The organism is Mesorhizobium sp. RCAM 05099, assembly GCF_059683685.1.
Window position 1 is genome coordinate 2,376,734 of sequence record NZ_CM185035.1, and the last position, 224,197, is coordinate 2,600,930.

Annotated in this window: 215 protein-coding genes and 11 pseudogenes (2 of these 226 cut by a window edge); 134 read left to right on the top strand and 92 right to left on the bottom strand. The window is 64.4% G+C overall.

The features are described from left to right. Window positions 1-40 carry the 3' portion of an alkylphosphonate utilization protein gene (locus tag AC56QQ_RS11705; protein ID WP_091581971.1) on the top strand. 173 nt of this gene lie to the left of the window's left edge, so only the last 40 of its 213 coding nucleotides appear in the window; its start codon lies off the left edge, out of view; its stop codon occupies window positions 38-40. 112 nt (window positions 41-152) lie between these two features. Here the strand turns inward: AC56QQ_RS11705 and AC56QQ_RS11710 are convergent, their stop codons facing one another. Beyond that, window positions 153-1,256 carry a histidinol-phosphate transaminase gene (locus AC56QQ_RS11710; protein WP_497127241.1) on the bottom strand — a complete coding sequence of 368 codons (1,104 nt, stop codon included), beginning with the start codon at window positions 1,254-1,256 and terminating at the stop codon, window positions 153-155. A gap of 218 nt (window positions 1,257-1,474) precedes the next feature. On the opposite strand from AC56QQ_RS11710, the gene AC56QQ_RS11715 reads away from it, so the two are divergent. The 19 genes and pseudogenes from AC56QQ_RS11715 (at window position 1,475) to AC56QQ_RS11805 (ending at window position 23,389) form a co-directional block, all read left to right on the top strand. After that, the gene (locus tag AC56QQ_RS11715) at window positions 1,475-2,248 is read left to right on the top strand and encodes an SDR family NAD(P)-dependent oxidoreductase (RefSeq protein ID WP_497127243.1); all 774 of its coding nucleotides are present in this window, start codon (window positions 1,475-1,477) and stop codon (window positions 2,246-2,248) included. 206 nt (window positions 2,249-2,454) lie between these two features. Continuing rightward, window positions 2,455-3,777, top strand: coding sequence for a histidinol dehydrogenase (gene hisD / locus AC56QQ_RS11720; RefSeq protein WP_497127246.1), 1,323 nt, complete (start codon window positions 2,455-2,457; stop codon window positions 3,775-3,777). A 15-nt stretch (window positions 3,778-3,792) separates the two neighbouring features. After that, window positions 3,793-4,818, top strand: coding sequence for a zinc-dependent alcohol dehydrogenase (locus AC56QQ_RS11725; RefSeq protein ID WP_497127248.1), 1,026 nt, complete (start codon window positions 3,793-3,795; stop codon window positions 4,816-4,818). A gap of 32 nt (window positions 4,819-4,850) precedes the next feature. Then, entirely contained in the window at window positions 4,851-5,582 is a 732-nt protein-coding gene (gene hutC, locus AC56QQ_RS11730) for a histidine utilization transcriptional repressor HutC (protein WP_497127250.1), read from the top strand. Between the two features lie 106 nt (window positions 5,583-5,688). Further along, the gene (locus AC56QQ_RS11735; protein ID WP_497127252.1) at window positions 5,689-6,981 is read left to right on the top strand and encodes a hypothetical protein; all 1,293 of its coding nucleotides are present in this window, start codon (window positions 5,689-5,691) and stop codon (window positions 6,979-6,981) included. A 251-nt stretch (window positions 6,982-7,232) separates the two neighbouring features. Further along, a complete protein-coding gene (locus AC56QQ_RS11740; RefSeq protein WP_091582109.1) occupies window positions 7,233-8,240 on the top strand; it encodes an ABC transporter substrate-binding protein in 1,008 nt (335 codons plus the stop codon). Window positions 8,241-8,268: 28 nt separating this feature from the next. Beyond that, complete coding sequence (locus tag AC56QQ_RS11745) at window positions 8,269-9,132, top strand: ABC transporter permease (protein ID WP_091581988.1); 864 nt, start codon at window positions 8,269-8,271, stop codon at window positions 9,130-9,132. Window positions 9,133-9,142: 10 nt separating this feature from the next. Next, window positions 9,143-9,934, top strand: coding sequence for an ABC transporter ATP-binding protein (locus tag AC56QQ_RS11750; protein WP_091581990.1), 792 nt, complete (start codon window positions 9,143-9,145; stop codon window positions 9,932-9,934). Window positions 9,935-10,043: 109 nt separating this feature from the next. Next, the gene (locus AC56QQ_RS11755; RefSeq protein ID WP_497127254.1) at window positions 10,044-10,646 is read left to right on the top strand and encodes an ANTAR domain-containing response regulator; all 603 of its coding nucleotides are present in this window, start codon (window positions 10,044-10,046) and stop codon (window positions 10,644-10,646) included. Between the two features lie 2 nt (window positions 10,647-10,648). After that, window positions 10,649-11,887, top strand: coding sequence for a CmpA/NrtA family ABC transporter substrate-binding protein (locus AC56QQ_RS11760; protein ID WP_497128959.1), 1,239 nt, complete (start codon window positions 10,649-10,651; stop codon window positions 11,885-11,887). 338 nt (window positions 11,888-12,225) lie between these two features. Continuing rightward, entirely contained in the window at window positions 12,226-13,542 is a 1,317-nt protein-coding gene (locus AC56QQ_RS11765; RefSeq protein WP_091582112.1) for a CmpA/NrtA family ABC transporter substrate-binding protein, read from the top strand. A 100-nt stretch (window positions 13,543-13,642) separates the two neighbouring features. Continuing rightward, window positions 13,643-14,539: a nitrate ABC transporter permease gene (ntrB, locus tag AC56QQ_RS11770; protein WP_497127256.1), complete on the top strand. Its 897-nt coding sequence runs from the start codon at window positions 13,643-13,645 to the stop codon at window positions 14,537-14,539. Window positions 14,540-14,549: 10 nt separating this feature from the next. Further along, complete coding sequence (locus tag AC56QQ_RS11775; protein ID WP_497127258.1) at window positions 14,550-15,347, top strand: ABC transporter ATP-binding protein; 798 nt, start codon at window positions 14,550-14,552, stop codon at window positions 15,345-15,347. Window positions 15,348-15,351: 4 nt separating this feature from the next. Further along, window positions 15,352-17,801, top strand: a pseudogene (nirB, locus tag AC56QQ_RS11780) (nitrite reductase large subunit NirB). 5 nt (window positions 17,802-17,806) lie between these two features. Beyond that, window positions 17,807-18,136: a nitrite reductase small subunit NirD gene (gene nirD, locus AC56QQ_RS11785; protein ID WP_497127260.1), complete on the top strand. Its 330-nt coding sequence runs from the start codon at window positions 17,807-17,809 to the stop codon at window positions 18,134-18,136. A 4-nt stretch (window positions 18,137-18,140) separates the two neighbouring features. After that, window positions 18,141-21,008 (top strand): nitrate reductase, encoded by a 2,868-nt coding sequence (locus tag AC56QQ_RS11790; RefSeq protein ID WP_497127262.1) that lies wholly within the window; start codon window positions 18,141-18,143, stop codon window positions 21,006-21,008. Window positions 21,009-21,137: 129 nt separating this feature from the next. Next, entirely contained in the window at window positions 21,138-22,160 is a 1,023-nt protein-coding gene (locus AC56QQ_RS11795) for an LLM class flavin-dependent oxidoreductase (protein ID WP_497127264.1), read from the top strand. 45 nt (window positions 22,161-22,205) lie between these two features. Further along, window positions 22,206-22,853, top strand: coding sequence for a ThuA domain-containing protein (locus tag AC56QQ_RS11800; RefSeq protein ID WP_497127266.1), 648 nt, complete (start codon window positions 22,206-22,208; stop codon window positions 22,851-22,853). A 125-nt stretch (window positions 22,854-22,978) separates the two neighbouring features. After that, window positions 22,979-23,389: a hypothetical protein gene (locus AC56QQ_RS11805; protein ID WP_489862573.1), complete on the top strand. Its 411-nt coding sequence runs from the start codon at window positions 22,979-22,981 to the stop codon at window positions 23,387-23,389. A 10-nt stretch (window positions 23,390-23,399) separates the two neighbouring features. Here the strand turns inward: AC56QQ_RS11805 and AC56QQ_RS11810 are convergent, their stop codons facing one another. Next, complete coding sequence (locus AC56QQ_RS11810) at window positions 23,400-25,427, bottom strand: amidase (protein WP_497127268.1); 2,028 nt, start codon at window positions 25,425-25,427, stop codon at window positions 23,400-23,402. Between the two features lie 213 nt (window positions 25,428-25,640). Between AC56QQ_RS11810 and AC56QQ_RS11815 the strand changes: the two genes are divergently transcribed. Further along, on the top strand, window positions 25,641-25,916 hold the full coding sequence (locus AC56QQ_RS11815; RefSeq protein WP_497127270.1) for a hypothetical protein: 276 nt from the start codon (window positions 25,641-25,643) through the stop codon (window positions 25,914-25,916). A gap of 42 nt (window positions 25,917-25,958) precedes the next feature. Here the strand turns inward: AC56QQ_RS11815 and AC56QQ_RS11820 are convergent, their stop codons facing one another. The 4 genes from AC56QQ_RS11820 to AC56QQ_RS11835 form a co-directional block, all read right to left on the bottom strand. Then, on the bottom strand, window positions 25,959-27,044 hold the full coding sequence (locus AC56QQ_RS11820; RefSeq protein ID WP_497127272.1) for a Gfo/Idh/MocA family protein: 1,086 nt from the start codon (window positions 27,042-27,044) through the stop codon (window positions 25,959-25,961). Window positions 27,045-27,117: 73 nt separating this feature from the next. Continuing rightward, window positions 27,118-27,870, bottom strand: coding sequence for an ATP-binding cassette domain-containing protein (locus AC56QQ_RS11825; RefSeq protein WP_497127274.1), 753 nt, complete (start codon window positions 27,868-27,870; stop codon window positions 27,118-27,120). Next, complete coding sequence (locus AC56QQ_RS11830; RefSeq protein ID WP_497127276.1) at window positions 27,867-28,868, bottom strand: ABC transporter permease; 1,002 nt, start codon at window positions 28,866-28,868, stop codon at window positions 27,867-27,869. The genes AC56QQ_RS11825 and AC56QQ_RS11830 overlap by 4 nt, the downstream gene beginning before the upstream one ends. After that, on the bottom strand, window positions 28,865-29,869 hold the full coding sequence (locus AC56QQ_RS11835) for a sugar ABC transporter substrate-binding protein (protein ID WP_497127278.1): 1,005 nt from the start codon (window positions 29,867-29,869) through the stop codon (window positions 28,865-28,867). Before AC56QQ_RS11835 ends, AC56QQ_RS11830 begins: the two co-directional genes overlap by 4 nt. A gap of 457 nt (window positions 29,870-30,326) precedes the next feature. Here AC56QQ_RS11835 and AC56QQ_RS11840 point away from each other — a divergent pair, with 457 nt between their 5' ends. Beyond that, the gene (locus tag AC56QQ_RS11840; protein WP_497127280.1) at window positions 30,327-30,524 is read left to right on the top strand and encodes a hypothetical protein; all 198 of its coding nucleotides are present in this window, start codon (window positions 30,327-30,329) and stop codon (window positions 30,522-30,524) included. A 163-nt stretch (window positions 30,525-30,687) separates the two neighbouring features. On the opposite strand, the gene AC56QQ_RS11845 is transcribed toward AC56QQ_RS11840, so the two are convergent. Beyond that, the gene (locus tag AC56QQ_RS11845; protein WP_497127282.1) at window positions 30,688-31,836 is read right to left on the bottom strand and encodes an amidohydrolase; all 1,149 of its coding nucleotides are present in this window, start codon (window positions 31,834-31,836) and stop codon (window positions 30,688-30,690) included. A 625-nt stretch (window positions 31,837-32,461) separates the two neighbouring features. On the opposite strand from AC56QQ_RS11845, the gene AC56QQ_RS11850 reads away from it, so the two are divergent. Further along, window positions 32,462-35,836, top strand: coding sequence for an autotransporter outer membrane beta-barrel domain-containing protein (locus AC56QQ_RS11850; protein ID WP_497127284.1), 3,375 nt, complete (start codon window positions 32,462-32,464; stop codon window positions 35,834-35,836). Between the two features lie 224 nt (window positions 35,837-36,060). Here the strand turns inward: AC56QQ_RS11850 and AC56QQ_RS11855 are convergent, their stop codons facing one another. Continuing rightward, window positions 36,061-36,504: an SRPBCC family protein gene (locus AC56QQ_RS11855; protein ID WP_497127286.1), complete on the bottom strand. Its 444-nt coding sequence runs from the start codon at window positions 36,502-36,504 to the stop codon at window positions 36,061-36,063. A 247-nt stretch (window positions 36,505-36,751) separates the two neighbouring features. Here AC56QQ_RS11855 and AC56QQ_RS11860 point away from each other — a divergent pair, with 247 nt between their 5' ends. The 5 genes and pseudogenes from AC56QQ_RS11860 to greA all read left to right on the top strand — a co-directional run bounded on the left by AC56QQ_RS11860 (window position 36,752) and on the right by greA (window position 41,271). Continuing rightward, complete coding sequence (locus AC56QQ_RS11860) at window positions 36,752-37,612, top strand: FAD binding domain-containing protein (RefSeq protein ID WP_497127288.1); 861 nt, start codon at window positions 36,752-36,754, stop codon at window positions 37,610-37,612. Further along, window positions 37,612-38,088, top strand: a complete 477-nt coding sequence (locus AC56QQ_RS11865; RefSeq protein ID WP_497127291.1) for a (2Fe-2S)-binding protein — start codon at window positions 37,612-37,614, stop codon at window positions 38,086-38,088. The genes AC56QQ_RS11860 and AC56QQ_RS11865 overlap by 1 nt, the downstream gene beginning before the upstream one ends. A 1-nt stretch (window position 38,089) precedes the next feature. Further along, window positions 38,090-40,351 carry a xanthine dehydrogenase family protein molybdopterin-binding subunit gene (locus AC56QQ_RS11870; protein ID WP_497127293.1) on the top strand — a complete coding sequence of 754 codons (2,262 nt, stop codon included), beginning with the start codon at window positions 38,090-38,092 and terminating at the stop codon, window positions 40,349-40,351. Between the two features lie 19 nt (window positions 40,352-40,370). Beyond that, window positions 40,371-40,613: pseudogene (locus AC56QQ_RS11875) on the top strand (MoaD/ThiS family protein); the annotation flags it as partial. A gap of 175 nt (window positions 40,614-40,788) precedes the next feature. Then, window positions 40,789-41,271 (top strand): transcription elongation factor GreA, encoded by a 483-nt coding sequence (gene greA / locus AC56QQ_RS11880; protein WP_497127295.1) that lies wholly within the window; start codon window positions 40,789-40,791, stop codon window positions 41,269-41,271. 95 nt (window positions 41,272-41,366) lie between these two features. Here the strand turns inward: greA and AC56QQ_RS11885 are convergent, their stop codons facing one another. Both AC56QQ_RS11885 and AC56QQ_RS11890 read right to left on the bottom strand, forming a co-directional pair. Continuing rightward, window positions 41,367-42,539: an NAD(P)/FAD-dependent oxidoreductase gene (locus tag AC56QQ_RS11885; protein WP_497127297.1), complete on the bottom strand. Its 1,173-nt coding sequence runs from the start codon at window positions 42,537-42,539 to the stop codon at window positions 41,367-41,369. After that, entirely contained in the window at window positions 42,536-43,240 is a 705-nt protein-coding gene (locus AC56QQ_RS11890) for a class I SAM-dependent methyltransferase (protein WP_497127299.1), read from the bottom strand. The genes AC56QQ_RS11885 and AC56QQ_RS11890 overlap by 4 nt, the downstream gene beginning before the upstream one ends. Window positions 43,241-43,531: 291 nt before the next feature. Here AC56QQ_RS11890 and AC56QQ_RS11895 point away from each other — a divergent pair, with 291 nt between their 5' ends. From AC56QQ_RS11895 to AC56QQ_RS11920, 6 genes are all read left to right on the top strand, one after another. After that, window positions 43,532-44,602 (top strand): type III polyketide synthase, encoded by a 1,071-nt coding sequence (locus AC56QQ_RS11895; protein WP_497127301.1) that lies wholly within the window; start codon window positions 43,532-43,534, stop codon window positions 44,600-44,602. 59 nt (window positions 44,603-44,661) lie between these two features. Continuing rightward, a complete protein-coding gene (locus AC56QQ_RS11900) occupies window positions 44,662-45,882 on the top strand; it encodes a sulfotransferase family protein (RefSeq protein WP_497127303.1) in 1,221 nt (406 codons plus the stop codon). Window positions 45,883-45,921: 39 nt separating this feature from the next. Beyond that, a complete protein-coding gene (locus AC56QQ_RS11905; RefSeq protein WP_497127305.1) occupies window positions 45,922-46,506 on the top strand; it encodes a Tgt2/MlaC family protein in 585 nt (194 codons plus the stop codon). Between the two features lie 88 nt (window positions 46,507-46,594). Continuing rightward, window positions 46,595-47,236, top strand: a complete 642-nt coding sequence (locus AC56QQ_RS11910; RefSeq protein WP_497127307.1) for an ABC transporter ATP-binding protein — start codon at window positions 46,595-46,597, stop codon at window positions 47,234-47,236. A 3-nt stretch (window positions 47,237-47,239) separates the two neighbouring features. Further along, window positions 47,240-48,361 (top strand): ABC transporter permease, encoded by a 1,122-nt coding sequence (locus tag AC56QQ_RS11915; RefSeq protein WP_497127309.1) that lies wholly within the window; start codon window positions 47,240-47,242, stop codon window positions 48,359-48,361. Between the two features lie 130 nt (window positions 48,362-48,491). After that, window positions 48,492-48,905: a DOPA 4,5-dioxygenase family protein gene (locus AC56QQ_RS11920; protein WP_497127311.1), complete on the top strand. Its 414-nt coding sequence runs from the start codon at window positions 48,492-48,494 to the stop codon at window positions 48,903-48,905. A gap of 189 nt (window positions 48,906-49,094) precedes the next feature. On the opposite strand, the gene AC56QQ_RS11925 is transcribed toward AC56QQ_RS11920, so the two are convergent. Continuing rightward, window positions 49,095-49,919, bottom strand: coding sequence for a DUF1236 domain-containing protein (locus tag AC56QQ_RS11925; protein WP_489863500.1), 825 nt, complete (start codon window positions 49,917-49,919; stop codon window positions 49,095-49,097). 204 nt (window positions 49,920-50,123) lie between these two features. Here AC56QQ_RS11925 and AC56QQ_RS11930 point away from each other — a divergent pair, with 204 nt between their 5' ends. Beyond that, window positions 50,124-50,423, top strand: coding sequence for a DUF1236 domain-containing protein (locus AC56QQ_RS11930; protein ID WP_489863499.1), 300 nt, complete (start codon window positions 50,124-50,126; stop codon window positions 50,421-50,423). A gap of 123 nt (window positions 50,424-50,546) precedes the next feature. Here AC56QQ_RS11930 and AC56QQ_RS11935 read toward each other — a convergent pair whose 3' ends face one another. The 3 genes from AC56QQ_RS11935 to AC56QQ_RS11945 form a co-directional block, all read right to left on the bottom strand. After that, entirely contained in the window at window positions 50,547-50,777 is a 231-nt protein-coding gene (locus AC56QQ_RS11935) for a hypothetical protein (protein WP_497127313.1), read from the bottom strand. Window positions 50,778-51,117: 340 nt separating this feature from the next. After that, window positions 51,118-51,486, bottom strand: coding sequence for a response regulator (locus AC56QQ_RS11940; RefSeq protein ID WP_489862538.1), 369 nt, complete (start codon window positions 51,484-51,486; stop codon window positions 51,118-51,120). Between the two features lie 16 nt (window positions 51,487-51,502). Then, window positions 51,503-53,776 carry a PAS domain-containing sensor histidine kinase gene (locus AC56QQ_RS11945; protein ID WP_497127315.1) on the bottom strand — a complete coding sequence of 758 codons (2,274 nt, stop codon included), beginning with the start codon at window positions 53,774-53,776 and terminating at the stop codon, window positions 51,503-51,505. A gap of 378 nt (window positions 53,777-54,154) precedes the next feature. Here AC56QQ_RS11945 and AC56QQ_RS11950 point away from each other — a divergent pair, with 378 nt between their 5' ends. Further along, entirely contained in the window at window positions 54,155-54,298 is a 144-nt protein-coding gene (locus AC56QQ_RS11950) for a hypothetical protein (protein WP_489862536.1), read from the top strand. Window positions 54,299-54,346: 48 nt separating this feature from the next. Here the strand turns inward: AC56QQ_RS11950 and AC56QQ_RS11955 are convergent, their stop codons facing one another. From AC56QQ_RS11955 to AC56QQ_RS11965, 3 genes are all read right to left on the bottom strand, one after another. Then, window positions 54,347-56,554, bottom strand: a complete 2,208-nt coding sequence (locus tag AC56QQ_RS11955; RefSeq protein WP_497128963.1) for a cation:proton antiporter domain-containing protein — start codon at window positions 56,552-56,554, stop codon at window positions 54,347-54,349. A gap of 203 nt (window positions 56,555-56,757) precedes the next feature. After that, a complete protein-coding gene (locus AC56QQ_RS11960; protein ID WP_497127317.1) occupies window positions 56,758-57,450 on the bottom strand; it encodes a DUF2270 domain-containing protein in 693 nt (230 codons plus the stop codon). Window positions 57,451-57,522: 72 nt separating this feature from the next. Then, window positions 57,523-58,740, bottom strand: a complete 1,218-nt coding sequence (locus AC56QQ_RS11965) for an MFS transporter (RefSeq protein WP_497127319.1) — start codon at window positions 58,738-58,740, stop codon at window positions 57,523-57,525. 98 nt (window positions 58,741-58,838) lie between these two features. On the opposite strand from AC56QQ_RS11965, the gene AC56QQ_RS11970 reads away from it, so the two are divergent. From AC56QQ_RS11970 to AC56QQ_RS12000, 7 genes are all read left to right on the top strand, one after another. Beyond that, window positions 58,839-59,747 carry a LysR family transcriptional regulator gene (locus AC56QQ_RS11970; protein ID WP_497127321.1) on the top strand — a complete coding sequence of 303 codons (909 nt, stop codon included), beginning with the start codon at window positions 58,839-58,841 and terminating at the stop codon, window positions 59,745-59,747. Between the two features lie 437 nt (window positions 59,748-60,184). Further along, a complete protein-coding gene (locus tag AC56QQ_RS11975) occupies window positions 60,185-60,703 on the top strand; it encodes an Hsp20/alpha crystallin family protein (protein ID WP_489862531.1) in 519 nt (172 codons plus the stop codon). 127 nt (window positions 60,704-60,830) lie between these two features. Then, on the top strand, window positions 60,831-61,559 hold the full coding sequence (locus tag AC56QQ_RS11980) for a gamma-glutamylcyclotransferase (protein ID WP_497127323.1): 729 nt from the start codon (window positions 60,831-60,833) through the stop codon (window positions 61,557-61,559). A gap of 347 nt (window positions 61,560-61,906) precedes the next feature. After that, entirely contained in the window at window positions 61,907-62,983 is a 1,077-nt protein-coding gene (locus tag AC56QQ_RS11985; RefSeq protein ID WP_497127325.1) for a diguanylate cyclase domain-containing protein, read from the top strand. 162 nt (window positions 62,984-63,145) lie between these two features. Beyond that, complete coding sequence (locus tag AC56QQ_RS11990; RefSeq protein WP_497127327.1) at window positions 63,146-63,352, top strand: hypothetical protein; 207 nt, start codon at window positions 63,146-63,148, stop codon at window positions 63,350-63,352. 11 nt (window positions 63,353-63,363) lie between these two features. Next, window positions 63,364-63,555, top strand: coding sequence for a hypothetical protein (locus tag AC56QQ_RS11995; protein ID WP_091584990.1), 192 nt, complete (start codon window positions 63,364-63,366; stop codon window positions 63,553-63,555). A gap of 64 nt (window positions 63,556-63,619) precedes the next feature. Further along, window positions 63,620-63,841 (top strand): DUF6500 family protein, encoded by a 222-nt coding sequence (locus AC56QQ_RS12000; RefSeq protein WP_497127329.1) that lies wholly within the window; start codon window positions 63,620-63,622, stop codon window positions 63,839-63,841. A gap of 210 nt (window positions 63,842-64,051) precedes the next feature. Here AC56QQ_RS12000 and AC56QQ_RS12005 read toward each other — a convergent pair whose 3' ends face one another. Together AC56QQ_RS12005 and AC56QQ_RS12010 are read right to left on the bottom strand one after the other, a co-directional pair. Continuing rightward, window positions 64,052-64,318 carry a DUF1488 family protein gene (locus tag AC56QQ_RS12005; RefSeq protein ID WP_172349346.1) on the bottom strand — a complete coding sequence of 89 codons (267 nt, stop codon included), beginning with the start codon at window positions 64,316-64,318 and terminating at the stop codon, window positions 64,052-64,054. After that, complete coding sequence (locus AC56QQ_RS12010; protein WP_269907048.1) at window positions 64,315-64,569, bottom strand: hypothetical protein; 255 nt, start codon at window positions 64,567-64,569, stop codon at window positions 64,315-64,317. The genes AC56QQ_RS12005 and AC56QQ_RS12010 overlap by 4 nt, the downstream gene beginning before the upstream one ends. Window positions 64,570-64,816: 247 nt before the next feature. On the opposite strand from AC56QQ_RS12010, the gene AC56QQ_RS12015 reads away from it, so the two are divergent. From AC56QQ_RS12015 to AC56QQ_RS12025, 3 genes are all read left to right on the top strand, one after another. Beyond that, the gene (locus AC56QQ_RS12015) at window positions 64,817-65,131 is read left to right on the top strand and encodes a co-chaperone GroES (protein ID WP_091584984.1); all 315 of its coding nucleotides are present in this window, start codon (window positions 64,817-64,819) and stop codon (window positions 65,129-65,131) included. Between the two features lie 31 nt (window positions 65,132-65,162). Further along, a complete protein-coding gene (groL, locus tag AC56QQ_RS12020) occupies window positions 65,163-66,794 on the top strand; it encodes a chaperonin GroEL (RefSeq protein WP_489862525.1) in 1,632 nt (543 codons plus the stop codon). Window positions 66,795-66,992: 198 nt separating this feature from the next. Continuing rightward, a complete protein-coding gene (locus AC56QQ_RS12025; protein WP_167365270.1) occupies window positions 66,993-67,151 on the top strand; it encodes a hypothetical protein in 159 nt (52 codons plus the stop codon). An 8-nt stretch (window positions 67,152-67,159) separates the two neighbouring features. Here AC56QQ_RS12025 and AC56QQ_RS12030 read toward each other — a convergent pair whose 3' ends face one another. Next, complete coding sequence (locus tag AC56QQ_RS12030; protein WP_497127331.1) at window positions 67,160-67,588, bottom strand: NUDIX hydrolase; 429 nt, start codon at window positions 67,586-67,588, stop codon at window positions 67,160-67,162. 90 nt (window positions 67,589-67,678) lie between these two features. On the opposite strand from AC56QQ_RS12030, the gene AC56QQ_RS12035 reads away from it, so the two are divergent. Beyond that, window positions 67,679-68,176, top strand: a complete 498-nt coding sequence (locus AC56QQ_RS12035; RefSeq protein ID WP_489862523.1) for a GAF domain-containing protein — start codon at window positions 67,679-67,681, stop codon at window positions 68,174-68,176. On the opposite strand, the gene AC56QQ_RS12040 is transcribed toward AC56QQ_RS12035, so the two are convergent. From AC56QQ_RS12040 to AC56QQ_RS12065, 6 genes and pseudogenes are all read right to left on the bottom strand, one after another. Then, window positions 68,177-69,253, bottom strand: coding sequence for a YeiH family protein (locus AC56QQ_RS12040; protein WP_497128966.1), 1,077 nt, complete (start codon window positions 69,251-69,253; stop codon window positions 68,177-68,179). Between the two features lie 125 nt (window positions 69,254-69,378). Further along, window positions 69,379-69,663, bottom strand: a complete 285-nt coding sequence (locus tag AC56QQ_RS12045) for a type II toxin-antitoxin system RelE/ParE family toxin (protein ID WP_497127333.1) — start codon at window positions 69,661-69,663, stop codon at window positions 69,379-69,381. Next, a complete protein-coding gene (locus AC56QQ_RS12050; protein WP_497128969.1) occupies window positions 69,660-69,983 on the bottom strand; it encodes a type II toxin-antitoxin system ParD family antitoxin in 324 nt (107 codons plus the stop codon). The genes AC56QQ_RS12045 and AC56QQ_RS12050 overlap by 4 nt, the downstream gene beginning before the upstream one ends. 41 nt (window positions 69,984-70,024) lie before the next feature. Beyond that, window positions 70,025-70,411 carry an ester cyclase gene (locus AC56QQ_RS12055; protein ID WP_497127335.1) on the bottom strand — a complete coding sequence of 129 codons (387 nt, stop codon included), beginning with the start codon at window positions 70,409-70,411 and terminating at the stop codon, window positions 70,025-70,027. Between the two features lie 177 nt (window positions 70,412-70,588). Then, a pseudogene (locus AC56QQ_RS12060) lies at window positions 70,589-70,792 on the bottom strand (LysR substrate-binding domain-containing protein); the annotation flags it as partial. 12 nt (window positions 70,793-70,804) lie between these two features. Continuing rightward, complete coding sequence (locus tag AC56QQ_RS12065; RefSeq protein ID WP_497127337.1) at window positions 70,805-71,395, bottom strand: cation efflux transmembrane domain-containing protein; 591 nt, start codon at window positions 71,393-71,395, stop codon at window positions 70,805-70,807. A 330-nt stretch (window positions 71,396-71,725) separates the two neighbouring features. On the opposite strand from AC56QQ_RS12065, the gene AC56QQ_RS12070 reads away from it, so the two are divergent. The 14 genes and pseudogenes from AC56QQ_RS12070 (at window position 71,726) to AC56QQ_RS12135 (ending at window position 82,899) form a co-directional block, all read left to right on the top strand. Next, complete coding sequence (locus AC56QQ_RS12070; RefSeq protein ID WP_497127339.1) at window positions 71,726-72,193, top strand: GNAT family N-acetyltransferase; 468 nt, start codon at window positions 71,726-71,728, stop codon at window positions 72,191-72,193. A gap of 28 nt (window positions 72,194-72,221) precedes the next feature. Beyond that, entirely contained in the window at window positions 72,222-72,605 is a 384-nt protein-coding gene (locus AC56QQ_RS12075) for an ACT domain-containing protein (protein WP_497127341.1), read from the top strand. Between the two features lie 158 nt (window positions 72,606-72,763). Further along, window positions 72,764-74,196 (top strand): annotated as a pseudogene (locus AC56QQ_RS12080) (aldehyde dehydrogenase family protein). 374 nt (window positions 74,197-74,570) lie between these two features. Beyond that, window positions 74,571-74,981: an antitoxin Xre-like helix-turn-helix domain-containing protein gene (locus AC56QQ_RS12085; protein WP_489862513.1), complete on the top strand. Its 411-nt coding sequence runs from the start codon at window positions 74,571-74,573 to the stop codon at window positions 74,979-74,981. Further along, entirely contained in the window at window positions 74,975-75,673 is a 699-nt protein-coding gene (locus AC56QQ_RS12090) for an RES family NAD+ phosphorylase (RefSeq protein WP_497127343.1), read from the top strand. Before AC56QQ_RS12085 ends, AC56QQ_RS12090 begins: the two co-directional genes overlap by 7 nt. Window positions 75,674-75,761: 88 nt before the next feature. Beyond that, window positions 75,762-76,094, top strand: coding sequence for an ArsR/SmtB family transcription factor (locus AC56QQ_RS12095; protein WP_269907025.1), 333 nt, complete (start codon window positions 75,762-75,764; stop codon window positions 76,092-76,094). A gap of 22 nt (window positions 76,095-76,116) precedes the next feature. Then, window positions 76,117-76,626 carry an arsenate reductase ArsC gene (locus AC56QQ_RS12100; RefSeq protein ID WP_497127345.1) on the top strand — a complete coding sequence of 170 codons (510 nt, stop codon included), beginning with the start codon at window positions 76,117-76,119 and terminating at the stop codon, window positions 76,624-76,626. 16 nt (window positions 76,627-76,642) lie between these two features. Further along, complete coding sequence (gene arsB, locus AC56QQ_RS12105) at window positions 76,643-77,752, top strand: ACR3 family arsenite efflux transporter (protein ID WP_497127347.1); 1,110 nt, start codon at window positions 76,643-76,645, stop codon at window positions 77,750-77,752. Continuing rightward, complete coding sequence (gene arsC, locus AC56QQ_RS12110; protein ID WP_497127349.1) at window positions 77,749-78,168, top strand: arsenate reductase (glutaredoxin); 420 nt, start codon at window positions 77,749-77,751, stop codon at window positions 78,166-78,168. Before arsB ends, arsC begins: the two co-directional genes overlap by 4 nt. Window positions 78,169-78,228: 60 nt before the next feature. Next, the gene (locus tag AC56QQ_RS12115) at window positions 78,229-78,549 is read left to right on the top strand and encodes an ArsR/SmtB family transcription factor (RefSeq protein ID WP_256752284.1); all 321 of its coding nucleotides are present in this window, start codon (window positions 78,229-78,231) and stop codon (window positions 78,547-78,549) included. A gap of 44 nt (window positions 78,550-78,593) precedes the next feature. Continuing rightward, a complete protein-coding gene (locus tag AC56QQ_RS12120) occupies window positions 78,594-80,024 on the top strand; it encodes an NAD(P)-binding domain-containing protein (RefSeq protein WP_497127351.1) in 1,431 nt (476 codons plus the stop codon). Continuing rightward, window positions 80,017-81,263 (top strand): annotated as a pseudogene (gene arsK / locus AC56QQ_RS12125) (arsenite efflux MFS transporter ArsK). The gene AC56QQ_RS12120 and the pseudogene arsK overlap by 8 nt, the downstream one beginning before the upstream one ends. 192 nt (window positions 81,264-81,455) lie before the next feature. Continuing rightward, complete coding sequence (locus AC56QQ_RS12130; protein ID WP_489863497.1) at window positions 81,456-81,746, top strand: ArsR/SmtB family transcription factor; 291 nt, start codon at window positions 81,456-81,458, stop codon at window positions 81,744-81,746. A gap of 37 nt (window positions 81,747-81,783) precedes the next feature. Beyond that, window positions 81,784-82,899, top strand: a complete 1,116-nt coding sequence (locus AC56QQ_RS12135) for an alkene reductase (RefSeq protein ID WP_497127353.1) — start codon at window positions 81,784-81,786, stop codon at window positions 82,897-82,899. Between the two features lie 201 nt (window positions 82,900-83,100). Here the strand turns inward: AC56QQ_RS12135 and AC56QQ_RS12140 are convergent, their stop codons facing one another. The 8 genes and pseudogenes from AC56QQ_RS12140 to AC56QQ_RS12175 all read right to left on the bottom strand — a co-directional run bounded on the left by AC56QQ_RS12140 (window position 83,101) and on the right by AC56QQ_RS12175 (window position 88,879). Continuing rightward, window positions 83,101-83,844 carry an amino acid ABC transporter ATP-binding protein gene (locus AC56QQ_RS12140; protein ID WP_497127355.1) on the bottom strand — a complete coding sequence of 248 codons (744 nt, stop codon included), beginning with the start codon at window positions 83,842-83,844 and terminating at the stop codon, window positions 83,101-83,103. Window positions 83,845-83,870: 26 nt separating this feature from the next. Then, a complete protein-coding gene (locus AC56QQ_RS12145; protein WP_497127358.1) occupies window positions 83,871-84,110 on the bottom strand; it encodes a hypothetical protein in 240 nt (79 codons plus the stop codon). Further along, a complete protein-coding gene (locus AC56QQ_RS12150; protein ID WP_497127360.1) occupies window positions 84,074-84,544 on the bottom strand; it encodes an ABC transporter permease subunit in 471 nt (156 codons plus the stop codon). Before AC56QQ_RS12150 ends, AC56QQ_RS12145 begins: the two co-directional genes overlap by 37 nt. Then, a complete protein-coding gene (locus tag AC56QQ_RS12155; protein ID WP_489862503.1) occupies window positions 84,541-85,212 on the bottom strand; it encodes an amino acid ABC transporter permease in 672 nt (223 codons plus the stop codon). The genes AC56QQ_RS12150 and AC56QQ_RS12155 overlap by 4 nt, the downstream gene beginning before the upstream one ends. Window positions 85,213-85,329: 117 nt before the next feature. Then, on the bottom strand, window positions 85,330-86,118 hold the full coding sequence (locus AC56QQ_RS12160) for an ABC transporter substrate-binding protein (RefSeq protein WP_497127363.1): 789 nt from the start codon (window positions 86,116-86,118) through the stop codon (window positions 85,330-85,332). A gap of 112 nt (window positions 86,119-86,230) precedes the next feature. Continuing rightward, window positions 86,231-87,391, bottom strand: coding sequence for a saccharopine dehydrogenase family protein (locus AC56QQ_RS12165; protein ID WP_497127366.1), 1,161 nt, complete (start codon window positions 87,389-87,391; stop codon window positions 86,231-86,233). Beyond that, window positions 87,388-87,888 carry an Lrp/AsnC family transcriptional regulator gene (locus tag AC56QQ_RS12170; protein WP_013530560.1) on the bottom strand — a complete coding sequence of 167 codons (501 nt, stop codon included), beginning with the start codon at window positions 87,886-87,888 and terminating at the stop codon, window positions 87,388-87,390. The genes AC56QQ_RS12165 and AC56QQ_RS12170 overlap by 4 nt, the downstream gene beginning before the upstream one ends. A gap of 155 nt (window positions 87,889-88,043) precedes the next feature. Continuing rightward, window positions 88,044-88,879: pseudogene (locus tag AC56QQ_RS12175) on the bottom strand (LysR substrate-binding domain-containing protein). Between the two features lie 152 nt (window positions 88,880-89,031). Here AC56QQ_RS12175 and AC56QQ_RS12180 point away from each other — a divergent pair. The 3 genes from AC56QQ_RS12180 to AC56QQ_RS12190 are packed head-to-tail and all read left to right on the top strand — an operon-like array spanning window position 89,032 to window position 90,613. Continuing rightward, window positions 89,032-89,232 (top strand): hypothetical protein, encoded by a 201-nt coding sequence (locus AC56QQ_RS12180; protein WP_497127369.1) that lies wholly within the window; start codon window positions 89,032-89,034, stop codon window positions 89,230-89,232. Window positions 89,233-89,253: 21 nt separating this feature from the next. Beyond that, a complete protein-coding gene (locus AC56QQ_RS12185; RefSeq protein ID WP_497127372.1) occupies window positions 89,254-90,003 on the top strand; it encodes a sulfite exporter TauE/SafE family protein in 750 nt (249 codons plus the stop codon). A 28-nt stretch (window positions 90,004-90,031) separates the two neighbouring features. Continuing rightward, window positions 90,032-90,613, top strand: coding sequence for a histidine phosphatase family protein (locus AC56QQ_RS12190; protein ID WP_497127374.1), 582 nt, complete (start codon window positions 90,032-90,034; stop codon window positions 90,611-90,613). A 33-nt stretch (window positions 90,614-90,646) separates the two neighbouring features. On the opposite strand, the gene AC56QQ_RS12195 is transcribed toward AC56QQ_RS12190, so the two are convergent. Then, entirely contained in the window at window positions 90,647-91,048 is a 402-nt protein-coding gene (locus AC56QQ_RS12195; RefSeq protein WP_497127377.1) for a VOC family protein, read from the bottom strand. A gap of 423 nt (window positions 91,049-91,471) precedes the next feature. On the opposite strand from AC56QQ_RS12195, the gene AC56QQ_RS12200 reads away from it, so the two are divergent. Next, on the top strand, window positions 91,472-92,311 hold the full coding sequence (locus tag AC56QQ_RS12200) for an RES family NAD+ phosphorylase (protein WP_497127380.1): 840 nt from the start codon (window positions 91,472-91,474) through the stop codon (window positions 92,309-92,311). 68 nt (window positions 92,312-92,379) lie between these two features. Here the strand turns inward: AC56QQ_RS12200 and AC56QQ_RS12205 are convergent, their stop codons facing one another. Next, a complete protein-coding gene (locus AC56QQ_RS12205; RefSeq protein WP_497127383.1) occupies window positions 92,380-93,159 on the bottom strand; it encodes a pseudouridine synthase in 780 nt (259 codons plus the stop codon). 405 nt (window positions 93,160-93,564) lie between these two features. Here AC56QQ_RS12205 and AC56QQ_RS12210 point away from each other — a divergent pair, with 405 nt between their 5' ends. Then, window positions 93,565-96,126, top strand: coding sequence for a cation-translocating P-type ATPase (locus AC56QQ_RS12210; RefSeq protein WP_497127386.1), 2,562 nt, complete (start codon window positions 93,565-93,567; stop codon window positions 96,124-96,126). Between the two features lie 7 nt (window positions 96,127-96,133). On the opposite strand, the gene AC56QQ_RS12215 is transcribed toward AC56QQ_RS12210, so the two are convergent. From AC56QQ_RS12215 to AC56QQ_RS12225, 3 genes are all read right to left on the bottom strand, one after another. After that, the gene (locus AC56QQ_RS12215) at window positions 96,134-96,829 is read right to left on the bottom strand and encodes a VIT1/CCC1 transporter family protein (protein ID WP_497127388.1); all 696 of its coding nucleotides are present in this window, start codon (window positions 96,827-96,829) and stop codon (window positions 96,134-96,136) included. Then, a complete protein-coding gene (locus tag AC56QQ_RS12220; protein WP_497127390.1) occupies window positions 96,826-97,371 on the bottom strand; it encodes an OsmC family protein in 546 nt (181 codons plus the stop codon). Before AC56QQ_RS12220 ends, AC56QQ_RS12215 begins: the two co-directional genes overlap by 4 nt. Window positions 97,372-97,477: 106 nt before the next feature. After that, window positions 97,478-98,101 carry a cytochrome b/b6 domain-containing protein gene (locus tag AC56QQ_RS12225; protein ID WP_497127393.1) on the bottom strand — a complete coding sequence of 208 codons (624 nt, stop codon included), beginning with the start codon at window positions 98,099-98,101 and terminating at the stop codon, window positions 97,478-97,480. Between the two features lie 324 nt (window positions 98,102-98,425). On the opposite strand from AC56QQ_RS12225, the gene AC56QQ_RS12230 reads away from it, so the two are divergent. Beyond that, entirely contained in the window at window positions 98,426-98,857 is a 432-nt protein-coding gene (locus AC56QQ_RS12230) for a hypothetical protein (RefSeq protein WP_489862492.1), read from the top strand. 38 nt (window positions 98,858-98,895) lie between these two features. Here AC56QQ_RS12230 and AC56QQ_RS12235 read toward each other — a convergent pair whose 3' ends face one another. The 7 genes and pseudogenes from AC56QQ_RS12235 to AC56QQ_RS12265 form a co-directional block, all read right to left on the bottom strand. Beyond that, a complete protein-coding gene (locus AC56QQ_RS12235) occupies window positions 98,896-100,083 on the bottom strand; it encodes an efflux RND transporter periplasmic adaptor subunit (RefSeq protein ID WP_497127396.1) in 1,188 nt (395 codons plus the stop codon). Between the two features lie 2 nt (window positions 100,084-100,085). Further along, window positions 100,086-102,452 (bottom strand): ABC transporter permease, encoded by a 2,367-nt coding sequence (locus AC56QQ_RS12240; protein ID WP_497127399.1) that lies wholly within the window; start codon window positions 102,450-102,452, stop codon window positions 100,086-100,088. After that, window positions 102,446-103,159, bottom strand: a complete 714-nt coding sequence (locus AC56QQ_RS12245) for an ABC transporter ATP-binding protein (protein WP_497127402.1) — start codon at window positions 103,157-103,159, stop codon at window positions 102,446-102,448. Before AC56QQ_RS12245 ends, AC56QQ_RS12240 begins: the two co-directional genes overlap by 7 nt. 235 nt (window positions 103,160-103,394) lie before the next feature. Next, window positions 103,395-106,592: an efflux RND transporter permease subunit gene (locus tag AC56QQ_RS12250; protein WP_497127405.1), complete on the bottom strand. Its 3,198-nt coding sequence runs from the start codon at window positions 106,590-106,592 to the stop codon at window positions 103,395-103,397. Then, window positions 106,589-107,551: an efflux RND transporter periplasmic adaptor subunit gene (locus AC56QQ_RS12255; protein WP_497127408.1), complete on the bottom strand. Its 963-nt coding sequence runs from the start codon at window positions 107,549-107,551 to the stop codon at window positions 106,589-106,591. The genes AC56QQ_RS12250 and AC56QQ_RS12255 overlap by 4 nt, the downstream gene beginning before the upstream one ends. A gap of 11 nt (window positions 107,552-107,562) precedes the next feature. Next, on the bottom strand, window positions 107,563-107,763 hold the full coding sequence (locus AC56QQ_RS12260) for a YgaP family membrane protein (RefSeq protein WP_497127411.1): 201 nt from the start codon (window positions 107,761-107,763) through the stop codon (window positions 107,563-107,565). Window positions 107,764-107,914: 151 nt separating this feature from the next. Further along, a pseudogene (locus tag AC56QQ_RS12265) lies at window positions 107,915-109,221 on the bottom strand (NAD(P)/FAD-dependent oxidoreductase). A gap of 221 nt (window positions 109,222-109,442) precedes the next feature. Between AC56QQ_RS12265 and AC56QQ_RS12270 the strand changes: the two are divergent. After that, the gene (locus tag AC56QQ_RS12270; protein WP_497127414.1) at window positions 109,443-109,778 is read left to right on the top strand and encodes an ArsR/SmtB family transcription factor; all 336 of its coding nucleotides are present in this window, start codon (window positions 109,443-109,445) and stop codon (window positions 109,776-109,778) included. Window positions 109,779-109,871: 93 nt separating this feature from the next. Here the strand turns inward: AC56QQ_RS12270 and AC56QQ_RS12275 are convergent, their stop codons facing one another. Next, window positions 109,872-110,321 carry a universal stress protein gene (locus AC56QQ_RS12275; RefSeq protein WP_497127416.1) on the bottom strand — a complete coding sequence of 150 codons (450 nt, stop codon included), beginning with the start codon at window positions 110,319-110,321 and terminating at the stop codon, window positions 109,872-109,874. A 219-nt stretch (window positions 110,322-110,540) separates the two neighbouring features. Here AC56QQ_RS12275 and AC56QQ_RS12280 point away from each other — a divergent pair, with 219 nt between their 5' ends. The 5 genes from AC56QQ_RS12280 to AC56QQ_RS12300 all read left to right on the top strand — a co-directional run bounded on the left by AC56QQ_RS12280 (window position 110,541) and on the right by AC56QQ_RS12300 (window position 116,523). Further along, window positions 110,541-111,899: a PAS domain-containing protein gene (locus AC56QQ_RS12280; RefSeq protein WP_497127420.1), complete on the top strand. Its 1,359-nt coding sequence runs from the start codon at window positions 110,541-110,543 to the stop codon at window positions 111,897-111,899. Continuing rightward, complete coding sequence (locus AC56QQ_RS12285; RefSeq protein ID WP_497127423.1) at window positions 111,881-112,456, top strand: GGDEF domain-containing protein; 576 nt, start codon at window positions 111,881-111,883, stop codon at window positions 112,454-112,456. The genes AC56QQ_RS12280 and AC56QQ_RS12285 overlap by 19 nt, the downstream gene beginning before the upstream one ends. A gap of 311 nt (window positions 112,457-112,767) precedes the next feature. Beyond that, on the top strand, window positions 112,768-113,715 hold the full coding sequence (locus tag AC56QQ_RS12290; RefSeq protein WP_497127426.1) for a substrate-binding domain-containing protein: 948 nt from the start codon (window positions 112,768-112,770) through the stop codon (window positions 113,713-113,715). A gap of 217 nt (window positions 113,716-113,932) precedes the next feature. Beyond that, window positions 113,933-115,510 (top strand): sugar ABC transporter ATP-binding protein, encoded by a 1,578-nt coding sequence (locus AC56QQ_RS12295; protein ID WP_497127428.1) that lies wholly within the window; start codon window positions 113,933-113,935, stop codon window positions 115,508-115,510. After that, entirely contained in the window at window positions 115,507-116,523 is a 1,017-nt protein-coding gene (locus AC56QQ_RS12300; protein ID WP_497127430.1) for an ABC transporter permease, read from the top strand. Before AC56QQ_RS12295 ends, AC56QQ_RS12300 begins: the two co-directional genes overlap by 4 nt. A 225-nt stretch (window positions 116,524-116,748) precedes the next feature. Here AC56QQ_RS12300 and AC56QQ_RS12305 read toward each other — a convergent pair whose 3' ends face one another. After that, window positions 116,749-117,186 (bottom strand): hypothetical protein, encoded by a 438-nt coding sequence (locus tag AC56QQ_RS12305; RefSeq protein ID WP_497127433.1) that lies wholly within the window; start codon window positions 117,184-117,186, stop codon window positions 116,749-116,751. Between the two features lie 117 nt (window positions 117,187-117,303). Between AC56QQ_RS12305 and AC56QQ_RS12310 the strand changes: the two genes are divergently transcribed. Next, window positions 117,304-117,606: a hypothetical protein gene (locus AC56QQ_RS12310; RefSeq protein ID WP_497127436.1), complete on the top strand. Its 303-nt coding sequence runs from the start codon at window positions 117,304-117,306 to the stop codon at window positions 117,604-117,606. Between the two features lie 66 nt (window positions 117,607-117,672). On the opposite strand, the gene AC56QQ_RS12315 is transcribed toward AC56QQ_RS12310, so the two are convergent. Then, window positions 117,673-118,368 carry an XRE family transcriptional regulator gene (locus AC56QQ_RS12315; RefSeq protein ID WP_489862475.1) on the bottom strand — a complete coding sequence of 232 codons (696 nt, stop codon included), beginning with the start codon at window positions 118,366-118,368 and terminating at the stop codon, window positions 117,673-117,675. 220 nt (window positions 118,369-118,588) lie between these two features. Between AC56QQ_RS12315 and AC56QQ_RS12320 the strand changes: the two genes are divergently transcribed. Beyond that, entirely contained in the window at window positions 118,589-118,855 is a 267-nt protein-coding gene (locus AC56QQ_RS12320) for a hypothetical protein (protein ID WP_497127439.1), read from the top strand. A 124-nt stretch (window positions 118,856-118,979) separates the two neighbouring features. Continuing rightward, complete coding sequence (locus tag AC56QQ_RS12325) at window positions 118,980-119,693, top strand: GcrA cell cycle regulator (RefSeq protein ID WP_497127443.1); 714 nt, start codon at window positions 118,980-118,982, stop codon at window positions 119,691-119,693. Between the two features lie 237 nt (window positions 119,694-119,930). Here AC56QQ_RS12325 and AC56QQ_RS12330 read toward each other — a convergent pair whose 3' ends face one another. Beyond that, entirely contained in the window at window positions 119,931-120,239 is a 309-nt protein-coding gene (locus AC56QQ_RS12330; protein WP_497128971.1) for a DUF982 domain-containing protein, read from the bottom strand. Between the two features lie 105 nt (window positions 120,240-120,344). Next, entirely contained in the window at window positions 120,345-120,626 is a 282-nt protein-coding gene (locus AC56QQ_RS12335) for a DUF982 domain-containing protein (RefSeq protein ID WP_497127446.1), read from the bottom strand. 89 nt (window positions 120,627-120,715) lie between these two features. Here AC56QQ_RS12335 and AC56QQ_RS12340 point away from each other — a divergent pair, with 89 nt between their 5' ends. From AC56QQ_RS12340 to AC56QQ_RS12350, 3 genes are all read left to right on the top strand, one after another. Continuing rightward, window positions 120,716-121,396 (top strand): YdaU family protein, encoded by a 681-nt coding sequence (locus AC56QQ_RS12340; protein WP_497127449.1) that lies wholly within the window; start codon window positions 120,716-120,718, stop codon window positions 121,394-121,396. After that, window positions 121,317-121,757 carry a hypothetical protein gene (locus AC56QQ_RS12345; RefSeq protein WP_497127452.1) on the top strand — a complete coding sequence of 147 codons (441 nt, stop codon included), beginning with the start codon at window positions 121,317-121,319 and terminating at the stop codon, window positions 121,755-121,757. Before AC56QQ_RS12340 ends, AC56QQ_RS12345 begins: the two co-directional genes overlap by 80 nt. A gap of 162 nt (window positions 121,758-121,919) precedes the next feature. Then, a complete protein-coding gene (locus tag AC56QQ_RS12350; RefSeq protein WP_497127455.1) occupies window positions 121,920-122,519 on the top strand; it encodes a DUF6456 domain-containing protein in 600 nt (199 codons plus the stop codon). A gap of 58 nt (window positions 122,520-122,577) precedes the next feature. On the opposite strand, the gene AC56QQ_RS12355 is transcribed toward AC56QQ_RS12350, so the two are convergent. Both AC56QQ_RS12355 and AC56QQ_RS12360 read right to left on the bottom strand, forming a co-directional pair. Then, complete coding sequence (locus tag AC56QQ_RS12355; protein ID WP_497127457.1) at window positions 122,578-122,880, bottom strand: hypothetical protein; 303 nt, start codon at window positions 122,878-122,880, stop codon at window positions 122,578-122,580. A 221-nt stretch (window positions 122,881-123,101) separates the two neighbouring features. After that, a pseudogene (locus tag AC56QQ_RS12360) lies at window positions 123,102-125,143 on the bottom strand (acyltransferase family protein). A 407-nt stretch (window positions 125,144-125,550) separates the two neighbouring features. Here AC56QQ_RS12360 and AC56QQ_RS12365 point away from each other — a divergent pair. Continuing rightward, window positions 125,551-125,640 carry a putative RiPP precursor gene (locus tag AC56QQ_RS12365; RefSeq protein ID WP_497127460.1) on the top strand — a complete coding sequence of 30 codons (90 nt, stop codon included), beginning with the start codon at window positions 125,551-125,553 and terminating at the stop codon, window positions 125,638-125,640. 350 nt (window positions 125,641-125,990) lie between these two features. Here AC56QQ_RS12365 and AC56QQ_RS12370 read toward each other — a convergent pair whose 3' ends face one another. Together AC56QQ_RS12370 and AC56QQ_RS12375 are read right to left on the bottom strand one after the other, a co-directional pair. Beyond that, window positions 125,991-126,296: a hypothetical protein gene (locus AC56QQ_RS12370; protein ID WP_497127462.1), complete on the bottom strand. Its 306-nt coding sequence runs from the start codon at window positions 126,294-126,296 to the stop codon at window positions 125,991-125,993. A 614-nt stretch (window positions 126,297-126,910) separates the two neighbouring features. Beyond that, window positions 126,911-129,454 carry a patatin-like phospholipase family protein gene (locus AC56QQ_RS12375; RefSeq protein WP_497127464.1) on the bottom strand — a complete coding sequence of 848 codons (2,544 nt, stop codon included), beginning with the start codon at window positions 129,452-129,454 and terminating at the stop codon, window positions 126,911-126,913. 241 nt (window positions 129,455-129,695) lie between these two features. Between AC56QQ_RS12375 and AC56QQ_RS12380 the strand changes: the two genes are divergently transcribed. Then, window positions 129,696-130,109: a GFA family protein gene (locus AC56QQ_RS12380; protein WP_489862463.1), complete on the top strand. Its 414-nt coding sequence runs from the start codon at window positions 129,696-129,698 to the stop codon at window positions 130,107-130,109. A gap of 88 nt (window positions 130,110-130,197) precedes the next feature. On the opposite strand, the gene AC56QQ_RS12385 is transcribed toward AC56QQ_RS12380, so the two are convergent. Then, the gene (locus tag AC56QQ_RS12385; RefSeq protein ID WP_497127466.1) at window positions 130,198-131,229 is read right to left on the bottom strand and encodes a hydroxyacid dehydrogenase; all 1,032 of its coding nucleotides are present in this window, start codon (window positions 131,227-131,229) and stop codon (window positions 130,198-130,200) included. Window positions 131,230-131,375: 146 nt separating this feature from the next. On the opposite strand from AC56QQ_RS12385, the gene AC56QQ_RS12390 reads away from it, so the two are divergent. From AC56QQ_RS12390 to AC56QQ_RS12410, 5 genes are all read left to right on the top strand, one after another. Then, entirely contained in the window at window positions 131,376-132,437 is a 1,062-nt protein-coding gene (locus AC56QQ_RS12390) for a LacI family DNA-binding transcriptional regulator (RefSeq protein ID WP_489862461.1), read from the top strand. 80 nt (window positions 132,438-132,517) lie between these two features. Further along, window positions 132,518-133,507: a sugar ABC transporter substrate-binding protein gene (locus tag AC56QQ_RS12395; protein ID WP_497127468.1), complete on the top strand. Its 990-nt coding sequence runs from the start codon at window positions 132,518-132,520 to the stop codon at window positions 133,505-133,507. A 148-nt stretch (window positions 133,508-133,655) separates the two neighbouring features. Then, entirely contained in the window at window positions 133,656-134,627 is a 972-nt protein-coding gene (locus tag AC56QQ_RS12400) for an ABC transporter permease (protein WP_497127471.1), read from the top strand. Further along, entirely contained in the window at window positions 134,624-135,400 is a 777-nt protein-coding gene (locus tag AC56QQ_RS12405; RefSeq protein WP_497127473.1) for an ATP-binding cassette domain-containing protein, read from the top strand. The genes AC56QQ_RS12400 and AC56QQ_RS12405 overlap by 4 nt, the downstream gene beginning before the upstream one ends. A 4-nt stretch (window positions 135,401-135,404) precedes the next feature. Next, window positions 135,405-136,259: a sugar phosphate isomerase/epimerase family protein gene (locus AC56QQ_RS12410; RefSeq protein WP_497127475.1), complete on the top strand. Its 855-nt coding sequence runs from the start codon at window positions 135,405-135,407 to the stop codon at window positions 136,257-136,259. A 261-nt stretch (window positions 136,260-136,520) separates the two neighbouring features. On the opposite strand, the gene AC56QQ_RS12415 is transcribed toward AC56QQ_RS12410, so the two are convergent. Further along, window positions 136,521-137,735 (bottom strand): FAD-dependent oxidoreductase, encoded by a 1,215-nt coding sequence (locus AC56QQ_RS12415; protein ID WP_497127477.1) that lies wholly within the window; start codon window positions 137,733-137,735, stop codon window positions 136,521-136,523. A gap of 86 nt (window positions 137,736-137,821) precedes the next feature. Further along, entirely contained in the window at window positions 137,822-139,348 is a 1,527-nt protein-coding gene (locus tag AC56QQ_RS12420) for a glucosamine inositolphosphorylceramide transferase family protein (RefSeq protein WP_497127479.1), read from the bottom strand. 244 nt (window positions 139,349-139,592) lie between these two features. Between AC56QQ_RS12420 and AC56QQ_RS12425 the strand changes: the two genes are divergently transcribed. Continuing rightward, window positions 139,593-141,701 carry a GumC family protein gene (locus AC56QQ_RS12425; RefSeq protein WP_497127481.1) on the top strand — a complete coding sequence of 703 codons (2,109 nt, stop codon included), beginning with the start codon at window positions 139,593-139,595 and terminating at the stop codon, window positions 141,699-141,701. A 1-nt stretch (window position 141,702) separates the two neighbouring features. Next, window positions 141,703-143,049, top strand: a complete 1,347-nt coding sequence (locus AC56QQ_RS12430; RefSeq protein WP_497127483.1) for a VpsF family polysaccharide biosynthesis protein — start codon at window positions 141,703-141,705, stop codon at window positions 143,047-143,049. Between the two features lie 214 nt (window positions 143,050-143,263). Here the strand turns inward: AC56QQ_RS12430 and AC56QQ_RS12435 are convergent, their stop codons facing one another. Then, entirely contained in the window at window positions 143,264-143,764 is a 501-nt protein-coding gene (locus AC56QQ_RS12435; protein ID WP_497127485.1) for a cupin domain-containing protein, read from the bottom strand. A 359-nt stretch (window positions 143,765-144,123) separates the two neighbouring features. Between AC56QQ_RS12435 and AC56QQ_RS12440 the strand changes: the two genes are divergently transcribed. Continuing rightward, the gene (locus tag AC56QQ_RS12440; protein WP_497127487.1) at window positions 144,124-145,911 is read left to right on the top strand and encodes a winged helix-turn-helix domain-containing tetratricopeptide repeat protein; all 1,788 of its coding nucleotides are present in this window, start codon (window positions 144,124-144,126) and stop codon (window positions 145,909-145,911) included. 244 nt (window positions 145,912-146,155) lie between these two features. Here the strand turns inward: AC56QQ_RS12440 and AC56QQ_RS12445 are convergent, their stop codons facing one another. Then, window positions 146,156-147,418, bottom strand: a complete 1,263-nt coding sequence (locus tag AC56QQ_RS12445) for a glycoside hydrolase family 5 protein (protein ID WP_497127490.1) — start codon at window positions 147,416-147,418, stop codon at window positions 146,156-146,158. Beyond that, a complete protein-coding gene (locus tag AC56QQ_RS12450) occupies window positions 147,415-148,584 on the bottom strand; it encodes a DUF1972 domain-containing protein (RefSeq protein ID WP_497127492.1) in 1,170 nt (389 codons plus the stop codon). The genes AC56QQ_RS12445 and AC56QQ_RS12450 overlap by 4 nt, the downstream gene beginning before the upstream one ends. 321 nt (window positions 148,585-148,905) lie before the next feature. Here AC56QQ_RS12450 and AC56QQ_RS12455 point away from each other — a divergent pair, with 321 nt between their 5' ends. The 10 genes from AC56QQ_RS12455 to AC56QQ_RS12500 all read left to right on the top strand — a co-directional run bounded on the left by AC56QQ_RS12455 (window position 148,906) and on the right by AC56QQ_RS12500 (window position 160,245). Then, window positions 148,906-150,075, top strand: coding sequence for a glycosyltransferase family 4 protein (locus tag AC56QQ_RS12455; RefSeq protein ID WP_497127494.1), 1,170 nt, complete (start codon window positions 148,906-148,908; stop codon window positions 150,073-150,075). Continuing rightward, window positions 150,072-151,385, top strand: a complete 1,314-nt coding sequence (locus AC56QQ_RS12460; protein ID WP_497127496.1) for an MATE family efflux transporter — start codon at window positions 150,072-150,074, stop codon at window positions 151,383-151,385. Before AC56QQ_RS12455 ends, AC56QQ_RS12460 begins: the two co-directional genes overlap by 4 nt. Before the next feature lie 9 nt (window positions 151,386-151,394). After that, the gene (locus AC56QQ_RS12465) at window positions 151,395-152,621 is read left to right on the top strand and encodes a GNAT family N-acetyltransferase (RefSeq protein ID WP_497127498.1); all 1,227 of its coding nucleotides are present in this window, start codon (window positions 151,395-151,397) and stop codon (window positions 152,619-152,621) included. A gap of 342 nt (window positions 152,622-152,963) precedes the next feature. Beyond that, window positions 152,964-153,188: a hypothetical protein gene (locus tag AC56QQ_RS12470; RefSeq protein ID WP_497128974.1), complete on the top strand. Its 225-nt coding sequence runs from the start codon at window positions 152,964-152,966 to the stop codon at window positions 153,186-153,188. A gap of 63 nt (window positions 153,189-153,251) precedes the next feature. After that, the gene (gene ligD / locus AC56QQ_RS12475) at window positions 153,252-155,750 is read left to right on the top strand and encodes a DNA ligase D (protein WP_497127499.1); all 2,499 of its coding nucleotides are present in this window, start codon (window positions 153,252-153,254) and stop codon (window positions 155,748-155,750) included. Between the two features lie 350 nt (window positions 155,751-156,100). Next, a complete protein-coding gene (ku, locus tag AC56QQ_RS12480; protein ID WP_091585560.1) occupies window positions 156,101-157,006 on the top strand; it encodes a non-homologous end joining protein Ku in 906 nt (301 codons plus the stop codon). Next, window positions 157,003-158,133 carry a tetratricopeptide repeat protein gene (locus AC56QQ_RS12485; RefSeq protein ID WP_497127501.1) on the top strand — a complete coding sequence of 377 codons (1,131 nt, stop codon included), beginning with the start codon at window positions 157,003-157,005 and terminating at the stop codon, window positions 158,131-158,133. The genes ku and AC56QQ_RS12485 overlap by 4 nt, the downstream gene beginning before the upstream one ends. A 96-nt stretch (window positions 158,134-158,229) precedes the next feature. Further along, window positions 158,230-158,601: a hypothetical protein gene (locus AC56QQ_RS12490; RefSeq protein WP_497127503.1), complete on the top strand. Its 372-nt coding sequence runs from the start codon at window positions 158,230-158,232 to the stop codon at window positions 158,599-158,601. Next, complete coding sequence (locus AC56QQ_RS12495; protein ID WP_497127505.1) at window positions 158,591-159,232, top strand: alpha/beta hydrolase family protein; 642 nt, start codon at window positions 158,591-158,593, stop codon at window positions 159,230-159,232. Before AC56QQ_RS12490 ends, AC56QQ_RS12495 begins: the two co-directional genes overlap by 11 nt. A 242-nt stretch (window positions 159,233-159,474) precedes the next feature. Then, window positions 159,475-160,245, top strand: a complete 771-nt coding sequence (locus AC56QQ_RS12500) for an exodeoxyribonuclease III (RefSeq protein WP_497128977.1) — start codon at window positions 159,475-159,477, stop codon at window positions 160,243-160,245. Between the two features lie 39 nt (window positions 160,246-160,284). On the opposite strand, the gene AC56QQ_RS12505 is transcribed toward AC56QQ_RS12500, so the two are convergent. Further along, on the bottom strand, window positions 160,285-160,761 hold the full coding sequence (locus AC56QQ_RS12505; RefSeq protein WP_497127507.1) for a hypothetical protein: 477 nt from the start codon (window positions 160,759-160,761) through the stop codon (window positions 160,285-160,287). 68 nt (window positions 160,762-160,829) lie between these two features. Further along, complete coding sequence (locus AC56QQ_RS12510; RefSeq protein ID WP_497127509.1) at window positions 160,830-161,486, bottom strand: DUF6064 family protein; 657 nt, start codon at window positions 161,484-161,486, stop codon at window positions 160,830-160,832. Between the two features lie 193 nt (window positions 161,487-161,679). Between AC56QQ_RS12510 and AC56QQ_RS12515 the strand changes: the two genes are divergently transcribed. Next, window positions 161,680-161,886 (top strand): hypothetical protein, encoded by a 207-nt coding sequence (locus AC56QQ_RS12515; RefSeq protein WP_497127511.1) that lies wholly within the window; start codon window positions 161,680-161,682, stop codon window positions 161,884-161,886. Window positions 161,887-161,946: 60 nt separating this feature from the next. On the opposite strand, the gene AC56QQ_RS12520 is transcribed toward AC56QQ_RS12515, so the two are convergent. Further along, the gene (locus AC56QQ_RS12520; protein ID WP_497127513.1) at window positions 161,947-162,681 is read right to left on the bottom strand and encodes a hypothetical protein; all 735 of its coding nucleotides are present in this window, start codon (window positions 162,679-162,681) and stop codon (window positions 161,947-161,949) included. A gap of 242 nt (window positions 162,682-162,923) precedes the next feature. Here AC56QQ_RS12520 and AC56QQ_RS12525 point away from each other — a divergent pair, with 242 nt between their 5' ends. The 3 genes from AC56QQ_RS12525 to AC56QQ_RS12535 all read left to right on the top strand — a co-directional run bounded on the left by AC56QQ_RS12525 (window position 162,924) and on the right by AC56QQ_RS12535 (window position 166,076). Continuing rightward, entirely contained in the window at window positions 162,924-164,525 is a 1,602-nt protein-coding gene (locus AC56QQ_RS12525; RefSeq protein ID WP_497127515.1) for a WD40 repeat domain-containing protein, read from the top strand. Window positions 164,526-164,668: 143 nt separating this feature from the next. After that, window positions 164,669-165,406 carry a hypothetical protein gene (locus AC56QQ_RS12530; protein WP_489862438.1) on the top strand — a complete coding sequence of 246 codons (738 nt, stop codon included), beginning with the start codon at window positions 164,669-164,671 and terminating at the stop codon, window positions 165,404-165,406. Between the two features lie 118 nt (window positions 165,407-165,524). Beyond that, entirely contained in the window at window positions 165,525-166,076 is a 552-nt protein-coding gene (locus AC56QQ_RS12535; protein WP_497127517.1) for an isochorismatase family protein, read from the top strand. 564 nt (window positions 166,077-166,640) lie between these two features. Here AC56QQ_RS12535 and AC56QQ_RS12540 read toward each other — a convergent pair. Further along, window positions 166,641-166,901, bottom strand: coding sequence for a hypothetical protein (locus AC56QQ_RS12540; protein ID WP_497127519.1), 261 nt, complete (start codon window positions 166,899-166,901; stop codon window positions 166,641-166,643). Window positions 166,902-168,087: 1,186 nt separating this feature from the next. Here AC56QQ_RS12540 and AC56QQ_RS12545 point away from each other — a divergent pair. Then, window positions 168,088-168,390, top strand: coding sequence for a DUF1236 domain-containing protein (locus AC56QQ_RS12545; protein WP_489862428.1), 303 nt, complete (start codon window positions 168,088-168,090; stop codon window positions 168,388-168,390). A 413-nt stretch (window positions 168,391-168,803) separates the two neighbouring features. After that, a complete protein-coding gene (locus AC56QQ_RS12550; protein WP_497127521.1) occupies window positions 168,804-169,601 on the top strand; it encodes a hypothetical protein in 798 nt (265 codons plus the stop codon). Window positions 169,602-169,650: 49 nt separating this feature from the next. Here the strand turns inward: AC56QQ_RS12550 and yghU are convergent, their stop codons facing one another. Continuing rightward, entirely contained in the window at window positions 169,651-170,517 is an 867-nt protein-coding gene (gene yghU, locus AC56QQ_RS12555; RefSeq protein WP_497127523.1) for a glutathione-dependent disulfide-bond oxidoreductase, read from the bottom strand. Between the two features lie 371 nt (window positions 170,518-170,888). On the opposite strand from yghU, the gene AC56QQ_RS12560 reads away from it, so the two are divergent. Together AC56QQ_RS12560 and AC56QQ_RS12565 are read left to right on the top strand one after the other, a co-directional pair. After that, window positions 170,889-171,794, top strand: a complete 906-nt coding sequence (locus AC56QQ_RS12560) for a S1C family serine protease (RefSeq protein WP_497127525.1) — start codon at window positions 170,889-170,891, stop codon at window positions 171,792-171,794. A 16-nt stretch (window positions 171,795-171,810) separates the two neighbouring features. Continuing rightward, entirely contained in the window at window positions 171,811-172,785 is a 975-nt protein-coding gene (locus tag AC56QQ_RS12565) for a LysR family transcriptional regulator (protein ID WP_497127527.1), read from the top strand. A gap of 18 nt (window positions 172,786-172,803) precedes the next feature. On the opposite strand, the gene AC56QQ_RS12570 is transcribed toward AC56QQ_RS12565, so the two are convergent. Continuing rightward, window positions 172,804-173,532, bottom strand: coding sequence for an SDR family oxidoreductase (locus AC56QQ_RS12570; protein ID WP_497127530.1), 729 nt, complete (start codon window positions 173,530-173,532; stop codon window positions 172,804-172,806). A 305-nt stretch (window positions 173,533-173,837) separates the two neighbouring features. Between AC56QQ_RS12570 and AC56QQ_RS12575 the strand changes: the two genes are divergently transcribed. Beyond that, window positions 173,838-174,437 carry a YdeI/OmpD-associated family protein gene (locus AC56QQ_RS12575; RefSeq protein ID WP_497127532.1) on the top strand — a complete coding sequence of 200 codons (600 nt, stop codon included), beginning with the start codon at window positions 173,838-173,840 and terminating at the stop codon, window positions 174,435-174,437. A gap of 9 nt (window positions 174,438-174,446) precedes the next feature. Here AC56QQ_RS12575 and AC56QQ_RS12580 read toward each other — a convergent pair whose 3' ends face one another. Next, window positions 174,447-174,842 carry a hypothetical protein gene (locus tag AC56QQ_RS12580; protein WP_497127534.1) on the bottom strand — a complete coding sequence of 132 codons (396 nt, stop codon included), beginning with the start codon at window positions 174,840-174,842 and terminating at the stop codon, window positions 174,447-174,449. A 122-nt stretch (window positions 174,843-174,964) separates the two neighbouring features. Then, window positions 174,965-175,525, bottom strand: coding sequence for a LysE family translocator (locus tag AC56QQ_RS12585; protein ID WP_497127536.1), 561 nt, complete (start codon window positions 175,523-175,525; stop codon window positions 174,965-174,967). A gap of 223 nt (window positions 175,526-175,748) precedes the next feature. On the opposite strand from AC56QQ_RS12585, the gene AC56QQ_RS12590 reads away from it, so the two are divergent. Next, the gene (locus tag AC56QQ_RS12590; protein ID WP_497127539.1) at window positions 175,749-176,456 is read left to right on the top strand and encodes an SDR family oxidoreductase; all 708 of its coding nucleotides are present in this window, start codon (window positions 175,749-175,751) and stop codon (window positions 176,454-176,456) included. A gap of 348 nt (window positions 176,457-176,804) precedes the next feature. Continuing rightward, entirely contained in the window at window positions 176,805-177,905 is a 1,101-nt protein-coding gene (locus AC56QQ_RS12595; protein WP_497127541.1) for a transporter substrate-binding domain-containing protein, read from the top strand. A gap of 100 nt (window positions 177,906-178,005) precedes the next feature. Here the strand turns inward: AC56QQ_RS12595 and AC56QQ_RS12600 are convergent, their stop codons facing one another. Next, complete coding sequence (locus AC56QQ_RS12600) at window positions 178,006-178,290, bottom strand: hypothetical protein (RefSeq protein WP_497127543.1); 285 nt, start codon at window positions 178,288-178,290, stop codon at window positions 178,006-178,008. 33 nt (window positions 178,291-178,323) lie between these two features. Continuing rightward, entirely contained in the window at window positions 178,324-178,635 is a 312-nt protein-coding gene (locus AC56QQ_RS12605) for a hypothetical protein (protein ID WP_497127545.1), read from the bottom strand. Between the two features lie 255 nt (window positions 178,636-178,890). On the opposite strand from AC56QQ_RS12605, the gene AC56QQ_RS12610 reads away from it, so the two are divergent. Continuing rightward, the gene (locus AC56QQ_RS12610; protein WP_497127547.1) at window positions 178,891-180,513 is read left to right on the top strand and encodes an ABC-F family ATP-binding cassette domain-containing protein; all 1,623 of its coding nucleotides are present in this window, start codon (window positions 178,891-178,893) and stop codon (window positions 180,511-180,513) included. Between the two features lie 67 nt (window positions 180,514-180,580). Here AC56QQ_RS12610 and AC56QQ_RS12615 read toward each other — a convergent pair whose 3' ends face one another. Then, complete coding sequence (locus AC56QQ_RS12615; RefSeq protein WP_489862413.1) at window positions 180,581-181,021, bottom strand: lipid-binding SYLF domain-containing protein; 441 nt, start codon at window positions 181,019-181,021, stop codon at window positions 180,581-180,583. Between the two features lie 214 nt (window positions 181,022-181,235). On the opposite strand from AC56QQ_RS12615, the gene AC56QQ_RS12620 reads away from it, so the two are divergent. Beyond that, window positions 181,236-181,601 carry a hypothetical protein gene (locus tag AC56QQ_RS12620; RefSeq protein ID WP_497128979.1) on the top strand — a complete coding sequence of 122 codons (366 nt, stop codon included), beginning with the start codon at window positions 181,236-181,238 and terminating at the stop codon, window positions 181,599-181,601. 60 nt (window positions 181,602-181,661) lie between these two features. Here the strand turns inward: AC56QQ_RS12620 and AC56QQ_RS12625 are convergent, their stop codons facing one another. The 8 genes and pseudogenes from AC56QQ_RS12625 to AC56QQ_RS12660 form a co-directional block, all read right to left on the bottom strand. Then, a complete protein-coding gene (locus tag AC56QQ_RS12625; RefSeq protein WP_497127549.1) occupies window positions 181,662-182,303 on the bottom strand; it encodes a glutathione S-transferase family protein in 642 nt (213 codons plus the stop codon). Window positions 182,304-182,443: 140 nt separating this feature from the next. After that, window positions 182,444-183,159, bottom strand: a pseudogene (locus tag AC56QQ_RS12630) (hypothetical protein). A 214-nt stretch (window positions 183,160-183,373) separates the two neighbouring features. Next, a complete protein-coding gene (locus AC56QQ_RS12635; RefSeq protein ID WP_497127551.1) occupies window positions 183,374-183,970 on the bottom strand; it encodes an alpha/beta hydrolase in 597 nt (198 codons plus the stop codon). Then, window positions 183,970-184,944, bottom strand: coding sequence for a glutathione S-transferase family protein (locus tag AC56QQ_RS12640; RefSeq protein WP_497127553.1), 975 nt, complete (start codon window positions 184,942-184,944; stop codon window positions 183,970-183,972). The genes AC56QQ_RS12635 and AC56QQ_RS12640 overlap by 1 nt, the downstream gene beginning before the upstream one ends. A gap of 151 nt (window positions 184,945-185,095) precedes the next feature. After that, a complete protein-coding gene (locus tag AC56QQ_RS12645) occupies window positions 185,096-185,725 on the bottom strand; it encodes an NADPH-dependent F420 reductase (RefSeq protein WP_497127555.1) in 630 nt (209 codons plus the stop codon). 109 nt (window positions 185,726-185,834) lie between these two features. Further along, window positions 185,835-186,734, bottom strand: coding sequence for a LysR family transcriptional regulator (locus AC56QQ_RS12650; RefSeq protein ID WP_497127558.1), 900 nt, complete (start codon window positions 186,732-186,734; stop codon window positions 185,835-185,837). Window positions 186,735-186,875: 141 nt separating this feature from the next. Continuing rightward, a complete protein-coding gene (locus AC56QQ_RS12655; RefSeq protein WP_497127561.1) occupies window positions 186,876-189,509 on the bottom strand; it encodes a bifunctional diguanylate cyclase/phosphodiesterase in 2,634 nt (877 codons plus the stop codon). 141 nt (window positions 189,510-189,650) lie between these two features. Beyond that, window positions 189,651-190,544: a LysR family transcriptional regulator gene (locus AC56QQ_RS12660; RefSeq protein ID WP_497127564.1), complete on the bottom strand. Its 894-nt coding sequence runs from the start codon at window positions 190,542-190,544 to the stop codon at window positions 189,651-189,653. 103 nt (window positions 190,545-190,647) lie between these two features. Here AC56QQ_RS12660 and AC56QQ_RS12665 point away from each other — a divergent pair, with 103 nt between their 5' ends. The 3 genes from AC56QQ_RS12665 to AC56QQ_RS12675 are packed head-to-tail and all read left to right on the top strand — an operon-like array spanning window position 190,648 to window position 192,545. Then, window positions 190,648-191,400: an SDR family oxidoreductase gene (locus AC56QQ_RS12665; RefSeq protein ID WP_497127567.1), complete on the top strand. Its 753-nt coding sequence runs from the start codon at window positions 190,648-190,650 to the stop codon at window positions 191,398-191,400. Window positions 191,401-191,410: 10 nt separating this feature from the next. Then, the gene (locus AC56QQ_RS12670) at window positions 191,411-192,304 is read left to right on the top strand and encodes an SDR family oxidoreductase (protein WP_497127570.1); all 894 of its coding nucleotides are present in this window, start codon (window positions 191,411-191,413) and stop codon (window positions 192,302-192,304) included. 28 nt (window positions 192,305-192,332) lie between these two features. Next, window positions 192,333-192,545: a tautomerase family protein gene (locus tag AC56QQ_RS12675; RefSeq protein ID WP_497127573.1), complete on the top strand. Its 213-nt coding sequence runs from the start codon at window positions 192,333-192,335 to the stop codon at window positions 192,543-192,545. 47 nt (window positions 192,546-192,592) lie between these two features. On the opposite strand, the gene AC56QQ_RS12680 is transcribed toward AC56QQ_RS12675, so the two are convergent. Further along, window positions 192,593-193,588: an AraC family transcriptional regulator gene (locus tag AC56QQ_RS12680; RefSeq protein ID WP_497127575.1), complete on the bottom strand. Its 996-nt coding sequence runs from the start codon at window positions 193,586-193,588 to the stop codon at window positions 192,593-192,595. Between the two features lie 79 nt (window positions 193,589-193,667). On the opposite strand from AC56QQ_RS12680, the gene AC56QQ_RS12685 reads away from it, so the two are divergent. Continuing rightward, the gene (locus tag AC56QQ_RS12685) at window positions 193,668-194,771 is read left to right on the top strand and encodes an SDR family oxidoreductase (RefSeq protein ID WP_497127578.1); all 1,104 of its coding nucleotides are present in this window, start codon (window positions 193,668-193,670) and stop codon (window positions 194,769-194,771) included. Here AC56QQ_RS12685 and AC56QQ_RS12690 read toward each other — a convergent pair. Both AC56QQ_RS12690 and AC56QQ_RS12695 read right to left on the bottom strand, forming a co-directional pair. Continuing rightward, the gene (locus AC56QQ_RS12690; RefSeq protein ID WP_497127581.1) at window positions 194,728-195,615 is read right to left on the bottom strand and encodes a hypothetical protein; all 888 of its coding nucleotides are present in this window, start codon (window positions 195,613-195,615) and stop codon (window positions 194,728-194,730) included. The genes AC56QQ_RS12685 and AC56QQ_RS12690 overlap by 44 nt on opposite strands. Before the next feature lie 126 nt (window positions 195,616-195,741). Further along, window positions 195,742-197,455: pseudogene (locus tag AC56QQ_RS12695) on the bottom strand (acyl-CoA synthetase). 239 nt (window positions 197,456-197,694) lie between these two features. Between AC56QQ_RS12695 and AC56QQ_RS12700 the strand changes: the two are divergent. The 3 genes from AC56QQ_RS12700 (at window position 197,695) to AC56QQ_RS12710 (ending at window position 200,055) form a co-directional block, all read left to right on the top strand. Continuing rightward, the gene (locus AC56QQ_RS12700; RefSeq protein WP_497127584.1) at window positions 197,695-198,153 is read left to right on the top strand and encodes a mobile mystery protein A; all 459 of its coding nucleotides are present in this window, start codon (window positions 197,695-197,697) and stop codon (window positions 198,151-198,153) included. Beyond that, window positions 198,150-198,749, top strand: a complete 600-nt coding sequence (locus AC56QQ_RS12705; protein ID WP_497127587.1) for a mobile mystery protein B — start codon at window positions 198,150-198,152, stop codon at window positions 198,747-198,749. Before AC56QQ_RS12700 ends, AC56QQ_RS12705 begins: the two co-directional genes overlap by 4 nt. Before the next feature lie 160 nt (window positions 198,750-198,909). Further along, window positions 198,910-200,055 (top strand): KamA family radical SAM protein, encoded by a 1,146-nt coding sequence (locus AC56QQ_RS12710; protein WP_497127590.1) that lies wholly within the window; start codon window positions 198,910-198,912, stop codon window positions 200,053-200,055. A 34-nt stretch (window positions 200,056-200,089) separates the two neighbouring features. On the opposite strand, the gene AC56QQ_RS12715 is transcribed toward AC56QQ_RS12710, so the two are convergent. The 3 genes and pseudogenes from AC56QQ_RS12715 to AC56QQ_RS12725 all read right to left on the bottom strand — a co-directional run bounded on the left by AC56QQ_RS12715 (window position 200,090) and on the right by AC56QQ_RS12725 (window position 205,382). Next, a complete protein-coding gene (locus AC56QQ_RS12715; RefSeq protein ID WP_497127593.1) occupies window positions 200,090-200,758 on the bottom strand; it encodes a 4'-phosphopantetheinyl transferase family protein in 669 nt (222 codons plus the stop codon). Then, on the bottom strand, window positions 200,755-201,234 hold the full coding sequence (locus AC56QQ_RS12720) for a GNAT family N-acetyltransferase (RefSeq protein ID WP_497127596.1): 480 nt from the start codon (window positions 201,232-201,234) through the stop codon (window positions 200,755-200,757). The genes AC56QQ_RS12715 and AC56QQ_RS12720 overlap by 4 nt, the downstream gene beginning before the upstream one ends. Window positions 201,235-201,253: 19 nt before the next feature. Beyond that, window positions 201,254-205,382, bottom strand: a pseudogene (locus tag AC56QQ_RS12725) (Pls/PosA family non-ribosomal peptide synthetase). Window positions 205,383-205,798: 416 nt separating this feature from the next. Here AC56QQ_RS12725 and AC56QQ_RS12730 point away from each other — a divergent pair. The 10 genes from AC56QQ_RS12730 to AC56QQ_RS12775 all read left to right on the top strand — a co-directional run bounded on the left by AC56QQ_RS12730 (window position 205,799) and on the right by AC56QQ_RS12775 (window position 211,673). Then, a complete protein-coding gene (locus AC56QQ_RS12730; RefSeq protein ID WP_497127599.1) occupies window positions 205,799-206,038 on the top strand; it encodes a DUF680 domain-containing protein in 240 nt (79 codons plus the stop codon). Window positions 206,039-206,080: 42 nt separating this feature from the next. After that, a complete protein-coding gene (locus AC56QQ_RS12735) occupies window positions 206,081-206,263 on the top strand; it encodes a DUF680 domain-containing protein (RefSeq protein ID WP_497127601.1) in 183 nt (60 codons plus the stop codon). 166 nt (window positions 206,264-206,429) lie between these two features. Continuing rightward, window positions 206,430-207,401, top strand: coding sequence for an MBL fold metallo-hydrolase (locus AC56QQ_RS12740; RefSeq protein WP_497127603.1), 972 nt, complete (start codon window positions 206,430-206,432; stop codon window positions 207,399-207,401). A gap of 31 nt (window positions 207,402-207,432) precedes the next feature. Then, complete coding sequence (locus AC56QQ_RS12745; protein WP_489862390.1) at window positions 207,433-207,912, top strand: tetratricopeptide repeat protein; 480 nt, start codon at window positions 207,433-207,435, stop codon at window positions 207,910-207,912. 252 nt (window positions 207,913-208,164) lie between these two features. Then, on the top strand, window positions 208,165-208,689 hold the full coding sequence (locus AC56QQ_RS12750; protein ID WP_497127606.1) for a DoxX family protein: 525 nt from the start codon (window positions 208,165-208,167) through the stop codon (window positions 208,687-208,689). Window positions 208,690-208,810: 121 nt separating this feature from the next. Further along, complete coding sequence (locus AC56QQ_RS12755) at window positions 208,811-209,425, top strand: BA14K family protein (RefSeq protein WP_497127608.1); 615 nt, start codon at window positions 208,811-208,813, stop codon at window positions 209,423-209,425. A gap of 609 nt (window positions 209,426-210,034) precedes the next feature. Further along, entirely contained in the window at window positions 210,035-210,292 is a 258-nt protein-coding gene (locus AC56QQ_RS12760; RefSeq protein ID WP_497127611.1) for a hypothetical protein, read from the top strand. A 294-nt stretch (window positions 210,293-210,586) separates the two neighbouring features. Beyond that, window positions 210,587-210,904 carry a DUF2934 domain-containing protein gene (locus tag AC56QQ_RS12765; protein ID WP_497127613.1) on the top strand — a complete coding sequence of 106 codons (318 nt, stop codon included), beginning with the start codon at window positions 210,587-210,589 and terminating at the stop codon, window positions 210,902-210,904. 14 nt (window positions 210,905-210,918) lie between these two features. Next, window positions 210,919-211,068 (top strand): hypothetical protein, encoded by a 150-nt coding sequence (locus AC56QQ_RS12770; protein WP_013894378.1) that lies wholly within the window; start codon window positions 210,919-210,921, stop codon window positions 211,066-211,068. 179 nt (window positions 211,069-211,247) lie between these two features. Continuing rightward, window positions 211,248-211,673, top strand: coding sequence for a globin family protein (locus AC56QQ_RS12775; protein ID WP_497127615.1), 426 nt, complete (start codon window positions 211,248-211,250; stop codon window positions 211,671-211,673). Window positions 211,674-211,784: 111 nt separating this feature from the next. Here the strand turns inward: AC56QQ_RS12775 and AC56QQ_RS12780 are convergent, their stop codons facing one another. From AC56QQ_RS12780 to AC56QQ_RS12790, 3 genes are all read right to left on the bottom strand, one after another. Next, window positions 211,785-212,942, bottom strand: a complete 1,158-nt coding sequence (locus tag AC56QQ_RS12780) for a sulfite oxidase (RefSeq protein ID WP_497127617.1) — start codon at window positions 212,940-212,942, stop codon at window positions 211,785-211,787. Between the two features lie 283 nt (window positions 212,943-213,225). After that, window positions 213,226-215,088, bottom strand: a complete 1,863-nt coding sequence (locus AC56QQ_RS12785; protein ID WP_497127620.1) for a CHASE2 domain-containing protein — start codon at window positions 215,086-215,088, stop codon at window positions 213,226-213,228. Window positions 215,089-215,095: 7 nt separating this feature from the next. After that, window positions 215,096-215,626, bottom strand: a complete 531-nt coding sequence (locus AC56QQ_RS12790; protein ID WP_497127622.1) for a FecR domain-containing protein — start codon at window positions 215,624-215,626, stop codon at window positions 215,096-215,098. A 161-nt stretch (window positions 215,627-215,787) separates the two neighbouring features. Here AC56QQ_RS12790 and AC56QQ_RS12795 point away from each other — a divergent pair, with 161 nt between their 5' ends. Next, window positions 215,788-216,066: a hypothetical protein gene (locus tag AC56QQ_RS12795; protein WP_497129286.1), complete on the top strand. Its 279-nt coding sequence runs from the start codon at window positions 215,788-215,790 to the stop codon at window positions 216,064-216,066. An 8-nt stretch (window positions 216,067-216,074) separates the two neighbouring features. Here the strand turns inward: AC56QQ_RS12795 and AC56QQ_RS12800 are convergent, their stop codons facing one another. The 3 genes from AC56QQ_RS12800 to AC56QQ_RS12810 are packed head-to-tail and all read right to left on the bottom strand — an operon-like array spanning window position 216,075 to window position 220,457. Continuing rightward, window positions 216,075-219,305 (bottom strand): DEAD/DEAH box helicase, encoded by a 3,231-nt coding sequence (locus AC56QQ_RS12800; RefSeq protein ID WP_497127625.1) that lies wholly within the window; start codon window positions 219,303-219,305, stop codon window positions 216,075-216,077. Window positions 219,306-219,312: 7 nt separating this feature from the next. Continuing rightward, window positions 219,313-220,125, bottom strand: a complete 813-nt coding sequence (locus tag AC56QQ_RS12805) for a hypothetical protein (RefSeq protein WP_497127628.1) — start codon at window positions 220,123-220,125, stop codon at window positions 219,313-219,315. A gap of 59 nt (window positions 220,126-220,184) precedes the next feature. Beyond that, a complete protein-coding gene (locus tag AC56QQ_RS12810; RefSeq protein ID WP_497127630.1) occupies window positions 220,185-220,457 on the bottom strand; it encodes a hypothetical protein in 273 nt (90 codons plus the stop codon). Window positions 220,458-220,815: 358 nt separating this feature from the next. On the opposite strand from AC56QQ_RS12810, the gene minC reads away from it, so the two are divergent. The 4 genes from minC to AC56QQ_RS12830 form a co-directional block, all read left to right on the top strand. Further along, window positions 220,816-221,625 (top strand): septum site-determining protein MinC, encoded by an 810-nt coding sequence (gene minC / locus AC56QQ_RS12815; protein WP_497127632.1) that lies wholly within the window; start codon window positions 220,816-220,818, stop codon window positions 221,623-221,625. A gap of 74 nt (window positions 221,626-221,699) precedes the next feature. Next, entirely contained in the window at window positions 221,700-222,515 is an 816-nt protein-coding gene (gene minD / locus AC56QQ_RS12820) for a septum site-determining protein MinD (RefSeq protein ID WP_091585454.1), read from the top strand. Next, on the top strand, window positions 222,512-222,784 hold the full coding sequence (gene minE, locus AC56QQ_RS12825) for a cell division topological specificity factor MinE (RefSeq protein WP_091585453.1): 273 nt from the start codon (window positions 222,512-222,514) through the stop codon (window positions 222,782-222,784). Before minD ends, minE begins: the two co-directional genes overlap by 4 nt. Window positions 222,785-223,094: 310 nt before the next feature. Beyond that, a protein-coding gene (locus AC56QQ_RS12830) for a coiled-coil domain-containing protein (RefSeq protein ID WP_497127634.1) crosses the window boundary here: on the top strand, window positions 223,095-224,197 show its 5' portion. Its footprint extends 346 nt past the window's final position; only the first 1,103 of its 1,449 coding nucleotides appear in the window; its start codon is at window positions 223,095-223,097; its stop codon lies off the right edge, out of view.

Below are 224,197 nucleotides of genomic sequence, written 5' to 3' on the forward strand. Positions count from 1 at the left end.
GGATCTGGTTCTCAGGACGGAATTCCTGAAGAAAGCCTAGCAAGCCCGCTTCATTGGCCGACGCCGCGTCGGCTAGCGGCACACAGGCCGACGCTGCGCTGCCGTCTGGCCCCGTAACGATGCGGCCCGGCTCGGCGCCGGCAGGCGTGCGCTCACAGCAGGTCCGACAGGACAGCCATGAAGTGGTCGTTCTCCGAAGCCGAGCCGATGCTGACGCGCACATAGGTGTCGAAGCCCTCCTGCTTCCACGGTTTGACGATGACGCCTTCGCGCAGCAGGCTTTCGGCGAATGCGGAGGCATTTTGCCGGCAGTTGAAGAACAGGAAGTTGCCTCTGGAGGGAGCGACTTCGAGGCCCTTGCTGGTGAGGAAATTCTCGACGCGTGTTCTCTCCGTCCTGGCCAGCGCGACGACCCTGGCGAGGTGTTCCTCATCGGCGAGGGCCGCCAGCGCGGCGGCCTGCGCCATGCCGTTGGCGTTGAAAGGCGTGCGGACACGGTCGAGCAGCGCGCGCAGCTCCGGGTCACCGACAATGCCGAAGCCGATGCGCAATCCGGCGAGGCCGAACGCCTTGGAAAATGTCCGGAGCACGATCCAGGGCCGGTCGAGCTTGCCGAGGTGGAGCAGGGACGACGCATAGCCGTCGCCCTCGGCGTATTCGGCATAGGCTTCATCGATGACTATCAGCGTCTTGTCGCCCACCGCGTCCAGAACCCGAGACAGATCGCCGCCGGGGAGCCAACTGCCGACCGGGTTCATCGGGTTCGAGAACAACAGCATGCGAGGCCGTTCGCGCACCGCCCCGACCAGCGCGTCGACATTGATGGTGAGATCGCCGTTGACGGCAACGCGCTTGACGGTCGCGCCCATCAACGTCGCGTAGTCTTCGTGCAGCGGGAACGATGGATAGAGCGTGACGACGGCGTCGCCCGGCCGCAAGACGGCACGGCTGATGACGGAGAGAAGGTCTTCGGAACCGTTGCCCAGGATGACCTGATCCTCGGCAACGGCATATCTGTCGCCGATCGCCTGGCGGAGCTTGCGTCCGGCGGGGTCCGGATAGAGCCGGAACATCTCGGAGCCGGCATGCATCATCGTGGCCAGGGCCGGGCTCGGGCCTAATGGGTTTTCGTTCGAGCCCAGTTTGGAGATCCTTGAGGGCGCGTATCGCAGCATGACCTCGTCAATGGTCAGTCCGGAATTGTAGGGCGACAGACGCGTGACTTCGGCTCGGACCATATTCGAGGCTTTCGACACAAGCGGGCTCCTCTGCGGCAGGCCGACAAGGTCATCGGCCGGGTTCTCAAACACCGGGTTTCGCGGCATCTTCCCCGGGCAGGCCGGAACAGGCGCGCCCGTCAGGCGGACTTTGTCATCACTACCGGAGCCGAAATAGTTTGTATATGCTTGTATATGTAACTTGATCTGGTAATCTCGAAACCGGCGCCGAAGACGGTGCCGGCAAGGAGGATCACATGCGCAACGCTTCTCTCTTCGATCTCTCCGGCAGGAAGGCGCTTGTCACCGGCGCAAGCCGCGGCATCGGGCGCAGCATCGCCGAGGCGCTGAGCGCGGCCGGCGCCGACGTCGCGGTCACGGCGCGCACGCTGGCCTCTTTGGAAGACGCCACGGCGGCCATCCGCGCGGCCGGCGGGGTGGCGCACGCCATCGCGCTGGATGTCACCGATGTCGAGCGGTGCCGGACGGCGACCGCCGAGGCCGCCAGCCTGCTTGGCGGTCTCGACATCCTTGTCAACAATGCCGGGATGGAAGAGGTCCGGCCCTCGCTCGATGTCGACGAGGCGCTGTGGGACAGGATCGTCGACACGAACCTCAAGGGAGCGTTCTTCTGCGCCCAGGCCGCCGCGCGGCAGATGCGAGACGCCGGACGGCCCGGCGCCATCATCAACCTGTGTTCGCTGACATCCGAAGTCGGCATCCCCACGGCGGTGCCGTATGGCTCGTCGAAGTCGGGCCTGCTCGGCATGACCCGGGCGCTCGCGGCGGAGTGGGCGGAACTCGGCATCCGGGTCAACGCCATCGCCCCGGGCTACTTCAGGACGGCGATGACCGATGTCTTCTACAGCAACGAGGCATGGCAGCAATCCATGCTCGCCAAGATCCCGCAGCGCCGTTTCGGCGATCTCAGCGACCTGCACGGCATCGCGGTGTTCCTCGCTTCGGATGCGGCGGCCTACATCACCGGCCAGTCCATTCCGGTCGATGGCGGCTTTCTCGCCTCGATCTGATGCGCGGGTTGTCCGGGACAGTTTCGGCTGGAAGGATGACGGAAAAATCGCTGGCGATCATTATACATACATGTATATACTTTTCGCCGTGAGAAGCCTCGTGATGGCTGTGATCCTTGTCCGGGTCGACCTGTCGACCTCCAGAAGAGTGGCCGACCAGCGCCAACCAACATTGCTTTCCAAGAGTTCCAAGAGAAGGAGCAGCCATGTCCGACATCAGCTTCCACGACCTGTCATCCATCGGCGCCGACCAGCGCGCCAGTCTGCTGAAGCGCGCCGAGGGCGATCTGACGGTCTTCATCGAAAAAGTCCGTCCGATCATCCAGGCCGTCAAGGACGAGGGCGACGCCGCCTTGATCCGCTTCGCCCGGGAACTCGACAAGGCCAATGTGTCTGACGGCGAACTGAAGGTGTCGGAGGCGGAGTTCGACGCGGCATTCGACAAGGTCGAAAAGGATGTCGTGGAGAGCATCAAGTTCGGCATCGACAACATCCGTCGCTTCCATGAGGAGCAGAAGCCGGAAACGATGTGGCTCAAGGAAGTCCGGCCGGGCGCCTATGCCGGCGACCGGTACACGCCGATCGCGTCCGTCGCGCTCTACGTGCCGCGCGGCAAGGGCGCCTTTCCGTCGGTGACGATGATGACGTCGGTTCCGGCGGTGATTGCCGGCGTGCCACAGATCGCCATCGTGACGCCGCCGACAGCGGATGGTTCGGTGGATGCGGCGACGCTGGTCGCCGCACGCCTCGCCGGCGTGGGCACCGTGTACAAATGCGGCGGCGCGCAAGCCGTCGCTGCCGTCGCCTACGGCACTGAGACGGTGAAGCCGGCGCTCAAGATCGTTGGCCCCGGCAGCCCGTGGGTGGTGGCGGCCAAGAGCGTGCTGTCGTCGATCATCAACACCGGCCTGCCGGCCGGTCCGTCGGAAGCGATCATCTTCGCCGATGACAGCGTCGACGGCGGCCTTGCCGCGCTCGACCTCCTGATCGAAGCCGAGCATGGGCCGGATTCCTCGGCCTATCTGGTGACGCACAGCCGCAAGGTCGCCGAGGCAGCCTTGGCGGCACTTCCCGAGCACTGGTCGCGGATGACCGAACAGCGTGTGGAATTTTCGCGCGCGGTGCTGACTGGAAAGCGCGGCGGCATCGTGCTGACCGCGTCGCTGGAAGACAGCTACCGCTTCATCAACGACTATGCGCCCGAACACCTCGAGATCCTGTCGAAGGAGCCGTTCGCGCATCTCGGACACATCACCGAGGCGGCCGAAATCCTGATGGGTCCGCACACGCCGGTGACGCTTGCCAACTTCGTCCTCGGGCCCAACGCGGTGCTGCCGACCAGCCGCTGGGCGCGGACCTATGGGCCGCTCTCGGTGACGGATTTCGTCAAGCGCTCGTCGGTCGGCTATGTTACCTCGGCCGCCTATCCGGAGCTGGCGCTGCATGCCCGCAGGCTTGCCCGCTACGAGGGCTTCAGCTCGCATGAGAACGCGGTCTCGGAGATCCGCGACCGCTATCTCGCCGGCTGAGCGGAAGCGATCGCGATGAAGGCGGCACGACTCTATGGACCCGGCGATCTGCGCGTCGAGGATATCGCCGCGCCGTGCGCGCCGGATGCCGGCTGGGTAAAGCTCAGGGTCGATGCCGCCGGCATCTGCGGTTCGGACCTGCACAATTTCCGCACCGGCCAATGGATAAGCCGGTCGCCTTCGACGGCCGGCCATGAACTGACCGGCACGGTCACCGCCATCGGCGAGGGCGTCGACACCGTCGCCGTCGGCGACAGGGTGGTCGCCGATTCCCGTTTCTGGTGCGGAGACTGCGCGCAATGCCGTGCCGGCAGGCGGCATCTCTGCGGCTCCCTGGGGTTCGTGGGAGAAGTCTGCGACGGCGGATTTGCCGAACAGGCGGTGTTGCCCGCACGCCTGCTGCATGTGATCGACGCCGCGCTTGACGAGCGGGTCGCGGCGATGGCCGAGCCGCTCGCCGTGGCGCTGCACGCGGTGCGGCGGCTGCCGAAGACAGCGGGCTCGGTGCTGGTCGTCGGCTGCGGGCCGATCGGCGGTCTTGCCGCGCTGCTGCTGTCCCGAACCTTTGCCGGCACCGTGCTCGTCGCCGACCGCAACCAGAACCGCCGCGCCCGCGTGGCGCGGGTGACGGGTGCGACGATCGTCGATCTCGACCGCGATGCCATTGCCGCCGCGACCGGTAATGCCCCTTTGCTGGCGGCCGTCGAGGCGACCGGCAGCATCGCGGCCTTCAATCAGTTGCTCGATGTTCTCGATTCCGGCGGCACGGTGGCGATGGTCGGCATCTTCCACGGCCGCCTCGACATCGACCCCAACATATTGGTCGAACGCGAAATCGGATTGCTGGGATGCCATGCCTTCGCCGACGAACTGCCCGACGCCGTGCGGATGCTGGGTGAACTCGGCGAGCCGCTGCTGGCTCTGATCGACCGCGAGATCGGCCTGGATGACATTCCCGCTGCCTATGAGCGGCTGTTGGCGGGGCAGAGCGACGGCTTGAAAACAATCATCCGCATGCGGCAACCTGTCGAGCATGGGTGACTTCCGATAAATCGCCGGAAAGGACTTTTGAGATGATCGATTTGCCCGATACGGCCAGCCCTCTCTACGAGAAGGTGAAGGATTACATCCTAACCAACATCGGAACGGGCCGGTGGGGCAAGGATCGCAAGCTGCCATCCGAGAATGAGTTGGTGGCGTCGCTGGGCGTGTCGCGGATGACGGTTCACCGGGCCTTGCGGGAACTGACCGCGGCGGGCTTCCTGATCCGCCTGCAAGGCGTGGGAACATTCATCGCGCCACCCCGGCCGCAATCGACGCTGATCGAGATCAACAACATCGCGGCGGAGATCGTCGAGCGCGGCAACAGGCATCGCTCCGAGGTCCTCGTCCTCGAAACAATCATGCCGACAAAGGAGCTCGCGCTGTCGTTCGAGTTCGCAAAGCGTGTCCCGATCTATCACTCCGTCGTCGTCAATTTCGAGAACGACCTGCCGGTGCAGTTGGAAGAGCGTTTCGTCAATCCGAGCCTGATCCCCGACTATGACAAGCAGGACTTCACCAAGACGGCGACCTATGACTACCTGATGCAGAAAACCCCGGTGACCGAGGTCGAGCATATCATCTCGGCCATCCCGGCCGACAAGGAGACGGCGCGGCATCTGGGCATCGATGTCGGCAGCTGCTGCCTTCTCCTGCACCGCCGGACGTGGACAGGCGCGGTCGTCGCCACGATCAGCAAGCTGACCTATGCCGGCAGTCGCTACTCGCTCGGCAGCCGCTATTCCCCCTCCAGGACCGCCTGACGGCGTGGCGAGAATGTAAGCCGAGGAGATTTGGCCCAAATGTATATACATGTACTGATGAGATTGAACTCACCCTCGGCCGACGGACTGGCCAAAGGAACGACAGATGACGCCGACACCGAGCCGCACGGCGCGGATCCGGGCCCTTGCGCAACACGATGTCGCCGAGGCGCAGCGCGCACTGTCGGCATTGCTGGGCGACCTGTTTGAGATGAGCCCCTGCAATGTCCGCATCAATTTCGACAAATACAGCCTCAATTCGCTGAACGGCTTCTTCGAGGATGACGGCAAGGCCTACTTCTTCAAGTTCCATCAGGAGGAACGGGAAGAGGCGATGACGGGCGAGTATTACCGGGCAGAAATCCTGTCGCGTGCCGGCTTGCCGGTCGATCAACCCGTGCACATGTCCGCCCAGCCCGGCGAGCAAATCCTCGTCTATCGCCGCCGCACCGATCCGAGATTTTCGGATGTGCTGTGGGCGCTGGATGCGCAGGACGATGCCGGCAAACGGCGCGAGGCCGTTCTTGCCGAGCGCGACCTGTCAGCCAGGCTGCTCGAGGTCTATCTCGAGACACTGCATCCCGTCACCGTCGCGCAGGTGAAGGCGGAGCCGATCCACCGGCTCTTCCACGAGCGGCTGGTCGATGCAGATACGCGCTCGTTCCCAGGTGGCCGCCTGGCCGATTTTTATATCGGCAAATCGTTTGTCTTTCCTGGCGTGGAACTGGACTGGGAACGGTTTTCCCGGCTGAAATTCGCGATCAACGGTCAACGCTACGCCAACAGTGTCGGCGAGCTTTTCGACGCCGCGGCAGTGCGCCTGCGGCCGGACAGGCTCGCCGATGCCGGCGGCGTGGTCGCGCATGGCGACGCCCACAACGCCAATGTCTGGTACACGGCGAAGGCGGGGAGGGCGGATCTGTCCTTCTTCGATCCCGCCTTTGCCGGCTCGCATATCCCCACGCTGCTGGCGGAGGTCAAGGCGACGTTCCACAACATCTTCGCCCATCCGTTCTGGCTCTACGATCCGGCCATCGCGACCGAGGCTTTTCGCGCGCGGGCGCGGCTGGACGGAGACCTGCTTCATGTCGACACGAACTGGGACCTGAGCCCGGTCCGTCGCGACCTGCTGGAGGTCAAGGCGACGGCGCTGTGGCGGCCATTGCTACTGGAACTCAAGCGGCGCGGGATACTTCCGGCGGATTGGCGCGCGGTGCTGCGCGCAGGGCTCTTCCTGTCGCCAACGCTGGTCATGAACCTGCGCGCCGGCGCGCGCAGCCATACCCCGGTCTCCTCGCTCATTGCCTTTTCAGTCGCGGTCATGGTCGGCAGCGAGCCCGATGCCGGGGCCGATCGGGTGACCGATTTCCTCGACCGGATCGATCCTGAAAGAGCATGAATGATCGTCGCGGAAAAGCAGGCGGATGGGCTTGATCGAGGCGGAAAATTGAGTCAATCCAACTTGTATATGCATGTATGTATTTTAGCCTTGACATCCGCTCCCGCTGACGCTGAAATATCCTCGCACTTCACCATGAAGTGGCAGGTATGACGCCGAGGCACAGTGCCGCAAGAGCAGAAACCCGCAGTCTCACCAGACCGGATGCTTGGTTGAAAAAAAGCGGTCTGATCATCAAGGGGAACAAGATGATGCGTAACCTAACAGGACAATTTCGCGCGCTCGTGATGGCTGCCGCCATCGGGCTCGCCGCCGCCCCGGCAGCCCATGCCGCCGACGCGGCCATTCCCACCACGCCCGAAGCCGGAGCGTTCAAGATCGGCATCGAGCCCTGGCTCGGATATGGCCAGTGGCATGTCGCCGACGCCAAGGCGCTGTTCAAGGCAAACGGGCTGACGGACGTGCAGATCGTCAATTTCGCCGAGGACAAGGACATCAACGCGGCGCTGGCCAGCGGCCAGCTCGACGCCGCCAACATCGCCACCCACACGGCGATGGGCATGGTCGCGGCCGGCCTGCCGGTGAAGATCGTGCTGCTGCTCGACGTCTCCATGACGGCCGACGCCATGATCGCCGGCAAGGACATCACCTCGATCAAGGACCTCAAGGGCAAGGAGGTCGCCTTCGAGGAAGGCACGACGAGCGACATCCTGCTCAAATACGCGCTCGCCAAGAACGGCATGTCGATCGACGATGTGAAGCCGGTTCCGATGCCGGCCGCCGATGCCGGCGGCGCCTTGATCGCGGGCCGCGTGCCGGTCGCGGTCACCTACGAACCGTACCTCACCGTCGCCATGGCGCAGAACAAGGACGTCAAGCTGCTGTTCACCGCCGGCGAGGATCCCGGCCTGATCAGCGACGTGCTGGTGGTGCGCGACGAGGTGATCAAGTCGCGGCCCGGCCAGGTGCTGGCCATGATCAAGAGCTGGGACGCGGCGCTCAAGGATTACAAGGCAGACACGCCCGGTGGCCGCGCCATCATCGCCAAGGCCGTCGGTTCGGACGTCAAGGACCTCAACACCGCTTTCGACGGCGTGCGCTACTACTCTCTCGCCGAAAACAAGACGGCGCTCACCGGCGATTTCACCACCAAGACATTCGCCGATGTCGAAGCGGCCGCCAAGAACGCCAAGCTGCTGCAGGCAGACGTGACGCCGGAGCAGATGATCGACCCGTCCTTCGTCAAGGCGGCGGAATGACGAAGGCCGGATCGCGGTGGTAACCCAAATGTCCGGGGAGCCCCCGGCGAAAACGGTCCCGGCTCGCCCCGCACCGGGGCCGGTCACCAAACAGGCGAGACGCCGCCGATCCTCCGGGATCGGCGTGCCGATCGCCAGGTCGCGTTTCCTGATGATCGCGGTGGCCGTCTTTGTCGGGCTTGGCCTGGCCTGGTGGGCGGCGACCGGACTGGAATGGGTGAAACCCATCTTCCTGCCGTCACCGGGCAGCGTCGCGACCCAGATCGCCAAGCTCGCTACCGACGGCACGTTGTGGCTGGACCTCAAGGCCTCGATGTACCGGATTTCCATCGGCTTCCTCATCGCCTCGGCACTGTCCATACCGATCGGCGTGCTGATCGGCAGTTTCCGGTCCTGGGAAGCAGGTATCGAGCCGCTGGTGGATTTCATCCGCTACATGCCGGTCGTCGCCTTCGTGCCGCTGTCCATCCTGTGGGCGGGTACCGGCGATACGCAGAAGTTCCTGATCATCTTCATCGGCACCTTCTTCCAGCAGGTGCTGATGATCATGGACAATGTGAAACGGGTTCCCACCGATTTCATCGGCCTTGGGCGCACGCTCGGCCTGTCGGATCGCAAGATTCTGACGCGCATCGTCGTTCCCAGTGCCTTGCCGGGTATCTGGGATACGCTGCGCATCAGCCTGGGCTGGGCGTGGACCTGGCTGGTGCTGGCCGAACTCGTCGCGGCGACATCGGGGCTCGGCTATCGCATCACCGTGTCGCAGCGCTATTTCCAGACAAACACCATCATCGGCTACATCCTGCTCCTGGGCGTGCTCGGCCTCATCACCGACCAGGTGATGAAGGCGCTGGAAAAGGTGCTGTTCCGGCAGGATGGTCATTCGCAATGAGGCACGGTCGATGAATCCTCCCAAATTGCGGATCGCCGGCCTCCACAAGAGCTTCGGCACGGGCGAGCGGCGCACGGAGGTGCTGCGGGACATCAACCTCGATCTTGCCGACAATGAGTTCGTCTCGCTCGTCGGCACGTCGGGCTGCGGCAAGAGCACGCTGCTGTCGATCGTGGCAGGCTTGCAGGACTTCGACGCCGGCGATCTCAGCATCGACGGCGCGCCGATCCTGCAGCCGGGTCTCGACCGTGGCGTCGTCTTCCAGTCCTACACGCTGCTTCCCTGGCTGACGGCGCGGCAGAACATCGAGTTTGCCCTCAAGGCCGCGGGCTACGATCGCGCGACCTGCCGCAGGATCGCGCTCGAGCATCTCGACCTCGTCAAGCTGTCGCACAGCGCCGACCGCTACCCGTCCGAACTCTCGGGCGGCATGAAGCAGCGCGTGGCCATCGCGCGTGCGCTTTCCTATCGGCCCAAGATGCTGCTGATGGACGAGCCCTTTGGCGCGCTCGATGCCTTGACCCGGCACCAGATGCAGGAACTCCTGACCCAGATCTGGGAGGAACACCGGCTCACCGTGCTGTTCGTCACGCATGACGTCGAGGAGGCCGTCTACCTGTCGGACCGCATCGTCGTCATGGGAATCGGCCCGGGACGCATCACGCAGACCTTCAACGTCGACATCGAGCGGCCGCGCCGGGAAGAGGTGATGGAAAGCCCGGCTTTCATGGACCTGCAGCGCGGCGTGCACAAGGCCATCCGCGAGGGGTCAAAACGCCCCGAAATGGCGCTGGCGGGGTGATGCATTTGGCGTCGGGCCCTGGCGCCATGCCGTCATCCAAATCACCATCCATTGCGATCGGCAGGTCATGCCGCATTGCACAAATTCTTCGCATGGGCACAATGCAAGAATGGTTCGCAGTTCACTCGCCGTCCTGGTCATCGACGAAAACCGCATCCGCGCCGCGATCATCGAGGCGGGACTGCGCGAGGCCGGCCATGAACGGGTCACCGTCATCCATGACGTGACCGGCATCGCGCGGCGGATCGTCGAGATCCAGCCCGACGTCATCGTCATCGATCTCGAAAACCCCAACCGTGACATGCTGGAGAACATGTTCCAGCTGTCGCGGGCGGTGAAGCGGCCGATCGCCATGTTCGTCGACCGCTCCGACCAGGCCTCGATCGAGGCGGCGGTCGATGCCGGTGTATCCGCCTATGTCGTCGACGGCCTGCGGCAGGAGCGCGTCAAGCCGATCCTCGACATGGCGGTCAGCCGCTTCAACGCCTTCTCGCGCATGGCACGCGAACTGGAAGAGGCGCGCAGCGAGCTCGAGAGCCGCAAGGTGATCGATCGCGCCAAGGGCATCCTGATGAAGTCGCGCGGCCTGACGGAAGAGGCCGCCTACACGCTGCTGCGCAAGACGGCGATGAACCAGAACCGCAAGATCAGCGATATCGCCCAGAGCCTGGTGACCGCCGCAGGGCTGCTGGGACCGGCGGAGGACGAATGAGCATGGGCGCCGAGCACCAGATCACCGCCGGCTTCATGCCGCTCTTCGACAGTGCCGTACTGGTCGCCGCAAGCGAGTTGGGCTTCGCCGCGCGCGAAGGCATCGATCTCACGCTGCACCGCGAGACGTCGTGGGCCAACATCCGCGACCGCATCGCCATCGGCCACTTCCATCTCGCGCATATGCTCGGGCCCATGCCGCTGGCCTGCAATCTCGGGCTGACGCCGCTTGCCTCCGAGACCATCGTGCCGTTCTCGCTCGGGCTCGGCGGCAATTGCGTCACCATCTCCAACGCCGTCTGGGCCGGCATGACGGCGCATGGCGCCCAACCCGATCTCGATCCGGCACGCGCTGGTGCAGCACTTGGCGCGCTCATTCGCGAGCGCGCTGCCGCCGGCCATGATCCGTTGCGCTTCGCCGTCGTGCACCCGCATTCCGGGCACAATTACGAACTGCGCTACTGGCTTGCCGCCTGCGGCATCGATCCGACGCGCGAGATCGAGATCGTCATCGTGCCGCCGCCGTTCATGGCCGACGCGCTGGCCACCGGGCGGATCGACGGCTACTGCGTCGGCGAGCCCTGGAACAGCGCCTCTGTCGCCGCCGGCACCGGCCATATCGTCACCGTCAAGGCACTGATATGGCGCAACAGCCCGGAGAAGGTGATCGGCGTGCGCAAGGCCTGGGCCGAGCAGTCCCCCGAGGCGCTGGCGGCGCTCTTGCGCGCGCTGCATCACTCGGCGCGCTGGTGCCAGGACCCGGCTAACCACGGCGAACTCGCGGCGATGATGGCGCAGCCGGGCTTCCTCGGCCTGCCGCCGGCCGTCCTGATGCCGATCCTGACCGGCCATCTCAAATTGGGCGGCGGCGCGGAGCTGGATATCGACGACTTCTTCCTGCCCTTCGACAAGGCGGCCAACTTTCCCTGGAAGAGCCATGCGCTGTGGTTCTACACGCAGATGGTGCGCTGGGGGCATGTGGCGCACACGCCTGATAATCTCGCCATTGCCCGCGACTGCTACCGGCCCGACCTCTACCGCTCGGCGCTGAAGCCGCTTGGCGTCGCACTTCCAGGCGCCAATTCGAAGGTCGAGGGCGCGCTGCGCGTGGCCACGGCGGTCGGCGCGACAGGGGCGGGCCTGATGCTCGGACCGGATGGTTTCTTCGACGGCCAGATCTTCGATCCGGACGAGATCAATGGTTACATCGCCGCCCAGAAATCGGCCCGCGCGGAAGCCTGATCATTTCCGCGCCATTCTTGTGCATTGCACAAAAATTGTGCGTGCGATTGCTCCAATGAACAATCTTTGGCCTGTTCGCAAGATCGCCCGGCGCGCCGGCGACCGGCGCGTATTGCTGATTCCATTGGCATTTTTCCTCCCACCTCGAACTGGCACGGTTCATGCTTTGAGATAACCAGGCCCTTCGTGGGTCACGGAACAGGCGTCCAATGGCGGGCGCCACAGGCAAAGCTGCCGCTCAGGTCAAGACGCGATCCGGATTTCCGGACGCGAAGACCTGGCCGGCGGCTTTTTTGTTTTGGAATCGCGTTCAACCGGAGACGACGATGAAGAAGACCATGAAGAAATGGATTGGGACTGGAACATCGCTTGGAGATGTGACGCGTCGCGATTTTCTTGTCAGCAGTGCGATGACGGCCGGCCTGTTCATGGCGGCCCGCAAGCTCTTCCCGTCCGGCGCCTATGCCGCCACGACCGCCCCGGAAGTCACCGGCGCCAAGCTCGGCTTCATCGCGCTGACCGATGCGGCCCCCTTGATGATCGCCAAGGAGAAGGGGCTGTTCGCCAAATTCGGCATGCCCGACGTCGAGGTGCTCAAGCAGGCCTCGTGGGGCGCGACTCGCGACAATCTGATGCTCGGCGGCGCGGCCAACGGCATCGACGGCGCCCATATACTGACGCCGATGCCCTACCTGATGCACACCGGCAAGGTGACGCAGAACAACCAGCCGATGCCGATGGCGATCGTGGCGCGGCTCAACTACGACTGCCAGGGCATCTCGGTGGCACAGGAATATGCCGGCACCGGTGTCGGCCTCGACGCCTCCAAGCTGAAGGACGCCTTCGCCGCCAAGAAGGCGGCCGGCAAGGACATCAAGGCCGCCATGACCTTCCCGGGCGGCACGCACGATTTGTGGCTGCGCTACTGGCTGGCCGCCGGCGGCATCGATCCCGACAAGGACGTCTCGACCATCGTCGTGCCGCCGCCGCAGATGGTGGCCAACATGAAGGTCGGCAACATGGATGTGTTCTGCGTCGGCGAGCCGTGGAACGAGCAGCTCGTCCACCAGGGCGTCGGCTTCACCGCCGCCAGCACGGGCGAATTGTGGAAGGGCCATCCCGAAAAGGCGCTCGGCCTGCGCGCCGAATTCATCGAGAAATACCCGAACGCCACCAAGGCGATCCTGATGGCCGTCATGGAAGCCCAGCAATGGTGCGAGGCCAAGGAAAACAAGGACGAGATGGCCGCCATCATCGGCAAGCGGCAGTGGATGAACGTGCCTGTCGCCGACATCATCGGTCGCCTCAAGGGCGACATCAACTACGGCAACGGCCGCGTCGCCACCGGCACCGACCTCTACATGAAGTTCTGGAAAGGCGGCGTCTCCTATCCCTTCAAGAGCCACGATACGTGGTTCCTCGCCGAGAACATCCGCTGGGGCAAATTCGCGCCGACCACCGACATCAAGGCGCTGGTCGACCAGGTCAACCGCGAGGACCTGTGGCGCGAGGCGGCCAAGGACCTCGGCGTGGCGGCCGCCGACATTCCGGCGTCCTCGTCGCGCGGCGTCGAGACCTTCTTCGACGGCAAGGTCTTCGATCCGGCCAACCCGTCCGCCTATCTCGACAGCCTGAAGATCAAGGCATCGGCCTGATCGGAGCAAACGGCGCTTCTTGCGCCGTTTGTCCCCCAAGCGCAACGGCGCCTCTTGCGCCGTTGTCGCCCTACCTGCCCCCAAGGAGCTTTTCCAGAAGATGTCCATCCAAGCCATCGAGGACACCAAGGTGAAGGCGTTTCCAGCGCCAGCCAAGCCGGCTGAAGTGATTGCCTTCACCGCCAAGGCAAGACGCCGCTTCGACCCGATCGTCATCGCCGGCAAGCTGGCGAGCACGCTGGTGCCGCCAATCATCGTCATCGCCCTCATGCTGGTCGTCTGGCAGATTGCCTGCTCGTCGCCCACATCAAGCCTGCCGCCGCCCAGCCAGGTGTGGAACGAGGCCTACGACCTGATCGCGCATCCGTTCTTCAACAATGGCCCGCAGGATATCGGGCTGGCCTGGCGGGTGCTGATCTCGCTGCAGCGCGTCGCCATCGGCTTTGGCCTGGCGGCGATCGTGGGCGTGGCGCTCGGCGCGCTGGTCGGCCAGTCGATCTGGGCGATGCGCGGCCTCGATCCGGTGTTCCAGATCCTGCGCACCGTGCCGCCGCTCGCCTGGCTGCCGCTGTCGCTGGCGGCGTTCCGCGATTCCAGCCCGTCGGCGCTGTTCGTCATCTTCATCACCTCGATCTGGCCGATCATCATCAACACCGCTGTCGGCGTGCGCAACATCCCCGAGGACTACCGCAACGTCGCCCGCATCCTGCGGCTCAACCAGTTCGAGTTCTTCGTCAAGATCATGGTGCCAGCCGCCGCACCCTACATCTTCACGGGCTTGAGGATCGGCATCGGCCTGTCCTGGCTCGCCATCGTCGCCGCCGAGATGCTGACCGGCGGCGTCGGCATCGGCTTCTTCATCTGGGACGCGTGGAACTCGTCGCGGCTGCCCGACATCATCGTCGCGCTCGCCTATATCGGCGTCACCGGCTTCTGCCTCGACCGCCTGGTCGCGGGGGTTGGCGCCTTCGTCACCCGCGGCACAACGGCAAAGTGAGGAGAGGGTGATGACCGCCTATCTGAAACTCGACCATATCGACAAATCCTTTGCCCGTGGCGGCCAGGTCAGCGAGGTGCTGAGGGATATAAGGCTGACCATCGACAAGGGCGAATTCGTCTCCATCATCGGCCATTCCGGCTGCGGCAAGTCGACCTTGCTCAACCTGATCGCCGGGCTGACCAAGGTGTCCGCCGGAGCGGTGCTGCTCGAGGACAAGGAGGTCGACAGCCCCGGACCCGAACGCGCCGTGGTGTTCCAGAACCACAGCCTGCTGCCCTGGCTGACCGTCTACGAAAACATCAACCTGGCGGTGTCGAAGGTCTTCGGCCGCACGAAGAGCAAGGCCGAGCGGCATGACTGGATCATGCGCAATCTCGACCTCGTGCAGATGGCGCACGCCAAGGACAAGCGTCCGGCCGAGATATCGGGCGGCATGAAGCAGCGCGTCGGCATCGCCCGGGCGCTCGCGATGCAGCCGAAGATCCTGCTGCTCGACGAGCCGTTCGGCGCGCTCGACGCGCTGACGCGCGCCCATCTGCAGGACGCGGTGATGGACATCCATTCCGGGCTCGGCTCGACGACGATCATGATCACCCATGATGTCGACGAGGCGGTGCTGCTCTCCGACCGCATCGTCATGATGACCAACGGACCCGTGGCGACCATCGGGGAGGTGCTTCCCGTGCCGCTGGCGCGGCCGCGCCGGCGCATCGAGCTCGCCTCCGACCGGACCTTCCTGCGCTGCCGCGAGGCGGTGCTGAAGTTCCTCTACGAACGCCACCGCTTCGTCGAAGCCGCGGAGTAGACCAATGACCGAGAGACTCGTCATCATCGGCAACGGCATGGCCCCCGGGCGCATGCTGGAGCACCTTTTGGAGCAGGCGCCTGGCCGCTACACCGTCACCATCTTCAACGCCGAACCTCGCGTCAACTACGACCGCATCATGCTGTCGCCGGTGCTGTCGGGCGAAAAGGCCTATGAGGAAATCATCATCCACGGCGATGGCTGGTACATCGCCAACAACATCACCCTCTACAAGGGCCACAAGATCATCGCCATCGACCGGGAGGCAAAGACCGTCACCTCCGATCATGGCGTCACCGAGCCCTACGACAAGCTCGTCATCGCCACCGGCTCGGTGCCGTTCATCATTCCGGTTCCGGGCCATGATCTGCCGGGGGTGCTCACCTATCGCGATCTCGACGACGTCCAAGCGATGATGCTCGCTGCCCAGTCTCGGGCCAAGGCCGTGGTCATCGGCGGCGGCCTGCTCGGGCTGGAGGCGGCGGCGGGACTGAATGCGCAGGGCATGGACGTCACCGTGCTGCATGTCATGCCGACGCTGATGGAGCGCCAGCTCGATCCGGCCGCCGGCTATCTCCTGCAGAGCGCGGTGGAGCAGCGCGGCATCAAGGTCATCACCAAGGCCAACACGCAGGCGATCACCGGCAACGGCAAGGTCGGCCAGGTGGAACTTGCCGACGGCACCATCATCCCGGCGACGCTGGTGGTCATGGCGGTCGGCATCCGGCCGAATTCGGCGCTGGCCAAGCAAGCGGGCATCGCTGTTAACAGAGGCATCGTCGTCGACGCCGGCATGCGCAGCAACGATCCTGACATCTACGCGCTCGGCGAATGCGCCGAGGTCAACGGCCAGGTCTATGGGCTGGTAGCACCCCTCTACGAGATGGCGCGCGTCGCGGCAAGTCAGCTTGCCGGCAACGAGGCGGCGGCCTTCGTCCATATGGACACGCCGACCAAGCTCAAGGTCACCGGCATCGATTTGTTCTCGCTCGGCGACTTTGCCGAGGGCGAGGACCGCCAGGAGATCGTGCTGCGCGATGCCGCCGCCGGCGTCTACAAGCGGCTCGTTCTGAAAGACGACCGCATCATCGGCACCGTGCTCTACGGCGAGACGGCGGATGGCGCCTGGTTCAATGACCTCAAGAAGAAGCAGACCGACATTTCCGAAATGCGCGACACGCTCATCTTCGGCCAGTCCTACCAGGGGGTGCCCCGCTGGACCCTATGGCGGCCGTTGCAGCCTTGCCGGATGATGCGGAAATCTGCGGCTGCAACGGCGTTTGCAAGGGAAAGATCACCGGCGCGATCACGGCCAAGGGCCTGACCTCGCTGGACGACGTGCGCGCCCATACCAAGGCCTCGGCTTCCTGCGGTTCCTGCACCGGACTGGTCGAGAAGCTGATGGTGCTGACCATCGGCGACAAATACAACCCGGCCGCGGTGCAGCCGATGTGCGGCTGCACGACACTCGGCCATGACGAGGTGCGCCGGCTGATCATGGCCAAGCGGCTGAAGACCATTCCCGCCGTGATGCAGGAACTGGAATGGACGACCTCCTGCGGCTGCGCCAAATGCCGGCCGGCGCTCAACTACTATCTCGTCTGCGACTGGCCGGGCGACTACGCCGACGATTACCAGTCGCGCTTCATCAACGAGCGCGTCCACGCCAACATCCAGAAGGACGGCACCTATTCGGTGGTGCCGCGCATGTGGGGCGGGGTGACCAATGCCGCCGAACTGCGCGCCATCGCCGACGTGGTAGACAAGTTCGAGATCCCGATGGTCAAGGTCACCGGCGGCCAGCGCATCGACATGCTCGGCATCCGCAAGGAAGATCTGCCGGCGGTGTGGGCCGATCTCGGCCAGGCCGGCTTCGTCTCCGGCCATGCCTATGCCAAGGGCCTGCGCACGGTGAAGACCTGCGTCGGCTCCGACTGGTGCCGCTTCGGCACGCAGGATTCGACGGGGCTCGGCATCCGCATCGAGAAATTCATGTGGGGCTCGTGGACCCCGGCCAAGGTCAAGATGGCGGTGTCGGGTTGTCCCCGGAACTGCGCCGAGGCGACCTGCAAGGATGTCGGCGTCATCTGCGTCGACTCTGGCTACGAAATCCACTTCGCCGGCGCCGCCGGTCTCGACATCAAGGGCACCGAAGTGCTCGGCCTCGTGAAGACAGAAGACGAGGCGCTGGAGCATATCGTGGCGCTGACGCAGATGTACCGCGAGCAGGGCCGCTATCTCGAGCGCATCTACAAATGGGCTAAGCGCATCGGCATCCCGGAGATCAAGCGCCAGATCATGGACGATGGCGAGAAGCGCAAGGCCTATTACGACCGCTTCGTCTTCAGCCAGAAATTCGCCCAGGTCGACCCGTGGTCGGAACGCGTTTCCGGCAAGGATAAGCACGAATTCCGGCCGATGGCTTCGGTCGGGTTTGCACAGGCGGCGGAGTGACGGAGATGAACTGGGTATCAATAGGCTCCATGACGGACATTCCGCGCCGCGGCGCGCGCTGCGTCGCCACGCCGGAAGGCAAGGTCGCGGTCTTCCGCACCCAGGACGATCAGGTCTATGCCATCGACGACCATTGCCCGCACAGAGGCGGGCCGCTCAGCCAGGGCATCGTGCACGGCACGGCAGTGACCTGTCCCTTGCACAATTGGGTGATCTCGCTGGAAACGGGCAAGGCGCTCGGCGCCGACGAGGGCGCGGTGCGCACCATTCCTGTCAGGATCGAAGGCGAGCGTCTGTTCATCGCGCTGGAAGCGCTGGCCAGCCGCGCGGCCTGAAGACATGGAGACCGAAGAAGCACGCGAGGTGAGGACCACCTGCCCCTATTGCGGGGTGGGCTGCGGCGTGCTGGCGAAGGTCGCCGCGGACGGGCAAGTGTCCGTCCGCGGCGACCCCGACCACCCGGCCAATTTCGGCCGGCTCTGCTCCAAGGGCTCGGCGCTGGCCGAGACCATCGACCTCGACGGAAGGCTGCTCTATCCCGAGATCCACGGTCGCCGTGCCGGCTGGGACGAGGCGCTCGACCTCGTCGCCTCGACCTTCTCGCAAACCATCGCCGAGCATGGCCCCGATGCTGTGGCCTTCTACGTGTCGGGCCAATTGCTGACCGAGGATTATTACATCGCCAACAAGCTGATGAAGGGGTTTGTCGGCTCGGCCAATATCGATACCAATTCGCGGCTGTGCATGGCCTCGTCGGTGGCAGGCCACCGCCGCGCCTTCGGCTCCGACACGGTGCCGGGCACCTACGAGGATCTCGAACTCGCCGATCTCATCGTGCTGGTCGGCTCCAACCTCGCCTGGTGCCATCCCGTGCTCTACCAGCGCATCGCGGCTGCCCGGGAAAAGCGGCCGGAGATGAAGATCGTGCTGGTCGATCCGCGCCGCACCATGACCGCCGACATCGCCGACATGCACCTGGCGGTCGCGCCGGATGGCGACGTCGCTTTGTTCACCGGGCTGCTCGCCCGGCTCGGCCAGCACAACGCGCTCGACCGCGCCTACATCACGGCGCACACCACCGGCTTCGGGCAAGCGCTTTTCGCCGCCTCGGCGCTCGACCTTGCCAGTGTTGCCGCCGCCACGGGGCTGAGCGAAGACGAGCTTGGCCGCTTCTACAGCCTGTTCGCGGCCACCGCGAAGACGGTGACCGTCTACAGCCAGGGCGTGAACCAGTCGTCGTCGGGCACCGACAAGGTCAACGCCATCATCAACTGCCATCTCGCCACCGGCCGTATCGGCAGACCGGGGGCGGGGCCGTTCTCGGTGACCGGCCAGCCCAACGCCATGGGCGGCCGTGAGGTCGGCGGCATGGCCAATATGCTGGCCGCCCATATGGAGATCGAAAATCCAGACCATCGCGACCGCGTGCAACGCTTCTGGAACGCGCCAGCCGTTGCGCGCAAGCCCGGCCTGAAGGCGGTCGAGATGTTCCAGGCGGTGGCCGACGGGCGCATCAAGGCGCTGTGGATCATGGCCACCAACCCGGTCGATTCGATGCCGGACGCCGATGCCGTCGAAGCGGCGATCAAGGCCTGCCCGTTCGTGGTGGTGTCGGACGTGCTGGCCAACACCGACACCGTCCGCCACGCCCACGTCCGGCTGCCTGCCGCCGCGTGGGGCGAGAAGGACGGAACCGTCACCAATTCGGAGCGCCGCATCTCGCGCCAGCGGGCGTTTCTGCCCGCGCCCGGCGAGGCGCGGCCGGACTGGCGGATCATCGCCGAAGTCGGCAAGCGGATGGGTTTTGGCGAGGCGTTCGCGCATGAGACGTCGGCGGAGGTCTTCGCCGAACACGCCGCGCTGTCCGGATTCGAGAATGATGGTGCGCGGGATTTCGATATCGGTGCTTATGCGGAAATAGATGGAGAAGATTACGACGCGCTAGTGCCATTCCAGTGGCCAGCGCCGAGCCAAAGCACCCCCCTCTGGCCTGCCGGCCATCTCCCCCGCAAGGAGGGAGATCGGATGTCGCGCCGGCCTTCGCCAATCGCCAGAGATGCAGAAGATATGCCGACGTCAGAGCCGCCAATCTCCCCCCTTGCGGGGGAGATGGCCGGCAGGCCAGAGGGGGGTGTTCAGGCGGGACGTCAGCCGGGTGTCGGTATTCATGAACATGGCTCATCCAGCTCACGCTTCTTCGCCGACGGCGATTTCTACACACCCGACCGCAAGGCGCGCTTCATCGCCATCCGCGCCACCGTGGAAATCCGCACCAGCCCGGACTTCCCGCTGATCCTCAACACCGGCCGTGTCCGCGACCACTGGCACACCATGACGCGGACTGGCAAAAGCCCGCGGCTGTCCCAGCACATCGCCGAGCCGTTCGTCGAGATCCACCCGGCGGATGCACAGCACCACGGCATCGGCGACGCTGACATCGTGCGCATTTCCAGCCTGCGCGGCGAGGTGCTGGTGCGCGCGCTGGTCACGTCTCGCCAGCGCCAGGGCAGCCTGTTTGCTCCGATGCACTGGACCGATCAGTTTGCCGCAAGGGGCCGGCTCGACACGCTCACCGCGCCGCTGACCGATCCGGTTTCCGGTCAGCCGGCGCTGAAACATGTCGCCGCCCGCGTCGAGACGTTTGCCGCGAAAGCCTTCGGCTTTGCCGTGATGCGCCGCAAGCCAGCGTCGATTGCCGCGCCCTACTGGGCCGTGGCGAAATGCAGGGGTGGCTGGCGGGTCGAACTCGCCTTTGACGATGACGACATCGACTGGACTGCCTTTGCCGGGTCCCTGTTCGGCGCGCCACCGGGAGGCGACATGCTCGCCTATCATGACCGCGACGCCGGCCAGCATCGCATCGCCGCTTTCGACGGCGCCCAATTGTCCGGCGCCTTGTTCGTCGCGCCCGGCCCGGTCGCCGTGTCGCGCGGCTGGGCGGCGGAACAACTCGACGAAATCCACGCCGGACAGCGCGAACGCTTCCGGATCGTCGCCGGCCGCGCCGGCGCCGATCGGCCGGACGCCGGCGCGATCGTGTGCTCCTGCTTCAACGTCGGCGCCAACCAGATCGCGGCGGCCGTGGCGGGAGGCTGCACGAGCGTCGAAGCGATCGGCGGTACGCTGAAGGCCGGTACCAATTGCGGCTCCTGCCGGGCCGAAATCCGGGCGATCATCCAGGCAAATCGAGTTCAGGCGGCAGAGTGACGCGCCCGAACAGGAGCCGTTCCGGACGACGGATTTCGTTGCCTGGTAACGCGGATATGACGAGGTCTCGTCAGGTCCCGCCATCGCTTTTGCATTGAAGCCTGGCCCGCATCCTTATATCGCATTTCCATGAAGAAAATCGGCTTCCTCTCATTCGGGCACTGGACGCCCTCGTCACAGTCGCAGACGCGGTCGGCATCGGACGCGCTGCTGCAGTCCATCGACCTCGCCGTCGCCGCCGAGCAACTGGGTGCGGATGGCGCGTATTTCCGCGTGCATCACTTTGCCCGCCAGCTCGCTTCGCCATTCCCGCTGCTGGCCGCCGTCGGCGCGAAGACTAGCCGCATCGAGATCGGCACCGCCGTCATCGACATGCGCTACGAGAATCCGCTCTACATGGCCGAGGACGCGGGCGCGGCCGATATCATCGCCGGTGGTCGCCTGCAGCTTGGCATCAGCCGCGGCTCGCCCGAGCAGGTGATCGACGGCTGGCGTTATTTCGGCTACGCGCCACAGGAAGGACAGAGCGACGCCGACATGGCGCGGCACCACGCCGAGGTCTTCCTCGATACGCTGCGGGGCGAGGGGTTCGCACAGCCCAATCCGCGGCCTATGTTTCCCAATCCGCCAGGCCTGCTGCGGCTCGAGCCGCATTCGGAGGGCCTGCGCGAGCGGATCTGGTGGGGCGCCGCCACCAACGCCACTTCAGAATGGGCGGCGAAGCTGGGGATGAACCTGCAAAGCTCGACGCTCAAATTCGACGAGAACGGCAAGCCCTTCCACATCCAGCAGGCCGAGCAGATCCGCATCTATCGCGAAGCCTGGAAGGCGGCAGGCCACGAGCGCGAGCCGCGCGTCTCGGTCAGCCGCAGCATCTTCGCGCTGGTCGACGACCGCGACCGCGCCTATTTCGGGCGCGGCAACGAGAGCCGCGACCAGATCGGCTTCATCGAGGAGAACACCAGGGCGATCTTCGGGCGCAGCTATGCCGCCGAGCCGGACGTGCTGATCAAGGAATTGGCGCAGGACGAGGCGATCGCCGAAGCCGACACGCTGCTGCTCACCGTGCCCAACCAGCTCGGTGTCGACTACAACGCGCATGTCATCGAGGCGATCCTGACCCATGTCGCGCCGGCGCTGGGCTGGCGCTGAGGCTCGCGCCCGATCGATCATGCGATAGCTCCAGGGAGGTACACCATGCCGAAGAAAGCCTTGATCGCCTGGGGCGGCTGGGAGGGCCACACGCCCGAGCGCAGTGCCAACGTCATCCGCGCGCTGCTTGAACGGAACGGATTCGCCGTCACGCTGGGCGAAGGCACGGCGATGTTCGCCGACCCGGAGCTTGCCTCCTTCGATCTCATCGTGCCCGTGATCACGATGTCGACGATCGAGAAGGCCGAACTTCAGAACCTGACGCTTGCCGTTCGCCAGGGAACCGGGCTCGGCGGCTTTCACGGCACGATGGGCGACAGCTTCCGCAACGAGCCCGACTATCAGTTCATGACCGGCGGCCAATGGGTCGCGCATCCCGGCGACATCATCGACTATCAGGTGGTGATCACCCGGCCGGACGACCCGATCACAAGAGGCATCGGCGATTTCGCCTACCGGTCGGAGCAATATTACATGCACGTCGACCCGAGCAACGAGGTGCTGGCGACGACGACTTTCAGCGACGCGCATTTCCCGGGCATTGGCGGCGTGGTGATGCCTGTGGTCTGGAAGCGGCGTTATGGTTTGGGGAAGGTGTTTTACAGTTCCCTTGGACACACAGCGGATGAGTTCGCGGTGCCGGAAATGGCGCTGATTGTCGAGCGCGGGTTGGTGTGGGCGGCGCGGGGCTAGCCTCTGTCGGTCACAAATTGCAAAGGCAAGCCGGAACCGTGGGCGGTAGCGGTCCGCATTCCAGCAATGGCTGGAAAGCTGGCCGCTGGCGAACTACCATCCAGCGAATGGCGAAGGGGGGTGGAATGGATCATCAGCGAACTGTATTTTTGGTCGGAGGGGGCACGGGCGGAGACGAGGAAGCCGTGTTTACACTGCATGTTGACGGCGCTGTCTGCAGCCTTGCATGTGCCTACCGCGATAAGGTTATCAAGGCCGACGAGGAAGACTTTTTCGAGGCTCTGTTCCAGATCCGTCAGGAGCTCGAAGCCGATGGCTTGCTGCCCTTCTGTTACGGGGCAAGTGCCAATGTTTATCCCGAGAATACCGTGATGGAGAAAAGTCGCGGGTTGATAGCCTGCAAGGTGAAGACGGGCCAATTTCCCCAGGAGACCGATCTGGTCGACATATTTGATGATGGCGTCGACGTGGTTCCGGTTTTCGTCCATATGCAACAGCAGTTTTGGGAAGAATGGCTGGCTTCGCTGCCGTCTTAGCGGCCGGCACTCACCCGATCCCGCCGGTAACCACATAGGCGCCAGCGCTGCGCCCATCATCCAGCCGCACCACCCCCGTCACGATCGAGCCATACGAGCCGCGCCAGACGCTGTGGAGCCGCTTGTGCTCACTGGCCGGAACCAGCGCCCGCCCGCTGAAGCGGGCGCCGCTTCGCTGCATGGCGACAGGCTCTCCGTTGACATGCACCTTGAGGCTGGCGTTCTCGGCTTCGGCCGACCCGACAGGCAGGTCTAGCATGATGGTGATCTCGTCCTGATCGCCCAAAGTGCGCGTTTCTGCTGAAAGTGCGATCGCGAGCGGCAGTGCCTTGCCATTGCCGGCTTGGCTGGGACGACCTGAAAACACGTCATCAGCCAGCTCCGGCGTGCGCGGCGGGCTCGTGCGGCGCTGTGTGGCGCGCTCGTAATCGCCGGCCATGCGCAGCAGCCTTTCGTCATCATAAGCCTTGCCGGCGAAGGTGAGGCCGACCGGCATGCCGATGTCGGCCATGGTTCCCATCGGCACGGTGACGGTCGGGATGCCGAAATGGCGCCAGACCAGATTGCCGTTGGCGACCCAGGTGCCGTTGCGCCAGGCGAGCGCGGCCGACGCCTCGTTGACATCGGCGTCGGCCGGCCCGACATCGGCGGCGGCCGGCAGCACCACGGCGTCGAGCCCTTGCATGTCCAGCCAGTCCTCGAAATCGATCCGCCTTGTCGCCTCCAGCCCCTTCAGGCCCTCGTCCAGCGTCGGGATTTCCCTGAAGGGCGTGACGCCGGATTGGGCCCGCTCGACATACTCCGCCAGGTCGAATCCGCCGTCATAGCGGTCGGGCAGCGTGCCCGGCGGCTGCGGGAAGATCTTCGGGCCGTCAACCGAGGCGAGATCGGGCAGCGCCGGGTCGGCATTGGCGCGCAGGAAATCGTCCCAGCCCCAGATGCAGAGATCCCAGATTTCACGGTCGGCGAATTCCTGCGGCACCAGCCGGCGATCGACCATGGTGCGCGCGCCGGGGCGGTCGCGCTCATAGTTGGAGACGACGGGAAAATCGACTTCCACCACCTCGGCGCCAAGCCGCTCAAGGTCCGCCGCCGCCTGTTCCCACAGGGCGAGCACCGAAGCACGAGTTTCGATCGGCCGGTCGGCTCCGGCATCGCGGCCGATGTACATCCTGGGCACGCCGAGCCGCATACCTCTGAGCGATCCCGCCAGCGCGAGATCTGTGTAGCGCTGCGGCCGCATGTCGGAACTTTTCGGCAGCTCGACCCAGGACTGCGCGCGCCAGAAATCGCCACGTGTCTGCGGATCATCGGCAACGATCACGTCGAGCAACTCCAACATGTCGGGCATGGTCCGCGTGTGCGGCACCACCACATCCATGGTCGGCACCAGCGGCCAGTTGCCGCGCACCGAGATGACGCCGCGCGACGGCGTGTAGGCGACCAGCGCGTTGTTAGTGGCCGGCGCGCGGCCGGACGACCAGGTTTCCTCGCCGAGCCCGAAGGCGCAGAAGCTGGCTGATGTCGCGGTGCCGGAGCCATTGGAGGAGCCCGACGCGAAGGCGGCGGTCAGATAGTCGCCATTGTAGGGGCTTTCGGCGCGGCCATAGACACCGCGCTGCATGCCGCCATTGGCCATCGGTGGCATGTTGGTGAGACCGATCAGCACGGCGCCGCCGGCCCGCAGCCGGGCGATGGTGAAGGCGTCCTCATTGGCGACGAGATGCTCGAAGGCCGGCGAGCCGGCGGCCACCGTCAGGCCGGCGACCTTGTAGCTGTCCTTGGCGGTGTAGGGGATGCCATCGAGCGGCCCGAGCACAGCGCCGTCGCGGCGGCGCTGGTCGGAGGCGGCCGCCTGCTCGAACATGTCGGGGTTGAGCACGGGGACAGCGTTGAGGCTGATGCCATGGCGGTCGAAATGCGCGATGCGCCGCAGATACGCCCCGACCAGCTCGACACTGGTGACGATGCCCCCGTCGAGCGCGTGGCGCAATTGTTCGATCGTCGCTTCGACGAGGTGAAGGCTGGCATCGGTCATTGCTGGTCCCAGGCTGTCGTTTGCAAATCATGGATGGGCGAGGCCGCCGCCGACGGCAAGAGCCAATCGCGATTTGCCGGCGGTCCTTGTTGCCAGCTGGTGTTCTTGCGGTCGCACTGGCGCGATGCGCGAACCTGCCCCGTCGGGAACTTTTGTCGGGCTGGCGATTTTGGATGTATGGTGTGATTCCGGATGGCCAGAAGGGTATTCCAGATGACGACAAAACGCGTTGCGATCCTAGCTCTCGCTTTCGTAACGGGCTCAAGCCTTTGCGCATCGGCGCTCGCCGGCGAGCGGCATCATGGCCACCGGATCCAATCCGAACGCTACGTCCCCGCCGATGGCGATCTCATCGACATCCTGTTCGGCGGCCCGCGCTACTATGATCAGCAGCTGGTCACGACGGCGGCTGGCGCGTGCTCGTACCATCGCGTCGGGCCTGACGCGAGCGCGTTGAACAAGATCAACGATCACCACTGCGGGAAATAGACCGCGGCCTCGGGCCGCAACAACGGCTTTCCAAGCCGCCGCTTAGCGCCGGCCGCTCTCCTTCATGCGCTCGATGATGTCAGCCATCAGGGCCAGGTCGCGGCGGGAATCGGCAAGGTCGGTCACCGGCTTCGTGCCTTCGGTGATGTGGCGGTGGAAGATCTCCAACTCGTTGGAGAAGGCGTCGCCATAGAGCGGCCCGAAGGTTTTCGTCACCGGGCCGAGCGGGCCGGCATCGGTCACCTCGAGCCGGGTCGGCAGGCTGCGGATATAGGGCGTGTCGTAGATGATGCGCACCCGCCTGGTGTTGGAGCGCACCTCGATCATGGCGTCGAACAGGCCGAGATCATCGACCACCGCGTCATACAGACAGGCGAAATGGCCGTAGTCGAAAGTGATGCTGGTGTTGGCGCCACCATTGGTGCGGTGCGCGGCGACCACACCCACGGGCTCGCCGATCAGCCCGCGCATCGCCGAAATGTGATGTGAGGACAGCGCCGTCAGCCCGCGATAGGCACGCATCAGGTCGGCGGGGGCGTCGGCGCCAACCACCTCGCGGATCAGCGCGTCCCGCTCCTTGGCGCCACGGGCCAAGAGGGCAGGGTCGATGTCGTTGGGATAGAGGACGTTCTGGCTCTTCTTGAGGAAATGCCGGCCTTCCGAGATGAGGTCGAAGATGCGGACATGGGTGATGTCGGCGTGATCAGGCAGTTCATCCCGGGCCGCCAGATAGGCCGGGGCGTAGCGGCGCATGTAGCCGACGAAAAGGGTCTTGTCGTAGGTCGGCATCAGCGCCAGCAGGTCGTCGATCTCGCGCACCGTCAGGCAAGCGGGCTTTTCCAGCAAGACATGCTTGTTGGCCTTCATGGCCGCGCGCACGAAGCGGCTGTGGGTGTCGTCGGACGACAGCACGAACACCACGTCGATGTCGGGCGAATTGATCAACGCCTCGGCCGTGTCAAAGGTTTTTGCCGTGGCATATTCGGAGGTGATGAGCGACACCAGGCTTGGCGAGACGTCGTACACGCCCGCGATCCGCCAGCGGTCGCGCTGGTCGGCCAGAACAGGCAGATGGATCGACTGCGCGACCTCTCCAAGACCAACAAGTCCGACACGAAGTGGTGCCACTCTCAAACTCCCCTTGATTTCAAGCCTGATGCCGGCCGAGCTGGCGGCCAGCACTGATTTCACGATCGGCCGGTCACGCCGCGCCGGTGACCAGCGCGACGAGCTCGTTGCCGGTGGTTTCGGAGGCGCGCACCGTCGCCGCCATCTTGCCCGCCCGCATCACCCAGATCTGGTCGGACAGGCGCCGCACCTGATCGAAATTATGGCTGACCAGGATGACCGAGACCGACTGTTCGCGCAGGCGCCGGATCAGCGCCTCGACATTGGCGGTCTCCTGCACGCCGAGTGCGGCGGTCGGTTCGTCCATCACCACCAGCTTGGCGCCGGAGCCGACGGCGCGGCAGATCGAGATCGCCTGGCGCTGGCCGCCCGACAGGCGCCGCACACGCTGGTTGATCGACGGCACGTTGATCGACAGGCGCGACAGCATGGCGCGCGCCTCGCGTCGCATCGCCTTGCGGTCGAGGAAAGCGAAGGGGCCGATGCGGCGCACGAGCTCGCGGTTGAGGAACAGGTTCTGCGCCACCGTCAGTTCGTCGATCAGCGCCAGGTTCTGATGGACGGTCTCGATGCCGGCCTTGCGTGCGCCGTCGGGGTTGGAGAAGGGGTGCTGGCGGCCGTCGAAGACGATGGAACCGGTATCCGGCACATGCACGCCGACCAGGCAGCGGATCAGTGTCGACTTGCCGGCGCCGTTGTCGCCGATGACGGCGGTGACCTCGCCGCGGCGCGCCCGGAAGGCGACGTCGGTGAAGGCGCGGACACCGCCGAAATGCTTGCTCAGGCCTTCGCAGGCGATGATCGCGTCGGAGGAGGCGGCGCTCATTTCTGGTACCGCATGATCAGCGCCGCCAGCACCACGATGGCGCCCACGGCGAGCGGTTGATAGAAGGCCGACACGTTGAGCAGTGTCAGGCCGTTGACGAGAGCGGTGAGCATCAAGGCGCCGATGGCCGGACCCAGGATGCTGGCGCGGCCGCCGAACAGGCTGACGCCGCCCAGGACCACCGCCGCCACCGAATTGAGCAGCAGGCTGGTGTTGATCTGCGGCTCGGCCGAACCGATGCGCGCAACCAGAAGGATTGCCGCGATGCCGGCGCACAAGCCCGAGATGGTGTAGGCGGCGATCTTGACCCGGTTGGTGCGGATGCCGAGCGCGCCGGCACTTTCGACCTGGCCGCCGGTCGCCAGCAGATGCACGCCGAAGCGTGTGTGATAGAGCGCGATATGCGCCACGATGACGGCCGCGATCGCCACCCAGACCGGATAGCCGAAGGGCCCGAAGGAGCCTGAGGCGAGCCTGAGCAGGAAGGTCGAACCGACCATGGTCGGTTCGCCGCCCGACAGGATGAGGCCAAGGCCAGTGATGCCCGACAGCGTGCCGAGCGTCACCACGAAGTCAGGGATCTTGCCGGCGGTGATGATGAGGCCGTTGAGGAAGCCGATGGCGCTGGTGGCCAGCACGCAAAGCACGCAGGCGATGAAGATGCCATAACCGGCCGCATTGACGAGGCCCAGGATGATGGCGCCGAGCATGACGGCGGCCGCCAGCGACAGGTCGATGCCCGAGGTCGCGACGACGAAAGTCTGGCCGATCGACAGCACGACCAGGATCGCCGCCGCCAGCAACAGCGCCTGCAAATTGGCGACGCTGAGAAAGACCGGCTGGGCGATGCCGAAGACGATGACCAGGCCGACCAGGCCGACGACGGATGCCCAGTCGGCCCAGAAGGAAGGATCGAGGAGGAGAGCCGCCAGGGAGGGACGGCTCTCCTCCGCGCCCGCCGAATGGGCGGCGGGCGCGTTGTTCACGGAATTGCTCACTTCAGCATCTCGCGGAAGGGATCGGGATAGTCGCCGCCCGGACGCGGGAAGTTCTTCAGCGAGGCCTCGGCATTGTCCTTGTTGATCAGCAGCACCGGCGCCGGCACGTTGGCGGGCAGTTCCTTGCCCTTGGCGGCCAACGCACAGGCTTCGACGCCCATGGCGCCGACGACATAGGGATATTGGGCGACGGTGGCGGTGAGTTCGCCTGCCGCGATCGACTTCAGCGCGTCGACGATGCCGTCGAGGCCGATCACCTTGACGTCCTTGCCCGAGGTCTGCACGGCGCGTTCGACGCCGAGCGCCATGATGTCGTTGGCGGCGAAGAAACCGGCAAGATCGGGATGCGCGGCGAGGATGTCGGTGGCGGCGGTCAACGCCTTCTCGCGGTCCCAGTCGGCGCTGACCATGACCACGACTTCGAGCTTGCCTTCGACGGCCTGCTTGAAGCCCTTGATACGGGCATTGGAGCCGACATCGCCGACGATGCCGGCGACCAGCGCGACCTTGGCGCCCTTCGGCACCAGCTTCAGCATTTCCTCACCGGCCAGCGCGCCTGCGGAGACATTGTCGGTGCCGATATAGGTCGAGACGGCGAAGCCCGCGGCCTTGGCCTGCTCGGCGTCGATGGTCGAGTCGATGTTGACGATCGGCTTCTTCTTCTGGGCGACCGGCACCAGCGCCTGGACGAGGTTGGAGACGCTGATCGGGTTGACCAGATAGCAATCGAAATCCTGCATGGCCATGGCGGTCAGGCGGTCGGCCTGTCCGGTGGCGTCGCCCATGTTGGCGGCGGCCTGGACGCTGACATTGACGCCATTGGCCTTGCCCTGTTCCTCGATGCCCTTCTGCATGGTCTGGAAGAACGGGTTGTCGAGACCCTTGACGATGGCCGCGATTTTCGCCGGGTCCCCGGCGTGGGCCGGTACCGAAACGATCGCTGCAAGCATGCCTGCGCCAAGCAGACCCGTGCCGAGCTTTAGGCAATTGAACACGCGCATGTTGTTCCTCCTCCTGATTGTTTGATGGGTTGCATCAGTTGTCCAGCGAATGCCTGCCGCGGATGGTGCGAGTCGCAGCTCCCGGTCCGGGCGCTTTTTCATGTCAGGCATTGCTCCTCCCAGAGCGCCGGCGGATGCCTTGCCAGCGTTTCCGCATGTTTTAGAAAAAATTGACATGCGTCAATATTTAAAATGGTGCGCAGTGATTTTTCCTGACGATACCAAACCACTCGACGTGCAAATGCCGCCTTGCAGGTCCATGGATCGCAATCCCGGGTTCAGGCGCCTTCGTGTCAGGCATTTGCTCCTGCCGGAGCGCCGGTCGACGCCTTGCCAGCATTGCCGCCGTTACTGGCCGGCGGACCAATGAAGACGAAGCCGCTCTGATGACCTGCTTGCGTGAACCGGCGGACGCCATACCGGAAGCAAGGGAGGATAGAGCATTGGGAGGTGAGACATGTCTGGTCATGACGACCTGATCCGCGCGGCCATCGGACGGCTGCTTGCCGCGAAAACCGGCGTCGCGGTCATATCGATGAGAGAGATTGTCACGGAGCTTCTGGCTCGGACCGGTGTCGTGCTGGACAAAAGCCTGCAAGACCTGATGCTGGAAATGGCCGATGTTCGCGGCATGACGGTCGCTCTCGACCTTTAGGGCCAATCGACATCCATGTGAGAAATGCGCACCCGAATAGAAGGTGCGGACGAAGGCTATTTCCCAGGCCGAGGCGCGCGGGCGATGGTGGCACTCTCGCACGAGTCGCTCCGGTTAGGCAGTCGCGCGGGGGCAACCCAAGCGCCGCGCCTCGGCCGGGGAGTCACCCCAGCAAATTGCGCGCCGTGCGCATGAAGATCTTCGACCCGATCGGGATCAGGTCGTCCGGAAAGTCGTAGTCCGGGTTGTGCAACGCGGGGTGCCGCTCGCCTGCGCCGAGGAAGAACATCGCCGACTTGGCACCGTGGCCGAACAGGCCGAAATCTTCCGAGGCGCGCATCGGCAGGGCTTCTTCTCCATGCACGACGCCCTCTTCGTGGAGCGCTTGCCGCAGATGCTCCACCGCATCCGGCGCGTTGACGCTGGCGACGAAGATCTCATGGTAGTCCCAGCGGGCGGAAAGGCGCTGCTGGCCGGCGATCTCCGTGACCAGAGCTTCGGCGGCGGCGCATAAATCCGCCATGCGGTCGTCGCGACGGGTGCGCAGCGTCGCCCAGACCTCGGCATGAGCGGGCGCGATGCCGAACACGGCTTCGCCCATCTCGGCATGAGTGACGGTCACCATGGAGAACTCGTCGTCGGCAAAGGTTGCGCGTCCGAGAGCGGGCAGGGCCGGCATCAACTGGCTGATCGCCATCATCGGCGATGTGCCGGTCTCGGGCATGGACGAATGCGCGGTCTTGCCCTCCAGCACGATGCGCATGCCGCGCGAGGCGCAGTTGACCACGCCGGGTTTGAGTCGGACCTCGCCGAACGGCACGCCGGGCAAATTGTGCAGCGAGAAAGCGAAATCCGGCGCGATCTCGCCGAATCGGGGATCGGCGACGACGCCGGCCGCGCCATTGCCGGTTTCTTCCGCCGGCTGGAACATCAGCACGACGCGACCGCTTGCTGGCCGCTCGCGCCCCAACTGGCGGCCGAGGGCGGCCAGGATCGCGGTGTGCCCGTCATGACCGCACATATGCGATTTGCCCGGCACGCGCGAAGAATGCGGCACGCCTGAAAGTTCTTCGATCGGCAAGGCATCGAGTTCCGAACGGAACATCACCGTCGGTCCCGCCCTGCCGCTTTCGTATATGGCCGCGACGCCATGTCCACCCAGACCGGTAAGCACCTTGTCCGGTCCTGTATCGGCGAGGAAGTCGACGACCTCTTTTGCCGTATTCTCCTCCTCATTGGAGATTTCCGGCTGCTGGTGCAGCTTGCGTCGCCACTCGGTCAGCTCGACAATGTCTCGATTGGTAAGGGTCACGCTTTCCGCCTCCGCTGCATTCTTCACGACACGCCCGATCGTCCGGGCATGTCGGAACGCGATGACGAATTGCTACCGACAAACGGCAGCACCCGCCACAGTCCAATTTCCAGGCTTCAGCGGGCCAGAAGCGCGGCGATGCTGTTCCTGCCGAAGGGGCTGATGCGGATTTTGGGGGCAGGGCGCGGACGGCCTGAGGGCACTTGTCAAAACTCGACCATCTGACTGTCGCCATGGTTGAGAGGGTAAGCAGGGGACGTCAGGAACGGCCAGGACCGGTCATTCCGCCCTGCGCCAGGGAAGGCGCGGACCAGGTCAGGAATCCATCATTCGAGTGCTCCGCGGGCGATCGCGGACGACGAGATTATGTGGACGCGAGGGTGCGATTCCGGTTCGGTTTCGAAGTGCAAACGATCCTTGTGTTGTCCCTCCCTCTTTTAAGAAGACGCTAATTTAGATTTATAATAACAAGCTAATTTTAGATGTTGTTCTGTCACGCAAACGTCACAGACTTGCCGTTACTCCCCAGTGTTAGCTTTTTAGTAGTCCTTCTGGCTATAGGTGTCTTGCGGGGCAGTAACTTTCATGCTGCGTTCGGCTCTTCGGGGAATCAGGGGACCAGCGCATGACGGGGCGGTTTTTGAGGAGCGACGGGCCTTCCACCATTACGACCCTTGCTGCCGCCCTTGCGCTGAGCGTCGCGCCCGCTTGGGCTGATGGCGGCAATGGCAGCGGCGTAGGTGCCGGACAAGGTGGCGTGGATGGCGGGCTCGCAGGCGCCACGGGTCAGAATGCCGCCAATGGCGCGACCGCCGGTGGTGGCGGTGGTGGCGTTGACCTCACGACGGGCAACGGCGCGCCGGGAGGTTCGGGAGGAACGGCGCTGACATTCAACGCGCCGAACGGCGTTGCCGGTGCGACCGGCACTACGGGCCAGGTCATTTCGACAAGCGGAACAATCTCAACCAGCGTCAGCGGTGGGACTGGCGGCCCGGGCTCCAATGGCGTCAGTGGCGTGGTCAGGGGCGGCGGCGGCGGCGGTGGAGGTGTCGGCGTCAGTGCCACGGCGGACACTGTCGTTACCGGCAGCGGATCGGTCACAGGCGGCACTGGCGGCCTTGGAGGCTCCAACTCCAATGGTGGCGGCGGTGGCGGTGGCGTCGGCGTGTTTTCATCGGCCAATGTTACCGTGGAAGCCGGCGGCAGCGTCACGGGTGGCGTTGGCGGTCGCGGAAGTTCGCAGAGCGGCGGCGGTGGTGGCGCAGCTGCTGTCGTCCTGACCGGCGGCGGGACAGTCCAGAACAGCGGAAATCTGGTTGGTGGAACTGGCGGAAGGACCCTCGCGGCGGCGGGCGGCGGCGACGGCGGAGCCGGCGTTCTGTTGCTTTCGGGCGGAACGGTCATCAACGGGACGGGGGCGACGATCACCGGCGGGACTGGTGGTCAGGCCGGGGCGGCCGGAACGGCCGGCGATGGCGGCGCGGGAATCAAGGGCGCCAACATCGCCATCATCAATGCGGGCACGATCAGCGGCGGCGCCGTCGGTGCGGGCGGTGGAACGCCGGTAGCCGGCAGAGCCATCGAGTTCACCGGCGGGGTCAATTCGCTGGAGATCCAGGCCGGCTCGACCATCGCGGGCAATGTGGTTGCCTTCAGCGCCGCCGATACTTTCAAGCTGGGCGGCGACACCAGCGCCAGTTTCGATGTGTCCCAGATCGGCGCTGGGGCCAAATATGACGGGTTCGGGTTCTACGAGAAGACCGGGAACAGCACCTGGACGCTGACGGGGACGACGACCGCCGTCACGCCCTGGACATTGACCGGCGGTATTCTGCAGATCTCGAGCGACAACAATTTGGGCGCCCCCTCGGGCGGCTTGACCTTCAATGGCGGCACGCTGGAAACCACCGCCGACATCACCAGTGCCCGGACCATCGCGCTGACGGGAGGCGGAACGTTCCTGACCGATCCGAGCACGACCCTCACGCTCAGCAATGTCATCTCCGGCGCAGGCGGCCTCACCAAAGCCGGCGACGGCACGCTGGTTTTGACAGGCGCCAACACCTACGCTGGCGGCACAACGATCACCGCCGGCACGCTGATCGGCGATGCGGCTTCGATCCGTGGCGACATCGGCAATTCCGGCATCGTCGTGTTCGACCAGGCGGCGGACGCCAGCTTTGCCGGCGATATCTCCGGCACCGGCACGATGGTGAAGGACGGCGCCGGCACGCTGACGCTAACCGGCATCTCCGTGCTCGACTGGACCATCGACCAGGGTGGCCTCGTCTCGGCGGCAGAGCGCTTCGGCGGCGATGTCTCGATCGGCGCGGGCGCCTCCTTCACCTTCGACCAGGTCGCCGACGCCAGCTATGCCGGCGTGCTCTCTGGCGCCGGCACCTTCGTCAAGGACGGGCTGGGCATTCTGGTGCTAGCCTCGGACAACTCAGGCTTCACGGGCGCCACGTCGGTCAGCGGCGGCACGCTTGCCGCGGGCGCGGCGAACGCGTTCAGCTCCTCCTCGCAGTTTTCCGTCGCCTCGGGCGCCACGCTCGATCTTGCCGACACTTCCCAGACGATCGCCGGGCTGACCAACGACGGAACGGTGCGCATCGCCGGCAGCAATCTCGGCAACACGCTGACCATCAGCGGCGACTATGCCGGCAATGGCGGCACCGTCATCCTCAACACAGCGCTCGGCGGCGATGGCTCGGCGACCGACATGCTGGTGATCGCCGGCGACACATCGGGCACGGGCACGCTCCAGGTTGTGAATTTCGGCGGCGCGGGAGACCAAACGGCCGAAGGCATCAAGATCGTCGACGTGGGCGGCGTCTCCAACGGCACCTTCTCGCTCAAGGGCGACTACACTTTCGAAGGCGATGCGGCGGTCGTCGGCGGCGCCTATGCCTACAGGCTCTACCAGGGCGGCACGAGCACGCCCGCCGACGGCGACTGGTATTTGCGGTCCGCCCTGATCGATGACGGCGAACCCGAAACTCCACTCTATCAGGCCGGCGCACCGCTCTACGAAGCCTATGCGGGCGTATTGCAGACCTTCAACCAGCTGGGCACGCTGCAGCAGCGGCTCGGCAACCGATCCTGGACCGTCGAAGCGCAAGGCGCCGATGGGATCTCCGATGAGGTGAAGGCCGAGGCCGGTATCGGGCTGTGGGGCAGGATCGAAGGCACCAGCGGCTCCTACGATCCGGAAAGCTCCACCACCGCAACGACTTACGATACCTCGACCTGGAGGCTGCAGACCGGCGCCGACATGCTCCTGTCCGACAGCACGGCCGGTCAGCTCATCGGTGGCGTCGCATTCCAGTATGGCACGGTGTCCGCCGACGTCTCGTCGGTGTTCGGCAGCGGGTCGATCGATACGACCGGCGCCGGCGTTTCCGGCTCGCTGACCTGGTACGGCGCGGAAGGCTTCTACCTCGATGGCCAGGCGCAGGTGATCTGGTACGACAGCAATCTCGACTCGGCGACCGCCGGACAGCGGCTTGTCGACGGCAATAACGGCGTCGGCTACGCGCTTGGTGTCGAGGCGGGCAAGCGCATCATGCTCGACCCGAGCTGGTCGCTGACGCCGCAAGCGCAGCTTGCCTGGTCGTCCGTCGATTTCGACTCGTTCACCGACGCCTTCGGCGCAAGAGTTGCCTTGGGCAGTGGCGACAGCCTGCTCGGCCGCCTCGGCCTCTCGCTCGACCACCAGACGCAGTGGCAGGACCGAACCGGTCGCGCCGGGCGCACGAATGTCTACGGCCTCGCCAACCTTTATTACGATTTCGAGGATGGCTCGTCGGTCGACCTCGCCGGCAGCAGCCTCTCGAGCCGGAACGAGCAGCTGTGGGGCGGTCTCGGCATCGGCGGCACGATCAATTGGGCCGACGACAAGTTCTCGGTCTTTGGCGAAGCCGTCGCCCGTACCGGCCTGAAAGACTTCGGTGACAGTTACGCGCTGACCGGCACGCTCGGCTTCCGGACCAAGTGGTGAAAACCGACAGGCTGCCGCGCACGCTGCTGCGCCGACGCCCGGGATGCGGCGGGCGCGACTTGCGCGCCGACCTGCGCTGAAGGGACAAGAACGAGCGGGGAGCTTGCCTTTGGCGTTTACGGCAATCGACGGCCGGTCCTCCGGCCGCCGCATCCATCGCCGCAGCTATTTGTTTCGACGCAGTTCCGGACGGAAAACCGCTGCGCACTTTTCCTGGACCAGCTTCATTGATTGATCTCGGGCTCGACCAGCTTTGCCAGGTTCCGGAGCGATTCCTGCCAGCCGAGATAGCAGGCCTCGACCGGGATGACGTCCGGAATGCCGGCCTGGGTAATGTCGACTTCGGTGCCGACCGAGACTTTTTTCAGGATCACAGTCACCTGGATCTCGCCGGGCAGGTTGGGATCGTCGAATTTGTCGGTGTAGCGCAGGCGCTCATTGGGAATGAGCTCAAGATACTCGCCGCCGAAGGCATGGCTGCCGCCGGTCGTGAAGTTGCGGAAGGACATCTTGAACGTGCCGCCGACCTTGGCCTCGAGGTGATGGACCGTGCAGGTGAAGCCGTTCGGCGGAAGCCACTTCGCCAGCGCGTCGGCTTCGACGAAGGCGCGATAGACCTTCTCCGGGGTGGTCGTCAAAACGCGGTGCAAACGTACGGTGCCGGGCATATCCTATCCTTTCATGATGCCTGTTCGATGCCCCAAGGACGAACGAGGCTTGACCAGTCCGACAGAGGCGCTCAGATTTTTCGAGGGCCGGGCCGCAAGCCTGTCCGATTGGCGTACACCGGTCCAGGCTGCTTTGGGACTCGATTTTGCGGCGCCTGGCCCAATCGTCGCAAATGACGAACCGGATAGCCATTGTGAGGAGAGTGTTTATAACGGTCGCTGAAATCGCGATAATCAAGGGGAGACGATGCGCTACATACGTCCGCTTTCAATCGAAGATGCCGTTGGCCAATTGGCTGGATCGGCTGGCACATCAGCCATTCTTGCCGGAGGCAGCGACCTGCTGGTGAGGATGAAGGGTGGTTTTGTCGAACCCGACCTGATCGTCGACATCAAGGCGATCGCCGGCCTGAGCGAGATCACGGAGACGGCCGACGGCTTCAGCATCGGTGCCGCGGTGCCCTGCGCGGTGCTGGGGGAGAGCGCGGCCCTGAAGAAGGCATGGCCCGGCGTCGTCGAAGCCGCCAAGCTGATTGGCTCCAAGCAGGTGCAGGGACGCTGCACCATCGTCGGCAATCTCTGCAACGCCTCGCCGGCGGCCGACAGCGTGCCGGCGCTGGTCGCGGCCGGCGCCAGGGCATCGATTGTCGGGCCGGGGGGCAGGCGCACGATTCCCGTCGGGAGCGTGCCGACCGGGCCGGGCAAGACGTCGCTCGCCAAAGGCGAGATCATCGAGGCGATCCTGCTCGACAAGCGCGCACCGCGCTCGGGCGATGCGTATCTGCGTTTCATTCCCCGCACCGAGATGGACATCGCGGTGGTCAGCGCCGGCGTCAACCTGACGCTCGACGAGCACGGCGTCATCAAGGCGGCCCGCGTGACGCTGGGCGCCGCGGCGCCGACCGTGCTTCTGGTGGAGGAGGCGGCCGAGGCCCTCATCGGCAGGAAGCTGGACGAAGCAGCACTCGAGCGGCTCGCCAAGGTCTGCTTTGGGGCCTGCCGCCCCATCGACGACAAGCGGGGCACCATCGAGTTCAGAAGGAAGGTTGCGGGTGTGCTGGCCGGGCGGGCCGCCACGACCGCCTATGCACGCGCAGGAGGCAAATGATGGCTGGTGTAGCAGTCTCAACGACAATCAACGGCGACAGCGTCGAATACCTTTGCCAGCCGGACGAGACATTGCTCGACGTCCTGCGCGACCGGCTCGGGCTGACGGGCGCCAAGGAAGGCTGCGGCACCGGCGACTGCGGCGCCTGCAGCATCATTCTCGACGACCGGCTGGTGTGCTCGTGCCCGGTGCTCGGCGCGGAAGCCGAGGGCCGGCGTGTCGAGACCATCGAGGGCATGGCGCATGGCGACAAGCTGCATCCGCTGCAGCAGAAGTTCCTCGAGCACGCGGCGCTGCAATGCGGCATCTGCACGCCCGGCTTCCTGATCGCGGCCAAGGATCTGCTGGCCAAGAACCCCGATCCGACCGAGGAGGAGATCCGCTTCGGCCTCGCCGGGAACCTGTGCCGCTGCACCGGCTATGACAAGATCGTGCGCGCCGTCCAGGACGCGGCCATCGTTATGAAGGGAGCCTGAGATGAATTTCGATCCGCGTTTTTCCGGGCGTAAATTCACATCCGTCGGCACGCGCCCCATTCGCCCCGACGGCATCGACAAGGTGACGGGCCGCGCCCGCTACGGCGCCGACTTCAACATGGCCGGCCAGCTGGTCGGGCGTATTCTGCGCAGCCCGCACGCCCACGCCACGATCAGGAAGATCGACACCTCGAAGGCGGAGAAGCTTCCCGGCGTGAAGGCGGTGATCACCGCGGCCGACCTGCCCGACCTCACCGACGGCGATGCCGCCATGTACGACATCCTCGACAATTGCATGGCGCGCACCAAGGCGCTCTATGACGGCCATGCGGTGGCGGCGGTCGCCGCCGTCGATGCCCGCACGGCCAGGCAGGCGCTGAAGCTGATCGTGGTCGACTACGAGGTGCTGCCGCATGTCACCGATGTCGACGAGGCGATGAACCACCATGCGCCCCTGATCAACGATGCCATCTTCACCGAGGGCCTCGAGGAAAAGCCGGTAAAGCCGTCCAACGTCACCAAGCGCAGCCAGTTTGGCCATGGCGATGTCCACCAGGGTTTCGGCCACGCCGATTTCATCGTCGAGCGCTCGTTCAAGACCGAGCAGACGCACCAGGGCTATATCGAGCCGCATGCCTGCGTGGCGAGCGTCTCGTCCGACGGCACTGCTGATCTCTGGGTCTGCACGCAAGGCCATTTCGTCTACCGCCAGCATTGCGCGCAACTGCTTGGCATGGAAGCCTCGAAGCTGCGCGTCACCTCGTCGGAGATCGGCGGCGGCTTCGGTGGCAAGACCCATGTCTGGGCCGAACCGGTGGCACTCGCGCTGTCGCGCAAGGCGGGACGGCCAGTGAAGCTGGTGATGACCCGCGACGAGGTGTTCCGCGCCTCGGGCCCGACCAGCGCCACCTCGATCGACGTCAAGATCGGCGCCCGCAAGGATGGCACCATCACCGCCGCCGAAGCGACGCTGCGCTATTCATGCGGCCCGTATGCCGGCTCCTGGGCCGAGATCGGCGCCATGACGGCGTTCGCCTGCTACAAGCTCGATAACGTCAAGACGGTCGGCTACGAAGTGCTGGTCAACCGGCCGAAGACCGCCGCCTATCGCGCGCCCTCGGCACCGATGGCGGCGTTCGCCGTGGAAAGTGCCGTCGACGAACTGGCCAAGGAGATCGGCATGGATCCGGTCGAGTTCCGGATCAGGAACGCCGCGCAGGAAGGCACAAGGTCGTCCTACGGCCCGGTCTATGGCCCGATCGGCATCGGCCCGACGCTCGAAGCGGCGAAGAGCCATCCACACATGAAGGCGCCGCTGGGCCCGAACCAGGGTCGTGGCATGGCTTGCGGCTTCTGGTTCAACTTCGGCGGCCAGACCTGCACCGACCTCAATATCGGCATGGACGGTTCGGTCTCGCTAGCCGTCGGAACCGTGGATGTGGGCGGCTCACGGGCGTCGCTGTCGCTGGTGGCGGCGGAGGAGCTCGGCATCGCCTATGAGCATGTGAAGGCCATCGTCGCCGACACCTCCAGCCTCGGCTACAACGACATGACCGACGGCAGCCGCGGCACCTTCTCGTCCTCCATGGCGACGATCTCGGCCGCCCGCAACGCGATCAAGATCCTGCGCGAACGCGCTGCTCAGATGTGGGACATTGCCGTCGACGACGTGGTCTGGGAAAAGGGCCACGCGGTCGCCAAGGGCGAGAAGCACGGCAATCTCGGCAAGCTGTCGCTGAAGGAGATCGCCGCCGCTTCCGGCAAGACCGGCGGACCGATCGCCGGCCACAGCGAGCTCGTCGCCGATGGCGCCGGCGTCTCCTTCGCCACCCATATCTGCGATATCGAGGTCGATCCCGAGACGGGTTCGACCAGGGTCATCCGCTACACGGTGGTGCAGGATGCCGGCAAGGCCGTGCACCCGACCTATGTGGAAGGGCAATACCAGGGCGGTGCCGCCCAAGGCATCGGCTGGGCGCTCAACGAGGAGTATATCTACGGCAAGGACGGGCGGCTGCAGAACCCCGGCTTCCTCGACTACCGCATCCCGGTCTGCTCGGACCTGCCGATGATCGACACGCAGATCCTCGAGATCCCCAACCCCAACCACCCCTATGGGGTGCGCGGCGTCGGCGAGACCTCGATCGTGCCGCCGCTGGCGGCGATCGCCAACGCGGTGTCGAACGCGGCCGGCGTGCGCATGACCCACATCCCGATGTCGCCGCCGCGCATCCTGGCGGCGATCGAGGCGGAACGGGGCTAGGGCAGGGCAGGGCTGGCGAATGGTCGAAGTCACCCTCTGGGGCGCGCTCGGCCAGCTCGCCGGCGGCAAGAGCAAGGTCGAGGTCGAAGCCAAGGACATCAGGGAACTGTTCAGGAAACTGGCTGAACAGTATCCCGGCTTCGAGCCGTGGATCGACCGCGGGATTGCGGTGGCGATCGACGGGACGATCTATCGCGATACGTGGTCGAAGGAATTGCCAAAAGGGGCGGAGATTTTCCTGATGCCGAGGCTGGCGGGGGGTAGCGTGGGCGCGGCGCGCTGCCATCGGCGAGCAGGGCTGTCACGTGGACTCGACAAACGGCTCGGCGACAATTGCTTGCCGGTTCCGCCGAAGCCAGCCGTCGAATTGTTGCAGCTTTCTTGTCGCCTATGGGTTATCCCCTGACCAACACCATTCGACACGGAGTTGCGACCCATTGAGCGTAGCCTTTGCCAAGGAGGAAAGTGCGGAGGCAGCATCGGAAACCATCCTGCCGGCTCGCCCTGTCTCCGATCGGATCAACCTCGTCACCGAGGCGGGCCTCAGGATGCTGCAAGACGACTTGGCGCGCGCCCAGCAGGCTCTCGAGACCGCGAACGCGCTGGAGGATGTCAACGAGAGGCGACGGCAGTCGGCGGTTCCGGTTCGAGATATGCGCTATTATGCCGAACGCGTCCGTACGGCCCAGCCTATGCCGGTGCCGACGTCCAATGAAGTGATCGCCTTCGGTCACACCGTTACCTTCGAGCGCGATGATGGCCGCACCCAGACCTTCCGCATCGTCGGTGAGGACGAGGCCAACCCGTCCCAAGCTTCCATTTCGCATGGTTCACCGGTTGCTCTCGCGCTGATTGGCAAATCCGTTGGCGAAATTGTCCAGCTAGGGCAGCACGAACTCGAGATCCTGTCCATTTCCTAGTTGGAGATCGGGGGTAGGACGCGCGTCGCGGTCAACCGCCATCGCCCCGTTTGGTACACCGTCAGGCGACGCCCAGCGAGCAGTGCTGGTTGATGTCAAAAGCCCGGAACGGGCTGGGTCTTTCCACTCAATCGCGCGCCAAGTGTCAAAGCCGCCGGAAAATTCTTGATCACGGCGCGCATGGACGCCGCGCCGCCTGGCCCAAGCGCTATTCGGGCAATCAAGGCCGCGGCACGCAAACGGGTCGAGAATTGCCGACGCCATTGCCTTTCGTAGCGATGTCCGGCCTCGTCGTGGCCCTCGTGACCTTTGCCCAGCGCGACCAGTTCCCGCGCAAGCAGCCAGCCGGATTGCAGCGCCATCGAAATCCCTTCCGCGATTACGGGATGTGACTCACCCGCGATGTTGCCGACGCGGAAGATGCCCTGATCATAGCCAGCTCGAATACCGGGATGGATCGGTCCCGCGGCGAGCCATGGGCCATCCAGTTCGGCGCCGGCCAGCACAGTTCCCACGCCCCGGCACGAGGCCACGACGTGGCGCCATACCGCATCCGCCGCCGCGATGTTTCCATAGCGCTGGCGCAGGTCGGACAGAACATCCCGGCGGATACAGCAGGAAATTGAAACCCGGCCATGGTCCGCCGTTACCATTCCACCATAGCCGCCCGGGAACACCAGCAGCGGCATCAGGTCGGGCGCCAGCGCGGCGCCGGTAAAATGCGCCTTGAAGCCGAAAAGGTCGGAAGGTCGGCTTGTCCTTTCAATCTGGCTTGGGAGTTTTCCTGGTTCCCAGGATCCATGCGCGGCAATGATCACAGGCGCGCTTAAAACCCTTTCTTGCTGTCCCGCCTCCACGGTCACAAATTGCAGATCATCGTCCCGACGAATGGCGACGGCCTTGCAAGGCTGGAGAATTTCGACACCCGCGCGTTCGGCGGCCTGCAACAGGACATAGTCCAGGCGATCGCGGCCGAGCGCGCGGCCGGGACCCGTCCTGGCGCGCGGCATGCGCGCCTCGGCCGAGACATCGCCCGAAAAGAACCCGACGCGGCGTATTTCGGGGCCGGCTTCCGCGCGCCAGGTCTCGCCGACGCCCAACTGGTCGAGCAAGGCAAGGCTGGTGCCCGACATGAATTCGCCGCAGACCTTTCGGCGGGGAAACACGGCCTTCTCCACCATTGCCACCGACCAACCATGCTGGGCCAGCGCAATGGCGGTGGAACTGCCGGCGGGGCCAGCACCGATGACTATAGCGTCGTGCATCATTTGGTGCCGGGCATGCTGGCGCCGACAAAACCTTGAGTGAACAGGCCTTTGCGGGCCTCCATCACGGGCGTTCCACCCGCCAGTTGCCACAATTGCGAAAGTTCCGTGCCGCGAAAACCGGCGCGGACACTTTGCGCCGCGTCGTTCAGTGTAACCGCGCAGGCGCCGATCAGTCGCAGGAACCACGTCGCGACAAGTGGCCCCTTGGCCCTGAGCGGCTCCGTCGCGACGAGCATCGGGGCCATCTTCATGAGACGGGAAAACAGCTCCAGGAGGCGCGTGTCGTCGAAGTGATGGAGGATGAGGTTGGCGCAAACAAGATCGAAGGGCCTGTCCGCTGTCCAATCGAATATGTCGGCGGTTACGGGTTGCGCCCGCCAACCAAGTTCGGCGAAAGCGTCGCGCACATCCTGGCCGATCAGGTCGATCCTGTCGACCATGACGATCTCCACATTGGGCCAACGCCGCGCCATCAGCCGCGCCACTGTCAGCATGAACTTTCCGTCACCGGCGCCGAGTTCGAGGATGCGCAGCGGCGGCGTCCGCACGTTCGTTCGCAAGAGCGATGCCATGATCCTGGCCTGGAACATCAACGCATTGATGCGAACGAGATCACGACGGGATGCAATCGCGCCAGGATCGTCGGCCGGAAGGCCGTCGAGGAGTTCTGGCTCCAGATGCCTGATGTTCATGTCGGTCATGCGATCGATCGGAAATCGAGGGCTTCAGCCGGCAATCCGGCAAATAGAATTCGGTCGTACCTTTATCGCCGCGCGCTGTTCATGGCGGAACTCGCATGTGAACTCAATCCGGACGGCGAAGCCTAAGGCCGGCCCCTTTCATACAAGATGGGAGGCTGGTATCACAGTTTGCTAATGAGAAATATCGGCACCGCGCAATAAAATACCTTATGCCGACGTTTACCATAGGAAACGCTTCCCCAATTCCTAGACCTCTTATGAGACCCGATTGGCCTCATTGTTGGAGCAATTTTGTCCGCTCAAGCGCATCTGAACCGCATTGCCACGTGTGTCCCCGAACACGACGTACATCAATTCTTCCTGCGCTACGGAGCTTCGCTGCTTGAAGACGATGCCCCACGCCTTACGCTCTTCGAGCGAATGGTCGCTCTCGCCGGCATCGAACATCGCTATTCCTGCTTTGCGCCCGCCGACGATCCGCGCGGCGGGGCAATCGACCGCGGCGGCACCTCGGTCAGGGGTTCCTTCGCCAGCACCGCGATCCGTATGCAGATGTACGAAGCCGCAGCACCTGAGCTGGCGCAAAAGGCCGTCGACGAGCTGCTGGCCGACGACGACCGCTCGCTGATCACGCATTTGATCGTGACGAGCTGCACCGGCTTTTCGGCGCCTGGCATCGACCTCGAGCTGGTGCAGCGATGCGGCCTGCGGACGTCGGTCGAGCGCACCATCGTCGGCTTCATGGGATGCTATGCCGCCATCAACGCCTTGAAGCTGTCTCGCCACATCGTGCGCTCCGACCCGAAAGCCCGGGTGCTGATCGTCAACATCGAATTGTGCACGCTGCATTTCAGGGAAGCCACCGAGCTTGAGAAGCTGATCTCGTTCTGCCTGTGGGGCGACGGTTGCGCGGCCGCGCTGGTAACGGCCGAACCGCACGGCCTCCTGCTCGAAAGCTTCCACGCCATCGTGGCAGTGGAGCGCAAGGAGCTGATGAGCTGGCACATCCGCGACGACGGCTTTGACATGGTGCTGTCCGGCCAGGTTCCGGGCGCGGTCCGTGAGACGCTGCGCAGCGAGCATCCGGCCATCCTCGGCGGCAGGCCCGCCAGGGAGATCGATTTGTGGGCGGTGCATCCGGGCGGCCGCTCCGTGCTCGACGCGGTCGAGCGGGCGCTCAAACTGGAACCGGCCGCGCTCGTCCTGTCGCGCGAAGTGCTGCGGAAATACGGCAACATGTCATCGGCAACCGTGATGTTCGTGATGGCCGAAATGCTGAAGGAGCCGTCGGGCTTGCTCGGTTGCGGCATGGCATTCGGGCCGGGATTGACCACCGAGACCATGATGTTCCGGACTGCTTGAGGAGGTCTGGTGACCTGGCCGGATTGAACCTCTGAACCCATGGATCATAAGTTCCCCTGATGATGCCATCGAACAATGTCCGACACCGCATCCGCGCTTTCGCGGCCCGTTGGCTGGTGCCCTATTTGCCGTATCCGCACTTCATGTGCGTGGCGCCGCTTGACGCCGTGCTGCGGATCCTGTGGCGCGCGGAAGGCCAGATCCCTCCCGCTTATTGGCCGCGCCTGGTTCTCCTGCTCCTGCTTTCCGGAATGAGCACGGTCGCCTCCCTGCCGGAGCGCGTGATCGTTGCGGCATGGCTGCTGCTGCGGCCTCCCCCTATGGAGCGGGACAACGCCCCTGTGTTCGTCCTCGGCTACTTCCGATCGGGGACGACGTTTTTGCAGAACCTTTTGGCAGCCGATCCGAACCTGAGATCGCCGAGCTGGCCGCAGGTCCTGGCCCCCCAGACGTTCGTCGTCGGTTGGGCGGTCCTGCGCTACCTTTTCGTACCCTTGCTGCCGTTGACGCGCCTCAACACAGTCGTGCCGGTGGGCGCCAGGCTGCCGGCGGAGGACGACTTCGCGTTGAACAATATGGGTGGGATGTCCGTCCTCGCGGGACGCGCCATGCTTCCTCGCCGGCAGGCCTTCTTCAATCGATTTCACGATCTCGACGCGCTTTCGGCGGATGAGTTTGGTCGCTGGCGCTCCCATCAGGTCGCTTTCGTCCAGAGGCTTGCCCTCGTTGCGGGCGGGCGGCGACTTCTGCTCAAGTCGCCGAGCCATACGGCGCGCGTCCGCTACCTCCAGGACCTGTTTCCGGGCGCGAAGTTTGTCCACATCTCCCGTTCGCCGGAAGTCGTGTTCCGGTCCAACCTGCTTCTGGCGCGCGAATTGCAACGTGCATTCGCCCTGCAGCCGCCACTGCCGGAGGACGAGCAGGAGGAGATCATCACCGGCGAGTATCTCGCGACAGAGATGCACTATCTGGCGGATAGAGCGCGGATTCCGGCCGCCGACCTCGCGGAAGTGCGGCTGCAGGATCTCACCGCCGACCCCGTGGGCGAGATGAAGCGGATCTACCGTGAACTGGGCCTGCCATTTTCCCGTGGCTGCGAGGAGCGGATGCTGCAGGTCGCCGCGACATTCGGCGAGCAGGTGCGTAGCCGCCATCCCGACCTGACCGAAGGGCAGAAAGCGCGGGTAGCTCGCCTCGAACCGCTGGCTGCCGCTTTTGGGCATCCGCCTGCGCAGGCTCCCGAGACGCTCGATGTTGACAGCCAACAACGCATTGGATGACATAGGATCATGACAGCAGGCCGATGGTCGCATGCAAGCTTGGCAGCTTTGGTTCGGCTGTTGCTTGTCCCCGTGTTACTCGCGATCTGCGCCCCATCGCTTTCGGCGGCCGCCGATGAGCAGAGTGACGCGGTCAAGTTGGTTGAGACCGTGCGCCAGGCGGCGATCGTGCTTGGGCATGGTGGGTCCGCCGAGGGGCAGCTCCGCTCGATCTCCGCGGCGTTCGATGGTAGGGGGATCGCCCAAGCCGTGCTCGGGACGTATTGGCGCCGGGCGAGTACGGAAGACCGCGCCGCGGTGGTCGATGCGCTTCTCTACGCGATCGCACACAGGCTGGCCGACCGGCTGGAGCGGACGCAGGACAAGACTTTCACCGTGCTCGGCACAAAGGCTCTGGCTAACGGCGACATCCTGGTGCGCAGCGAATTCCGCCGGCCGCTCCACGGCCCAACGTCCGTCGACTGGCGTGTCCGCCATTGCCGCGGACAACTCTGCATCGGCGATGTCTTTGTCGACGGCGGCTCCGTGACCGTGCAGCAGCGGGACCGCGTTGGCCAACGGCTCGCCGGCAACGGCGGCTCGATCCCCGCGCTTGTCGTCGATCTCAGGAAAGGCCGGGTATGACCTCTCGCTCGTGCTCATGTCCCCTCTCGTCGAATTGATCAATGTCGGCCGCGACTTCGACGGCGGCCGCATTGTTGCCGTTGACGATGTGTCGCTGGCGATCGGAGATGACGAGACCGTCGCCATTGTCGGCCGCAGCGGGAGCGGCAAGTCAACGATCCTGAACCTGGTCTGTGGGCTTGACCGGCCGACGCGCGGCGAAGTTCGGTTCGAAGGACGGGCTGTCAACGGGAGGACTGCGTGGGCAGCCGTCCGGGCCGGCAAGATCGGGATCGTTTTCCAGAATTTCTCCCTGCTCCAGTCCTTGTCGGCGCGCGAGAACATCGAGGTGGCTTTGCTGGGAAACCTCGGCGGAGCGCGGCAGCGTCGCGCTCGTGCGCTCGAACTTCTGGCACATTTCGGTCTTGCCGAGCGCGCTACGCTCCGGCCGGCCGAGCTTTCGGGCGGCGAACGCCAGCGGCTTGCAATTGCGCGGGCGCTTGCAAACCGTCCGAAGCTTCTCGTGGCCGACGAGCCGACAGGAAGCCTCGACGTGCAGACGAGCCAATCCGTGATGAGCATCATTGGCAACGTGCATCGCGAGTTCGGTACCGCGGTGATCGTGGTGACCCATGACGAGGACGTGGCCGCACTGTGCGGCCGGCGCGTCGAGATTTCCGACGGCCGCATCCGTTCGGACAGCGCAATGGCGGCCATGTCGACGCCCGCGCCGGCGTCGCGGATCGGCTGACCCATGACAGAGCTGACCCTTCCCCTGCGCGGTCTCATCGCGCGTCCGCTTCGCACCCTCCTCACGGTTCTCGGCATCGCTCTGGCGGTGGCGGGGTTTGTGGCACTGACCGGCCTGACCGCTGGCGTCCAGCACTCGTTTGCATCGGGAATCGACGAGAACGGTGCGGACCTGGTGGTAAGCCAGCGCAGCGCGTTCAACCTGGTGAGCAGCACCGTACCCAAGTCCCTGGGCTCCGGGCTTTCCGCGGTGCCAAACGTCGAGGCCGTATCGGGCGTTCTCCTGAACATCACCACTGCCGATGACGCCGCGAATATCGTCATGGCCGGCTGGCCGAGCGGCAGCTTCCTGTGGAAAGACATGCACCTCCTGGCGGGGCAAATCCCTGCGCCGGGCGACCAATGGTCCGTGATCCTTGGCGAGTCGATCGCCAGCGCGTTGGACAAACGGATCGGTGATACTGTCGAGCTCCAGTTCCAGCCCTATCGGATTGTCGGCATCGCGTCGTTCTCGTCCATACTCAACCAGAACAGCGCGATCGTTCCGCTCGAAGGGCTGCAGCAACTCCTGTCGCGAGAGGACGTGTTCACCTTGTTCGAGGTGAGGTTGAAGCGACCGCTCGACAAGAACGACATCGCTGCTGCCCGAACCAGGCTCGTCGCGGCCGCACCCGGTTTCGAGGTCGGCGATACCGAGCAGTTCGCCAGCAGCATCCGCGTCTTCGATCTGCTTCAGGCGATTGCCCGGACAATTTCACTGGTTGTCATGGCGATGGCCTGTGTCGCCATTGCCAATACACTTCTGATGGCCGTGAACGAACGGACGTTCGAGATTGGAGTTCTCGCGGCGCTAGGCTGGTCTCCACGGCGGATTCTCCGGCTCATTCTCATCGAAGGCGTGATCATGAGCGCGGCCGGCGGGGTTACAGGGATCATTCTCGGCGCCCTGACCATGGAAATGGCGGCGAGGACGAAGTTCGCGGCGGGTCTGATCGTGCCTTACCTGTCAGGCTGGTCGATCGCGCAGGCGCTGATCTTCGTCTTCATCGCCGGGCCCCTCGGCGCGCTCTATCCGGCCTGGCGCGCCACGCGCCTTCTCCCCGCCGAGGCGCTCCGCAGGATCTGACGCCGGCGGGTCAAGTATTTATTGGCTAAAAGTCAGTGGGAACCGGGATGCCGCACCGGCTGCAGACAAAGCGTCCGTGCTTCGGATACAGTTCCGCCGGCAGCGACACTCATCGAGGGAGGATATCGAGGTGAACGAAGCCAGTCCAAGGCCGCTCGCGGAGATTGCCAGCTATCATGCCCACATCTACTACAACGGGCAGACCGAGCGGCGACATGCCGAATGGCTGCGTCTTCGCATTGGGGAACGTTTCCGCGTGCGCCTGGGCGCCTGGCACGACCAGAAAGTCGGTCCGCATGACCAGGCCATGTACCAGGTCTCATTCGCGAACGAGATTTTCGCTTCACTCGTTCCGTGGCTGATGCTGAACCATGGGGAGCTCAGCATCCTCATCCACCCGAACACGACCAACGCCCGGCGCGACCATCTGGTCGACCCGATCTGGATCGGCCGGCCGCTGGCAGTGCACGGCGATATCCTTCCGGAGGATCATGAGGCGGAAGAGGCGCTGGAGCCTAACACCGAGCCTTCGCTGACAGCATAGCGGTTCCCGGCGCGACCGCGACCTCCAATGGGCTTTTTTAGCCCCTATACACACCACTCGCACCCTCTCGTGCACCGGCGCCGACGCGGAAAGGCTTCCTGGTTCGGCTCGCCATCAGCCGATTCATCGGCAGGTCTTATGGAAAGGCCCGCCACGTCTGTGGCGAGCCTTTTCGGTGCGATGCGTACTTCAAGTCAGGATAAGGACGATCTTCAGCGTATCCGGATCGACGATGACGATGCGACCGTCGGCCAACACAAAATACTCGTAGGTTTCGTAGGCTGGTACGATCTTGACGATACGCGCCGGCAGACGATGCAGCCGAATCTTGTGCCGGGGAACCTCTATGCCGACCGAAATGTCGAAATCGACATTGGACACCGGTTCGACCCTGGTCTCCTTGATGACCTGCGTGATCTGGGTTTTCTGTTCGACAGTGACGTTGGTGATGGAAGCAGTCGACCCCTGATCAGTCTGTGTCGAGGTCTTGCCCTGAGCCTGCTGGTCCGTCTGGACCTTGGCTTTTCCCTGGGCCTGCTGATCGGTGGCCGCACCAGCCTTGCCTTGGGCCTGCTCGTCGGTCTTGACCTTGGGCTTGCCCTGCGCCTGCTGGTCAGTCTGGACCTTGGCTTTTCCCTGGGCTTGCTGATCGGTGGTCGCACCAGTCTTGCCCTTGGCTTGCTCGTCGGTCTTGAGCTTGGGCTTGCCCTGAGCCTGCTGGTCGGTCTGGACCTTGGCTTTCCCCTGGGCCTGCTGATCGGTGCTCGCACCAGCCTTGCCTTGGGCCTGCTCGTCGGTCTGGACTTTGGGCTTGCCTTGAGCCTGCTGGTCTGTCTGGACCTTGGCTTTGCCCTGCTCACCCATCTTCATCTTCGAACCCTTCTGGCAGCCTGCCGCGCCTGCCGCGCAATTGGCGTCGGCGCCCGACTGGGTTTCGGCTGGTTGGGTCTGAGCCAGTGCCGCCCCACACCCAACTCCGAGCGCGAGCATGCTGGTGATCAGGATATGTTTCATGAGAAATCTCCTCGAAAGTGTCAGTCCCTTCCGTGGGTAAACCTCATCTGAAAAACTTTGTTCCGGGCGAATTGGCAAAACCGACACGGCGGAAATTTGCAGGAACAAGCCATGGCCGATGACGTTTACGGCCAGGAGCCCCGGCTGCGAACGCCATCAAGCGGCGTGATGCCTGGGCTGCTCACAAGGGAAAGGAGACAAGTCATGAGAATGCATCTTACCACTGCCGCGGCGGGACTTTTGCTGCTTGCCGGTGTTGGCGCCGCGGCAGCTCAGGATGTGGTCATCCAGCCTGAGCAGGAGACCGTGATCAAGGAGTATGTGCACAAGCAGCCGCTGGCTTCGGTGAAGCTTCCTGGCGTGGAGCTCAATATCGGCACGGCTCTGCCCGATACCGTTGAACTTCATGAAGTTCCCAACGTCAAATATCGCTACGTCGTGGTCGACAACCAGACCGTCGTCGTTGATCCTGGCACCCGTAAGATCGTCAAGATCATTCAGTGATCCAAGGTCATCCAAGCCCGCCGCTTTGCCAGTGGCGGGCTTTTGTCTTGCCAGTGCGGTGCGCCGGACCGGCCGAGCGCTACCAACGGCGGGCTCGAGACCGCTCGCGCGCGGTTCTACCGTCTAGTCCGAAAACCTCACGCTCACGCCGCGCTGCCGAAAATAAGCCTGCATCAACTTGCGGCCCGAACGGTTGTTCTGCGCCAACTTGGTCGGATCGAACACCGCCTGTTTGATCCCCTCTCGTGCCAGCGCTGCCTTGAGCGCCGCTATATGCGCGTCGATGTCGGCATTGTCCGCCCGCAGCGAGGCATAGATATTTTCGGTCGCCTCGGCCACGGTCGGTTCGGTCATAGGTGTCGTCCTTTGGTTGGTTGGGCGGCGGCTTAGCACAGATTCGCGGCTCCGCCGATACCGATGGATCGTCAGTGCACGCGCCAGGGTTTTGGTAAGCGACAACAGTGTCGCTTGCGCTTGGACGCCCGCGAGAAATTCGCCCTGGAATTGAACCCACAGGCGATGGCGATTTCCGAGATCGAGACTGGGGCTGGCGCCGGCGACGGCAGTTCTTGCTTAAGTCGGCGGACGAACCGCACCGGCTCTGTCTCGGGAGTAGGCAGTATTCATCCCTTGAATCGAGTTTTGGCGCCAACTTGCTGTTCGGAAGCGTCTTTTCCGGTCTTGCCTGCTCCGTCTAGGCGAGCAGGCCGTGAATGGTGGCTGCAACAGCCGCGGGCGCATAGGGCTTGGGCAGGAAGACGCCGCCGCTCGGCATCGCGTCCCGGGGCGGCCGTTGCTTGCCCGAGGTGATGATGATCTTGACCGGCGGCCAGCGGTCGCGCACGGCGGCCGACAGGCGCAGGCCATCCATCGAGCCCGGCATGTCGATGTCGGTGAACAGGATGGCGATGTCCTGCCGGCCCTCCAATATGCGGATCGCCTGGTCGGCGTTGCTCGCCTCCAGCACGTCGAACCCCGCCTCGCGCAGATCATCGGCGATGGCGAACAGCAGAAAGGCTTCGTCTTCGACGACGAGGACGGTGACGAGACTTTGAGTGGTCATGGCACGCCCTATGTAGTCAGTAAGGTGCTGTCGGCAACTGGGGTGCCGGTGCGTCCAGTACGCATTCGACGCCGTCGGGGTGGTAGTCGATCCGGACCGCTCCGCCGAAGTCGGTGCCGAAGACGCGCTCGATCAGGAAGCGGCCGAAGCCGCGCCGGTTGGGCGGCGTCACCGGCGGGCCGCCGCTTTCGCGCCAGCGCCAGATCAGCCTGATGTCGCCTGGCCTGTCATGCGACGGCTGCAGCGACCACTCCATCGCCACCTTGCCGTCGGGCGTCGACAGCGCGCCGTATTTCAGCGCGTTGGTGGCCAGTTCGTTGACGGCGAGCGCAAGGGTCAGCGCCATCTTCGGATTGATTGGCAGCGCCGGGCCCAAAATCGAGATCTGTTCGACCGGGAAGGCGGCGATGGTGTTGTCTACCACCTCGCGGATCGAGGCACTGGTCCAGCGGGTCTTGTTCAGTATGTCATGGGCGTTGGCGAGCGCCCGCAGGCGCTCATTGAAGGTGGCGCTCGCCGTGGCGATATCGGTGTTGCGCAGCGTCTGCGAGGCGATCGCCGCGACCATCGCCAGGATGTTCTTGATGCGGTGTTCGAGCTCGTGGGTCAGCAGTTCCTGTCGCGCCTGCGCCTCGCGCCGGTCGGTGACATCCTGCATGACGCCGAACATCTTGACCGGCTTGCCAGTCTCGTCATGGACGAAATCGATGTGGCGCGACAGCCAGCGCAACTCGCCGGTGTCGGGCCGCCGGATGCGGTATTCCACGGCCGGCACGGCGGTGCCTCGCTCGCGTGTCTCGCTGTTGGAACGGACGTCCTTGTCCTCCGGAATGACGATGTTTTCCAGCACGGAGATGTGCACGCTGTCGCGCGGCGACAGCCCCCAGAGACCCCAGAAGCCCTCGGAGCCGACCACGGTTCCGGTGGCGATGTCGAGTTCGAGTGCCGCTATGCCGGCTGCATTTTGCGACAGCTGCAGGCGGCGCTCGCTTTGCAGCAGGGCCTGTGCCACCTGCTTCTGATCGTCGATATCGGTGTTGGTGCCGATCCAGCGCAGGATGACGCCGTCGGCATCGCGGATCGGGACTGCGCGCGCAATGAACCAGCGATAGATGCCGTCATGCCGACGCAGCCGCAACTCGCTCTCGTAGAATGTGCCGGCGGCCAGCACCTGTTGCCACTTTTCCGCGGCCGCGACGATGTCGTCGGGGTGCACGATATCGGCCCAGGCATCACCGTCAAGCTCGCCCGGCTTCGCACCCGAATAATCGTAGACGCGCGGGTTGAACCAGTCGAGTAGCCCGTCCGGTGTCGCCGTCCAGACGTGGTTCGGCATTGCCTCGGCGAAAGTGCGGAACTGGGTCTCGCTCTGGCGCAGCGCCTGTTCGGCGATCAGCCGGTCGGTGACGTCGACGCCTTGCACGAAAATGCCGAACACCTCGCCGGCGGGGTTGCGCACCGGCTGATAGACGAGGTCGATGAAGCGATCTTCGATCGCGGCACCCGGCGTGTGCTGCAACTCTGCCCTCAGTGCGTAGCCGACGAAAGCCTCGCCGGAGGTGAACACGTGGTCGAGCAGCTCGAAAAAGCCCTGGCCCTCTATCTCGGGCAAGGCCTGCCGGATCGGCAGGCCGATGATGTCGCGATGGCCGACGAGCTGCATGTAGGCTGCATTGGTCAGTTCGACGACATGCTGCGGACCGGACAGCATGGCCATGAAGCCCGGCGCCTGTTCGAACATCTGGCGCTGCCGATCGCGCTCGCTCGCCCGCCAGTGCTCGGCGGCCATTTTCTCGGTCACCTCGATGACGATGGCAATGACCCCAGCCGGTTCGCCGCTTTCGTCGAGGATCGGTGAATAGTCTAGGTCGAGCCACACCTGTTCCGGTTTTCCGGTTCGGTTGAGCGTCAGCTCCTGCTCGCGATAGGCGAGCGTGCCGCCGCCCAGACACACCTTCATGATGTTGTCGTTGAAGTCGGCCACCTCGGGCCAACCTTCACGCACCTTGGAGCCGAGCAGTCGCGGATGGCGCCCGCCGGCAAATTCCGAATAGGCGTCATTATAGATCATGACGCCGTCCTCGCCCCACAGCATGACGATCGGCACGTTGGAGCGCAGGATCAGCGACACCGCCGTCTTCAGGCTCTGCGGCCAGCCCTCGATCGGTCCGATCGACGTCGAGGCCCAGTCGAACGCGGCGATCAGGCGACCGACCTGTCCGCCGCCGGAGAGGAAAGCATGACGGCGATCGTCTATCTCTTCTATCGCGGTTTTACTGGTTGGTGGCATGGCGTCTCGCGGATCGGTCGGCGTTCATTCGAATTTCGATTGGTCGTCGCTAACGTGTCAGGCACCGGGAGCCGCTTGCCGTTGTCCCACCATCAGCCGTCACAGCCCATGAAGCTTCGCGCCAGCGCGCGCTGGCGGACTTTCTCGCATTCGATGAGATCATGATCATGTGCATCCCCCGAGCCAGAACCCGGAACAGGGCTGATCGGTTCCCGATGCACGGGTATTTTCCTTCGGATGCAACAGGCTTGCCCACGCGATGGTCTGCTATTCGATCTATTTTATTTGCCAGCCGTTAATCCGATTTCTTTGCAAGCCGTTAATCCGGGCATGTTGTTATTAAGCGGCTACTAATGAGTCGTCATGCGGGGGGTCGCAATGACCAAGAATCTCGGCAACGCACGCTATGTGCCGCCAAAGGACACAAAAGATTCCTTCTTCAGCAAGGTCGCGCCGGCGCTGTTTCCGCTGGTCGTGGTGGCGCTGGGCTACGTGATCGGCCGGCAGTTCTTGGGTATATAGCGCGCATGCGCGGCCGCTCGTTCAAGTCGTGCGCCTATTTTCGCGTGCCTATTTTTCGAGCCCGCCACCCACCTCCGCCCTGGCTTCGGTGGGGCGGACACGCTCGCTGGCCAGAAGCACGACAGGACAGGCGACGGCGGCAAGCACCGCCGTGGCGGTATCGCCGAAGAACAGCTCTTCGCCCGGCCGTTGCGTGACGCCCATCACCACCATCGCGGCCCCCTTGGCGACCTCCCTGGCGATCGCCTTGTCGGGCGTGGCACGGGTGCGCAGCGCGGTGTCGACCTGCACGCCGTAGCGAGCGGCCAGATCGGCGATGTCCTTCAGCATGGCTTCCTCGCGCCGGTGCGAGACGGAGGTGGCCCCTTGCCGTGCCGCCTGGGAAACGTAGAGAACCTTGACCCGCGCCCGGTGCGGTCGTGCCAGCGCCAGGGCGAAATCGGCGGCGCGGCGCGAGACTTCCGTGCCGTTGACGGGGACCAGGATGGTGGTGCCGGCTTTTAGAACCGGCATCTTGGCCGCCGATCTGGCGCCGTTCAGCACCAGGCATAGCGGACCGTCGAAGCCGCCGGTGATGTCGTGCAGCGCGCCGGTGAAAGATCCCTTGGCCGTCATCATGGTCTCCAGCCCGACCAGCAGCAGGCCGTAGCCCTTGCGGGCTTCCTCGGCGATCGTCTCGGCGGTGGCTTCGGACTCCGTGCGGGTGGTCAGATGCACCTTCTCGACCGATGTGTCCTCGGCCTTGCTGACGGCCCCGGCGCTTCTCGCGGCACCCTTCCTGACCTCGTTGCGCGCCCGCTCAGGGCCCTTGTCGCCGGCCGGGCCGGCGATCTTGCCGTCCTTGAGGTGGAGAAGCGTGGTCGGCATGCCGCTGCCGCCGCCGACCAGCCCCGCCAGATAGGCGGTGAACTTGCCGACCGGGCTGTCGTCGACCAGCAGCAGGAGCCGCTCCAGCTTCGAGACGAAGCCGCGCTCGTCGAGCAACTCGCGCTCGACGCGCTGCTTCTCCGCATGTCCGACCGGCAGCCGGCCGAGCGCCCAGCGCAGCATTGGCGGCATGGCGAGCGTGGTGATGATGGCCATGGTGACGATCATGGTGAACAGGTTGTGCGAGAGGATGTTCATCGACAGGCCGATGCTGGCGACAATGACCTCGGTCGAGCCGCGCGCGTTCATCGCGCTGCCGACGGCGGTGGCCTCCTTCAGCGACATGCCGGCCAGCCTGCCGCCGATGAAGGCGCCGCCAAACTTGCCGATGCTGGCGATGGCCACCAGCGCCACCGTCAGCAGCGCCAGCGTCGGATCGGTGAGCACGGTGAGGTCGGCCGAAAGGCCGGCCATGCCGAAGAAGATCGGCATGAACAAAGCGGTGATGACGCCGCGCAGCTGACCCTCGATGTGGTCGGACAGGATCGGCGATTCACCGACCAGGATGCCGGCGACGAAGGCGCCGAGCACGGTGTGGACGCCGATCAGATTGGTGATCAGGGCCATCACGCCCATGATGATGAGGATGACGGTGATGACGGCGTATTCGCTGCGGAAGGAATCATTGCTCCAGCGGATCAGCGTGAACACCAGGCGGCGCCCGAGGGTGAAGGAGAACACCATGAACAGCGCCACCTCGGCCACGGTGGTGATCAGCGGCAGCACCTGCAGGCTGCCATTGGTGGCGATGCCGAAGGTGATGGCGATGATCAGCCAGCCGATCGTGTCCTCGATGATCGCCGAGGAGATGATGACCTGGCCGAGATTGCGGCGCATGAAGTTCATCTCGCGCACGACCATGGCGACGATCTTGACCGAGGAGATCGACAGCGCCGTGCCGAGGAAAAGCCCGGCGACGATGCGCTGCGTCGGTTCGGGCAACAGCGTGGCGGGCAGGAATTGCGCCAGCGCAAAGCCGCAGGCAAAGGGCACGACGATGCCGGTGATCGAGATCGAAAAACAGGCGGCCCCCACCCGGCGCACGAGGCGTAGGTCCGTCTCCATGCCGGTCAGCAGCAGGAGCAGGAGAATGCCGAGCTGCGAGACGGCGTCGATCATGCTTTTCTGCGCCGGGTCGGTCGAGAAGATCAGGTGCTGCGCGTCGGGCCACAGCCAGCCGAACAGTGACGGCCCGAGCAGTATGCCGCCGATGAGCTGGCCCATGATCGCTGGCTGGCCATAACGCTGGAAGATCTCGCCCAGGCCGCGGCCGACCAGAAGCAGAAGCACGATCTCGGCGACGAACAGGCCCTCCGCCGAGCCGCCCATGCCCGAGGCGTGGCCGGCCGGCTGCGCGGCAAAGGCATGGCCTGCCGGCGCCAGGGCGAGAACGGCCAGCAGGACAGTGGCCGCAACAATGCGTGGCGTCGTTGCCGACTGACAGTTCATGGGTTCCCTCAAGCACCGCGGTGGATTGACCGTCACAACGCGCCGGCCATCGTTTGCGTTGCAACCGTCGTCAGGCGCCAGCCTCAGACATGGACGTCGCCGAAGGACAGCTCGCCGTCGTCGCGCGCGGCGAAAAAGACGATGGCGAGCAGGCTAGCATAGAATGCGGCCACAATGACCACGATCACCACGCCGGGAATAGGGCCAAGGGCGGCGCCGTCGACGGCCTCGCGAAGCGAGCCGGCGAACCCGGTTCTGACACCCGCGGCCTGAAGGCTGGGTGTCGAGATCTTCAGACCCCAGGCCAGCAGAAGGATCAGGAAGAGGTAGATGTAGTTGCGGCGCAGGCGACGCGCCAACGCGGCACGTTGCGACAACAGAAACTTCGGCGCGCGCAGGCCTTCGCCGACGATGAGCAACCAATCCGATGCGAAGTCGGGCTGCGGGGAGAAGATCTGCGCGAAATAATGACGCTCGAACTGGCGCACGCGGGCCCGGTAGAAGTCGAAGAACCGATAGCGGCGCGCCTCGATCCACAGCAGCAGCAGGATCAGCAGCATGGCGAACAACAGCACGCCATGATGCGCGCTGGCCGTGGACAGCGACACCGAAAGCATTGCCGCCACCACGGTGATCGCCCAGTTCGTCGTCCTGTCGAGCCGATCGCGCCATCCCGCCATGCGCGCGATCTCGGCGCGGTGAAAATGCGACAGCGTGTTCACGCGCTCCGTCGATGAAAGGACGGGGCCCGCGGGCTTTGCCGACGCATCGTTCATGGCATCCTCCGGCCAAGACTAGAACAGTTTGCCGGCAACATTGTTCCCTGCCGCGCGTCGCGGCGGCTTTGTTCACTCCGGCCCGCCGATCCAGTCGACCAGAAGTGCCATGAGGCCAAAGGCGGCACCGATGGCACAGACCTCGGGCCAGCCCCCCAATGTCCAGGCGATGCCCGCCAGCATCGAGCCGATGGCGCCGCCGATGAAGAAGATGCCGACGAACAGGCCATTGAGGCGGCCGCGCGCCTTCGGCTGCAGCAGGTTGATGGCGCGGCGGCCGAGCGTCTGGTCGCCGGTGACGCCGATGTCGAGCAGCACGGCGCTGACGCCCATCAGCGCTAGCGGCCACCACGAGGCCGAGAGATTGGTAGAGCCGGCCCAGCCGGCGAGGGCCATCGCGCCGATCAGCACGAGATGGCAGGCGATGGTGGCCGAGCGCGTCCAGCCGCGGTCGCCGGCGCGGCCGAACAGCGGCGTCACCACCGCGCCGCCGGCGCCGACCAGCGCGAACAGCGCAATGCCGCGCTGGCCAAGGTCAAAAGGTGGCTGCGCCAGGCGCAGCGCGACCGCCGTCCAGAACAGGCTGAAGGCCGCCATCACCAGCGCCGCCGTCAGCGCGCGGCGCCGCAGCACCGGCTCGTCGCGCAGCAGGTCGAACAGCGAGGCGATCAGCGCGCCATAGGACGATCTCGCCGCCGGGCGCCGTCGCGGCAAGGTGAAGGCGAGCACGCAGGCGAGCAGGACGAGGGCGGCGGCGCTGAGGCCGTAAAAGGCACGCCAGCCCCAGGCATCGGCGACGAGGCTCGCCAACGGGCGCGCCAGCAGGATGCCGACCATCAGTCCGCTCATCACATCGCCGATGACGCGGCCATCCTGTCCGGGCGGCGCCATGGAGGCGGCGATCGGCACCAGGATCTGGATCGCCGAGCAGGCCGCACCGAGGATGAACAGGACCATCAGCAGCGCGACGGCGGTGGGCGCCAGTGCGGCGCTGCCGGCCGCAAGGGCCGCCGCGATCAGCATGCGCAGGATCAGGGCGCGGTTCTCGGCAAGGTCGGCAAGCGGCACCAGGAAGAACAGGCCGGCGGCATAGCCGAGCAGGGTCGCCATGGCGACGAGGCCGACGCTCGCGGCACTCGCTCCGAGCGATGGCCCGATCAGCCCGACCAGCGTCTGCGGCGCGAACAGATTGGTGACGATGATGCCGACGGCGGTGGCAAACAACAGCGTCTGCGGGCCGGTGATGGTCACGGCCGGCGCGGCCAGTTGGCCGTCATTGGTGTCGAGCATGTGGTCCTCGATCAAACTGCATATCGTGCGAGGACTTTATGCCGACTTATTATCATGCTACAATTCAATCAATTCAATAATGATTATGCGAGATGCGCATGAATATCCATGATCTCGAAGCTTTCATCGCCGTGGTGGAAACCGGCTCCATCGTCGGCGCCTCGGCCAGGCTCAACCTCACCCAGCCGGGCGTGACGCGCCGCATCCAGAACCTCGAGGATGGGCTGGCGACGGCGCTGCTCGATCGCCAGTCGAAGCCGCTGAAGCCGACCGCCACGGGACGCGAGGCCTATGAGCATGGCCGCCGCGTGCTGCGCTCGCTCGAGGATTTGAAGGCCGGCGTGTCGCCGCAAGGCGAGGTCAAGGGCGAGTTCCGGCTGGGCATCATGCCCTATCTCTCGGATGCCGCGCTGGCGCTGCCGCTCGACACTTTGCGCGCCGCGTTTCCGCAATTGACGCTGCGCATCTCTTCCGGCTGGTCGCCAAGGCTGGTGGAGCAGGTGGCACGCAGCGAGCTCGACGCCGTGGCGGTGTGCCTTGCCGAGGGCGTCACTCCCCCGGACGAACTCGTGCGCGACGATCTCGGCGTGCAGTCGGTGCTGCTGGTCGCGTCCCCCGGCCTTGGCGTGCCCAAGCCCGCCGACCTTGCCTCGCTGTCGCGCTTTCCCTGGGTGATGAACGAAAATGGCTGCGGCTTTCGTGCCTTCATCCGGCAAAGTTTCGAGGCCGCGAGGCTGCCGTTCCAGGTCGGGGTGGAGGCGCTCAGCGTCGATCTCAGAATGTCGCTGGTGGCGCGCGGCCACGGCATCGGCATCGTCACGCCGGGGGCCTTCGCCGACAGCCGCTGGCGCGATAGGGTGGAGGTCATCGACTGCCCAGACTTCAAGCCGCAGGTGCGCGCCCGGCTGCTGCACCGCCCGCCCGCCGGCCGGCTCAGCCGCCCGATCGCGCTGTTCCGCGACGCGCTGATCGAAGGGCTTCAGGTGCCGATGCCGCTGGTGTCGTAGCTGGCGGCCAGCTGGCCGCCCGGCGGCGCGGCGAACTGAGTGCGGCGCCGGAGCGCTGGGCGCGCCTGCAATTCAACGATCACATTGCATTACCGGGTCTTGACCCCACCGCGATGAACCCCAGATCGACCATGCCGGCGCCGGATGGGCCGGCGCAGCCGCTGGCGCCGGCTTGATGGGCGACGCCGGGCTGGCAGATGGCCTTGTGACCATCGAATCCAGGCATCACATGCCGGAGGCGATGAAGCCGCGCGAGACCCGCGACAGGGCGAGGGCGTTCCCAAAGGTGGAGCGGATCGGACCAGAAGCAGAGCGAAAACAGCAAAGCGCGAATGGAGCCGGCAGTAATGCCTGCGACGGCGCGTCTGTCCCCCGGAGAGCATGGCAGCCAGAGCATACAAACGAACAGGAAACAGAGCAAGAAAGGAGCAAGTGCAATGACCATTCGTGATCTCATGCCATGGAGCCGCGACACCAGCCAGGCTCCGACCGTCTTTCGCGACAGCGACCGGGACCCGTTCATGGGACTGCATCGCGAAATGAGCCGCCTGGTCGACGACATGTTCCGCGGCTTCGATTCGCGGCTTCCGTCCCTGGGCAGGTTCTCTTCGGCCGGCGGCTGGCCCAGCGTGGAAATCTCCGAAACGGACAAGGAGATCCGCGTGACGGCCGAGATACCTGGCATGGAGGAGAAGGACATCGAGGTGTTGCTCGATGACGGCGTCCTGACGCTGCGTGGCGAAAAACACGCCGAAACCGACGACAAGGAGCGCCAGTTCTCCGAGCGGTTCTATGGCCGCTTCGAACGTCGCATCCCGCTCGGCTTCGAAGTCGCGGAGGACAAGGTCGCGGCCGAATTCCGCAACGGCGTGCTGTCCGTCAGCCTGCCGAAGTCCGAGAAGGCGCAGAGCAAGGCAAGGCGCATCCCCATCGGCGGCAAGAGCACCAAGCACTAGGACAGACCGGCCGGGCGGGCGCCTCGCGCACGCCCGGCATCGACCGGCTGATTTCGCGCCGGACGCACGGCCCTCTTGAGAATCCCCCAGCCTTGGGCAACATGGCGGCAAGGCTGGGAGCACAGGGATGAGCAAGGCCATTTCCGCCGCATCGCCGCGCAGGTCGGCGCCGCGCAAGGCGCCGATGGCGCTGACCGAGGCGCTGGTCGCGCGCACGCTGCGCGTGGTCGAGGATTCCGGTCCGGCGCCGGGCATGGTCGCCATGACCGACGCGGATTATGCGCGTTTCCGCGACGAGGTGCTGGGGACGGCTCCGGCCGGGCCGCTGAAATTGTTCGCCTATGGCTCGCTGCTGTGGAAGCCGGTCGGCGAGGTGAGGGGCGGCGAGCGGGCGGTGGCGACCGGCTGGCATCGGTCGTTCTGCTTCACCGTGCAGCGCTTCCGGGGCACAATCGACCGGCCCGGCCTGATGATGGCGCTCGACCGCGGCGGCCAGTGCCAGGGCATGGTGTTCGAGATCGCCGAGCCGGTGGCGGCGAATCTCGAAGCGTTGCTGCGCCGCGAGATGACTATCCTTCCCGCCGTCAACGTGCCGCGCTGGCTGCAAGTCAGGACAGGCGACAGTGCCTCGCGGGCGCTCGGCTTCGTCGTCGACCCCGGCAATCCACGCTATGCCGGCAAGCTCGACAAGCGGGCGATCGCGGCGACGCTGGCCAGGGCGGCCGGCCATTGGGGTTCGGGTGCGGAATATCTGTTCGAGACGATCCGCCATCTCGACGCCTGCGGCATCCGCGACCGCAATCTGTGGCAGTTGCAGGAACTGGTGGCCGAGGAGATCGAACAGTCGCGCCCCTGACGCCTCACCCGTCCCGCAGCCACACCAGGAACAGGCTGATCGTCCGATGCCATCGCGCCGAGAATCCTGAGTTGGGAAAAGGTTTTCTCTTACAGGCCTTAATGAGGCCCGGCCAATGGCCAAGCCCGATCGGAGATGTTTGGAAAAACCTTTTCTCAAGCCAAGGCTGGGCCGGATCAAGGGGCCGTTCAAGGGGAAAAGTGTCCTGGTCAGGGATCGTTCGCTCCATCACCCATTCCGAGCGCTGACTTCGACAATCAGTTTCCAGCGAAGCCGGGCCCCTGGCAGTGAAGTGTTAATGGCTTGGGCGCCATGGTAGTCGCCCGCCAGGACAGCAGAGCTCCGCAATGCCCGATACGCCCTACATCCCGAAAGGCCCGGCGCGGGCCGATGCTCCGCGCGCCGGCAGGCGGGAGGGGCACGACAGCCGTTCCGACGAGCTTCGTCGCGATGCCGCCACCATCGCCCGGCTCAAGGCCGAACTCGCGGCACAGGCGGCGCTGATCGCCAGGCAGGAAGTTTCGCTGGCCCACAGCCGCAAGATCTTCGACCGCGCCTCGGTGGCCGCGCGCCTCGGCGTGTGGGAGTGCAGTCTGCCCGATGTGCAACTGCAGTGGACCGACGTGGTCTATGACCTGTTCGACCTGCCGCGCGGCTCCGTGCTCGATCGCGCGGAGATCATCAAGTGCTACCCGGCGGAGTCGCGCAAGGCGCTGGAGACGATGCGCAGCCGGGCGATCGAGGAGCGCAGCGGCTTCACCCTCGACGCCGAGATCACCACTTTCGCCGGGCGCAGCCGCTGGATCCGCATCACCGCGACCGTCGAGTGCGAGGAGGGCGTGCCCGTGCGCATCTTTGGCATGAAGCAGGACATCACCGAGGAGAAGGGCCAGTCGGACCGGATGCGCCATCTGGCCGAGTTCGACGCCATGACCGGACTTGCCAACCGCGGCCGGTTCCAGGCGCGGCTCGCCCATACGGACGAGGACCGACCGCTCGGCGCCCTGCTGTTGATCGACCTCGACGGCTTCAAGGCGGTCAACGACACGTTCGGCCATGTCGTCGGCGATGAGTGCCTGAAGACAGCGGCGCAGCGGCTTGCCGATGGCTGCGGCGAGGCGGATCTGGTGGCGCGCGTCGGCGGCGACGAGTTCGCGGTGCTGCTTGGAGCGCATCTCGACCGTGGCGCCGTCTCCGGGCTGGCGCGCCGCATCATCGAGGCGATGGGCGAGCCGGTCGCCGCGGGCGGCCAGTCGCTCAAGCTCGGCGCCTCGGTCGGCATCGCCTTCGCCGCGACAGGCGCGCCGTGCGACCTGTTCATACAGGCCGACACCGCGCTCTATGCCGCCAAGGCGGCGGGCCGCAACACCTTCCGCATTTTCAAGACCGAAGCCGGCGTGAAAGGCCGCAGCGCCGCGGCTTGAGGCTGGTCGGCGGGCCCTGTCCATCGGGCCGGCGCATCTTCTCACCAGTGCGGACCGTGGCGCTTATCTTCATTTGGCATGCGGAGCGTTCGCGAAAGGGTGCTATGGAAGGCGCCAGGACGCCCTTGCTCCGGCTTCTTCCCGACATCCGAGGTCAATTTCGTGCGTGAACCGTCGTTGCTGCCCATCTTTGGAAAACTCGGTGCCAAGGCACCCGTCGCCTTGGTGGCGGCGCCGGTCCGGTCGGCGGGCCTCGTGCCGCGCCTGCGAAAGCTGCTGGCCGAGCATGGCGGCATGCTGTTGAAGCTGTCGGTCATCGCCTGGACGGTGCTGATCCTGGGCGTGGTGTTTTTCATGATGCAGGGCTGAGGCAAGCCAGCATGGCCAATCGCTACACACTGCGCATGGAGCTTCCCCAGAGCTGGACCATTGTCGATGTCTTCACCGGCCAGCCAGCCGTGGTCAGGCAAAAAGTGATGGTCGGCATGAGCCCGCGCGAGGCCGAGGACATGGTCGTGCAGATGAATGTCCGCGACGTCAGGCGCCGGGAGAGAGCGGAGCGCAAGGATTGAGCGTTCCGGCTGCCAGCCCGGAGCGGGGGCCAAGACCTTGCCGCGCCGAAACCAGAGGATTCCCGTGAGAGCGAGCCTGAAGCAAAAGATACTGGAGGTCTGCGACCGCAAGATTTCCGAGAAAGGGCCTGCCGTCGGCGTGTCGTTCTACGCGTTTTTCGCCAACAGGAACGACGACCCCGAACTGCTGATGGAAGCAGCCGAATGGTGGATCAGAACCCACCGCCTCGACCATTTCGAAAAGGCCGAGAAGATACGCACGATGGTCGAGAACATGGACCTTTAATCGTCGTTTCATGCATGTCGTTGTCTCAAACCGAGACCACTCTTGAGCGACATGCGCCAGGGTGTGTTGAGATTCAGGTCAGGCTGAGCCGAGAATGGTGGTTTTCGAGAACCGGCGCGCAACGTACTTTTGGGTACGTGAGCACCGGAAGCGCAGAAAACTGCCGTTCGCAGGCCGGCATCACCTGAAACCCAACGCACGCAAGGCCGATCAGCCGAAATCGGCGGCCGTCAGCACATACATGCTCTTGCGGGTGCGGTCGTAGGCCTTGGCCGCCACGTCGCGGATGGCGCTGCTCTCGGTGTCGAATGTGGCGAGGTAACCGGCCTCGTTGGCCGCTGTCGCCGGCTGCATCCTGGTCATGGCGTCGGCGGCGACGGAAAACGAAATCTGGAACATGCCGTCATGGCCGACGAAACGGATGCGCTTGCCGGCTTCGTCATAGCTGCGGCTGCGGTTGGGGAATGTCAGGCTCATGTCTTGACCTCCGTTGCGGCCACCTTCTTGACCGCGCGCTTCTTCTTCGGCGTCGGGTTCAGGGCTTCCGCGACGCGGTCTGCCTCTTCCTTGGCCAGCCGCAATTCCCTGAGCCTTGCGGTCTTGATCTCCCGGGCCCTGGCTTCGGACATGTATTCAGCGGTTGCCTTGTTGCGCTCCGCCGTCTTCTTCTGCTTGTCGACAAAGCGGGCTTCAGCTTTTTCCATGATCGTCTGATTGCCTTCGGCCATCGAAGAAATCTCCCTTGTGCCTGAAATTGTGCAAATGAACTTGTCCGATAAATAGGTGTTCGATCGGCAAAATTCAATCTTTTGAAATATTTGACTTGGTTCCGATATCACGAAACGGCAGCCCGAAATAATACTTTTGAATATTTAATTCCGCCCGCGAATAATTTTTGGCACTCCTATCTATCGAGTGCCAAAGCGCCTATATGAGGGACGCGGCCGCCTATGCCGGCCCCAGAAAGAAGTTCTCATGAAGTTTCGGCCACTCCACGATCGCGTCGTCATTCGGCGCGCCGAAGGCGATATCAAATCCAAGGGCGGCATCATCATCCCCGACAATGCCAAGGAAAAGCCGCAGGAAGGCGAAGTCATCGCCGTTGGACCTGGCGCACGCGACGAAAATGGCGCGCTTGTTCCGCTCGACGTCAAGGCCGGCGATACCATCCTGTTCGGCAAATGGTCGGGCACCGAGGTCAAGATCGACGGCGAGGACCTTCTGATCATGAAGGAAGCCGACATCATGGGCGTCATCGAGAAGACCGTGGCCGCCAAGAAAGCCGCCTGACCTCACTCCCTCTGAACGAACTGGATAAAAAATGTCTGCCAAGGAAATCAAATTCTCCACCGATGCGCGCGACCGCATGCTGCGCGGCGTCGAGATCCTCACCAATGCGGTGAAGGTCACGCTCGGCCCCAAGGGCCGCAACGTCATCATCGACAAGGCCTATGGCGCGCCGCGCATCACCAAGGACGGCGTCACCGTCGCCAAGGAAATCGAGCTTGCCGACAAGTTCGAGAACATGGGCGCGCAGATGGTGCGCGAAGTGGCCTCGAAGACCAACGACCTCGCCGGTGACGGCACCACCACCGCCACGGTGCTGGCCGCTTCGATCCTGCGCGAAGGCGCCAAGCTGGTCGCCGCCGGCATGAACCCGATGGACCTCAAGCGCGGCATCGACCAGGCCGTCGCCGCCGTCGTCGGGGAAATCAAGGCCAAGGCCAAGAAGGTCAAGTCGTCGGCCGAGATCGCCCAGGTCGGCACCATCGCCGCCAATGGCGACGCAACCGTCGGCGAGATGATCGCCAAGGCGATGGACAAGGTCGGCAATGACGGCGTCATCACCGTCGAGGAAGCCAAGACCGCCGAAACCGAACTCGACGTCGTCGAGGGCATGCAGTTCGACCGCGGCTATCTCTCACCCTATTTCGTCACCAATGCCGACAAGATGCGCGTCGAGCTGGAAGAGCCTTACGTGCTCATCCACGAGAAGAAGCTCGGCAATCTGCAGGCGATGCTGCCGATCCTCGAGGCGGTCGTCCAGAACGGCAGGCCGCTGCTGATCATTTCGGAAGACGTCGAAGGCGAGGCTCTGGCCACGTTGGTCGTCAACAAGCTGCGCGGCGGCCTCAAGGTCGCGGCGGTCAAGGCGCCGGGCTTCGGCGATCGCCGCAAGGCGATGTTGGAAGACATCGCCGTGCTCACCGCCGGCCAGATGATTTCCGAGGATCTCGGCATCAAGCTCGAAAACGTCACCATCGACATGCTCGGCCGCGCCAAGCGCGTGCTGATCGAGAAGGACACCACCACGATCATCGACGGCGCCGGCACCAAGGCGACCATCCAGGCGCGCGTCGCGCAGATCAAGGGCCAGATCGAGGAGACCACCTCCGACTACGACAAGGAAAAGCTGCAGGAGCGGCTGGCCAAGCTCTCCGGCGGTGTTGCCGTCATTCGTGTTGGCGGCGTCACCGAGTCGGAAGTCAAGGAAAAGAAGGACCGCATCGACGACGCGCTGAACGCAACGCGCGCGGCGGTTGAAGAAGGCATCGTGCCCGGCGGCGGCGTGGCTCTGCTGCGTGCCAGGTCGGCGCTTGCCGGCCTGACCGGCGCCAATGACGATGTCACGGCTGGCATCTCCATCGTGCTTCGCGCGCTGGAAGCCCCGATCCGCCAGATCGCCGAGAATTCCGGCGTCGAAGGCTCGATCGTCGTCGGCAAGCTCACCGACAGCAAGGACCACAATCAGGGCTTCGACGCCCAGAACGAGGTCTATGTCGACATGATCAAGGCGGGTATCGTCGATCCGGCGAAAGTGGTGCGCACCGCGCTGCAGGACGCCGGCTCGATCGCCGCGCTTCTGATCACCGCCGAAGCCATGATCACCGACATTCCGGCCAAGGACGCAGCGCCCGCGGGCGGCAATGGCGGCGGCATGGGCGGCTACTAAGATTCAGGTGATGCCGGTCTGCAAACGGCTGATACCTTCGCTTCCGGTGCTCACGTACCCAAAGTACGCTCCGCTCCGGTTCTCGGTATCAGCCGTTTTCGACTCGGCCTGACCTGAATCTACGCCGGTTCTAGGAACCGGGATTACCGCCGGGGGATTTCTCCCGGCGCGCAGGCCTCTAGCCCAGGAGACGGATCCATGATCACGTTCGTGCGGAAGCCAGAAACGGTCGTCACGACCGAAAAAACCGAGGAAAGCCGCTTCGACCGCATCCGCAGGATTGCCGCCGACAAGCATCGGAAATCCGATTCCGACACGGCCAGTCCGCCAAAGGGCGAACCCAAGCGTCCGATGTAGGGCTCGCGCTACTTTCCACTCAGCCTAAGCACCACGTCGCGCGTCAGCGGCGCGAGCTCGATGTCGTGGGTCGAGGCGGGGTCCAGCCAGATCATCTCCTCGATCTCGGCCGCCGCTGCCGGCTGGCTCTCGATCGGCTGTGCGGCAAAAGTGAGGGCGAACAACTCCGCCTCGACCGTGCTGTCAGGCTCATTGGCCGCCTTGGCCGAAAACAGGCCGAGCCGGGAAGCCATGCCCGGGTCGATCACCAGCCCGAGTTCCTCGCGCAATTCGCGCACCAGGGCATCGACCGGCTCCTCGTCCGGCTCGATCTTGCCGCCGGGCTGCATGAAGGCGCTGGTGCCGCGCTTGCGCACCAGAAGCAATCTGCCCGATGCGTCGGCGATGACTGCGGCGGCAATCCTGATCTTGCGGCTTTCGGAGCGGATGGGATTCACGCTAGTATCGTCCGGTGATCGTTTGGTGCAAGGCATGCCGAGTTTGACAGCCTGTCGAAGCAACCGCGATTCTGAGTACGGAGACAAGCCATGTTTGCGGCCAAGGCCATCGATACCACTGACAAGGCCGCGTTCTACCGCGACCTCGCCACGCAATTGAAGGCGCTGCTCGAGGGCGAGCGCGACTCGATTGCGAACGCCGCCAACACCGCCGCGCTGATCTTCCAGATGGTGCCGGACCTCAACTGGGCCGGCTTTTATTTCCTGGCATCCGACGAGGAACTGGTGCTGGGGCCGTTCCAGGGCAAGCCGGCCTGCGTGCGCATCGCCGTCGGCAAGGGCGTGTGCGGAACCGCGGTCGAACTCGGCTCCTCGATGCTGATCAAGGATGTGCATGATTTTCCCGGCCACATCGCCTGCGATGCCGACTCGCGCTCGGAACTGGTCGTGCTGCTCGAAGACGATGAAGGCGTCTTCGGCGTGCTCGACCTCGACAGCCCGCTGCCTGGGCGCTTCGACCAGGCCGACCAGGCCGGCATAGAGACGCTGGCGGCGATCTATGTCGCGACGAGTTCCTTCGAGGATTGATCAGCCGACAAGCTTCACCAGCATCAGGCTGAAGCCGCCGATGAACAGGAAGGCCGAGAAGGCGAGCGCCAGCGGGCGCAGGCCACGCGAGCGCAGCTGCGAAATATCGGCCTGCAGGCCCATGGCGGCCAGCCCCATGGTCAGCATGATGGTGGTGGCTATCGCCATCGCCGATTTCACTTCGGCCGGCACCGCGACCAGGCTGTTCAGCGCCACGACGGCGACGAAAGCGGCGACGAACCACGGCATGGGCGGCCGCGCCCCGGATTGATCGCTTGCCTGATCGCTGCTCTTGCGGCGCGCCATCAGGCCGAGCGCGATGACCATAGGAGCCAGCATGGCGACGCGGGTGAGCTTGGCGACGGTGGCGATCTCGCCAGACTGGGTGCCGTTCTGGAAGCCGGCGCCGATGACTTGCGCCACCTCATGGATCGAGGCGCCGGCCCACAGGCCGAAGGCGTGCTGGTCGAGGCCGAGTACGGACGCCAGCAGCGGGAAGCCGAGCATGGCGACGGTGCCGAACAGCGTGATCGAGGCGACGGCGTAGGTGACGTCCTCGTCGCGTGCATCGGTGACGATGTTGGTGGCGACGATGGCCGAGGCGCCGCAGATCGAGGTGCCGGCGGCGATCAGCTGCGCCAGCCTGGCGTCGACGCCGATCAGCCGGCCGAGCGTGACGGTGAAGACGAAGGTGGCGCCGAGCGTCAGTGCAACAATGCCGACGCCGCTGGCGCCGATCGACACCACCTGGCCAAGCGTCAGCTGGAAGCCGAGCAGCACGATGGCGAAGCGCAACAGCCGGCGCTGCGAAAAGGCGATGCCGGCCCCGGCGTGGGCGGGCGTGCCGAGCACATTGGAGTAGATCATGCCGGCGACGACGGCGAGGATCATTGGGCTGAACAAAGCGAAGCCGGAGACATTGCGGGCCGAGAAGGCGACGCCCGTGATCATCGCGACAAGGACGATGCCGGGGATGATCCCATTCCACACCGAATTGAGGCGGTTCCGGTGCCCGGCCGGATCGGCGGAAATCAGGCTGTTGGGAATATCGTTCGCGATGTGGGTAAGGAAAGACAATGCAATGCTCCAGGCGAGTAGGCCGGAGGAATGCCATTCCTGAACCGATCTTTCCAACGAATTATTCTCGTTAGAATGATCGATTTTTACGAACGGTTGGAGTTGAGGACCATTCAACCATCCGACTACAGCAATTCCTGCCATCGTCGCGCGCCATGAACCACGCGTACAATCTCGGCGCCGTCATCGATCTGGCGATACAGGATCAGGTAATTTCCGGCGGGGACCGTGCGCAAGCCCGCTCGCACTTGCGGCCGGGCAACACCCATTCCCGGCATATCGGCGATACGTTGGCAATGGGCATGGATCTCATCATACCAACGCAACGCTGCGGACGGGCTATCCTCGGCGATGTAGAGCGCGATGGCCTCGATGTCCGCTTCGGCTTCCGGCCGTAGGCGCAGCGTCATCGCGACGTGCGCTCAGCGATCTTTGCATCGAGCTTGCTTTTGATCCGGGCGAAGGCTTCGCGTCCGTCGACGGCGTTGCCGCTTGCCAAGCCTTCGTCCCAAAGCCGTCCCAACTCGTCGACAGCCTGATCGCGTTGCGTCCGGCGAAACTTCCACTCGCGAAGCGCCTCACGCATGACTTCGCTCGCCGAGGCGTATTCGCCGGCCGCGACGACCTCGCGCATCATGCTTGCCATTTCAGGGGTGAGGGCAACGCTCACTTTCTCGACATTCGCCATATGTGTCTTCTCCTGCATACGCAAGGTAGGCAAGTTTACCACCAGCCGCAAGGACGACCTATCTCATCCGCTACGACATACCGTCAAAGCTGCGCTTCGATGGCCGCCTTGTCGATGACCGACCAGACATGCCTGATCCTGCCGTCGAGAAATTCATAGAAAACGTTCTCGCTGAAGGAGACTTTCCTGCCGTTGACAGGCAGGCCAAGGAAATTTGCCGTTGGCGTGCAGTTGAACTGAAGCCGGCTGGCTATGAACGGCGTATCGGAGACCAGCAGCTGGATGTCGAAATAGAGGTCGGGAATTTCGGAAAAGTCCCGTTCCAGCATCTTGCGGTACCCGGCCAATCCGATCCGGTCGCCATTGTAGTGCACCTCGTCATGAACGAACCGGTGAAGGTTTCGCCAGTCCTGATTGTTGAGGCAGGCGATATAGCCGAGATAGGTGTCGGTAAGATCGGGGTCGGTCACGGCGATTGCTCCGGTGCTTCCGTCAGATCACGTTCAGCCAGGAAGATAGAACACTCCCAGATGCAGTCCAGATGGACTGCGCTCTGGCGACTGTTCCATCCGGAATGAATCGGGATGGAACTCTATCCGTTTGTTTGAGCACGGTCTTTTGCGAAAACCGGGCTCCATTTCTCGGCCCTAGCCACGATAGCGCAGGGCATCGACCAGCAACGAGAAGGCGGGCGTCGCCTGGCGGCGGCTGGGGTAATAGAGGTGATAGCCGGCGAAGGGCGCGCACCAGTCGGCGAGCACCCGCACCAGCCGGCCGTCGGCCAGGCAGGTCGTCACCTGGTCCTCGGGCAGATAGGCGAGACCCAATCCGGCAAGGGGCGTGCCCGAGCGAGCGGTCGTGTCTCAGCTTGGAATCTGGCTTTCCGCGAACTCGCGTCTCGCGGCGGTGAAAACCTCGCGGGCGGCGTCCGCATTCATGGCGGCGATTGCAAGGCCGATGACAATGTCCGGCCAGGCCGAGTTCCACACAAATGCCGTGACCAGGCCGGCGGCGATGATTGCCACATTCGCCAGGACATCGTTGCGTGCCGACAGGAATGCCGCGTGAGTGAGGCTGCCGCTGTGATGGCGATAGCGAGCGAGCATGAGCGCGCATGACAGGTTGACGAGGATCGCGCCAGCAGCGGTCAGCGTCAGCGGAACGGGCGCCGGCGGAATTGGAATGTTGAACTTCTGCCAGGCCGTCCAAAGGGTCGCCAAGGCCGGGATCAGGAGTACCCCCGCCAAGGCCATTCCGAGCCGTGCTCGATTGCGGATGGTCCAGCCCAGCGCGACCATGATCAGCAGGTTGACGGATGCATCCTCAAGAAAATCGATGCTGTCGGCGAACAGCGATACCGATCCGATCCAGACGGCTACGGCAAACTCGATTCCGAAATAGCCAAGGTTCAGGATGGCGACCATCCGCACCGTCTTGTTCAGCGTCCCGGTCATATCTTGTCCATCGATCCATTGCCGTTACGGCCGTTACGGCAAAGCATATATAGCGATTCCCTGCTTGGCGGACCTGAAGGCCAGAACCGCGTCGCCGATATGGGACATTACCGATCGAGCGGCCGTCTTGACAGCGCCGCTGCTCCTGTTCCAGCTTGACGCCATGTTCGTCCTTGCGCCCGCCAACACCAAGCGACGCCGCTCCCGCACGGTGCGGAGCGGCGAGCTGATCGCGCGACGACAAAGACCGGCACGATAGATCCGGTTCGTTCGTTTCCCAGCCCCGCCCGCGAAACCGCCGGCGGGGTTTTCCATGTCTGGAGCATTGTGATGACCATCGTTACTTCCATCTGGCTTCGGCCGGCCGAACCCGCTGATGCCACAGCCATCAGGGATATCGTGCGCGCCGCCTATGCCAAGTGGGTGCCGCTGATCGGCCGCGAGCCGCTGCCGATGCGCGCCGACTACGACAAGGCCGTTGCCGAGCACTCGTTCGATCTCGCCATCGAGGAGGGCCGCATGGTCGGGATGATCGAAACCATGCTGGCCGACGATCATCTCTGGATCGAGAATGTCTGCGTCGCGCCGCTGGCGCAGGGCAGGGGGATCGGCCGGCTGCTGCTGGAACAGGCCGAGCGCAGGGCGGGTGAAGCCGGCCGGCGCGAGCTTCAGCTGCTGACCAATGGCGCCTTCGAGGCCAATGTGTCGCTGTACAAACGGCACGGCTATGTAATCGACCGCGAAGAGCCGTTCATGGGCGGAATGACGGTCTATATGAGCAAGAAACTGGCGCGATAGCCGGCAATCGGAAGAGCGGGACTCGACAATGACTGCCAGGATCAGATTGAAGCAACTTCCCAGGCTTTACGCGATTTCGCGGCTTGAGCCGAACGACACCATTCCCGGTTGGGCGGACGGGCCCGGCTTTGTCAGCATCACCAGGACCGACGACGAACTTTCGATCGTCTGCCCGCAGGATCGCGTGCCGGATGCCGTCAGGCAGGACGGCGACTGGGTCGCCTTCAAATTCGAAGGGCCGTTTGCCTTCGGCGAGACCGGTATCGTGCTGTCGGTCATCAGGCCGTTGTCGGAAAACGGGTTGGGCATCTTCGTGGTGTCCACCTTCGATGGCGACCATCTCCTGGTGAAAGCGACGGATCAGGCCGCCGCGAGGCGGCTTCTGGTCGAGGCTGGACATACGTTGCTGTAGTCATCCTCACCAGGCAGGTGCTGGCCCCTGGCTCAACGACTGGCGCGCTGGCTCAACCATTTCGGGGGTTGCGTTTGACAACGCCGTTTGTGCATCGTTATTTCTAGCCAGATATGACGGTCGGCACGGCCACGCGGCACATCCCCTAGGAGCAAACCATGTCACACAATCTGCAGTTCTATATCGATGGCGCGTGGGTCGATCCTGTCGTGCCCAACACGCTCGATGTCATCGATCCGTCGAACGAAGACGCCTTCGCGCAGATCTCGCTTGGCTCCAAGGCCGATGTCGACAAGGCGGTGGCCGCCGCCAAGCGCGCCTTCAACACGTTCGGCTTCACGTCGGTCGAAGAGCGGCTCGATATCCTCAACCGCGTCATCGAGTCTACAAGAAGCGCAGCGCCGATCTGGCGCTGGCCGTGTCACGCGAGATGGGTGCGCCGCGCCAGTTCGCGCTCGACAGCCAGGTCGGTGTCGGGCTGGCGCATCTGCAGAAGATGGCGGAGGTTCTGAAGTCGTTCCAGTTCCGTCACGCCAAGGGCTCGTCGCTGATCGTCAAGGAGCCGATCGGCGTCGTCGGCCTGATCACGCCGTGGAACTGGCCGCTGAACCAGATTACCTGCAAGGTGGGTCCGGCGCTTGCCGCCGGCTGCACCATGGTGCTGAAGCCGTCGGAAATCGCGCCGCTCGACGCCATCATCTTTGCCGAGATCATCGACGAGGCCGGCGTGCCGAAGGGCGTGTTCAACCTCGTCAACGGCGATGGCCCGGGTGTCGGCCAGGCGCTTTCCAGCCACCCCGACATCGACATGATGTCGTTCACCGGTTCGACCCGCGCCGGCATCCTGGTGGCCAAGGCCGCCGCCGATACGGTCAAGCGCGTGCACCAGGAACTTGGTGGCAAGTCGGCCAACATCCTGTTCCCGGATGTCGATCTCGCCACCGCCGTCACCAAGGGCGTCGCCGGCTGCTTCGGCAACAGCGGCCAGTCCTGCAACGCGCCGACGCGCATGTTCGTGCCGCGCGACCGCCATGACGAGGCGGCGGGCTATGCCAAGGCAGCGGCGGAAAAGTTCACCGTCGGTCCCGCTGACGCCGCTGGCACCAGGCTTGGCCCGGTGGTCAGCCAAGTCCAGTTCGACAAGATCCAGGACCTCATCCAGAGCGGCATCGACGAGGGTGCGACGCTGGTCGCGGGCGGCCCCGGCCGGCCGGCTGAACTCAACCGCGGCTACTACATCCGGCCGACGGTGTTCGCCGACGTCACGCACGACATGCGCATCGCGCGCGAGGAGATCTTCGGGCCGGTGCTGGCGATCCTGCCCTATGACACCGTCGAACAGGCGGTCGAGCAGGCCAACGACACCGTCTACGGCCTGGCCTCCTACATCCAGGCCAAGGACATCAAGAAGGCGCGCGACGTGGCGGCGCGCATGCGCTCCGGCAACGTCTACATCAACTATCCGACCTGGGACGCCGGCCTGCCGTTCGGCGGCTACAAGCAGTCGGGCAACGGCCGCGAATATGCCGAATACGGGCTCGAGGATTTCCTCGAGATCAAGGGCATCGCGGGGTATGAGGCGGCGGAGTAGGCAAGACGCGCCGTCCGTTCGACACGGCACTCGGCCTGTTGGAGCCGGAATCATTGCGAGGTCGGCGCCGCCCCTCATCGCCCTGCCGGGCACTTCTCCCCGTATAGTGACGGGGAGAAGGGGGCTAGCCGCAACGCCGGTGCCTTTTCTTGCGACGCTGGTGATTGGCGAAACCGGCGATGACAGCGCCCCTCTCCCCGTCACTACGGGGAGAGGATGCCGGCAGGCAGGTGAGGGGCGGCACTTGGCCCGGCGATTGGCAGTCCCCCTTAAAGTTCGGAATTTTCATTGATCTGAAAGCCGTTGCCCTACGACCCCATCCTTGCCATTTGGCAAATCCATGCTATATATCTGCCAATAGCGAGGGAGCGAAAATGCAGCTTCAGCCCATAGTCACGACACCGTCCACGGTTGGCAGCGTCATTACCGACGACGAGGCGGGCGCGCTGGCGCGCACCACGGTCAACCTGTTCAAGGCCTGGAATCTCACCGATAGCGAGGCCTGCATCCTGCTCGGCGGCATGTCGGCGCGCACCTGGGCACGCTGGAAGGAAGGCGGCATCGGCAGGATCGACCGCGACCTGCGCACCCGCATGGCGCACCTGATGGGCATCCACAAAGGCCTGCGCTATCTCTTCACCGAGCCGGCGCGCGGCTACGCCTGGATCCGCAAGCCCAATGCCACCTTCGGCGGCCAGTCGGCCCTCGACCTGATGCTGCGCGGAGAAATCGCCGATCTCGCCGCGATGCGCGAATGGCTCGATGCGGAGCGTGGTGCATGGTGAGTGGGCTTGCGGTCCGTCGCCGCGTCGACTGGCACCAGACCTTCCGCATCATCCGCTCCATCCATCCCCCGATCGACCTCTTCGAGGACATTGCCGACCCGCGCGACTGGGAGGCACTGGCGGCCGTCGAGGAGAAGACGAACCCGCGCATCCGGCTCGAACTCGGCGACCTCGGCAAGGTGCCGGCGGCAAGGCGGGTTTCCGGCCCCGGCGCCAGCTTCGTGATGGCGCCCTTCGTGCATTGTTCGACGCTGCGGCCGGGCCGGTTCTCGGATGGCAGCTACGGAATCTACTATGCCGGCGACAGCGAGGAGGTGGCGCTGGCCGAAACCATCCACCACCATCAGAAATTCATGCGCGCCACCAACGAGGATGCGGGCTGGACGGCGGATTTCCGCGTGCTGATCGGCAGTGTCGACCGCGACCTCGACGACGTGAACGCGGTGCCCGGCGTGCTCGACCCGGACGACTACACCGCCTCGCAGGCGGAAGGGCGCGCCCTGCGGGCCGCCGGCAGCGACGGGCTGGTGTGGAACAGCGTGCGCAGACGGGGCGGGGGCTGCATCGGTATCTTCTGGCCGGACGCGATCACCGTTCCGGTCCAGGGCCGGCATTACAGCTACCACTGGGACGGCGCTCGCGTGGATTTCGTGCGCCAGCACGATACGGGAAAGGTGCTGGCGGTCGTATAGTGGCAGGCGAAGGCGCTGCCTCCAGATCGCTTTACAGATCGCAGGGAAGGCGGTATCTAGAAATCCATAAATCCAAGGATTCGGATATATGGATAAAAAAGGCACGTTGAACGCGCTGGCCGCGCTTGGCCAGGAGACGCGGCTGGATGTCTTCCGGCTGCTGGTGCGCGCCGGTCCGGAAGGCATTGCGGCGGGCGAGATCGCCACAAGGCTGGATACGGTCCAGAACACCATGTCGGCGCATTTGAAGGTGCTGGCCCATGCCGGGCTGATCCGCCCCGAACGCGACGGCCGCATCGTGCGCTACGTCGCCGACATGACCGGCTTCCGCGACCTTTTGGCCTATCTGATGGAAGATTGCTGCAACGGGGCGCCGGAGCTCTGCCGTCCCGTCATCAATGCCGTGGCGTGCGGCTGTTAATCTTGTGTGGGAGCAATCGCCAATGAGCAATCCGACATTCAACGTGCTGTTTCTGTGCACCGGCAATTCGGCCCGGTCGATCCTTGCCGAAGCGATCCTGAACCGTGTCGGCGCCGGAAAGTTCAAGGCCTATTCGGCCGGATCGCAGCCGAAAGGCGAGGTGCATCCCTACGCGCTGCAATTGCTGAAAAGCCTCAACTACGACACGTCTTTCGCTCGCTCGAAGAGCTGGGAAGAGTTCGCGGTTCCCGGCGCGCCGGAGATGAACTTCGTCTTCACGGTCTGCGACAACGCCGCCAACGAGTCCTGTCCAATCTGGCCGGGGCAGCCGATGACGGCACATTGGGGCATTCCCGATCCCGCTGCCGTCGAAGGCACGGACGCCGAAAAGCATCTCGCCTTCGCCGAAGCCTACCGCATGCTCAACAACCGGATCTCGACCTTCGTCAGTCTGCCGGTGAACATGGTCGACAAGCTCGCCCTGCAGAAGCGGCTGGACGAGATCGGCCGCAACCTGCCGAAGGCCGGCTGAGCCAAGGAACCTCATCATGACCGATCACGTTCTGAACGCTGGCGAGGCGGCGCGCCCCGGCATCGGCTTCGTCGAGAAATACCTGACGGTGTGGGTGGCGCTGTGCATCGTCGCTGGTGTCGCGCTCGGCCATTTGCTGCCGGGCGTGTTCGGCGCCATCGCGGCGGCCGAAATCGCCAGGGTCAACATTCCCGTCGCCGTGCTGATCTGGCTGATGATCGTGCCGATGCTGTTGCGCGTCGACTTCGCCTCGCTGGCCAGCGTCGGCACCTATTGGCGCGGCATCGGCGTGACGCTGTTCATCAACTGGGCGGTGAAGCCGTTCTCGATGGCGCTGCTCGGCTGGCTCTTCATCGGCTGGCTGCTGCGGCCGTGGCTGCCCGCCGCGCAGATCGATTCCTACATCGCCGGGCTGATCATCCTGGCCGCGGCCCCGTGCACGGCAATGGTGTTCGTCTGGTCGAACCTGACGCGCGGCGAGCCGAATTTCACGCTGTCGCAAGTGGCGCTCAACGACGCGATCATGATCGTCGCCTTCGCGCCCATCGTCGGGCTGCTGCTCGGCCTGTCGGCGATCACCGTGCCATGGGGCACGCTGGTGCTGTCGGTCGCGCTCTACATCGTCCTGCCGGTGATCGTCGCGCAGCTGGTCCGCGCCCGGCTGTTGGCGGCGAAGGGGCAGGGCGGGCTCGATGCGCTGCTGGCCGCGCTGCAGCCCTTGTCACTGGTTGCCCTGCTGGCGACGCTGGTGCTTCTGTTCGGCTTCCAGGGCGAGCAGATCATCGCCCAGCCGCTGGTGATCGCGCTGCTGGCGGTGCCGATCCTGATTCAGGTCTACTTCAACTCCGGCCTTGCCTATCTGCTCAACCGCATCACAGGCGAGCGGCACTGCGTGGCCGGGCCCTCGGCGCTGATCGGCGCGTCGAACTTCTTCGAGCTGGCGGTGGCGGCGGCGATCGCGCTGTTCGGGCTGAATTCGGGTGCGGCGCTGGCGACCGTGGTCGGCGTCCTCATCGAGGTTCCGGTCATGCTGTCGGTGGTGTGGATCGTCAATCGCAGCAAGGGCTGGTACGAAGAGGGCGCCGCCGTCAGGAACACCATGTCGACAGAGAGGGCCGCGAAGTGACCGTCACCATCTATCACAATCCGGCCTGCGGCACGTCGCGCAACACGCTGGCGATTATCCGGCAGTCCGGCGAGGAGCCGGAGGTGATCGAATATCTGAAGACGCCGCCGTCACGGCAAAGACTGGTCGAGCTGATCGCGGAGATGGGCATGAAGCCGCGCGAGTTGCTGCGCGAGAAGGGCACGCCCTATGCCGAACTCGGCCTTGCCGATCCGAAATGGTCCGACGACGAGATCCTCGATTTCATGCTGGCGCATCCGATCCTGATCAACCGGCCGATCGTCGTCAGCCCGCTCGGTGTCGTCCTGGCACGGCCGTCGGAAAAGGTGCTGGACATCCTGCCCAACCCGGAGATCGGCGCGTTCACCAAGGAGGATGGCGAGGTGGTCAACGCGGGCAAGCGCGCCGGCCGATAGTATTTCTATATTCTTCGAAATAGTCTTGACGGTTCGAAAAGTGTCGTGTAGGTTATTTCGATGAAACTCGAAAAAGCAGCCTCCCAGCTCGAAGCGCTCGGCAACCCGACACGGCTTCAACTTTACCGCATCCTGGTGCGCGCCGGCGAGGGCGGGCTGCCCGTGGGCAGCGTCCAGGGCAAGCTAGATATTCCCTCCTCGACGCTGTCGCATCACCTCAAGCGGCTGGTCGACACCGGTCTGGTGACGCAGGAGCGGCAAGCGACGACGCTGATCTGCCGCGCCAACTATCCCGGCATGAATGCCCTGATCGGCTATCTCGCCGACGAGTGCTGCGCCGACGCCAGTTGCGCGCCCGCCGTCGGCAAGGCGCTGGCTTGATTTTTTTGTCTCAATAATTCGAAGATACCGGAAGGATCGAACCAATGGACATGATGGCAAACCTTCCCGTCGCGGTGATCGGCGCTGGCCCGGTCGGCCTCGCCGCCGCCGCGCATCTCGTCGAGCGCGGCATCCGTCCGCTCATCCTCGAACGCGGTGAAAGCGTTGGCGCGGCACTGCTCGAATGGGGTCATGTGCGGGTGTTTTCGCCTTGGGAATACAATATCGACGCGGCGGCGCGGGCGCTGCTCGACCGCTCCGGCTGGACGGCGCCGGCCATGCGCGGCCTGCCGACCGGCGGCGAGATCGTGCGCGATTATCTGGCGCCGCTCGCCGCACTTCCCGCGATCGCCGACAATTTGAAGCTCGGCGCCGAGGTCACCGCGATCACCCGCCAGGGACATGACAAGGTCGCCAATGAGGGACGCAAGGACGCGCCCTTCGTCATCCGCTATCGCGATGCCGGCGGCGAGCACCGCGTTCTCGCACGCGCCGTCATCGACGCCTCCGGAACATGGTGGCGGCCGAACCCGATCGGCGTCGACGGGTTGCCGGTTGCCGGCGAAGGCGCGGCCTCGGCGCGCATCGCCTATGGTATTCCCGACGTGGTCGGCAAGGCGAGAAAAGACTATGCGGGCAAGCGCGTCCTCGTCATCGGCGGCGGGCATTCGGCCATCAACGTCGCGCTGGCGCTGATGGAATTGCGGGCCGCGGCACCGGGCACCGAGATCTTCTGGGCGCTGCGCCACGGCAGCGTCGAGAGATTGCTTGGCGGCGGGCTGAACGACCAGTTGCCCGAACGCGGCGCGCTGGGGCTGGCCGCCAAGCAGGCGATGGCGGACGGCAGGCTGAACATGCTGGCTCCCTTCGCCGTCAACCGCATCGCAATGCAGGGCGAGGGGCTCGCCGTCGACGCCAGCCTGGCCGGCAAGCCGTTCAGCCTTGCCGTCGACCGTATCGTCGTCGCCACCGGCTTCCGGCCCGACCTGTCGTTCCTCAGCGAAATCCGCATCGCGCTCGATCCCGTTGTCGAAGCGCCGCCGGCGCTGGCGCCGCTGATCGATCCGAACTTTCACTCCTGCGGCACGGTTCCGGCGCATGGCATCCGCGAACTCGCCCATCCCGAACCCGGCTTCACCATCGTTGGCTCGAAATCCTACGGCCGCGCCCCGACCTTCCTGATGGCTACCGGCTACGAGCAGGTCCGCTCCGTGGTCGCCGACATTGCCGGAGATCACGCAGCCGCCCGCGAGGTGCACCTGGTGCTGCCGGAGACCGGCGTGTGCAGCGCCGATGTCGTGGTGGGACCGGAGGACAGTGCGGGTTGCTGCGGCGGGCCTGCTCCCGCCACTGCCGATGCGTGCTGTGTCAGGGATGCCGACGCCAAGGCAAGTGGCGCATCGGGCTGCGGCTGCGGAACCGCGCCGACCGGCACCGAGGCGAAAAAAGTCGTGGCGGCCGGCGTCGATGCCTGACCGGTCCGCCCTGCGCAAGGCGATCTGGGGGCTCGGGCTGACCCAGATCATCGGCTATGGCACGCTCTATTACAGCTTCTCGATCCTGGCGCCGGCGATGGCCCGGGAATTCGGCCTCACGCAAGGGTGGGTGTTCGGCGCCCTGTCCGCCTCGCTGTTCGCCGGCAGCCTGTTCGCGCCGACGGCGGGGCGTTGGGCCGACCGCTTCGGCGCCGGGCGCATCATGACCATCGGCTCGGTCGCCGCGGCCATAGCGCTGGCGCTGTGCGCCGTCTCGCCCGGCCGGGTGACGTTCGTTCTCGCGCTGCTGGCGATGGAGCTGGCTTCCAGCTTCGTCCTCTACGCGCCGCCTTCGTGGCGATCGTGCAGATTGGTGTTCCCAGGCCGCAACGCAGTATCACCCACCTGACGCTCATCGCGGGATTCGCCTCGACCCTGTTCTGGCCGCTGACCTCGGCGCTGCATGCCCATCTGACATGGCGCGAGGTCTACCTGCTGTTCGCCGCGCTCAATCTCGGGCTCTGCCTGCCGATCCACGCCTGGCTGATGCGCCTGTCGCGCCGCCACGCGACGGTCGCGCCGCAAGGCGAGGGACGAGCCCTGGCGCATGAAGCGGGCGCGCCGCTCGATGCGCGCCGCGGACGGGTGGCGTTTCTCCTCATGCTGGCGGGTTTCGCCACCGAGGGTTTCGTGCTGTCGGCGATCCTCATCCACATGGTGCCGCTGACGGCGGCACTTGGGCTGGGCACCGCCGGCCTCTTCGTTTCGACCCTGTTCGGGCCGGCGCAGGTCGCCAGCCGGCTGGTCAACATGCTGTTTGGCGGGCGCCTTCAGCAAACGCATCTCGCCGTCATCGCCGCGTCGCTGCTCACGGCCGGGCTGTGCGCGCTGCTGCTGACCACGCCATGGCTGCCCGGCGCCTTCCTGTTCGTGTTCCTGTTCGGCCTCGGTTCCGGCCTCACCAGCATCGTCGGCGGCACCTTGCCGCTCGAGCTCTTCGGCCGCGAAGGCTATGGCGCGCGGCTGGGCTGGGCGAGTGCGGCCCGCCAGTTCACGTCGTCCTTCGCGCCGTTCGCGCTCGCCTTCATGATGGCGCGGACATCCGTCGCCAATTCGCTGTGGGTGCTGGTGGCCGCCGCCGCGACCGGCGTGATCGCGTTCCTTGCCATCGCGCTTTTGAGAGGGCCCGCCGGCCGGGTTGCGTTCGCGATTGGGGGCAATCCGGAAGAGGCGACCTAAAGCGCGGCGGGATGCCGTGCCTTCAATGCCTGAGTATCTTGCTGAGGAAGGCGCACGTGCGGTCGGTCTTGGGGTACGTGAAGAACTCGTCCGGGGTGCCGCTTTCTCCGATCGCCGGCAAGAATGGAATGGTATTCCTGCCATATCGTCTCTAGCCGATCTATATATCGGTTGAGATCGATGCAGGTGAAGATGGACAACGACATCATATTGAAGGCGCTGGCGCATCCGTTTCGACGGGATGTCCTGGCGTGGCTGAAGGAGCCTGAACGGCACTTCGCCGCGCAGGCGCATCCGCTCGAGATGGGTGTCTGCGCCAGCCAGTTCGACCGTCGCGGCCTGGCGCAGTCCAGCGTCTCGGCGCATCTGGCGACGCTGGCGTCGGCCGACCTCGTCACGACACGGCGGGTCGGCCAATGGGTCTTCTACAAGCGCAATGAAGAAACCATCGCCGCCTTCCAGGCCGCCCTATCCGATCTCTGACAATCCTCCCCCGTCCCCCCACGAAAGGCTTTTTCTCATGACTACACTCTTTGATCCGCTGCAGGCCGGCGACCTGGCGCTGGCGAACCGCATCGTCATGGCGCCGCTGACGCGCAATCGTTCACCCAATGCGGTCCCCGGCGACCTCTCGGTCACCTATTATGGCCAGCGCGCCACGGCCGGGCTGATCGTGACGGAGGCCACCGCCATCAGCCATCAGGGCCAGGGCTATGCCGACGTGCCCGGCCTCTATGGCGCGGACCAGCTTGCCGGCTGGAAGCGTGTCACGGACGCGGTCCATAGAGCCGGCGGCAAGATCGTGGTCCAGCTCTGGCATGTCGGACGCATCTCACATGTTTCGTTGCAGCCCGGCGGCGGCAAGCCGGTGGCGCCGTCGGCGATCAGGGCAAACTCCAAAACCTTCCTGGTCAAGCCGGATGGCAGCGGCGAGTTCGCCGAGACCTCCGAGCCGCGCGCGCTAGATGCGGCCGAAATCCCCGGCATCGTCGACGATTTCCGCCGCGCCGCCAAGGCGGCGATCGAGGTAGCGGGTTTCGACGGCGTCGAGATCCATGGTGCCAATGGCTATCTCGTCGACCAGTTCCTGCGCTCGGGCACCAACCATCGCACCGATGACTATGGCGGCTCCATCGAGAACCGGACGCGCTTCCTGTTCGTGGTGGTCGACGCGGTCACGGGCGCCGTCGGTGCCGGCAGGACCGGGATCCGGCTGTCGCCGGTGACGCCCGCCAACGACACTTCGGATGCCAATCCGCAGCCGTTGTTCAACCATGTGGTGGCGGGCCTGGGCAGCCGGGGCCTGGCCTATATCCATATCGTGGAAGGCGCGACCGGCGGCGCGCGCGACTTCAGCCAGGGCGACAAGCCGTTCGACTACGCGGAACTCAAGGCCACCTATCACAAGGCTGGCGGACGCGGTGCCTGGCTGGTGAACAATGGCTACGACAAGGACCTGGCCGAAAAGGCCGTTGCCGACGGCAAGGCGGACCTTGTCGCGTTCGGCAAGCTGTTCATCGCCAATCCCGACCTCGTCAGCCGGTTGAAGCGGAATGCTGAACTCAACGCCCCCGACAAGGCGACGTTCTATGGCGGCGACGCCAGGGGCTATACGGACTATCCGACGGCAGCCTGAGCACCCAACCGGACGGCTTGCCCTTTCGCGCGCAGCGGAAGGGCAGCCGGTCGGCCTGTCACGACGACCGATGACCGGACTGAACAATTCGGCCCGGACGGCGTCCAGATCCGTTGCAAGGCAACGCTATTCTTCGATTGATACAACGGTCGCCGGACAGATTGACGGGAAGCGCCGAGAAGGCGCTCCCTGTCGCCGCCCTCAATGCCTGAGTATCTTGCTCAGGAAGGCGCGGCTGCGGTCGGTCTTGGGATGCGAGAAGAACTCGTCCGGCGTGCCGCTTTCGACAATGGCGCCGGCGTCCATGAACACCACGCGCTGGGCGACCTTGCGGGCAAAGCCCATCTCATGCGTCACCACCATCATGGTCATGCCTTCCTCGGCGACGGCGACCATGACGTCGAGCACTTCGGAGATCATCTCGGGATCGAGCGCGGAGGTCGGTTCGTCGAACAGCATGATCTTGGGCCGCATGCCGAGGCAGCGGGCGATCGCCACGCGCTGCTGCTGGCCGCCGGAAAGCTGCGCCGGATAGGCGTCGACCTTGTCGGCGAGACCGACCTTGGCCAGCAATTCGCGCCCGGCCTGTTCGGCCTCGGCGCGCGGGATCTTGCGGACATGGATGGGGGCGAGCGTGACGTTCTCGAGCGCGGTCTTGTGCGGGTAGAGGTTGAACGACTGGAAGACGAAGCCGATCTCGGTGCGCAGCTGCGTCATGTTGGTGGTGGGGTCGCCTAGGCGCTGGCCGTCGACGATGAGATCGCCGTCCTTGATCGTCTCCAGGCCGTTGATGCAGCGGATCAGCGTGCTCTTGCCCGAGCCGCTCGGGCCGCAGACGACGACCACTTCGCGCGGCTCGACGCTGAGCGTGATGTCCTTCAGCACGTTGAGCGCGCCGAACCATTTGTTGACGCGGCGAAAGTCGATCATGCCGGTTTTGGTCATGCTTGCCGGACCTTTGGGGTTCGATGTCACAACTGCACCTCGCCATGGGCCGCGCCCATGCGGCGTTCGAGCCGGCGGGCCAGCATGATCAGGGGATAGCAGACGATGAAATAGCCAACGCCGACGAGGAAGAACACCAGCAGGCCGTTGGGCACGCGCTGCACCACCAGCCAGCCGACGCGGGTGAGGTCGGTGAGCCCGATCGCCGAGACGACAGAGGAATCCTTGATCAGCAGCACATATTGTCCGACCAGCGGCGGCAGCACGATGCGCATCGCCTGCGGCAGCACCACCGGCGCATGCGCTGCCAGCGCGACAGGCCCGATGCCAGTGCCGCCTCGACCTGGCCGGTCGGCACCGAGCGGATGCCGGCGGCGACGATCTCGCAGATGAAGCAGGCAGCCAGATTGGTCAGCGCGATGATGCCGGCGGTGAAGGCGTCGAGCTCGATGCCGAACTCCGGCAGGATGAAGAAGATCAGGAAGATCTGCACCAGGAACGGCGTGCCGCGGATCAGGTCGACCCAGGCGCCGATCACCGAGCTGATCAGCCGGTTGCCGCCGGTCCGCAAGATGCCGAGGCCGAAGCCGAGCAGGGTGCCGAGCACCAGGCTGATCAGCGACAGCACCACTGTCATGCCGAGGCCGCGCAAGGCGAGGGGATAGGAGCCGGCGAGGCTGAGGAACTGTTGCCAGATCATGTGCGCGCCCCCGCCGTGCCGAGCCAGCGGCTGGACAGCGCGGCCAGTCCCTTCAGGCAGTAATAGAGCAAGAGGTAGAAGGCGGCGATGGTGAGAAACCCTTCCGCCGGCATGAAGCGGTCGGAGGCGAGCAACTGGCCGGCGCGCGTCAGCTCGGCGACCGAGATCAGCGACAGCAGCGCGGAATCCTTGACCAGCACGATCGCCTGGCCGAGCAGCGGCGGGATTGTCACCTTGAAGGCTTGCGGCAGGATGACGAGGCGCATGCGCTGGACGTAGGTCATGCCCGAGGCGACGCTGGCTTCGACCTGGCCGCGCGAGATCGACAGGATGCCGGCGCGAATGATTTCAGCGACATAGGCGCCGCTGTTCAGCGACAGCGCGAGGATGCCGACGACCAATTCCGGCAGGACGAAGCCGAGCCGCGGCAGGCCGAAATAGAGGAAATAGAGCTGCGCCAGCAGGGGCGTGGCGCGCACGGCGTCGATATAGGCCTTGGCCGGCGCGCGAAACAACCAGCCGCGCTGCAGGTTCATGGCGCACAGCACGATGCCGACGGCGAGCGCGCCGACAAAGGACAGCGCCGACAGCCAGACGGTCGTGATCAGGCCCTGCCCGAACAGAGGCAGGTACTCGACGATGGTGCGGAAGCTGAAGTTCTCGAGCATCGTTGGGTGAATTCCCTGAGGCGCCCAAGGGCGACGGACGAAGCAAGTGACGAAGCGAATTCCAGGCGGCTTCGCGGCGCCGAAGGCGCGCGCGAAACCGCCTGGATCTACCGCTGCTTAGTGGTCCTTCTTCCAGGCGTCGGAATTGACCCAGTAGTCGAGGTTCTTCTGCAGGCGGCCGTCGATAGTGACCTGGTTGAGGAACAGGTTCATCCAGATCAACAGGTCCGGCTCGTCATAGCGCGTGGCGAAGGCAAGCGGCTCCTTCGACAAGAGGTCCGGCATGATGGTGAAGGTGCCGGCCGGGTAGGCGGTCGACTGGCCCTTGACCGCCGAGACGTCATTAACGCCGCAATCGGCCTGGCCGTTGTTGACGGCGTCGAGCAGCAGCGGACCGCCGCCCTTGTAGCTCTTGATGTCGGCATCGGGGAAGGCGGTCTTGGCTTCCTTCTCGCCGGTGGCGCCGAGCAGCACGGCGATCTTGGTGCCCTTGGCCTTGCAGTCCTCGGTGGTCTTGAACTTGCTGTCGGCCTTGGTGAAGACGGTGCTGCCCGTATACATGTAGGGCGTGGTGAAGGCGACCTTCATGCCGCGCGCCAGCGTCGGCGTCATGTCGGCGACCAGAAGGTCGGCCTTGCCCGACAGCAGCGCCGGGATCAGGCCGTCCCAGTCGAAGTCGAGGAAGGTGATCTTGACGCCCATCTCCTTGGCCATCAGTTCGGCGAGTTCAACCGAACTGCCGGTGCGTTCGCCATTGGCGCCGACCAGCGAGAAGGGGGGGCCTTGAGTCTGGACGGCGACGCGCAGTTCGCCGCGCTTGGTGATGTCGTCGAGTGCTCCGGCACTGGCTGCAGTGGTCAAGCCCGCGAGCGCAAGTCCGGCGATGAAAAGTCTGGCAATCTTCATGTGGCATTCCTCCCTGTTGTGGTTGTTGTTTTGCCCGCGGATTCCCTTGGGCTCCTTTTTGAACGGCGGGCGCCATTGCCGGCGGCGGCCACCGTTCGAAAATCTCTTGTCCTCAGTCCCAGGCCACCGTCTCGGCAACCTTGATGCCGCGCTTGGCCAACTCGTCGAAGAACGGTCCGTCGGGCACATGCAGCAGCGGGTTCAAAAGGCCCGGTGCGGTGATCTCGCGCCGCGCCAGCATCTGCGCCACGATGCTGGCGGGATAGCCGACGCCGAGGCTCATGCCGAACAGGCCCGAAGCCAGGTCGCGCTCGATGATCAGGTCCGACGTCACCGTCTTGGCGCGGCCGCCTTCGAGGCCGGAGAAGACATTGCGCATCACGCACAGGTCCTTCTCGCCGGGGCCATATTGCAATTGCGGTCCAAGCAGCCGGCCGAGGAATTCGCGCGGGCTGACAGCGGTGCCGGAAACCTTGTCCTCGGAGAGGAAGCCGAGCTCCTTCAGCGGCGCCCAGAACGCCGACCATCCGGGCCAGCGCAGCGTGTAGCGGCCCGAGCGGCGCAGCCCCTTGGCGGCGGAAAGCATCTCGACATAGTGCAGCGCATCGCCATTGGGGAAGGCTTCCAGCTTGCCCAGGCCGGCGACCTCGATCTCGTGGATGAAAGGACTGTCGTGCTGGCGGGCGGCCGGCACCGCGACGCGTTTCCCGTCCTCGATCATCACGCTGTCGCGGTTCTGGCTGACCAGGACCATGTCGAAGTTCCAGCTCACCTTGTAGCAAAGCGGCTTGGCCATCGCCTTCGGCTCGGGGATGCCGCCGCAATAGGAATCGATCGCGGTGATGGTGTCGAACTGCTTCGCGGCGCGCGCGTAGAGCACAAGGTCGATGCCGGGGTCGAGCCCGCATTCACTCATGATCGAGACCCCGGCCTGTTCGGCGGCGGGCGCTAGGTCGGCGATGGCCTTGCCGTAATTGGTGGTGACCAGCGGCGTGCGCGTGGCGATCGCGGCCTGGACCGCCTCGCGCATCAGCGGCTGCGGCAATAGGTCGATGACGGCGTCGACATCCGCCAGCACGCCGGCCACGGCCGGGCCGATCGCGCCCTCGGGCACGACGAAGCGCACGCGGGAAAGGTCGGTCAGGCCGCCAAGCCGGGCCGCACCATCAGGTGCCGTGTCGACGCAAACCACTTCATCGACACCGCTGGCGACGAGATCGGCGATCGCCGCCCGGCCTTGCAGGCCGAGGCCTCCGAGAACCGCGATCTTCATGCCGGCTCCTTGCGGTCGTCCGACCAGCAGCCTTCGGGCAGGCTGACCCATTTGTTGCAGGACGCCATGACAACGAAGGTCTCGCTGCGGACGACTTCACCCGGCTCGCCGGCGCCCGGGATCAGCTCGCTGGTGACGCGGTAGAGGTCGGCGACGTCACCGGCCACGGTCACGTCGACGATGATGTCGAAGCGCCCAGTGACCACCGAGGCCGAGTTGACGAAGGGCAGTTCGGAAATGCGTTGCGCCAGCTCGCGGGCCCGGCCGCGCCCCTGGGCATTGATGCCGACAATGGCCGAGATCAGCTCGGGGCGCTCGGTCAGGTTCAGCAGCCCGACGATCTTGAGCAGGTTGCGGTCGAGCAAATTGCGCAGCCGCGAGCGCACCGTCGGCACCGAAATCGCCAATATCTCGGCGATGCGGTTGATGCCCGGCTGCGCGTCCTGCGACAGCTGTTTGACCAGCCGCCGGTCAGTCAGATCGAGATGTTCCCGCAAAGGTCAGTCTTTCACAAAGAGAAAAAACATCGGCAATTTCTTTGCCTATATGCAAACAAGCTACGTCACGGATTTTCGAAAAGCAAGGCAATGATTCCACGCTGATGGGGATATGTCGGCGCCGCCCGCGCGCGGTTGTGGGCGCAGGCTCGGCTTCAGGCCAGCGCGGCGGCGAGCAATTTCGCCTGCGGCGTCAGCTCGTCGAAGCGGCGGGCGCAGAGGTTGAGCTGACGCGTCGCCCAGTCCTCGGTGAGCCGCAGGCTGCGCAGCGTGCGGGCTGAGCGGCGCGCGGCACTTTCCGGCACGATGGCGATGCCGGCGCCTTGCGCGACGAGCCGGCAGACATTGTCGAGGCCGGGCACGCGGATGCGAACATGCAGATGGCCGCCAAGACGGGCGGCCTGGCGCGTGATGTGCTCCTGCAGCGCATGTCCGGTGCTGAGACCGACGAAGGGCTCGCCGAGGATGTCGGCGAGGCCGGCGGCACGCAGGCCGGGCAGCCCTGGCCAGTTCCGCGCGGCGATCACCACCAGCCGATCGACGAAGAACGGTTTCTGCTCGAGATGCGCAAGGCCGGCCCAGGTCGCGGCGATGCCGAGGTCGGCGGCGCCGCTGGCCACCATTTCGGCGATCTCGTGGCTGGGGCGCTCGTCGAGGTCGATGTCGATGCGGGGATGCGCGGCAAGGAAGGCCGGCAGGGTGTCGCGCAGGAGTTCGGCCGTGGCGGCGGTGTTGGCGGCGAGCCGTACGCGGGCGCGCAGGCCTTCGGCATAGGCGCCGAGGTCGCCGGCCATCGCCTCGATCTGGTTCTGCACCGCCCTGGCATGGTGCAGCAGCGCCTGTCCGGCCGCCGTCGGCACCACGCCACGGCGGCGCCGTTCCAGAGCGGCGCGCCGAGGCGCTCCTCCATGCCCTTGATGCGGGCGCTGGCCGAGGCCAGCGCGAGCCCGGCAAGTTCGGCACCATGGGTGATGCTGCCGCGCTCGGCCACCAGAAGGAACAGCCGGAGATCGACCAGATCGAAGCGCATCTCTTGCTCCTGCTATCTCCATCAGCCTTCGTCCAGACCGAAGGCTGACACCGCAACTTCCACATTGTGGCCGGCCGGCATCTTCGTCAAACCATTTGCGATGGAGGTGTGCGATGCGCGAACGAGCATCTGGCCGGTCCGGCATTCTTGAAGGCACGGCGATCGTGCTGGCCGTCGCCGTGGCCTGTCTTGCGGTGGCGCGGGCGGAGCCCGGCCCGCGAGGATGCGCGATGGCGGCTACCGTCAGCCGTGACGCCGCGCTGGCAAACCCCAGTCCAGAGTCTGAAGCCACGGACATGCTGCTGGATGACTGATCCTGTCCTCAGGGTGCGATCATGCTGAGCGCCGGCGTCATCGCCTGGATCGGCGTCGTCTTCCTCGCTGCGGGTTTCGTCAAGGGCGTCGTCGGAATGGGCCTGCCGACCGTGGCGATGGGGCTGCTGGCGGTGACGATGCCGCCGGTTGAGGCCGCCGCCCTGCTGCTGATCCCGTCGGCGGTCACCAACCTGTGGCAATTGCTGACCGGCCCATCCTTCGGCGGCCTGTGCAAGCGGCTGTGGACGATGATGGCCGGTGTCGTGATCGGCACCGTTGCCGGCGCGGGCCTGCTCAGCGGCACGCATACGGGCGTGGCCTCCGCCGGGCTCGGCGTGGCGCTGGTGCTTTATGCCATCATCGGCCTCGCCGGGGCCTGCTTCACCACGCCGGCGCGCCATGAGGCCTGGCTGTCGCCGCTGGTCGGCATGGCGACCGGCCTGGTCACCGGCGCCACCGGCGTCTTCGTCATCCCGGCGGTGCCCTATCTGCAATCGCTGCGGCTGGACAGGGAAGACTTGATCCAAGCGCTTGGCCTGTCCTTCACCGTGTCGACGGCGGCTCTTGCCATCGGGTTGTTCTGGGAAGGCGCGTTGGCGTCGCCAACGGCGCAGTTGGCGGGGGCGATCGCGGCATTGGTGCCGACGCTGGCCGGCATGTTCATCGGCCAGGCGCTGCGCCAGAGGATGGGCGTCGAAACCTTCCGCATGGTGTTCCTTGCCGGGCTGCTGGCGCTGGGCCTCTATCTTTCGCTGGAGGCGCTGCGCTAAAGCTGGAAACAGCAATGAAAGGCATCGCATGAGCAGCGCGTTTCCGCAGATACACCTTGTCCGGCATGGCGAGACGGCGTGGAGCCTTTCGGGGCAGCACACCGGCCGTACCGACATAGCGCTGACGCCGGCCGGCGAGGCCGCGGCGCGGGGCGTCGCGGATCGCCTGAAAGGCCTGTCGTTCTCGGCCGTGTGGTCGAGCCCGTCGCAGCGCGCCTACACCACCAGCGTGCTCGCCGGCTTCGGCGCTGAAAGCGTCAGGAAGGACGATCTGCAGGAGTGGGACTACGGCGCTTATGAGGGGCTGACGACCAAGCAGATCCTGGCCGAGCGGCCGGGCTGGACCGTGTTCCGCGATGGCTGTCCGCAGGGCGAGACGGCGGCCGATGTCGGCGCCCGGGCGGACAGGATCATCGCGGAATTGCGCAAGGCGAATGCCGACATACTGGTGTTTTCCAGCGCGCATTTCCTGCGCGTGCTGGCGGCGCGCTGGGTCGGCCTGCCGCCCGAAGGCGGCGCCCTGTTGGTGCTCGATACGGCCAGCATCAGCGTGCTCGGCTACGAGCATGATCTGGCGGAGCCAGTCATTCGCAAGTGGAACCAGAAATAGGGCCAGCTCTGCCCGGGGCTGGCCAGTTCAATTCTATTTGTCGAACTTCCTGATCGCCTCGGCGGTGACGGGCGTGAAGAAATTGACCAGATTGCCGTCCGGGTCACGGAACAAAAGCGAGCGATTGCCCCAGGGCATGGTGGTCGGCTTCTGCACGGTTGCGTCCTTGATGACGTCCGACAGCCTGGCGAATTCCGCATCGACGTCGCCGACGCGGAATTCGATGATGGCGGTGTGGTTGTCGGCGGGGCGGGCGATGTCGCCGCCGAACAGCATCAAGGTGCGCGTGCTGCCGATCGCCAGCGTGCAGGCCGGCGTCACCAGTTCCGCGAAATCCTCCGTATACATCGTCACGGGCATGCCCGTGATCTCACCGTAGAAGCGCACGAGGCGCTGGACGTCTGACGTGATGATGCGGACGGAGACGAAATTCATTGCTTTGTTCCCTGATTGCCGGAGTCGCTGCCTGGCTTCCCAATCGATCTATAGGCCAGGCCTCCTGACAGGCTTCCGTCAGGAGATGAGTGCGACGGTCACTCTTTCGGTTCGGTCCCGAGCGGAATCATCGGTGGAGGGTGAGAGAGTTTTTCTGAGGCGAGGAGCAACCGGCCGCGCCAGTAGCTGACGTTCCGTGGCAACCCGCAGAAAATCGATTAATGGGGCCGACTCAGCTAAAGTAGCAATTTACCTCGAACGATAGAGATGCGCTTGGCTGATCCAGTGTTGTGCTCGGACTGTTTCAAAGATGAGGGCCTAAAATTTGAAGCAGCCAAGATAGGGCACCTCTTAGATTGTAAATGTCCGCACTGTGGCTCTGCGACGGGCAGCAAACTTCTGTACGACGATCTGGAGCAACTGATGTTCGAGTTCTTCTGGAACGGCAGTTTTTTTCGAGCAGATTTTGGAGGCGCACACAGGCTGGTTTCCAATCCAGACAGGTATGGGGAACGAGAGGTGGTGTTTCCTCTTTGGCTTGAAGCTGATGCCCACCTACTGGAAGACAAACTAAAGGTTGGCCTTTTTCACTATGGGCCGCCCCTCTGGCGAATCGGAGAAATAGAACCTTTAGTCGAGCTTCGCAGTAAGAGGACTCGTGGAGACGCAGTCAGGCAGATTATTTCTGCGTTTCCGCAGCGATCGCTATCGAGATCTACGAAATTCTACCGAATAAGAAAGAATCTATCGCCGGAACAGGAGGTCGATGGTCATCAATATGACGCGCCACCTTCTATCAGGAAAGTCTTTGGCCGTTTGGACAGTAAACGTCTTTCAGTTCTATATGGCTCGGAGGACCTTGAAATTTGTGTCCACGAGTGTCGGACCCTCATTCCGGACGAGTGTTTCGTAGCCACTATGCGTCCGACGACCGAACTACGAATGCTTGATCTATGTGCGGAGGTTGAAGAAGGCTTAGGAACAACTCCGTTCACAAGCCTAAGCTTAGCCATGCATTTTTTATTCTCTGCAGAATCTCATGGCTACGACTATACCCGGGCCATCGCCCGGGCTGCTCATAAGGAAGGCTATGATGGGATCTACTATCCATCTTACTTCAGCCTTGTGAAGCCAGAGCGGGTCGCAAATATCGCCCTGTTTGGCCATCCGGTCAGGCAGAAGAAGATCGAGATTACGAATATCAATCGCGCAATGCTCAAAGCTGCTTCCTATGACATTAGAATGGGTCCCATTTTTTCATGACTTGAAAGCTGGGGCGCTGAAAACGTTTCGATTTGGCTGTTCGTCTAGTGATACCAGCAGGCATTCACTCAATCGCCCACCAACACCAGCTCCTGCGGCGTCAAATGCCGCGCGGTGCCCTTGGCGAGGTCGCCGAGACGCAGGCGACCAATGGCGATGCGGATCAGGCGCTTGACCTCGATGTCCTGGGCGGCAAGCAGGCGGCGGATGTGGCGGTTGCGGCCCTCGTCGAGCACGATCTCCAGCCATGCGGTGCGGCCGCCGCTGCGCAGGAGTTCAATCGCGTTCGTGGTCAAGGTCTCGCCGTCGACAGTCACGCCAGCGCGCAGTGCCGCCAGCATGGCTTCGTCGGGCACGGTGCCGATCTGCACGTGATAGGTCTTGGGCAGATGCGAGGCCGGGTCCATCAGTCGGTTGGCGAAGCGGGTGTCGTTGGTCATCAAAAGCAGGCCTTCGCTCGCCTTGTCGAGGCGGCCGACCGGCGAGACGAAGGGCAGGTCGAGCCCTTCGAGGCAGGCATAGACGGTGTCGCGCTGCTGCGGGTCGTCGCGGGTGGTGACCAACCCGCGCGGCTTGTTGAGCATCAGGTAGACCTTGCGCTCGGCAACGACCTGCTCGCCGTCGACGACGATGCGGTCGCGGTTGAGGTCGACGCGCTGCGAGGCGTCGCGCACCACCTTGCCGCCGACGCGCACGCGGCCCTCCGCGATCAGCACCTCGGCCTGCGTGCGCGAGCACAGGCCAAGCTTCGACAGCGCGCGGTTGAGGCTGACGCCGGCCACGGGCTTGCCGCTGAGCGGCTTGCTGGTGGGCGGCCTGCCTCCGGGCTGGTTCTGGCGTGGTGTCATCTTTTTTCGGATCGGTCCTTTGACTCCGACAGATGCCATGGGTGGCGCGGGTATCGCAAGCGGCCGATGGCGCGAGCGCGAACGACGGCACAAGGGATCATCCGGCATAAGATTGCCCGTCACTCGCGGCGGTTCGTCCTTGTTCTTGATCAAGGTTTCGGCCCAGCCGCCCGGCTATCGTCGAGCCGGACGTCCGCAAATGAGGCTCGTCGGGCATCGATTGGAATTTAAGTTCCGGGATTTGCACGTTGATATTGTTGGTTTTCCTGGCGATCTCTGGCTTGCGGTCCTGTTATCACACTGAAACATAATCGCGGCACGGATGCTGTGCATCGGTGCCGCGAAGCATGCGGATGCTGAACTGGCCATGACTTCGGGTCGAAGCGGCCGCCAGGGGAAATAGACATGGCCGAGGTGCCGACAGATCCCTTTCCCGGCCTTTCAGAGGCCGAGGCGCAAGCCAGGCTTGCCGCCGAAGGCTACAACGAACTGCCGAGGTCCAACCAGCGCACGCCGTTGCGGATTGCCTTCGAGGTCATTCGCGAGCCGATGCTGGCGCTCCTGCTTGGCGGCGGCGTTGTCTATCTCATTCTGGGCAATCTGGAGGAGGCGCTGATCCTGCTGGCCTTTGCCACGATGTCGATCGGCATAACCATCATACAGGAGACACGCACCGAGCGTGTCCTGGAAGCGCTGCGTGACCTCACCAGCCCTCGCGCCCTGGTCATTCGCGGTGGTGAACGCAAGCGCATTGCCGGTCGCGAGGTTGTCCGGGGGGATCTCGTGGTGCTCGGCGAGGGTGACCGGGTGCCGGCCGATGCCAGGCTTCTCCAGAGCCAGGACCTGCAGAGCGACGAATCCCTGCTGACCGGCGAATCCGTGCCGGTCCGAAAGATCGCCGCCGACGGCGCCTCGCCACTGAGCGAACGCCGGCCAGGCGGCGACGACCTGCCTTTCATATTCTCGGGTTCGCTGATCGTTCGCGGCTCAGGCATTGGCGAAGTCCTGGCGACGGGTCCGCGAAGTGAAATCGGCAAGATAGGGCACTCGCTGAGTTCAATGGAGACCGAACCGCCGCGACTGCAGGCACAGATGCGGCGCGTCGTACGCGTTTTCGCACTGGTCGGCGGCGCGGTCAGCGTCGTCGCGGTCCTGCTTTACGGGCTTCTGCGGGGCGGATGGCTTGACGCCGTGCTGGCTGGCATCGCGCTCGGCATGTCCATGCTGCCGGAAGAGTTTCCCGTCGTGCTGACGATCTTCATGGCCATGGGTGCGTGGCGCATATCGCAGGCGCGCGTCCTGACCCGCAGGGCCGCCGCGATCGAAACGCTTGGCTCGGCGACGATCCTGTGCACCGACAAGACAGGCACGCTCACCGAGAACCGGATGACGATCGCCGAGCTTCGGACGGCGGATGGAAAGTCGTTTCGGATGGCGGACAGGCCGGGTACCGACCTGCCGGAGGCATTCGCCGATCTGGTCGAAACGGGTGTGCTTGCCAGCGCCCAGATTCCTTTCGACCCCATGGAGATCGCATTTCACAAACTCGGCAAGGAACGGCTGTCTGAGCACAGGGTTCTGGACAAAACGGATTGGCGACTGGTCCACGCATATCCGCTTCGACCCGGACTGCTGGCGATGTCGAATGTCTGGCAATCGATAGATGGCGACGGCAATTCGCTGGTTGCGGCAAAAGGTGCGCCAGAGGCGATCGGGGCGCTATGCCATCTGAACGCAAAGGAGTTCAAGGCCTTGAAGGGTTCGGTCGAGGCCATGGCGGCCGAGGGGTTGCGCGTGCTCGGCGTGGCCCGTGGGTCTCATCGCGGCACCGACCTGCCGGACACGCAACACGATTTCGAATTCGAATTTCTCGGGCTGGTCGGCCTGACGGATCCGCTGCGCGCGCGCGTTCCCGAAGCCGTGAGCGACTGCCGTTCCGCCGGCATCAGGGTGATGATGATCACCGGCGACTACCCGGCAACCGCCAAAATGATCGCGCGCCAGGCCGGCCTCGATGCGGAAAGCGTGGTGACCGGCAGCGAGATGCAAGCGCTCGGTGACGAGGAACTGGCGCGGCGCGTGAAAACCGCGACCGTGTTCGCGCGCATCATGCCCGAACAGAAACTTCGCATCGTCAACGCGCTGAAGTCGAGCGGTGAAATCGTCGCCATGACGGGCGACGGGGTCAATGACGCGCCGTCGCTCAAGGCAGCCAATATCGGGATCGCCATGGGTGGCCGTGGCACCGACGTCGCGCGCGAGGCGTCGTCGATCGTCCTGCTCGACGACGATTTCGGTTCAATCGTCAAGGCAATTCGGCTTGGCCGCCGCATCTTCGACAATCTGCGCAAGGCCATGGGGTTCATCTTCGCGGTCCACGTGCCGATCGCGGGCCTCTCGCTGTTGCCGTTGCTGTTTGGCCTGCCGATCCTGTTCGGGCCGATCCATATCGCCTTTCTGGAGATGGTGATCGACCCCGTGTGCTCGCTGGTCTTCGAGGCTGAAAGCGAAGAAGAGGATGTCATGCGCCGTCCGCCCCGCAATCCGGACTCGCCATTGTTCTCCGGGGCGCTGATCAGGTGGGGGCTGGTCCAGGGGACGCTCGCCTTCGCGCTTCTCGCGGGCATTTACCTTGTCGCCCTGAAACAGGGTATGGCCGAGAACGAAATCCGGGCCCTGACGTTCTTCTCGCTGGTGCTGACAATCGTGGGATTGATCTTTGTCAACCGCTCCTTCAGCGCATCGCTTCGGACCGCACTGATCAGGCCGAACCGATCGCTCATGATCGTTGTCGTGGCCGTCGCTTCAATGCTGGGCGGGACGCTCCTGTGGCCATCCGCCACCAATCTGTTCCGCTTCGGACCTCTGCATCTCGACGATCTGGCGGTGACGCTCGCGGCAGGGTTTGCCGTGCTGGCATGCCTGGAGTTGCTGAAGCCATTCTGGCGGGCGCAGCTAAAGGCCTGACAATGGCTCAGACCGCCGTGCCGACCAGCGCGCCGATGCCGGCGGTGAGCGCCATGGCGAAGGCGCCCCAGAAGGTGACGCGCAGCGTGGCGCGAAGAATGTTGGCGCCGCCCGCTTTGGCGCCGATGGCGCCCAGCAGAGCGAGGAAGAGCAGGGACGCCACCGAGACCGCCAGCACCAGCATCGAGGCCGGCGACACCAGCACCATGAGCAGCGGCATCGCAGCACCGACGCTGAAGGTCGCCGCCGAGGTCAGCGCCGCCTGGATCGGCCGCGCCGTGGTCATTTCGGAAATGCCGAGTTCATCATGGGCGTGCGCGGCCAGCGCATCCTTGGCCATCAGCTGATCGGCGACCTGGCGCGCCAGGCCCGTCTCCAGCCCGCGCTTGACGTAGATCTGCGCCAGTTCCTCGCGCTCGAATTCGGGTTGGGTCCTGAGTTCCTCGCGTTCGCGGGTAAGGTCGGCATTCTCGGTGTCCGACTGGGAGCTGACCGAGACATATTCGCCGGCCGCCATCGACATGGCGCCCGCCACCAGGCCGGCTATGCCGGCGACCAGGACCTGCGACGTCGGCGCGGCGGCCGACGCCACGCCGACGATCAGGCTGGCGGTCGAGACGATGCCGTCATTGGCCCCCAGCACGGCGGCGCGCAGCCAGCCGATGCGCGACACCAGATGGTTTTCGACATGCAGGCGGCTCATGCTTTTCTCCTGATCGTGCCTTCGAGTTTCGTGGCGGCGGCGACTGTATTGGAAATCGTGCCGTACTTGCGGACGTTCTTGTGCAGCAGCTCCAGCCGCTGGTCGGTTTCATCGGTGTCGACGACAAGCTCGTAGTCGATGGAAGCAATCCCCGGCGGGCTGTCGCGCCGAACCGCATGCAATGCGACCCTAACACCGCGCAGCTTGAAACCAAGCATCGGGGTGACGCGCTCGATGCTCTTGATCATGCAGGCGGCGATCGCCGCCAGAAGCAGTTCCGCTGGATTGAAGGCATCGGCCCGGCCCTCGAGACAGGTGTCGAGAACGAGCGTGGCGTTCTTGGTGGTGGCCACGCTGCCTCGTGCATCGGTCCGTCTGGCTTCAACGCTGTATTCGAACATGGTGCCACCTGCTTCGCCGCCTGGCAGGCGCCGTTTTGGCGCTTCTAGCCTCTTTTCAGGAGCCCGGTGTTGATCCAGGTCAGAAATCTGATCGACATCTTGAAATGTCGGGTTGGCTTGGCCGCAGTCCCTATCGAACAATCAGCATGGGGCACGGTGCTGAAGGAACAGCACCTTGGTTGCCTGGCCGACAGCAGCATCCTTGCGGGCCCCCATGACATCCGCGGCACTTGGCAGTTGCTGGTTGTCAGTCAGGTCGTTTGCGTCCGGTAACCATTGCCCTCGCGAGGTTCTCGTGATGCACGAAGCTTGCCAGGATTACGCCGAGAACGTGGAAGACAATCAAGCCAAGCGTTATGCTGGCAATCACTTCGTGGGACTCACTGAAGGCACTCCTGCCTCCGCGTTCTCCGACCTGATTCTCGTCGTCTTCGACGGTCTGCGCTCCCCCGATGGAAGATGTCTGCGCATACAGTGGAGCCAACGGCCCGGCAGCGTCTTCTTCAGCGTACCGGACAAGCCCGGTCACCACCGTCGCAGCCAGGAAAGCCAAAAGCGCGATCACCATTGCGCCGCCGGCGGGGCTATGCCCGACGTAGCGCTTTGCACGCGCACGCACGAGGTCCCAGAGGTAGCGGGTGGCCGCTACCGGACCGGTGGTGAAGTCAGAAAACCGCGCATGGCGCGGCCCGACAAATCCCCACACGATACGGGCGAAGACCAGCGCTCCGACAATGTAGCCCGCCCACACGTGGACGATCTTTGCGTCTTCCGTAAGGTATGCAACGAAAAATCCGACGGCGACCGTCCAGTGAGCTATGCGAACAAAAGGATCCCAGACCTGTACGTCGGAGGAAGCTCGAGCGTCCATACCATCAACTCCTTGCTGAGGGTCCATCAGAAACAGGCAAGTCGGCTTCCCGTGCCTTGACCTGGATCAAAGCGCTGCAGCTGTTCACCCGATGGACCAATGATCCTGACGCTTACCGCAGCAGGCTGACGATGTTGGGCATTTGGGGTATCGAGGCCGATCTGCAGCACCGCATTGCCATGGCAAGCCGCTCAGGGCGATTTCACAGGTTCCTGTAATCTTCGCCCGCTCTCGCTGCGCACCGACAGACCACGCTTTCATTGACACAGGTCAAGTTCGCAACCGGTGCCCGTGCTAAAAGTCCAAAATTTGGAGGAGAAATCAATGCTCTCGCGTCGTCGTGCTCTCATCGCGTTGCTGGGCGTCTCCGTGGGATGGGCGTCGGCGATCGGTTTGACTCAGTCCCAGGCAGCGCCTGCTGTGTCCGATGTTGAAATCAGGCAATCGATCATATCGGCGACTGGCCATGCCGGGAACGCCATCGAGGTCGCAACCAACGCGATCCAGGTCGCTGTGGCTGTTGTGAACAGCGACCTGAATGGCCCACTGATTACGCATCGCGATCGAGAGGCGGACGCGGCGAAGATCGTCGAAGCAATAATTGCTGTTCTCAAGGGCAGCCCTGCCTATGACAAATTGCTGGCAATTCACATCGACTACGTCTCGCGTGAGCCGCAGGCAGATCATTCACACGTGGTAGACGGTGTCGACTATCGCCGAAATCTGAGCGGAAGCTTCGATTTACATAAAACATAGAGATGGACGGCACATCGGTTGACCGTCGAACAGCACGTTTACTGGAGCTTGACCTCGCTCCCCTCGGCAAGGCTGGCAGGTGGATAGACGACGACGATCTCGCCAGGGCGCACGCCCTGCGCCACGGCTGCAACGCGTGCTGAAAGCCGCGCAACTTCAATCTCTCGGAGATGAACGCGGCCTGCCTCGACAACGAAGACGCTCCAGGCATCGCCGCGCCGGAACAGGGCTCCGATCGGCACGACGATTGCCTGGTCGTTCTCGTCGACCACGATCTTGACCTCGACGCGGTAGCCATCTCCCAGGCTGGCCCACGTCTCTCGTGGCGAGGTTATGTCGACGACCACCCAGACGCGCTGCTCCTCGACGCCGAGCGCGGAGACTTTGGTGAAGCCGGAGGGCTCGACGCGCCGCACGGCCCCATGCAAATCCGTGGGGCCGCCCCAGCGCTCGATGATCACTTTGTCGCCCTCCCTTATCCGGGCGGCATCGGTCGTCAAAACGTCGACGGCAATTTCGAGATCGCCAGGATCACCCAATTCGAGCAGCGGGGCTGCCTGCGCGACAATGGTCTCGCTCTCCTGCATGACCCTGAGAACGCGGCCGTCGATGGGGGAGGATACCGGGAAACTCTCGCTGACCTCGGAATTGTCGGCGGAGTTCAGTGCCGCGCGCGCCTGTTCCAGAAGATGCGTGGCCGCGTGCCAGCGCCGCTCGGCGGCATCGGTTTGCCGCTGCGTGGAGCGGAACAGGAATTCCTCACGCTCCAGCTGAGCCGCGGCCGCCACGTTGCGCTTGACGAGCTCCCTGGTGCGTTCGAGATCCGCACTGGCTTGAGCCAGCAGCACCTTGGCCTGCTCGTGAAGCGATGCCGTCTCCTCGACTGCCGCCTCGGCGGCACCGACCTGGGCCTCGAGTTCCAGCCGCACGCGGGGGTCGAGAAGCGGCGAAACTGGCGGCGTAATGGTCGCCAGCTTCTGTCCCGTCCGCACGGTATCGCCGGCCTTGAGTGTCAACCTCTGGATACGCCCGGACAAAGGCGCCGACACCAGGTAGCGATCCCGCACGCGCGTGCGGCCGTCCTCTTCCACCGTGTCCTGGAAGCGCGAGGTCACCACCTCGGCGGTTTCGACAAGGGTCGGCTGCGGCATCAGGAGCCACAGGAAGCCCAATGCCGCAAGCGCCAGCACCAGTGCGCCCGCGATCGAAGTTGTTCGACGCTTCATGTTCAGTCCCTCGTCTTCAGGACAGCCACGAGATCGAGCCTGTCGATCCTGCGGCGGATTGTGATGAAACTGGCAATTGCCGCGCCGATGACCAGGAGCGCGGCGATGGCATAACTGCTCCGATCGATCACAGCGGGGATCTGAAACGACTCGCTCGCACGCGCCGACGCGATCAACTCGATCAGGTACCGACCGATCAGGAGCCCGGCGGGGATAGCCACAATCAGCTCCACGACAAGCTCGCTGATAATGACGGCGGATACCTCACGCCGCGTCAGTCCGATGATGCGCAGGCTGGCCAATTCCCAGGCGCGCTCCTGCAGGGCGATGCGGGCACTGTTATAGACCACGCCTAAGGCGATCAGCATTCCAAACCCTGAGAGGACCAGCGCGCCGATAACCACCATTCCGCCGATCGTTTCGTTGAACAACGCAAACCACAGGGCCTTGACCGAGCTTCCCTCGATCTTCGGCATTGACCTTATCCTCGACCAGAGCCGTTCAGATTGACCCGGATCGATCCTGAAGGTCGCGAGATTCGCAACGGAACCCTCCCGCATCAGACGATTGAGTGCGGTGCGCTCCATCGTCACCGACGCCCCCAAAATATCGTCCGAAATCCTGCGGACGGTGACTTCTCTCATGGCTCGGCTCCCTTCGAGAACCTCCATCGTGACACTGTCACCGGCCTCGAGGTCGAGCTGCCTCGCGATCGTCCGGCTGAGCATGATGCCATCGGCGGGTACGGCAATCGGCCGTAGCGCGCTGTCTCTCAGCACCTTGAGCTCGGAACCGGAATCCAGACCAGTCGCCGAGGTGCGATAGGCGCGATGCCCAGCTCGCAATGTGATCGGCACGACACGCTGGACTTCAGCCTCGAGCACGCCAGGTATCGCCCGCAATTCGTAGAGCGCATCCGCCGAGACCGGTTCCGTGAAGGTAACAAAGGCGTCACCGCGCTCGATGCGTCCAAAACTTACATCGATCATGTAGTCGATGGCGTCGAACCAGTAGAGCCCGAACAGAATGAGCGGAATGGCCAGCGCGATCCCGACGGTCGTCAACAGCGTCCTCACGGGCCGTCCGAGGATCGTGCGCGCCGCTATCACGTACTGGAGCGGAATTCGCTGGCTGCCAATCGTCTGCAGCCAGCTGAATGTGTGCAACGCGGGGGGCGTCTCGGGGCGCATGGCTTCGGCGGGGGTAAGCATGGCAATCCGGTATACCGCCGATGCCGCGGCAAGGTTCGCCGCGCCGACGCTGACAAGGGTCGCCGCGACGAGCAGCCATGGCTCCAGTTGCGCCTCCAGCGATGGAAACCGGAAGAAAGCGGCATAGCTCCCGACGACCCCAATCGCGAACCAGCGCCCCACGACCAGACCTATCGCCGATCCCAGCAACGCGATGGCGGTGACCAGCTTGAAGTAGTGGAAGGCGATGGTGCGGTTCGCAAACCCCAACGCCTTCAGCGAAGCGATCTGACCCCGTTGTGCTTCCACCATCCTGCCGATAACGACGTTGAGCAGGAACGCCGCGATGCCGAAGAAGACCGACGGCATGACGATGCTCAGTGTCTCCTGCTCCGCCAGTTCATCCTTGAGAAAGCGGTGCGACGGCTGATCGCTCCGGCCATAGGCTCCGGTGCCGCCGTATGGAGCCAGCAAACGATCGACCTCTTCGAGGACATGCTGCGGCCCTGCGCCCGGCGCCAGGGTCATCAGCGCATCATTGAAGGCGCCTTTCATGTCGAAAGCGCTTGCCACCGCATCCTCGCTTGCCCACACCACCACGAAATTCCGATCGTCCGGAAGCGGCACCGCGGCGCGCGTGGCAAAGATGAATTCGGGTGACAGGGCGGTGCCCACGACGCGGAAGCCTTGCAGCCGTCCGTTGAGCACCACCTCCATGGTTTCTCCGTTCCGCACGGAGCGTGCCTCGGCATAGGCCGCGTTGATGATGACTTCTTCCGGATGCAGCGGATCAGGCCAGCGTCCCTGCACGAGATGCAGGCGGTTGAGCAACGGCTGGCCCGCGGCCGGGAGCGAGATGACGCGCCCCGAGATCGGGAGGTTGGTGTCCTCGCGGATCACGCGCACTGGCTCGGCGACGCGCGGCTCCACGATGCCAATGCCGTTGATTTCGCGCAGCCGATCGACGATCGAGAGCGGCGCGCGCGTCATGCCCACGAAGATGTCGGCGAAACGTTCGTTGCGGTAGTGTGCCTCCATGGCGCCGATCAGCGCCTGGTAGTTCGACACCGACATGACGAAGACGGCCACGCCGGCCGCGACGAGCAGCGCGATGCTGAGGACCTGAAGCCGCATCGACCAGAGATCGCGCGCCACCTTGATGTCCAGGACGTTCACCATGTCACATCCTCGGCCCGGATGCGCCGCGGATTCGGTTCTTCCTTGACGATGCGCCCGCCGCTCAGCCGCAACACGCGATGAGCCATCCCCGCGATTGCCGAGTTGTGGGTGATCACGGCGGTCGTCGTGTTCAGCTCCGCATTGACCTTGGCGATTGCCGCCAGAACCAGCCTGCCGGTGTCGACGTCGAGCGCGCCGGTCGGCTCGTCGCAGAGCAGGATATCCGGCCGTTTCACGATTGCGCGTGCCACCGCGACGCGCTGCTGTTCTCCACCGGAGAGTTGTGAAGGAAAGTGACCGGCGCGATGCGACAGTCCGACGAGTTCGAGCGCTTCGGCTGGTCTCATCGGATTGCTGGCGATTTGCGCGACCAGCCGCACGTTCTCCTCGACAGTGAGGCTCGGTATCAGGTTGTAGAATTGAAACACGAAGCCGACATGCTCGCGCCTGTATGTCGTGAGCTGTTCGTCGCTGGCTCCGGTCAGTTCGTGATCTCGCCAGGTCGCCGTGCCTGACGTTGGCGCGTCCAATCCGCCGAGGATGTTGAGCAGGGTCGATTTGCCCGAGCCGGAAGGGCCAAGAAGCACGATGAATTCGCCTTGTTGGATATCGAGGTCGATGTCCTTCAGCGCCACGACACGTGAATCGCCCGCGCCATAGACCTTGGTCAATCCCCGGGCCACGAATACCGGGGCCAGAGGTTGCATGACTGAACTCTCTACGTCTCGTCCCTGGACTGTCATGCGGACTCCGGTTGCGGCCCACGCCGAACAGGTCCTACAGCCTGGACGGCCTGATCACCTTGACTCTTGTCAAAATCGGAACAGTGGTAAGCAAACGCAGTCCCCGGAGCCAGGCCCGATATCCCGGTTCCGCGTCAACCAGCCTCCGTTCGAGAGCCCGGTGTTGATCCAGGTCAGAATCCGGCCGCTCTGTTCGCGTTCACGTGCGCAGCACCCGGTAGATCGCGGGGATGACCAGCACCGTCAGCAGCGTTGAGGAGGCCAGGCCGAACAGCAGCGAGATCGCCAAGCCCTGGAAGATCGGGTCGGTCAGGATCACCGCCGCGCCGATCATGGCGGCAAGCGCGGTCAGCAGGATCGGCTTGAACCGGATCGCGCCGGCCTCGATCAGCACCTCGCGCAACGGCCTGTCGGGCGACGCCGCGTGGCGGATGAAGTCGACCAGCAGGATCGAATTGCGCACGATGATGCCGGCCAGCGCGATGAAGCCGATCATCGAGGTGGCGGTGAACGGCGCGCCGAACAGCCAGTGTCCGCCGAGGATGCCGATGAAGGTCAGCGGGATCGGCGTCAGGATCACCAGCGGCACCTTGAACGAGCCGAACTGGGCGACGACCAGGATGTAGATGCCGAGCAGCGCGACGCCGAAGGCCGCGCCCATGTCACGGAAGGTCACCCAGGTGACTTCCCATTCGCCGTCCCACAGAAGCGTCGGCCGGCTTTCATCCTCCGGCTGGCCATGCAGCGAGATCGCGGGTTTCTGCAGTCCGGTCCAGTCCTGCGCGTCGATGGCCTTGCTCACGGCGAGCATGCCGTAAAGCGGCGCCTCGAAGCTGCCGGCAAGCTCTGCCGTCACCGTTTCGGCTGCGCGGCCATTGTGCCTGAACACCGGGAACGAAGCGCGCTCCGGCGTCACCCGCACGACATCGCCGAGCTCGACCACGCCGCGGTCGCCGGGCAGGACATTCGCCGGAATGGGCGTGGTCAGGAAGCGCTCGTCGAGCGTCCTTTCGCCCTTCGGCCGCTCGATGCGGATCGGGATCGGCTGGCGGCCGCCGCCGCGATGCGAATAGCCGACGGTCTTCCCGCCGTTGAGGATGGCGAGCGTGTCGAAGACGTCGCTTTCCTCGACATGGAAGAACTCCACATCGTCGGTGGAAATCGTGGCGCGCAGCCGGCGTGCCGGCTGTCCCCAGGAATTGTCGACGTCGACGATGAAGGGAACGGAGCGGAACGCCGTCTCGATCTTGGCGGCGACCTTGCGGCGCGTCTCGCCGTCGGGTCCGTAGATCTCGGCCAGCAGGGTTGCCAGCACCGGCGGACCGGGCGGCGGCTCGACGACCTTCAGGCTGGTGCCTTCCGGCACGGGGATGGTGGCGATGCGCTGGCGGACGTCGATCGCGATCTCATGGCTGGACCGGGTACGGTTCGCTTTCGGCACCAGGTTGAGCGCAACGTCGCCCTGCTGCGGCTCGGTGCGCAGGATGGCATGGCGGACGAGGCCGTTGAAGTTGAAGGGCGCCGCCGTCGCGGCGTGTGTCTGGACCGATCGGACCTGCTTCAGCTCGAGGACCTTGGCGGCGACGGCCTGCGCCACCGCGTCGGTCGCCTCGACGGAAGACCCTTCCGGCAGGTCGATGGTCACCGACAGTTCGGACTTGTTGTCGAAGGGCAGGAGCTTGACCGTGACATGCTCGGTGTAGAACAGCGCGAGCGAGCCCAGCGTCAGCACGCCGACGGCAAGCAGGAAGGCCCAACTCGCCTTCTTCGAGGCCAGGATCGGCCGGGCGACGGCGGTGTAGGCGCGGCCGAGCGGGCCGCCATTGCCATGATCCGCATGGGCGTGCACCGGCGCCCGTCCGGCGAGTTTGAGCATCAGCCACGGCGTCACCGTCACCGCGACGAAGAAGGAGAAGATCATCGCCGCCGAGGCATTGGCCGGGATCGGGCTCATATAGGGGCCCATCATTCCCGAGACGAACAGCATCGGCAGCAGTGCGGCGACCACGGTCAAGGTGGCGACGATGGTCGGGTTGCCGACCTCGGCCACCGCCTCGATCGCCGCTTGCCGGCGATCGCGCCCGCCGCCCATGGCCCAGTGGCGCGAGATGTTCTCGATCACCACGATGGCGTCGTCGACGAGGATGCCGATGGAAAAGATCAGCGCGAACAGCGAGACGCGGTTCAGCGTGTAGCCCATGACGCGCGAGGCGAACAGCGTGAGCAGGATGGTCACCGGAATGACAACGGCCACGACCATGGCTTCGCGGCGGCCGATGGCGACCCAGACCAGCACGATGATCGAGATCGTCGCCAGGCCGAGATGGTAGAGGAGCTCATTGGCCTTGTCGTTGGCGGTCTCGCCGTAGTTGCGCGTCACGTCGATCGAGACATCGCCGGGGATCAATCCGCCCTGGAGCAGGGCGACCCGGTGCAGGATGGCGTCGGCGACCGAGACCGCGTTCGAGCCGGCGCGCTTGGCGATGGCGAGCGTGACCGACGGCACGCGCTCGACGCCAGCGCCGGCCCGGGTGACCGTGGACACCAACGCATCGCCGGTGTCGGTGGCGAAGGCGACGTCGGCGACGTCGCGGACATAGACGGGGCGGCTGTCGCGCGAGGTCAAGAGCAGGTTGCCGATCTGGTCCGGCGAGGCCAGCGTCTCGCCGGCGACGATGTCGATCTGCTCGCCCTGATTGCGAACGCGTCCGGCCGGAAACGCCTTGTTGGCGCCGGACACCTTGGCCACGAGCTGCTGCAGGGTGACGCCGTAAAGGGCAAGCTTTTCCGGGTTCGGGTTGACGCGGATGATCTCTCCGGTGTCGCCGACCAGATAGGTCAGGCCGACATTGTCGATCTTGGCGATCTCGGTGCGCAGTTCGCGCGCGATGCGGGTGAGGTCGTTGGCCGTCATGCGCGCGGCCGCCTCCGGCTTCGGCGACAGCGTCAGCGTGACGATGGCGACGTCGTCGATGCCGCGGCCGACGATCAGCGGCTCGGGCACGCCGACGGGGATGCGGTCCATGTTGGCGCGCACCTTGTCGTGGACGCGCAGAACGGCGGCGTCCGACGAGGTGCCGACGACGAAGCGGGCGGTGACCATCACCTGGTCGTCGCGCGTCTGCGAATAGACGTGCTCGACGCCGTCGATGCCCTTGACGATCGTCTCCAGCGGCTCGGTGACCAGTTTGACGGCGTCGTCGGCCTTCAGCCCGTCGGCGCGCACGAAGATGTCGACCATCGGCACCGAGATCTGCGGCTCCTCCTCGCGCGGCAGCGTGAGCAGCGCCACCAGCCCGAAGGCGAAGGCGGCGACCAGGAACAGCGGCGTCAGCGGCGAGGCGATGAAGGCCCGCGTCAGCGCGCCGGCGATACCCAACGAGGAGGGACCTTTCATGGCGTGACCACGACATCGCCGGCCGCTAGGCCTGTCAGGATCTCGACATAGTCGCCGTCGGCGCGCTTGGTGCGCTCGCCGGTGACCACCGCGCGCTCGGCCTGTGCGCCGCCGGCGGCGACGCGCACGAAATCGATCCCCGAACGGGTCTGGATCGCCGACACCGGCACCAGCAGCGCGGAGCGCTCGGCGACCGGCAGTTCGACCAGGACACGGGCATCGATGAAATCGGTATCGAGATTGTCGACCTCGACGTCGGCTATGACGCGGCCATTGTCGATCTGCGGATAGATCTTGGCGAGGCGGCCGGCGGCTCCCTTGCCGCCGGCATTGATACGGATGGCAGCTCCCTGCTTCAGCGACGCCGCGTAACGCTCCGGAACGGCCAGTCGCAGGAACACGCCGCCGCCGCCGATGTTGGCCACCACTTCACCGGCCATGATGACGGCGCCGCGCGTCACCGGCACGGTCAGCACGCGGCCATCGCCGGGTGCAAAGACATCGCCCTCGGCGCCCTGCTGCACGATCACCGAACGCTGCGCCTCGGTCGCGGCAAGCTGGTTGCGCGCGACGTCGACCTCGGTGCGCAACTGATCGAGGCGCTGCGCGGTCATCACGCCCTTGTCGACCAGCGTCTGGCCGCGGGCGAGTTCGGACTGCGCCGTCTCCAGCTGTGCCTGCAGCGCGCGCAACTGGGCGTCCAGCGCGGCGACCTGGAAGGCGATCTTGTCGTCCTGGACGGTGGCGATCTTCTGCCCCGCCTTGACCAGTTCGCCCTCAGTGACGGCCAGGTCGACGATCAGGCCGCCGATGCGGGCGCGCGCCGGAACGGTGTCGCGCGCCTCGACACGGCCATAGACCGCTTTCCATTCGGTCACCGTCGTCGGCGCCAGCGTCAGCGTGCCGGCAAGCGCCGGAGAGGCCGCCAGCAACGCGGCGAACAAAAGAGGCATGCGCATGCGGGTCTTCCTTAGAATGCGCATCCCGGCTTGACGCCGAGCTTGCGGAAGACCATCGCCGCCGGGCAGAAGCCGGTGAACGCCGACTGCAGCATGTTGAGCCCGACGAAGACCGTCAGCCAGACAAACAGCGGCGAGACAAAGGCGGTGAGCACGACGGACAGCAGCACCATGATGCCGGCGAAAGCGAGAACGGAACGGTCGAGGGGCATCGTCATCTCCATTTGTATATGATCATATCTAAATATATGTATGTTATCGTTGGCCGCAAGAGGCGGCGCCAGATTTGCCGCCGGCGGTCGCGGGCCTTCGTGCCCGTCAACCGCCGTCCGCAAAAAGCCCAGCCGCGGCGGCTTGCTCCGGTCAGGCTCCCGAGACATCCGCTGGCGCCTCGACCTTGATCTGCTTGAGCTTGTCGATGCCCAGCACCTGCAGCGCGAGGCGCTCGTAGAAGGGCTCCGACTTGCCGGTCCTGATCTTGTGCAGGAAATACTTCTCGAAGCCGACCTTGGCGGTGTGCACCCATTTGCCGGAGGACGACCAGTTGACGTTGCGCGGCGGGATCTGCGGCTGCGCCACGAAGGCGACGCCGGAATCGCCGAAATCGGCGAGGCAGACCGCATTCCACGTGCCCTGGGCATCGGGCTCGTCGCCCTTCACCAGCCGGCCGATGTTGCGCGCCGTCGCCGTGACCATGGATTCGATCATGAAGCCGGTCTTGGGCACGCCCACCGGTACCGGCATCTTGCCGATCGGCGGGATGGCGACGCAGACGCCGACCGCGAATATGTCGGGGAAGGCCGGGTTGCGCTGGTGCTTGTCAACGACGATGAAGCCACGCGGATTGGTGAGCCCCTCGATGCCGCGCACCGCCGCCACGCCACGGAAGGCCGGCAGCATCATGGCATAGGCATGCGGCAATTCATGCGCCTGCCTGACCGACCCGTCGTCGGCGATTTCCTGGACGAACATCTTGCCCGGCTCGACCTTGTCGACCTTGGCGTTGCAGATCCATTTGATGTGATGCTGGCGCATCTCGCTCTCGAGCAGGCCCTTGGTGTCGCCGACGCCGTCGAGGCCGAGATGGCCGATATAGGGTTCGGAGGTGACGAAGGTCATGGGCACGCGGTCGCGCACCCGGCGTCGCGCAGCGCCTTGTCGAGGATGAAGGTGAATTCGTAGGCCGGCCCGAAGCAGGACGCGCCCTGGACCGCGCCGATGACGACCGGACCCGGCCTTGCGACGAGCGCGTCGAAGGCCGTCCTGGCCTTGAGCGCGTGATCGATGTGGCAGACCGATTGGGTGTTGTGCTCCGGCCCGAGGCCCTCGATCTCGTCGAAAGCGAGTTCGGGGCCAGTGGCGATCACCAGATAGTCATAGGAGACAGATGAGCCGTCGTTGAGTTCCACCGTGCGCTCGACCGGGTGGACGCGCCTGGCTCCCTGCGGATGAAAACCGATGTTGCGCCGTGCCAGCACCGGAGCAAGGTCGATTTCGACCGCCTGCCGGTCGCGCCAGCCAACGGCGACCCAGGGGTTGGACGGCACAAATGAATAGTGGCTGCCATTGTTGACGACGGAAACCTGGTGTTCCCTGGCCAGTTCGTCGCGAAGCTCGTAGGCCATGATGGTGCCTCCAAGTCCGGCACCCAGGACGACAATATGCGCCATGCTCTTTCCTCCTTCGCGGCGTCGCCTTGGGGCAACGCCGACATTGCTCTCCCACGCAGGAACCGGCACTGGCTGATCATGCGCCATCCTGGCCGGCCGCGACTTGATGCGGGTCAAACGAACGTGCTGGCGGGAATCCCCCGCGTATCGATCCATCGGCTTGACAGGCGCCGGCGCCAGACTAATATTATTTGTAACTCTTAATATGATAATGTGTTCATATGCGCAATATAAAAATCACCGAACTGGACATGCGGGCGCGTGAAGCGTCCGAACTGCTCGCGGCCATGGCCAATGAGAAGCGGCTGATGATCCTGTGCCATCTGCTGGACGGCGAGACGAGCGTCAACGAACTGGCCGAACTGGTCGCGATGAACCAGTCGGCGCTGTCGCAGCAGCTTTCGAAATTGCGGGCGCTCAAGCTCGTGGACACAAGGCGCGACGCCCAGCAGGTCTACTATCGGCTGGCCTCGGCGGAGGTCGAGCGCATCCTGCAGACGCTCTACGGCATCTATTGCGACCCGCAGACCAGGATCGCGAAGGCCGACAGCCGGTAGGGTCTATCGCACGCCAGCGAGCAGCCGACGACCCCCCGGTCGTCAGCCGGTTGCGCGCGGCCCGCGCCGGTGCATCGCTGTTTGGTGTCGCGCCTAGCGGACCACGAGAACCGGGATCTCGGTGAAGGACAGCACCTCGGCGGTCTGGCTGCCCAAGAGCAGCCTTCCCAGTCCACGGCGTCCGTGCGAGGCCATGACGATCAGATCGCAGCCTTGCGCCTGCGACAATTCCAGGATCGCTTCGGCGGGCTTTCTGTTTTCGATATGCAGGACCTTGGCGCGCACGCCAGCCAGATCCGCCGACGCCTTGCATTTGTCGAGCACTTCCTTGGCGTATTGGCGGCCGCCTTCCTGATAGGCGGCGAATTCATCGCCGGCGGCATAGCCGGCCATGGCGCCGCCCCAGGCGAATATCGGGAACGGCTCGGTGACGTTGACAAAGGTGACGGCGGCGCCGAGGCGGCTGGCCAGCGCCACGCCCTGGGCGACGCCCTTGTCGGCCAGTTCCGATCCGTCCGTGGCGATCAGCAGATGTGTGTACATGATGATTTGACCTGTTGCGAAAGGGTCGTGCGACGACGCGCCCTTGTGATGGCGGAAGCCTGAGGGAGGCTGACTTCGATATAAGTCTGCTATCAGCTTGATCACAGGGCCAGCTTGACGCGGATCAAGGCCAGACAAGCGAGGTAACGCTTTGTTGTCATTGAAGGCCTATCGAGGAGGCGATGCGGCGAAAGCCCCATGCAAAAGGAAAGGTGCGCAATGGGTTCGCCCTGGTCCGAATTGCTGGCCAATCTCGCGGTTGTGGCGATGTTCGTTTCGGTCTGGATCCACACGCATGTGTGGCTGGATCGCAAGCCGGCGGCGATAAGGGCGGCCGCCTTCGGCCTGCTGATGGGCGCCGGCGCCATCACCCTGATGCTGACGCCGATGCATCTCCAGCCAGGTGTCTTTGTCGACCTGAGAGCGACGATGATTGCCGTTGCCGGCTTCTTCGGTGGCCCGGTCGCCGGCCTCATCGCCGGAGTCATGGCCGGTGCCTACCGGGCTTTCGAGGGCGGAATTGGCGAATTCGCCGGTGCCGTGGGGATCGCGGCCGCCATGCTGATCGGTGTTGCCGGCAACCTTGCCCTGAGGGGGCGCTCGCCCACCATGCCGGACATCATGATTCTGGGGGCGGCAACCGCGGCCGGATCGCTGCTAAGCCTCAGCGTGCTGCCGCAATCCGTCCTGCAGGTCGTTCTGCCCAAAGTGACGCTCCCATCCTCCCTGCTGATCTTCGTCTCGGTCGCGGTCTCGGGGCTTGCGCTCTATCAGGAAAGGCGCCGTCTCGAGGCGCTGCATTCCAGGCGGATCTTCAAGGCGGTGGTGGAGACATTGCCCGATTGCCTCAACGTCAAGGACCTCGACGGGCGGTTCATCGTCGCGAATCCGGCAACGGCCGAGCTGATGCATGCAACGAATGCAAAGGCGCTGATCGGCAAGACGGATTTCGATTTCTACCCGCGGGAAACGGCGCAGAAATTCCGCCAGGACGAGCTCGCCATTCTCGCATCAGGCGTGCCATCCACCATCGAGCAGCACCTTCACCATGACGATGGAACCGACGGCTGGCTGGCGACGTTGAAAGCGCCGTTCAGGGACAAGACCGGGGCGATCGTCGGCCTGATCACGCACAATCGCGACATCACCGCGCGCAGGCAACTGGAGACCGAGCTGGCCGAAAGCCGGATGAGGCTGGCGGATGCCTTGGCGCACATGGCCGATGGCCTGGTGATGTTCGACCAGGATGGCAAGCTGGTGCTCTGCAACGCCCGGTACAGGGCCATGTTCCCGCTGACGGCCGATCTCCGGGTGCAGGGCGCCGACTATCGCGATATCCTGCGCGCCTCGGCCGCGCGCGGCGAACAGATCGTGCCGCAGGGCACGGTCGAGGACTGGATCGGCGGCATCGTGGCGACGCAGACGCAAGCCAGCACGCGCCAGGTCCGGCTCACCGACGGGCGCTGGCTCGACGTCCGGACCAGGCCGACCGGCGATGGCGGGAGCCTGAGCCTTTTTCCGACATCACCGAGGCGAAGCATATCGAGGCCGAGCTGCTGGTGGCCAACGAGAAGCTGAACCTGCTGGCGCACCGCGACGGGCTGACCGAGCTGTTGACGCGCCGGGCCTTCGATCAAGCGCTGGCGCTTGAATTCGCCCGCGGCAAGCGGAGCGCGATACCGCTCAGCCTGCTCATCATCGACGTCGACTGGTTCAAGCGGTTCAATGACCACTATGGCCATCCGGCGGGAGACGAATGCCTGCGCGCCGTCGCCGGCTGCATCAAGGCCACGGCCCGGCGGCCGACCGACTCGGCGGCCCGCTATGGCGGGGAGGAGTTCGCGCTCATCCTGCCTGAAACCGACGCGCGAGGCGCATTCGTCATCGCCGAAAACCTCAGGGGCAAGGTGCGCGACCTCGGGCTCACGCATGCCGGTAGCGAAAAGGGCATCGTCACGGTCAGCATCGGGGTCGGGACCTTCGATCCCGGCAGCGCGCCGATCGAGATCGCGGACCTGCTCAGGCGCGCCGACGAGGCCCTCTATGGTGCCAAGGCGGCGGGGCGGGACAGGGTCCACGGCTGGCGTCCGCATCTCAGCGAGCCACACTCCACCGGCGGGCGGCGCCGGCTCTGAGCCGACGGGGGGCTCGGCCTTCCTATCTCGCATCCGGTAAAGGACGGCCCGCAGCGGAAATCCAAAAATCCGACAATTCCGATAATTTGCCCCGGCAGCTCTGTTATATCGATGTTGCACAAATGGTTGACCCTGGGTTAGCATCCGCGCGCAGGCGTCGATGGGAGGCTCTTTTTTACAGCGGCGGCCAGCTGGAGCGGCATGCGTTGTCTAGCGCAGGGAGGATGCTCCAACACTTTGAACCGACGCATGATCCTTCCTGAAACCGATCCCGGTTTTCGGGGTCGTGCGTTCTTGTGGAGGAGGATCCCATGAACAGACGTGAATTCCTGCTGTCGTCCGCGGCGCTCGGCGCCATGATGCTTGCCGCGCCCTCGGTGTTCGCCGAGGACAAGCTCACCATTCTGGGCTCGGTGCCCAATCTCGGCTTCCCGTTCTTCGTGCACATGCTGAACGAGATCAAGGCCGAGGCCGCCGCGCAGGGCGTCAACCTGACCGAGAGCGACGGCCAGAACTCGGCCACCAAGCAGACCGCCGACATCGAGGCGGCCCTGGTGCAGAAGGTCAACGCCATCGTCATCTTGCCGCTCGATGTCAACGCGCTGGCGCCGGCCATCGAGGAAGCGGTCAAGGCGGGCGTTCCGGTGGTGACGATCGACCGCCGCGTCGACGGCGTCGAGGGCATCCTCGCCCATGTCGGCGCCGACAACGTCAAGGGCGGCGAGGCGGAGGCCAGCGCCATGGTGGCGGCGTTCCCCAACGGCGCCAAGATCTTCCACCTGCAGGGCCAGCCAGGTGCTGGGCCCGCGATCGATCGCAACAAGGGCGTGCACAACGTGCTCGATCCCCTGAAGGACAAGTATCAGATCATCTTCGAGCAGACCGCCAACTTCGCCCGCGCCGAGGCGCTGTCGGTGACCGAGGCGGGCCTTGCCGCCAACGGCAAGCCGGACGCCATCGTCTGCGCCAATGACGACATGGCGCTCGGCGCCATGGAGGCGTGTGCGGCCCGCAACTTCACCGACGTCAAGATCTACGGCTTCGACGCGCTGCCGGAAGCGCTGGTCGCGGTGCGCGACGGCAAGCTTGCCGGCACCGTCGAGCAGTTCCCGGGCGAGCAGTCGCGCACCGCGGTGCGCATCGCTGTCGCCTATGCCAAGGACAAGACCGAGCCGAAGGAGAAGCTGGTGCTGTTGACGCCGATCGTCATCGGCAAGGACAATCTCGACAAGGCGGAGCGGATCGGCGAGACGAAGTAGGGGCTTGTGATCGGCGTGGTCGGGACAGTGTCCCGCGAGCAAGATCGATCGCCGAAGTTTGCGTCGCCCCTCATCCGCCTGCCGGCACCTTCTCCCCGTCAAGTTACGGGGAGAAGGGAAGCGCTTCGACGCTGGCGACCCCCTCTCCCCGTCTCTATACGGGGAGAGGGTAAGGGTGAGGGGCAGCGCAGACGTCCCATGTTTCCGGGAGCAACCTTTGTCGCCAGCTGAAGCCGCATCGCCCGAACCCGTCCTGCTTTCCGTCGAGGGCGTCACCAAGCATTTTTCCGGTGTCACCGCGCTGAGCGACGTCTCGCTCGACATCAGGCCCGGCGAAATCCTCGGCCTTTTGGGCGAGAACGGCGCCGGCAAGTCGACGCTGCTCAAAATCCTGTCCGGCGTCATGCCGCCGTCCAGCGGCCGCATCACCTTCGATGGCGCCGACTATCAGCCCGCGAGCCCGCAGGATGCCAAGCGGCTCGGCATCGTCACCATCTACCAGGAACTCAGCCTGATCCCGACGCTGACGGTGGCGGAGAACATCTTCATAGGCCGCGCGCCGACCGGTGCGCTCGGTCTGGTCAGCTGGCGGCGCATGGAGGAAGACTCCCGCGCGATCATCGCCCGGGTCGGTCTGACGATCGATCCGATGACGCCGGTCTCGGCGCTGTCGGTGGCCGAACAGCAGCTGGTCGAGATCGCGCGTGCACTGTCGCTGAAAAGCCGGTTGATCATCATGGACGAGCCGACCTCGGCGCTGACCGAGACCGAGGTGCAGCGGCTGCTGTCGATCATGGACCGGCTGCGCAAGGACAAGGTCGCCATCATGTTCGTCACCCACCGGCTGGAGGAGGCCGCCGCCATCTGCGACCGCATGACGGTGCTGCGCGACGGCAGGCTGGCCGGCCATCTCGACCGCGACAACGGACCGATCGAACTGCCTGCCATCATCGAGAAGATGGTCGGCCGCGCCGCGTCCGAACTCTATGCGCGGCCGGCACAGCGCGCCGTTGCCGGCGACATCAGGCTGTCGGTACGCGGCTTGCGCACCGTGCGCGACCCCGAGGCGCCGCATGCCATCGTGCTCGATGGCGTCGACATCGACCTCAAGGCCGGCGAAATCCTCGGCGTCGCCGGTCTCGTCGGCTCGGGCCGCACGGAGCTGGCGCGCGCCATCTTTGGCGCCGACCGCATCGCGGCGGGAACCATCACGCTCGACGGCAGGCCGATCGCACCGGCGTCGCCCGCCGATGCCATCGCGCTCGGCATCGGCCTGGTGCCGGAGGACCGCAAGCACCAGGCGATCTTTGCCGCATTGGGCATCCTGCCGAATTTCTCCGTCGCGTCGCTCGGGCATTTCAGCAACGGCTTCGGCTTCATGGCCGAGCGGCGCGAGCGCGATGCGCTTGCCGGGTTCCGCAAGATGCTGTCGATCCGCATGGCATCGGCCGAGCAGGCGATCGAGGGCCTGTCGGGCGGCAACCAGCAGAAGGTGATCCTGGCGCGCTGGCTGGCGCGCGATCCCAAGGTGCTGATCGTCGACGAGCCGACGCGCGGCGTCGATGTCGGCGCCAAGACCGAGGTGCACCAGATCCTGGTGCAGCTTGCGGCGCGCGGCATCGCGGTGATGATGATCTCGTCCGAACTGCCCGAGGTGCTGGCGGTGTCGGACCGCATCGTCACCATGCGCCGCGGACGCATCACCGGCCAGATGCAGGGCGTCGAGGCAAACGAGGAGAAACTGATGGAACTGATGGCGCTCGACAGGCAGGACGCGAAGGGGCAGGCACGATGAGCGTGGCGGGCGAACAGAACCAGCGCGGCGGCATCAATGTCGCGCGGCTCTTGATGAGTTTCGGGCCGCTCTTGTTCCTGGCCGCCCTGATCGTCGTCTTCACCGTGCTGAAGCCGAGCTTCATGGATCCGATCAACCTGTTCAACATCACGCGCCAGATCTCGATCACCGGGCTGATTGCGCTTGGCATGACCTTCGTCATCCTCACCGCCGGCATCGATCTGTCGGTCGGCTCGCTGCTCGCCTTCTGCGGCATGGTCGCTGCCGTGGTCGCCAAGGGCGGCACCGCCAACACGCTGTCGCTGTCGACGTCGGGCACGCAAGGCTATGGCTGGTTCGCCGCACTTCTGGCCGCCGCCGTCATGGGGGCCGCCGCCGGCGGCGTGCAGGGGCTGGCCATCACCAGGCTGAAAGTGCCGCCCTTCGTCGTCACGCTGGGCGGGCTGACGGTGTTTCGCGGGCTGACGCTGACCATCTCCAATGGCGGCCCGATCTCGGGCTTCGACGCCTCGATGCGCTGGTTCGGAACCGGCCTGATCGGCCCGGTGCCGGTGCCGGCGATCATCTTCGCGGTGGCCGCCATCCTGTGCCATATCGTGCTGCGCTACACGCGCTACGGCCGCGCCGTCTATGCCGTCGGCGGCAATGCCGAGGCGGCAAGGCTGTCGGGCCTGCGCGTCGACCGCATCCTGGTCTCGGTCTATGTCATCGTCGGCTTCTTCGCCGGGCTCGCCGCCTTCGTGCTGTCGGCGAGGCTCAACTCGTCGGAAGCGGTGGCCGGCATCGGCTACGAGCTGACGGTCATTTCGGCCGTCGTCATCGGCGGCACCTCGCTGTTCGGCGGCATCGGCTCGGTCGGCGGCACGGTGGTGGGTGCGGCGCTGATCGGCGTGCTGCAGAACGGGTTGCAGTTCAACAATGTGTCGTCCTACACGCAAAGCATCGTCATCGGCCTGATCCTGATCCTGGCGGTGGCGTTTGACCGGTGGTTGAAGTCGCGGGTGAGAAGGTGAGGGCCGGGCATGGCGGTGATCCCTTCTCCCCTTGTGGGAGAAGGTGGCCGAGCGAAGCTCGGTCGGATGAGGGGTTCCAGCTTGGCAGACGCTTTGACAGAGCAGAATTACCGACGCCTCATTTCTTCCAGCACCCCTCATCCGTCTCGGCGCTAGCGCGCCGATCCACCTTCTCCCACAAGGGGAGAAGGCGATGCCAACGCAGCGCCCCAGACCCGCTGTGGCTCACGCCGCCTGGAGCGCCCAAAGCTGATGGCCGTACCGACGGAAATAGCGCGCCACGAGCCGTTGCTGCCTGGCCCTGACAAGGTCGGCCTGGCGCCGCTCCCGGCGCCAGCGCGGCATGTTGCGCCAGCAGGCGATGAAGCGGGTGGTGTCCTCGATGGCTTCCTCCGCCGACAGCGCCGGGCCGATAGCAGCGAGGAACAAGGCTTCCGACTGTTTCAGCTCGTCAATGACGGCCTTGCGCCGCAGATGATCATAGCGGGCACGCTGGATGCCGTTGCGGCGGATCGCCTCGAAGGCTTCGAGCAAAGCAGGGCTGTCGCCTGTGTAACCGCAGGCGCGGGCGAAATCGGCGGCAAGGGCGTGCATCGTCGCTCCCGGAACTGATGCGGCGGGCGGTTCTCCCTCCGACTCGCATTTGTGAGTGTATATAAGCATAACTCAAACAATTATAGAAGAAAAACTTTTGGGAAAGTTTGAAAGGCGCGACTCGACTCTCACGTCAAAACGCAGGAATATGCGAACAAATCAGGAACAAAAGGCAAGAGAGGGGCGATGGCATTGCCAGGCAAGGAACCGGTGATCTCGCATGTCGCCTCGATATCCGTCGAGTGCGCGGATTGCGGCCGCAACAGGTGGTGGCGGCCCGATCAGCTCAAGCGGTTCGGGGTGACGGGGAACACGCCGCTGGCCGCATTGTCGGGGCGCATCGTCTGCTCGGCCTGCCGCGCCGACGGGCTGCCGGGCGCCGCGGTGTCGATCCAGGCGGCGTTCATCGACGAACGCCAGCGGGTCCGCAGTGAAGCGCGGATGCTGAACGACCGCGAGGTGCCGCTGGAGGGATCGAAGCGGGCTTGAGAGGGCGGCGGCGAGTGCTGGCGCTGGTTCTTCCTTCTCCCCTTGTGGGAGAAGGAAAGAGCCCCCTCAGTACCCCAGCAATTCCTTCAGCGGAATCACACGCCAGACGTGTTTGATGGCGTAGCGGTTGAAGGTCAGCGTCTTGGGCGGATTGTACTGCTCGACCACCAGCTCGGCGGCGGTGCGCTTGACCAGCTTCTTGATGAAGGCCTTGCCGTTGCGCTCGTTTTCTTCCGGAAAAGTCTCGATGACCACATGGTCGCCGGGCACGGCGTCGCGACCGCCGCAATAGATCAGGTCGCCGGGTTCGTAGCGCGGCACCATGGAATCGCTGAGCACATGCAGCGCAAACACTTTCGGCAGGTTGCGAACCCCCGGCGGGCGCTGGACATAACCGGCAGGCTCGCCGTTGAAGGTGAAGTCGCCGTCGTCGCCGCCGACCGCGGCCCCCAGCACCTCGATATCCATCGATCCGGCGGGCAGGGGGGCGGCATCGGTGACGATTTCGGCGTCGGCCACCGGGCCGGCATCGTCGAGGAAGACGACCTCGCCTTTGCCAAGCGCGACAGGGTCGACGCGCAGGAAGGCGGCTGTCTTCAGCAGGTTCTCGGTCTTGGGCAGGTTGCGGCCGGTTTCCCAGTTGCCGACGGCGGCAACGTCGGTTTCGTTGTGCTCGGCGATATGGCGCATGACCAGGCCGCGCTGCTTGCGCGCCTTGCGGATCGCCGCCCCGACCTTGATCGACAGTTCCGTCTTTGCCATGGCGCCATGTGAGCGATGAAAGCGGCTCTCGTCTATGAAAGAATGGCTTGCATCTATTTTTGAGTTATGCTTATATCTGGTCATGCAGAACCTGTCCAGCTTCGATGGCGCCCTGGCGCCGGCCTCGTATGAGGCACATCAGGCGACTGAAGTCGCCAGCCATTCCCTTCCGTCCTGGCCGTCCTCCTCCCCGGCCGGGGCGAAGCCCGAGGCTCCGTGCTTGCACGCCTCGGGTCCGGTCCGCCCGTCACCGGCGACCGGAACGGCCGGAGCCGCCGCTCCCCGCGGCTCCGGCCCCCCATTCCACAGGCATGGCGCTGGCTCCGGCTTTGCCGGTCCGTCTGCCCGGTCATGCATCCGCACGCAGGATGGCACGGTCATCCTGTTCGAGCCGGCAACGGGCAGGGCGGTTTCCGCCCCCGACCAGAAGACCGCCGAGGTGCGGCTTTCGCGCCTTGCCGCCGGACGATCGGCCCGGCCCGGCTGACCCCGCGTCAGCCGGGACCTCGAAACAGACAACCACGAATGCGGCCCGGTGGGCCGAACCCTGACGCTTGCCCGACGGCGCGCTCAAGTGCGGCCGAAGGCTGAACATTGGATGGAGGCCAGACATGGCGGGCTACACCGACAGCGAATTGCAGGAGATCGCGCGCTGGCTGAAGGACGGGCTGTCCGCCTCCAGGATCGCGGCGGCGTTCAGCGCGCTGCGCGGCGCGCGCGTGTCACGCAACGCCATCATCGGCATCGTGCACCGCAACGCCATGCTGGGCGCGATCGGCTTTGCCAATGGCAGGGGGATATCAAAGGACGTGACAGCCGCCGCCGGGCAGGCCGTAAGCAAACGAACGGGAACCAAGCCGGCGAATGGCCTGCCGGCAACGGACAAGGCCGGCGGCACGTCGGCTACCGGCGCCGGGAAGGTCGGCGACCTGCACGCTGCGAAGGGCGCCGGTGCGCGCAAAAGCAAGGCCCGGCCGAAGCGCGACCCGCCGCCGGCCTGGCTGCCGCCGCGCCTGTATGCGCGCGAGGTCGGCGTGCTGGTGGCCGACGGCGAAGCCTATCGCCTGGAAGTGCCGGTGCCGCCGCGCACCGCCATCGGTCGCCAGCCACATGGCGTGGCGATGCGCTTCATCGACTGCCTGTTCGGCCGCTGCCGCGCGCCGCTGGATCTGACGCTGGAAGAGGACCCCGAAAACGATGCGCCGGGCGGCCGGCCGGGCGCCGACATGCTGTGCTGCGGCATGCGCACCAGGGCGCTGAAAAGCTATTGCGACTACCACCAGGCGCGCTTCCGCCGCCGCGTTTTCGAGGCGGAGCCGGGGTGAGCATCCCTTCTCCCGTCCCTATACGGGGAGAAGGTGCCGGCAGGCGGATGAGGGGCGGCGCCAGCGCCGCGAAATCTGGCAACAACCGACGCCTACTTGCCGAAGCGTTGGCGCCGCCCCTCTCCCGTCCACGTGCGGGCAGACGGATGAGGGGCGGCGCTGACATGGCAGGCAAACGCGCACGAGCGGTCGCGAGGATTTCAGATGAAGCAGGATCGAACCGAAAGCCGCACAGCCTTATTTCGGGATGTGGCGGCCTTGCTTGGGCATGCGGCTTTGCACGGTCCTTGCCTCGAGCATCATGGCCGGACCGCCTTCGGCGACGAGGATGCCGCTGACCCGGGCGAAGCCGGTGAACACTTTCATGGCGTCGGATTCGGAAATCTGCGCGGCGATGGCCGCACTGCAGGCGTTGAGCGCGCTGCGGTATATGTGGCCGCGCCGCTCGATTGGCCAGCGCTGCAGGAAATCGGCGGCGTCGCTGACGCTGTCGATCTCTTCCACCTCACCCTCCATCCGCACCTTGAGCGGCACCCCGGTCTTCATCGTACCCACGGCGTTCACCTTCGATCTGGCATTGCGCGCGGCATCCAAGCCCGCGCTCATAAACGCGCAAGGCTGGCGGGCGGTTGCATCACATCCGCGCCGGCGTCACGGACCGGCGGCGGCGTCGAGCCAATCATGCGCCCGGCTCCGCGGCTTGGCAACCAGTATGCCCTGCTGCCCGGCTACCTTGATGAAGGCGTCGAAGGCGATGCGCTGGGTGCAGGTGCCGTCCACGGCCAATGCCACCAGCCTTGCCGCCTCGACGTAGCCAGGTGCGGTCTTGTCGGGCCATTGGTTCCCGAGCGCGGTCGCGGCGTCGGCCACCGAGCCGACCAGCATGGTAGTGTTGTCACAAAATCGCAGAGTAACCGGCATGAAGGCCGTCATCGGCAAACCTCCCCTTGGCATCGACGCGACAAAACGTCGAACCCCGCCGCTGGTTCCATCAGACGTAGCTTGAATATGGGCGTGGCGGCATGAGCGAGCGCCCCTTCATGCAGCTCTACGTCTCCGATTTCGTCGGCGACACGCTGCAGCTCTCCACCGAGCAGATCGGCGCCTACATGCTGCTGCTGATGGCGATGTGGAATGCCGGCGGCCGGCTGCCCGACGACGACGCCAAGCTGGCGCGGGTGGCGCGCCTGTCGCTGAAGAAATGGCGCGCGCTCAGCGCCGACTTGTTGACCTTTTTCGAGCGCGAGGACGGCGAGATCGGCCACGGGCGGCTGACCAGGGAGCTGCACAAAGCCCAGGGCAAAAGCCAGGCGAGGGCCGCCGCCGGGGCACGCGGCGGCGCCGCCACCGCCTTGAAAACAAAGGCGCATGCGGCGGCAAATGCCGGCCCTTTGCCGCGGCATCTTCCAGAGTCCAGAAACCAGAGTGAAAAAGCTGCCGCTTTTTCCCGGGAAAAGGCCGGCGCCTTTTCCCGCGAAATCGCGCAGGGATTTGCGGGCCGGACGCAAGAAGACGCGCGGCGTTTCTCCCCGCGCACAGCCAGGCCGAAAAAGCCGGCCGGCTGGCATCAGCCGAAAACCCATAGCGACGCCGCCAACGCCATCATCGAGGAGATCCAAAACCATGACCGCAGCCGAATTGCAGCAGGCGACGAAGGCGCTGGCCGCGATGTTCTCATGCTTCCCGCAATCCGCGCTGACTGACGTCGACATGCAGATGCGTGGCTATCTCAGCGCCGTGCAGGAGGCCGAGCTGGCCGACCTGCAGTCCGCCATCCAGCGCTTCATGCGCGGCGAGGTGAAGACCGGCAACGCGCAGTTCTGCCCCTCCAGCGCGCAGCTCTGCATCGAACTGCGCGAACGCCGCGCCATCCGCGAGCTGCTGGCGAGGAGAGGGGTGCTGCAGAACCTGGGTTCCTCGAAGCCGCAGGTCGCAAGGGCGGACCCATCGATTGCGAAGGCTGCGACTTCGAAAAGTCTGGGTTCCTCGCCCCCGCAAAGCGGGGGAGAGGTGGCCCGGCGTAGCCGGGACGGGGGCGGTCTCTGCGAAGTCAAAGCCGGTTGAGGACGGAGCACGAGATTAAGTGGTCCGCCGCGCCGCCTTTCTCTGCAGCCGCCGCGCTGCCCCCCTCTCCGTCTCGGGCTTTGCCCGAGCCACCTCTCCCCCGCTTTGCGGGGGCGAGGACCCCAAATTCTCCCAAGCCACCACCCAACCAAGGAGCCCCCCATGGCCGGGAAGACCAGACCCGCAAAACCCCAGGCGCCGAAGCTGCCCAAGGGCGAGGCCGAGCAGGTGCGCATCCGCCGCGAGATCGGCCATGATTTCGCGCTGAAGGACGACGCCTTCGGCCGCAAGCGGCTCCACGCCGGCACGCGGGAGGCAAGCCGCGTCTACGAGGTGTCGAATGACGGCTTCACCTCAACCGGCGGCATCGTGCGGGTGCGCAATGTCGACCCGCTCATCGGCATCACCTCGCTGTCGCGCCAGCAGCGCGAGGCCGGCCAGCGCTACCGCGAGGATTTCCAGTGCAGCCAGCAGGCCAGCGTGAAGCCGATGCGCTGGACCGAGCGCGTCGACGGCGGCCGCCAGGGTGGTGGCATCGCCGACAGCGTGCTCGACGCCGGCCGCGCCCACGCCGCCGCCACGAGGGCGCTATGCCACTGGGAACTGGCCTCCGTGGTGCAGCAAGTCTGCTGCGCCGGCGGCTCGATCAAGAGCCTGGCCGAGCAGACGGGGGAGGGCCGCGATGTGGTGACGAAGCTGTTGAAGGTCGGGCTGGATCTGCTGGCCGTGCACTATGGGATGATGGGGAGAAGGGTGGGGTGAGAGCGGGACGCAGCGATCCGACCGGCAATGCCGGTCGGACCGGTTTCAAAAGATCAGGTCATCCGCAGACGCGGATTTCCTCGACGATCCTGTGGTGATGGCGCCAGTGCTTGACCAGCTCGATGTGGCAACGATGATGCCGGTGGAAATAACGCGGCCTGTAGCCGTTGTCGTAGGCGTCGTAATAGGGGCGATAGTAGCGATCACCGTAGCCGTCATAACCATTGTAGTAGTCGTTGCCGTAATAGTCGTCGGCATAGCCGCCGAGACCGATAATGATGCGGCTGCGGGCGTCCGCGGGGGCGATCATCGCCGCCGCCGAGGCAATGGCGATAACCGAAACAAGCAGGAGCTTCTTCATGGCTACCTCCTTCTCAAGGTTCATCTAATATAACCCCCGAGACGCAGCCTCGTTCCACAGATTCGCAAGATGTGACGAACCATGCATACGCCGGGGCGGGAGGCGCCTGGGCTACCTGATTTGGATAGACGAGAACCATCGACTGCTGGTCGCGCACAACTGGGTGGGCGAACTCCGCAATCTCACCTCGTTTAGAGACGGGGAGAAGGGACTAACCCATCCTAAAACAACGCCCTTTCAATCGGCCCCTCCAGCGTCTCCGCAAATGCGGTCGCCAGATGATGCCGGTCGCGGAAGGCGAGTTTGCCGCCGATGACGACGTGGCAGGAGGTCGGGCCGCAGAAGCGGTTGGTGAGGTCGACATAGAGCGTGTCGGGTACGCTCGCCACGACGGCGCGCTCGGCGGCGGCGGCGCCGTCATTGGCGGCGTCGGCCCTTGGCGTGTCGCAGCGCGACGGGGTCTCGCGCTGCCACAGCGCGCGGGCAACGCACGTGTCGGCGAAGCTGTCGTTGATCGGCGTGTCGCGGATCACCGCCGTCTCGACGCCGGCCCGGCTGAAGGCCTGCAAGGTCGAGCGCAGGCCGGCCTGCCAGCGCGCGGTCTCGGCGGCGCGGCCGGCGGCGGACATCTCGCGCGTCAGATTGCCGATCGAGAATTCCGAGATCACCACCAGGCGCGGCTTGCTGCGGATGATGTCCGCTATCGCCTGTTCGCGCCAGGCGTCGCATTCGGTGTAGTCGCGCTTCAGCACCGTGTTGAAGGTGGAAAGCCGCGAGGCGCGGCATGACGATTTGAGATAGGTGACCACCTTGGTGTCGTTGCGCTTGGCCGCCTCGACCAGCGGCGTCGACCAGTGGTCGGCATGCGAATCGCCGAACAGCACGATGGTGTGGGCGGCGTCCGTCGCGCCGAACACGCAGGGCTTGGGCGTCACCGTGTGGAAGTCGAGCAGGCAGTTTTTGTCGGTGGCGCGCGCGGTGGAGGGCCGTTCAGCCGCCTGGTCGATGCCGCGCTGCGCTTGGTCGATGTTGCGCGTGGCCAGATGCGCGTTGGCATAGGCCACCGCCACGCCCACGCCGGTCAGCGCCAAAGCGGGGATGAGAGCAATTCCAGGGAAAGCGCGGAGCGGTTTTCCCGAGAGAAGCGCGTAGCGCTTGCCCTGGGGCCTTGCGCCAGGATCGGGCGCCCGCGCGCCCGCCGTCAGCCAGGCGCCACGCCGCGCCGGGTTCTCGATCAGGTGGTAGGTCAGCACCGACAGCGCCAGAGCCAGCAGGCCGCAGCCAAGGCGCTGCGGCGCGTTGAGATCCGGCGCCAGCATCCGCGCGTAGACGATGACCGGCCAGTGCCAGAGATAGAGCGAATAGGAGAGCGTGCCGATCCATTGCAAGGGCGGCAGCGACAAAGCGGCGGCCGGGCCGGGGGCCTGCGTGCTCTGCCCGCCAGCCTGCTCGCCGGCGCCGCTGAGCAGCACCAGCACCGTGCCGGCGACCGGCAGCAGCGCGTACCAGCCGGGAAAGGGCAGGTCCTCGCTCAACAGGAGATAGGCCGCCGCGATCAGCGCCAGGCCGAGCCAACCAAGTGCTGCGCGCAGCCGGGGCGGTGCCGGAGAAGCGCCGCCGGGGCCAGTGTCGCCAGGCCGCCGGCGGCGAACTCCCAGGCGCGCAGTGGCGAGAAATAGAAGGCCCAGGCCGGTGCCGCGCTGGTCAGCCACAGGCAGGCGGCGAAGGAGGCGAGGCCGGCCGCGCCGATCACCGCGACAGTCGTTCGCCGGCCCGGACGCAGCCAGGCGGCGAGCAGAAGCAGCGCCGGCCAGGCCAGGTAGAACTGCTCCTCCACCGACAGCGACCAGAAGTGGATGAAGGGGTTGCTGGTGGCGTCCGTGGCGAAATAGTCGAACGACCAGCGCAGCAGCCACAGGTTGATGGCATAGGCGGAGGCGAACATGGCGCCGCGCGAATAGAGCGCCTGTTCCTGCGGCGCCAGGATGAAGTAACCGGCGGCAAGCGTGGCCAGGATGACAAAGAGTGCCGCCGGCAGAAGCCGCCGCGCCCGCCGGGCATAGAAGCGCCAGAGGTCGAGCCGGCCGGTATCGCCGATCTCCTGCATGAGGTGGGTGGTGATCAGCCAGCCGGAGATGACGAAGAAGATATCGACGCCGGCAAAGCCGCCGGGCAGCGCGGTGAGGCCGAAATGATAAGCGACGACGCCGCCGACCGCGAGCGCGCGCAACCCCTGTATGTCCGGCCGGAACGATGCTGCCATGACGGCTCCTTCGTACAAGCCCGCCCGTCGCCAGCGGCGGCCGGCAGACTGATATTGCAATGCAGCAAACTCTTCGCATCGCAACATGGCGAAAAAGGGAAGGCGACGGAAATGGGCCGGACGGCAGGCCGGCTGACGACGAGAGATCGCTGGAAATCCAGGCGCTTGCGGGACGCTCCTGAAAACACCTTTTGGCCACGACTTGACAAGCGGTGGCTACTGCTGCGACCTGCCCCCAAGGCAAATCCTGCGGCATTGGGGACATCCATGAAGAAGATCTACGAGAAACCGGTTCTGGAAAAGCGCGAACGGCTGTCGAAGGTGGTCGCTGTCGCTGTATCGGGCCCGACCTGAGCCTCGTTGCGGCTGGAGCGCCAGGCGCTGTTGATCTGGGTATGGGGGAAATCATGAAGAAGATCTACGAAAAGCCGACGCTCAACAAACGCGAAAGGCTGTCCGCCGTGACGGCGGTTCCGCCGAGCTCCCAGCTCCAGTAGCGAGCGCCCTTCGCGATTCTAAGCGAGGGCGTCGCCTGGTGTTGGCTGCGGCTTGACAAGATCTTTCCGGGAGTGCCTTCTGGCTACCTATTGGGGCCAATGGGGACATCACATGAAAAAAACCTACGAAAAGCCGGTGCTTGAAAAGCGCCAGAAGCTTTCGGCTGTCGTGGCCGCCGTGGTCTCGCTGGTCGATTAATAACTTGGTCGTGGATCGGGGCTGAACGCCTGAAGGTCCCGCGAGCCGAGACAGCCAACCCCCGCCGCCACGCTGAGGACGGCGGGGTCGGTTTTCGCGGCGTCGCGTCCTCTGGTCTATCTGGACGAAGACACCGCTGAGGCAGCTAAAGTTACTTGCTGCCGCCGTTTGCCTTCACGCTGCTGCAGAACTCCGGATGGCTGTTGGCGGCATTCGCGTTCTTGGCCTCGTCGTCGCAGGCCGCCATGACCATTTTCTGGTCTTCAGGTGACAGCGCCTTCCAGGCCTTCACGAAGTCGTCACTGCCGACCATCTTCTTCATGCTGGAGTCCGTGTAGAAGGGCTGCATCTTGGCCGGGTCGTCGAGAGCGGACGTTCCGGTGGCGCCGGCGGCGAGGGCCGAACCAGCAACCATCGAAAGCGCCATGGCGCCAAAACAGATCATCTTGATATTCATGGCATGATCCTCCTATTGCCTTGAGATCGTCGAAGCAACGATCCTGTGGCAAACGGCATGTCTGGACGAAAGTTCCGGACTTTTTGTGCGAAATGGAAAATTCTGGCGAACTATAGTCGAGAACACCTTGAGGCTTTTTGGGTCGCTCCCGCTAAGCTTCGCTTTGATGGGCGAGCCTGGAGTGCTCGTCAAAAAAGTGGGAACGGGTTTCCGATGGAGATCGTACCGCAAACACCGAGATTCCACCGGAATGGAACAGGTTCCAAAAAGGCCCGCCACCGACGCGAATCGCGACGGGCCTTCTGGAGTATGCCGGGCTTCCCACCGCCCGACTGCTTTCAAAACTTCACGGCAAGATGATCGTTCCATCGCAATGAAAACCCGCGAGAGCCCGCTGTCGAAGGCGACGGCGAGGTTCGCCAACAGGGCAGGCGCTTCGCCTGACAGCAAGGTCAAACCAAAGTTCGGTCCTCTGCCGGCGCATGAAAAAACCCCGCCGGCCGGGGCCTTGCGGGGTGTTGATTGGAGGAGGATCGAATGGGAGACGATCCGAGTGAAGAACGCTAACGTCGCGCAAAGGTTCCAGCGCTTGCACATGAGGGCGGTGCCAGCGGCTAGATATGGGCGACGATCGCCGTTGCCATTGATTTTGGCACATTGAGCAGGGCCAGAGCTTCCGCAACCTGGCCGCGCCAGCCTTCCGGGGCCGCCGCGGGCTTCCCAAAATTGTCGGCGCCAGTAAGAAGTCCGCGTGCCGCGTGGAAGCCCAGGGCGCGATAGGCCTCGAACTGCTCCTCGGTGAAGAACTGGTCGACGGTCGTTTCGTGGGGAAAGGTTGGCTTCCGCCTGAAGTAGTCGAGGATGTAGTCGTTCTCATCGCCGCTCAATGACGGTTTTATATAGATCAGGACGCCAGTTTCGTCGTCGTCATACTTTATGATGCCGATGGCGGCGTGCGGGCCATGCCGGCCGGGCGGGCCGCCAGGGCCATAGGGCGCGGCCGGCGTGATGCCGAGCGAATTGGACTGGATCGCCTGCCATCCCAGGTCGATCCTGGCGCCGAGATCGATGCGTGCCATCACCTCCAGATTGACCAGCGATGGAAAGGTCAGCGCCGGATCAGCCTCGGCGTCGACCGCCAGGATGACCTTGCAGCGGCGGCGGAGCAACTCGTAGATGCCGAGGTTCTCGATGTGGCCGCCATCGGTCAGGTACACGTTGAGCTGTTTCTCATTCAGAAGCCCGGCCGTCTCCGCCGCGAAATACCATGTGCCGACATTGGCGATCCATCGGTTCAAGCCTTTCTTGAACGCATTGATCCGGGCGGGATTGGCGAGCCAGTAGCCGAGGCGGATGTTCAGGAGCGAGAGGCTGAACGTCAGGATCTTGATGGTCTGCCGTCCCATGTTGGCGGACGCCGCCGCGCCTGAGGTCGCCATTGCCGTGGCGAGGCTGAGGTCGGGCACCACGCGCTCGATATCTTTCGACTTGACATAGCCGGTCGACTGGCTGCCGACATGGAGCGGGCTGAAAATGAAATTGTCGGCGTTGCGCCCGCGCTTGTTGAGATCCTTCGAGCCCTCGAGATTTATGGCGGCGTTCGACAGAAGATAGGGCGAGAAGGCGGCGCCCTCCTTCCAGCTTCCGGCTTTCTCGTCGAACGGCTTCAACGAGGAGAATTTCCAGGTGTCGACGGCTTCCGACGGTTTCTTGCCTATCGTCTTCCTCTGCATGAGAAAGGCGCGGCTGAGGCGGTCGCGATAGAGCCTGTGGAGAGAGTTCGCATTCGGCCCGATCAACAGGCAGACGGCCGAGAGAGCCAAGGCGACGCCCAGATATGTTACGCCGATCGGACCAAGTCGGGACAGGGGCCATATCTGCCAATGCGCATACCAATCCGCCTGGCAATGCGTGATCGCTTTCAGCCAGCGCGGGGTTTCCACGCCGCACCACTCGTCGCCTTTCCGGATCGCCCAGTAACTCAGGTATATGTATGCTATCCACAGCATGAACGGCACGATCACGGCGGCAAGGTACAATGCAAATCGGCTGCTGTTTTTCTTCATCGCCGCGCTCCAGGTCACATCGCCGAGCGATGCCTCCGCAAGCTTGGCCAGTTTCTGCGCGACGGAAATGAGAACCGCCACCGTTGGGGCCAGCACCGTGGCGAGCGAGGGCAGAATGCTCGCGAAAGCCGCGAGCAGATCCTGAAAGGGCTGCGCCAGGACGATGACTTCCCTGGCCGAGGTGATCTGCTTGTCGTTCGCGTTGGCGAGCATCCCGGAAAGCACCAAAGGCTGGATCTCGATGATGGCCGAGGCGAGCACCAGTGCAACCAGCGCGCCCAGGGCACGGCCGAGAACTTCACGGCTCTTCAGCGTGTCCCTGCGAAACGCAAGCGACGTGTAGAGGGCGCTGCCGAACATCAGCAATGCCGCCAGCGCGGCCAGAACCATCGTATGCGCAAAGTGCTTCATGGTTCCGCCGAGCATCCACAATTTCGAGGCCGAAAAGCCGAAGATGCCGGGCGTCATCAGGTCGGATACGGTCGGATTGATCAGGATGGTCAGGGCCGCGAGCAGCAACAAGGCCGGCAGAACGATCAGGGCATTGACCAGCAGGCCGCGCATCACCAGCGCGATGGTCACCAGATAGTCCGGGGCACCGGCCGGCGCCAGGAAATTGGAGAAGTCACGCAGATGCTGCGTTTCAGGCGTTTCCGCTTCATCGAGCCGGCTTTCGAACGGGAATGAGCGATTGTCCTGCATCATCCCGGCCACGACCGACGTGCCGATATAGCCGCCGCCCGACACCGTGGAAAGATAGTCGACGGCATCGAGCGGGCGCGGAGTGCCCGCTGGCGACAGGGACGCCAGCGCCTGCAAGACGCCGAGGCCGTACGAGGCCGAGCGCATGCCCCCGCCCGACAGGGCTATCCCGGTAAGATTGCTGGTTTTTTCCGTCCGGACCGTGCCACGCTGTGGGTCGGACCTTGTGTCGTCGAGGGTCGCGTCGCCGCGATCGACAACAAAATGGCGAGCGGCCTTGCTTGCGGTCTGCGACCTGCGCTCGGCCACCATGCCGTTGCGTATGGAGTCGCGACGGAAATTGATGACGCTCAGTTCGCGACGAAAGACATCAACAAAATTCAGGAGCACGCTCGATCTCCGTTACTTGGGAACCGCACGCCGTCTGTATTGTAGGGAGATATCCTTGTGTCACTAAAGCGCGTACCGCGGGCCATGTCCATGGGCGGGGAGGCAACGCCTCGCGCACGCGAACACAACCGCTTGCGTCGAATGTCGGAATTGGGCGCCGGCTCAGCGCATTTCACGGCGACCCCCTCCTTACGACCAGTATAAATTATCGCTCAGGTCAGTTGGCTCAAGGAGAATTTGCATGCGTGGTCATTGCTTGTGTGGCGCTATTGCTTTTGAAGTCGCCGGCTCGGCACAGGCCTGCGTGAGCTGCCATTGTGAAAGTTGTCGGCGGCAATGTTCTGCGCCGATGACCACCTACATTGGGGTCTTGGACAGCCAATGGCGATGGCTGGGCAAACCACCGAAGGTGTTCAACTCTTCTCCCGGTGTGGAAAGAACATTTTGCGATAACTGTGGCACGCCGCTGTCCTTCCGCTCAAAGAACATGTCCGGTGTCATGCATTTCTTTGCCGCGGCGATGGAGGAGCCGGAAAAATTTGCACCAACGCTGCATGTCGCTTTTGAGGAGAAGCTGCCTTGGTTGAAACTCGCCGACGGCCTGCCCACACGGTTTGGGCCTGACTATACGAAGGACCAGGCTTCGCGCTCGTAGCCAGAATCGCACGGCGGCGAGTTTTGCGAAAGCCATGTCGGCTGAAGCGTGCGGTCGTAGCGGGTTGCGATGTGGCGGAACTGAACCCCTAGTTCTTGTCGACCGGCTTGGAGCGCATCCGCGACACGGTCTCGCGTTCGGCGCGCTTGGAGCGCAGCGGCGGCAGGCCGCGGTCGATCAGGTCCATGTCCTCCAGCACCATGTCGCCCATGCGCTTGAAGGCGATGTCCAGCGCTCCGGCGCGGTGGGCAGAGCGCAGGAAGCCGGGCAGGGCACGCACCGGGTGGTCCTGCGCCAGCGGTTCTTCCGGGAAGACGTCGCTGGCGGCGACGATGTGGCCGCTTTTCACCGCCGCCATCAGGGCCGGGAAGTCGACGACGCCGGCGCGGCTGAGCAGGATGAAGGCGGCGCCCTTGCGCATGCTGGCGAAGGCATCGGCGCCGAGAAAACCCTGGTTCTCAGAGGTGACCGAGGCGACGACGAAAACGAAGTCGCTGGTCGACAGCACCTCGTCCAGCGAGGCCGGCTCGACGCCATTGTCGATGAGGATCGACGGCGGCAGCCAGGGATCGAAAACCTTTGTGCGGGTGCGGAAGCCCGACAGCAGCCGGTTCAGCGCGCGGCCGAGATCGCCGAAGCCGATGATGCCGACATCGGCGCCGGAAAGGAGCCGCGCCGTCTGGTTGCCGTCGCCGCCCCACAACTCCTTGCCATGGCGGAAGGCGAGGTCGGCGTCGACGATGTCGCGGGCGAGGTTGAGCGCCATGGCAAGGCCAAGCTCGGCCACCGGCTCGGCGAACACCAGGCCGGTGGTGACGACATGGATGCCGCGCGAAAACAGCGTCTCGTAGGGCATGTTGTTGAGGAGGTTGGTCTCGACGTTGAAGACGCAGCGCAGCGCCTTCAGGCTTGCCAGCGTCTCGGGCGTGATCGGCGGCTGGCCGACGATGTAGCGCGCTTCAGCAAGGACATCGGCCGGCAGCTTGGCCACGCCATCGGGTGTCGCCTCGACGATGCGGTATTTCGCCCTGAAGCGCGCCAGCTGATCCGGCGTGAAGATGAGATCGAGCGTGCGTGGTTCCGGCGCGCTGATGACCAGTGGCAAGGCGCTGTTTGACATGAAGATTCCTCCCGACGCGATCCGCATCGCGTTTTCTCGACGGACAAAATACCTCCGATTAAACGATTTACAACAACGAAAAATCGATTTACTCATTTTGGCAGCGGACAAAAAATGCTGATGTCCGCGCCTCGGGAGGAGGACCAATGGCGCATCGGCAAGCCCAGCAGCGGCGTCCGTCGATCCACGACGTGGCAAGCCGCGCCGGCGTGTCCGCCGCCACCGTCTCCAAGGTCATGGCGGGCGTCACCACGGTGAAGCCGGAAAATGCGCAGCGTGTCTTCGACGCCGTCGAGCATCTCGGCTACCGCGTCGATCCGCTGGCCTCCGACATGCGGCGGGCCAAGCGCCGCATCATCGGCGCCATCATGCCGGAGTTCGAAAGCGAGTTCTTCGGCCAGATGGTCAGCCAGCTCGAAAGCCTCGCCGAGCAGCGCGGCTACACGCTGGTGGCGGCATCCAGCCGCGAATCCGAAGCACGCGAAAAGGAGATCCTCGCCCGCATGCATGACTGGCGGGTGGCCGGCGTGGTGCTGGCGCCGGTGCGCAACGAGCATGGCCCGGCGGCGGCCTTCATGAAGGCCAATGGCATGACCGGCGTGCTGATCGACCGCGTGCTGTCGGACGACGCCTTCGACACAGTGTCGGCCGACAGTGCTTCCGCCAGCGCCGAAGTGGCGCGCGAACTGATCGGCAAGGGCCATCGCCACATCCTGGTCATCGGCCTTGGCGAGCAGGCGGCCACGGTGCGCGCCCGCCTCGACGGGTTTCGCTCGACCGCGCTCAGACTGGCGCCGGACGTCCGCATCGATGTCGTGCTGGCCGAAACCGATGTCGAACCGCTCAGGGCGCAATTGCGCGACTACTTTGCAAAAGGCGAGCGCCCGACGGCGGTCTATTCGCTGTTCCTCAAGGGCACGCTGGTGGCGCTGTCCGAATTCCGCCGGCGCGGCTGGCACTGCCCCAACGATATCTCGCTGGTCGGCTTCGACGATGCCGAATGGATGCAGGTGACATGGCCGGCCATCGCCGCCGTGGTGCAGCCGGTGCGGCAGATCGCCGGCCACGCGATGGAGGCGCTGTTTGCCAGGATTGAAGGCGAGGAGGGGCCGCCGATCGCGCGGCTCGAACCTTGCAAGGTTTTGATGCGGGAATCCGTTGGCTCGCCAGGCAACGTCCCGCATTCCGGGGGAGGAGACCGACAATAGCCCCCATTGTCGAAGACGGAAGGCAAACGCCGCGCCTGGCCTCGGCTCGCGGCACGTGACATCAACCGGAGGAAACCAAAATGACACCGTTCGCTCTGAAGATAAATCGATTTACTTTGGCTTTGGGCGCGGCAATCGCGTTCTCGGCCATCTCCGTGGCCAAGGCCGAGGACGGCGAATATGGCGTGCTGATGAAGACGTTGGCCAATCCGTTCTGGGGCGCGATGGCCCAGGGCGTCGAGGCCGGCGCCAAGGAAGCGGGCGTGAAATACTTCCAGCAGGCGGCTGAAAGCGACCAGGCGGCCGAGCCGCAGCTCAATTTGTGCAACACCATGCTGGAGCGCAAGCCGGCGGCGATGATCACCGCCGCCATCAACTCGACCAACCTGCTGCCCTGCCTCAAGGCGGCGCAGGACGCCGGCATCAAGATCGTCGACCTCGACAACAATCTCGACCAGGCGGTGCTCGACAAGGAAGGCATCAAGGTCACCTTCCACATCGGCTCCGACAATGGCGCGGCCGGCGCGCAAGGCGCGGACTATCTCGTCTCCAAGCTCGGCAAGGACGCCAAGGGTCCGGTGCTGGTGATCGAGGGCCTGTCCGGCAACATCACCGGCGAGAAGCGCGCCAAGGGCTTTGCCGACAAGCTGAAGGAGCTGGCGCCGGGGCTGGAAATCGTCGCCTCGCTGCCGGGTGACTGGGATCGCGGCAAGGCGGCCTCGATCGCCACCGACACGCTGACGGCGCATCCCGACCTCGTCGCCATCTTCTGCGCCAATGACGGCATGGCGCTCGGCGCGGTCGAATCCGTCTACGCCGCCGGCAAAGGTCCGCAGGTGACCATCATCGGCGTCGACGGCAATTCGGATGCGGTGAAGTCGATCAAGGACGGCCGCCTCAACGCCTCCGTTGCGCAGCTGCCCTACCTCGTCGGCAAGCAGGCGGTCGAGAACGTCAAGAAGGCGCTGGCCGGCGAAAAGGTCGAGGACAGCATCGCCGTGCCGACCCTGGTGCTGACCAAGGACGTGCTCGAGGCCGGCAAGGAGCCGATGCTGGAATACGTGAAGTAGGAAGGGAATAGGGGAGTAGGCAGTAGGCGGTAGGCAGTAGGGGACCAGGCATGTTCCGCCCTTGGAGCTGATCTCGATCGACCTTCTACCCTACTGCCTAATCCCCACTACCTACTGCCTTACTGCCCTCTCTCAAAGGTGCAACCAAATGTCATTCTGGTCCCGGGTGCAGCGCGCATCCGTCGAGCGGCTCCACATTCGCCTGGAATCGCTGCTGGTGCTGGTGGTGCTCAGCGCCGTGATGGCGGTGCTGTCGCCCTACTTCCTGTCGCTCAGCAATTTCCTCAACATCCTGCTCGCCACATCGACGATCGGCGTGCTGGCGATCGCCGCCACCTTCGTCATCGGCTCGGGCGGGCTCGACCTGTCGCTCGGCTCGGTGATGGGGCTGGCCGGCGTCGCCGGCGCCTTCGTGGCGGTCAACCTTGGCTGGCCGTCGGTGTTCGCGGTCTGCGCCTGCATCATCGCCGGCGGGCTTGCCGGCTACATCAATGGCCAGCTGGTCACCCGCGCCTTCGTGCCGGCCTTCATCGTCACGCTCGGCATGCTGGGCCTGGCGCGTGGGCTGGCGCTGGTCATCTCGCAGGGCAGGGCGATCTACGGCCTGCCGCCCGCGATTGTCTATATCGGCCGGGGCCGCCCCTTCGGCATTCCGATGCCGGTCATCCTGCTGGTGCTGACGGCCATCGTCGCGCACTGCCTGCTCGCCTATACGCGCTTTGGCCGCCACACGCTGGCGCTCGGCGACAGCGAGGGCGCAGCGCGCGCCGCCGGCATTCGCGTCGAGCACCATCGCCGCATCATCTACACGCTGTCGGGGGCGCTCGCCGGCCTTGCCGGCCTCTTGTTCACCGCCCGCGTCAATGCCGGCGACCCGACCGCCGGCATCAACTACGAGCTGACCGCGATCACCGCGGCGATCATCGGCGGCACCAATCTGTTCGGCGGCCGCGCCTCGATCCTCGGCACCATGATCGGCGCGCTGATCATGGGCGTGCTGCAGAACGGGCTGACGCTGCTCGCCGTGCAGTCCTACTACCAGCAGATGGCGATCGGCGCGGTGCTGATCCTGGCCGTCTTCATCGACCAGTACCAGGTGCGCAAGGAGTCACGCGTATGACCCTCCTTGTGCTCAACGGCATCCGCAAGAGTTTTGGCGCGGTCGACGTGTTGCATGGCGTCGACCTCTCGGTCGAGGCCGGCGAAGTGATCGGCCTCGTCGGCGACAATGGCGCCGGCAAGTCGACATTGATGAAGACCATCACCGGCATCTACCGGGCCGACGCCGGCTCGATCGAACTCGGCGGCAAGGACATCCTGCCGCTCGACCCCGGCCAGCGGCGCGAACTCGGCATCGAAATGATCTACCAGGACCTGTCGCTGGCCGGGCAGCAGGACGTGGCCGCCAACATCTTCCTTGGCCGCGAGCCGACGAAGAAGCTGTTCGGGCTCATTCCGGGCTTTGTCGACAAGGCCGAGATGGACCGTCAGGCGGGCAAGATGATCGAGCGGCTGGGCGCGCACCTGCCGTCGATCAACCGCTCGGTCGGCTCGTTCTCCGGTGGCCAGCAGCAGACGGTGGCGATCGCGCGGGCGCTGACCTTCAACCCCAGGCTGGTGATCATGGACGAGCCGACGGCGGCGCTCGCCGTGCGCGAGGTGCAGAGCGTGCTCGACCTCATCCGCCGGCTGAAGTCGGAAGGCATCGCCGTCATCCTGATCTCGCACCGGCTGAACGACGTGCTGGCGGTCACCGACCGTATCGTCGTGCTGCGCCATGGCCGCGCCGAGGCCAATCTGGTCACCGCGAGAACCAACATGAACGAAGTCGTCGGCCGCATCGTCGGCGGCGGCGACACCAGCGCCGCGGCGGCGCACGAACAGAGAGGCTGAACCGATGAATACCTTTGGACTGCACACTTTCGCCATCGCGCCGGTCTGGGACCTCGACCTGATCGAGCCGCAGATGGAGCGGTTGAAGGGGCTCGGCATCGGCCTGCTGGAAATCCCGCTGCTGCGCCCCGAGGAGATCGACACCAAGCGCACGCGCGCCTTCGCCGAACGCTGGAACGTCGAGCTTATTCCATCGCTTGGCCTGCCGGCTTCACTCGATGTGGTGGCGCGGCCGGACGAGGCGCTCGCCTTCCTCGAGCCGGCCTTCACGGTGTGCGAGGCGGTAGGCAGCGCCGCACTTGGCGGCGTCACCTATGGCACGATCGGCAAGACGACCGGCCGTGCCCCGACGGCTGGCGAAATCGACGGCATGTGCAGCTTCCTGGCGCGTGCGGCCAAGGCCGCCAAGGCGCATGGGCTGAAGCTCGGCATCGAGCCCTGCAACCGCTACGAGACGCATCTGATCAATCGCGGCATCGATGCTGCCAAAATCATCGAGCGCGTCGGCGCCGACAACATCTTCATCCATCTCGACACCTATCACATGCATATCGAGGAGGAGAGCTTCGAGGCCGGCTTCAAGGCCGCCGCGCCCTATCTTGGCTATGTCCATGTCTCGGAAGCCAATCGCGGCGTGCCGGGGCGCGGCATGCTCAACTGGGCGGCCTGCATGAAGGCGATCGCCGGCATCGGCTACAGCGGCGCGATCACGCTCGAAAGCATGAACCATGTCGATGTCGACATCGCCGGCGGGCTCGCCGTGTGGCGGCCGGTGGCCGACAATCCCGACGACGTCATCGGCGTCGGCCTGCCGTTCCTGCGGGCGGAAGCGAGGAAGGCCGGGCTGACGCTGGGGTGAGAGGCTTCTTAAGCTGTGACAGCCGGGCGTGGCACAATTGACACCTTGCGGCAAATTGGCTCTTTTGTCTCGGTATCCAACGCGGAGGGCATATCCATTGAAGAAATATGAGAAGCCAACGTTGCAGAAGCGGGAAAGGCTTTCGGTCGTCACGGCCCAGGTTGGGCCGTCGTCAGCTCCGCCGCCGCCCTGAGCGGTTGAACGTCTGACGCGTTCGCCCGGTGAGGCGAAAGCACAAGGGCGCGATCGGTCGATCGCGCCTTATTGCATCTTGGCCACGGCCGCTGGCCGCTGGCCGAAATGCCGTATCTTGCGGCCGATGATCATCAGCTGGCGCGCGGTGTTGTTGCGCAGGCGGCGGATGCGCCATTCGAGTCCCGTACCGGTGGTGATCGACCGGGCATAGTAACTCACGCGCATACCGTCCTCATCGGTGGCCACCTTGACCGGGTCGTCATAGAAGGCGCTGATCTTGTCGGCCGCCATGCCCGGTGTTTCGAGCCAGCGCGGAATGTGAACCGAATAGAGCTGGTCGACATCGGTCATCACGCGCGCGATGCCGACGCCCGGCGTTGGACACGTCGTGCAGAAAGCGTCGCCGATGAAGACAACCCCGTCACGGCGATGCCCTTCCGTCCGCGTCAGATCGATCGGCCTGATCTCGACCGGCCCGCTGACCTTGAAGTTCCCGCACTGCGCCGCGATCTCCGGCATCATTTCGCAAAGCATTTTCTGCGGATCCTTGCGGAACGCCTTGGTCCACGGTTCGTTCGCCTGGCGATAGCCGAACATGTTCGCCCGCATGACGCCGCCGATGGGAAACACGCTGATATAGGCCATCCGGTCTTCGGGTCGGCTGGAGAAACAGGTGACGGCTTGATAGGCGCATTCGCTCGGCGGGGTGGCAAGATCGAACCCGATCGAAAGGGAATGGGCCTTGGAGTCCTCGATGCGGCGCACGCCGATGGCGCGACGCACGGCCTCGCTGTGGCCGGTGGCCACCACCAGCAGCCGCGCCTCGATGATGGCGCCGGTGTTGAGGACAAGCCGCTGCTTGTCCGGCCCGGTGGTGATCTCGGCGACCTTGGCCACGGTGACCGGCACCTGGGGCGGCAAGGCGGCGCGCAAGCCATTGATCAGCGCGCCGTAGGAAAATCCATATTCGACGCGCCGTTCGCGCGCGAACAACTGGCCAAGGCGAAAGACATGGATGTCGTCCATCGGCGTCATCAGAGGCAGGACGATCGAATTCAGGCCCAGTTTTTCAAACAGGCGCCCCTGGCCCGTGCCGAGCTTCTCGGCCCTGAACTCGTCGGGATGGGTATGGTGCGGATCGATCAACGCGACCTTGCGTCCGTCTCTGGCCAGCAGCGTGGCCAAGGTCGTGCCGGCCAGTCCGGCGCCGACAATCGCCACGTCGACCGTCGTCGGCTCGGCGTTTTTGGCGGGTGCTTCAGGCTCTCTCTGGCTGCTCATCATGCTTCTCCGGGCCTTGTACCGAGTATCTCTCTGCCTCGATCAACCTCAAGCAACCTTTGCGTGAGGCTGGTGGTAAGCAAGGTTTAGGTTAATCCGCGCCGATGCTTCCAGCGCGGCGCGATCGCCGAGCCGTCGATGAACTCGAAGCCTCCCGCCTCGTTGAGTGTGTGCAGCTTGCGCCCGTTCCATAGCTCACCGGGATTTAAGATCGTCTCAACGACCTGCTCCATGCCGCCCAGGTCGAGGCGTGAAACGCGGGCGATGCCGAGGGCGGCGCCATAGCTCCGGCGGCAGTCCTGCACGGGGCGGATGAGGTCGTTGCCGCGTTTCACCATGCGGCCGGCCGGCCTTGCCGAGGCAATATCGATCAGCACGGGATTGTTCGCATGCGGCGTCCAGGGCCCGCGAAAATCCGGCGCCGACCACAGATGCAGTGCGTCGGAAAAGGCACCTCCACCATCCCGGATGGTGCCTCCACCATCCCTGACGGTGGCGAACATCCACCAGCGTCCGCCATGCTCGACCAGCGTGGCGTCACTGGCAACGACGCCGGACAGAAGCGTTGATTCCTTGACCCAGCCGCGGGGGAAGGCGGTCGCCCGGTAGAGGTCGACCGTGCCGTTGGCGCAGCTCTCCGGGATCATCCAGACCTCGCCGTCGCGCTCGAAGACGAAGGGGTAGGAGAGGTGGTAGGGCAGTTCCAGCACCGGCTCGGGGCTTCCGAGCGGTCCCGCCGGACCGAATGGCACGGCGGAGATGATGGCCTTGCCGAGCCGGTGGATATAGTCCTCGACGAACAAGGTGAGCTTGCCCTGATGCAGGATCGGGAACGGATCGGCGTAGAAGCGGCTGCCGTCGTCCGGCAGCACCTGCCAGCCCGATGCCGGGTGCGCGCGCAGGTCGAACAGATCCCTGCCTTTGGTCTCACGCCAGCCGACCTTCCAGTGCGGCGCGTTGTAGCAAAGATGATAGATCTTCTGGACGATCCGCCGCGCCAGCGCCTTGGCCGCCCTGACGCCAAGCTTGCCGGCCGAGGGCATCGGCGGGGCGCCAGCCTGCGCCGCCTCGGGCAGCGCCGGCAGGGCAGAGGCCTTCGCCGCGCCCGTCATTGCCGCGACGACCAGGCTTGTCGTGCGCGCCAGCATGTCCTGGAAAGAGGCGAGCGCGATGCCGCCATATTCGGTTCCCAGGCGCCCGGCGGCAATCGCAACGCCGTTCTCCTCGATCCGGGCAAGTGGCGTCCGGCCGTCGAGGATCAGGGCCAGCAAGGCTTCTTCTCCGCTGGCGCCATCGTAGGTGACGCGCCAGACGCGGGTTGCATCCGGATTGACGTCACCGCAGAGGTCGAGCACCAGGTCGGGGGAAGCGGGCCGTTCCGCGCGGTAGGGAGCGAGATCCGAAAGTGGCACGCGTTTCGCCAGCCCGTCGCGGGACAGGCCGTGTATCGCCGTTTCAAGTTGGAACAAGGCCTCCGCGCCGCGCGGGATGCCGCCGCCGGCTGGGCGAGCGTCGACAGACACCGTCACGCCTGGAAGCGCGGCCAGGCGTTGGAGCAGCATGAGGTGAAAAGCGCGGACGCACTGGCTGTCCAGGCGAAGGCTTACCCGCATATCGGACGCTCGACGGTCTGCCGCACGTCATTGCCGACGCGGCCGGCCCGGTTCAAACGTTGCCCCATCTATGTCGGTCTCCTGCCGCGCGATCTCAACACTCCGGTTTCCTTCTAAGCAAACCCCGTGCCAAAATTCCAAGCAGCTGCGAACATAATTAATAATGTTTTAACAATTGGAGGAATAGCTAGGCTCAAGCCGCAATTTCGTCTTGCAGGCAAATGGAGTATTGTAGGAGGCAGCTATGCTATCATCTCTGCCCAGCGTTCCTCAGCAATACTTTCCGGAAGCGGGACCGGTGGAATCGGCGGCATCCTACCCACCTTCGACAGTCGAGCTCGGCGACCTGAAGCGCATATTGGTGCGCCGTCGCTTGTGGATCATCGGCACCGCCGTGCTGCTGACGCTCGCGACCCTGCTCTACGGCCTGCTCACGCCCGCGCTCTACAGCTCGGTGGCGGAAATCATCGTCGATCCGCAGGACCTGCAGGTGGTCACCAACAACATCAATCCGAGCGGGCTGGCGCCCGACGGCGGCATCACGCAGGTTGAAAGTCAGGTCAGCGTGGTCCAGTCGACGGGCGTGCTGCTGCGGGCGATCAAGGCAACGAACCTGACGGCGGATCCGGAATTCAACGGGCAGGGCTTGCTGTCCCGCTTGCTCGGCTCTGGTCCGGACCAGAAGGACAGGACGCTCTCGACCCTCGATGCGCTGCGCAGCCGCCTCGCGGTGAAGCGGGCGGACAAGGTGCTGGTCATCGACGTGATCGTCACGGCCAAGAGCGCCGACAAGGCCGCGCTCTCGGCCAACGCCATCGCGCAGGCCTATCTGGCCGACCAGGCGAGCGCGCGCGCGCAAGCCGCCACGGATGCGTCGAAATCGATTACGGCGCGACTGGACGAACAGCGCAAGCGCGTCCAGCAGGCCGAAAACGCCGTCGAGGCCTACAAGGCGGCCAACAACATGGTGATGGCCGCAGGCACGCTGGTCAGCGACCAGGAACTCACCGATCTCAACACCCAGCTTTCGGCGGCGCAAAGCCGCACCGCGACGCTGAAGGCGCAGGTCGACCAGCTCCGCAAGCAGAACGGCACGGCCGATGCGACCTCGGAAGCGATGCGCTCTTCGGTGATTTCGAGCCTGCGGGCACAGGAAGCGACGCTTGTCGACCAGGTCTCGCAGCTTGGCACGGAACTGGGGCCGCGCCATCCGTCGATGATCGCCGCGCAGCAGCAGCTGCGCGACACGCGCCGGCTGATCGCGCGCGAGCTCGGCCGCATCCAGACGGCCGCCGAGACCGACTACGAGCGGGCGCTCGCCAACCAGCAGGCGCTGGAAGCGAAAGTCGCGGGCATGAAGAGCAAGTCGCTCGACACCGACCAGGCATCGGTGCGGCTGCGCGAACTGCAGCGCGACCTCGAAGCGGTGCGTTCCGTCTACGCGACCTACCTCCAGCGGGCCCAGGAAACGCGCGAGCAGATCAACGTCGACAGCACCAACGCGCGCGTCATCTCGGATGCCATGCCGGCCCAGAAGAAGAGCTGGCCGCCACTGGGGCTGCTCTTGTTTGGCGCCGTGTTTGGCGGATTGGGACTGGGCACCGGCCTGGCGCTGATCGCGGAATACTCCTCGCCGACCGTGCTTTCCAGCAACCAGATGCAGTCGGCGATCGATGCTCCCGTGCTGGGCATCCTGCCGGCGGGAGCGAAGGCCGGGCGGCGCTGGTGGCCTTTCGGCGCGAGCCCGGCCGTCGCGGCCAGCCAGAAGGCGGACGCTGTGATCGGCCTGGCGCTGCGGCGCATGTTCACCTCCGGCAGGCGTCCGCCGGACTGGCCGCTGGTGCCAAGCATTCTGGTGACGTCGCCACCCGAGGATGCGGCGCAGCGCAACAGGATCGCTCGCCTGCTCGCCAACGCCGCGGCTGCCAGGGGCAGCCGCGTCCTGTTCGTCGACACCAATGCCAGCAACGGGCAGAAGGACCCGCAGCCCGGGATACTCGATGTGCTGCGCGGCGAGTATGCGTTTGAAGCCATCAGCCGATATGCCCCGGGCAGCAACGTCGCGCTTCTGGGCAGGGGCCGGCCGAAGGCGGTCTTCCAGGAGGCCCACGGCGTCTACTTCGCGCAGCACATGCTGACCCAGGCGAGCCGGAGTTTCGAACTCGTCGTCGTCGATGGCGGCGCGCTCGCCGAGAACCTGAATGCCTCGCCGCTGGTCGCCATGGTGGACGAGATCGTGCTCGTCGCCGGGCTGAACGCCACGCCGATGCGTGACGTGACGGCGACGGTGCAGGCGATTTCCGTCATGGGGCGGGTGCCGACAGGCGCCCTGCTGGTCGACGAGGTGGCCTGACATGGCCTCCGGCTGGAGCGGGACCGCCTCGAATTTTGACGTCGCCGCGCCCCGCGCCGGCACCTCCGTCGATGCGGTGACGCAGGTTGGACTGATCGTTGCCGTGGCGGTGCTGTTCAGCGTCTCGGGCGGCATGCTCTGGCTGCTGGGCTACAATTACGATGGCCTGTCGGGCAGCGCGGCGACCAAGATCCATCCCTCCACCTATCTCATCATCCTGCTGTTTGCCTGGCGTTCGTGCACATTCGGCAATCCGGTCGGCTATTGCGTCCACGTCGCCAACCGGCGGCCGGCCACCACGCTGATGGTCGTCATCGCCATCGTGCTCCTGGCCGTCGTCATCCTCAGGCAACGGCCCGGCATGGCCGGCATGATCGACACGTTCGTGGCGTCCGGGCTCCTGGTGCTCTTGCTCGGCGAGGACGACGAATGGACATTCGCCAAGCTGCCCACCGTCATTCACACGGTCATGACGGCCAACGCGCTGCTCGCCCTTGTCGAGTTCGCCACCAAGACGCTGCTCTTCCCCTATCGCTTCGATGGCGAGGTGTTCGCCACCGACCTGCGTTCAAGCGCGCTGCAGGGGCATCCGCTGGTCAATGCCACGCTGACGTCGATCTATGTGCTGGCGCTGCTCAGCGGCGCGAGATCGCTGCCGGCGCCGCTGCGGCTGGCGATGGTCGGCCTGCAATGCGCGGCGCTCGTTGCATTCGGCGGCCGGTCGGCGATGGTGGTGACCATCCTCCTGGGCGGCAGCTATGTGCTTTTCCACGGCTTTCGCAAATTGCGCACCGGACGCGTCAACCTGCTCGGCGCCGCGCTGGCGAGCATGCTGGCCGCGCTGCTGCCGGTTGCCATCGCCGTCCTGGCCTCGCAGGGCTTTTTCGATGCGCTGCTCGGCCGCTTCGTTTCGGACGGCGGCAGCGCCAATGCCCGGGTCGAGATGTTCGAGATCTTTAGATATCTGGAGCTGCGCGACGTGATCGTCGGGCCGAGCGTCGATCTCGTCGAGAGCCTGCGCCGGATCAACGGCCTCGAATGGGGTATCGAGAACCCGTTCATCCGCATGACGGTCTACCAGGGAGCCTTCTTCACCCTGTTGATGATGTCCGGCTTCGGGCTGTTCATGCATGAGGTGGCGCGCCGCTGCCATCCCGGCGTCTGGCTGCCGATCGTCGGCTGGCTCATCCTCCTCAACACCTCGGAAAGCATCTCCTCCAAGACCACGCTGCTCACCAAGATCGCCGTGCTGTGCCTTGCCCTCTACCGGCCCGCACGCGTGGCAATCAGGCCGGTCAGAGCAGTTCCTCGTCTCATGGAAACGCAGAACCGCTCCACATCTTTTTGATGCTGTTGCCGTTTCACAAAGCTCAATCAACTGGCTGCCGCCAATGGCCGAGATGGGCCGGTGGCGGACTCGCGGCTTCGAGGCTTGGGATGTGAGAAGCGGACGTTCGCCATGCATCGACGCAATCTGACCTAGAGCGGACAGTCCAAGTTGCTGATCCCTGTCCGCATTGGGACGGTAGGACTTTCGCCCGAGTAGGCGGACAATTCTGCCGCTAAAACTTGCAGGCTGTGTTCGGACGATCCAACTCCGCTCGGAATGACTTTTCCACTGGAGCGAAGATGACTGTCACGTCCTTAGCAGGCGCTCCCGACTCGTTTCGCCCGATGTGCCCACGGCCGGTATCAACATACCCATGGCCTTTCGAGACCACCTTTGGCGTGCACGTCGGATCGTCGCCCTCGTAGAACGTCACTTCGCCTTCAGTGACCGTGATGAAGACCGGGCCCGGATGCGAATGCCATCCCGTCGAGCTTCCGCGCGCGTAGTCATGGGTCCGCACGACGATGTCCAGCGGGCTCTTCGCTTGGGCCGCAAACCCGAGATCGGACTGCAGGTCAAATGGATCATACGTAGCCCGTCCAATAACGGTTGGGGTGACCCCGACCGCCGGCTCTGCCTGAGCTGGCATCAAGGCGGGCATTGTTAGCTGGAAAGCCCACAGTGAGAACATAAGCATGCCGACACGGCGTGGGTTGAGGAATCGCGGCTTCATGGGTAGTCCTCCTATTGGATCCAACGTGTCCCGGATCAGGGTGAACGGCGATTAGGATGATGCGCGTGAGCCACGCGCCCGCCAGCAATGCAAACCCGATCCTGACAGATCCAGACCGCATCACATCCTCCGATGCCCTTGCGGCGGTTTGCCGTCGCGTCCCTCGCGGTGCGTCAGCTCGTCCAATTGGGTGGCACAAAACAACGGCCCGTGAGGGAAGTCCTGAAGGCCGTCCGAAAATTTCCCGAAATTCTCCTGAAGCGAGCGGAAATCGCGATGTTTTTGTGAACGCTGCACCAGCGGTAAGTCGTGGTAGAGTGCTGTCCGAGGAATGGAGCCCACCTGCGGGGGGAGACTGAATGGAAATCCGGTTAGGTCAATCGCTCGCAATCAACGGCGTGACCGCCGATTTCGGCAACGAAACGTTGCGCGATCGGGAGGGCAATCCAGTCGATTTACGGCCGCAGGCTTTCGCGGTGCTGCGCTACTTGGCGCAGAATGCCGATCGCCTCGTGACCAAGGACGAATTGATCGAGGCCGTCTGGCTCGGCATCGCTGTCACCGAGGACAGCCTATTTCAGTGCATTCACGAGATACGGCGCGCCCTCCACGATGAGGCCCGGGCCATCCTGCAGACTGCGCCGAAGCGTGGCTACCGGCTTGTGCTGTCAGTGAACGGTGAGCATCCGGCCGGGTCGGCGCCGGCGGGGTGTGAGGAGTCGTCACCTAAGGCAACGATGCCAATGCTCGACGCAATGTCGGCACGGCATACGCGAAAACCACTCCGGGCTTCGCTGGCGTTCACCGTCGTTGCGGCTCTGAGCATCATCGGGGTCACAATCTGGCACATCAGGCCGTCCCAAAAGACGCTGGAGGGCAATCCGTCGATTGCCGTGCTTCCGTTCGATGTCTTTGACAGCGATGAGACCACCAAACGGTTCGCAAGCGGGATCGGTCAGGACATCATCACAGACCTCTCGCGCTATCGCGATATTGAGGTCATTGGCTGGAACTCGAGCAGCACTTATGCCGGATCGCCGATCGATGTTCGTAACGTCGGGCGCGACCTGAACGTGCGCTATGTGCTGAAGGGCTCGGTCCAACGCGACCATGACCAGATTCGCGTGACGACAGAACTCCTCGACACAGCGACGGCTGTAAGTCTCTGGTCGGAGCGCTGGGATCGGCCTGTTTTCGACCTTTTCTCGGTTCAGGCCGAAATCTCAAATGAAGTGACAAGCCAGCTCGGCAGCGCGAAGGGCGCCATACCGGAGGCGGATCGTATCGCCGGGCTGCGGCTTCAGCCCCAGAATCTAACTGCTTATGAAACCTATCTCCGCGGTCGGGAATCGCTGCTGCGCTTCACCAAGGAGAGCATCGAGGCGTCCATTCCGCTCTTCAGGCAAGCCGTCACAACGGACCCGAAGCTTGCACGGGCTTGGGTCGAGATGGCTTCCGCTTATAACGCGCTCGCAGGCTTTGGGGCGAATAGCGATGAGGTCCTGCCTCAGGCTCTCGCCGCCGCCGAAACTGGTCTCGCCATCGATCCGCAAGACGCGCTTGCGCACGCGATCATGGCCCTCGTCCTTGGACACATGGACAATTTCGAACGGGCAGAGGCGGAGTTCGACATCGCCCTTCGCCTGAATCCCGGCTCAGCCGACATCATGACCCTTTATTCGCTGTGGGCAAACGCCTTCGGAAAACCCGAGCGCGGAGCGGAGGCCGCCGACAAGGCAATCCGGCTCAATCCCAACTACCCGAATGGGGCCGCGTTGGGATTCCGCTACGCCTATTTCATGGCGGGACGATACGAGGATGCGCTGCACGTTCTGGAGCGCCTGCCGCTCGAAAGCTATAACAGCTTCTCCTGGATCGTTCGCGCTGCCGTTTATGTTGAACTTGGCCGTGGCGAGGAGGCCAGGACCTGGGTTGCCAAGGGCCTTGCGAAATATCCGGAGCTGACCATCGAAGGTTTCGTGAATGGACCTGGGTGGAGTGACTCCGAGCGGAAGCGAATAATGGACGCGATGCAACACGCGGGTTTTCCGCCTTGTGCTCTGCCGGATCAGCTCAACGGAGTCACGAGCCCCATTCGCATAGCGGGATGCGTGAACTCAAAAGACCGCAGGCCGTCAGCTCTGTGACCGGAGTCGATAGCGGAACAGCACTCTTGATCGCAGAAAACGCGATCCGTGCCGGGCACCCACACACCCCCCATGACCGCTTTTAGCGCACCCTCGACCTCCAGCGCGGTCGCCAATGTCCGCTGTGAGGCGGTGGCACAATTAACTTTAGCGGCCGACATGCGGCGCAAAGTTGCCGTTCGCTTCGTGGAAGACGTAAGTCGACTTCGGGTTGAACTCGTTCGGCGTGAATGGGTTTTTGACCCTAGTCCGCCGGCATGGTCAGGCCAAGCGCGGCGATGATGGTGGGGTCCAGCGCCCGCGTGGTGTCGTCCATCATCCCCATGCCGTCGAACAGATTCCAGAATGCCCAGCCAAAGCCAAGATCCTCGGCGCCCTGGCGCACGTCGGCGATGTAGCGCGCGCGATCGGGGTTGGGCGCGGCCACATAGCGGGCGTCGGTGCGCAGCGCGCCGAACTCGCCCATGACGATGCGTTCCGGCGCCACGCTGTGGGCGTCGCCCCAGGCGCGAACCTGGCGAAGATATTTGTCGACGAAGCCCCGGTCGGGCCGGGCGTCGAAATAGACCTTCAGCACGCGCTCGGTTTCCGCATAGGCGGCGTGCTTGGCCTCGTCGGTCGTTTCGGTGTCCTGCGCCATACGCGCCCTGACGGACGCCAGCGTCTCTTCCAACGAGCCGGCGGATGCCGGCCATGGCACGTTGTTGAGCGAGCGGTAGACGGGCTCGCGCATCCATGGCGCGCCCTGGTGGCTGAACAGATAGGGTTCGTAGAAATGGAAGGTGAACAGGATCGGCTCGAAGGTCGACAGCGGTACCGGATCGAGCGCGGTCAGCCCGCCGACCATCGAGCCGCAGCCGCCGGTGACGACCAGCGGCAAGGTCGCGGACGATGCCCTTGCCGCGGTCAGCAGCGCGTGCTGGACCTGCGACCAGACGTTGGACGCGCAGGCCTGCGGCGGTTCGTTGACCGGCTCGAGCGCCACCTTGCCGGGCTGGAACCGCTCCAGCCTGCCGGCAAGCTCGCCGATCAGCCCCCGGTAGAGATCGAAGGCGGGCGCGGCGGTGCTGGAGACCATGCGGTCAGGGTTCCAATAGTGGGTGGCGCCGTTGGCCTGCACGTTGACGATGATGCCGAGATCGGCGTCGAGCGTGGCGGTGACCGCCTTGTCCAGCATGTCCAGCAACTGGCCGCGGGACGTCATGTCGGCCGCCAGGAAGGGACCGGGATCGACGGGCAAGCGGATGAAATCCAGTCCGGTCTCGCGCAACCGGCGCAGATCGGCCGATGTTGGAACCGGCCGTTGCGACTGGAATGGCGGCCAGTCGAAATCGGTGCGAGGTGCCGGAAATTCACGTGTCAGAGAAAACCAGGGCCAGGCGTTGACGCCGCGGCGAAAATGCGGCGCCTCGACGGCGCGGGCGGACGGTGCGATCGGGGCGGAGCCGATCGCCGCCGCCGTGGACAGCGCTGCCTTGAGTACCCGACGGCGCGACCAGCCCGTCATGCGGTGCCGGGCGATGGACGATCGATCGTGACGGCCTCGGCGGCGGTCATGCCGAGCAGCCGGTAGGCTTCACGCTCGTAGGCGAGCAGGACGTCCTCCCAGCGGAAGGCTTCATTGGCACGCGCCCCGGCGGCCTTGCCGCAGGCGGCGACCAGGGCGTCGTCGTCCAGCGCCTGTTGCATCCGCTCGGCGCAGCTGGCGGTATCGGTGAAATAGATGGCGGCGGCCCCAGCCGTCCACCTGTTATAGGGATTGTCGTGCGCGATCACCATGTTGCCGGCGGCCAGCGCCTCGACCAGCGACGGGTTGGTGCCGCCGACGGTGTGGCCGTGCAGATAGGCGCGCGCGTGGAAGCGCAGCGCCTTCACCGTGTCCTGGTCGTATATGGCGCCCGGCAGAACCACCGAGCCATTCGCGGCCTCGCGGACGGCGACGTGATAGGGGATTTCGTCGGAAAGCGTGCCCAGCACCACCAGCTTCATGTCGCGCTTGCGGCTGCAGAAGGCTTCGATGATCGGCAGGATGTTGTTGTCGGGTTCGATGCGCGCGATCGAGATCAAATAGCGCCCGGGCTCGAGGCCGAGTGCCCGAACCGGCGCCTCGGGCGCCGATGTCACCGGATCGGCGCCATAGGCGATGGTGGCGATGGCGCTGCGCGGCCGGCGCGTCGCCAGATGATCTGATATCGCGGGATGATCGGCGACCAGGCGATGCGAAGTCCAGGCGGCGATCCATTCGTTGAGCCAGAACCAGGTGCGCGCCGCCATCCCCCATTTGGGGCGGCGCCACTCGATGCCGTCCATGTTGGTGATGATCTTGCGCCGCATCAGCCTGAGCCAGATCAGGAAGATCCCGCCATTGTAGCCGAGAACGAGGCAGACGCCCGGCCGCCTGGCGGCGTCGCGGGCGCATTGCCAGTCGAATTCCAGTGTCGCGCGCGGCCCCCTGGAGGCGACCTCGACATGGATGAGCTCGATGCCGCGCCAGGTTTCGCTGCGCACCCTCTGCTCGATCCGGTCGACCTCCTGCTGGCAGTAGACGCCGACCTTCCAGCCTCTTGCGGCGAGAAAGAGAGCCAGTCTTTCGGCGAAGGTTTCAAAGCCGCCATGGGCCGCCGGTATGCCGCGCGTCCCCAGGATCAGAATGGCGGGCGTCTCTGGTTTCATGGCCGGCGGAACTTTCGGGTCGATTCCATGTATATTAGCGACTGCTGCATCATCAGGAAGCGGAAGCGCAACTTCCGTGCCATCTCCCGATTTCGGCGTCCGGGCGGATGATCATCGCGCCGGGTTGTAAAAAAACTGTATTGAACCCGGTGGTTGTTTCATTATCGATCAACCCTTCTGTGCGTATCTGTGTCGAAACGAGGCATTGCCAGGGATTTGGCGTCCGGCGGCCGGACGGATCAACCAGGCATGGTTCTTGCGACAAGGTTCCAGCACGCCTCCGGCTAGCGCGATGGTTGCGGCACCTGGCGGGATACAAAGATGCGGATTGCCTGCGTTCATCAGGGATATGAACTCTATGGTTCCGACCGCAGCTTCGCGGAGAGCGTCGCTGCGCTGCGCGCCGCGTTTCCGTCGGCCGACATCGAAGTGGTGCTGCCGCGCAGCGGGCCGATTGTACGGATCCTGGAGGGCCATGCCAGCCGGATCGTGTTCGAACCGCTCTGGGTGCTGAGGCGTCAAGCCATATTGCGCCTGGCGACGGTCGAGATGGCGCGGCTGCCGATGGCGGTGCTGAGGGCATGGCGCCGCCTCAGGGATTGCGATCTCACCTACATCAACACCTCGATCGTGGCCGATTACGCGCTGGCCGCGCGCTTTGTCCCCGGCAAGGCCGTCCTGCATATCCACGAGATCCCCGAAGGCGGCATGCGCCGAATACTTGTCGGCCTGATGCGCTGGAGCCATGCCGATCTCATCTTCAACTCGCGCGCGACGCGCGCCGCGTTCGGCGATCCCAAGGGTTCGCGCACGCATGTCGTCTACAACGGTGTCGCCGGGCCGGCGGCCGCCGAAGCGATGACCTATGACGGCAAGCGCCCGTTGCGGGTGTTGCTGCTTGGCCGCGTCAACAGGATCAAGGGCCAGGAAGTCCTGCTGGAGGCGATCGCTTCGATGCCGGCGGAATTGCGGTCGCGGATCGAGGTGCGGCTGGTCGGCGGCGCCTTCGAAAGCGCCGAGCGCGAGCGCGCGCTGGCCGAACTGGTCGAGAGCATGGGCCTGGCCGGACGCGTCAGCGTGTTGCCTTTCGTGCCGGACCCCTCGGAGCACTACCGCTGGGCCGATATTGTCACGGTGCCGTCGCGGCGTCCGGAATCGCTGGGTCGCGTCGCCATCGAGGCAATGGCCCATGGCCGTCCGCCGCTGGTGTCGGCGATCGGCGGGCTGGTGGAAGTCGTCATCGATGGCGAGACGGGCTGGCATGTTCCGCCGGGCGATGCCACGGCGCTGGCCGGCAAACTGCGGGAGATCATCCTGCGGCCGGACGCCTGGCGTGGTTTCGTCGCGGCGGGCCGGTCGCGATACGAGGAGCTTTTCAGCGAGCCGGTGGCGGCGGCGGCGATCGTGGCGATCGCCACGGACAAGCTGAGGGCGGCGCTGGCGAAGCCTGGCCCGGCGCATGTCGCCCGCGAAGCGGAGACCAGTTCGTGACGTTCGCGTTTCCCGCCCATCTGCTGCGGCGTCTCGTGCTGATGATCGGCGGCGAGGCCATGCAAAGCGGCTTTCACTTCGCGCTGAACATCGCGCTGCTGCATGTGCTGTCGGCGCAAGGCTACGGCATCTTCGCCATCGCCATGGTGATGGGGGGCGTCGGCCTGTCCTACATCCGGTCGCTGACCGCCGTGCCCGCCAGCATATGGATGGGCAAGAGCACCAACCGCGCCGGCGTCGACGCACATGATGTCACTTTCGGAACGGCGGCACTCGTCGTGGCGCTGGTCATGGCCGCCGCCACGGCGCTGCTGATGCAGCTTTGGGGTGAGGCAAGCGGTGTCGCCGCGGGTTGCTTCGTCGGCGCCTGGTCGCTGCGCAGTTATATGCGCACGGCATTCTTCGCGCGCCGCCAACAGATGATTGTCTCCATCAGCGACTTCGTCTTCACGGTCGCGGGCATCGCGTTGACCGCGCTGGCGATCTGGGTGGCTGCGGACGTGCTGCAAGCGTCGTTCTATGCACTGGCGGCGGCCAACCTGATTGGCATCGTCGTGCTGGTCCGGCTGGCGCGGCGGACGCTTCGCATCAGCTTCCGCATGCCGGCCCGGCGACGCTACGCCAGGCTCTGGCCGCAGTTGCGCTGGTCGGGGTTCAGCGCCACCACCACCAACATCCAGGGGCAGTGCCTGGCACTGCTGGTCGCGGGCATTGCCGGACCGGCCGCTTACGCGCCACTGGCGGCGGTTCTCGTGCTGTTTGGCCCGCTGCGCATCATCAGCCTGGCTTTCATGAACATGATCCAGCCGGAACTCGCGAAGCTGATGGCGAAGAACGAAGTCGGCCGCGTCTGGACGCAGGCCAAGATATGGGCCCTGGTGATGGGGCTCGGCAGCCTGGTCTACGGATGCGGCATATTGTTCGTCTTGCCGATGATAAAATCCCAGGCGCTCGCGGACGCCTCGATAGGTTTCATCGGGCTCCTGGCGATCGCGAACTATGTGCCGATCATGCTCTACATTATGCCCCGCGTCATCCTCGAGATACTCGGTGATTTCCGGATGGTCGCCTTCATCACGACGGCCGGCGCGATCGTCGGACTGGTCCTGATCGCCATCCTGCTGGCGATCGCGTCTCCGCCATGGTCGCTCGCCGGTGCCGCTGCCTCCGAGACCGTCGTGCTTCTGGCCTCATGGTATTTCGCACGCCGCCACATGCGGGCGCTCGAGCCGAGGGACGACCGCCATGATGGCCAGTCAACGTCGTGGCGACGGGCCGAACACGTCCCGCTTGCCACGGGAAAAAGATAGGTGACGGACATGTCGATCCCGACAATGGCGACAGCGCCCGCAACCGAGGCGCCGACACCTGGCGGCCAGGTTCTGGGCCACGGCGTAGGCGTTGCCCAGGGCGTCTACACGGCTCGGCTGCACACCAGCCTGGAAACAGTCATGCCGCTCTGGCTGCGGTGCCAGGCCGACGGCGTGTGCACCGCCCATCAATCCTATGCGTGGGTGGAGGGGATCGCCAAACGGTTGATGCCTGAAGGCGCCGAACTGCTGGTCGTGGAAGTGACCGACGCCGGTACCGGCGAACTCAAGATGCTGATGCCGCTGATGCGGAGCTCGAGGTTCGGACATCGGGTGATCGAATGGCTGAGCTGCGGCGTCTGCGACTATTCCGCGCCGTTGCTGGCCGACAGGAGCTCATGGACCCGGCAAGCCGCCGAAGCGGCGTGGGCGGCGATCCGATCCGTCCTGCCGCCGGCGGACCGCGTCCATATCACCGGAATCCCGCGAGAGATTCACGGTGTGGGCAATCCTCTGGCGATGCTGGCATCCGCCGCCGATTCCAGCCTCATCACCTCCGGGCTCGTTCTGGAGGGCGATCCGGAGACCCTGATCAAGCGCCACGGCAGGCCGTCCTTCGTCAAGACCTTCAACAAGGACTGGCGCCGGCTTGAACGGCACGGCAGCGTGGATCTGGTCGAGGCCAACACGCCGGCCCTGGTGGAGCTCATCTTCGGCGCCTTGGTCGAGATGCGGCTGCGGCGCTTTCGGCAACTGGGGCGTTTCGACCTGCTGGCGCGGCCGGCGGTCGTCGATTTCTACCGAAACGCGGCGCTTCAGGGCCTGTCCGACGGATCGGTGCGGGTGTTCGGATTGCGCGCCGGCGAGGACTGGGTGGCCGGCCAGTACACGCTGGCCCGGCAGGGCACCTTGCATGCCCTGTTGATCGGAATAGACCAGGAGGTGGTGGTCAACGCGTCACCGGGCCTGGCGATCATCGGCAGGCTGATGGAATGGGCGCTCCGGCAGGGCTTCGACTATTTCGACCTGTCGGTTGGCAGCCAGCCCTACAAGGAACAGTTCGGCGCCGAGAGTTCGGTTCTGGCCAAGATCGACGAAACGCTGACGCCGCTCGGCAAGGGCGTGGCCGCCGTCGCGGCGCTTCGCGAACGGGCCGAGCTTTTCGTGCGCTCCAACCCGCGCCTGTTCAAGGCCGGCCAGGGACTGGTGCGCGGCTTGCGGCGATTGAAGAACTGAAGGCGCCCGCATCGGCTCCCGTGGCCGTACCAGCGAACTGACGCATCACATCGCCTCGGACCTCTCCGGCGCGTTTGGCACTTGATCCAGGTCAAGGCGAATTGGCGTCGATGCGCCTATCTGGTGTCCTGTCTTGGGAAGGACGCAAGGCGGGCGGGTGGTTCCAGGCCGGCAAGCTGAAAACAGCCCCGGTTTGGGCCGCCCGCAACTTCGTCGGGAGGTCATGCCGCATTCGCAGGCCACCCGAAATTGACAGGACAGCGTGTCTCCGTCATCCTTGAGCCCAGTCGCCAGGCTGCGGAAGCGGCCGTGTTGCGTGTCAGGGCGACCGAGGGCAGCGTCATGTTCAGTCCCGTCATCGGCCAGAATTCGAAGCGCGCGGCGGTACGCAAGGCGCTCGACCGCCACAAGGTCTACATCACCGCGCAGAGCTTTTCGGCCGGCGCCTACCGTGCACGCGTGCTGGTCGACGGCGAGGCCTACTGGGTCGACGAATTCCGGCTCGCCCAGCTGCGGCAGGGGCTGTCGCCGGCCGAGCTCGAACTGACGCCGGCCACCGACGATTGAGAGCGTGATCTCCGCTCGTTCCGGAACGCTGGTGGGACAGTGGGAAGGATCACGGCGTACGCCATGACGACCCCGCCCAAACTCCAAACCTATCGCGCCAAGCGCGAATTCTCGAAGACGCCGGAGCCGGCCGGCGGGCTGGTCGCCGACGAGGGCAACCGCTTCGTCGTGCACAAGCATCACGCCACCGCCGATCACTATGATCTGCGCCTGGAGGTCGGCGGCGTGCTGAAGAGCTGGGCGGTGCCGCGCGGACCCTCGCTCAACCCGGCGGACAAAAGACTGGCGGTCGAGACCGAGGATCATCCGCTCGAATATATCGACTTCGAGGGCGTCATTCCCGAGGGCGAATATGGCGGCGGGCCGATGATCGTCTGGGACACCGGCACCTGGGCGCCGATGGACGATGTCGAGAAGAGCCTGCGCACCGGCGCCTTCAAGTTCCGGCTGGCCGGCGAGAAGCTCAATGGCGGCTGGATGCTGACGCGGCTGAAGCCCAAGCCCGGCGAGGACAGCGAGAAGAAAAACTGGCTGCTGTTCAAGGAGCGCGACCTTGCCGCCGATCCCAAGCTCGACATCCTGGAAGCACGGCCGGAAAGCGTCAAATCCGGTTTGCGCATCGAGGAACTGGTGGCGCCGCCAAAGCCGGCGGCCAAACCCACGCCCAGACCGGGCTCGCTGAAACCCGGCACGCTGCCGGGCGCCTTCAAGGCCCCGGCGCTCGGCCGCATCGAACCGCAGCTGGCGACACAGGTACCGAAACCGCCCGATGGCGAGGACACCAGAGAGATCTGGCTGCACGAGATCAAGTTCGACGGTTACCGCACCATGGCGCATCTCAGCGACGGCGTGGTCCGGCTGATCACGCGTGGCGGCATCGACTGGACGAAGCGCTATGGCGACCTGCCGCATGCCTTTGCCAGACTGCCATGCCGGGATGCCATCATCGATGGCGAGATCGTCGTACTCGACGCCAAGGGCATCAGCCGCTTCGCGCTGCTGCAGGACGCGCTGGCCGCAGGCGCCGGCAGCAAGCTGCATTTCTACGCCTTCGATCTCTTGCATCTCGATGGCTGGGACCTGACGAAAGCGCCGCTCGTCCGGCGCAAGGCGCTGCTGGCCGAATTGCTCGCCGGCCTTGGCGCCAATTCCGCCATCCAGTTCTCCGATCATGTCGAAGGCTCGGGGCAGGGGCTCTATGACCAGGCATCCGAACTCGGGCTGGAAGGCGTCGTCTCCAAGCGCGCCACTGCGACCTACCAGAGCGGTCGCACCAAGAGCTGGACCAAGACCAAGGCGCTGCAGAGCGGTGACTTCGTCATTGCCGGCTACACCACATCGGACGCGGCCGAGGGGCTGGCGGCACTGGGCCTCGCCGAATTCGAAGATGGCGAGCTGCACTATCGCGGCAAGGTCGGCACCGGCTTCGATGCCGGGACCGCCAGCGAGCTGCTTTCCCGGCTGGAGCCGCTTACATCAGGCGCGTCCGCGCCCGAGGGCGTGCCGCGCGAAATCATGCGCGAGATGAACTGGGTGAAGCCGCTGTTCTCTGCCCGCATCCACTATGCCAACCGCACGGCGGACAATGCGCTGCGCCACGCGGTATTTCGCGGCCTGCGCGATGTCGGCCTGTCGACGCCGGTGTCGGCCAAACGCAAGCGGCTGATCTCGGAGGCAGACCTTGCCACCATCTGGGTGACCAACCCGACGCGGCGGCTGTTCGGCAAGACCGGCCCGACCAAGCTCGACATCGCCGTCTACTACGCGCTGGTCGGTGATTTCATGCTGCCGCATATCCTCGGCCGCCCGGTGTCGCTGGTGCGCTGCCCGACCGGCCTGCCGAAGGACTGCTTCTTCCAGCGCCACGCCTTCACCGGCATGCCACCTTCGGTGGTCACGTTCGAGGCGACCAATTCCGAGGGCGAGACCAAATCCTATCTCTCGGTCGAAGGCGCCAAGGGCTATCTGGCGCTGGCGCAGTTCGGCGTCGTCGAGTTCCACACCCGGGGCACCCACCGCTTGAGCCTCGACAAGCCCGATCAGATCGTCTTCGACCTCGACCCGGGCGAGGGGATTTCCTGGCGCGAGGTGGTCGAGGCCGCCGTGCACATCAAGGCCGAACTGGAGGGTCTGGGGCTGGTGCCCTTCGCCAAGACGTCCGGCGGCAGCGGCATCCACATCACCGTGCCGGTGACGTGCAAGCAGAACTGGAAGAAGCTGCACCAGGCGACCAGCGCCATCTCCACGCATCTGGCGGCCACCGAGCCCGACACCTTCACCACCACCATGGGCAAGGACAACCGCAAGAGGCGCATCTTCATCGACTATCACCGCAACGCGCGCGGCCACACCTCGGCGGCGCCGTACTCCTTGCGCGCCCGCACCAATTTGCCGGCCTCGACACCGGTGAGCTGGACGGACCTGGAGAGCATCGATGCACCGCAGGACCTGAACTATTCCTCGCTGCCGGGGCTGTTGGCGACTTCGGGCGATCCGTGGGCGGATATCGGGGATTTTGCGCGGGATTTGCCGTTTCAGAACTTGGGTTCCTCGCCCCCGTGAAACGGGGGAGAGGTGTCCGCGAAGCGGACGGAGAGGGGGCTTGCGCCAGCGACCCTAAGAGAAGCTCTCTGAGACTATGTGTGAGGATAGGGCCGCGCCATTCCCCCTCTCCGTCTCGGCTTCGCCGAGCCACCTCTCCCCCGTTTCACGGGGGCGAGGAACCCAAGTCCATCGACGCTTCCGACAATTTGAATTATTCTCCGCCCCCGACCCCTCCGGCGAGATGGAAGATTTCGTCAGGGATTTGCCGGTATCGTGCGGGGTCGGTGTAGGATTTGCGCAGCCTTAATCGTCCTTCGGACGAAAAGCGCTGCAGTCAATGTCAGTGCATGGCCGCGTAGGAGTGTTTCATGGCGCCCAGGGCAAGTTGGAAAGGTTACCTCAAACTCAGCCTCGTCAGCTGTCCGGTCCGGCTCTATCCGGCGACGACGACCAGCGAGCGCATCAGCTTCAACCAGCTGCACAAGAAGACCCACAACCGCATCAACATGAAGCCGGTCGACCCGGAACTCGGGCTGGTCGAGCGTTCGGATCTGGTCAAGGGCTACGAATACGAGGACAAGCAGTACATCATCATCGATGATGCCGACCTCGACGCGGTGCGCATCGAATCCAACCACACGATGAACATCGAGGCTTTCGTCGACGAGGGCGAAGTCGACGTCATCTATCAGGACGCGCCCTATTACCTGGCACCAGATGGCGCCATGGCGGAGGAAACCTTCGCCGTGCTGCGCGAAGCCATGCGCAAATCCGGCAAGCTGGCCATTGCCCGCCTTGTGCTGTCCAGCCGCGAGCGGGTGGTGACGATCGGCGCGCGCGAAAACGGCATGTTCGTGTGCACCTTGAGGAACCCGAACGAAGTGCGCGGCACGGCTGAGTATTTCGGCAACATCCCGGCCGGCAAGCCCGACCCGGAAATGCTCGAACTGGCCGAAGCGCTGATCAAGCAGAAGGAAACCACCTTCGATCCGAAGAACTACGAGGACCGCTACGAGATCGCGCTGATGGCGATGATCCGCGAGAAGCTGAAGGGCCACAAGCCGATCATCGCGGCGGCGCCTGAGCGCGGCAATGTCATCAATTTGATGGATGCGCTGAAGGCGAGCCTGTCGCAGTCGAAGCCGCCGGCCAAGTCCAAGAGCAAGGCCGACGAGGCCGCCAAGCCCGCCGCCAAGAAGGCTGCCGCGGGTGGTGCGGCTGAAAATCCGCTGAAGGCCAATCTGCTCAAGGCGGTCGGCAAGAGCAAGAAATGACGGCACAAGCCGTCCTGGTGCCGGGGGCCGTCTTCGGCACGATCGGCGCGCTGGCGGCGTTTCCGCTGAGGCTCGCCGCGCGCGAGGTCGAGCGCCAGCACGGCCAGTTGCGGCGCGGCGTCACCGGGCGCACCACGCATGTCGTGTTCGGCCGGACTTTTCTCGCCAAGGCCGGGCTGGCCAAGAACGGCGATGCCGAGATCGAGCGCCGCGTTGCCGCCGAGCGCGCGGCCGGGCGAACCCTGATCAGCGAGAACGGATTCCTGCGCCTGCTCGGGCTGATGAAGGCGCCGGAGGCCTCCTCGCTGTCGCGGCAATCGCTGATCGAGCAGTCGCGGCTGTCGGGCACCGACCTCGATCTGCTCTCGCTGTTCGATGCCTTCGAGCATGACAGTGAACCCTATTCCTTCCGCGACCTGATCCTGGCGCGCAAATATGCCGGGCTGGTGGCCGGCGGCGCCAGTTGGGGCGCGATTGCACGCTCCGTGCACCGCTCCGGCCCGGTCGCCTCGCTGACCGCCAAATCGCTCAATGTTGGTTCGCAGCATGGGCGATCCGATGCGATCTACCTCGAAGGCGGCCAGAGCGAACTGGACGGGCAGTTGCTGTTCGACCTGGGCAATGCCGGGTCAGCCGGCGACGACACTTTGGAAGAGCTGTTTGCCGAGGCCGAAGCGGCGGAGGAGGGCGGCGACCATGATGGGGCGGCCGCGCTCTACCAGCGCTGCCTTGCCATCGACCCGAGCGACGCCATCGCCGCCTTCAACCGCGCCAACTGCCTGCGCGCCGGCGGCCACGCGGCGGAGGCCGCGCATGATTATGCACGGGCGATAAAACTCGACCCCGCCTTCGTCGAAGCCTGGTTCAACCTCGCCGGGCTGATGAGCGAGCAAGGCCGCGACGCCTCGGCGCGAAGGCATCTGCAGAAGGCGATCGCGCTCGACAAGAGCTACGCCGATCCGGTGTTCAACCCGGCGAGGCTGGAGTTCGACGCCGGCAATTTGCTGGAAGCGCGCCGGCTGTGGGCGCGGTATCTCGAACTCGACGCGGAGTCCGAATGGGCGCGGGTGGCGGCAAAGGGCGTGCAGTTCGTCGATCTGCAGCTGGCGCAGAAGTCGGCGTCCTGAATATGCCTATCCTATTCTATCGCTTCCTGCCTTCGTTGTGATCGAATAGGTTTGGAGCCCGGGTGACTGCGATTTCCTTGGAAAATGAGGAATTTGGTGACTGACTGGAGAGGCGGGGAGTTTCCTTTCTTGTGTTTGTTGCTGGTAACTTCCAGCGCGGCATTTGTTTTCCTGGTTGTGGAGCAGCTTCGTGAGCTGTTTTTCTATCGGAAGAACGGCTGGGACTTTACGCAGGATAGCGATATCCCTTTGGGCATTTACTACTGGGGAGACAACTCGTGTCCCGAGGACATTGTGTCAAACAGGGAACGGATCCTGCTTGCTCGTCCGATCGCTATCTTGATTTTAGCAATGTTGTCGATGGCCCTTGCCTCCCTAATTTTTCATCCAGAACAGTGGGCAAGGGAAAATGGCAGTGCCGAACTTGGCCACCAACCTATCGTGAGCACCTATCCCGATGGCGACTAGCTTCCTCTTCGACGGCTTCGACACCGCCCCCGTCACCATCCTGCTCGCGCATGGCGCCGGCGCGTCGATGGATTCGCCCTCGATGACCGCAACCGCCATGGCGCTGGCCGCCACGGGCTTCCAGGTGGCGCGCTTCGAATTCCACTACATGGCGGCGCGCCGCTACGGCCAGCGCAAGCCGCCGCCGCGCGCCGAGACGGTGAACCCCGAATACATCAAGGCGATCGCCGACCTCCGGGCCAAGGGCGTGGCTGGTCCGCTGATCATCGGCGGCAAGTCGATGGGCGGGCGCGTCGCCTCGATGGTGGCGGACGAGATGTTTGCCAAGGGCGAGATCTCGGGCCTGCTGTGCCTGGGCTATCCCTTCCATCCACCGGCCAAGCCCGAGCAATTGCGGACCAAACACCTGGCCGGGCTGAAGACGCCGGCGCTGATCTTCCAGGGCACGCGCGACGAGTTCGGTATGCCAGATGAGGTGGCGACCTACGACCTTTCCGACAGCATCGAGGTGATCTGGCTGGAGGATGGCGACCACGACCTCAAGCCGCGCAAGAGCGTTTCGGGCTTTTCGACGGCCGATCATTTGAAGACGCTGGCCGAGACTGTGAAGGCGTGGACGGCGCGGATTTAGGAAGATCGGTCGAGCCACTCATTCCGATGTTGGCGCTGCCCCTCACCCTTACCCTCTCCCCGTGAAGAACGGGGAGAGGGGGCGCCAGCGCTGGAGCTTGACCCTTCTCCCCGTTCTTCACGGGGAGAAGGTGCCGGCAGGCGGATGAGGGGCAGTACGGACAGTGGCCATTGGCCAGCACCCAACGCATAAGTTCAACCACCCCTTGCGACCCTCTTCAGCTTCCTGCTTTCATGCACGCAATGAAACTCGCCTCCTTCAACATCAACAACATCAACAGCCGGCTGGAAAACCTCCTGGCGTGGCTGGCGCAGGCAAAACCCGATGTCGTCTGCCTGCAGGAACTCAAGGCGCGCGACACGCAGTTTCCGCGTACCGCGCTCGCCGACGCCGGCTATGGCGCTGTGTGGAAAGGCGAGCCGACCTGGAACGGCGTCGCCATCCTCGCGCGCGGCGCCGAACCCGTCCTGACCCGTGACGCGCTGCCTGGCGATGACGCCGACAGGCAGAGCCGCTATATCGAGGCAGCCGTCAATGGCATCGTCATTGCTTGCCTCTACGCCCCGAACGGCAACCCGCAGCCGGGGCCGAAATTCCAGTACAAGCTCGCCTGGCACGCGCGGCTCGAGGCGCATGCCGAACAACTCATCGACACCGGCCTGCCCGTCGTGCTCGCCGGCGACTACAACATCGTGCCCGAGCCGCGCGACATCTACCCCACCCGCTCCTATGACGACAACGCGCTGGTGCAGCCGGAAAGCCGCGCCGCCTTCGCAGCGCTGCTGGAGCAGGGCTGGACCGATGCGCTGCGCAAGAAGCACCCGAAGGAGACGCTCTACACGTTCTGGGATTACCGACGGAACCGCTGGCCGCGCGACGCGGGCTTGCGGCTCGACCACATATTGCTGTCGAAGACGCTGGCGCGGCGGCTCACCGCCGCCGGCATCGACCGCGACGTGCGTGGGCAGGACGGCGCCAGCGACCACGCGCCGGTGTGGGTGGCGTTGCGATAGCCAGCGAGCGCCGGCGAGTCCGCGGACGCCTGCCTGCGCCTAGGGAACAACGCCAACGCCGGCATATATCAAGCCGGCGAAGAACAGGGGAAAACCGACCAGACAGGTGGCCATGACGATGACAACGGCGTTGGCCATCCGCTCGCCTCGCCGGCAAAGCGCGTCGGCGGCGGCATCGTCTTGCGGGATGAGCACTCGCAAGAAATCCACAACTTCCTGGTTCGCGGGTATCTGATTGTCGTTTGCGGGCAGGGGGGCCGGAGCCTTGGAAATAGGTGTCTTTGGAACTGGATTCACACTTTGCCTCACAATCGATCGCGTGCCCCAAACGTCGAAACCCGGCAATGGTTCCGGATCTAAATCAGCAATAACCGCCGTTCGAGGGGCGTGAGTGGCGTTTTGCGACACGATGTTGGCGCTGATAGTCTGACTGTACGGTCCGAAACCCGGCGAGCGGAGCCCGATGAACAGGTCGGCTGACAGATTGCTTGCGCATGCCCTGGCTGTGGTCGCCATCGGCTGCCTGGATGGCGCAAGCGGCCATGCGCCGGTCTGTGTGAAAACCGGGTGAAGGCAAATCCTAGCTAGCCGGTGATCTTGGCACCCGACGGATGTCTGTCGCCGTGGGCGATCAACGGAACCGCAATGATGCCGCTGGCGAGCAGCAGCCAGTCCTGCGGCACACCCAGAAGGAATGCCGCACTTCCTCCAATCAAAGACCAGATGAACGGGATCGCAAGCAGCCACCGCGGCAGGGGTGGCTTGGCGAGGAGGAAGAATCCGAAAGTGAAGATCGTCACCGGACAGGGGGTGACACCGAACGCCGGCATTTCCGGATAAGGGTGACCCATCCAGATGCCGAGAAGAGGATAGAGCATGGTTGCGTAGGCGACAAAGGCAATCCCCACACTCACGGCAAGCCCGAAATCCCGGCCGAAACGCAACTGTCTCCTGAAGACGCCGCAATAGACCAGCAAGGCTCCCTGGGTGACGAACATGGCGCCAAAGATCAACGCGGCCTTGTTGATCTCGGTGAAATAGAGCCAGTGATATACGATGCCGGTCCACAGCCACATAACCGCCAGGATGACAGCGACCAGGCGATCCGCCATTCGTGGCCGCCAGAGGAGCAGGACCATGGCGAGGGCGCCGCAAGCAAATGCCACCGGTTGCAAAGGCCAGATCGCTTTATTGTAGGCAACCAGATTGGCAAGAAACTGGTCACTGGTGAACGGCAGCATCGGGGAGCCTCCAACGTGCCTGACGCTAGCCAGGGCCGCGGGATGCTTCATTGATCTGGCACAATTTTTCCTTGCTTGCGCACCGGCCGCACGACAGGGTGTGGTTCGGCGCGGATGTAATTTTGCGGTCTTATGTAGCAAACGCACCAACTTCGCGCGCGACCTAAAGGGTGGGTTCCCATAAAATCCGGGAATGCCAAGAGTTGCACCCATTGTCCGCTCGACCCGATACGAACACGCCATCAATACGCTGGTGGCGAAGCGATCCGAGATATCGGGCGCAATTCGGTTCAAGGGTGCGGACCTGGCTCACCAGCTACAGCACATAGACGCGGTGCTGGCGATCCTTGGCTATAAGGGCGACCCGTCGCAGATCGTGCCGCTACGGCGCAAAAGCTGAATGCGATCGGCGTGGACGAGAAAGAGGTGAACATTCGCAACAAGCTTGCGAGATGCAAGTTCACTGCCGCGTTTCTTCTCCAGTGTCTGGAGGCGATAGGGACGGCGGCAATATCCATCGCTCGGTAGGCATGCGGTCCTTGTCCAGATGAGAGTACCGGTCCTGAAGGTCTTTAACGTGCCTTTGGTAATCTTCGGAGTGGTTGAGGTCTTCGGTTAAAATGGCAACCATCGCCATTGCGGCTGCTCGCATGTTAGCCATATCGAAGACAATTCGATCCACAATTTCAAGCTTTTGGGCTTCCGGCACCTTGTCCCCAGACGCCACAAAAAACCTTGATCCTCCCACCATCCAATGAAGGCCCGAGCAGAAGTTTTGCCAGTATTTCTTGAAGTTGCCGTCCGCAAAAAACAACACGGCTATTTCTGTTATCGGTTTCAGTTCGGCATCCGGATTGATCGTAGCTACCTGTACGATAGGTAAGTCGAGCGCGGCGAATTTGGCCAGTGCTTTAGCCAAGTTTGCCCGCTCCGCCAGAAACGATTCCTCAAAGAACTGGCGTCGTTTTACGGACGTGTCGGATAAAATGCCGCGAAGCTCTGCCAGCGTTTTCTGGTCGTCTTTCCAAATAAAATAGGGCGCGGTCAAAAGCCGAAGCCCGACGCCACCACCGACGATAAGAACTATCGTCCACGCCACGTAAGCTTGCACTGCCGCGTCCAAGGGATCACCTAGGACCGAAAACAAGGCGGGAACTAACACACCGCCGACGATTGACAGTTTGTCCGTGAACAAGACGGAGCCCGCGAATGCACGCCGGAAGCACTTCCCCAAGTAGCCCATTGGGGAACAATGACCGGATTCTATGATCTTTGGTAGTCATGAGCCGAACCGTTGGTTTGGCCCTATGCCAACGCTTGGTGCGTTTGCTACATAAGACCGTAATTTTGCGCTGGCTGCTTGGGTCCTGAACGGTACGGCGGGGCAGGACTCGTGATGAGCGGAGCGGGCGGTGCAGGCGGCAGCGAGGGGGCGCGATGGACAGGTTGGCTGAGCGGCTGTTTGCGCTTCCCCTGCTGGCGGCTTCCCTAGCTTGCCTGGTTCGCGCCTATCTGCTCATGGGCGGCAGGGATTTCGCCTGGGGCGGGATCGTCCGTATGCTGCGTGGTCCCGCCACGCTGTGGCCGGTGGTGTTCCTGGCGCTGGGCGCGCTCTGCCTGCTTGGCGCCTTGTTGTTCTGGGCCGGGCTGTTGCCCGGCCGGCCGGGCCGTCCCACCGGGACGCCACTTTTCGGCCGCGACGCCGAGATCGACCCCAAGGGCCGTCCGGGCTTGCGGCGCGCCTTCCTTGTCCTGCCGGTGATTGCCGTGCTGACGCTCATGGCCGATCAGGTCCCGTGGCGGGGGCAGGGCCCGGGCGGCGAGGTGGCCTCGCCAAGCCAACCCAAGGCCAACGAACCGAAAACTCCTGACCCGAAGACCACCGAGCCCAAGGGCAATGACGTCGCCAGCGCACCGCCGGTCCCGGAGCCGGCTGCTCCGCCAATAGCCTCGCCGCCGGCGCCTCCCGGCCCCCCGCCGGAAGCCGCCAACCCGCCTGCGGCGTCGCCGACACCGCCCGTGGTCGTGCCGCCGCCGCCGACGCCGCCAATTGCCCCGGCACCGCCCGAGGTCGCGGTCATTCCGCCGCCCACAGTGGCGCCCTTGCCGCCACCGCCGCCGGCCGCTCCGACGCTGCCCGACGGCCATCGTGACGCCGTCGTCTGGCTATCGGTGGCGCCCGACGGGCGCTCGATCCTCAGCGCCAGCACCGACCATGTGATCAAGCTGTGGGACATCGGCGGCAAGCATCTGATCCGCAACCTCGGCGTCCACAAGGACATGGCGCGCACCGCGCTCTACATGCCCGACGGCGTCAGTGCGCTGACGGGGGGCGACGACGGCGAGATCGTGCTGCGCCAGCTTTCCGACGGCGCGGTGCTGCATGTCTTCCAATCCGGCGGCAATGGCGGCGTCAACAAGCTCGCCATCACGCCGGACGGCAAGCGCGCCGTCAGCGGACACGATACCGGCAACGTCATCGTCTGGGACCTCGCCAACGACGCCGTGCTGCACATACTGACCGGGCATGACTGGTCGATCAGCGCGGTGGCCGTCTCGCCCGACGGCACCCGTGCGGTCTCGGGCAGCATCGACGGCACGTTGAAACTCTGGGATATCGAGAGCGGCAGGCAATTGCGCAGCTGGCACGGCCATGAGCAGGGCACTTATGGCGCGGTGTTCACCGCCGACGGGCATCATCTGATCACCGGCAGCGGCGACCTGACGATCAAGGTCTGGGATCTCGACAGCGGCCGCGAGGTGAAGCGCTTCGAGGGCCACGAGGGCACGGTCTACACGCTGGCGCTGTCGTCCGACGGCAGGCGCCTGCTGTCAGGCTCGCTCGACGGCACCGCACGGCTGTGGGACATGGAAACCGGCAACCAGATCGCCATGTTCGACAGCCAGACGGGCCCGATCTACGCGGTGGCCTTCGCCGCCGACGGCACCGTGCTGACCGGCGGCTACGACCGCACCATCCGCGACTGGCCGGCCACCGGCGGCGACGGCGTGGTGCTGTTTGCCGGCGCGCCGGGATGAGCGGTGCCTGCGTCATGAGCGGCAGTATCGGATGACAGAACGGCGCTAGTCTGCCAAGTTGGGTCGACAAGGCTGAGCAAGTTGTGTGAGTAATGCTCAGGAGGGGTTTTGTTGTGTATGGGTCGGCTCCGCTGAGCGCTCAATTGCGTTCGAGATTGTTGCAGGTCATCGGGGTGTTTGGCGCCCTGGCGTGCCTGATCGAGGGCTGCGCGAATCCGCGCATCATTGAAAGCGCCGTGCCGACGGCTCCTCCGGCCGAGGCCCAGCAATCCTGCACCGCGCAATGGCATGCCCGAGGCCATACGACCCAGGCCGAGGCACAGGCATTCGCCAGGAAATGCCTCCATGCGCAAGGCGCGCTGGAAAAGCAATTCGACAACAAGACCGTAACCCGCAAGGTGACGGCGCTGATCGATGCCGATCAGCCGTTGACCGCCCTCGAACCATCCGACGTCGCCATCTTTTGTCCGGGCTATTTGCTGCAAGGCAGGCAAGGGCGCGCGGTTTTCTGGCGCACGTTGATTGCCAACCTGGCCGGCGCGGAATCCGTCAACAACAGCGCGGCTGCCTTTTGGGAAGCGGACCAGGACCAGTACTCCATCGGGCTGCTGCAGCTCTCGTTGGCCGACGAGGGGAGATACAGATGCGGTTTCAAGTCGGAGGTCGACATCACCGATCCTGACCGTAACCTCGCCTGCGGCATCAAGGTCGTGACGATGCTTGTCAGGGCGGACGGCATGATCGGCGGCGGCGCTGGCCACGAGATGAAAGGGGCCGGCGCCTACTGGCAGAACCTCCGGCAGCCATCCGAAGTGCGCAACCGGCTGATCAACGCCACCAAGGCGGTCGCGGAGTGCAAGCCGGACCCCCGAAACGCCTGAGGCGGTCCATCGTTTCCAGGGAAGCGCGTCCTGTCTCTTTGTTTCGATGCGAATATGGATCGACAGCCTGCGTCGCGCGGCTTTATCTTCGACCACCCCTAACGCTATCTTCGCAGCCATGTCAGCAAACACACCTTCCGCCACCGCGCCGCTTGTCGTCATCGATCTCCAGACCGGCATGTTCGACGGCGTGCACGAGCCGCCGATCCATGATGCGCCGGGTATCGTCGAGCGCACGCGGGCGGTGATCGACTGGGCGCGGCGCGGTGGGCGCAAGGTCGCTTTTATCAGGCATGACGGACCGGCGGGCGACCCGCTGGCGCCAGGCGAACCGGGTTGGCCGGTGTGGCCCGCGCTTGGCCAGGCCGAAGAGGAGCCGACCTTTGCCAAATCCGTGCGCGATGCCTTCAGCAATCCCGCTTTTGCGGACTGGGTGGCCGGGCAGGGCGCCGGCGCGGTCGTGCTCCTCGGCGCGCAGACCGATTTTTGCGTGGCGGCGACCGTCAAGGGCGCGCTGGCCAGGGGGCTCGGCGTGACCGTGGTTTCCGATGCCCACAGCACACTGGACAGCGCCAGCGAGAGCGCGCCGCAGATCATCGCGCGCCACAATGCCGGCTTCGCGGAGGACGGTGTCGATCTGGTGACGACGAAGGCGCTGGTCGGCGGCTGAAGCCGGCAGGCAGGATGATAGCGCCAAGCGCCTCCTGCCGTGGTCGACACGGACGGGGGGCGCATTGTTGGGGTGAGCTTGGCGCCCGCGTCGACCAGGGCGGCTCCTCGCCGCAACAAAAGCACCGCACATCACCCGCCGAAAGAAACTTCCGCGAAAGCGGAATAGGCGTGGCTGAAATACGGAATCCGCGTCGGTCCAAACGCGTGCACAGGATGATGGCACGCGTGCACAGGATGATGGCGCGTTGACCGCATCGCCGAGCGAGGGCGAACGACAAAGGAAAATGGCCCGGCGGCCAGGTGCAAGGGCAAGCACGCCGGGCCCAGCCGGCTTCTGGCGGTCGCCGACTGACTTTTATATTCGCAATCTCTAATGTTTAGAGCAAGGCGTCGTCAAACCTCTTCTGGGGATAAAGGCGTCTAGTCCTCAGAAGCCGGCCGCTCCCGTCACCATCAACACCAGCATGACGACCGCCGCGCTCCAGACGGCGGCCGTTGCCAGGGTTGTTGCGTTTGGACGAATTCTGCGATGGGCCCTGGGCGGCGGCGATTTCGGCATCGCTCAGTAGCGGCGCAATTCGCAGACGCGCACCTTCTCGATGACCCAGTGATGATGGCGCCAATGCTTTCTCACCTTCACGAAGCAATGGCGATTATGATGCCTGCGCCAATGATGATCGCGCCAGCGATTGTCGCGCCAGTGGTGCCGGCCCATATTGCCATTGTCCGTCGTGATGACCAGGCTTGCGGCTTCCGCCGGAGCGACGATGACCGGGGACACGACGGAGATCGCGACAAGTGCCGAAAGAATAAAGTTTTTCACAGTGGATATCCTCCGTTATTAGCATTTGCTCATGTCAATTCGAAAGGCGGCTAAATGTTCCGCCGGCCCTGCTGGATCAGTTCGCCGCCCTCCGGTCGGCTGCTTGAAACGATCGGGCGGGCGGAGAAGACAGTGCGCGTTGATCCGATGGCTGCTCGTTCAGGTAGAGCGAGCCCCCCAGAACAAGGAACACGGTGCCCACCGCCAACAGTCCCGCCATCAGCACGGCAATCGCCGTGTCCGGTCCGCGGCCTGTCTTGACGATGGTGGATCGATGGGGCATCGCGCTTCCCTCCCGATATGGGTCCGGCGGCGCCGGAGACCTCGCAGCAAACGACAAGCGTGGCCGGATGTTCCATTGGCTGGGCTCCAGTCCCGCCGCGTCGGGCCATTGCGTTTTCGCATCGGACCAAGGTCTGAGGTGCCGGCCGCAAAGGTCCGAAGGCCCTGTTCGGTTCCGGCAATGTCCATTGGACGTTCCGTTATTTTAGTCAAAACTGATATAATGGTGTGACCCGGTCGTCATGCCGTTGTCCATCGATCCCCAGGGCCGAGGCCTGCGCCAGGCCTGCCTGCAAGCGCGGTCCTACCAGCCCATCCACTCGCGCGTGCGCCAGGCAAGGCCGGCAAACGGCGCCATTAACGCGATCACGACAAACATCAGCGTGAAGGGATGCCTGGTCACTGGGGGTCGAGGAGCCATCTGATCGTCATCCTTGCTGGTGATTTTTGCCACAACGTCATCGAGACCACATGGTTGCATGCGAACCAGACCGCGTTTTATGTGGGCGCACACTGGCGCCAGCGATGGTGGAACCAAGCCGCGACCCTTGCGTTTTTCGCTCGCGACCGGCGAGGCTGCCACCTCCATCGGGCGCCATTGAAGGCTCGCCCTGCTCCCGGCGGGGCGGGCCTTTTTCGGACCCCGGAGAGCACGCGCTAGCCTCTTGGGAGACTCGCTCGTGCGACGCTATTAAAATATATTTGCTTTAGATTGAAATTTATCCGCAGTTTTCGAAACATATATCGCAACGAATGCGCCATTGGCTCGAATGGTTTTAAATAAGTGAACCTCTCCGCGGCCTGTTAAACAAACATTTATTTCACAATTTGAGATGGAACCTCCATGGATCGATCGAGTTTTCACACAGGGCGGTTCTTCAGATAGCCCTTTATGGAGATTATCATGAAACATTATCTTTCGAGTACAGCGGCCGCGATCCTTCTGATGAGCGGCATTGGTGCAGCGGTGGCGCAAGACGTCGTCGTCGTCCAGCCGGAACAGGAGACGGTCGTTCGCGAATACGTCAAGAAGCAACCGCTGGCGTCGGTGAACCTTCTGGGCGTGGAGCTCAAGCTCGGCTCGCCGGTACCGGACACGGTGGAATTGCGCGAGGTGCCCAACGTCAAGTACCGCGTCGCCGTCATCAACGACCAGACAGTCCTGGTGGATCCCGAGACCCATCAGATCGTCGAAGTCCTGAACTGATTGATGGCTTGACGCCGGGGGGCGGGGAGTTGCCCGCTTCCACGCCAGGCTGGCCTTGGGAAAAGCCCGTCACGACTTCGCGTCGGTGGCGGGCTTTCGTTTAGGGCCGGCCTTTCCGTCGCCTACTGGGCGGCGGCCGCCATGCTTCTTCGTTTCGAAGTCGCCGCGTCGCGGTGCTGCCGCGGTTGGGATGACCAGGTCGCCGAAGGCACGGTTGACCACGCCCCGCGCTTGACGGGGCGGGCGCATCGATCGCCGTGCGATCGGCCGCATGCATTGGGCTGGAAAATCGGCCGGCCAGGGTGCAGGGTGCGGCCATGCGGGACATTCGCGCGCCGGCTTCCGCGCCGAAGCCGGCATCGATGCATCGCATGTGCGGCCGGCCTTTGCACGGAAGACCTGAAAGCCCTTCGATGACCATTCAGCCAGTCGAGACGAGTGTTCGCGACAACGCGCCCCGCATCATGCTTTTGCTTGGCAGCGCGCCCGACGCGGTGCGTTGCGAGCCGTGGCCGAAGCAGGCCTTCAGCCGGATCGTCGCCATCAACAATGCCTGGCGCGTGCGCCCCGACTGGGATTTCCTCGTCCATGCCGGCGATTTCCCATCCGAGCGGCTGCCGCACGACGCGACCTTGCGGCAGGCTCGGATATTCAGCGCCACGCAGTATGTTCCGGCGCAGAACGCCTTCGGCGGCTTCGTCTATGCCGGCGCCACGATGGCGCTGACCGCCGCCTATTGGACCATTCACAGCCAGAAGCCCGATGTGCTGGCATTCCTGGGCTGCGACATGATCTACGACCGGCCGGACAAAACACATTTCTACGGCATCGGCCGTCCTGATCCATTGCGCGACGACGTCACGCTGCGCAACCTCGAGGCCAAGTCGGCGCGCCTGCTTGTACAGGCGCTGAAGCACGGCTGCCTGTGCATCAACCTGTCGGACCTGCCGCGCAGCCGGCTGGTCTTTCCCGAGCTCGCCTTCGACGCGCTTGGCGGCCTTTCGCTGGCGCGGATTGCCGAAATGAAGGCGGAAATCCTTGGCAACATCCGGCTCGACAAGGCCGAAAAGGCCGAGGAGATCGAGAAGGACCTCGGCTATTTCTACGAGGACGGCATGTACTGGAACCATCTCGACGAGATCGACGAGACGTTCCTTGCCGACATCGACCGGCTATGGATATCGGCCGTCGAGAAGGAACGGGTGGGCTGAAGCCGCCAACCTCCCCGCAGGGGAGGGAGGTTGACGCGTTTCGGCCGGGTTACTCGGCCGCCAGCTTGTCCTGCGTCTTCGTGTCGAAGTCGCTGGCGTCGTGGCGCTCATGCAGTTGCAGGGCGGGTTCGCCAAAGGCGCGGTTGACCATGCGGCCGCGCTTGACAGCCGGGCGGGCGTCGATCGCCTGCGCCCAGCGCTGCACGTGCTTGTAGTCCTGCACGGACAGGAATTCGCCGGCATCATTGTACATGCGGCCAAGCGCCAGCCCGCCATACCAGGGCCACACCGCCATGTCGGCGATCGTGTAGTCCTTGCCCCCGAGATATTCGGTCTTGGCGAGACGACGGTCGAGCACGTCCATCTGGCGCTTCACCTCCATCGAGAAGCGGTCGATGGCATATTCGAACTTTTCCGGCGCATAGGCGTAGAAATGGCCGAAGCCGCCGCCCAGATACGGCGCCGAGCCCATCTGCCAGAACAGCCAGGACAGGACTTCGGCACGGGCCGGCTGTTCGGTGGGCAGGAATTCGCCGAACTTCTCGGCGAGGTAGACGAGGATCGAGCCGGATTCGAAGACGCGGACCGGCGTCTTGCCGCTGCGGTCCATCAGTGCGGGAATCTTGGAGTTTGGGTTGACCTCGACGAAGCCGCTGCCGAACTGGTCGCCATCGTTGATCCGGATCAGCCAGGCGTCGTATTCGGCGCCCTTGTGGCCGCGCGCCAGCAGCTCCTCGAGCATGACCGTCACCTTGACGCCGTTCGGCGTCGCCAGCGAATAGAGTTGCAGCGGGTGCTTGCCGACCGGCAGTTCCTTGTCATGCGTCGGCCCGGCGATCGGCCGGTTGATGCTGGCGAAGGCGCCGCCATTCGCCTTGTTCCAGGTCCATACTTTCGGCGGGGTGTACTCGGTCATCTCGGAGCCTCGTGTCTTGGGGAAAGGAAGGGGCGGTCCATCTACAACTAGGGCTGCAAACGAGAAAGTTCAACTTGTGTTGAACTATTGTTTATGTCGGCGCCGCCCCTCATTGCCCTGCCGGGCATTTCTCCCCGTATAGGGACGGGGAGAAAGACGCCGTCGCCACCGATTTCGCCAACTGTTGGCATTGCAGATAGGGCGCCGAAGACCGCGACAGCCTCCCCTTCTCCCCGTCACTATACGGGGAGAAGGTGCCGGCAGGCGGATGAGGGGCAGCGCAAACCTAAAAGACAGTGCCTTCGCCCTCGGCTCTTGCACCATCCCCGGCGTGGCATACCTATAGAAACACCACGTACCAGGAAGACAGAATGACCATCACTCCCAATCCGCGCTCCGTCGTCGCCGTCCGGGCCACCGTTCCCGACGATGCGTTCACGGCCAGCGCGCTCGGCACGCTCCGGGAAGGCAGCGGGGTCGTCATCCGTGACGACGGGCTGGTGCTGACCATCGGCTATCTCATCACCGAGGCGGAAGAGGTTTGGCTGACCAGCCAGGACGGCCGCGTCATCCCCGCGCACGCGCTGGCCTACGACCAGGAATCGGGCTTCGGCCTGGTGCAGGCGCTGGCGCCGCTCGGCCTGCCTGCCGTGGCGCTGGGCGATGCCGGCAAGGCCAAGGTCGGTGACGCCGTCGTGCTTGCCGACGGCGTCGGCCGCTCGGTCCAGTCCAGGATCGTCACCAAGCAGGAATTCGCCGGTTATTGGGAGTATCTGCTCGACGAGGCAATCTTCATCGCGCCCGCGCACCCGTCCTGGGGCGGTGCCGGGCTGTTCGGCGCCGATGGTTCGCTGCTCGGCATCGGGTCGCTGCGCCTGCAGATGAGCCGCAACGGCGAAGTGGCCGATATCAACATGGTGGTGCCGATCGATCTGTTGCCGCCCATTCTCGACGATCTCCTGACGCGCGGCCAGGTGGCCAAGCCGCCGCGCCCGTGGCTCGGCGCCCTCTCGGCCGAAAGCGATGGCAAGGTGGTGGTGATGAGCGTGACCGAAGGCGGCCCGGCGGCCAAGGCCGGCCTGCGCGAGGGCGACGTCATCTCCGACATCCGCGATGGCGCGGTCGACGGGCTCGCCGATTTCTATCGCAAACTGTGGGAGAGCGGCTCGGCCGGCGCCGAAATCCCGATGCGGGTGGTGCGCGACGGCCGCGAAACCTGGCTGCGCGTCAAGTCCGCCGACCGCGGCAGTTTCCTGAAAAAGCCGCAGCTGCAATAGGCGCGTCGGCCCGTCGATGCATCCAAGACTGCTCAAGACTTTCCTGGCGGTGGCGCGCAGCCGCAACATCACCCGCGCCGCCGAGGCGGTGCACCTTGCCCAGTCAAGCGTCAGCGACCAGATCCAGGTGCTCGAGGCCGAGCTTGGCACGGCCCTGTTCACCCGCGCGAAATCGGGCCTGCAGCTGACGCCGTCGGGTCTGGCGCTGAAGCCCATTGCCGAAGACCTGTTGCGGCTCGATGGCGAGGCGCGCTCCGCCGTGCAGGCGGCGGCCGGGCACATGAAGGGAATGCTGACCATCGGCGCGCTGGAGACGATCGCCTCGGCCCGGCTGGCACCCTGGCTGCCAGGATTCCAGGCCAGCCATCCCGACATCACTGTGCGGATGAAAGTGACCGACAGCGGCACGCTGCTGCGCCAGCTTGAGGACGGCGACGTCGATGTCGCCTTCTGCTTCGACCGTCGCGGCTTTGCGAAGGGCGCGTCCGATGAACGCCTCGCCGGGCGCACCATCGTGGCCGAACCGTTGGTCCTTATCGCGGCTCCGGGGCAGGGCACCGCGCCAGGCGGCCTTGCCGCGCTTGCCACGCTGCGCTTCGTGGCGACCGAGCCCGGATGCATCTACCGGCACATGTTCGACACCGCCTTTGCCGAGGCGGGGGTCGACGCGCCAAAACTTGCCGCCGAAGTCGGCAGCATCGGCACTATTGCGCGGCTGGTGGCCGCCGGCGCGGGGCTCGGCCTCGTTCCACGCCTTGCCGTCACCGAGGCGCTGGCGCGCGGCGACATCGTCGAACTGCCTTGGCCCGGCCAGGCACAGACGGCGCCGCTGACGATGATCTGGCGGCGCCGGCGCGTTCAGCCGCCGGCGCTCCGGCAATTGCTCGCCGCCGTGCGCGAGACGCTGGCGCTGGTGCCCGCACGCTCGGAGGCGAGTTCAGGACTTGAATCGGCCAATCGTTCCAAAGCCTTGTTTGCAAACAACTCCTGACTAAAAAGCCGACACCGCCTAGACCAGGCGATGCCCGCCTTCGACATGCAGGGTCGTTCCCGTCGTGAACCCGTTGCCGATCAGGAAAAAGATGGCGTCGGCGATATCATCGGGTTGGCCGATCCGCCCGACCGGCAGCCGCTCGGCCATCGCACCAAGCGTCTCGTCTTTCCTGTCACCCGCAACCTTCGCCCAGATCGTGGTGTCGACCCAGCCGGGCGACACGGCATTGACGCGGATCGGCGCCAGTTCCACCGCCAGCGCCCGCACCAGCCCTTCGAGCGCGGCATTGACGGCGGCGACCACCGAGCCGCGCGCGGCCGGCCGGTAGGCGGCGATGCCTGAGACGAAGGTCATCGAGCCGGCCAGCGCGAGAAACGGCGCGCCGTGCTTGGCGAGCAGCAGCGGGCCGTAGAGCTTGCTCTCGACCACGCGTTGCGCCGCCTTGAGCTCAAGCGCCGGCAGCAGCTGGTAGGCGCCATCGATGTCGGCGGCGGTGCTGACGATGTGGTCGAGCCCGCCGATCCCAGCGAAAAGTGCCGCGACCTGGTCCTCACGGGTGATGTCGACAGCGACTACCTCCAGGCCGGCGGGATTGCCCAGCGCCTCGCGCGCCTGTTGCAGCCTGTCCTCGCCGCGTCCGGCGATGATGGTCTCGGCACCGGCCTCCACGCAGCGCTTGGCCAACGCCAGACCCATGCCGGAGCCGCCACCGACGATCAGGATTTTCTGGTTCGAGATGTTCATATCCGCTCTGCCTCTGTTTGGATGGACAAGGGCAGGGATTGGCAGTTCGGTACGCTGACGGGAAACGGAAGAAACCGATGGTGTTATCGGAGATGCCGATGGTGGCGCGGTGAGGGATGGAAGCTTGGCCAAGTTGCGCGAAGGAACGCCGTACGCGCTGACAAGTTTGCTGACGCAAACTGACAGGGACCCATGCCAAGATGCCGGCCGATGACGATGGCCGCGATTCTGGCGCCAGAAGCGACAGGGAAAGCAGGAGACAACATGATCCCAGCGGCAACAGCACTGAACGGGCAGGCCGGCTGATGGCGCCCGTCAAGGTCGACCCGGACAAGGTGCGGGAATTCCCGGACCCGGCCAGCTTCCATGCCTGGCTCGCCAAGCATCACGCCACCGAAACCGAAGTGTGGATCAAGGTGCACAAGGTCGGGTCGGGGCTGAAGTCGATCACGCCCAAGGAAGCCATCGACGTCGTGCTGTGCTTCGGCTGGATCGACGCGGTGCGCAAGGGGCTCGACGACAACAGCTTCCTGCAGCGCTACACGCCGCGTGGCAAGAAGAGCATCTGGAGCCAGATCAACATCGACAATGTCGCGCGGCTGGTCGCGGAGGGCCGCATGACCGAGCATGGGCTGAGGGAGGTCGAGGCGGCCAAGGCGGACGGGCGATGGGCGCGCGCCTATGGCAGCGGCAAGGCGATGAAGATCCCCGACGACCTGCAGGCGGCCATCGACGCAGAACCGGCAGCCAAAGAGATGCTGGGCAAGCTCAGCGCGCAGAACCGCTTCGCGCTTGCCTTCCGCACGCACAACATGAAGACCGAGGCCGGTCGCAAGAAGAAGATCGAGACCTTCGTCGCGATGCTGAAGCGCGGCGAGACGATCCATCCGCAGGGCAAAAAGTGAGGCCTTCGGCTATCGTCCAGCCATTGGCGTCGTCGTCTCCATTCCTCTCGTCTTCAAGATCGTTCCGTCGGAGCTGATTGCAAACTCCTCGAAATAAAGAAGCTTTGGATCTTCGCGGATTGCATAGTCCATCTGCACAACGGAAACGCCGTCTTCATAGAGGCGGGATGGAAATCGCAACCAGTCATGGTTTGAGTGCAACGCGATGCAGCAGCCAGGGTTGCGAGCAATCAAATCTTCGCCAGATGCGTATTGGTCGTTTCTTTCGGCCGCGCGAGTTGCCGCTATCAGAACCAGCTGTCGATCGCTCAACCGCTCCTGGTAATTGTAGGCGATGGTCCAGCAGACAAGCGCCGCAAAAGTGAGCCCAAAAAGGGCACCAACGATCGACAGGAATCTTTTCATTCCACCCCTGACACACTGCCAACCATGTTGCATACATCCTGAAGTTGAACGCATTGTGTAGATGCAAGAAGATTGGCCGGCTCTATTGAGCCGTTACCAGTGCGTCCACTACAATCGCGGCGCTACAGGCTGCTGCCGGCAAGGATGATGCCGAAGCCGGCAAGGCAAATGGCGCTGGCTCGGCGCAGCGACCGCTGGCCGAGCAGGTTTGAACCGTTGCGGCGGACCACCAGACCAACGGCGATCCACGCCGCTCCGGCAACAGCGACCAACGCGGCGATGGTGGCCAGAAACTGAGCTGTCATGCCTTCGCTCTGGACCAGCAGCGCGACGATCATCGCCTTGGGATTGATCAGCGTGGTGATGAAAACCTGCTTCACCGTGACCAGCCGGACCTCGACGCCGTCGTCCTTCGTGGTCCAGACGCTGTAGGCGAGCCAGAGCAGCCACAGCACCGCGCAGATCCTTACGCCGGTCCGCAGCTCCATCTGGTTGCCCGCCGGGATCAGGGCGGCAAGCGCGGCGACCGCCAGGATGATCGCCATGTAGGCAAGCACGACCGCGGCCAGCATGGGCACCGTGCGCCGCGCACCAGACGAAACGGCCGAAAAAGCCAGAAGGATGTTGGTTGGTCCGGGCGTCAGCAGCAGCCCGCCCAGCGCCAGCAGATCAAGGTCGAGCATCCGAGGTCCCGCATCGTGTCAATCGGCCGGGACTGTTAGCGGCAGCGGCGCCGAGGAGTCGAGTTGACACGCTGCCGCTGCGCGCGCCCAATTCATGCACTGCATCGAACAAGGATTGCCATTCCCGCGCCCTAATCAATCTGTCCAGCTCGTGCGATTGTTGCGCGTGGTTGCGGTCCGCGGGGGCGGACGGGACCGGGCGAGGCCCAAAGGGAGCTGCGTGATGACCGGGCAGACAGCGCATTCGGGCAAGGTCGCCCTCGTCACCGGCGCCAATCGCGGCATCGGCCTGGAAACCGGGCGCCAGCTGGCAAAACTCGGCTTCGCCGTGCTGCTTGGTGTGCGTGATCTCGCCAAGGGCGAGGCGGCGGCAAAAGGACTTGATGGTCATGTCGAGGCCATCCAGTTCGATGTCGCGGCGCCTGACGCGGCATCGCTGGCGGCCACTGAAGTGCAGCGCCGGTTCGGTCGTCTCGACGTGCTGATCAACAACGCCGCCATCCACTATGACGCCGGCGCACGGGCGCTGCGGCCGGACTGGACGGTGATCCGCGAGGCGTTCGAGACCAATGTGTTCGGCGCCTGGCGGGCGGCGTCCGCCTTTGCGCCGCTGCTGAAGGCCAGTGGCCATGGCAGGCTGGTCAACGTTTCCTCCGAGGGCGGTTCGCTGGCCTCGATGGGGGCAGGGGCGCCGGCCTATTCGACGTCGAAGGCGACGCTCAACGCGCTGACCTGCGTGCTGGCGGCGGAATTGCGCGGCACCGGCGTGCTGGTCAACGCCGTCTGTCCGGGCTGGGTCGCCACCGACATGGGCGGACCGGGCGGACGCCCGGTCGCGCAAGGGGCGGCCGGTGTCGTCTGGGCCGCGACCTTGCCGGACGATGGCCCGACCGGCGGCTTCTTCCGAGACGGCAAAAGGCTGCCGTGGTGACCAGCGATCCTGCCCGAGGAGGAGGCGAAGATGAAGATCGGAATTCTCGCGCACGGGCATGATCGGCGGCACGGTCCGTCGGCTCTGGGCCGAGGCCGGGCACCGGCGTCTTCGACCGCAATATGAGCGGGCCGCAGGTTCGGGCGGCGCTTGGCGTCGCTCGAGGCGGTTCAACATCTGAATCGTGAAATTGCTCTAACTGCTTGTTTTTAGCCGAGTCGTAGCCTGGGCCGTCGTGCGTCGAGCGGCGGGCGTCGACATCGCCGATGGACGAAGGACGGCACGGCGACTATTTTTCGAAGGCCGCGACGATCGAGCGGCAGAACTGGTCGCTGGGAGCCGTTGCCGGTGAGAAGAGTTGCTTCGTGGACGATGGCACTGGTTGCCATTGTCGTCGTGGCGTGTGTCGGGGCTGGCGCCACGGTCGCTCAGACTTCCCCCGACCTGTCTTCGAAGGAGATTTCGGTCGGGATAAAGGCCGCGCCGCCTTTCGCCTTCAAACTGCAGGACGGCAGTTGGTCCGGACTGAGCATCGACCTCTGGCAGAAAATAGCCGGGCGGCTCAACCTTCGTTTCCACTATGTCGAGGTGCCGACCGTGCAGGACCAGATCGATGGCGTCGTCAGCGGCAAGTTCGATGCGACGATGGCCGCGATCACGGTCACGGCCGACCGCGAAAAGGCCGTCGACTTCACGCAACCCTTTTTCTCGACCGGGCTCGGCATCGCGACACCGCTCAACAATCAACCGTCATGGCGGCCGGTGATGAATGCACTGACGTCGTTCGGTTTCCTGCAGGCGGTGCTGGCGCTGATCGTCATATCGGTCGTTGTCGGCGTCTTGATCTGGCTGTTCGAACGTCGCCACAACGATGATTTCGGCGGCGGCGTTGCCAAGGGCCTGTTTTCCAGCATGTGGTGGTCGACCATCGCCGCGACGCAGGCCAGCACCGGCGACTTCGGCCCGCGAACCGTGCCGGGACGCGTGCTCGCCGCGATCTGGATGATGGGATCGATCATTGTGATTGCGGTGTTTACCGCGGGCGTCACATCGGTCCTGACCGTAACGCAGATGGAAGGGATGGTGCAGGGCGAAGGCGACCTCGCCACGGTCAGGGTCGGCAACGTGCGGGATTCGTCGACGGCTTCCTATCTGGATTCGACGCATGTCCGCCATCAAGGCTTCGCCTCGATCCAGGAGGGCCTCGACGCGCTACGTGCCGGCAAGATCGACGCGCTGGTTCACGACAAGCCGCTGCTCGGCTGGCTCGTTGGGCAGAACTACGCGACGAGCCTGCAGGTTCTCGACGCGACCTTCGACCAGCAGCAATATGCCATTGCGCTGCCGCTCGGCAGTCCGTTGCGCAGGCCTCTCGATGTCGCCTTGCTGCAGACCGTCGAAAGCGACTGGTGGAAGCAGGCCGTTTTCCAGTATCTGGGTGAGAAGTAGCCCGACAGGGCTTGATCCCGCGGGCTGCGCGCAAGAAAAAAGCCGTCCTCGCTTTTGCGAGGACGGCCTTTTTCCGGAAGGAAGTCGGGAAGAGAGGCGATCAATAAGCCTTGGCGTGCTTGTTGCCGTGCTTCTTGCCGGTGTGCTTGTGGGTGTGCTTGTGGGTGTGCTTCTTCACGTGCTTGCGGTGCTTCTTGACATGCTTCTTGACGTGCTTGTGCGCGGCGGCCTGGACCGGTTTGTTGACGGCAGCGGACGCAGCCGGGGCGGCGCTCGACGCGGCCGTGGTGGTCGCGGCCGCGTTGGCCGTGCTGGCGCCGACTACCGGCATGGCGAGGCCGAGGGCAATGGCCAGGGCGAGCGCGGAGAGGAGGGGCTTGTTCATGATAGGCATTCCTTCAGGGGTTGATGGTTGCTGTCACTGGTTCAGATCGACCGGTGTCACTCCAAGAAGTCTCAAGGCGTTGGCCAGGGTCCGGATGCCTTGTGCCTGCTTGCGCTCGGCACAAAACCGGTTCGCCTTGTTCTGGAGTGCCGTTGCCTCGGCGATCTCTGTCGCATTGGCACCGGGGCTTGCTTTGGTTTCGATGGCCTCGTCGAGTTGAAGACTGAGCCGGCTGCAATATTCGCTTCGGGTCACCGCCGCTTCCGCACCCGACTGTGCGACCGCAAACATGGCGAGCGAAATGCCGATAAGGGCACCCATCCATCCGGTCGAACGTCGTTGCATCTCTCGGGACCATCCCTTTGCGTTGTGCGGCGACCCGCTTCGTCCGCCGCGGGATGGTTATGACAGGCGATTTTTTCGCCAGTTTTTCCGGACTGTTGAATCTTGTTTCTGGAGTGTTTCTGGGGTGAAGCTGCCAATCTCCCCCACGAGGGGGGAGATCGGCTGTCTGCGGCGCTTGTGCCTCTTCCTTTGCTGCCGTCCTTCGCGTAAGGCGCCGGGCAAATCCTTTCATCGCAGGCATAGTCCGGAAACCGCATGATCAGACTTGAAAGCATCAGCAAGCAGAACGGCCGTCAGCTTGTCTTCATCGAGGCGTCGGCCTCCCTGCAGAAGGGCGAGAAGGTCGGCCTTGTCGGCCCCAACGGCGCCGGCAAGACGACGCTGTTTCGCATGATCACCGGACAGGAGCAGCCGGACGAAGGCCAGGTGCAGGTCGATCGCGGCGTCACCATCGGCTATTTCAGCCAGGATGTCGGCGACATGGAGGGCCATAGCGCTGTGGCCGAAGTGATGAACGGCGCCGGACCGGTCAGCGAAGTCGCGGCCGAAATGGCGGCACTCGAGGCGGCCATGGCCGACCCCGACCAGGCCGACAAGATGGACGAGATCATCGAGAAATACGGCGAGGCGCAGCATCGCTTCGAGGAGCTCGACGGCTATGCGCTGGACGGCCGTGCGCGCGAGGTGCTCGACGGGCTCGGCTTCAGCCAGGAGATGATGGACGGCGATGTCGGCAAGCTGTCCGGCGGCTGGAAGATGCGCGTGGCGCTGGCGCGCATCCTGCTCATGCGCCCCGATGTCATGCTGCTCGACGAGCCGAGCAACCATCTCGACCTCGAAAGCCTGATCTGGCTGGAATCCTTCCTGAAGGGCTATGACGGCGCGCTGCTGATGACCTCGCATGACCGCGAGTTCATGAACCGCATCGTCAACAAGGTGGTCGAGATCGACGCCGGTTCGCTGACCGCCTATTCCGGCAATTACGAATTCTACCAGCAGCAGCGGGCGATCGCCGACAAGCAGCAGCAGGCGCAGTTCGAGCGCCAGCAGGCGATGCTGGCCAAGGAGATCGCCTTCATCGAACGCTTCAAGGCGCGCGCCTCGCACGCCGCCCAGGTGCAGAGCCGGGTGAAGAAGCTCGACAAGATCGACCGCGTCGAGCCGCCCAAGCGGCGTCAGATCGTGAATTTCGAATTCCAGCCGGCGCCGCGCTGCGGCGAGGATGTCGTCACCTTGAAGAACGTGCACAAGGCCTATGGCAGCCGCACCATCTATGAGGGGCTCGACTTCCAGGTCCGCCGCCGCGAGCGCTGGTGCATCATGGGCGTCAACGGCGCCGGCAAGTCGACGCTGCTGAAGCTGGTGGCCGGCGCTTCCGACCCGGACAACGGCACGGTCGCGCGAGGCCCGAGCGTCAAGATGGGCTATTTCGCCCAGCACGCCATGGAACTGCTGGAAGGCGAGCGCACCGTGTTCCAGACGCTGGAGGACGCGTTTCCGCAGGCTGGCCAGGCGCCGCTTCGGGCACTCGCCGGCTGCTTCGGCTTTTCCGGCGACGAGATCGAGAAGCGCTGCCGGGTGCTGTCAGGCGGTGAAAAGGCGCGGCTGGTGATGGCGCTGATGCTGTTCGACCCGCCCAACCTTCTGGTGCTGGACGAGCCCACCAACCACCTCGACATCGCCACCAAGCAGATGCTGATCGAGGCGCTGTCGCAATATGAAGGCACCATGCTGTTCGTCTCGCACGACCGGCATTTTCTGGCCGCGCTCTCCAACCGCGTGCTGGAGCTGACGCCCGAAGGCATCCACACATATGGTGGGGGTTATACGGAATATGTGGAGAGGACGGGGCAGGAGGCGCCGGGCTTGAGGAGCTGAACGAAGGGGCGGTGTCGGCTCGAAGCCGGCACCGCCCCTTGAATATCGTCCGTGTGGAATGATGGCCTTAGTCGAACGAGATCGCCATGCCGCTGAGGTCTGCGTTGACCTGCAGACCGACCTGCTTGCCTGACAATTCGAGCTGGGCGCCCTTGTCGTTGGTCATGATGATCACCTGGGCGCCCTTGCCGATCGTGCCGCCGCCGCCGGCCGCTCCGTAGACCCCGGTCACGTCGCGGGCGCGGCGGATGTGGCGCACGGTGCCGCGGAAGTATGTCTTGGAAACACCGAAAGCCAGGCCTCCGGACACGGCGCCGACCGAGATCGGGTAGCTCTTGCCATGGAATGTGAAGGTGCCTTTTCCGCCGGAGCCTCCGACGAAGAAGGCCGCCTTGTAGACGGCGAAGCGGATCGTGCCGCTGTCGGCATGCGCGGCGCTGGCGACGCTGACTGCCCCGGCGGCGATGACGGCAAGCGAGACGGAACGAATTGTGGACGAAATATTCATGATGGGAGCTCCTGGAGGTCGCCGCTTACCCGGCCGGGCTTGCCAGCGTCATATGAAAGTTACAACTGAACAGTCTCGCCCGTCATTGGTTCCCGGCACGCGGCGAATGGCGGTTTCGACCGACAAGCGTATCCCGACCTGTCTCATCGAAGCTGTCTGCCTTGTGGGAAGAAGAGTTCTGTGTACTCTCCCCACTGGTTGGGAAGGGCTCGGGATGAGAATTGCGATAAGAATTGCAATGTCGGTCGCATTGGTCGCGACGCTGGCTGGATGCGCGACCTCTCCGGTCGACTATGGGACCTCGCTTTCGCCGCAGGATCCGAAATGGACGTCGCCGGAATGCCAGCAGGCCCGGGCGGCGGCTTCTGACTACGCGGTTCGCGAGAAACAACATCCGGGATGGGAATTCGCAGCCCTTGGCCCGTATGGGCTGGGGATCATAGCGGCCACCAAGGAGGCCGAGCAGAAGCAGCGGAAGCTTCACGCCCGCAACGTACACCAGCAATGCTCGAGCCTTCCGTTGCCGAAGGAATTGCAAGGCGATCTGAACCCTGCGGTCGCCAGGGCGAAATATCCGTAGCCCCCCGAGAGCTCAGAGGCTCGGCGGCATGCTGACTTCAAACCTGCTGTCGGCCCAGCTTTATGATGGCGCATTGACCGCAAATTGCGCGGCGAAAGCCCTGGCATAAGCGGGCCGGGCTTCCCCACGCGCCACATAGGCTGCCAGGTTCTGATATTCATCGAGAAGGCCTGACATGCGTATTCGCAGCAGCACCGATACCATCAACAGATCGCCCGCGCTGAACGCGCCATCAAGCCAGTCGGCGGCGCCCAGGTAGACCGAGAGCTTGTCCAGCCGTGCGCGAACGCGGTCCTTGACCAAGGGCAGGCGCTCCTCGCTCCAGGACCTTTCAGCTTCGAATGTCCTTGCCGTCGTCAATTCGAGGATCGGCGGCTCGACGGTGTTGAGCGCGGCAAACATCCAGGTGATGGCACGCGCCCGCGCATCGCGGTCCCTGGGCAGCAGGCCCGCATGCTGCTCGGCAAGATGGAAGACGATCGAGCCGGTCTCGAACAGGCACAGAGACCCTTCCTCATAGGTGGGAATCTGGCCGAAGGGATGGATGGCCAGATGTTCAGGCGCCTTCATCCCGGCGAAGGAAACGAGACGAACCTCATAAGGCTGCCCGACTTCTTCGAGCGCCCAGCGAACACGCGTATCGCGCGCCAGTCCCTTGCCGCCATCGGGCGATCGTTCAAAGGCGGTGATGGTGGGGATCATTGGGAGGCTCCGGGTGGCTGGTCAGGTGTCCGGTTCTTGGTTGCACCAAAGGACGCACGGCGGAGGTGCTTCCCGACACCCTACCTCGTTTTCGACCATCTGGATTTCGCGACCCGAACCGAAGGCGCGCGTCCTCGGTCCTAGCGCAGCAGTCCTTCCGCCTCGAATGTGTCCCAGCCTTCCAGCTTTGGCCGTGGAGCATCATCCTTTCCCGGATTCCTGACACTGCGCGCCTTGCGCTCTCGCTTTCCTGCTCGCGTCAGAGCGGCCTTGCCGGCACCGCGCCGTCTGTTTTCGGACGCTTCCTGTGCATCCTCCTCCCGCCAGGTGGTCGCCGGTCACGATCGAGAATGTCCTCGATGTGGCGTGGATCGAAGACATGGAAGGTCACCGCCTTGGATCGCCCGCGCATCTTCACGGTGCGGGTGCCGATGCTCTTCAGGCGGCCGTCCTTCAGCCATTTGTGGCGCTCGCGGGCGGAGACGGTGAGAATGTCCTCTGCCTCGCGCGGAAGCACGGCCAGGGCTTCGATGCCCTCCAGCGTCCTGGAGATGGTTTCGGAGGCGGCCTGGAACGCATCCGCGTCGGTTCGCAACATGCGCAACACGATGCGGCCTGTCTCGGCCTTGGCGAACTTCCTCACCGCCCAGGGCAGGCGGGCTCGAATTTCGCGTTCGATCCCCTTCAGGCGCAAGGAGGAGCCAAGCGTTGCCGATGGCGGCAGCGGCCATTCCGCGACCACTGACGCTGTAGCCGTGCTCACGCCGGGCTCGGACGTGCGATCAGGCGCGGCGGCAATTGCCGCCACGATGCCACTCAGGATCTTTCGAAAAGAGCCGCGCTTCTTGACTGCCATGTTTCATGTTCGCTCATCGGGTGCCTTCGTGGAATGTAGGTTGCACAGCAGGTAACCGAAATCAGGCTCAAACAGTTCCTTCAGCATGCGCAAGCACCTATTCGAGTTCGCCAAACCATCGCGCCGCGGCCCCGGGCTGCTTCCTCGATGTTCGGGCGCGCTGCGCCATAGCGTTGCGTTTTGCCTTGTTGCTGCGCCGTCCGCACACGGATGATCAGGGCAGCACGTTGTCGAGGAACCTGGCCACCTCGGTGAGGCCGCCGTTTGAAATCTGATGGCCCAGACCGGGCTCAATCGCGATCCTGGCCCGGACACCGGCCGCCTTCAGCTGCTCCGCCGCCCGGATACTCTCGCCCGAAGGCATGATCGGGTCGGCGTCGCCGTGAACCAGGAGCAATGGCGTGCCGGTCGCGGGCGCCAGGGGTGGCGGGGATGCCAGGCGTCCCGAGAAAGCGACCACTGCCCCTACAGGCCAGCGCCCGCTGGCCAGCGCGTCGAGCGCCATGATCGATCCTTGTGAGAAGCCGAGCAGGGCTACGCGGTCAAGCGCATTCGAGTAACCGTGTTTTGCGATCAGAGCGGCGACAGCCGCGTCAAAACCGGGCCGCGCCGCGACGACGCGCCCGGGGCGGTTGGCCTCGGTGACGCCGATGACGCTGAACCACTCGCGATGCGGGCCGCTGCCATGGGGCGCATCAGGGCTTTCGAAGACGAAACCGGGCAGTGCGTGTGCCAGCGCCCGACCGAGCACTGCCATGTTGGCGCCATTGCTGCCGACGCCATGCAAGAGGATGACCAGGCCGCGATCCATCAGCTCTGCCCTGTCACGGAGACGGGCGCGAGGCCCGGCAGGTCGGGCCCTTTCGGCACGATGCCGTTAGGGTTGAGGGCCTTGACCGAATAGTAGCCAGCCTTGATGTGCTCGATGCTGACGGTTTCAGCGACCCCCGGCACGGCCAGCATCGCAGCCATATAGGCACTCAGCGCCGGATAGTCGGCGAGGCGCCGCAGATTGCATTTGAACAGGCCGTGATAGGCGGCGTCAAAGCGCACCAGGGTGACGAACAGCCCGTCGGCCTCGGTCAGGGCATCGCCCAGAAGGAAAGGCCCACCGTTGTCGAGCCGGGCCTCGAGACTTTCCAGCATCGAGAACACGTCATCGAAGGCTTCCTCATAGGCGACTTGCGTGATGGCGAAGCCGGCGCGATAGACGCCGTTGTTGAGCCGCGGATAGATATCCGCGTTGAGCGCGTCGATCTCGGCCCGCAACGGCGCGGGATAGAGATCCGGTCCACTTGCGAGGTCGCCGAAGCCCGAGTTGAGCATGCGCACGATATCGGCGCTCTCGTTGTTGACGATGGTGCCAAGCTGCTTGTCCCAAAGGACGGGCACGGTAGCACGCCCGGTATAGAGCGGGTCGGCCCTGGTGTAGATTTCATGCAGATGGCGGGCCCCGTTGATGTCGTCGGGGCCAGTGCCAGGATAGCCGCCGAACGCCCAGCCTTCATCATCCAGGCGGGGGTTGACGATACTGATGGAGATGGTGTCCTCAAGCCGCTTGAGCTTGCGCGCGATCAGCGTGCGGGATGCCCAAGGGCAGATGAGCGCGACGTAGAGATGATAGCGGCCCGCTTCGGCTGCAAAACCAGCATCACCCGTCGGTCCGGCGCTGCCGTCAGGCGTCACCCAGTTGCGAAAGCCGGAAACCTGCCTGATGAAGCCGCCCTTGGCATCGCTTGCCTGCACCGGCTGCCAGTTGGCCGTCCATTTTCCTTCAATGAGCATCGTCTTCGTCCTTCACGCAATCACTGGGGGATTGTCCACGGGTGCAGCGGCGCGCCACTTGACCGATATCAAGTGGCGCGTCGCGGCTTGCTATTTTGTTCTTGGATGGCGCGTTCCGGCCGCCGAGGCCGCGGCGCGATCAAGGCCTGGATCAGATGCCGACCCAGGTCGGAGCGATATCGGTGCCCTTTCCCTGGCCATATCCGAGGCCGATGTTGAGGGCGGCGACAGCCTCGATGTTGCGCGACGCGGCCAGGGGGCCGGCGACGATGGCCTTGAGACCGGCTGCTTTCACCAGCGCCTCGACCTGGGCAATGGCGCCCGCGTCGTCGCCGGCGAGCAGCACCGTTGCCGGAGTGCCGGCGACCTTGCCGCCATTCTGCAGCACCGAGGCAAACAAGGTGTTGAAACCCTTCACCACCTTGGCCTGCGGGGCGAGCCGCGCGATTTCTTCAGCGGCGCTGGTCGAGAAGCCGATGGCAAGGCCGGAAAAGTCGGCCTTCATGGGATTGGTCAAGTCGACGACGATCTTGCCCGCCAAGCCTCCGGCGGCTTTGACCACCGCGGCCGCGGCATCATAGGGCACGGCGAGAAAGACAATGTCGGCCTTGGCGACGGCGTCGGGGATCGAGGCGGCGGAGACGGTGTCGCCGAAGCCGCTGGCGACCGAGGCGGCCTCCGACGGATGGCGCGAACCGAAGACGATGGCGTTGCCGCTGCCCGAAAACACTGTGGCGAGGCCTTTGGCCATATTACCGGTACCGATGATTGCGAGTGTCATGTCCTGTACTCCTGTCAGCTTGCCCTGCGGCGATGACGGGAATATGGACCTGTTCCGTATCGACTTCTATCTGGCGAAATTGCAGAAGATTTCTTCCAAATTGGAAAGTCTACCAGCCCTGGTCCCAAGGCGGGCTGTCCTGGAAACGCGAGACGAGGAAATCCACCATCACCCGCACCTTGGCCGCCAGGTGCCGGCCGGTGGTGTAGACGGCCCAAAGCGCCATCGGGTCGGCCTCGTGGTTGGCCAGCACGGGAATGAGCTGACCGGTCCGGATGCGCTCGCCGGCGACGAAGCTGGGGCCCTGCACCAGACCCAGGCCGATCGCCGCCGCGGCCGCGCAGGCCTCGGCGTTGGAGAAGCGCAGCCGGCCGCGGATCGGCACCGTCAAGCCGCGCGCAAAACGCCAGCTGGCCCCGTCGGCGAAGTTGGTGTCGAGGATGCAGGCGTGTCCGGTCACGTCCCCGGGACGGTCCGGAGCGCCGAATGCGTGCAGATAGGATGGCGCCGCCGTGGTCACCAGCCGGATCGGGCAGAGCTTTCGCGCAATGAGGGTGCTGTCGCGCAAGGTGCCGATACGCAGGGCGAGGTCGAAACCTTCGTCCACCAGGTTGACCACGCGGTCAGAGAACGACACGTCGAGCTCGATCAGCGGATGCGCCCGCGCGAACTCGGCCAGAAGCGGCGCGAGGACCTCGGTGCCGAAGGTAATCGGCACGGACATGACCAGTCGCCCACGCGGTGCCCCCGACGCGCTGCGGATGGTGGAATCCAGCTCGTCCATCTCCTCGAGCAGGCTCTTGATCCGCTCGAAATAGGCGCGCCCGGCCTCAGTGGGAGAGACCGAGCGGGTCGTGCGATGAAGCAGCTGCACGCCCAGTTCTTCCTCGAGCCGGGAAACCAGCTTGGACGCCTGCCCCGAACTCACGCCGAGTTTTTGCGCAGCGGCGGACAGGCTCCGGCGCTCAATGACCGCAACCAACATCCGGTCGCATGCCAGTCTGTCCATGCTGGGAACCTCAATCGCGGCGACTGTCGAGTATCTACCATAACCGCAAATGGCGCGAAGGCGCACGCACGGGCTTCGTAACGATACGTCGGGCCGCTGCCGTCGAGCGGACCGGGGCGCGAGGCGAGCGGGGTGGGCGCACTACCCCGTGGCCAGCCATTTGCGCGACTGGGCGAAGGCCTTGAAGGCCTTGGCCTCCATCGGGCGGCCCAAAAAGTAGCCCTGCAGGATATCGCAGCCAAGCTCTTTCAGGATGCGCGCGTGCTCCATCGTCTCGACCCCCTCGGCAACCACTTCGATGCTGAGTGACTTGCCGATCTCGATGATCGACGACACCAGGTGCCGCTGCGCGCTTGAGCCGGTGATGGGCGTGACCAGTTGACGGTCGATCTTGAGGCGGCGCGGCTGCAGCTTGAGCAGGGAGACGATCGAGGCGTGGCCGGTGCCGAAATCGTCGATCTCGATGTCGATGCCGAGCTCCTTGATATGCTCGATGTTCCAGGTGACCAGATCGTCGTTCTCGTCGAGGAAGATGGACTCCACCAGCTCGAACGACACGGTTCCTGCCTTGATACCGAGCTTGCGCAGGCCACTGATCAAGTCCTTGTCCTCCAGGCGCCTGGCCGAGACATTGACCGACACGCGTGGGATGTTGAGGTGACCGCGCGACCAACGCCCGAAATTCTCCAGCGCCTGTTCGAGCACGGTACGGTCGATCAGCGCCACGACATTGAGCTCTTCGGCCACCTTGAGATAGGTGTCGGGGGGCAGGATGCCGCGCCGCGGATGCTTCCAGCGCGACAACGCCTCGACGCCGACGATCTCGAGCGTCTTGGCATCGAACTGCGGCTGGTAGTAGGCGATGAATTCGTTCCGCTCCAGCCCGCCGAGGATCTCATCAGCGATCTGCTTGGTCCGCACGATCTCGCTCTGCAGCTCTTTGTTGAAGAACTCATAGCGGTTGCGACCGCGATCCTTCGCCCGGTAAAGCGCGAGATCGGCGTTGACGAGCAGCTGCACGGCGTCGATGCCGCTGTTGGCGGCAATGCCGATACTCACTCCGAACCGGCACGGATGGCCCCGATAGTCCACAGGCTGGCGCATCTCCTCGATGATGCGGTCGGCGAGTGCCGCCAGCTGGTCATCGTCGAGCCCATGGCTCACCACGACGAACTCGTCGCCGCCGATGCGCGCAACGAAATCGTTGCGGCCCACATTGGCCTTGATGACCTTCGAGGCATGCACCAGCATGGCATCGCCCGCGGCGTGGCCGAGCGTGTCGTTGATCTGCTTGAAGCGGTCCAGATCCAGATGCAGCAGCGCCGTGTGGCGGTCCGGTTCGCCGGTTTCGGCCAGCAGCTCGTCGAGATAGCGGCGGTTGGGCAGGCCGGTCAGCGAATCGTGCAGCGCCGCATACTCGATATGCGCCTTGGCGAGATTGAGCTCGGCGTTCTTCGATTCCGTCAATTGGCGCTCGCGCATGAGGGTCTCGTTGAGCAGCACGTCGCTGGTCACGTCCCATTCGGCGCCGATCAGCTTTGGCGTGCCGTCGATATCCTGGAAGAAGCTGGCGCGGGTGCGTACATGGCGGACGGTGCCGTCGGGGCGCAGGAGCCGGTATTGTGAGGAGTAGGGGCCTTTTTTCACGGTGGCCAGATCGAAATCCCGCAGCGCCCGCCCGATGTCTTCAGGATGGATCGCCTGTGCCCAGTCGTCATAGCCGCGCGGCTTGCCGTCGGCCGGCTTGCCGTAGATTTCGTTGACGCGGTCATCCCACACCATTTTGTGGGTGGCGAGGTCGTGTTCCCAAACGCCGATGCCCGAGGCCTCCAGCGCCAGCTCCAGGCGCCCGGACAGGCGTCTCAGCTCGGCGTAGTTTTTCTGCCTTTCGCCGAATAGCCGCCCGGCCACCATGATCGGCAGCACCACAAGCGCGCCGGCGAGCAGCATGAGCGCCCGCAGGGCCAACTCGTTCTTCGGGGCGGCTGGCCAGCCGCCTTTGGGGATGGCCGAAATCTGCCAGGAGCCTGAAGGCAGCTGCACGTCGGTCGAAACGGGATTTCCGGCGATGACATTGCCGCCGCCGAAGAAGCGTTCGCCGCCGCCGCCCAGCGCATCCTTGCCCGTGAGTGCGACATCGATGTCGAGATCCGGGTCGGTCAGCCCGCTCGCCGCGTAGAGCCGGTCGACATCGACCACCGCCGAGACGATGCCCCAGAAGCGGTCGCCGCCGCTCGCCGTCGGCACGAACACCGGAATGCGGCCGATGAAGCCGCGCCCGCCCTGGGCAAGGTCGACGGGGCCGGCAAACACCATCACGCGCTGGTCGCGCGCGCGAAATGCCGCCATGCGTTGCGCCTCGTTCCTGCGATAGTCGAGGCCTATCGCCTTCTCGTTGCCCTTCAGAGGGTACATCAGCGAGATGACGAGGTCGGGCGCGCCGGCGATGTTGCGCAGTTGCGATTTCTGCTGGAACAGATTGGTCGCGAGCGAGGCAAATCTCTGCTGGCCCATGTAGGGCTCCGTAACGATGGTCGAGACGAGGCCCTGAACAAGCTGGAGATTGCCGCCTATGTTGCCCTCGAGCTTGGCGCGGATGATGTTGACCTTGGCCAGCACATCGGCGCGCGCCAGTTGATCGGAGACCCTGCTGTTCTGCTGGTCGGCAATGATGGCGCAAGCCAAAAGCACAACAAAAGCAATGGCCGCCGGCAAGTTGGCGGAAGAGAAAACGGCCTGTTTGACACGGCCGAGATTGAATCTCGTTATGGCCAATTCGACCTGAATACCTTTCCTGAACAACAGCCCCCGGTCGCACCTTAGTAGAAAACGCTTAAATTTGAACTTCCAAGCTGAATGTAAGTTTCGGCATCGGGATTTCGGCTTGCAGGCTGAGCCGGGGCTCAATGGACGGGACTACAGGTTCGCCTCCGCGAAGATGCGCGACGCCCAGTCGAGGAAGACGCGAAGGCGCGGCGAGAGCTGCCTGTTCTGCGGGTAAAGCGCCGACAGCGGCGTCGGCGATGGCGGGTAGTCGGCCAGCACCTCGACCAGCGTCCCGTCGGCAAGGTCCTTCTCGAAACGGTAGCGCGGCGCCCGGAGCAAGCCCAGCCCAAGCCGCGCCAGATCGGCGGCGGTGTCGGAATTGTTCGCGGCGACGCGGCCCGGCAGCCGGACTTCAAGGGTCTTGCCACCGACGGTGAATTCGAACGGGAGGGTCTCGCCGGTGCGCGACGAGACGAAACCCACCGCCTGGTGCCCATCGAGCGCATCTGGGGAGGTGGGTGTGCCGTGCCGTTCGAGATAGGCGGGACTGGCACAGGTGATCTCGCGGATCATCGCCAGTCGCCGCATGATCATGCCGCTGTCGGGCGGCTCGCCGACGCGTATCACGCAGTCCACCCCCTCGCGCACGAGATCGACCAGCCGGTCGCTCTGGCCGATCTGCAGGTCGATCCTGACATAGCGGGCGAGGAATTCGGGCAGGCGCGGCAACAGGAATGTGCGGGTGAGCAGCGTGCTGGCGTCGATGCGCAGCAGGCCGAACGGCTCGGCATTGCGGAAGGCGGCCTCGGCATCCTCGATCTCGGCCAGGATCGACAGGCAGCGGTGATAGTAGGCCTCGCCATCCTGCGTGGCGTTCACCTGCCGCGTCGTCCGCTCCAGCAGCCGCGCGCCGAGATGCTCCTCGAGCCGCCTGATCGCTTCCGTCGCGGTTGAACGCGGCAGGCCGAGATCGGCGGCGGCAGCGGTGAAGCTGCGCCGCTCCAGAACGCGAACAAAGAGCCGCATCGTGTCCAGACGATCCATGGCCTTTGTTCGCAATTTCCGAATAGTGATGTCAATAGGCGGCCGATTATCCGGGAAACGGCTTGGCCTATATCCGTGTCACCAACAACACGGAGAGACTTCCATGACAAATCAGCAAACGACCCAACAAACCAGAACGGCGATCGTGACCGGCGCCTCCAAGGGCATCGGCGCGGCCATCGCGCAGCGGCTGGCCCGCGACGGCGTCGCTGTCGTCGTCAACTATTCGCGGGGCCGCGCGGAGGCCGGAGAGCTTGTGCGTGCGATCGAAGCCGGCGGCGGCAAGGCGATCGCTGTTCAGGCCGATATCGCCGATCCGGCCGGCATCGCCGCTCTTTTCGACGCCGGCGAAAAGGCCTTCGGCGGCATCGACATCCTCGTCAACAATGCCGGTATCATGAAGACCTCGCCGATCGCGCAGACCGACGACGCTTCGTTCGACACGCAGATCGCGATCAATCTCGGCGGCGTGTTCCGCGGCATGAGGGAAGGCGCGCGCCGGCTTCGCGACGGCGGCCGCATCATCAATTTCTCGAGCAGTGTCGTCGGCCTCTACCAGCCGGGATACGGCGTCTACGCCGCCACCAAGGCGGGCGTCGAGGCGATGACCCACATCCTGGCCAAGGAGCTTGGCGCGCGCCGTGTCACCGTCAACGCGGTGGCGCCGGGGCCGATCGAGACCGCGCTGTTCCTGGACGGCAAGAGCGAGGCGCAGATCGAGGCCATCGGCAAAATGATCCCGCTCGGCCGGCTCGGCCAGCCCGACGACATCGCAGGCGTGGTTTCGTTCCTGGCCGGGCCGGACAGCTTCTGGGTCAATGGGCAGATCATCCGCGCCAATGGCGGCGTGATCTGAGGAGACGACCATGCAACAAACAATCCTGATCACAGGCGCTTCCAGCGGCTTCGGCGCGATGACGGCGCGGGCGCTGGCAAGGGCGGGCCACACGGTCTATGCCTCGATGCGCGACCCGGCGGCGCGCGGTGGCGTGGCGGCGGCCGAAATGGAGAAATTCGCCCGCGACGAGGGTCTGGCGCTCAAGCCCATCGCGCTCGATGTCACTTCCGATGCTTCCGCCGAAGCGGCGGTCCGGCTGATCCTGAGCGAGGCCGGCCGGCTCGATGTGCTCATCCACAATGCCGGGCATATGGGGTTTGGACCGACCGAGGCCTTTGCGCCCGAACAGCTGGCGCAGCTCTATGACGTCAATGTCGTCGGCACGCAGCGCGTCAACCGTGCGGCCTTGCCGCATATGCGCTCCCTCGGCAGGGGGCAGATGATCTGGGTCGGCTCGAGCAGCACGCGGGGCGGCACGCCGCCATTCCTCGCGCCCTATTTCGCGGCGAAGGCCGGCATGGATGCGCTGGCGCAGAGCTATGCGCTGGAACTTGCCCGCTTCGGCATCGAAACGACGATCGTCGTGCCGGGCGCCTTCACCAAGGGTACGGAGCATTTTCACCATGCCGCCGCGCCCGCGGATGCGGAGCGAGCCGCGCTCTACTGGTCCGGGCCCTACGCCGATGTCGATCAGCAGGTGCTGAAGGGGCTGGCTTCGCTTGAGCCGGCGGATGCCGATCCGGCCGATGTCGCCACGGCGATCGTCGACCTCGTCGCCATGCCGCACGGAAGGCGCCCGCTGCGCGTGCACATCGACCCATCCGACGATGGCGCGGCGATCGTCAACGGCATCGCCGACCGCGTGCGTACGCAACTCATGGAGCGGATCGGCCTTGCCGACCTGCTTCATCCCAAAGCCTGAACCCACCCTCGAAGAGAAGGAAACGATCATGCCATTCGCCAACATCAAGATGCCGCAAGCGGCTCTAACCAAGGCGCAGAAGGAAGACCTCATCCATCGCACGACGGCGATGTTCGTCGAATTTTTCGGCGAAGGCGTCCGACCCTACACGATGGTGCTGGTGGAAGAGGTCGCCGATGGCGGCTACGGCCGTGCCGACGAAGTCTTCATCGTGCCGGAAGCCTATCGCGCCAAGGAATAGCGCATCAACCGGAGAGGGGGCGGCAGCTTGTGTGCGCCTGCCCCCTTTCAGGACGCCAGGCTCAACGACCGCGATGCCGTCTCGTCCGTGCGGGCGACTCGCCTGGCCAACCGGTAGCGCTTGGGCGCGCTGCCGGTGACGCGCTTGAAGGCGTTGCTGAAGGCGCTTTCGGAGGTGTAGCCGAGCGAGCGGGCAAGAATCGCCACGGGCACGTCCTCCTCGCGCAAGGCGCGTTCGGCCAGATGCATGCGCCATTCGGTCAGGTAGGTCAGTGGCGCCACGCCGGCGGTCTGCCTGAAATGGAAGGCGAAACTGGTGCGCGACATGGCTGCGGCCCTGGCGAGTTCCTCGAGATGCCAGGCGCGGCCGGGATCGCCATGCATCAGCCGCAGAGCGGGCGCCAGACGCGGGTCGCCGAGCGCGCGCAGCCAGCCGGCGGGCATCAGGCTCGATGTCTTCAGATGCGCCCGCAACACCTGGATGAACAGGAGCTGGGCGAGTTGCGCCGAGGCGAGGCTGGCGCCCGGCTGATCCTCGGCCTGCTCGCGGACCAGCTGGTCGAGAATCCAGCGCAGGATCGTCGCCTGCGGCGATGAAGCGTGAATGTGGATCCATGGCGGCAGCACATCGGACAGCAGCCGCCCGCTCGCCTGGTCGAGCAGGACATGGCCGCCGATATGGGCGAAGTCATTGCCGTCGCCGAGACGCGCGATCTTGCAACCGGCAAACACCGCCATCGCGTCGAGCGGCGGGACGGACAAGTCGCTGGCAAGGATGAAGGAGCGCCGTGAAGCGAGCAGCAGCACGTCTCCGGTCCGCGCGTGCACCGGCTCGTCCTCGCCCTCGAGGCGGATCCAGCAATCGCCGTTCACCACGGCGAAGAACTTGATTTTTTCGGGCGCCGGAAAGCGCAATGCCCATGGGCCGCCGGCGGTGAAGCCGCCTGTCACCATGGTTTCGGCGCTGGTGAATTTGAGGATGTCGGAGAACGGGTCGGCGGCCATTTCCGTACTCTGGCGCAACTTATGCGGATTTTCAAGCATTCACAATCCGAGCACTCGCGCATAGCTGATGGGTCCATGAACGCACCGCCTGGACCGGCGGACACATCAGGAGACCGACATGAACGACGAACTGGTGCTGGTGACCGGTGGCTCCGGCTTCATTGCATCGCACTGCATCCTGAAGCTGCTCGACGCCGGCTATCGCGTGCGCACGACCCTGCGTTACCTGAAGCGGGAAGGCGAGGTGCGCGCGATGCTGCGGCAAGGTGGCGCCGAGCCCGGGGACAGGTTGTCCTTCGTCGCCGCCGACCTGTCGGCGGATACCGGCTGGGCGGATGCTGTGGCGGGCTGCACCTACGTGCTCCACGGCGCCTCGCCGACGCCTTCGGGCAGCCAGACGCGGGAGGAAGATTGGGTGCGGCCCGCCGTCGACGGCGTGCTGCGGGTGCTCGGCGCCGCGCGCGATGCCGGCGTGAAACGTGTCGTGCTGACTTCGGCCATCGGCGCGGTCGCCATGGGTCATGCGCCGCAGACCAGGCCTTTCAACGAGACGGACTGGTCCGATCTCAGCGGCAATGTCGCGCCCTATCAGAAATCGAAGACGCTGTCGGAACGCGCCGCCTGGGATTTTGTCGCCAGGGAAGGGCGGGGTCTCGAACTGTCGGTCGTCAATCCGGTCGCGGTGCTCGGCCCGGTTCTCAGCCCCGACTATTCGCATTCGATAGGGCTGATCAAGCGGCTGATGGACGGCATGCCCGGCTGTCCCCGGGTCAATTCCGGCTATGTCGATGTGCGCGACCTCGCCGATTTGCATCTGCTGGCTATGACCAGCCCTGCGGCAAAGGGCGAGCGCTTCATCGGCATTTCGGGTCACAGCCTGTGGATGGCCGATGTCGCAAGTGTGTTGCGGCGCAGGATGGGCGCGGCCGCGGCCAAGGTGCCGACCCGTGAAATCCCCAACTGGGTGATCCGCCTGCTGGCGTTGCGCGGTGATCCGACGACGAAGATGCTGGCCGGGCATCTCGGCGTGATGATGGACGCCACCAGCGAAAAGGCGACGCGCCTGCTCGGCTGGACGCCGCGACCGGCCGAGGAGGCGATCGTCGCCACGGCCGAAAGCCTGCTGCGGCTGGGACTGTTGGGGGGTCGAAAGCGTAGGCGACCGCCAGGGGAACCGCCTACTTGCCGGCCATGTGATCGGCAAGCTCCTGCGCCTGGCTGAGAAGCGCCGGGAAGACCGGTTCGCCCGGCAGGCGCTCGCCCATGCACTTGCGGTAGTGGCCGTCACCTTTTTCCCAGGCGGCATTGGCGGTGTCATATACCTTTTCATCCTGCTGCTCGGTAGCCTGGGCGGCCAATTTCTGGGCAGCGGCGTCGGCCGAGGTCCATATGGCCTCGCAGGCCGCGATCTTCGGAACAGGCTGCGCGGCGGGCGCCGAGGCAATCATGACGCTGTTGCCCTTGACGAGCGTGACGATGACCTGCTGTTCCTGGATCGGCCCCACGTCCTGCGTCCAGCCGCCAAGCCGCGCAATGGCGATGTCGGCGCCTTCGGGCTTCTTCAGCGGAAAGTCGAGCGTCCCCATGAACGCGGCGTCGCTGTTGATCGCCTGGGTGTAGAAGGCATCGAGTTTCAGCGCCTCGTCGATGCCGGTGGGCAGTTTGAGACTCGCGTCCGTCTCGGTGGCCCTGGAGCGAAGCCAGCGATCGAGGAGCCCTCGCGTTGTCGCCACGAGGCTCGGGCCGTCGTCAGTCCTGGCGTATCTCAGCCCGTCGAGCATGCCGTATCCGATATCGGCGTCGCTCAGGCTTTCGAGATTGCTGGTGCCGGTCGCCGGAAAACCCGCAACCGCCAGGGGGCCGAGAAGAGAGGAAAGGCGCCCTTCAAGATCGGCGCGCGCCTTGGCATCGGCGGCATCGAGCGTTTCCACCGGAGCATTCGCGCTGTTGAGTGCGGCGATGGCGGCAATCGCCTTGTCGCGCGCGGCGATATAGTCGTCCTCCGGCGAGGCCGCGAAGGCCACGCCGCTCGCCAGCGCGAACACGATCGTCCAGACCAACCGCATGACCCAAGCCTCCCGTTTTTTGTCCTGGCTTTGGGAGCCTATCGGGCGTCTTGGTGGCTATTGTGCGGCACCACGTCAACGAGAGTGTCTTGCGCCGCCTGGAAGATCGAAGGCCTCGCCATCCCGTCACCCCTTCCGCTTCTCGACCTCGGCCTTGCGCAGCAAAATCGCTGGATCTTGCCGCTCGGTGTCTTCGGCAGTTCTGTCACGAAATCGATCTCGCGCGGGTAGGCGTGGGCCGACAGGCGCTTGCGGACATGCTGTGCGAGTTCGTCGGCGAGTTCCGGGCTTCCTTGCCAGGAGGGCGCCAGGATGACGAAGGCCTTGACGATCTCGGTGCGTTGCGGGTCGGGCACGCCGACCACCGCCGCTTCGTTGACCGCCGGGTGCTCGATGAGCGCGCTTTCGACGTCGAACGGCCCGATGCGATAGCCGGAGGAGGTGATGACGTCATCCGACCGGCCGATGAAGCTGATCGAGCCATCCGGCTCGAACTCGACCGTGTCGCCGGTGCGGTAATATCCGCCCGATATGGCCGGGGTTTCCGCATGGTGATAGCCGCCGAACCAGCGCAACGGCGAGTTGGCGATGTCGACGGCAAGGACGCCGGGCTGGTTGGGGCCAAGCTCGTGGCCGGCCTCGTCCAGAACGACGATGCGGTAGCCCGGCATGGCAAAGCCGGCCGAACCCGGGCGCACGGGGTGCGACAGGCCGTGATGGTTGTTGACCATCATGCCGTTCTCGGTCTGGCCGTAGTGGTCATGGATCTGTGCGGCGAGATGGGCGTCGAACCAGCGGATCACTTCCGGGTTGAGCGGCTCGCCGGCGCTGCTCACCACGCGAAGGCGGCCCTGGATGCGGGCGGCGGCCTCGGGCCCTTCGGCCAGTAGCAGGCGGAAGGCGGTGGGCGAACCGGCGAGGCTGGTGACGCCGAGGCGCTCGATGATGTCGTAGGTGCTTTTGGCGGTGAAGGCACCTTCGTTGAAGGTCGTCGCGACGCCGAGCAGCAAGGGGCCGGTGATGGCGTAATAGAGGCCGTAGGCCCAGCCGGGATCGGCGATGTTCCAGAAGACGTCGTCCGGGGTGAGCCCGATCGCGTCGCGCATATAGACGCCGAAGGCCATCAATGCGCTCAGCGGCACCGGCACGCCCTTGGGCAGGCCGGTCGTGCCCGAGGTCGACATCATCATGAACAGGTCGTCGCCCTTGCGCAGGATGGGCTCGCAGTCGGACGAGGCGGCGGCAAAGGCCGCGCGGAAATCGATGTCGCCCGCCGGCAAGGCTTCGCCGGGGGCGAGGATGGTCGCAACCCGGGGGCAGTGCTCCACCTCGTCGAGCTTGCCGCGATTGGCCGTGTTGGTGACGACGAGCTTGGCGCCGCTGGTCTTCAGCCGGTGGTCGATGGCCTTCGGGCCGAAGGCGGTGAACAGCGGCTGATAGACGGCACCGATGCGCCATGTGCCGAGAATGGTCGCCACCAGTTCGGGAATGCGCGGCAGCATGCCGGCGACGACATCGCCGGGGCCGACGCCTGCCGCTTTCAGCAGATTGGCGACGCGGCCCGACATGTCGTCGAGATCGTCGAAGGTGAATTCCCGCAGCTCACCACTGGCGGAGATCGCGCGCAATGCCAGCCGGTTCTGCCCGGTGTGGCGGCCGCAGCATTCGACATAGGCGTTAATCCCGGTCGCGGGATCGCCAGAAAGACGCGCTACTTCATCCTCGATGCGGAACCGCGCAACGGTATCGTCATAGCGCGGCAACCGCGCCGGAGTTGTTTGGGTCATGGCAAATCCTCCCTGGCGGCGCTCCATCTCCTCCATGGGCGCTGTCGGCTCATTAGATGCATGAAATCGCGCTGTTGGTCGATGCGGCGAAAGTTGGTGGCGGGTGGGTCGGCGCTATACCTTCTCCCCCGGCAGCACTTGGCAAGTCCGCCGTCGTCCGATCGGATCCAGCCACAAAAAATACATATTGTAGCCTGTCACATTCAGATTATTTAACATATTATAGACTGTTATATGTGACAATGAACCATGCTATGGTATGTAAAACTGTAGCCAATCGACAGGTTGCAATATGAAAAAACTAAATGACCGCGCACTTAAACGCCTTGACGCGAGGCTCTTGCTCGCCAAGCCGATCGAACGGTTCACGCCCCCACCTAGAGGCTGGATCAGGGCAATCCGTGATTGCCTCGGCATGTCAGGGGCGCAACTAGGCAAGCGTGTTGGAGTAACCCAGCAAACGATCAGGGCGTTTGAGCTGTCCGAAGAAAATGGCACCATTCAGCTCCAGACATTGCGTCGTGTCGCCCAGGCTTTGGGCGGAAAGCTCGTCTATGCAATCGTGCCGGATACCTCTCTGGAGGATATGATCCGCAACCGCGCGCGCGAAATTGCTCTCGAGGCGTTGACGCGAGTGTCGCACACGATGCGACTTGAGGATCAGGCGACAAGCAGGTCCGACCTTGAGGCGCGGATCGACGACTATATTCAAAACGAGCTTCGCGATCGCGACCTTTGGGGCGAAGCGTGAAGGACATTTTCACGCCCCTTGCGGCCGCGACACCAATCCAGCCGGACGATCAGAAGAAGCTGATTCCGACATGGATTCAAAGCCGCGATGACCTCAACGTCGCTGAAGAGGATAACATTGCAGGTGGTCTTGCTTGGGCACATCGGAGAAAGCTCAAGCCGCTTGCCGTTGCAACCGACGCGTTTTCCCGGAAACTGCACAGGGCCATGTTCGGCAAGGTCTGGAACTGGGCTGGTGAGTACCGTCAGGTCGAGCTGGAGGGTATCGGTGTTCCGCGTTGGCAGATTGCGGTCAGGAGTGCCGAGCTGTTCGATCAATTCCACTACTGGATCGAAAGCAAGACCTTCCCTCCGGACGAGATCGCCGTGCGGTTTCATCATCAACTTGTGTTCGTGCACGCCTATACGAACGGCAACGGCCGCCATTCGCGCATGATGGGCGATCTGTTGATAGAGAGCCTTGGCGGAAAGCCTTTCACATGGGGGAGCGGCAACCTTCAGCACGACACCGGCGCGTTGCGCAAGTTCTACATCGCGAGCCTCAAGAAGGCAGACAATGGCGATATAACCGACCTGTTGGCGTTTGCGCGATCCTGACAATACCCAACTTCAAGCAGTCTCCGAGGGGACTGGACCCGCTATTGCGGCGAAGGGCAGGGACGTCGCGGCCTTCCCCTCCGTACTCCGGCACCGCTTATTGTCTTCAACCCTCAACTCCAATGCTGTATCGAGCGCTTCCGAATTCAAGGAACCTTCGATGACCTCACACCTCGACATCTCGGACGCGAGCATGGCTGTCTCCGATGCGGCCGGCACACCTGCGGAGTTGCACGCCGACGCTGCCTGGCAGCACGATGTTCGACAAGGCGTGCGCCATGTGCGTGATCTCGCTTCCCTGCCGCTGTCGCCGGACGAGCGCGCGGCGGCTCAAGGCGCGGCGGCGAACCACAAGGTTCGCATCCCCAAAGCCTATCTCGACCTGATCGACTGGAACGACCCCGCCGACCCGATCCGGGCGCAGGTCATCCCGGAGCCGCACGAGCTGATCGAGCAGGACGGCGAGCTCGGTGACCCGATCGCCGACCATGATTTCAGCCCGGTGCCGCGGCTGACGCATCGCCATGCCGACCGGGTGCTGTTGTTCCCGACCTATCAATGCGCGGTCTATTGCCGGTTCTGCTTCCGCAAGGAATCGCTGACCGCGATCGGCCGTGGCTACACGCGCGAGGCGCTGGAGCCGGCGCTGGCCTATATCGCCGGTCATCCCGAGATCCGCGAGGTGATCCTGACCGGCGGCGATCCGCTGTCGCTGCCCGACAAGGCGCTGGCCGAAATCTTCGCGCGCATCGAGGCGATCGCGCATGTGCGGCTCTTGCGCATCCACACGCGCGTGCCGGTGGCGCTGCCGTCGCGCATCACGTCAGGGCTGGTCGAGGCCTTGCAGGGCCGGCTGATGGTCACCGTTGTCACCCATTTCAACCATGCCCGGGAGATCACCGATGCCGCCGAGGCGGCCTGCCGCAGGATGCGGCAGGCGGGCTTCGTGCTGCTCAACCAGAGCGTCCTGCTCAAAGGCGTCAACGACACGGTCGAGGTGCTGGAGGAGCTCTGCCGCGAGCTGATGTACCGCCTCGGCGTCAAACCCTATTACCTGCACCATGGCGACCTCGCGCGCGGCATGGCGCATCGGCGCACCACGATCGCCGAGGGCCGGGCGCTGGCCAGCGCGCTGCGCCAGCGGCTCTCGGGCATCTGCAACCCTGTCTATGTGCTTGACCTGCCGGAAGGCGGCGGCAAGGTGCCGCTCGGGCCGTGTTATGTCGAAGCACAGGACGGAGAGAGCTGGCGGATGCGGGGGCTTGATGGCGAGGTCCGGACCTATACGGAAATCGTCGGGACGTAGAAAACCGGGTCACGCGTAGCGCCGGTTCCGGGTCCTAACCCGCATCCCGTTCAACAAAAGCCAAGACGACCACACTCGGGGCAGCGCAGTAGGCGAGGTTGGCCCTGCGGCCCGTCTTTGTTGTCGCAGAACCTGTATTGAGATCCACGGCGATGTCCTCATAGCCGAGGATCTCGCGATCAAGCGGATAGACCGCCTTGTAGACTGCTTCCTTGGCGGCAAAGAGGATGCGACCGGCAAGATGCCGGTCCGCCGCGTCCGTCCGGTCCGCAGGGGTTGCGACGAGCGCGAGGATATCGTCGGGCAGGGCCAACGCGGGCTCGATGTCGATGCCGAGGGAGACGATGTGGCCAACAGGCGCAACCGCCGCCACGGCCATGTCGTCGTCATGGGCGAGCGAGCCGATCATTCCGTCAGGCCAGACCGGGGCTCCCGACAGCGCGCGCGGGATGGCGGCGTCGTTGCAGCCGATGTCCGCCAGCAGCCGGTGTGCGATCCACCGCGCGGCGCCGCTGGCTCGTCGCATGGCCGGCTGGCGCGCCGGAAGGGAGCGCGCCTCCTCGGGCAGAAGATGGGTCTCGTCACCGTCGCGTATCAGCCGGCATCCAGTGCGCACTCCGTGCGGGGCGATGGCTGCCAGTGCCCGCGCCAAGGAGGTTTCCTCTGGCAACTCTGCAGGCGGCGGAACTGCGGGGGGCGTCATCGGTCGACCGATGCCGGCAGGACCAGACCGGCGATCATTTCTCCGTCCTCGTCCAGTCCTTGTTCGACGAAGCCGGCGCCTCGATAAAGCTGCCGCGCCGCGTCATTTTCCGGCTCGTAGCAGATGGACACGTGCCTGATGTGGCCGAGCCCCCGGATTTCTTCCAGCACTTCGCGCAACGCGGCCTTGCCATAGCCTTTGCCCTGGCTGGCGCGGTCGATCATGAAGCGGTAGATGCGCGCCTCGTCGTCATCCTGCGGCGCCTCGTACATCAGGAAACCGATGACACGATCCCCAGCCAAGACGATGCGCGGACGCGCGTCGTCATCAAGGCCGGCCTCGTCCAGGGATTCCGCATTGCTGGCGACGAAATCCATCTGGTCCGGGGCCAGCTCCAGGGACGCAACCGAGGCCCGGTTGGCCTCGGTCACCGGGGCGAGACGGATTTCCACGCCCTTGCTGGGCCCGTCCGTCAAGACGCGGCCTCCAACGCAATCAAGCCGAAGCCTTGGCGCCGTCGTCCGTGACCGGGGTCACGAACCGGTGTAGCTTGGCCGGGTTGCCGCGCCATATGGAGAAGGGCTCGAGCTCTTCGCCCTTCATCACGAAGGAATCGACATCGGCCACCGACCCTTCGCCCATCACCACGCCGTAATGGACAAAGGCGGAAGGTCCGAGCGTGCAGCCCTTGCCGATGCGGATGAAGTCGGACTTGAACGCGCCTTCCTCCAGCGAATGGGCCTGGATGACGCAGCCCTCGTTGAGGGTGACGTCGTCGCCGATCTCGACCAGCGAACGTTCGGTCAGGTTGCTGCCGCCGTCATAGACCCGCTTGCCCACCTTGACGCCCAGCAAGCGCAGGATCATTGGCCGGAACGGCGTGCCGCCGAACAGGTTTACAATCGGCGAATCCGCGAGCTTCCAGTGGCGTTCGTGGCGCCAGAACGCGACGTCGTAGATCGTCGTCACCTGGGGCTTCAGCCTGCCAAAACCAAGGCTTGCCCGCTCGACCAGGATGTAGAACGGAATGGTGATCGCCGAGGTCAGGAGCACGGCGACGAACAGCGCGACCTCCGCCCATTCGGTATAGTAGTTCAGCGCCCGGTCCCAGATCGCCAGCGTGGCGAACAGCATGACCCATTGCGTCGCGATGAACAGGACGATCGTCACCGCGTTGTGAAGGTTCTTGTGCGGGATGCGCTGGCGCCGGTCCGCCTCGTCGACGCCGGCGATGAGTTCCTTGTCGCGGTTGACCATGCGCGGGATTTCAAAGGCAGGCGAGCCGAGAAGCCCGACATTCTCGCGCAACGGCCCGTCGATGGGGATCATCACCTTGGTGCCGAGCAGGACGTTGTCGCCGGTGCGTCCGTCTGGCGGATAGTAGATGTTGTTGCCGAGATAGTTGCGCTCGCCGATCCTTGTCGGCTCGAGCCGGAACGCGGAAGCGGACTTGTGCATGTTGATCATGAACAGGCCGTCCGACACCATGGTCTCGGTGCCGATCTCGCACAGAAGCGGGTTTTCGTGCTGCTGGTTGGAGCCGAAGTTGGAACCGGTCTGCACCACCTTGTTGAGGTTCCAGCCGATGGCGCGCATGTAGTGCACGATGGCCGAGCTGTCGCCGAACAGCAGACCCAGGATGCGGGAATTGCTGGTGAATTCGGTGGCGGCCTGCAGCCAGTAGCGGAAACCGTAAAGTGCGTAGGTGCGGCCTGGCTTCAGCACCAGGCTGGTCAGGCGGGGCAGCAGTGTCGCCGCCAGGAAGGCCGCGGCGATATAGCCGAAAAGCGTGACCGTGGTGCCGATCGCGACGAGGCCGATCGTCTCCTGATAGTCGTCGCCGACATTCTCCCAATAGCTGTGGAACAGCAGCGGCAGGGGGATGACAATGGCAAACAGCCCGATGAGCTGGACCGCTTCGAAGAGGAAGCGCCGGATGTTGGACGGGTTCTCATTGCGCACCTTGCAATAGTCCGCCGTGGTCGGCACGGCCGGCGATCCATGCCAGTGTTCACCGTCCGGGATGCTTTGACCGCGCAGCAGCGCGGACGCATGGCCGAGCTGGGCGCCGTTGCCGATCGTTGTGTCGATGTCGAGCGTCGAGCCCACGCCCACGAAGGCATCGCGGCCGATGGTCAGCGGACCCATGTGGATGTAGCCGGACTGGGCGCGAAAGCCGAGGATCAGCGATTCCTTGCGCAGGATGGTGTTGGCGCCAATTGAAATCAGATCCGTGCAGACGGGTACGGATTTGGATTCGATGACCGCGTTTTTCCCGATCCTGGTTCCCAGGAGCTGCAGATAGAAGCTGTAGAGCGGGCTGCCGCGGAACAGGACGACAGGTGCTGTGCGGATCAGAGTCTTGACGATCCAGAAGCGGTAGTAGCGCAGGCCCCAGATCGGAAACGCCTCGGCCTTCCAGCGGCCGATGAGCACCCATTTCGCAAGGACGGCAAAGCCCGTCATGCCAAAGAACACGCCGGCCGAAAGGGCCACGCACCTGATATAGAGCTGCAGCGGATCGTCGAGCGCGTCATACATCCAGTTGAGGCCGTCATTGATCGCCCACAGCGCCACGTAGCTGTAGATCCCGTAGAACAGGAGCTGTGCCGTGCCGCAGGTCCAATAAGCGAAATTCGAGGCCCGGCGGGTGAGAACAGGCTCGTTGGTGGCCGCCGTCATCTCATCCGGCACGCCCAGATGCCGCGCGAGGCGCGCCACGGTCGGATAGAGATAGATGTCGCGCATGGACGTCGTCGCCCATTCCTTCCGGGTGCGCACGCGCGCGCAGAAATGCGCCATCAGCAGGGAGTTGGCTCCGAGATCCTCGAAGAAATTGTCCTCGACCGACACCTCGTCGAATTTCAGCACCGCCGCCAGCGCTTCGGCCAGGAAGCGCTCGTCGTCGTTGCCTGGCGCAACCATCTCCCGGTCGGCCGAAAGCCGGACGCTTGTCGGCTTCGGCAACTGGCGAAGGTCGACCTTGTTGGAGACCGTCATCGGGATCGCCGGCAGTTCCTCCAGATAGGAGGGCACCATGTAGTCCGGCAGGCGCCGCTTCATCGTCTGGGCGAGATCGGCGCGCGAGATCGCCGGCGCTCCGGTCTTCCTTGCGTAATAGGCAACCAGTTCGACGCGGCCGGGCTCGATCTCCCGGTGGTGACGGCGGCCTGCGCGATCTCCGGCTGGTCGAGCAGCACCGCCTCGATCTCGCCGAGTTCGATACGATAGCCGCGGATCTTCACCTGCGTGTCGATGCGCCCGGCATATTCGATCTCGCCATCGTCATTGATCCGGCCAAGGTCGCCCGTGCGGTAGATGCGCTTTGACGGATTGTTCGGCAGGCCGAGGAAATCGGCGATGAATTTCTGTTCGGTGAGGTCGGGCCGGTTGAGGTAGCCCACGGCGAGCCCGATGCCGGCTATGCCGATCTCGCCCAACTCCCCGGGCTGGGCCAATGCCGGCATCTCGGGGTCGAGAATGGCGATGGAGTAGGTAGGCAGCGGTGCGCCGATGGTGACGGGCCTGTCCGGCGTCAGCACGCCCATCGTTGCGGTGACGGTTGCCTCGGTCGGGCCATAGGTGTTGAGGATCCGCCGCCCCGGCTTCGACCAGCGCACCACCAGATTGTGCGGACAGGCCTCGCCACCCACAAGCAGCGTGCGCAGGCTGGGCACGTCCGATGTCATCGACGACAGCAAGGTCGGGCTGCAGGCCATGCAGGTGATGTCGTGGTGGCGCAGGAAATCGGCGAGTTCCTCGCCGACAAGAGGCAGCTGGCCGGTGCGGGCACCACCGTCGCGCCGGCGACAAAGGGCACCCAGATCTCTTCGGAGGAAAAGTCGAAGGCGATGGTCATGCCCTGGTAGACGCGATCGCCCGGCTTGTAGCCGTAGGACGCGGCGGCGACCCGGATGAAATTGACGAAGCTCTGGTGCTTGATGACCACGCCCTTGGGCCTGCCTGTCGTGCCCGAGGTGTAGAGGATGTAGCAGGTGTCGTCGACCGCAGTGGGGGCCGGCGCCTTGTGCGGCTTCAGCGGCGCGCTGGACTGTTTGGAGATCTCGGCGGAGGCGCTGTCGATCAACAGGTGGGGAACGGGCAGTTGACCGGCGCGCGATGCATAGGCGGCGATGCTGACGATCAGGCTCACGCTGGCGTCTTCGATGATGAGCGCCATGCGCTCTTCGGGAAACGCGGTGGCCAGCGGCACGAAGGCCGCGCCTGCCTTCATCACCGCGAGCAAGGCAATATAGGTCTCGGCCGACCGGTCGAGAATAAGCCCGACCCGGTGGCCCGGCCGCACGCCGCGCTTGATCAGCACACGGGCGAACTGGTTGGCCCGCTTGTCCAGCTCCTGATACGTCCAGACACGTCCGTCGGAGATCACCGCCGGCGACGAGGCGAATGTCTCGGCGAGCCGCTCGAAGACCGTGTCGAGCCGCTCACCGGGCTGACCTGCCCGGGCGAAGTCCGCGCCCGCCAGGACCTGGCTGCGCGCGATCAACCCGGGATCGGAGGCAATCCTTACGAGCGCTTCGATGCTTCCGAGGCCGGCTTCGGGCTCTCTGCCCGGTCTTGCCGTGTCCCTGTCCAGTTCGGCGATATCGACACCGTGATCCATTTCCAAACCTTCTCGTCCTGGCCGAGCAGCGCCAGGAACATCCCGATCGTGCCGCCGCGACGCCAGGCATTGTCGGCTGCGCCGCCGCTGCAATTTGACCCTTGTTGATGGAGGACCGAATCTTCCGAAACGGAAGAACCCGGAATCCACTCCGTGCGCGGTGTGCCGCGGGCTTTTTCCGGCCGCTGCGGAATGGTTATGCCATCCGATCTTTTCGCCATTTTTTCCGAACTGTTTAATTTTGTTTCTGGATTGTGTCTCGGCGCTCATCCGCATGGCCGTTGCCGCCAGTTTCTGCTCTTCCCAAAAAAATCTGACACCTCCCGGGAATAAAGCGCGGCCCTGCCGGGTCTTGTTGTCAGCGGGGCCAATCTCCCGGCCCGCGACCCGAAGAAACCGAAACAAGGACCTATGACATGACCAAGCTCGCTTTCAGCGTGGCTGCGATGCTGCTTGCCTCGAGTGCTGCCTTTGCCGGCAGCGATCATTTCGGCGCCAACAATGCCAACCAGCCTGTCGCCACCGTCGACACCAACGCCACTGCCTCGATCCCCGCGCGCCAGAACGTCGACACCAAGGTGACGACCGGGCCGAGCCAGGGGTCGGTTCAGGACATCATCGTCAGGCACAACAACGACAGCCTCTGGGGCCGCTGAGCGCGCCTTCAAGCAATTTCTCAACAAACAGGAGCCATCGCCATGAAAAACATCGCTCTCACCATCGCCGCCACCCTCGTCGCCACCACCAGCGCCTTTGCCGGCAGCGACCATTTTGGCTCGCGCACCGCTGACCAGACGGCCATCGACACCACCACCACCACCGCGTCGATCCGCAAGGCGGACATGGTCCGCCACGGCACGCAGGCGGCGACGCAAATCTGATGCGGGAGAACCCGGCCAGGGCATCTGGGGCCGCTGAGTTCAAGGGGCCGGCACCGGATCCCCACCTTGCTCGCCCCAATCCGCAATCAGCGACGGAGGGCCAGGGGCTTGGCCCTCCGTCATTTCCTTCGCGACTTTAGCCACCACTCAACCGAGGAGAACATCCATGTTCAGCATGACACGTCGCACAGTTCTTCAATCCGCCGCCGCCGCTGCCGCCTTCGGGCTTGCCGGCAGGCTGGAATTCACCCGGCCGGCCTTTGCCGAAACGCCGGTCGAGCCGACCGTCGGCTTCTACAAATACAAGGTCGGCGATATCGAGATCACCGCCATCTATGACGGCATCTGGAAGAAGCCGCACGACCCGGCCTTCATCAAGGATGTGTCCGTCGACGACACCAAGGCGGCGCTCGCCAAGGCGGGCCTGCCGACCGATTTCATGCCCATCCCGCTCACCGTCGTCGTGCTCAAGATGAACGGCAAGCTGATCATGATGGATGCCGGCTCGGGCGTCGGCCAGTGGCAGACCAACGCCACGCATCTGCCGGCCAACATGGCCGCCGCCGGCATCGACTACAAGGCGATCGACACCATCATGATCTCGCATTTCCACCCCGACCATGTCTGGGGCCTGATGGAGAAGGGCACCAACGCGCCGGTGTTCCCGAATGCCGAGCTGATCGTCAACGCCACCGAATACAATTGGTGGACCGACCCCGGCCGGCTGGCCAAGCTGCCCGAGGGGCGCAAGCCGGCGGGCAAGCGCATCGCCGAGAACTTCCCGAAATGGAAGAACTGGAAGCTGGTCGAGGACGGCGCCGAGGTCGCGCCCGGCATCCAGATCATCGCCGCCCCGGGCCACACGCCCGGCCACTCGGTGTATCTCGCCAACTCCGGCAAGGAGCAGATCATGATCTCGGCCGACACCATGTATGTGCCCGCACTTCTGGCGCCGCATCCGGAATGGCAGGGCGCCTACGATCAGGACGGGCCGACGGCGATCACCACGCGCCACAAGATCATCGACCGCGTGATTGCCGACAACATCCGTATCTCGGGCTCGCACTTCCCGTTCCCGGGCACCGGCGTCTTCGTCAAGGACGGCAAGGCCTACGGCTTCACCCCGGTTCAAATATGAGCGTGAGCTCCCAACCCAAGCGAGAAAGACAATGAAACCTTCCCTTTTTGGCAGGAATGCCCTGTTCGGCCTGCTCGGTGCCGTTGCCGTGCTGACCGTGGTTCCCGTTGCCACCGTCATGCCGGCCTATGCGGTCGACAACATCGAGGGCGGCGACGCGCCCGACCTCACCGCCGTCAAGGCCAAGATCGAGGCCAAGGACTACCAGGGCGCGCTGGCCGAGCTGCGCGACCTGGCGCAGGACACGCAGCAGCCCGACGTTTACAACCTGCTCGGCTTCACGCTGCGCAAGACCGGCGACTACAAGACGGCGCTCACCTACTACACCAAGGCGCTGGAGCTGAAGCCCGATCACAAGGCGGCTCGCGAATATCTGGGCGAGCTCTATGTCGAGACCGGCGACATGCCCAAGGCCCAGGAGCAATTGGCGTCGCTGGAAAAACTCTGCCCGGCCGGCTGCGAGGAGCTATCGGACCTGCAAAAGGCCATCGACACCAAGGTGACGAAGTAGGGCCGCGGCGCATTTCCTCTCCCCCACGGACGTGGGGAGAGGTGGCCGCGAAGCGGCCGGAGTGGGGGCCTGGCGCCAAGCCCGGACCCCAACTCACCGTATTTTGGGCGCTGGTGGCTGGCGCCCAAAAACCGGAGCCGGCGTCTCTCCCTCCGCCGGCTCCACCCTTTCAAGGATCGGACGTTGCAGCGCCATTGCGCGCGTCCGGCCGGGCGCGCGGCGCCCGCCTGTTACCAGAATTGGAGCCTGACCATGACACGGACCGAATTCGCCGCGAAGCTGCACCTCCTCGCCAGCAAGCACCACGTTAGCGACGTGACCCTGCTGGCCGGCCGGCTGCTTCTGTCTCTCATCTTCCTGCATGAGGGCGTGACGCTGGCCACCCATTTCGACGGCGCCGCCAAGGCGATGGCCGCCTTGGGAGTCGGCCTGCCGCTGTTTGTCGCGACCATCGTGCTGCAGCTGGGGGCGGGGCTCTCCGTCGCGACAGGGCTGCTGACGCGGCTGGGCGCCATTGGGCTTGGCCTGTTCTGCCTGGCAACGGCCACGCTGTTCCACACCAATTTCGCCAGCCAGAACGAATTGCTGCATTTCGAAAAGGATCTGGCCATCGCCGGCGGCATGTTCGTGCTGGCGATCGCCGGCGCCGGCAAGTTCTCGCTCGACAGGTTGGTCGCCGGCATCCTGCGGCAGCGGCAGCGCGACAAGGAGATGGTGGCGGCGCTGCTGGCGGCGGAAAACCAGATGTCCCTCGGGGAGGTGAGGCTGCCGGTTTGAGGGGCTCGCGGCCTTGCGCATCGGCATGCCGGCAAAAAGGCGCCACGTCTGCCACAAGCTCGCTTGCTGGAACCAGTAGCGATGCCCCGCATTCTATTGGCTGAGGCTCAAGGAGTGTGGGATGAAAGCGATATTGGCACTGGTCGGCGGCTTCGCGCTGACCCTCGCGGTGTTCGCCAGCGGGCTGGCCTTCGCTGCTTGGCTGCTGGTCGCCAAGCCCTCGCATCAGGCAAGGCCCGCCGACAGTGTCGCCGAGCTGTGGACCAAGGGTGCGCAACCGGTGGACAAGGCCGCGCAGGGCCTGGAGCGGGTGGCCGCCGCGCAGCCCGCGGCGCCCGATGCCGCCGCCAGGGCGCAGGCGGTGCCGCCCGAACCAGCCGTAATAGGCGCGGTGGCGTCCGCGGCGGGCGAAGAGCAGGCCGGGCTGCCTGCTTCCCATGTCAGGTGGTGCGAGAGCCGCTACCGATCGTACAATCCGGACGACAACAGCTATATGTCCTATGGCGGGGAACAGCGCCCCTGCATCTCGCCCTATCTCGACGCCGGCGCCGTCGACCAGGCCGTTCAGCCGTCCACTCAAGTCAGCTTTGTCGAGGGGGGCACCGCCCCTCAGGCCGCCACGCTCGAGGTTTCCGCCAGCCACGTCCAATCCTGCTTCAGCCGCTACCGCTCCTACCGGCCCGAAGACAACAGCTACCAGCCCTACACCGGTGGACCCAGGCGCCAGTGCGAGTAGGCGCCGCCTGCCGCTTGCCATCGCCGGTGCGGGCAGTATTTCGCTGGACAGGTTGGTCGCCGGCACCCTGAAGCAGCGGCAAGCGTGACGCTGCCGGTCTGAGAGCGCGCAGACCATCCCGGCTGCGTCCGCCGGGCTTTTCAGCCAAATTCAACGCAAAATTCCACTCTTGCGGCGCTTCGTCCCACGCCCTCTCCCACGCCCGCGCCCACGCCATGCCCCTATTCTATTACCGTTACCGTTGATCACGTCGATCATCGGCATGTTCCCGTGCAGCATTTGCAGGGCGTCGAAGCAATTCGGACCCGATGCCGGCACGGGGGGCGAGGTGGAGCGTGAGGCTCCCCCGTCGCACGGATCGCGGCCGGATGGTTCGGCCGCGGCCTTGGAAGAGGAACCAGCATTCTCGAAGAGTTCGGCTGCCTTGGGCAGCCCTTCGAACAGCGCACGAACGGACCAAGACGACGTGCGCTGAACGGCCTGCCGCCGCAAATCCATTGGGGATGGCGGTTGGTCGATTTCGCCCCAAGAGTGTGAAGAGACGGCCTCATGAACGCGGTGCGGGCGGCGCGCCGAGGCCAAATGTCAACTTTCAAGAGGAGAATTGAAATGAAGAAGATCGTTCTTAGCCTTGCCACGCTTCTGTTTGCTTCCGGCATGGCTTTTGCCGGCAGCGACCACTTTGGCGCGGACTACATCCCTGCCGCCGGCAGCTATCCGACTGCCGGTTCGCATTCGATGGTGTTCGGCGGCGCCAACGCGGTCGACCTGAGCGGCACAAAGAGCATCACCGACAGCATGGCGTGGGGAAATGCGAACTCCGGCATGCCTGCACCGGGCTACGGCCAGGGCATCTGGGGACGCTGACAACAAAGCCGGCCGCCACGGCCGGCATCCAGGCGGCGGGGGAACCCGCCGCCTGGATCATCTCGCGTGCCATCGGCGGCCGCGCCGGTTCGAGCGGACCGCAAGACGCAGGTTCCTCGCCCCCGCCAATCACCAAGGCCGCGCATTCCCCTCCATCTCGGGCTTCGCCCGAGCCACCTTTCCTCCATTTCATGGGGCGAGGAACCTTCGTCCCGACCAGCCAACGATCACGCAAATTTTTTGGATCGTTCGGATTGGTGCGGCGTTCTTCCCTGACGCAAAGGAGGAATGACCATGGGCGACGACCGGCACGAGAAGATCCAGAAGCGCGCATACGAACTGTGGGAACGCGACGGCGGTGGCGATCCGGAACGGCACTGGTACCAGGCCGCGGCCGAGATCGACAGGGAGGCGGCGCTGCCGCTGACGGCCGACGATGCGCTGCCGCAAACCCGCGAGATCGCCAGCTCCGATGTCCTGACGGTCGAGGAACTGGCGGTGCGCACCGGCATATCGGGCGACGAGGCGCAGGAACTGCTCGACAGGCTGGGCAGCGACCGCGCCGCGACCGAGCAGGCCGCCCGCAACCTCACGGGCAAGCGGCGGTCTTAGCCTGGGAGAGCGAGATGATCAGGAAACTCAAGGACGGGAAATACCGCCTCTATTCGCGCAAGAAGGACGAAAAGACCGGCAAGCGGCGCAACCTCGGTACGTTCGAGACCCGCGAGGCGGCGGAGAAGCACGAGCGCGAGGTGCAGTATTTCAAGCGGCATTGAGGCGGCTGCCGAGCCGGAAGGGTTCGGTGACGTGAGGCCCAGCCCTGGCGGTGAACGATAGCGCAACCTGAAACTGGATCGAGACCGGACTGAAACGCCTGGGCGCGACTGGCGACATGCATGCGAAACACTCCGGGAGGATGGTCGCGGCTCACCGAGGCCACCAAAGGAGCGCGCCGATGACGCCCGACCAGATCAGACTTGTCCAGGATAGTTTTCGTGAAGTCGTCCCGATACGCGCGGCCGCCGCCGCCCTGTTCTATGAACGCCTGTTCGCCATCGACGGGAACCTTCGGGCGCTGTTTCCGGTGAAAGACATGACCAAGCAAGGCGCCAAGCTGATGGCGAGCCTGGCCTTCGTCGTGCATGGACTGGATCGTGCCGACACCATCCTGCCCATCGTGCGCGAACTCGCCAAGCGTCACGTCGGCTACGGTGTCGAAGAGCATCATTACCCGATCGTCGGGCAAGCGCTGATCGAGACGCTGGCGGCCGGCCTCGGCCCCGCTTTTACGCCGGCGGTGCGCGAGGCCTGGGCGGCGGCCTACGGCTTGCTCGCGAGTGTCATGATCACGGCCGCCCGCGAGGTCCAGCTCGCGGCGTGAGGGCTGGCGAGCACCATGTGACGACGCCCGAATTGTCATGCCGCGCGGCGTCGGCATGACAATTTTCGCCGCTTCGCCGGCCTCCCGCGGGCTTGCCGACGCTTTGGCTTCTCAGACGATCTTGACGTGCCGCGTCACCTGGCCATTGCTCTCCCAATATGTGTGCTTCTTGGCAATCAAGGGATCGTCCATCGCGGGTTGAATTTGTCCCGTGGTGCTGACCGCGCGCGAGGTCACGGTGTGTTCCCCCGGCGAGGGGTTTGCCCATGCCAGGGACCAGATTTTCCAAGCGTGTTCGGCCTCCTCGCTGTGGTCGATGGTCGCCGGCGCCCAAGGCGCTTGATCGATTTGCACTTCGACCCGGTCGATCGGTGCCCCCCAGGCCGCCCCGATGATGGCGTAGTCCGAGCCTTTCCGGGTGACCTTCGCCGGTGCCGACTTGATCAGCGCCCTGCCCACCGAGGTCTCGGCCCATACGGTCTCGCCATTGTGGTCTTCCTCCCGGATGGTGACATAGTCACGGGCCATCAGCAGGCTCATGAACCGGGTGTCGCGAACCTCGATGCGCTTCAGCCACTTGACGTTGGCGATCCCGTACCAGCCCGGAGCAATGAGCCGCAGCGGAAAACCATTGGCCGCCGGCAAGGCGGCGCCATTCATTTCATAGCAGAGCAGATTGCCGGGATTCATGGCGTCGGCGAGCGACATGCTGCGCGCGAAATTCTGCTTCATCTTGACGTCGCGTATCGGGATCTCGCTTTCGGCGGTACCGAAAAAGACGACCTCGATGCCATTTTGCAGCACGCCGGCCTCCTCGAGGATCGGCGCGAGCGGCGTCCCTGCCCAGCGGGCATTGCCGATGCCGCCGGTGAAAAAGGGAAAACCGTGGTTGCCCGAGCATTCCACGGTGAAAACGACCTCCTGGCGCGGCCGCGCCCGGATGTCGGCGAGCGTCAACTTCAGGGGCTTCTTGACCAGCCCCTCGATCTGCATGGACCAGGTCTTCTCATCGATCGTTGGTCGATTGAAATGCGAGATGCTGAAGAACTTGTCGTTTGGCGTTATCCAGCTATCCAGATCCTCCCAGACAAGCTGCGTCTTGATACCCGCCGGATTGGGATTTTCGGTCGGCTGATCCAGCCACGGAACAACTTCCCCGCCCGCCTGTGTTGGAAAAGCGTAAGCGCGACGCGAGGCATGAAGAGCGGCGATCGCGACAAGAGCCGCGCTTCCTTGAACAAGAAGTTCCCTGCGTTGAAAATTATGCATGTTGTTACCTCCCAGTTGATCCGGAACAGGCTGCAACGTGCGTTAGGCCATAGCCTGATCACGGATAGGCGACACAATGAGAATCATACCCAGCCGGAAGTATCCGGACAGGTCGGACAGTCACCGACGCACCTCAAGCATGCGAAGTGTTGGGCGAAACTCTGGCATGCGTTTCGCAATCCAAGAGTGCGCCTTTGAAAAGGAAGTGTCCACAACCTGGACGGGACATGATGACTTTGTAGCATTGCCGAGCGGGATGCCCGCCGGTCACGCTGCCCCCGATCTATTGCGGCGTCCGCGCGCTTTGCCAAAACCAGATCGCGAGCAATCCGGATCGGCCACGGATCTGTGTTTCCACGGGTCCTCTCAGGGCGCCGGATTTGAACAGCGCGCAGTCGCGGCCGGCGGCCTCGAGCATCTCGTCACTCACCGCGACCTCGGCATTGTGGTCGGCCGCGATCTCCATCAGGCGGCTGGCGACGTTGACGGTATCACCGATGGCCGCGATGTGCTGGCGGCCTTCGCCGCCGAGCCGAGAGGCGACGATCGTTCCGTGGTGGGCGCCGATCTTGAAGCCGAGCCGCGACGCGGTCGATGCCGGCAGCGAGGCGAGCCAGGCGTTGGTGCGGCTGGCCAGCCCCACGCAACAGCGGGCGGCATTGAAGGCGTCGTTTGCTGAGGGTTGCGGCAGGCCGAACAGGATCATGGCGCCGTCACCCATGAAACTGGTGACGACGCCACCGCAACTCGTCACCTCCTCGTCGACCAACGCATGAAAACTGTTCAGGAGTTCGCGTGTGGCGATCGGTCCCAATGTCTCACTCAGTCCGGTGAAGCCGGACAGGTCGATGAACAGGATGGCGGCGTCTCCCCGGACCGGGTCCGAGAGGAAGTCGCCATGCCCGGCGAGCCACTCTCCCATGCCCGGGGCTTCGACGCGTTGCAGCAATTGGCTCTGCGTGGCGAAAAATTGCGCCCGGCTCCTGCCCAGCCAGAGCTGCGCCGCCCCGAACAGGATGGCCGGCGGAACGGCGGCGGTGATCGGCAGCGCGGCGCTCAGCCAGATATGGTGCGAGAAAGCCGTCATGTTGACCACGACCCAGAGCAGGACCACGCCGGCGACCGCCGCCAGGCCGCTGGCGTTTCGCCGCCACGCCAAGAGCCCGACAAGGAGCATGGGCAGCACCACCGCGAAGCCGGCATCGGCAAGGCGAACGGAGCGGTCGCGCACGATCCCGTCGCCGGTCATCAGATGGGCAATCGCCGTCGACATGACTTCGACGCCCGGCAGCACGGGATCGAACGGTGTCGGGAAAACATCGCCGGTGCCGGTCGCGGTCGCTCCGATCAAGACAATCCGATCCCGGATGATGCCGGGATCGAGCTGGCCGTCCAGCACGGTCGCGGCGCTGATCGTGCGGATCGTGCCGCGCGGGCCATAGAATGCCAGGGGCAGGATGTGGCCAATGTCGGTCCGGATCGACCGTCCGCCCAGCGACAGATGATCGGGGGCGATTTCTGGATCCTCTGCCGCCGCCACGGTGGCAACGCGCAGGGAGAAGGACGCTTCCAGCCGGTCCGCGGCCCGAAACAGCAACGGCACGAAGCGGGGCGTTCCCGTCCGGTCGGTGATCACATTGACGACGCCGACAGCGGCGGCATCCGAGAACGCCTTGAGCGGCCACATGAACCGCTCGGCATCCGGCACCCGGGCGAGGGGTCCTTCGCCCAGTGTCCATTGTCTGCCTCCGGGGTAGACCGCCGCGGCGGCGATGACGCTTCTGCTGCCGCCCAGCGAACGCGCCAGCGCCTCGTCATTGTCCTTTGCCCCGGGGTCGACCAGCAGCAGGTCGAGCGCGATGGCTTTCGGGCCAAGGCGCCCGATCGTGTCGACAATCCGGGCCAGCGTGGCGCGGCTGAGGGGATAGCTGCCCTCGTGCCGCACCGCTTCGTCGTCTATCGCGACGATGGTGATCAGATCCGGTGGCGTTTCCGGCCCTCGAAAAAGCGTTCGAAGATCGGTCATCGTTGCTTCGAAGCGATCGAGAAACGCCATGTCGCCGCGCCAGTGCGCGAAGCCCAGGCCGGCGCCCCAGAGACCCGCCAGGACGAGCGCGATCAGCGTCGGAAGCGCTCGTCGGCTCATTGCCGGTTCACTGCCCGAAACGGGCCATCAATGCGGTAACGCGCTTGGCGGGCCAGCGCTTGACGATCAATGGTGCTGTCCCGGCTTCGACGTCGACGCCTTCGCCCGGCGCGAGGACCACGCCGGCAGTGGAGGCCGGCCTTTGCACGGCGACGCGACCCCTGAGGACGAAAACCGACGTCTTGCCCTGGCCGACGTCGACGACCCATCTTGTCCCGCGCACCGCGGCGATCGCCTGCGGGGTGACAACCGCGAAGCCACCCGGGACCGAGCCGGACGGAGCGTCGAGCAGCAGCGCCTTGCGCCGCAACTTGACCGCATCGGCATTGCCGTTTCGATCGTTGTCCTTCAGCGTGAACCGAGCGCCGTCTTCCATGATGATGGTAAGGCCTTCCCGACATTTCAGGATCTGTCGGGTCGTACCGGCCACCGGCACCAGCCTGCACCCCGCGTCCTGCGCCAGGGCGGTCTCCACCAGGCAGACACCGGCAAACAGGCCAGCCATCAGGCTACGGAAAAATCGGCCCCTTGCGCTCATCGACGTCTCCTTGCTCTTGCGAGATTAGCGGCAAGAAAATCTTGCCGGCAGCCTGGCGGCCTAGTCATGCGTGTGGCCCGGCCGCGTACGGACCGGCCCTTGGCGGCCGCGTTGCGCTGAAGCAGCCGGTGCCGACGGGCAATCCTAGCACGACAAGCTGCTTGGACAGCAAGGCCCGGGGGCGGCATGCGAATGTCGGCAAGGCGGTCACTGCCGGTGACATGGTCAAGGTGCTCGAGGGACCTGATGGATCATCACGGACGGCGGAAATCATGATCGATCCGGAGGAGCGAGATGATCAGGAAACTCAAGGACGGAAAAATACCGCCCCTATTCACGCAAGAAGGGCGAAAAGACCGGCAAACGATCTGGGCACGTTTGAGGCGCGCGAGGCGGCGGAGAAGCATGAGCGCGAGGTGCAGTATTTTAAGAGGCACTGAAGCTCGGGCTAGAGATCGCTATCAAGATCAAAATCGAGGAAGCGGAGCCTTGCGGTATAGATCTGATGGAGCTGGACACGCCCCAAGATTTCTTTGTGATTGTTGGCGTACTCAAGCTTCTCTACAGAATCAAAACCTCGTCGGACGGCCGCCGTAAGACTTTTCAAGACGGCTTCATTCGTGTCTTGGATAGCCCCGATCTCTTCGGTCATCCGGGAGACCACGCCGATAATGAAAGAGAGGCCTCTTGGTATGAACGTCGCGATGAGGTCACGGGCACGAGGGCACATCTTCGCGCTATCTGATTTGCCATCTGGATTACCGCCCAGATCTCGCTCCATTTCATTCAGCGGCTTGCCCGACAGCCAGGCCTTAACCCCCGGCAGGAGTGCATCCAAGACAGCTTCGTTTAGCGGTGACTTGGCCGTCTTGCCAGCCGCAATAAGTGCTGATCGGTGTACGTCGCGTAGTAGGTGAGTTCTCGCGGCCGCATCATCCTTCAGCCAATCGATTGTCCATTCCACCCATTTTTCTATCGTCGTGGGTAAGGTTCCGACACCTCCCTGCAAGCGGCCGCGCAGCCGTTCGAGCAAATCCAACGGCAGGCCGCTTTGCGATGCCAACAAGATAACTGCCGCGGCTGGCTCATGCTCTACGGCCTCTCGGGCCTCATTCCAGAGCTTATCAACCTTTGCGAGATACTCTTGCTCTTCGTTTCGTCTTTTGGCGAGGAACGCCCCGAGCGAGCGAGACAGCAGATTATCCTGAGAGGGCCTATCGCCTCCGGCAGCTGTGAGAGCTGCGAGGCGATTTACAGTGTAGGTGACCTCCCGGTCATCAAGTTCGCCACCCATCACGCGGTCGAGCACGATTTCCAGGGGATCCGTTATTGTGACACAACGATCATTTTCAGGCAGAACGGAGGTTAGTTTGCCTCTTAACTGGTGACTAAGCGCACTGCCCGGCGTGAACTTTATGATCGGTTCCGGGATCAGAATGACGACGCCGTTGGCGAGATGACCGGCGCGACCGGCGCGCGCAGCCGCGTTGAGAAGCTCGTGAGCCTCTAGGTCCTCTCTTTCCCCTTGCTTTTCTCCGGCACGCTTATCGCCAGCAAGCACAGCAAGGTGGGCTGGCAGATTGAGGCCCTGCGCAAGAGTCGGCGTCGCAACAATGACTTTGGCACCTTCGGCTCTACGAAAGAGCCGCTCCGAGAGAGCGCGCTCTAGTCGGAGCATACCCGAATTATGAGGAACTGCTCCAAAGGTTGTCTCACCAAAAATCGAGTGCTTTGCTGCGCCCAACTCCAGAACCAGAGTGTCCCAAAGCGCGCTCTCGCTTTCGGTCAAGACAACAACGTGGCCCAACGCCGCTGAAATTTCCCGAGCCGTGCCTACGGCATCGGCTTTTGTATTGACAAAGACAATGGTCTTTAGCCCGCTGGCGTCTGCACTTACCGCGATCTTCGCTGCCGTTTCATTCGCATTGGGACTGGCCCAGATAGCGCCGGACCTGAATCCGCCGCCTAACTGTATCGGCTCGTTGGCGATGGTCGTAAACGCATAGGAGTTTGCTACGGTCATCCAGTTGTGCTGTAGGCCCCACACTACATAGGGCATGGCGACGAGTTCGCGCTTCGAAGCAGCTCGAAGTCCCTTCGCCCGTTCCCCATCTTCTACGTCCATCTGTCTCTGGCGTATCTGTGCCTTTCTCACCGCTGCGGAAACTTCTGTTTCCTTATAGACGACCACGCCTCTTGCTTGACGGCTTGGTTTCCAAAGCAGGTCCACAGCTTTGCAGGGGCGGCGCGTCAGATCGGCGATCCACTCCGCAAACTGCATGCCGTTCTTCAGCATCGCCGACAAGAACAGCATGTCGGCTTCGGGCGCTGCTGCGCGAAATGCCAAGAGACAAAGCATCCCATCGAGGGCGCGACCGATCTTGCGTGACTGTGGACTCAGTAGGTGGCACTCGTCAAAAACCAACAGGCCCACATTCTGGAACGATGAGGCGGAGAAGGAGAGCATTGCAAGGCAGCGCTCCGGTGTCATCACTTCGATGTCCAGCAACTGGGCATCATCTAAAAGCAAAGAATCGAAGTCGCTGGATACCTCCAGACCGAACTGTTTCTTCGGGAAGATCGCTTGGAGATCCTCGGTGAGCTGTTCTACCAAAGCGTGCGTTGGAGCCAGGAACACGACCTTTTTGCCGCGGGAGAGGCATCCTGCGATCTTCAGCACGCTGACCGTCGTTTTGCCCGCGCCGGTCGGCAGCACTAGAACGGCTGATATGCCCGTCTGGTAGAAGTCTTCATTAATTGCCTCGCGGTGATTCTGCCAGACAAACGGCATATCTTTGGCGCGGTAGGCCAGCCATTTCTTCCAGAAGTCAGCGTCGGCTCCTTCGGGCGGGAGCAATTTTGTAAGTGCTGACTGTTCTATTGCGTCAGCTGCCGACAGAAGCATTGATGCTAAGTGTGAAGGCCCTGCGTAGGCGGTCCTCAGTTCGCCGCCCAGCGTCTCTGTTGCATTCTCGGCGAAATATGAGGCTAGTTGAATCACTCGGCGAAACGCCCCCTGTGCTGTCGCAAATCTCTTAGGCGTTGCCTCTGGGATCGGCGCTGACAGGATGTTTGCCGCGAGCAACTCAATCCCCTCCGAGATGGTGGCTGCGAGTGCCCGAAGGGCGCGGTTCTGGATTGTGCCCCGGATAGGTTCGTCCCTACGCCAGCGGGTTGCGCGTTGCAGTATCGAATCCAGACGACCACGGACAAGGTCTTTGACGTGATCGCCAAGGACGCGTATCTCATATGGGCCTCTAGGGGATGGAATGGCGGTGCCCGCCTCGTTCGCATCGGCATATTGCTCGGCTGCAAGAAATAGCACAGCGGCGGCGACAGATGCTTCCACGCTGTCTCGATCTAGTGGGGACGGCAGCGCGTCTTCGGGGTTGCTGCCCGATCGTCTCGCAATTATCTGCTGCGCCGTCCCAGCTACGAAAGCTGCTGCGCGACGCAAAGCGGGCGATTCCTCGACGGAGGCGATGATCTCATACGCGTCGGCTATCCGCTCGAGTGACCAACTGTCTTCACGAACCGTCGCGTCATCGTTCTCTCCCTTGAGACGAGCGGAGACGAGCTCGGCATAATGCCGTGTCAGCAACTGTGGGATTTGATTTGCGTCGAGTTCCGGAAGACTTGGTGCAGATTGTAGAAGTTGTGATGTGAGTGCGTCAAACATTTTTAGCCTAGAATTCGACTAGGGCATTGATTACATGGTCTGCCAATTCTTGGAACCATTTGCGTAGGTCTCCATCAACAACAAAAGTGGCGCCAATACGCTGAGATTTAGTGATTTCGGAAAGATTACTGTACCCTTTAAAAAGTCTTTTTCGTTTCTCTGTGGTTGTCAATGTAGAGTCGACAGTAAGCGCAGCGCGGTAGGTTCGAAATTGCTTGTCTAGAACTCTAGCGGCCGCCTGCGTTGCCGCAGTGCCGTTGAGACCACTTTCCCTAATCAAGCTCACTGCGTTTGCTACGAGGTCACGCTTTCGTTTGCTCTCGTGGTGTTCAGTGAATGTCGGAAGGATTTCCTGCTGAAATTTCTGGCGCGGGCTCTCTGTGCATTTGTCTTCGAAGATCGTGGCCATCACTAAAACGGCCTCGATCGGGTCCATTTCAATGGAGAGGCCATCCAGGCCCTGCGTTGTGGCACTAATGTGCGGATCTTTCAGATACGTTCGATCGTTGGCTGCCTGTCGCGCGACGATCCAAGAAATGCACTCAAAGAGAAATCCATCTCGGTGATAGCGGGACACATCGCGTTGGGCCTCGGTCTGCCCTCGAATACGCATTTGTCCTTTCGCCCCGGCGTAGAGTTCCGCATCTGAGAGGGCTGGTCCATGCGGCTCAAGCTCTTGGATGATCCGGGCAGCATGTTGTGCTTGGCCAAGCGCGATCACGGCGATTAGCTTTGATAGACCATCTAAATCGTTGACAGCCCAGAGTAGGCCGCTGACGTCATCATCGACCTCAATAATATCTGACGAAAGTGCAGACATATGCGCCCCCCTCGATCAATAGATCGGCAACTTCCCCGGCTATTTGTATTTCGCGGTGTTTAGGTCTTCGGCGACCCACATCGCCCCTTGAGAATCGCGATCTCGGCCTCATGATCGCCTCCCGACATCGATGCGACCGGTACGCCGATCAGGAAGACCCCGAGAGCATCACCGGTCGCAGCCTTGTTTTGCTGGTTTGATGTGACGGCGAGGCGCTCTCTGTCGGCCTGGGTGCAGGGGCCGGAATTTGGAATCCCCGATATCTTGTCCGGCGGTGTGGCACATCCCGCGAGGCTGGCCAGCACCAATATTGTCAAAACAGTACGTTTCACTATTCCCCCACTTTTCAACTAAAACCCACCCGGCGACAACATTGCGCGGTGCATGACGTTGCGCAAGTATTCGGCGGAGTGTCACACATGATTATTTTCGACAATTTGCGCTGATATCCGTCGAGCTGGCCGGGCAGCATGATTGCAAACAGCGTTGCTGGCGGCGGAGGGATGATCGCGTCAGGTCGCGCCTTGCGAGGCTTCCCGAACCAACGCGACGCTGTCAGGTATGTTCACCTACGTCGCCTGCGCTAGGCGGTCAGGAACCTGCCTTTCCTGCCCCTCCCACCCCCTCGCATTAACCATTCGTTAACCATTCCCTCGCTAGCGTTTACCTATCAGTAAGGATTCGCCAGCCGTGACCTTTGCCGCTCCCCTCGAGGCCAAATCCATTCGCTTTCGCGCCCGCTCCTTCGTCGCCTTCACGCTGACGCCGGAGGCGCCCCTGGCGGCCTGGCTGGAGGGGCTGGACCACTGGATCGGCAACTCGCCCGGCTATTTTTCCGGCCGGCCGGTGCTGCTCGATCTCAACACGCTGAAGCCGCAGCCCAGCGAGATCGCGGCGCTGGTGGCGGAATTGGCCACGCGCGGCATCCGCATCTATGCCATCGAGCTCGAAGGGGCTTCGCTCGGCGCCGAACTGCCGCCGCTGCTGGTCGGCGCCAAGGAGGCGACGACGGACGGCCTGCTGCCCGGCCGCAAGGCGAGGGCGGAGGTTTTGGACAAGGCCGAGGGCAAGGCGCCAGAACACACTGTGGCAGCGGGTCGCGAAGATGCGGCCAGCGCGGGCAAGCCTGGCGCAAGCAAAGCGGTCGAAAGCGAGCCGCAGCAGGAAGCTTCGGGCACGCTGATGATCAAGTCGCCGATCCGCTCCGGCCAGGCGATCGTGCATCCGCATGGCGATGTCATCGTGCTCGGCTCGGTCGCGTCCGGTTCGGAGATCATCGCGGCGGGCTCGATCCATGTCTATGGCACGCTGCGCGGGCGCGCTTCGGCCGGTGCGCTGGGCAACAAGGGCGCGCGCATCTTCTGCCGCCGCAACGAGGCCGAGCTGCTGGCGGTCGACGGCTGGTACGTCACCGCCGAGGAGATGGAAGGGTCCTCGCGCGGCAAGCCGGTGCAGGCGTTTCTCGACGGCGAGAGCCTGCGCGTCGCGCCGCTGAGCTGAATTCGTTTCGATAGATACCGGGCGGCCGGCAGGGAGCCGCCCGACCGACAACAAACAACAACGGAGGCTTTTCAATGGGCAAGGTAGTGGTGGTCACCTCGGGCAAGGGGGGCGTCGGCAAGACGACCTCGACGGCGGCCCTTGGGGCGGCCGTGGCCAAGACCGGCAAGAAGGTGGCGCTTGTCGACTTCGACGTCGGCCTGCGCAACCTCGACCTGATCATGGGCGCCGAGCGGCGCGTGGTGTTCGACCTCGTCAACGTCATCCAGGGCTCGGCCAAGCTGTCGCAGGCGCTGATCCGCGACAAGCGGGTGGAAACGCTGTTCCTGCTGCCGGCCTCGCAGACGCGCGACAAGGACGCGCTGACCGAGGAGGGCGTCGGCGAAGTCATCGACAAGCTGCGCTCGGTGTTCGACTACGTGTTCTGCGACAGCCCGGCCGGCATCGAGCGCGGCGCGCAGCTCGCCATGCGCTTCGCCGACGAGGCGGTCATCGTCACCAATCCGGAAGTGTCGTCGGTGCGCGATTCCGATCGCATCATCGGCCTGCTCGACGCCCGCACTTTGCGGGCCGAGCAGGGCGAGCAGATCGCCAAGCACGTGCTGGTCACCCGCTACGACGCGGCGCGTGCTTCGCGCGGCGAGATGCTGTCGATCGACGATGTGCTCGAAATCCTGTCGACGCCGCTGCTCGGCATCATTCCCGAGAGCCAGGATGTGCTCAGGGCCTCCAACCTCGGTTCGCCGGTGACGCTGTCGGAGCCGCTCAACGCGGCCGCGAAGGCCTATCTGGACGCCGCGAGGCGGCTGGAAGGCGAGGACCTGCCGGTCGTCGTGCCCTTCGAACGCAAGGGTTTCCTCGACCGTCTTCTGGGAAGGAGGGCGGCATGAGCCTGCTCGACATCTTCAAGCGGCGCTCCAGCGCGCCGGTGGCGCGCGAGCGGCTGCAAGTGCTGCTCGCCTATGAGCGCCGCAACCGCAGCCAGCCCGACCTCGTCTCCATCCTGCGCGAGGAGATCATGGCCGTCATCGCCAAGCACGTGCAGATCGACCAGGACTACCTCCAGGTCTCGATGGACCGCGGCGAGACCATGTCGACGCTGGAAATCGACATCCAGATCCCCAACAAGAGCGCCAGGCCGCTGGCGATGGCGGGGTAGCGCGGACGCCATTTCCTCGCCCCCGCAAAGCGGGGGAGAGGTGCCTCGCGCAGCGAGGCGGAGAGGGGGCCTGCCACACCAGCGAGCTTCCTCTGAATTCATTTGAGGCCGAGCCTTTCCTCCACTCCGTGGGGGCGAGGAACCCAAGCTTTTCCACGGCCGCGGCATGGTTACTCGCAGTATCCAAACCCCCAAATGTCTCGGAATCACCCCCCACCAATGGGGGGCTTCCCCTATGCAATCAGTGGATGTAGGGTTATGTTAGCAATTCGTTAAGTACCGGGTTGGTGATGAGTGGGGGAGTTCGGGCATGAACTTCAAGGCATTGATCAAGCGTGCTGAAGACGTAGACAAGACATTCCAGGACTTGCAGATCGAACTGGCTGACGCGCTGAAATCGGATCTCGACGCCGAGGGCCGGGCGCCGCCAAGGAGCGACGATGTCGCGGATCCCGCGGCAGGGCCCGACGAAGCGCCGCCCGAGGCGAATGCGGCAAATCCGGAGAGTGCGGACAATACGGACAGCCCCGAAACCGCGCCGCGACTGACGTCCCATACCCAGACCCGGCTGGCTGCGTTGAATGCCTTTGAAGGGCTCTTCCATGATTCCAGGGAGTATCTGGAGGAGATCAACAGCAAGCTCGCGGAAGTCGCGACCTCATACCATCTGACGCGCGAATTCCTCAACATCCTCCACAGCGACATTCTTCGCGCGAACGAGCTGGAGCTTGCAAATGCCGGGCTGGGCGCGGAACAGAGAACGCTGTCGGAAAATCTGCACGACACGGTGAGAAAGCTGCGCGAGCGTGAAGGCGCCTACGAAGTGCTGCAACAGCGCGAGACGAGCCTGGTTCAGGAGAGGGAGGCGCTTCGTGCCGCGCTTGCCGCGGTAAGGCTGGAACTCGTGGAGACAGCCAATGCGAGCGCGAGACGCGAGGCGGAGTTCGGCGACATCGCCAAGCGGCTGACCGCCAGAACGGTCGAGGCCAACAGGCGCTTGCGCGAGAGCAAGATGCTGCGGGAAAAGCATGTCAGCCTGTCGCTCGATCTCGACAAGGCGCTGAAGCGGGAATCCCAGGCGCGCCACAGGCTCGACGAGCTCTCGGCGGTCCATGCCAGCGACGCAGCGCGGCTCGCGGAACTGCTGGCCGCGCTCGGCAAGAGCGAGAAAGAGGAGATGCGGCTCCAGAAGGCGCTTGAGGCCGCACAGGCGAAGCTGTCGGAAACAACCGAAGCGGCCCGCATGGCGGAAGCCGACAGGGAAGCCGAGTTGGCTCGCGGTCAGGCGGAAATGCGCGGGTTGCGTTCGGAGATCCAGGACCTGCAATCGCGGCTGGAGCAGGCCTCCAACGAGAACAGCGAGGCCGCCGGCGAAATCGCCAGGCTCAAGACTGAATTGAACGACACCCTGGC

Bases quoted from the DNA above. Each gene is read 5' to 3' on its own strand.
- AC56QQ_RS11715 (WP_497127243.1), top strand. From the start codon at position 1,475: ATGCGCAACGCTTCTCTCTTCGATCTCTCCGGCAGGAAGGCGCTTGTC.
- hisD (WP_497127246.1), top strand. From the start codon at position 2,455: ATGTCCGACATCAGCTTCCACGACCTGTCATCCATCGGCGCCGACCAG.
- AC56QQ_RS11725 (WP_497127248.1), top strand. From the start codon at position 3,793: ATGAAGGCGGCACGACTCTATGGACCCGGCGATCTGCGCGTCGAGGAT.
- hutC (WP_497127250.1), top strand. From the start codon at position 4,851: ATGATCGATTTGCCCGATACGGCCAGCCCTCTCTACGAGAAGGTGAAG.
- AC56QQ_RS11735 (WP_497127252.1), top strand. From the start codon at position 5,689: ATGACGCCGACACCGAGCCGCACGGCGCGGATCCGGGCCCTTGCGCAA.
- AC56QQ_RS11740 (WP_091582109.1), top strand. From the start codon at position 7,233: ATGCGTAACCTAACAGGACAATTTCGCGCGCTCGTGATGGCTGCCGCC.
- AC56QQ_RS11745 (WP_091581988.1), top strand. From the start codon at position 8,269: ATGTCCGGGGAGCCCCCGGCGAAAACGGTCCCGGCTCGCCCCGCACCG.
- AC56QQ_RS11750 (WP_091581990.1), top strand. From the start codon at position 9,143: ATGAATCCTCCCAAATTGCGGATCGCCGGCCTCCACAAGAGCTTCGGC.
- AC56QQ_RS11755 (WP_497127254.1), top strand. From the start codon at position 10,044: ATGGTTCGCAGTTCACTCGCCGTCCTGGTCATCGACGAAAACCGCATC.
- AC56QQ_RS11760 (WP_497128959.1), top strand. From the start codon at position 10,649: ATGGGCGCCGAGCACCAGATCACCGCCGGCTTCATGCCGCTCTTCGAC.
- AC56QQ_RS11765 (WP_091582112.1), top strand. From the start codon at position 12,226: ATGAAGAAATGGATTGGGACTGGAACATCGCTTGGAGATGTGACGCGT.
- ntrB (WP_497127256.1), top strand. From the start codon at position 13,643: ATGTCCATCCAAGCCATCGAGGACACCAAGGTGAAGGCGTTTCCAGCG.
- AC56QQ_RS11775 (WP_497127258.1), top strand. From the start codon at position 14,550: ATGACCGCCTATCTGAAACTCGACCATATCGACAAATCCTTTGCCCGT.
- nirD (WP_497127260.1), top strand. From the start codon at position 17,807: ATGAACTGGGTATCAATAGGCTCCATGACGGACATTCCGCGCCGCGGC.
- AC56QQ_RS11790 (WP_497127262.1), top strand. From the start codon at position 18,141: ATGGAGACCGAAGAAGCACGCGAGGTGAGGACCACCTGCCCCTATTGC.
- AC56QQ_RS11795 (WP_497127264.1), top strand. From the start codon at position 21,138: ATGAAGAAAATCGGCTTCCTCTCATTCGGGCACTGGACGCCCTCGTCA.
- AC56QQ_RS11800 (WP_497127266.1), top strand. From the start codon at position 22,206: ATGCCGAAGAAAGCCTTGATCGCCTGGGGCGGCTGGGAGGGCCACACG.
- AC56QQ_RS11805 (WP_489862573.1), top strand. From the start codon at position 22,979: ATGGATCATCAGCGAACTGTATTTTTGGTCGGAGGGGGCACGGGCGGA.
- AC56QQ_RS11810 (WP_497127268.1), bottom strand. From the start codon at position 25,427: ATGACCGATGCCAGCCTTCACCTCGTCGAAGCGACGATCGAACAATTG.
- AC56QQ_RS11815 (WP_497127270.1), top strand. From the start codon at position 25,641: ATGACGACAAAACGCGTTGCGATCCTAGCTCTCGCTTTCGTAACGGGC.
- AC56QQ_RS11825 (WP_497127274.1), bottom strand. From the start codon at position 27,870: ATGAGCGCCGCCTCCTCCGACGCGATCATCGCCTGCGAAGGCCTGAGC.
- AC56QQ_RS11835 (WP_497127278.1), bottom strand. From the start codon at position 29,869: ATGCGCGTGTTCAATTGCCTAAAGCTCGGCACGGGTCTGCTTGGCGCA.
- AC56QQ_RS11840 (WP_497127280.1), top strand. From the start codon at position 30,327: ATGTCTGGTCATGACGACCTGATCCGCGCGGCCATCGGACGGCTGCTT.
- AC56QQ_RS11850 (WP_497127284.1), top strand. From the start codon at position 32,462: ATGACGGGGCGGTTTTTGAGGAGCGACGGGCCTTCCACCATTACGACC.
- AC56QQ_RS11855 (WP_497127286.1), bottom strand. From the start codon at position 36,504: ATGCCCGGCACCGTACGTTTGCACCGCGTTTTGACGACCACCCCGGAG.
- AC56QQ_RS11860 (WP_497127288.1), top strand. From the start codon at position 36,752: ATGCGCTACATACGTCCGCTTTCAATCGAAGATGCCGTTGGCCAATTG.
- AC56QQ_RS11865 (WP_497127291.1), top strand. From the start codon at position 37,612: ATGGCTGGTGTAGCAGTCTCAACGACAATCAACGGCGACAGCGTCGAA.
- AC56QQ_RS11870 (WP_497127293.1), top strand. From the start codon at position 38,090: ATGAATTTCGATCCGCGTTTTTCCGGGCGTAAATTCACATCCGTCGGC.
- AC56QQ_RS11885 (WP_497127297.1), bottom strand. From the start codon at position 42,539: ATGATGCACGACGCTATAGTCATCGGTGCTGGCCCCGCCGGCAGTTCC.
- AC56QQ_RS11890 (WP_497127299.1), bottom strand. From the start codon at position 43,240: ATGACCGACATGAACATCAGGCATCTGGAGCCAGAACTCCTCGACGGC.
- AC56QQ_RS11900 (WP_497127303.1), top strand. From the start codon at position 44,662: ATGATGCCATCGAACAATGTCCGACACCGCATCCGCGCTTTCGCGGCC.
- AC56QQ_RS11915 (WP_497127309.1), top strand. From the start codon at position 47,240: ATGACAGAGCTGACCCTTCCCCTGCGCGGTCTCATCGCGCGTCCGCTT.
- AC56QQ_RS11925 (WP_489863500.1), bottom strand. From the start codon at position 49,919: ATGAAACATATCCTGATCACCAGCATGCTCGCGCTCGGAGTTGGGTGT.
- AC56QQ_RS11930 (WP_489863499.1), top strand. From the start codon at position 50,124: ATGAGAATGCATCTTACCACTGCCGCGGCGGGACTTTTGCTGCTTGCC.
- AC56QQ_RS11935 (WP_497127313.1), bottom strand. From the start codon at position 50,777: ATGACCGAACCGACCGTGGCCGAGGCGACCGAAAATATCTATGCCTCG.
- AC56QQ_RS11940 (WP_489862538.1), bottom strand. From the start codon at position 51,486: ATGACCACTCAAAGTCTCGTCACCGTCCTCGTCGTCGAAGACGAAGCC.
- AC56QQ_RS11945 (WP_497127315.1), bottom strand. From the start codon at position 53,776: ATGCCACCAACCAGTAAAACCGCGATAGAAGAGATAGACGATCGCCGT.
- AC56QQ_RS11950 (WP_489862536.1), top strand. From the start codon at position 54,155: ATGACCAAGAATCTCGGCAACGCACGCTATGTGCCGCCAAAGGACACA.
- AC56QQ_RS11955 (WP_497128963.1), bottom strand. From the start codon at position 56,554: ATGGGCGGCTCGGCGGAGGGCCTGTTCGTCGCCGAGATCGTGCTTCTG.
- AC56QQ_RS11960 (WP_497127317.1), bottom strand. From the start codon at position 57,450: ATGAACGATGCGTCGGCAAAGCCCGCGGGCCCCGTCCTTTCATCGACG.
- AC56QQ_RS11965 (WP_497127319.1), bottom strand. From the start codon at position 58,740: ATGCTCGACACCAATGACGGCCAACTGGCCGCGCCGGCCGTGACCATC.
- AC56QQ_RS11970 (WP_497127321.1), top strand. From the start codon at position 58,839: ATGAATATCCATGATCTCGAAGCTTTCATCGCCGTGGTGGAAACCGGC.
- AC56QQ_RS11975 (WP_489862531.1), top strand. From the start codon at position 60,185: ATGACCATTCGTGATCTCATGCCATGGAGCCGCGACACCAGCCAGGCT.
- AC56QQ_RS11980 (WP_497127323.1), top strand. From the start codon at position 60,831: ATGAGCAAGGCCATTTCCGCCGCATCGCCGCGCAGGTCGGCGCCGCGC.
- AC56QQ_RS11985 (WP_497127325.1), top strand. From the start codon at position 61,907: ATGCCCGATACGCCCTACATCCCGAAAGGCCCGGCGCGGGCCGATGCT.
- AC56QQ_RS11995 (WP_091584990.1), top strand. From the start codon at position 63,364: ATGGCCAATCGCTACACACTGCGCATGGAGCTTCCCCAGAGCTGGACC.
- AC56QQ_RS12005 (WP_172349346.1), bottom strand. From the start codon at position 64,318: ATGAGCCTGACATTCCCCAACCGCAGCCGCAGCTATGACGAAGCCGGC.
- AC56QQ_RS12010 (WP_269907048.1), bottom strand. From the start codon at position 64,569: ATGGCCGAAGGCAATCAGACGATCATGGAAAAAGCTGAAGCCCGCTTT.
- AC56QQ_RS12015 (WP_091584984.1), top strand. From the start codon at position 64,817: ATGAAGTTTCGGCCACTCCACGATCGCGTCGTCATTCGGCGCGCCGAA.
- groL (WP_489862525.1), top strand. From the start codon at position 65,163: ATGTCTGCCAAGGAAATCAAATTCTCCACCGATGCGCGCGACCGCATG.
- AC56QQ_RS12025 (WP_167365270.1), top strand. From the start codon at position 66,993: ATGATCACGTTCGTGCGGAAGCCAGAAACGGTCGTCACGACCGAAAAA.
- AC56QQ_RS12035 (WP_489862523.1), top strand. From the start codon at position 67,679: ATGTTTGCGGCCAAGGCCATCGATACCACTGACAAGGCCGCGTTCTAC.
- AC56QQ_RS12045 (WP_497127333.1), bottom strand. From the start codon at position 69,663: ATGACGCTGCGCCTACGGCCGGAAGCCGAAGCGGACATCGAGGCCATC.
- AC56QQ_RS12065 (WP_497127337.1), bottom strand. From the start codon at position 71,395: ATGACCGGGACGCTGAACAAGACGGTGCGGATGGTCGCCATCCTGAAC.
- AC56QQ_RS12070 (WP_497127339.1), top strand. From the start codon at position 71,726: ATGACCATCGTTACTTCCATCTGGCTTCGGCCGGCCGAACCCGCTGAT.
- AC56QQ_RS12075 (WP_497127341.1), top strand. From the start codon at position 72,222: ATGACTGCCAGGATCAGATTGAAGCAACTTCCCAGGCTTTACGCGATT.
- AC56QQ_RS12085 (WP_489862513.1), top strand. From the start codon at position 74,571: ATGCAGCTTCAGCCCATAGTCACGACACCGTCCACGGTTGGCAGCGTC.
- AC56QQ_RS12090 (WP_497127343.1), top strand. From the start codon at position 74,975: ATGGTGAGTGGGCTTGCGGTCCGTCGCCGCGTCGACTGGCACCAGACC.
- AC56QQ_RS12095 (WP_269907025.1), top strand. From the start codon at position 75,762: ATGGATAAAAAAGGCACGTTGAACGCGCTGGCCGCGCTTGGCCAGGAG.
- AC56QQ_RS12100 (WP_497127345.1), top strand. From the start codon at position 76,117: ATGAGCAATCCGACATTCAACGTGCTGTTTCTGTGCACCGGCAATTCG.
- arsB (WP_497127347.1), top strand. From the start codon at position 76,643: ATGACCGATCACGTTCTGAACGCTGGCGAGGCGGCGCGCCCCGGCATC.
- AC56QQ_RS12115 (WP_256752284.1), top strand. From the start codon at position 78,229: ATGAAACTCGAAAAAGCAGCCTCCCAGCTCGAAGCGCTCGGCAACCCG.
- AC56QQ_RS12120 (WP_497127351.1), top strand. From the start codon at position 78,594: ATGGACATGATGGCAAACCTTCCCGTCGCGGTGATCGGCGCTGGCCCG.
- AC56QQ_RS12130 (WP_489863497.1), top strand. From the start codon at position 81,456: ATGGACAACGACATCATATTGAAGGCGCTGGCGCATCCGTTTCGACGG.
- AC56QQ_RS12135 (WP_497127353.1), top strand. From the start codon at position 81,784: ATGACTACACTCTTTGATCCGCTGCAGGCCGGCGACCTGGCGCTGGCG.
- AC56QQ_RS12140 (WP_497127355.1), bottom strand. From the start codon at position 83,844: ATGACCAAAACCGGCATGATCGACTTTCGCCGCGTCAACAAATGGTTC.
- AC56QQ_RS12150 (WP_497127360.1), bottom strand. From the start codon at position 84,544: ATGATCTGGCAACAGTTCCTCAGCCTCGCCGGCTCCTATCCCCTCGCC.
- AC56QQ_RS12155 (WP_489862503.1), bottom strand. From the start codon at position 85,212: ATGCTCGAGAACTTCAGCTTCCGCACCATCGTCGAGTACCTGCCTCTG.
- AC56QQ_RS12160 (WP_497127363.1), bottom strand. From the start codon at position 86,118: ATGAAGATTGCCAGACTTTTCATCGCCGGACTTGCGCTCGCGGGCTTG.
- AC56QQ_RS12165 (WP_497127366.1), bottom strand. From the start codon at position 87,391: ATGAAGATCGCGGTTCTCGGAGGCCTCGGCCTGCAAGGCCGGGCGGCG.
- AC56QQ_RS12180 (WP_497127369.1), top strand. From the start codon at position 89,032: ATGCGCGAACGAGCATCTGGCCGGTCCGGCATTCTTGAAGGCACGGCG.
- AC56QQ_RS12185 (WP_497127372.1), top strand. From the start codon at position 89,254: ATGCTGAGCGCCGGCGTCATCGCCTGGATCGGCGTCGTCTTCCTCGCT.
- AC56QQ_RS12190 (WP_497127374.1), top strand. From the start codon at position 90,032: ATGAGCAGCGCGTTTCCGCAGATACACCTTGTCCGGCATGGCGAGACG.
- AC56QQ_RS12195 (WP_497127377.1), bottom strand. From the start codon at position 91,048: ATGAATTTCGTCTCCGTCCGCATCATCACGTCAGACGTCCAGCGCCTC.
- AC56QQ_RS12200 (WP_497127380.1), top strand. From the start codon at position 91,472: ATGTTCGAGTTCTTCTGGAACGGCAGTTTTTTTCGAGCAGATTTTGGA.
- AC56QQ_RS12205 (WP_497127383.1), bottom strand. From the start codon at position 93,159: ATGACACCACGCCAGAACCAGCCCGGAGGCAGGCCGCCCACCAGCAAG.
- AC56QQ_RS12210 (WP_497127386.1), top strand. From the start codon at position 93,565: ATGGCCGAGGTGCCGACAGATCCCTTTCCCGGCCTTTCAGAGGCCGAG.
- AC56QQ_RS12215 (WP_497127388.1), bottom strand. From the start codon at position 96,829: ATGAGCCGCCTGCATGTCGAAAACCATCTGGTGTCGCGCATCGGCTGG.
- AC56QQ_RS12225 (WP_497127393.1), bottom strand. From the start codon at position 98,101: ATGGACGCTCGAGCTTCCTCCGACGTACAGGTCTGGGATCCTTTTGTT.
- AC56QQ_RS12230 (WP_489862492.1), top strand. From the start codon at position 98,426: ATGCTCTCGCGTCGTCGTGCTCTCATCGCGTTGCTGGGCGTCTCCGTG.
- AC56QQ_RS12235 (WP_497127396.1), bottom strand. From the start codon at position 100,083: ATGAAGCGTCGAACAACTTCGATCGCGGGCGCACTGGTGCTGGCGCTT.
- AC56QQ_RS12240 (WP_497127399.1), bottom strand. From the start codon at position 102,452: ATGGTGAACGTCCTGGACATCAAGGTGGCGCGCGATCTCTGGTCGATG.
- AC56QQ_RS12245 (WP_497127402.1), bottom strand. From the start codon at position 103,159: ATGCAACCTCTGGCCCCGGTATTCGTGGCCCGGGGATTGACCAAGGTC.
- AC56QQ_RS12250 (WP_497127405.1), bottom strand. From the start codon at position 106,592: ATGAAAGGTCCCTCCTCGTTGGGTATCGCCGGCGCGCTGACGCGGGCC.
- AC56QQ_RS12255 (WP_497127408.1), bottom strand. From the start codon at position 107,551: ATGCGCATGCCTCTTTTGTTCGCCGCGTTGCTGGCGGCCTCTCCGGCG.
- AC56QQ_RS12260 (WP_497127411.1), bottom strand. From the start codon at position 107,763: ATGCCCCTCGACCGTTCCGTTCTCGCTTTCGCCGGCATCATGGTGCTG.
- AC56QQ_RS12270 (WP_497127414.1), top strand. From the start codon at position 109,443: ATGCGCAATATAAAAATCACCGAACTGGACATGCGGGCGCGTGAAGCG.
- AC56QQ_RS12275 (WP_497127416.1), bottom strand. From the start codon at position 110,321: ATGTACACACATCTGCTGATCGCCACGGACGGATCGGAACTGGCCGAC.
- AC56QQ_RS12280 (WP_497127420.1), top strand. From the start codon at position 110,541: ATGGGTTCGCCCTGGTCCGAATTGCTGGCCAATCTCGCGGTTGTGGCG.
- AC56QQ_RS12290 (WP_497127426.1), top strand. From the start codon at position 112,768: ATGAACAGACGTGAATTCCTGCTGTCGTCCGCGGCGCTCGGCGCCATG.
- AC56QQ_RS12300 (WP_497127430.1), top strand. From the start codon at position 115,507: ATGAGCGTGGCGGGCGAACAGAACCAGCGCGGCGGCATCAATGTCGCG.
- AC56QQ_RS12305 (WP_497127433.1), bottom strand. From the start codon at position 117,186: ATGCTTATATACACTCACAAATGCGAGTCGGAGGGAGAACCGCCCGCC.
- AC56QQ_RS12310 (WP_497127436.1), top strand. From the start codon at position 117,304: ATGGCATTGCCAGGCAAGGAACCGGTGATCTCGCATGTCGCCTCGATA.
- AC56QQ_RS12315 (WP_489862475.1), bottom strand. From the start codon at position 118,368: ATGGCAAAGACGGAACTGTCGATCAAGGTCGGGGCGGCGATCCGCAAG.
- AC56QQ_RS12325 (WP_497127443.1), top strand. From the start codon at position 118,980: ATGGCGGGCTACACCGACAGCGAATTGCAGGAGATCGCGCGCTGGCTG.
- AC56QQ_RS12330 (WP_497128971.1), bottom strand. From the start codon at position 120,239: ATGAAGACCGGGGTGCCGCTCAAGGTGCGGATGGAGGGTGAGGTGGAA.
- AC56QQ_RS12335 (WP_497127446.1), bottom strand. From the start codon at position 120,626: ATGACGGCCTTCATGCCGGTTACTCTGCGATTTTGTGACAACACTACC.
- AC56QQ_RS12340 (WP_497127449.1), top strand. From the start codon at position 120,716: ATGAGCGAGCGCCCCTTCATGCAGCTCTACGTCTCCGATTTCGTCGGC.
- AC56QQ_RS12345 (WP_497127452.1), top strand. From the start codon at position 121,317: ATGACCGCAGCCGAATTGCAGCAGGCGACGAAGGCGCTGGCCGCGATG.
- AC56QQ_RS12350 (WP_497127455.1), top strand. From the start codon at position 121,920: ATGGCCGGGAAGACCAGACCCGCAAAACCCCAGGCGCCGAAGCTGCCC.
- AC56QQ_RS12355 (WP_497127457.1), bottom strand. From the start codon at position 122,880: ATGAAGAAGCTCCTGCTTGTTTCGGTTATCGCCATTGCCTCGGCGGCG.
- AC56QQ_RS12365 (WP_497127460.1), top strand. From the start codon at position 125,551: ATGAAGAAGATCTACGAAAAGCCGACGCTCAACAAACGCGAAAGGCTG.
- AC56QQ_RS12370 (WP_497127462.1), bottom strand. From the start codon at position 126,296: ATGAATATCAAGATGATCTGTTTTGGCGCCATGGCGCTTTCGATGGTT.
- AC56QQ_RS12380 (WP_489862463.1), top strand. From the start codon at position 129,696: ATGCGTGGTCATTGCTTGTGTGGCGCTATTGCTTTTGAAGTCGCCGGC.
- AC56QQ_RS12385 (WP_497127466.1), bottom strand. From the start codon at position 131,229: ATGTCAAACAGCGCCTTGCCACTGGTCATCAGCGCGCCGGAACCACGC.
- AC56QQ_RS12390 (WP_489862461.1), top strand. From the start codon at position 131,376: ATGGCGCATCGGCAAGCCCAGCAGCGGCGTCCGTCGATCCACGACGTG.
- AC56QQ_RS12395 (WP_497127468.1), top strand. From the start codon at position 132,518: ATGACACCGTTCGCTCTGAAGATAAATCGATTTACTTTGGCTTTGGGC.
- AC56QQ_RS12400 (WP_497127471.1), top strand. From the start codon at position 133,656: ATGTCATTCTGGTCCCGGGTGCAGCGCGCATCCGTCGAGCGGCTCCAC.
- AC56QQ_RS12405 (WP_497127473.1), top strand. From the start codon at position 134,624: ATGACCCTCCTTGTGCTCAACGGCATCCGCAAGAGTTTTGGCGCGGTC.
- AC56QQ_RS12410 (WP_497127475.1), top strand. From the start codon at position 135,405: ATGAATACCTTTGGACTGCACACTTTCGCCATCGCGCCGGTCTGGGAC.
- AC56QQ_RS12415 (WP_497127477.1), bottom strand. From the start codon at position 137,735: ATGAGCAGCCAGAGAGAGCCTGAAGCACCCGCCAAAAACGCCGAGCCG.
- AC56QQ_RS12420 (WP_497127479.1), bottom strand. From the start codon at position 139,348: ATGCGGGTAAGCCTTCGCCTGGACAGCCAGTGCGTCCGCGCTTTTCAC.
- AC56QQ_RS12425 (WP_497127481.1), top strand. From the start codon at position 139,593: ATGCTATCATCTCTGCCCAGCGTTCCTCAGCAATACTTTCCGGAAGCG.
- AC56QQ_RS12430 (WP_497127483.1), top strand. From the start codon at position 141,703: ATGGCCTCCGGCTGGAGCGGGACCGCCTCGAATTTTGACGTCGCCGCG.
- AC56QQ_RS12435 (WP_497127485.1), bottom strand. From the start codon at position 143,764: ATGAAGCCGCGATTCCTCAACCCACGCCGTGTCGGCATGCTTATGTTC.
- AC56QQ_RS12440 (WP_497127487.1), top strand. From the start codon at position 144,124: ATGGAAATCCGGTTAGGTCAATCGCTCGCAATCAACGGCGTGACCGCC.
- AC56QQ_RS12445 (WP_497127490.1), bottom strand. From the start codon at position 147,418: ATGACGGGCTGGTCGCGCCGTCGGGTACTCAAGGCAGCGCTGTCCACG.
- AC56QQ_RS12450 (WP_497127492.1), bottom strand. From the start codon at position 148,584: ATGAAACCAGAGACGCCCGCCATTCTGATCCTGGGGACGCGCGGCATA.
- AC56QQ_RS12455 (WP_497127494.1), top strand. From the start codon at position 148,906: ATGCGGATTGCCTGCGTTCATCAGGGATATGAACTCTATGGTTCCGAC.
- AC56QQ_RS12465 (WP_497127498.1), top strand. From the start codon at position 151,395: ATGTCGATCCCGACAATGGCGACAGCGCCCGCAACCGAGGCGCCGACA.
- AC56QQ_RS12470 (WP_497128974.1), top strand. From the start codon at position 152,964: ATGTTCAGTCCCGTCATCGGCCAGAATTCGAAGCGCGCGGCGGTACGC.
- ligD (WP_497127499.1), top strand. From the start codon at position 153,252: ATGACGACCCCGCCCAAACTCCAAACCTATCGCGCCAAGCGCGAATTC.
- ku (WP_091585560.1), top strand. From the start codon at position 156,101: ATGGCGCCCAGGGCAAGTTGGAAAGGTTACCTCAAACTCAGCCTCGTC.
- AC56QQ_RS12485 (WP_497127501.1), top strand. From the start codon at position 157,003: ATGACGGCACAAGCCGTCCTGGTGCCGGGGGCCGTCTTCGGCACGATC.
- AC56QQ_RS12495 (WP_497127505.1), top strand. From the start codon at position 158,591: ATGGCGACTAGCTTCCTCTTCGACGGCTTCGACACCGCCCCCGTCACC.
- AC56QQ_RS12500 (WP_497128977.1), top strand. From the start codon at position 159,475: ATGAAACTCGCCTCCTTCAACATCAACAACATCAACAGCCGGCTGGAA.
- AC56QQ_RS12505 (WP_497127507.1), bottom strand. From the start codon at position 160,761: ATGGCGACCACAGCCAGGGCATGCGCAAGCAATCTGTCAGCCGACCTG.
- AC56QQ_RS12510 (WP_497127509.1), bottom strand. From the start codon at position 161,486: ATGCTGCCGTTCACCAGTGACCAGTTTCTTGCCAATCTGGTTGCCTAC.
- AC56QQ_RS12515 (WP_497127511.1), top strand. From the start codon at position 161,680: ATGCCAAGAGTTGCACCCATTGTCCGCTCGACCCGATACGAACACGCC.
- AC56QQ_RS12525 (WP_497127515.1), top strand. From the start codon at position 162,924: ATGGACAGGTTGGCTGAGCGGCTGTTTGCGCTTCCCCTGCTGGCGGCT.
- AC56QQ_RS12535 (WP_497127517.1), top strand. From the start codon at position 165,525: ATGTCAGCAAACACACCTTCCGCCACCGCGCCGCTTGTCGTCATCGAT.
- AC56QQ_RS12545 (WP_489862428.1), top strand. From the start codon at position 168,088: ATGAAACATTATCTTTCGAGTACAGCGGCCGCGATCCTTCTGATGAGC.
- AC56QQ_RS12550 (WP_497127521.1), top strand. From the start codon at position 168,804: ATGACCATTCAGCCAGTCGAGACGAGTGTTCGCGACAACGCGCCCCGC.
- yghU (WP_497127523.1), bottom strand. From the start codon at position 170,517: ATGACCGAGTACACCCCGCCGAAAGTATGGACCTGGAACAAGGCGAAT.
- AC56QQ_RS12560 (WP_497127525.1), top strand. From the start codon at position 170,889: ATGACCATCACTCCCAATCCGCGCTCCGTCGTCGCCGTCCGGGCCACC.
- AC56QQ_RS12565 (WP_497127527.1), top strand. From the start codon at position 171,811: ATGCATCCAAGACTGCTCAAGACTTTCCTGGCGGTGGCGCGCAGCCGC.
- AC56QQ_RS12570 (WP_497127530.1), bottom strand. From the start codon at position 173,532: ATGAACATCTCGAACCAGAAAATCCTGATCGTCGGTGGCGGCTCCGGC.
- AC56QQ_RS12575 (WP_497127532.1), top strand. From the start codon at position 173,838: ATGGCGCCCGTCAAGGTCGACCCGGACAAGGTGCGGGAATTCCCGGAC.
- AC56QQ_RS12580 (WP_497127534.1), bottom strand. From the start codon at position 174,842: ATGAAAAGATTCCTGTCGATCGTTGGTGCCCTTTTTGGGCTCACTTTT.
- AC56QQ_RS12585 (WP_497127536.1), bottom strand. From the start codon at position 175,525: ATGCTCGACCTTGATCTGCTGGCGCTGGGCGGGCTGCTGCTGACGCCC.
- AC56QQ_RS12590 (WP_497127539.1), top strand. From the start codon at position 175,749: ATGACCGGGCAGACAGCGCATTCGGGCAAGGTCGCCCTCGTCACCGGC.
- AC56QQ_RS12600 (WP_497127543.1), bottom strand. From the start codon at position 178,290: ATGAACAAGCCCCTCCTCTCCGCGCTCGCCCTGGCCATTGCCCTCGGC.
- AC56QQ_RS12605 (WP_497127545.1), bottom strand. From the start codon at position 178,635: ATGCAACGACGTTCGACCGGATGGATGGGTGCCCTTATCGGCATTTCG.
- AC56QQ_RS12610 (WP_497127547.1), top strand. From the start codon at position 178,891: ATGATCAGACTTGAAAGCATCAGCAAGCAGAACGGCCGTCAGCTTGTC.
- AC56QQ_RS12615 (WP_489862413.1), bottom strand. From the start codon at position 181,021: ATGAATATTTCGTCCACAATTCGTTCCGTCTCGCTTGCCGTCATCGCC.
- AC56QQ_RS12620 (WP_497128979.1), top strand. From the start codon at position 181,236: ATGAGAATTGCGATAAGAATTGCAATGTCGGTCGCATTGGTCGCGACG.
- AC56QQ_RS12625 (WP_497127549.1), bottom strand. From the start codon at position 182,303: ATGATCCCCACCATCACCGCCTTTGAACGATCGCCCGATGGCGGCAAG.
- AC56QQ_RS12635 (WP_497127551.1), bottom strand. From the start codon at position 183,970: ATGGATCGCGGCCTGGTCATCCTCTTGCATGGCGTCGGCAGCAATGGC.
- AC56QQ_RS12640 (WP_497127553.1), bottom strand. From the start codon at position 184,944: ATGCTCATTGAAGGAAAATGGACGGCCAACTGGCAGCCGGTGCAGGCA.
- AC56QQ_RS12645 (WP_497127555.1), bottom strand. From the start codon at position 185,725: ATGACACTCGCAATCATCGGTACCGGTAATATGGCCAAAGGCCTCGCC.
- AC56QQ_RS12650 (WP_497127558.1), bottom strand. From the start codon at position 186,734: ATGGACAGACTGGCATGCGACCGGATGTTGGTTGCGGTCATTGAGCGC.
- AC56QQ_RS12660 (WP_497127564.1), bottom strand. From the start codon at position 190,544: ATGGATCGTCTGGACACGATGCGGCTCTTTGTTCGCGTTCTGGAGCGG.
- AC56QQ_RS12665 (WP_497127567.1), top strand. From the start codon at position 190,648: ATGACAAATCAGCAAACGACCCAACAAACCAGAACGGCGATCGTGACC.
- AC56QQ_RS12670 (WP_497127570.1), top strand. From the start codon at position 191,411: ATGCAACAAACAATCCTGATCACAGGCGCTTCCAGCGGCTTCGGCGCG.
- AC56QQ_RS12675 (WP_497127573.1), top strand. From the start codon at position 192,333: ATGCCATTCGCCAACATCAAGATGCCGCAAGCGGCTCTAACCAAGGCG.
- AC56QQ_RS12680 (WP_497127575.1), bottom strand. From the start codon at position 193,588: ATGCTTGAAAATCCGCATAAGTTGCGCCAGAGTACGGAAATGGCCGCC.
- AC56QQ_RS12685 (WP_497127578.1), top strand. From the start codon at position 193,668: ATGAACGACGAACTGGTGCTGGTGACCGGTGGCTCCGGCTTCATTGCA.
- AC56QQ_RS12690 (WP_497127581.1), bottom strand. From the start codon at position 195,615: ATGCGGTTGGTCTGGACGATCGTGTTCGCGCTGGCGAGCGGCGTGGCC.
- AC56QQ_RS12700 (WP_497127584.1), top strand. From the start codon at position 197,695: ATGAAAAAACTAAATGACCGCGCACTTAAACGCCTTGACGCGAGGCTC.
- AC56QQ_RS12710 (WP_497127590.1), top strand. From the start codon at position 198,910: ATGACCTCACACCTCGACATCTCGGACGCGAGCATGGCTGTCTCCGAT.
- AC56QQ_RS12715 (WP_497127593.1), bottom strand. From the start codon at position 200,758: ATGACGCCCCCCGCAGTTCCGCCGCCTGCAGAGTTGCCAGAGGAAACC.
- AC56QQ_RS12730 (WP_497127599.1), top strand. From the start codon at position 205,799: ATGACCAAGCTCGCTTTCAGCGTGGCTGCGATGCTGCTTGCCTCGAGT.
- AC56QQ_RS12735 (WP_497127601.1), top strand. From the start codon at position 206,081: ATGAAAAACATCGCTCTCACCATCGCCGCCACCCTCGTCGCCACCACC.
- AC56QQ_RS12740 (WP_497127603.1), top strand. From the start codon at position 206,430: ATGTTCAGCATGACACGTCGCACAGTTCTTCAATCCGCCGCCGCCGCT.
- AC56QQ_RS12745 (WP_489862390.1), top strand. From the start codon at position 207,433: ATGAAACCTTCCCTTTTTGGCAGGAATGCCCTGTTCGGCCTGCTCGGT.
- AC56QQ_RS12750 (WP_497127606.1), top strand. From the start codon at position 208,165: ATGACACGGACCGAATTCGCCGCGAAGCTGCACCTCCTCGCCAGCAAG.
- AC56QQ_RS12755 (WP_497127608.1), top strand. From the start codon at position 208,811: ATGAAAGCGATATTGGCACTGGTCGGCGGCTTCGCGCTGACCCTCGCG.
- AC56QQ_RS12760 (WP_497127611.1), top strand. From the start codon at position 210,035: ATGAAGAAGATCGTTCTTAGCCTTGCCACGCTTCTGTTTGCTTCCGGC.
- AC56QQ_RS12765 (WP_497127613.1), top strand. From the start codon at position 210,587: ATGGGCGACGACCGGCACGAGAAGATCCAGAAGCGCGCATACGAACTG.
- AC56QQ_RS12770 (WP_013894378.1), top strand. From the start codon at position 210,919: ATGATCAGGAAACTCAAGGACGGGAAATACCGCCTCTATTCGCGCAAG.
- AC56QQ_RS12775 (WP_497127615.1), top strand. From the start codon at position 211,248: ATGACGCCCGACCAGATCAGACTTGTCCAGGATAGTTTTCGTGAAGTC.
- AC56QQ_RS12780 (WP_497127617.1), bottom strand. From the start codon at position 212,942: ATGCATAATTTTCAACGCAGGGAACTTCTTGTTCAAGGAAGCGCGGCT.
- AC56QQ_RS12785 (WP_497127620.1), bottom strand. From the start codon at position 215,088: ATGAGCCGACGAGCGCTTCCGACGCTGATCGCGCTCGTCCTGGCGGGT.
- AC56QQ_RS12790 (WP_497127622.1), bottom strand. From the start codon at position 215,626: ATGAGCGCAAGGGGCCGATTTTTCCGTAGCCTGATGGCTGGCCTGTTT.
- AC56QQ_RS12800 (WP_497127625.1), bottom strand. From the start codon at position 219,305: ATGTTTGACGCACTCACATCACAACTTCTACAATCTGCACCAAGTCTT.
- AC56QQ_RS12805 (WP_497127628.1), bottom strand. From the start codon at position 220,125: ATGTCTGCACTTTCGTCAGATATTATTGAGGTCGATGATGACGTCAGC.
- minD (WP_091585454.1), top strand. From the start codon at position 221,700: ATGGGCAAGGTAGTGGTGGTCACCTCGGGCAAGGGGGGCGTCGGCAAG.
- minE (WP_091585453.1), top strand. From the start codon at position 222,512: ATGAGCCTGCTCGACATCTTCAAGCGGCGCTCCAGCGCGCCGGTGGCG.